This window comes from Paenibacillus sp. BT-177 (assembly GCF_025846815.2).
In the GTDB taxonomy this organism is placed as follows: domain Bacteria; phylum Bacillota; class Bacilli; order Paenibacillales; family Paenibacillaceae; genus Paenibacillus; species Paenibacillus polymyxa_C.
In genome coordinates this window covers 1092537-1323222 of sequence record NZ_JAOYTP010000001.1, presented here as the reverse complement: position 1 = coordinate 1323222, position 230686 = coordinate 1092537, and the positions used below count along the sequence as shown (strand labels likewise).

The following is a 230686-nucleotide window of genomic DNA, read 5'->3' as shown; positions in this document are numbered from 1 at the left end:
AGCAGCAATTATTCCGTAAATTGATCGATGTGTCTGGTATTGGACCACGGGTGGCTCTTGGTATTTTGGGAGGCGGTACGCCTGCGCATGTGGTGACGGCGATTTATCAGGAGAATATCACATTTCTCACCAAATTACCGGGGATCGGTAAAAAGACGGCACAACGTATGATTCTAGATTTAAAAGACAAGCTGGACGGTATTGGGACGTTAGGAATGGCTACCGGATTGTTTGCGGAGCCTGTTGTAGAAGAAGGCGAAGGTTCGTACTGGAGTGAGGCGCGTGAAGCGCTTAAAGCACTCGGTTACACGGATGCTGAGTTAGATAAGGTATGGAGCAAAATGAAGAAAGATGCGAAACCTGATGATTCTGCCGACATTTTGATGAAACGGGCTTTGCAACTGTTGTTTGCCGGATAGGACGCTGTTGTCCGTGAATAGAAATCTGGTAAAAAGAGGAGCGATGGAATGTGGATGACCGGATTATTTCCGCCAATTTGATGATGGAAGACCAGACGGCGGAGTTAAGCCTTCGCCCCCGTTATCTAAATGAATATATCGGGCAAAATCAGGTCAAGGAAAATCTGAAAGTATATATTGAAGCGGCCAAGATGCGTAAAGAAGCGTTGGACCATGTATTGTTGTACGGACCGCCCGGATTGGGTAAAACCACTTTGGCTAACATTATCGCCAATGAGTTAGGGGTTAATTTACGTACAACTTCAGGTCCTGCAATTGAAAGACCGGGAGATTTGGCAGCATTGCTGACCAACCTTCAAGAGGGTGATGTTTTGTTCATTGATGAAATTCATCGCCTTCACCGTACAGTGGAAGAAGTCATGTATCCGGCGATGGAAGATTTTGCACTGGACATTATGATTGGCAAAGGCCCAAGTGCACGTTCAGTTCGTTTGGATTTACCGCCCTTTACTCTTATAGGCGCTACTACACGCGCTGGGTTGCTCTCTGCGCCATTGCGTGACCGATTTGGCGTTATTAGTCGATTAGAGTTTTATACGACAGACGAGCTGGCTTACATCGTGTCTAGGAATGCGGATATTATGGAAATCGAGATTGTCGGGGATGCAGCGGAGGAAATCGCATTGCGTTCACGGGGGACACCGCGGATTGCCAACCGACTGTTAAAAAGGGTACGTGATTTTGCCCAAGTTGCCGGAGACGGTATTATTCATTCAGAGTTGGCTGCAGAGGCACTAAAGAGACTTCAAATAGATCCACTTGGGCTGGATGAAATTGACCATAAAATGCTTAAGGCTATGATTCATTCATTCCGAGGCGGGCCTGTAGGATTGGACACCATTGCTGCGACCATTGGCGAAGAGAGCCAGACGATTGAGGATGTGTACGAGCCTTATTTGTTACAAATTGGCCTTTTACAAAGAACACCTCGCGGACGAACGGTGACTCCGGCGGCATATGCTCACCTTGGAATTCCCGTGCCAACAGACCCACGGTGACTAGGAAATTATAGTGCACTTTTAAAAATCATTGAGTGTTATTCGTAAGTATGACGATATGAAGTGGATTAGACAGATGAATTGAGCTAAGAAGTGTATAAGTCCGATTCAAGCGGGTTCAAATTTTAGTTTATTCCGCCGATGTATTTAAAGGGATAGACGCGGGTCGAGATCCCGATAAATCATGTAATATAAGTGCTAGTCAGCTAGAATTGGGGGAGCTAGAAATGAGTGGAGATACATTGAACCGAAATAAAAATTTCGGAGCGTGGACAGGCCGGCTCAAACGAGCAGCTTTGATTATGGTATTAGCTACAGCTTGCATACCTTGGCCTTCAGCTGTTCAGGCTGCTGCCGCCCAAGAGGATATTCGTGTAGTGATCTTTGCGGATCTAGGCAGCAAATATAAAGCGACAGTTCCCGCTGTAACTTTGAAATCATCAGGGAGCCTGAGTGTTGGCCAGAACAGTGGGGGCAGCTTTCAGGCTTGGATGGCACTGCCAGACAGTACGGCTCGTTTTAGTGTAGACAGCTATCGAGTGAAGGTGCTTGAAGGAAATGAAGCGGCTGCGATAAAAGCGGCTCAAGCTCTGCAAAAGACTAATGATAAACCTACTGTTTTTATTGGTTCAAAAAACGGTGGCTCTGTCTATCAAGTGTATGCGGGATTATATGCTAGTGAACAGTCGGCACAGGCTGCTGTGCAGCGGATTTCCTCAGCAACCGGAGCACAGGCCGAAGTTAAGGGAAACAAACATTGGTCGACGGGAAGCTACGGAAGCGAGCAGGAGGCTAATCTCGTTCGCACGACAATTGCTGCCGCAGGTTTTGATGCTTTTACCGTAATTCAATCAAGAGGCCAGTATGCTGTATGGGTTGGAGAAGAAAGTAATGACAGTAAGCTGTCGGCCTTGAAAACAGAGCTGGAGAGCAAGCAGCCTAGACTCACCCTTTCCAAAGTGAATACTACTCAAACTGGTCTTATCCTAAGACAGGAAGCAGGAGTAACGACAGGCTCACAGGTGATGCCTCATTACATGCTAAGTGGCTCTAATAATAGCAAGATAATTGTCAACGGCGGTAATAATGGAATCCAAGTGGTCGAAAGGTCACAGCGTACATATCGCGGCGACATGGAGATTGGCATAACGTCAGGACAGCTGGCGCTTGTGAATGAAGTCCCTTTGGAGCAGTATTTGTATTCCGTAGTTGGAGCAGAAGTCTATTCCTCATGGCCAGCTGAAGCGCTTAAGGCTCAAGCGGTAGCGGCTCGCAGTTATGCGCTTGCCCAAGGCAATCGGTTTCAGATCGGCAATGTGGTAGATGGCACGCTAAGCCAAGCTTACAATGGTAAGAGCTCAGAACATGCAAATGTCAACGAGGCTGTAGATGCAACAGCTGGTGAAGTTATTAAGAGTGGCGGCAAAGTGGTCGAAGCTGTATTCTCCTCTAATGCGGGTGGTGTTACAGCAGATGTTTCCGAAGTGTGGAATAGTGGTGGCGAAGCGTTTGCGAGCGTGGACAGCTCAGGAGATACCTCAGCGCAAAAAGGAGCACAGGAGTGGTATCATGTACTTCTCTCCAATGGCAAGACAGGTTATATCCGCGAGGATAACGCTAAGGAGCTGGAGGGAGTCACAGAAGCGGGGTTAGACAAAATCACCGTCACTGCGGAAAATACAAATGTGCGTCCTATTCCTCAAATCCAATCAACGGTTACACCCGTAGCAAAGGCGCAGCCGGGTGAAGAGATGATTGTTCTGGAAAAGGTGCCTCAATCCGGAGACTATGCATGGGTTAGAGGGCCCTTTACAGCAGCTCAGATTGCTAAGTCCTTGCAAGGGAAAATAACTGGCACAGTACCGTCCTCTGTTAATCACCTTGATGTTACCAAACGGGGTCCGTCAGGTCGAGTGTTGGAGGTTGAAGCAGATGGAACTCCTCTAAAAGTGAAGTATCCGGACATGTATCGCTCAGCGATGGGGGGACTACCAAGCACACTGTTTGATATTGCGAGTACCGGCAGTTATACTGTATTAGGCGCTGATGGAGCTACTACTCATGTAAGCGGCACACAAGGTACCCAAATTCTGTCGGCATCTGGCAGCAGCACTTTAAGTGGTAACGGGGTGGTCGTCATGAATGAAGATCGCCATGCACGAGTCATCGACAAAACGCAAAGCTTTATTTTTACAGGTAAAGGGAATGGTCATGGCTTGGGCTTATCACAATGGGGGGCCAATGGATTGGCAGAGCAGGGGTATGATTACAAGAAAATTTTGCAACACTATTACAAAAATGTGGATATAGTTAAGGACTGACCAATATATGAACGTAAATGATTACGATTTTGAACTACCTGAAACATTAATTGCACAGACGCCTTTGCTTGAGCGGACCGCTTCTAGATTACTGATGTTAAACAAAAACAACGGTGAAGTGGGACATCATACATTTTCGGATATTGTGCAGTATCTTCAGCCAGGGGATACGCTGGTTCTGAATGATACCAGAGTAATTCCTGCACGTTTGTTTGGCATCAAGCAAGACACCGGGGCTAAGGCCGAGGTTTTGCTGCTTAAACAACTGGAGGGAGACCGATGGGAAGCATTGGTGAAACCCGGCAAAAAGCTGAAAAAGGGAGCTGTTATTGTTTTCGGTGATGAGCTGAAGGCAATTATTGAGGAAGAAGGAGATATGGGCGGAAGGGTACTTTCATTTTCATATGATGGTATTTTTCAGGAGATCCTGGATCGCTTAGGGCAGATGCCGCTTCCTCCGTATATTAAGGAACAGCTGGATGATCGTGAGCGGTATCAAACCGTTTATGCTCGGCACGAAGGTTCTGCTGCGGCTCCAACGGCAGGGTTACATTTTACCGAAGAATTACTGGACCGGATTAAAGAGAAGGGCGTTACGGTTGCCTTTATCACACTTCATGTCGGTTTAGGGACGTTCAGACCGATGTCGGTGGATACGATTGAAGAGCATGTCATGCATGAAGAATACTATTCATTGTCACAGGAAACGGCGGATGTACTCAATGCAACCAAGGCGCGCGGCGGAAGAGTCGTGGCAGTGGGAACAACCAGTTGCCGAACGCTGGAGACGGTGGGCAATAACTTCGTAGATGGTGTACTACAGGCCAGCAGTGGCTGGACACAGATTTTTATTTATCCAGGCTATAAATTCCGTGTGGTGGATGCAATGATTACGAATTTTCATTTGCCTAAGTCCACCTTGGTTATGCTGGTCAGCGCACTGGCTGGCAGAAAGAATATTATGCATGCTTACCAGGAGGCGATTGACCAAAAATATCGGTTCTTTAGCTTCGGGGACGCTATGTTCATTTATTAATTAAGGATGGTAGAGAAAATATGGCACCAGCAATAAGATACGAACATATTAAGACCTGCAAGCAATCAGGAGCACGTCTTGGGCGTGTACACACGCCTCACGGAGTTATTGAGACTCCAACCTTTATGCCCGTGGGAACTCAAGCAACTGTTAAAACGATGAGCCCTGAGGAACTGAAAGCGATGGATGCTCATATTATTTTGAGTAATACGTACCATCTGTTTCTTCGTCCTGGTCATGATATTATCCGAGAAGCGGGCGGACTGCACAAGTTTATGAATTGGGATCGTCCTATTTTAACAGACAGCGGCGGATTCCAAGTGTTTTCCTTAAGTGAAATGCGTAAGATTTCAGAGGAAGGTGTTCATTTCCGCTCTCATCTAAATGGAGATAAGAAGTTTCTTTCTCCGGAAGTGGCGATGGAAGTCCAAAACTCGCTTGGCTCGGATATTATGATGGCCTTTGATGAATGTCCACCGTTTCCGGCTGAGTATGAATACGTTAAAAAGTCACTGGAGCGCACCAGCCGTTGGGCTGAGCGTTGTTTGGAGGCACATGCGCGTCCACATGATCAAGGGCTGTTCGCCATTGTACAAGGAGGCATGCATGAAGATCTGCGTAAGCAAAGTGCGGCAGATTTGACTTCCATGGATTTCCCGGGGTATGCTATTGGTGGACTGAGTGTAGGTGAACCTAAGCATTTGATGTATGAAGTGCTCGATTACACGGTTCCTCTGCTTCCTACTAACAAACCACGTTATCTGATGGGCGTTGGTTCGCCGGATGCTTTGATTGAAGGCTCCATTCGTGGTGTGGATATGTTCGATTGTGTACTTCCAACCCGAATTGCTCGCAACGGAACAACGATGACAAGTCAAGGACGTCTTGTTGTTCGGAATGCGAATTATGCAAATGATTTTGGCCCGCTTGATCCGGCTTGTGATTGCTACACTTGTCGCAATTATTCACGTGCTTACTTGCGACATTTAATTAAAGCAGATGAAACCTTCGGGCTCCGACTGACAACGTATCATAACTTGCATTTCTTAATACAATTGATGCGTAATGTCAGACAAGCGATTATGGATGACAGGCTGCTTGATTTCCGCGATGAATTTTTTGAGCAGTACGGTCTTCATGATAATGATAAAGGCTTTTAAGTTTTAGGGGAGAGTATACGAAAGGGGGATTTAATGTGTTTCATTTTGCTACAGCTGCAACTGCACAAGGTGGAGCTGGCGGACTTTTTCAAATGATCTGGCCGCTGGCTCTGATGTTTGTAATCTTCTATTTCTTGCTGATTCGTCCGAATCAGAAAAAACAAAAGCAGCGTCAATCGATGCTTCAAGCTTTGAAAAAGGGAGATAAAGTAATTACAATCGGAGGTCTTCACGGTACAATTGTGGAGATTACGGACGATGTGGTTGTTTTGCGTGTGAATGATGTGACGAAGCTGACCTTTGACCGCAGTGCAATTAGTAATGCGATTGCAAAAGACACTGCATCTGAGGAAGTTGTTTCTAAATCGTAATATGCGATTGTTATGCAAAAACCGAGCCTTTGAGGAGGCTCGGTTTTTTTGTGTTACATACATGTTGACTTACTTACTAAAGTTAATGCCAAACATCCCGCCACCTGCTCCTATAACAAACGCGATTCCTAAGTGCAGCAGGTCTTTACCGTTCATGCCTGCATCCAATGCCAAAAAACCGACCAGAAGAACGATTAGTCCATACAGAATGCCTGTAATACCTCCTTGATACCAGCCTTTGTTCGTGGATCTTTTACCGGCGACGAAGCCACCAGATAGCATAGCGAATGCGTGGACGATGTACGTATACAATGATAAGTCCTGTTCTTGCATCTGTGTCATCCACAAGAGTATTGAAAGAATCAATGCGCCAAACAGCATCCATGCAAAGGCATAAAATAAGCCGGATAAAATGGGATGGGCCAGACGAAACGAACACCAGCGGCGAATGAGCTCCATGGATAATTCCTCCTGTACCAAGGTTTGAACTATTATCATTCTATGGCCAAGCTTCCCGGGTTAGTACCAAGTCGTAAGCAGTCTTTCTCTTTATTTCAATAATTTAGCCTTTTGTTTTTTGTATGAGCCGAATGAGGAACGGTCAGAATACGTGTACAATGAACGACTAATGTCTTGTCGCAAGTACAGGAGAGGAGGCGAGCCTATTGAGTCACGATATTTTTGCTCATATTTTTCGGACGCTGCTCATGTATTTTATTGTATATCTGGTGATGCGTTTGATGGGTAAAAGGGAGATCGGAAAATTGTCTGTTTTCGATCTCGTCATATCCATTATGATTGCGGAAATTGCTGTATTCAGCCTGGAGGATATAAAACGTCCACTTTATGAAGGGTTGATTCCTTTAGGAGTGCTGTTAATTTTGCAAATCGGAATTTCCTATTTCAGTCTGAAAAGTCGGCGTCTGCGCTTACTATTTGATGGTAGGCCCAGTGTATTGTACTCAAATGGACAACTAAACAAGGACGAAATGGCGAAGCAACGTTACAACTTAGATGACTTGCTGTTACAACTTCGTGAACAAAATATAGAAAGTTTGGATGAGGTTGAATATGTCATTTTGGAAACAACAGGTAAACTTACGGTGATTGACAAGGATATTTACAATGGCGCTAAACACGAAAAAATAAAGCAGGAACAAAACAAAAATGATTTGATAAGCAAAGAACAACAGGAAAATAAAGTCCACCCTTCTCCACAAATCGGTGGAAAGTTTAGATATGAGGGACTACCGATTCCATTAATTATGGACGGCAAGGTGCTGGATCGAAATTTGGAACGGATGGATATGAACCGTTTTTGGCTTAAAAATCAGATTCAAGCGAAGGGTCACAAAGATTTTAAGGATGTTTTCTTATGCTCGGTCAACCATAGAGGGGATGTGTATATTACACCACCGGCCTATGGAGAATCTTTGGATTAGCTTTTTTTATGCTTTAAACCATCTTCTCAGTATTGGAATGCGTGTGAGGTTGTCCCAGTCGATCATTTTGATCAAGGTCATCAGGAAAAGGTAGAGAATAATTCCCAAGCCTGCGGCAAACATAAATTGGAGCCACATTTGATCGAAAATCGTTAAATGTCTGTAGGTATATAATACCGCTGCCGCCATAATGATCATGCCCATCCCGGTTTTCCAGAAGTCAAGTAAACGTACACGAAAGCGAAGCAGTCTGCTGACACTGAAGCCATGTAGGAGGGTAACGATAGCACTGTTAATACAGATGGCGATGACAGCTCCGTAGATACCGTACTGAGGCTGAGAAGCAAGCCATACAATCAGCACAATTTTGATAATGGCTCCGATAAAGGTGTTCAATAAGGCACTTCCAGGGCGGTCTAACGCCTGAAGTGCTGCCTGAAGCGGGGCCTGAATGTACATAAAAAGTGCAAAGGGGGCCATGAGTTTAAGCATGCCTGCAATATCGCCGTTATTGTAGAGCAGCAGACACAGCGGCTCTGCTAATACATACATAATTACGGCAAATGGAGCTCCTGCGACTAAAGCAAGCCGAAGCGATTGATGCAAACGTTTGTGAATGGCAGTAATATGCCCTTTCGCTGCTGCTTCGGATAACGAAGGCACGAGTGAAACAGCCAGCGAACTGGTAAGGGCCCCAGGTAGTAATAACACAGGAATAACCATGCCTTGCATGGCTCCATATTGTGCGGTTGCCACGCCAGTTGCAATGCCTGCTACGGCGAGGCTACGCATGCATAAGATAGATTCGAGCAAATAAGATAAGGAACCGACAAGTCTTCCAGCAGTAACGGGAACGGATATCGACATAAGACGTGACAAAACGGATAATTGCTCGGTATGAACCTTTGAGGGTAAAGGGGCCTTTGGTTGAAGAATGTGATCTTTTCGCTGGTTCCAGGCATATTGCCACAGCAGCACAACCATGCCAATGAATTCACCCGCCAAAGCACCGAGCATGGCACCTGCAGCAGCGTAGGCTACACCATGAGGAAGTAACAAGTAAGCAAACCAAATGACGCAAAAAATGCGCATGACGGTTTCCGCAATGGAGGAACTTGCGGAAGGAATCATATTTTGTTTTCCTTGAAAATAGCCCCTATAAGCTGAGGAAACAGCAACAATGACAATCATTGGGCTCATACTTACGAATGTATAATACACACGGCTGTCGGTCAGGAGATGGCTTGTGATCCAAGGTGCAAACACAAGACAGATTGCCATGGCGATCAGGCTGAGTGTAATGGTGAAGCGCAAGCTAGTGTGCAAAATACGCCGTGACATCTCGGGTTGCCCCGCCGTTTCAGCTTCAGCTACAAGCTTGGCTACCGCAAGAGGGATGCCCCCAGTAATAAGAGTCACTAGTACAATAAAAAAGGGATACCCCTGCTGGTACAAGCCGACTCCTTCGGGGCCGATGATACGCGGGAGTGCGATTCGGGGAATAAAACCCAGTAGCCGATTGATGATTCCCGCTGCCAATAAAATAATTGCTCCATGAATGAATGTCTGCTTTTTCAATCGCAACTCCCTCTTCCCCAAAATGAAATTCTGCGTCTATGTGTTTCCTTAGAAGATATGCTGGACCTGTCCATGTTCATGACAAGCTTTTCAGTTTAGAAACAAGGTGATCCAGACTACAAGAGGGAGAGTGGTGAATTCTGCTATTGACGAGCGAAATGAATGCATATATTGTTGATTTACGGCTATTTTTCGACGAAAAGAAGGGTTTTCCAAGATCAGGACAGAAATGTTCTATAAAGCAGTCAATAACCCCGCTAATTGCTGATCTGCGGAACCGATAGTCGCTGGGAGGAGGAACGACCATCGTGGGTATGGAAGAGCTGGATGAGCAGGATTGGGATGACGCAATTGAGATACTCTGTCAAAGTAAGGCAGACGAGCTGATTCTCGTAGGCTATGAACATGTCACCAGTAAGGACGTGTGGAATTGCGTCAGCCATAAATATGAAAAGGAGGGTATTCCTCCGCTGCACAAGCTCGTTAACGATATACTTTCCCTTAAAGCGACGAGCTTTATGAACTATTTGACGATGTCCGCATTACGGGGCTCCACTTTCGAATAGAAGGGGGTCTTTTTTTGCGTTCAAATTGACTGCTTTTTGAGGGGTAGCTATAATAGGAATATTGAGAATGAAAGGGGAACATGGGACGGAATGAAGAGAATTCTAAGTTTCATCGTGGTCGTGCTCATAACTACTGGTGTTATGGTCGGGACAAGCCCGGGCCTACTAAAGAGTTTAAAACTAGGCCTCGATTTAAAGGGAGGCTTTGAAATTTTATATGAAGCCCAGCCTTTGGAAGCCGGGCAACGTGTAACCAGCCAGTCTCTGATACAAACAGCACAAAGTCTGGAGAGACGGATTAATGCGCTTGGTACGACTGAGCCGGAAGTAACAACGGAGGGCACCAATCGTATTCGCGTGCGGCTTGCTGGTGTCTCTAATGAGGCAGAAGTCCGCTCCATGCTGAAAAAGCCCGCAGAGTTAACCTTCCGTAGTGCAACGGCAGCAGATGCTAAAAAGCCGGGTCAATACAGCAAAATTGAGCTCCGTGGTAATGATTTTGTGGAGAATGGCGCTGTTGTAGGCTATGACCAACTGAATCAACCTGAGATTAGTATCAAAGTAAAAGACAAAGCCAAATTTGCAGAAATCACAAAGCGACTTTTGAATAAAGAGTTGGCTATTTTCCTGGATGATGAGTTACTGTCTGCACCTACAGTGCGTGGAGAGTTAACGGATGGCAGTGCTTCGATTACAGGTAACTACACACGTGATGAGGCGAACAAGCTAGCAGATACGATAAACCTGGGTGCTCTTCCACTTAAACTGACGGAAAAATATTCTCAGAGCGTAGGGGCTACATTGGGTCAGCTGTCACTGGATCAGACGATCCGTGCAGGTTTGATCGGTTCGATCATCATTCTGATCTTTATGATTGCAATGTTCCGTGTACCAGGCCTAGTAGCCAGCTTCTGTCTCATCGTTCATACCTGGCTGGTGCTTGCGATCTTCTATTTGGGTGGCTTCGTGCTTACACTTCCAGGTATTGCTGCATTCGTGCTTGGGATCGGGATGGCAGTCGATGCCAATATCATAACGTATGAACGGATTAAAGAAGAAATCAAGTCAGGCAAAACGATTCGCTCTTCTGTCATTGCAGGCAGTAAGGCCTCGTTCCGTACTGTTATGGATGCCAATATTACGACAATTATAGCGGCAGCCGTCATGTTTGGTCTGGGTACAGGCTCCGTTCGAGGATTCGCTCTCGTGCTCATCGTTGATATTGTCGTCAGTATTTTGACGAATATCTTCTTCTCGCGCTTCTTGCTCAATCTGCTAGTTAAAGCGGATGCTGTGAAGAAGGCCAAGTATTTTGGTGTGAAGGAGAGTGATATCAGTGCGCTTTAATTGGGACTACAAATATGTCAAGATGAGCAAGTGGTTTTATACATTCTCGATTATCATCACATTGCTTGGTATTTTGAGCTTGTCGATATTCGGTTTGAATTACGGGGTTGATTTTCGTTCCGGTTCCAACGTGGATGTTAATTTGACTAAGGCAGTTACACAAAAACAGATTCAAACTTTGCTGGACAAGAACGGGATCGGCAAAGAGGTGGATTATACACCAGGTAAAGAGCGCTTCGGCATTCGTTTTTCACAAGTATTGACGGATCAGCAAGTGAATGAATTCAAAACCTCTTTTAACAAAGAGCTTGATCCAAAGGCATCATTTGAGGTCAATACGGTGGATACGGAAATGGCGCAAGAGCTGGAGCGAAATGCAATCTGGGCGATTTTGCTGGCCTCTGTGGCCATTGCTATTTACATTTCGATCCGTTTTGAATGGCGTTTTGCAGTTGCTGCAATTGTTTCGTTGCTGCATGATGCGTTTCTCGTCATTAGTATATTCTCCATTTTCCGACTTGAGGTCGATTTGACCTTTATTACGGCTATTCTGACGATTGTTGGTTTCTCCATTAATGACACCGTCGTTATTTTTGACCGTATTCGGGAAAATCTGCGATTTGCAAAGAAAAAGTCCAGAACCGACTTGGAGCAAGTAGTCGATCACAGTATTGCACAGACAATGACGCGTTCACTTGCAACGGTGTTTACAGTGTTTATTGCCTCTGTCTGCCTATTCATTTTCGGCGGCGAATCCATTCGGATGTTCTCGCTTGCGATGGTGATCGGTTTGCTGTTCGGTGCTTACTCTTCCATCTTCATTGCCAGCCCACTGTGGGTAGCTTTGAAGGGGAAACAAAAGACCCCGACAGCTGGTGGAGCAGCCAAAACTGCAAAGTCTTAAGTTACGCAAATACCAGTAGTATAAATTAAAGAGAAAGCCGCGTCTGCTTGGGCGCGGTTTTCTAAGGTTTTAAGATTTACCTTACGCTGTGGCTAATAGTAAAACACCTGATTGTAAAAGGTTTAGTTTTAAGAATTCGGTTATATTGGATTGGAGCTTCATCGGGAAATGGTTAGTTCAGGATTGAGGGGGAAACGTTGTGAATAGCGAACGCAGCCGATCATTAGAAACTGCGGCGTTGAGCGGGATTGTAGGTAATCTCGCGCTGGCTGTTCTAAAGGGAACCGTCGGTTATGCGGCAAACAGCAAGGCGTTGATGGGGGATGCACTGCACACGGCTGCGGATAGTGCTTCCCGTTTGCAGGAACTGCTGTTCTCCAAGGGTGGTACAGATCACGGAGTGCTGGCGCGGTTGCGGAACGGTGAAAAAGTTCGGACGGTCATATCTGTGGTGCTGGCTATTTTAGTGCTGATGAGCGGACTTCAGCTAGGTATTTCCGCCGTTCGTTCATTAAGCAGTTCGGAACCGCAGGCTCCCGGTCTGTATGCTTTAATTACCGTGTTAATTGCCCTGGTGTTGAGAGAAGCGTTATTTCAGTTTCAATATCGCTATTCGATTAAACATGGCCATAAAGCGGAAGCAGATCGGTACGCTAACCATGAACGGTACTCGCTGTATGCATCGCTGATTGCATTGATCGGTATGATCGGTGCAATGACTGGCGAAGCAATGGAATGGCCTGCATTATTGTATCTTGATCCAACTGCAGCTTTGCTGGTAGCCTGTCTGGTGCTGCGTAAAGGGTATCTGCTGGTGATGAATACCGCTTATCAGGCACCTGCACAGCCCTTGCGGGAGGAAGACTCCCAGCGCTTTATGGAGACGATTCAACGAGTATATGGTATTGTAACGGTTGAACACTTACATGCTCAGGAAACGGGCCATTTCATAACAGTGGATGTAACGATAAGTGTTAACCCGCGGATTACGGTGCAGGAAGCGCAGGAAATTGCCGATCGAGCCAAAAATTTACTGTTAGCCCGTTTTCCACAGGTGACTCATGTACAAATGCAGTTCATTTCTTACCAAGCCGGGTATCCTTATAAATCCAATCATGAACTGCCTGATAATGATGCGTCGTCCTTGCTTCAATAAGGCAGGCCGACTATGAAAGAAAGGTGAATAGGATTGCTTCATTCGCAGTACAGATGGAAGACCCCGGATGTTAACCTGGAAGCGGTTCAGCCGTTAACAGAAGAGCTGGGGATTTCACCATTGTTGTCCCGGCTTTTAGTGAACCGGGGCGTCACTACGGCCGGGGAAGCAAACCGCTTTTTGTACGGAAGTGTGGACGATGTACACGACCCATTTCTGCTTCTTGGCATGAAAGAGGCCGTGCCGAGAATTCGCCAGGCTCTGGAGCGCGGCGAGCATATATTAATCTATGGCGATTATGATGCGGACGGCGTATCCAGTACATCATTGATGATTCAGCTTATGCGTTTTCTGAAGGCATCTTATGATATTTACATCCCCCATCGTTCCAATGAGGGATATGGTCTGCACAATCATGCTCTGGACTGGGCACATCAGCAGGGAGTTACGCTGGTCATTACAGTGGATACGGGAATTAGTGCAGTAGAGCAAATTGCTTATGCGACTTCCTTAGGGATCGATGTGATTGTGACTGACCATCATGAACCGCCTGCTGTGCTTCCCGAGGCTTATACTTTGATCAATCCGAAGCTACCGGATTGTCCCTACCCATTTAAAGGTCTTGCAGGCGTTGGTGTTGCCCTGAAGCTAGCTCAGGCGCTGTTGAGTGAAGTACCCGAGGAATGGTTCGAAATCGCTGCTATTGGTACGGTAGCTGATTTGATGCCACTACATGGTGAGAATCGGACGATAGTACGTAGAGGGATTCAATCCATGAGAAAATCCGCATTTCCAGGGATTCGAGCGTTGCTTCATGTAGCGGGCGTGGAGATATCCACAGTAACTTCGGTCAACATCGCATTTGCATTGGCTCCACGGATTAATGCGAGCGGGCGTCTAGATCATGCGGGTCGAGCGGTTTCTCTGCTGACGACAGAAAAAGAGGAGGAGGCAGACCAACTTGCGCATGCACTGGATCTGCTCAATCGTGAGCGTCAACAAGTGGTCGAACGCATTGTGGAGCAAGCCGAGCAGCAATTAGCATCCAAACTAAATGGAGGCAAGCTTCCATCTGTTATTGTTCTGGCTGGTGAGGGCTGGAATGTTGGTGTCGTCGGAATTGTGGCATCCAAGCTATTGGATCGTTATTATCGTCCGACCATTATTCTGGGCATAGATACGGAGACAGGCATGTGCAAAGGCTCTGCTCGTTCTATTCCTGCATTGGATATTTACAGTGCTCTTACAGATTGTCATGAGCTTATGGAGCATTTTGGTGGACATCCTTCGGCAGCGGGGATGACGCTGTCCCGTGACCATCTGGAATTATTCGAAGAGCGGCTAAACCGCTATGCAGGTTCCATTCTGACACCGGAAGATTTTATCCCTATAGCTGAGGCCGATATGGTCTGCCGTCTGGATGAGGTATCTTTACAAGTGGTTGAAGAACTGGAATTGCTCCAGCCTTTTGGGATGGGAAATCCTTCTCCACGATTCGTATTACAGGGACTTCAATTGCGTGAAGCTCGTAAAATGGGACGTGAGAAAAACCATGTGAAGCTATTGCTGGAGCAGAACGGTTTATCGCTGGATGCGATTGCCTTCCGACGTGGCGATTTGGCTGATTTTTTACAGCAGCAAACGGACATAGATCTGTTGGGCGAATTATCAATTAACGAGTGGAACGGTAAACGTTCACTCCAGCTGATGATGCAGGATATTCGTGTACAGGCTCCGCAAATATTTGATTATCGTGGAGTATCGGACCCTCTTGCCGAACTGGAGCGAGGGCTGAGGATCTTCCATCCAAGCTTAGAGGAAAGAAAGAATGATGTTGCGGTGTTGATCCATCCGTCTTCCAGGCTTCGGCCATCGAGCTCCGTGAGCGCTGAATCCTTATGGTTATACGATAAAGATGGCAGCGTTACTCCCAGTGATGGCCAAAAAGATACACAGCACTTTGTGAAGTCGCTGTTCGTACTGGAGCCGCCAGATACACCCGAGCAGTTTCATGCCTTATGGTCTACCTTTGAGAATGTGGAGAATGTATTTCTTCTTCATTCGATCAGTGAGCGTGGCGGCCGGCTCGTAAGCCCCGATAGGGAGCTGTTTAAGCGTATTTACATTGTGCTTTCCCGAAAGGGAACACAGCTAATTGACGAAAAGGCAATGCTACCTGCTCTTAGCCGGCAGTGCTCCTGTTCAGTACGCATGTTATCCAAAGTACTGGATATCTTCGAGGATCTTGAGTTTTTGACGCGTACAGATGGTCAATTTCGTTTTGTATCCAATCCGCCCAAGCGGGATTTAACTGCTTCTCCGCGCTATCAGGAATTGTATAATATGGCTGAGATAGAGCGGTACTTATTGGATGCAGACACCACCCAGATGACGAGTTGGATCATGTCGCTTATGAAGGGTGCGTCTTGAGATACTACCTTGCAGTTTTGTAAAATGTATATACTAATTAGAAGTTTACAGTAGGAGGAACTAAGTTGGACTACAAAGAATATATTCGGGTGATTTCCGATTTTCCACAACCAGGGATTAGTTTTAAGGACATTACGACCCTAATGAAAAATGGTGAACTGTATCGTAAGGCAATCAACGATATGAAGGAACTGGTATCTGATTTAAAAATTGATTTGATTGCAGGTCCGGAAGCACGTGGATTCGTTGTCGGTGCACCTCTGGCTTATGCGCTTGGTGTTGGTTTTATTCCCATCCGTAAGAGTGGTAAGTTGCCTGGAGAAACCATTGAGGAAGCATACGGTTTGGAATATGGTAAGGATACTCTGGCTATGCATAAGGATGCGATTGAGCCGGGGCAAAATGTTCTGATTGCTGATGATCTGCTTGCTACAGGTGGAACCATCGCTACATCCGTTAACTTGGTACGCCAACTTGGTGGCAATGTGGCAGGGGCTGCTTTTCTTATCGAGCTGTCCGATCTCAACGGACGGGCAAAGCTACCTGACGTAGACGTATTCACCTTAATTAAGTATTAAGTGTTTAGAAACCGGGGTTTCCCGGGAAATATTTATACATGGATTGCCTAAATAGTCCGATGGAACATCTCTTTATCTAAAGAGTTGCTCCATCGGACTATTTTTTGATTGTAATTAAATTGGATTATCTTATTGTAACAAATTACCACGGTTTTTATTGGAAAATAGTTATAAAAAAATAAAATAAATGTCGATAAAAGTGTAAAAAGAAACAGAGGTGGATATACATTGGGTATATTTCAATTTAAGAGTTTACAAGCACGGACACTTTCTACCTTGGTTCCGTTAGTACTTATAACGCTGATTTTAATCAACTTTTTGTCTTATTTTTTTGCCAAACAGAAGCTGGATACGGAAATAAGCCAAAATGCTGCTCATTCCTTGTCGAGGGCTCAAGCAGATATTGCAGCTAACGTAGATCGTCATGCTTTGCTTGTTTCGATGCTGACTAAGAGTGCGGAACAACTGGGAACAGAAATGAACATTGAGGGCTATGGACGACTCTTTGAACAAGAGCTGACATTAAATGATATGACTTACGGGTTAGGGATTTATTTTGCTAAAGATGCGTATGATCCAGGAGTGACATACCGTTCAATATATGTGCATAGAGACGGCGAGTTAGTCAAGCAATCGACTGAATATGACGATCCGCAATATGACTATTTAACGCAGCCTTGGTATACAGAAGCCGTGGAACGTGGTAAAGATATAAATTTCACAGAGCCTTTTTACGATAGCAAGCTGAACATCAATATGATTACGGCAGGGAAAGCATTTTACGACAGGGAGGGGAAACTATTAGGTGTCATTACAGGCGACCTAAACATGACGAGTATCCAGACGTATATTGAAAAAATGAAGTTTGGTACTCAAGGTAGTGCGATCTTAGTGGATAAGAATGGAGCCATTCTGTCATCCGGTCTTCAGTCCTTAAAAGCAGGCGAGCCGTTAAAAAACACGATGAATGCGGAAGCAGCACAATCTATTCAAAGTGGTATGTCTGGACAACTATCCATACACATTGATAATGAGGACTACCGGATAATGTACGAAACACTCCCACAAACCGGATGGAAAATTGGTGTATTACTGCCAGAATCGGATTTGAATCGCTCTGCGAATGAAATGCTTAAACTTCTGCTGATTGTTAGTGTTATAGGTATTTTACTAATTATGGGAGCGGTATTGATTAACAATTCAGGCATGATCAAAGAGATTAAAAAAATTAGGCAGATGACCAATCGTATGGCACTTGGTGATTATACCGTTGAATTACCACATCATCGTAAAGATGAATTTGGCCAAATGGCTGATGGGATCAATAAGGTGATTGTTGCAACCAGAGGAATGGCATCACGCTTGAGCGAAGAGTCAGGTGTAATCTCAGGTGTATCTTTAAAAATATCTCAGGAGATTTCCGGAGCGACTAAAGATGCGCACCATAATGCAGGAGAACTGGCGCAGGTAAAGGAAGGGGCAGAGCTTCAGTTGGCCGCAGCAGCAGAAAGTGCGACTGCGATGGAAGAAATGGCTGTTGGCATACAGCGTATTGCTGAATCTATACAGCATGTATCCGAGGCTACCACTGAGATTGAACATAAGGCACAACAAGGAAATGAACGGTTGAACGTGGTCAGCCAAGGAATGCATAAAGCGAAAATGTCTATGGATGAGGCAGGCAGGGTAGTAAGCTCGTTAAATGAGCGGTCCGCTCAAATTGGCAGCATTATTGGAATGATTCAGGATATTAGTGGGCAGACCAAGTTACTGTCGCTGAATGCTTCCATTGAAGCCGCTCGTGCTGGGGAGCATGGCCGAGGGTTCGCTGTAGTGGCTTCAGAAATCGGAAAGCTGGCCGTAAACGTAAGCGAGTCTGCGGAGCAAATTACAAGTCGAATCCGATCCATGCAGGAAGAAACCAAATTCGCTTTGGAAGGAATGCAGCAGGGGGCTCTGGAGATGGATGAAGGCGTATCTATTTTACGTGAGGTGGAAGAACGTTTTATTGCGATGAATCAAGATATTCAGCAGGTGGCGATAGAAGTGCAGGAGGTCTCATCTGCCTCTGAAGAAATGTCGGCAGGCTCAGAGGAAGTTGCAGCCTCCATTGGTTATCTTGCAGACATTGCGAAAGCTTCAGCTGAACGTACAGGCCAAGTCTCGGAACGATCCGAACGGCAGCTAAAGGACCTGAAAGGTCTGGATAGCTCTGCCAAGTCGCTTACAGGTGTTTCCGATACGCTTAATCAGGTCGTATCCCGTTTTCGTGTGTGATATCTTATTTTAAAAATAAATAAAAAAGCCGTGCATAAAAAGACGCCGTTCCATGTAAGAAGGATACTTACACGCTTGTCTATACAGCCTGAGCGTGTTCATCCATAACTAACATGGAGCGGCGTTTTAAAATTGAAAAATAGATATTAATCTGGTGTTTTTTCAGTTAAAGGTTCCTGCGTTTTATCATTCGACCAGCCGAGCACATCAACCAGCTTGAAGAACAAACTCAGAATAATACCGATGATTGTCGCCAGGGCCATACCTTTCAAGGTGACCGCACCCCAAGTGAGCGTAGTACCGCTGATTCCGACCACAAGCACGATGGTGGCGAGCAGCATGTTAGTTGGCTTGGCGAAATCAACTTTTTGCTCGACGAAGATTCTAAGACCAGAGGCAGCGATCACACCGAATAATAGCAAGGATACGCCACCCATAACTGGAGACGGAATATTAGAAACAATCGCTGAGAACGTACCCGAGAAGGACAACAGAATGGCAATAATAGCCGCTCCGCCAATAACCCATACAGAGTACACTTTAGTTAATGCCATAACACCGATATTTTCACCATAAGTCGTATTAGGTGTAGAACCAACAAAACCGGAAATGATGGTAGAAATCCCGTTACCCAGCAAAGAGCGGTGGAGACCAGGATCTTTGGACAACTCACGTCCGACGATGTTGCTCGTCACTAGCAAGTGACCAATATGCTCTACGATGACGACCAGAGCAACCGGAAGAATCGTCAGCATAGCCGAGGCATTAAAGGTTGGAGTGGTAATTGCGGGATGAGCGAACAAAGGAGCGTCCGCAATAGCCTGCGTATTGACCATACCCATGAAATAAGCAAGCACATAGCCCACCACGATACCGATTAGAATATGAATGATTTTGGCAAATCCGCGAAACAACACCGCACCCAGAACAGTAACACCGAGCGTAACGAGGGAAAGGGTGATCGTTTTGGGATCTGGCGTCCAGGCTTTAGTAGGATCGGCATTAATAATGCCTGCCATGCCTGCAGCAACCGGAACCAGTTCCAGACCAATCAAGGCTACGATTGATCCCATGACAGCTGGTGGAAAAACGATGTCTAGCCAACGTGTCCCGGCGTATTTAATTACCAGTGCGACGAGACAGAAAATAATACCTGTAACGATGAAAGCACCCAGGGCCATTGCATAGCCATTGCTGCCAGGGTTACTTTTAAGCACAAGACTGACAGGAGCGATAAAAGCGAAGCTGGAGCCGAGATAGGCAGGGATTTTGCCACGGCAGATCCATATGTACAACAATGTTCCGATACCGTTCATGAGCAAAATCATGCCGGGATCGACGCCAAAAATATTGGGCACCAGCACGGTGCTGCCAAACATGGCAAACAAATGCTGTACGCTGAGCAGGATCCCAGGTCCTGCTGGAAGCTTTTCATTAACTTGAATTTCGCGTTGCAACGCAGTTCACTCCTTAGTTCTTTCAATTATTCTTATATACATTAATTACTTTTCGTAATTTTTTCAATATAATTCGTTTCATTTCGACAACAATTCTGATTTTACTTATCCATGTGTGACAAAATAATGCGACAGTGCCAAACCTGTAATAGTTGACGTGTGGCGTGCTAAGCGTCATAATTGTAGGAAATCACTTTTAAAAGGGAACCTTTGCGCGACATTGATCGGCGGGTTCCATTTTGCATAGAAAGGACACGGAATAGAGCAGAATGGGGATAGAGCAATTACTTAAAAAGGCCGGGGCCTATACCAGAGAAGCAGATCTTATCCGCATCAGGGACGCCTATGATTTTGCCGAGCAGGCCCATTCCGGCCAGACTCGTAAGTCCGGTGAACCTTATATTCTGCATCCGCTTGCGGTTGCTGATATCGTCGTTAATATGCAGATGGATACCATCTCCATTATCGCCGCTCTTTTACATGACGTTGTGGAGGATACGACGGTGTCTTTGGCGCAGATTCGCGAGCATTTTGGCGATACATGTGCGATGCTTGTCGATGGTCTGACGAAGCTGGAGCGTATCCAGTTCCGTTCCAAGGAAGAACAGCAGAACGAAAATTATCGAAAAATGTTTATTGCCATGGCGCAGGACATTCGTGTCATCGTCATTAAGCTGGCAGATCGTCTGCACAACATGCGTACCCTGAAATATCAATCGGAAGAAAGCCAGCGTCGAATCGCTTATGAAACGTTGGAAATTTTCTGTCCGGTTGCAAACCGATTGGGTATTTCAGCGATTAAATGGGAAATGGAAGACATTGCTTTGCGCTATCTGAATCCTCAGCAGTATTATCGCATCGCTAATTTGATGCATAAGAAGAGGGCAGAACGCGAGCAATTTATTGATAATGTCATACAGCGTATCAGAGAGAAGCTTGAAGAGATGGGTATTCAGGCTGATTTGTCTGGACGTCCTAAACATATTTACAGTGTGTTTAAAAAGATGACGACGAAAAACAAGCAATTCAATGAAATATACGATTTGCTGGCGATTCGAATTATTGTGGATAACATTAAAGATTGTTATGCCACACTGGGGATTATCCATACGTTGTGGAAACCGATGCCAGGGCGGTTTAAGGATTATATCGCCATGCCTAAGGCTAATATGTATCAGTCCCTCCATACGACCGTAGTAGGTCCTAATGGAGAGCCTACAGAAGTACAAATTCGCACAGTGGATATGCATCGCACTGCTGAATTCGGGATTGCCGCCCATTGGGCCTATAAAGAAAACAACGGGGCAAATAACACAAACTTTGAGGACAAAATCACCTTTTTCCGAGAAATTCTGGAGTTGCAAAACGAGGCGAAGGATGCTTCGGAATTTGTGGAATCACTCAAAATGGACTTTTTCTCAGACCTTGTGTTTGTCTTTACACCTAAGGGAGAAGTCATTGAGTTGCCGGCTGGATCGGTTCCGCTGGACTTTGCTTTCCGTATCCATACCGAAGTTGGAAATCGAACGATTGGCTCTAAGGTAAATGGAAGAATTGTTCCATTGGATTATCGTCTAAAAACTGGCGATATCGTGGAAATTATGACGTCCAAGCACTCTTATGGACCTAGTCAGGACTGGCTTAAAATTGCTCAGTCCTCTCACGCGCGCAGTAAAATCAAGCAATGGTTCAAGAAAGAAAAGCGTGAGGAAAATGTAGAAAAAGGCCGCGAAAGTCTGGAACGTGAGCTAAGAAAGCGTGATATTGAGCCTTCCGTGTGGATGAGCGAGGACAAACTTCAGGATGTGGCACAAAAGTTCTCTTTTAATGATTCTGAAGATATGCTGTCTGCGGTTGGCTTTGGCGGTATAACCGCAGCGCAGGTTTGTACACGTCTGACAGAGAAGCTGCGCAAGGAACAAGAAGAGGCACGGCTAATCGAACTGACGACCGAGGTCAAGGAGTACAAACCGCAGGGCGAACGGAAAAAAACACCGACCAACGGTGTCAGCGTCAGAGGCGTCGACAATTTGCTCGTTCGCTTTGCACGATGTTGTAATCCCGTACCGGGTGATGACATCATCGGCTACGTAACACGCGGGCGCGGCGTATCTGTGCACCGTACCGATTGCCCGAATATTCCTTCGGGTGTGGGCGAAGATCAGGCGCGCGTGATTGAAGTTGAGTGGGAAGAAGCAGCCGAGGTCAATTATAGCGTCGATATTGAGATTACAGGACATGACCGCAATGGTTTGCTGAACGAGGTGCTCCAGGCCATTTCTGAGAACAAAACTAGCTTCTCGGCCGTGACAGGACGTACAGATAAAAATAAAATGGCAATGATTCACATTACAATTCTTATTCGTAACACGGATCATTTGCATTCTGTTGTCGAACGGATCAAACGGGTGAAGGATGTATACACCGTGCATCGGATTATGCAATAAATTTGTTAGGTGTACACACAGATTTGTATAGCCTTTGTAATACATTTTGGGCACAAGGCTCATAGATGGCTGTAAGAGCCGTGATACGGCTGTGAGCAACTTTTAAGGGGAAAAGTAAAGGAGTAGCGGATAGGCGATGAAGATCATTATTCAGCGCTGTAAAGACGCTCAGGTAACGGTGAATCAAAAGGTGGTCGGCAAAATCGGAACTGGATTAATGCTGCTGGTTGGTATTGGTCAGGGAGATACGGCAGCCGATGCCGTTTATTTGGCGGATAAAACAGCGGGATTGCGTATATTTGAAGATGCTGAAGGCAAAATGAACGACAGTGTTCTGGATGTCGGCGGGGCCATTCTGTCTGTCTCCCAATTTACGTTGTATGGTGACTGCCGTAAAGGAAGAAGGCCCAACTTTATGGGAGCGGCCAAACCTGAGGAAGCGGAGAAACTGTATGATTTCTTCAACAGTCAGCTTCGAGCCAAGGGCCTGGAGGTCGAGACCGGAATTTTTGGAGCTATGATGGATGTTTCCTTGACCAACTGGGGTCCAGTGACGTTGATTTTGGATAGCGAGCGTTCTTAGGTATCCATTCTTGGTATGATCTGAGAACTTGAGCAGAAGAGAATAAAATAGCCGTTTAGAGGGACCCTAATGTCATCCCGGTTGGTGAGTAGCCATCTGGAAAGCCTTAAGGGTGACAGGAGAGACGAAGCTATGCGTCAGACCCCAAAAATGGACGGATATCGAAGCGCGATGTTGCTTTATCCTGGGAGTATGCGAGAGGCAATCAGCCTTACCCGTAATGCAGATGCGTTATTACAGCATGTTGCTACAGCTATGGACAAGCCAGGACTCGGTGCCCTGCCACGAAGGTAACAACGGGAATTCAATGGTAAATGCAGCATTAACGACGTGTTGCCTAAAGCGGCTATTAAGAGATCTAAAATAATTATGTAGCAGTAAATCAGTGAGGAGCCAATGGCTCCTTTTTCTTTTTTTACTGCTGAAAATTGTTATAAACACAGATCGAGCGGGTAATAACAAAGCGTGATAGACAAACAACCCTTACTTTAAACTCGCTCTGAGGATAACCGGAAAGGAGATCTGAACGATAATGAGTAAAATTGCATTTTTGTTGGCTGACCAATTTGAGGATTCTGAAATGAAGGTCCCCTATGATGAGCTGAAAAAGGCTGGACATGAGGCAGATATTATTGGACTGAAGCAAGGTGAAAAAGTGAACGGTAAGCAAGGGAAAGCAAGCTACACTATTGAAAAAGCCATTGCAGATGTGAAATCAAGTGACTATGATGCAGTTGTTATTCCTGGTGGATCATCTCCGGAAAATCTGCGTTTGGATGCAAATGTTCTGAAGTTTGTAACTGAAATGAATGAGTCCAAAAAAACGATTGGCGCTATCTGCCACGGGCCGCAGATTTTGGCTAGTGCCGATTTGCTACAAGGTCGGACGATTACAGCCTATCCTCCATTGAAAGATGACTTGATTAACGCAGGTGCTCATTTCGAGGATCGAGAGGCGGTCGTGGACGGTAACTTTATTACGTCTCGAACCCCTAAGGATGAGCCTGCTTTTGTGCGTGAGTTGTTAAAGGCATTGTAATTTAACCGTGAATGCTTCCGTAAATTTATGCCAGTACAATTCCCATACGAGGAGGATTTGATATGGCTAAACAGATTCAGGCTTATTTTCGCACGGAAGATGAAGCTGAGGGCGCCAGAGCTTCGCTTCAGGCTTATAGAACTGAACATTTGGAAGTAGGTGCTCTGGATGAGGCGCTCGGTCGCGAGACGAGGGTTTTAATTCCGTTGGTCCCCTATAACAATACTGGCTCTGTGAGCACAGGAGGTTCTGCTGGTGCGGTAATTCCAGCCGCAGGGGCTTATGGCGAAAATATTCTACCAGATGCAAAGAAAGACGAGGTTAACTATGGCGCAGCCCAAAGGGATCTGAATGAGGATCGAAGCGGAACAACGAATCATGACGGAGGTTTGCTCCGTGCGACAGATGTGTATATTAACGGTGATCATGATGAATTACGGTATGTATTGTCCGCCAAGGTAAATGATGCCGATTATGATGAGATCATTTATAAGCTCCGTTCCAATCGTGCATATGTGGCGCATCTGGATTAAAAAGGAAGCGAGTGTCACAAGATTGTCGATACACGAGGAAATTAGCCACACTAGAGTGGCTGTAATACAATTGTAATATTCGAAACATCATTCCTTAATATTCGTTGTTTATAATAACAGCATGACCCCCTTTTGATATATCTTTTAGACCTGCGGACCGTTTCCGCAGGTTATTTTCTTTTTATAAGACTTATTTGTCTGATTCTAGGGGGAATGTCTTGACTTTGTCGAAGCAGTTCATTAAAATCATAAAATAATGAAAAATGATTTGATGACGGGACCAAGTACTCCGAACCCACAAGCGCAGAGAGGAATTTCCAGGCTGTAAAAATTCCCTTGATGAGCGGACGAATGACCTCCCCGAGAACAGGCGGCGAACAATGAGGAATCTTTGCTGAGTAATGCGTGGCATATGCCAAACACAGCAGACCATCCTGCATAATAGCCGTACTGCGCGTTACGGGCGTTATACGTATGAGCGGAGTCAGTGCAATGCTGACGGACACTGAGTCATTTTTATGCCAGTGGTCTGGGTAAACTCCGGAATGTGGGTGGTACCACGGGTGATTTGTAAACGACAATCCCTCGTCCCTGTTAATAATAACAGGGCGAGGGATTTTTTGTTTTATATTGAAAGTGGAGTAAGTAGAGAGCGCACAAATAAGAAATATAATGACGGGGGGATACGTAAATGGCCTTTCAAAAACCGACGGGAACACAGGATTTGCTGCCAGGAAGTGTAGAAAAATGGCAAGTGGTCGAGGAAAAAGCCCGCGAAATTAGCCGCCGCTTTAATTATCGTGAGATCCGTACACCGATGTTTGAACAAACGAATTTGTTCGTTCGGGGTGTGGGTGAAACGACCGATGTGGTGGAAAAGGAAATGTACACTTTTGAGGATAAAGGAAAGCGCAGCATGACTTTGCGTCCAGAAGGAACAGCAGGGGTTGTCCGCTCTTATGTGGAGAACAAACTGTATGGTGAGCCGGATGTGACCAAACTGTATTACATTGGCCCGATGTTCCGGTATGAGCGTCCACAGGCTGGGCGTCAGCGCCAGTTTCATCAATTTGGCATTGAAGCATTCGGGGCGATGGACCCGGCGCTGGATGCAGAAGTTATTGCTTTCGGGTATCAATTCTGCCGAGAGCTGGGCTTAAAAGGAGTACAGGTAGAAATTAACTCCGTTGGTAATGCTGCCAGCCGTGCAGCTTATCGACAGCATTTGGTGGACTTCCTGATGCCCATTAAGGATACGTTGACCAAGGAGAGCCAAGCGCGCATCGAGCGTAATCCATTGCGAGTGCTGGATAGTAAAGACGATCAAGACAAATTTGGCGGGGCACCTTCAATTTTGGATAGTTTGGATGAGGAATCCAGCACTCACTTTGAGAAAGTGAAGCAAAATTTGGATGCGATGGGCGTGGAATATACAGTGAACCCGCGCTTGGTACGGGGGCTGGATTATTATACGCTGACAGCATTCGAGTTCAAAGCCGAAGGAATTGGTGCTATTGATACGATTGGTGGAGGCGGTCGATACAACGGATTGGTTGGAGATCTGGGCGGACCGGATCAGCCGGGCATTGGTTTTGGTATTGGGCTTGAGCGAATTCAGCTGATTTTGGAGCATCAGGGTGTCAAATTGAACGAAGCCAAACCGTTGGATATCTATATGGTGGCATTGGGTGAGGCGGCAGAAACGGAAGTGACCAAACAACTGTTCAAGTTGCGTCAAGCTGGATTTTCCGCAGAGCGAGATTATCTGGGGCGTAAAATGAAGGCGCAGATGAAATCGGCAGATCGTTTTAAAGCAAGATATACAGCGATTTTGGGTGACGATGAGCTGGTTAAAGGTGAAATTGCACTGAAAAACATGGAAACCGGCGAGCAGCGTACCGTTAAGTTGGATCAGTTGGTGGAAGAATTAGGATAAAAAACGTGATGCAACATCAGTCAGGGGGAGTTTCCCTCTGGCTGTCCATATAGCATTAACTACTAAACCTAACAGGAGTGTGTATTATGAAAAGGAGTCATCAATGCGGCGCATTGACTCATGCGCATATCGGAGAAACAGTTACATTGAACGGTTGGGTACAGACCCGTCGTGACTTAGGGGGCGTACTTTTTATAGACCTGCGTGACCGTAGCGGAATTGTACAAATCGTGTTTAATCCGGCCTATTCCGGTGACGCACTGCAAATTGCGGACCGTGTTCGCAGTGAATATGTGCTAGAGGTTACTGGTACCGTTGTTAAACGTGATGCAGAAACGATCAATTCGAACCTGCCTACAGGTGAAATTGAAGTGCGTGTCACAGAAATCGAAGTATTGAATGCATCCAAAACACCTCCGTTCTTCATTGAAGATGGCGTAGAAGTAGACGAGTCGCTGCGTTTGAAATACCGTTATCTGGACCTGCGTCGTCCGGAAATGCATCAGACATTGAAACTGCGTTCCAAAGCAGCAAAAGTATTCCGCGACTTCCTGGACGGTGAAGATTTCATTGAAGTGGAAACACCGATTTTGACGAAAAGCTCCCCAGAGGGCGCACGTGACTATCTGGTGCCTAGCCGAGTGCATGAAGGCGAATTTTTTGCCTTGCCGCAATCGCCACAATTGTACAAGCAATTGCTGATGGTAGGCGGCCTGGAGCGCTACTACCAAGTGGCACGTTGTTTCCGTGATGAAGATTTGCGTGCTGACCGCCAGCCTGAATTTACGCAGATCGACATTGAGACTTCCTTCATGCAACAGGATGACTTGCTGCCTATGATGGAGCGTCTTATGGTGAAATTGTTCAAAGAAACAGTTGGGGTAGAACTGGAAACACCGTTCCAACGGATTACACATGCAGAGGCAATGGACAAGTATGGCTCTGACAAGCCTGACCTGCGTTTTGGTCTTGAGTTGATAAATGTCAATGATATCGTGGCAACCAGTGGGGTAAAAGTATTTGCTTCCGTAATTGAAAAGGGTGGCGAAGTTAAAGCCCTTAATGCCAAAGGATGTGGCACGTGGAGCCGTAAGGACATTGATGACCTGGGTCCTTTTGCAGCACGTTATGGAGCAAAGGGCTTGGCTTGGATTCAAGTGAAAGAAGGCGAATTCAAGGGGCCTATCGTTAAATTCTTCACACCGGAAGAAATCGAAGCCTTGAAAGAGCGTACGGGAGCCGAAGAAGGCGACCTGTTGCTGTTCTCTGCGGATAATAAAAAAGTAGTTGCTGATGTTTTGGGCGCGCTTCGTCTGAAAATTGGCCGTCATTTGGGGCTTATCGACGATAACAAATTCAAATTTGCCTGGGTCGTAGACTTCCCGCTTTTGGGCTATGACGAAGAACAAAAACGTTATGTAGCGGAGCACCATCCGTTCACTCGTCCGAAGGAAGAAGATCTGGCCCTCTTGGACACAGATCCAGGTCAAGTTCGTGCTCAGGCCTACGACATCGTGCTGAATGGCTACGAAGTGGGTGGCGGCTCGATGCGTATTTTCAAACGTGAAGTTCAGGAGAAAATGTTCAAAGCGCTCAACCTGCCGCCTGAAGAAGTGAAGGATAAATTCGGTTACCTGCTGGATGCATTTGAATACGGTACGCCTCCACATGGTGGTATTGCCTTCGGTTTTGACCGCCTTGTTATGTTGCTTGCAGGTCGTACAAATCTGCGTGAAACCATTGCATTCCCGAAAACGGCCAGCGCGACAGACCTGCTTATGGATGCACCAGCCGAAGTGGATCAAGCTCAATTGGATCAGCTTCATATTCGTCTTGCTCCGAAGCCTGTTGCACCTAAAGCTTAAAACAAGCGTTGGATTTTGCAAGTGCAAGTTGCCATCTGTTGGCATGTAAATAGATTATAAAATGCCTTGAACCCGTTACCCTTTTATGGATAATGGGTTCGTGGTTTGTATGCTGGAGTTCAAGCATAGAGTTTAAACCAGTGAGGGAGGATTACCATATGCTGCATCAATTTTCACGCACGGAACTGGCCATCGGGACGGAAGGTCTGGAGGTTATGAAAAATAGCACGGTAGCTGTATTGGGTATCGGCGGTGTCGGTTCGATTGCAGTGGAAGCGCTGGCGCGGACGGGTGTTGGACGCATTATTTTGATTGATAAGGATGTCGTAGATATTACCAATATTAATCGCCAAATTCATGCGCTGACGACAACAGTAGGTCAAAAAAAGGCTGATCTGATGGTAGAACGTGTGAAGCTGATTAATCCTGAATGTGAAGCAATTGCACTGAACATGTTTTATACGGAAGAAACATATGAGGAGCTATTCAAGTACGATCTGGATTATGTGCTGGATGCTTCGGATACGATTATTTACAAAGTTCATTTGATTAAAGAATGCTTGAAACGGGGAATTCCGATGATCTCCAGTATGGGTGCTGCGAATAAAATGGACCCAAGCCGTTTTCAAGTTGCCGATATTTCCAAGACAAGAATGGACCCGATTGCCCGTGTCATCCGCACCAAGCTGCGCAAAGAAGGTATTACCAAAGGCGTCAAGGTTGTATTCTCTGATGAGGAGCCAATGAAGCCGCGTGAAGAAATTACCAAAAAAATTGTACCTGCCAACGCACCTGAAATCCGGAAAGCGAAGCAACCACCTGCAAGCAATGCTTTTGTACCTCCGGTAGCAGGATTGATAATGGTCAGCGTAGCTGTCAAGGACCTGTTAGAGCACGCTGGTGTATAAGCTTGAAATGTAGCATGACAGTACATTCGTTAGATTTACAGTAGTATGTTTCAACCTAAGACCTGTAGTTCTGTGCATCACTTCTTGGTGTCACAGTAGGCTACAGCTCTTTTTGTTTTGAAAAAAGCAGCTTACTGCAAACAGATTGAACAACTTGCTGGAGGGTTTTGGTATGAAGGATGGGCTATGGTCCAGAAGTCTCGGTTTCAAGCCCGAGCACCATTGGAAAAAGGAATTAGCCGCGGGTGCCATTTCTTATTTTTCCGTTGTATATATTATTATGGTTAATGCAACCATTTTGGCAGATGCCGGGATCCCTCTTCAAGGGGCAATGCTCGGGACGCTGCTGACCTCGATGATCGGCTGTCTGCTGATGGCTTTTGGCGGAAAGTCTCCCATGGTCGTTGTACCAGGGATGGGGATTAACGCCTTTTTCACTTACACGCTCGTACATTCCATGAAGCTGAGCTGGCAGGAAGCGTTGATGGTGGTTGCCGTCACAGGGGTGATATTCGCCATTGTGGCATTTACATCATTGTACAAGCTGATAAGCCAGGCGATTCCCCACAATTTGCAACATGGAATTACGGTGGGCATTGGTTTGTTTTTAACCTTTATCGGCTTGCAAAAAAGCGGGATCGTGATTGCACATCAAACGACTTTTGTGGCTATTGGTCATTTTAATGATCCTAAGGTGATTACAGCCTGTGTAACATTACTGCTCGCTATTGTATTATTTGTGCGTAACGTTCAGGGAGGTTTGCTGATCAGCATTTTAGCAGGAACCGGGCTTGCATACGTACTGGGGGCTGTAGAGCCGGCAAGCACGGTGCGAACCTCTGAAACAGTACGACAGTACGGGCAATTGTTTGGAGAACTTTCTTTTTCAGGCATCGTCTCAGTAGCCTTCTGGATCGCCGTTTTTTTGCTGTTACTGATTGTGCTGTTCGAGAATGTTGGAATGATTACTGCACAGACCAACATGATTAGAAGACCGGATTCTTTTAAGAATAGCTTGCGTGTGTTGGCTGTGACCAATATTTTTGCTGGTATTCTGGGCAGCAGTCCCGCGGTAGCCGCTGCGGAGTCTACAGCTGGTATTGCCGCAGGGGGACGTTCGGGAATGACACCGCTGGTAACAGCAATTTTATTCGGAGCCACATTTTTCTTTATTCCATTGTTGGCTTATATTCCTGACAGTGCCATTGCGCCTGTATTAATCATTATCGGGGGCCTAATGGTGCAAAATGTGCGAGAGATGGATTTCAGTGATTTTACCGAATCGTTTCCTGCGTTTCTGATCATGGTGATGATGCCCTTTACTTACAGTATTGTAGATGGGATGGCATTTGGTTTTATTGCATACCCCGTAGCCAAGCTGGCAGCAGGACGGGGCAAGGAAGTGCCTGTCGCGTTGTATATCATTTCTATACTGTTTGTGGCTAATTTTGTGCTTCATTCTCTGGTGTAGTAAACTCGAAGATAGGTTGTACTGTTCATACCCGCGCAGAGCGCGGGTGTTGTTGTTTGAACAAGAATGGTCAGACAGGAAGCGAGGTTGATGGTTTATGGAAAAAGAACAACATGGGCGACAAGATGAGCAGGAAGATCGGATGAAGGAAAAGCCAGGTAAAAGGCCGGACAAGGCAGGTATGGGTCGGTTTATCAAACTGATTGCGAGTGCGCATCCACCCAAGGCCATTCTGATCATCGCCCTGATACTGACCCTGGTTCAGACGATTGCTGGTTTAATCGTACCGATGATGACCAAAGGGTTGATCGATGGCTTAACCTTTTCTTCATTGAACCGTATGGTCATTATTGGTCTGCTTGGCGCTTTTGTGCTTCAAGCGGTAGCTTCGGCAGTTTCGATCTATATGTTGAACTACGCCGGGCACAAAATAGTGGCTAATTTGCGCAAACGCTTATGGCATAAAATCTTATCTCTACCTATCCCTTACTTTGATCGAAATCGGTCAGGAGATACGATGAGTCGAGTTACCAATGATACAAGCCTGATTATGAACTTAATTACCGAGTATCTAGTTAATCTGATCTCTAATGTAATTGCAATTATTGGTGGTATTGCGTTGTTATTTTATCTGGATTGGGTGATGACGCTCATTATTCTGACCATTGTTCCGCTAACAGCCCTGATTTTATTTCCGGTAGGCAGAAAAATGTATCGTATCTCCAAAAAACAGCAGGATGAGATGGCAGATCTGACCTCTGTGCTGAGTCAGGTTATCGGCGAAATCAGGCTGGTGAAGGCCTATGGAACGGAAAGCAGAGAGGCACAGGCCGGGGAGGATCGCATTTACCGTATGTTCCGCTTCGGGTTGCAGGAGTCGCGTATATTGGCCCTTGTAGGTCCCATTTCTACCTTTTTGCTGACTGCGGTGCTCGTTATTATATTGGGTGTTGGTGGTGTTCGCGTTGCATCGGGTGTACTGACCGCAGGGGATTTAGTGGCTTTTATTTTGCTACTGTTTCAGGTGATTACACCGATGGCCCAATTCACGACCTTATATTCACGTCTGCAAAAGGTAGTTGGTGCCACTGAACGAATTCAGACTATTTTAGATCATGAAGAGGAACCACTTGAATTGAAGCAGGAAGCGTCAAAAGAGAGCAGAGATATTGTATTTCGTGATGTCGCTTTTTCCTATACTGAAGGTGAAGAGGTTCTTCATCGTGCAAACCTGGTCATTCCGGCTAACCGGACGACAGCATTCGTAGGGCCAAGCGGGAGTGGAAAGTCCACCTTATTTTCATTGTTAGAGCGCTTTTATGTGCCAGATACAGGGGAAATTCGTTATGGAGACGAATCGATATCGTCATATACACTGTCCTCCTGGCGCTCGAAGATTGGTTATGTATCACAGGAGAGCTCGATGATGACCGGAACGGTTAGAGATAATATTACGTATGGCTTGGGGCGCGAAGCTGATTTGGAAGAAGTCAGACGAGCTGCCATGATGGCGTATGCGGATACATTTATTATGGATCTACCTCAAGGCTACGATACGGAGGTAGGGGAGCGGGGAATGAAGCTGTCCGGCGGGCAGCGACAACGGATCGCCATTGCGCGTGCGCTTCTTCGCAGTCCTGATATCCTCATGCTGGACGAGGCTACTTCTAGCCTGGACAGCTCGTCCGAGCATGAGGTGCAGAAGGCACTAGCGAACTTGATGGAAGGGCGTACGACAATTGTCATTGCACACCGATTGTCTACGGTGGTCCATTCCGATCAAATTATCGTGCTGGACAAGGGCAATGTAACGGGTGCAGGAACCCATACCGAGTTATTAGAGAACCATCAGGTGTACCGCGAGCTGGCTCAAAAGCAGTTTGTGGAGATGGGAGAAAAGCTCCATACTTTGTGAAAGAGTAGGGAATTGGGCGTATTAGGAAATAAGGTTGGATTTTTGTGTTCAAATGTGTTACGCTTACTTTCCTTTTTTTGTATCGGAGCAAGTGAATGAGATGCAGAAATCGAGACTTGATATTCTTAGGAGGTAACTGAAATGGAGAATAAGTTTCAAAGTGCCTATCAAGAAGAACAGCATAGGCTGTCGCTTGCTATGGAGGAAATTGATCGGAGATTGGAACGGCTTCGCAATACGCCAGTGTACACCGGGCATGACTTTACGGAGCAAGTACTGGAATCTGCACGGGAGGAAAAACGCCAGGCTTTGACCAAAAGCTCGCAGGAGCCTTATTTTGGGCGTATGGATTTTGACGAGCGCGGTAGAGGTCAGCGCAAGCCGCTTTATATCGGTAAGATCGGGGTGGAGCGTGAAGAAACGTCAGCATATCCGCTGGTGATTGATTGGCGTGCACCGATTGCCAGTTTGTTTTATTCGTTTACAGGTGGTGAGGAAACGGCGTCCTACGAAGCTCCTGAGGGAACTGTCGAGGGCTTGGTGTATCTGAAACGCAACGTTGTCATTCGGAAAAGAATCCTGGAACGGGTAGCTGATACGTACAATCGTGAAAGTGACGAGCCTGCCGTTTCTGATGAGTTTCTCGTTTATCGTTTGGGAGAGAACAAGGATAACCGTTTACGGGATATCGTATCTACCATTCAAGCGGAGCAGGATCAGATCATCCGCGCGGCTAAAAATACAGCCCTCGTTATTCAAGGGGTAGCCGGTAGTGGCAAGACGACCGTAGCGCTCCATCGACTCGCATTTTTGCTGTATCAATACAAGGATCAGGTGTCGGCGGACAAAATGGTTATTTTCGCACCAAACCACATGTTTCTCGATTATATTTCAGATGTACTTCCAGAGCTGGGGGTTGGAAATATTCAGCAAAGTACATTTGCAGACTGGGCGTTAGGCTTGCTGGGGCTGGATTTACCTCTGGCAGATCCTACCGAAACGTTATCTTATTGGTTTGAAAGTGGCAGCTTGAGAACGGAATCTATGGATGAGGCGCCGGGTAGATTTAAAGGATCGGTTCATTTTATGAAGCTGCTTCAGGATTTTGTGGAACGACTGGAGCCTATCTCGGTGCCTGAGGGCGACTTTTCACCTTGGGATGGGGCGGTGCTGCCGCGAACTGAGATTTTGAATTGGTTCAATGAGGAATATAAGCCCTATCCGCTCGCGAAGCGGAAGGAGCGTGTGCTGGCAAGAGTCCATCGCTGGATTGAAATGGAACTGAAAAAGTCACCTTCGGCGGCTGCGCTCAAGGAACGAAAGAAAAAAGCCGGATCTCGGGAAAAGGCGTATGCTAAAAAATGGCCACAATATGACGCACTGACGCTTTATAAGCAGCTTTTTCAGGCAACTAAAGGATTACCTGCAGAGACTGCTGCGGAAATGAAGGCTTCTTTGCCGGCTCCCATCTTTAAGGCCACACAGTCAGACCTGCGAAATCAGATCATCCGTGAAGAGGATCTGACTGCGTTGGTGTATCTTCACGTGCTGATTCATGAGGTAGAATCATCTCAACGTTTTGACCATGTGGTCATTGATGAAGCGCAGGATTTTTCACCTTTTCATATCGCCCTCCTGGATTTGTTCGTAAAAGGGCATTCCTTTACAATACTGGGCGATTTATCGCAGGGAATTCATGAATATCGTGGTGTACATGCATGGGAGGAAATGAGATCACTATTTGTGCCTGAACAAACGGGGTATTTTGCACTTACACGGAGTTATAGATCAACTTTGGAAATTATAGAATTTGCAAATACAATTTTGGAGCAGGGAGTACGTGGCGGCATTACAGCGGTTCCGGTATTTCGTAGCGGTGATCCGGTGCGTACTGTGTCTTACGACTCGTCCATGCGTGAACAGAGTTTACTTACCGCTCTAAAAGAGCTTTCCTCCAAGGAGTATCGTACTGTTTCCGTACTGACACGTACCTTAAAAGAAGCTGTAGAGCTGCATGAGGTTTTCACCAGTGCGGGGTTGGATGTCCATTTGATTGATGGTGGTAAAAAGCAATATGAAGGCGGCTTGTCTGTACTGCCTGTATATCTGTCCAAAGGTCTGGAGTTTGATGCAGTTATTGTGGCCGATGCCGACCAGGATCATTATGGAGAACGGACTTGGGATGCCAAGCTGTTGTATGTGGGATGTACCCGTGCGCTGCATGAGCTGTGGCTATTGCATGACGGTCCACTTCCAAGTTACGTACAGGCGCAAACGGAGTAATTAGAACGCTGAAGGTCATGTCAACCAAAGAACAGCCACGAAATTCATTTTTCGTCCTAGGCTGTTCTTTCTTTTTAGTTGAATCACAGGTAAGGCTACAGTTATACCGTGACCAGGCTATCTGCAACTTGTTAACCGATATGGTAGAATAAGAGGCGGTTTATAATCGTTTTAATACAGTAGATCGATTGAATTTTCATGTCTTTTAGCTGTATGGGCGAACTTGTTTTCAATGAAAAAAGAAAGTGTTCGTTCATAAATGATAAGGAAGTGAATGAAATGGACTTATTTTCATATTCCCAGGAGTCAACGCCAAACAATCGGTTGCTTGCAGACCGCCTGCGTCCGACATCGCTGGATGAATATATTGGACAGGAGCATGTTGTGGGTCCAGGCAAGCTGCTGCGAAGAGCTATAGAGGCCGATCAGGTTTCTTCTATATTGCTGTACGGGCCACCGGGATGCGGCAAAACGACACTGGCACATATCATTTCTCAACACACGCAAGGTGATTTCGTCCGTCTAAATGCAGTAGAAGCATCTGTAAAGGATGTAAGAGAAGTCATTGACCGTGCACAGACGAATAAATCGCTGTATGGCAAAAAGACTATTCTGTTTCTTGACGAGGTCCATCGTTTTAACAGTTCGCGTCAGGATGCATTGCTGCCTGCGGTGGAAAAGGGAACGATCGTGTTTATCGGCGCCACGACGGAAAACCCCTTTCACTACGTCAACGGCGCTTTAATGAGCCGTTCTACGTTGTTTCAGCTTGAAGCGCTAACCCGGGAGCATTCGCTGGCTGCTATGCGCCGCGCATTGAGCGATGCGGACAAGGGGCTCGGCTATATGCAGCTTCAGGTAGATGAAGCTGCACTGGACCACATCGCGTCGATGGCGAACGGCGATATCCGCCGTGCATTGAACGCACTGGAGCTAGCGGCGCTCACGACCCCTCCGCTGGCAGACGGCACGATTCATGTGACGCTGGAAGTGGCAGAGGAATCCATCCGCCGCCCGATTGTCAAGGCAGACGAGTCCACACAATATGACGTGCTGTCTGCCTTTCACAAAAGCATTCGCGGTTCCAGCGACGCGGCGCTGTTCTGGTTCCTGTATGCCGTAGAGAAGCTCGGCATGGACCCGATGACTTTTATTCGCCGCCTCATTGCAGCGAGCAGCGAGGACATTGGTCTGGCGAACCCGCAGGCGATGGTGCAAGCGGTGAGTGCGCTTGAGGCCTACCGCAATAACGGCTGGCCTGAGGCCAAACTGAACATTGCCCAGGCCATTTTGTTCGCCGTGGAAAGTCCCAAGTCGAATGCCGTATACACGGCGATTTCACGGGCCATGTCGGCCATGGACGATATAAAATCGGCCGAGGTGCCGCTGCATCTGCGCGACGCACATTACAAAGGCTCGGAAAAACTCGGCCATGTTGGCTATCAATATCCGCATAATTATCCGAATCACTATGTAAGGCAGCAATATTTACCCGATTCGATAGCAGGCCAGACCTTTTACCAGGCCACTGAGCAAGGAAATGAGTCTAAAATCAGGCAAAACCAACGTTGGCGGGATTCACAGTCTTGATATATGTGACCTTAATATACGAAGTGTGTACGATATTGTCAGGTTACACGATGATCTTGCAAGAGCGAAGAAGGGAATAAAAGAAATGAAAGACGTACTATTCGTCGCAGCAGGTGGAGCGCTCGGAACCTCTGCTCGCTACAGTATACAATTATTATTGCCTTCGGCTGGGGCAGACTTTCCATTTGGCGTCCTGTTAATGAATTGGCTCGGCTGCCTGTTTCTCGGCTGGTTTTTTACGGTGACCTTGCGATCGTGGCGGATCAACCCCCGCTGGCGACTTGCCATCGGAACAGGCTTTACAGGGGGATTTACCACCTTTTCCACCTTTACAGTGGATGCTGTACGCCTCACGGTTCACGATCGTATGCTGACGGCTATATTGTACTTGCTGCTTAGCGTAGGCGGGGGCTTGTTTTTGACGTGGGCAGGTATCCGTTTAGGCACAAAAATGACACAGGTTGCCCCTAAGGAGGAACATTTATGATTTGGTGGGCGGCAGCAGGTGGGATGGTAGGTACTTTAGCTAGATACGGGCTTGGCATGTGGGCCGGAAAAAGGTTAGGTACTGTATTCCCGTGGGGGACGTGGATCATTAATATTAGCGGTTCATTGCTGCTAGGCTGGCTGTATGGCGAGTTTGCGCAACACAATTTGTCTCCTGCACTCTGGATGCTACTGGGAACCGGTTTTTGTGGCGGCTACACCACCTTTTCCACATTCGGCTATGAATCTCTTCAACTGATGGAACACAAAAAATACCGACGTATGGCTATGTATGTATTATCTTCTGTAATAGTAGGAGTTATAGCTGCAGCAATCGGTTACAGGGTCAGTTATACCTTATAAATTTTCAAAATGACATGTGAGCACACCATAAAAGCTTCCAAACCCTCACTCAAGGCGTTATCAGCCGTGAATAGGAGGGCGGAAGCTTAGTGCTGTGCTTATTTAACTATTTTTTATCTCGTTCTTTGTATAATTCAGGTAAAAGGGCTTTGAGTTCAGGTCGTGGATCAGGGTCAGATAGCTTCATTTCCTCTAGCGTTTGGACGGCAATCCGCAGTACAGTATAATCTCTGTACCAACGATTGTCTGAAGGAACAACATACCAAGGTGCTTGCTTGGTTGCACTTAGCTCTAGTACCTCCTCATAGTATTGGGTATATTGCTTCCAAAATTTCCGTTCCTGCAAATCACTCGGATCAAGCTTCCAGTTTTTGCGAGGCTTCTCAATCCGGTCAATCAGCTTTTCCAACTGAAATTGCTTTGAAATATGTAAAAAGATTTTAACCACCTTTACACCACTATCCAGCAACAACTGTTCAAAATGCTTGATATGCTTCATATTCTGCTTGGCCTGCTTATCGGATACCTGTCCGTGAACACGTGTAATCAGCACATCCTCGTAGTAAGAACGGTTGAAAGCTGCAATATATCCGCGTCCTGGAGTTACGCTATGGGCGCGCCACAAGAAATCATGGCTTAATTCCTCAGTCGTAGGTGATTTGAAGCTGTGTACAGTCACCCCGGCAGGGTTAAGATTAGAAAATACCTGCTTGATCACGCCATCTTTTCCGCTGCAATCCATACCCTGGAATACAAACAAAACGGCTTGTTTTTTCTCTGTAAATAATTTGCTTTGTAATTCTGCGAAGCGTTCCTTCAATTGATCTGTTTCCTGTCGGATTTCTTCTTTGTTTTTGATATTCTTCGTATCCTTGGGGTCCCATTCTTTCAAAGAAACTTTTTTACCCGGTGTCAGCATTCCTAATGAATCAGACATAAAGGCACGCTCCTTTTCAATTGAAGTAATGATCTTGTCTACATCATATACCCAAATGGGGACGTTATCAAAAATTCCTTAGTGTCAAAATCTACTCTTTTGGGAATTCCATATCACTCTGACCTGACAATAGAAAAGCTCTGCTACTTCCTTGATAGCCTGCCTAAAGCATCTATTATTATAGGAAAAATGTTATTCCATTTAACAACCGATGAGCGCATGAATGAATCTCTTCAACGTAAGTTGCCCACAATGAGCAAGTTGTCATTACTCACAGTCATGCGGAAAGAGGGTATCAACAGAAACGGTTACACTTCCACTCCTAGACGCAGCTTGAAATTTAACTCAATATAATCCCGAATATCGTAAAGGTTGCTTATATGCCATACATCCAATTTAAGTTCAATTCATAGATTAATTACAAGGGAATTCGTACATGACTATTTAATGGGGTAACTTTGTATTGGATGAGTTGTATTATGATTTACCTAATAAACTATACATCAATATGAGGACGATACTTTAATCATAAAATCATCGCAAACTATCCCACAAGGTATCTTGAGTACATATATAAAAGGTATATGATTTTATTCCAAAAGATGGTACGATCAAGATCGTTAAAACATTTTACTATTTGTTTCACAACTACATAATAAATTTAACTATGCATCGTATTGTTAGTCTGTGTTGAAAGGGTGGTTTATCGATGAAAATTACACCCACGATTAGAGCAGAATTGGAACAATTTCTACAACAAGAAGGCTTAACATTATCGAAATTTGGACAAATCGCAGGGATGAATAGAGGAATAATAAGTAGCATTGTAACAGGTAATAAATCTATGTCTATTAATCAGCTTGATCGAATTACTGAAGCTATGGGCTTACCAGAAGGTCGCTTTTATGATCTATTTATAGAAAATTATATTATTGACCATCCTCCTAATATGAGACGAATTGAACCGTTTTTATATCGCTGTGCGGAGTTGGAAAAGTTGGATGCGATCCGTCGAGTGGTGGGAGCCATCATGGACAATCTACTCTATTCGCCCAAGCTATTCGAAATTGCAGAAGGATTATTGGCACAGGGACGGCATGGGGCTGCATTGATATTATATGAGGGAGTAGCTGAAGCGGAGAAATATCAACATTCTGAGCGTCTAGCCATCTGTCAATATCGCATATTTAAGATTCAGATTGGAAATGACCAAGAAAAGAATTTTCAATCAGCGCTCCAATTTGAGCCATTTGTCAAACGTCTTGATGCTATAGACCAGTTAGATGCCTTTGTAGATTTGGCTAATATATACCGATCTTTGCGTAAATGGGAACGGGTTGAGGAAGTTGCTAAAGACTTAAGAGCTTTAGGCAAAGCGCAATATTCTATAGCACAGTCTCTTAAAAGAGAACAAGTTAAGAAGCCTTTGCGACCGTTATTTTTTTATATAGCATTCAGTAGTTCACTTATTGGTGGGGCTAACTATGAGCAAGGAAACTATGAGTTAGCACTGCAAGCAGCCTATGAATCTGTTGATTTAGAATGGGTGAAAGAAACTGATAAAGAAACAAAACACTGGAAAAACTTATTTCAGGAGTGGGGTGAGACTAATGTGTGCCTGAGCAAGCTCATGGCTGGAAATAGAGAGGTACTTCCTGCATATGCTGATCTCATTACAAGAACGAAAGATGAGATTCTCCCGGGTCTATGGAACATTATGATCGCAGCCAATCGCTATAGCATGGACGTAGATGATATTCTGAATCGATTTGAGTGTGAAATTTCAAACTTACATGATCATACAAGAATACAAACCAATGATCAGCAAAATATTAATAATCAGCTTGTTGGCGTATTGAGTGAATTGGCTGAATATTGTTTATCCAGAGGCCAGTACGAAAAGGGAGTTCGGTTCTTATTAGATGGTATGAGGAAATCAATTATAATTAATGATGAACGCTCAATCCTTCGTTACAGGATAATTGTCGAACGTTATCAGAAATTTGTCCTAACTGAAGCCAAGACGGAGTATCATAATTTAGAAAGCTATGCACGACGACTTTCTTATTAGTATTAGTCATAAGTACACAATCAACGAGTAGTCAAGTTACAACTATACGGCAGCTCAAAGTGGTTGGTTTCAAGTTTAGAGCTGGCACATTGGTAGTTAGTACATTTTTATATATAGTGTGGAGCGTTTGTTCGAAAGAAGAATATTAAGTCACAATTAAGGGTTAGACGGGATTGTCCGTTTAGCCTTTTTTGTATGTTAGGGAATGAATAGGGGGTGGAAATACGAGGAATTGAAATTATTTACTTGGGGTTACGTCTCTAAGTTGTAAAAAAAACAGCGGTGCCGATAATGACAAAATTTAATCATTGTTTGGCACCACTGTTATTAAGATCTAAAGTGAGGTTAGATTTTGATCTGGTTATCTACCATAACTAAATGTGAAGCCTTGGCTAATTGCTTTTCGCATATGGTTATTAACTCCTAGATTATAGCCCAAGACCGCCAGAGAAACTCCACCGGATTGTGTTTCTACAGTATCAACCACAGCAGTTCCAGTAATTTGAACCCTTTGAGTAGGGAATTTACCAGTTGTAGAAATGGTATTAGCATGTGTATTCTCCAAACTCCAAGAACCATCACTAACTGGTGCCCAATATGTTTCCAAAACATTCGAAATCTCACCAAATGAACCACTACTATATACTGACATTACCGAATACAATCTAGCGGTTACAAATCCATCCTTATAATCTTGATATACAGTACGTGTTTCGTAGCCGTTTGTAGTAATATCCTGTGGTTTAATCGTTTTACTTTCTTTCAACTCACCCACAGTGTAAACCACATTACCTGACTCTTTTTCAGTAACGTTTATTTCAACTTCTTTTGCATTTTCACTTCTTTGAATATCGTATTTATCAGAACTGTAAGGTAGATCAACATAAAGAGTATTGAGCTGAATATGCTGTGTAGGTGCCTTGCTTGCTTTCGCTTGTTCTCCTAGTATTCCAGAGAAACATGCTAAAAAAACAACAAAACTCATTAGAACTGCGGGTAATACTTTTTTGGATTTGAACATTTTTTTCAATTAACTCCATAAAATAGAATTTTTTAACGTCCTCATTATAGTACTATATGAAATAATTGTAAACAATTAATAAAAATGATATGTTATTGTAAACAATTGATTGGAGGTGTGTTGGATGGATATAGGTGAATTAGTGCAGTATTTAAATCGGATGAGTTCTAGCATAAGTGAAATAGGGGACAAAACGAGTTCAGGTTTACAGGACATTGAAACTAGATTGAGCAACTTAGATAGCACTCTTACTATAACTAATGTTTTACTCTTCATTCTAATTATTGTTGTTGCCCTAAATACATTCCTAAAATGGAAAAATTCAAAAAATTAGCTATCAGCTCATTGAATATGTTCATACATGAATGCCCCTATACATGTCAGAAAGTTGCGGCGATCTGGTTAGGGGCATATTCTTATGGATTGAGTATAGGAGCTACTAGTACATGAAAAAGAATGCGAGCCTAAAACACAAATATATGGAACAAGAAGTGAGTTATGAAAATTTGAAGTATTTTATAGAGAGTTACTTTAATTGGAGTATGGATTTTGCTGATTTAGAGAACTTAATTGAGGAGTTTAAAAGTAGGGAGTTACCTGCTTATGTTGAAGGTCTGACTCAGGAGATCGAAGAAATAAATGAACTAAAGAATTGGGATAATGTACAAGAATTTGTTTATTTATATGGACAAAGAAATTTGAACATTAAAAAGATTGAGTGCATGATTGAGTTGTTGCTGACAAAATTACATGGAGATAAATAAAAATTATTTTGTAGAGCGATAGAATAAAAATGTGACGAAAAGGTCTCTAATTACGAACTAACTAGTCACCACGGAGGAATTTAAAGCACCATCATGAGTATTCCTCAGCAAAAGGACTCCAGCCATGTATTATGTTGGAAGAGTCCTTTTGTGTTCATCTTACAGCTTATTCTCATTTACCAGTTTTAAAATAGGGTTTAGGAACTCCTCGGTATAAAAGAAACCGCCCTTTGAAGGAACATTCACTCGACTGTGGTCAAATACTTTGAAATCGTCAATGTTTGTTATCTCATGTGTTTCACTGTCATATACTAATTCAACTAAATTTATATAGCCTTGCTTTGATCTAGGGAAGCACAGTACATCGTGAATTGTATCATGGGAATCCAAGACATAAACATGGGTGTCAGTAACTCTATAATTCATAATATTTCTCCTTATAAAGGTATAAAGATATAATAGTACAACTTTACCACTTACAAAGGTGCGATTAAAAAGTATGGCAGAGAAATTTCGGTATTCAAAATATATAATTAATTAAAAGTGTAACATATACTCTAAAGTTGTACACCTTACTTCAAACGAAGGTGCGTCAAAATTGACTCACCATGCTCTGATAACAATTTGACTTGGTCAGTATTTATATCAAGGAAGGATTAGGAGGGAAAGATATGAGAAAAATAGGAATTCTTTTGTTGTCTTTTTCTTTGTTTTTTGTTTTTGGAGCAAGTATACAAGCAGCAGGTATTAGTGATTCAATAGCTAAAAAAGCAGACCATGCGTACAACTCAAACCTTAAAAACACTGCTTTAACAATCTCATATAAACAAAAAGGGAAACAATTTAATTATAAGTCCCGATATATACCTATAAAAGATTTGTTTGGTGGTTATGTCGATTCAGTTTCATGGGATGCTAAGAAGAAGGTAGCGCTTGTAGGAAATCAAGGTAAAGTGTTTGTATTGAATGTCTCGGGGAAAGAAATAACTCCTTTAAGTAACCAAATAGTTGCACCGACAGAATGGACACGTATTTCAAAGGGGAGCGTTGAAATAAAAGCATCAGTTATCGCTTATGTTTTTGATAGATACGGTAACACTTATAAAGATAAAGAAAGAGAAGCTTGGAGAGAAAAACTTGATTTTTTAGATATAAAAGAAACGGATGGTTTACCTGGTATAAGAGATGGCTATCTTCATGTTTCTCTAACTTACAATGATAAATGATATTTAATTAGGTGTAGTCAACTTAATGACTACATCTTTTTTGATATTTGTGAAATATCCCCCCCCAGTTATATACATCTTTAATTGTACATACTTTCGATATTTTTTAACCACCATCTAACCGTAACAAAAAAGTAAATGTTTGTATTTTATAAATAAAAAACAGTTGCCCTGATAAGAGGCAAAGTCAAATGATTTTACTTTTGGCAAAACTCAAGAGGATATTGCAAATGATTTCTCAGCAGCTACACAACTATAAAAAATTCCTGAGTTGCAGGATATGGTTGTGGAACGAAATAATGCTGCATTGATCCATGCAACTTAAAACAAGGGGGTTAATACTTTTGACATAGTAACCTGTTTATTTCAGTCCATTGGTCACATAATATAAAAAGGAAATATCAGGATAATAGATGGATGTCCCTAAACATCTCCTTCTGATAAGATTATTTCCATCTAAATTAAAGTGGGCGTGGTAAAATGGGGAGAATATTAGTTCGACCTGACAAACTGATGGAAGTTGCTGATCAGTTCTTACACGGAAAGCATGAAATGGAACGTATGCTGAACTTTTTGAGTGGACGGATTGATTTTGTCCAACAAGGCTGGTCTGGAGCTACCCAGGAGAGATTTTTTCAAGAATTTCAGGTTTCTCGACAATCCATGAATGTAACGATTGAACGACTATCGACAGTAGCACAAGAACTTATTTTTATTTCAAAAAACTTTACACAGGTGGACGGGGAGAAAGTCGTATTAGATGTGCCGTGGCTTGGTACCCCTGTTAAAACGGCATCCACAGGTGAAGGTTGGTTACATAAAATCTTTGAACAGATTGGACAAGCTGAGATCACCAAGGCTGAAGCTCAATTGGAAGCTAGCAAACTTCAAGGAGAAATCCTTTGGGATACTGCACAGGGAGCAAAAGGAGCTATTCAGGGAAATTTGACATTGGGGATGCTGCCAGATAAAGAACGGAATTATGATCATCCCATGGCAGCTAAAGTAGGAGAAATTCTCGGGAATGTAGCTACAACATTGCAAGGGGCTGGTGAGGTAGTAGCTGGAATAGGTGGAGAAGGATTATCAGTTGCTGTTTCATCTACAGGCGTAGGGAGTATCGTTGGAGTACCCGGATTAATTGGATCGGCAGCTTTGGCGGCGCATGGAGCTACAACTGCGGTTAAAAGTGCAAATGGAGTAGGGGAAAAAACAGCAGAACTGTGGCAGATGGTAAAAGGGGAAGGTGGAGGTAAAAATTCAAGGCCTTCAAGTTCCATCGTACATCATGAAGTGACAAGTCAATCGCCTTCTACGATTAAAAATCCAAAAGAAGTGGAGATTGTCAACAAAAAAGGTGAATCTATAGGAGAATTCGATGAAATTGATTTGAAAAAGAAAATATTCTACGAAGATAAATCTGCAAAAGGATTGGATAAAGTAAATCCTAAGACAGGTTTACCTGCTCAAACGCCCCAAGAATTTACGGATAAACAATTATTAAAAAAGACTCGAAACCGAATCAATGAACTAGAAAATAATGCATTTACTACAAGAGCAACAAAAAATAGTTCATCTGATATTCCCCATCTCGATAGTATTAAAGATATTCGAGAATTTGTATTTAGATTAGATGGTGATACACCTGAATTGAGAAAAGCTGCCGAGAACAGCCTAAATCAGCTTAAAAAGGAGTTTCCAGATTATAAATTTAGTGTTCAGTTTGGAGGAGGAAAATAAATGTCAGTTAGCGTTATGATACTCGAACCACAAAATGAGTTTGAAAAAAGTTTTTTTCTTCCCGTTGCGTCAGAATCATTTTTTAATGAATGTTGGCAACCAGCTATCGAATCTTTAGGATTACAATGGTTAGATTTGTTTTCAACAGGAGTTGATGTTGAGGAGGAAGACTTACCAAATATTTTGTCTGAGCTTCGACAACTTCAGAATTGGGCAGAAAGAAATTTAGAGGAGGATTACAAAAATAAACTCGTTGAACGAGTAATAACACTCATAGAAAAATTGCCTAGCGCGTTTCAGCGTAAGGAAGCAGTTGTTTTTATAGGGTAGTGATAATTTAGATTAAAGGGTGTACACAAATTGGATACACCCTTTCTTCGGTGCAATTTTAAAATGTACGAATCTAGCTATTCATTCCATTATTGTAAAGTTTGCCCAGCATGACAGACATCATAAAGAGCAGATTATGAATTCTTTACAACTTATAAACTAAAAACATCTTTTATAAAAAAGTCGCCCTCCATAAATCTGGAGAGACGACTTTTTTATTTCCTGCTATATCAATGCAAAATGGTCATTATTTAAACTGTTTCAGGCTGAAGTTTTTCAACCTTATCAATGGTTCCGCCGCCCAGACAACGTTCCCCGTCATAAAATACAACAGCTTGTCCAGGGGTAATGGCCTTTTGATGTACATCGAATACGACATGCACGGTTCCATCCGTAAGCCATTGTAAAGTTACTTGCTGATCAGGCTGGCGGTAGCGGAACTTGGCTGTGCAGCGGAATTCGCCGGATGGACGTGCATCTGCGCCTTCAATCCAGTTTACATCCGTGGCAATCAGGCTGGTAGAATACAGGCTGTGGTGACGATCACCTTGTACCACATACAGGATATTCTTCTCCAAATCTTTATCTGCTACGAACCATGGTTCGCCTGAACCTGAGCCGCCAATGCCCAAGCCTTGTCTTTGGCCCAGTGTATAGTACATCAGACCATCGTGACGTCCTTTGACTTCACCCGTAGCGATATCCACCATATCTCCACCTTTTGCAGGCAGATACCCACTCAGAAACTCCTTGAAATTGCGTTCGCCGATAAAACATACACCTGTGCTGTCTTTTTTCTTGGCTGTATAAAGTCCCGCAGCTTCTGCAATTTTGCGTACTTCTGGTTTCGGCAGATGGCCGATCGGGAACATGGTGCGCGACAACTGTGCTTGGCTTAATGCATTCAGGAAATAAGTCTGATCCTTGTTGCTGTCCACACCTCGCAGCAAAGTAAAGCGGCCGTCTTCCTCCACAACCCGTGCATAATGTCCAGTAGCAACATAATCTGCTCCCAAATCCAGCGCTTTGTTCAGAAACTCGCCGAATTTAATTTCACGGTTGCACATGACATCCGGATTGGGTGTGCGTCCAGCTTTATATTCATCAAGAAAATAGGAGAATACTTTATTAAAGTATTCTTTTTCAAAATTGACTGTATAGTAAGGAATGTCGATCTGTTCACAGACGCGGCGCACATCCTCCGCATCCTCTTCAGCCGTACAACGGCCAAATTCATCCGTGTCATCCCAATTTTTCATGAAGATGCCGATTACGTCATAGCCCTGCTCCTTTAGCAGCAGCGCGGTAACGGATGAGTCGACGCCACCGGACATGCCGACGACGACACGGGTTTCATGATTGGCTTTAGCCATGGTCATCACCCAATTCTTTCAATATTGTTGTAGAACCCACCTATTGTAACATAAACGATAATAAGTTACGATGTTTGGACGAACAAATGACACGGCGAACGATGCAAGAAAGCTACATAAAACGGGCTAAATCTGTTCCTAATCGCTCGAAAGCAACTTTTTTTAAGATTGTTACCGTAATGTTTCCCTTTACCTGCCCTAATATGTTAACATAAGCTGAGGGTTAGGATCGGAATAGAGAGGTTTACAACTCCAATTATTCCGCGTGTTTAACGGAATTGTTACTATAAGAGAGGTGCCACAATTGAAAATATCAACGAAAGGCCGTTACGGTCTGACCATTATGATGGAGCTTGCAGCCAGGTTTGGCGAAGGTCCAACTTCTTTGAAAAGTATTGCCGAAAAAAATCAGCTATCAGAGCATTATCTGGAACAGCTCATTGCGCCTTTGCGTAATGCAGGTTTGGTAAAAAGTATCCGTGGTGCTTACGGCGGTTATATTTTGGCGAATGAACCGTCAGGCGTAACAGCAGGAGACATCATTCGTGTGCTGGAAGGTCCGATTTCTCCGGTCGATTTTACGGAAGAAGACGATCCGGCTAAACGCCAGCTCTGGCTGCGAATTCGTGACAGCATTGCTGAAGTGCTGGATTCTACAACACTTAAGGACTTGATCACATACCAAGAACATGATGAATTGGATAATTACATGTTCTACATTTGAGGTGGATAACATGAACAGAATTTATCTGGATCATGCCGCATCGACTCCTATGCATCCTGAGGTTGCGCAGACTATGATGGACATCATGACCGGCCAATTCGGCAACGCTTCGAGCGTTCATGCCTTTGGCCGTGATGCCAAGCGCACCGTCAGCGCAGCGCGGGATGCCGTTGCGGCCTCTTTGGGCTGCAAGCCTGAAGAAATTATATTTACGAGCGGAGGGACAGAGAGTGATAATCTGGCCCTGTTTGGGACGGCTACGGCAGATGGTCGTACTTCCGGCCATATTATTACAACCGCGATTGAACATCACGCCGTGCTTCATGCTTGCGATGAGCTGGAAAAAGCGGGATACCAGGTTACCTATGTCCCGGTCAATGGTTTTGGGCGTGTGAATCCTGCGGATATTGAGGCAGCTATTCGCCCGGATACTTTTTTGATCAGCATGATGTATGCCAACAATGAGGTGGGCGTCATTCAGCCGGTTCAAGAAGTAGGACAGATTGCGAGAGAGAATGGGATTATATTCCATGTAGATGCAGTTCAAGCCTTCGGGCATATATCCATCGACTGCGGGAACCTCCCGATTGACTTACTTAGTGTGTCTGGCCATAAGATTAACGGACCGCAAGGGGTGGGTGCATTGTATATCCGTCAGGGTACACGCATTCAGCCGTTAATGCATGGGGGGCTTCAAGAGAAGAAACGGCGTGCCGGAACAGAAAATATCGCCGGCATTGCTGGGCTGGCTAAAGCCGCAACTCTTGCCAATGCTTCCATTGAGGAGCGAGGAGCACACGATATGGCTCTTCGCCAGACACTGCTGAAAGCGTTGGAAGGTTCTCTAGGTAGCCATGAGTTTGTAATTAATGGTGATCCTGAGTATTTTGTGCCTAATGTGCTAAATATTAGCTTTCCGGCCATTGGTACAGAGACCATGCTGATGAATCTCGATATGGAAGGAATCGCAGCGGCCAGTGGATCAGCCTGCACTTCGGGGTCTCTAGAGCTATCGCATGTATTGCAGGCGATGGATCTTCCTGAAGATGTTTTGAATTCAGCGATTCGGTTTAGCTTCGGTTTGGGTAATACTACGGAAGAAATGGAATACACGGCCAAGAAAATTGAAACCATATGGAAGCGGCTACGTACTAGGAACTAGGGATTTCTCCGCATTTTAGTAAGAAGGGAGGGGCGGTTTTCCATTTCATTGCATGAACGAAAAGCAAGGTCTGACAGGCATGTGGGAAAAGGACCGCACCTTCGTTCGGATTGCAGAATGAGGAGGGACCCGATATATGAAGCTTCAAGACATGATCGGACTTGCTGTTTTCGATGTCGAGGACGGGAAGCAGATTGGTAAAATACATGACTTTATGTTGACAGCTGATTGGCGAATTACAGGGATTGAGCTAGAAGGTAAAGGGCTTTTTTCATCTCATGTCAAAATGGTGGCTTGGGATGACATCGTTGCCTATGGTGAGGATGCGATCATGATTCGCAATCAGCAGGCCGTCCGTAAAACAGAGGCCCATGATATACAACATACGTACTTGCTTGGACCCGGTAAACTGAAGGATTTATCCGTGCTAACAGAGGAAGGGCTTATGCTCGGGCACATCTCGGATGTTTATTTTGACCAGGAAATGGGCAATAACATAATAGGCTTGGAAATCAGCGATGGTTTTGTATCGGATATTATAGAAGGGCGGAAATGGCTGCCCTGCACCGAAGATATGTCCATCGGGGAAAATGCTGTTATGGTTCCCCCGTTAAGCGAGCAGCGTCTGGAAAAAGCCATATATTCTGTTAATGGATAGGGTGAGTTTATTGAGATGTCCGAATTGTAATTCCAAAGATATCGGAAAAATTGGCTCCCATCAATTTTATTGCTGGGGATGCTTTATCGAACTTCAAGTGAATGGTGAAAAAATGTCTGTCTACCAAGTGGAAGAGGATGGAACGCTCAGTTCGCTGGACGACTTATTCTTTGGAGATGAGATGGCACAACAGGACTTGCCGCAAATTCACGCTTCTTCCTAAGCTTGATTCGGAAAGTGGACAGGCTGTTTACGAAGAGGTGTGATCTCCCACCTATTGCTTAAAATACAGCTTAGTGGGTTGGATCATGCTTAATAAAAAATGGAGAGGGTGTCCCGAAAGGCCTTTTGGCCTGGGGGCACCCTCTTTTGTATATCCTATTTTGCGAAGATGGCTAGTTCTACAATTTAAAGCGTTTGACCTCTTCCAATAGAAGATCTGCATGAGAATCAAGTTTGGCAGAAAGGTCGGCAATATTGTTCATAGCATGACCTTGTTCTTGTACTGAGGAAGCTACTTCCTCGGTAGATGCTGCACTTTGCTCAGAAACAGCAACAACGCTAGAGATGACATCTGAAATATGTCCGGCATTCACACGGAGATGATCTGCTGCAGCAGAAACGTCCTCAATTTGGGCAAGCATGTGCTGAGAAGCGCCACGTATGGATTCAAACGCCTGTCTCGTTGCAATGGCAGCATGCTCCTGTTCTACAGTTACAGCAAGAGCCTTCTTCATTTCCTCTGCGCTTTGTACTCCCGCAATTTTAATTTCCTCCAGCTTACTCATGATACTGTCACTGGAGTTGCCCGCTTGTTCGGCCAGCTTTCTGACTTCTCCCGCGACGACGGCAAAACCTCGTCCGTGTTCCCCGGCCCGTGCCGCTTCGATGGATGCATTGAGGGCTAGTAGGTTTGTTTGTGCGGCGATATCGTGGATGGCCCCAGCCAGCCGTCCAATATCCTGGGTTTTCAGCGTAAGTGAATCTACTGCTTCTCCTGCCGCAGTGGTCGTTTGTCTGGACTCGGCTGCGAGTTTCGCTTGACGCTCTGCTGTTTCATACCCGGCCAGCACGGCAGAATCTGTTTCGAATACAGCAGTTTGGGTCCGTTTGACACTTTCGCCAATCTGGTTGATGGATCCTGTCATATGTGTAAGCTTCTCAGAACCGGAATATACGGCCTCAGCTTGGTCGCTCGCTCCTTGAGCCAGCTCCTGTACTGCACTGGAGATTTGTGACGCAATGGTTCCTGTATCTTTGGCGTGTTGATGCATATCATGGGAAGCGGAACTGACATCGCTAGCTGTATCTGATACCTTGCGCAACAGATGAGAGAGATTGTCTGACATGAGATTAAAATCTGTCCCCAGACTGGCAATTTCATCTTTACCCTTAATATCCACACGAGCGGTCATATCGCCTTCAGCTATCCGTTTGACATTTGCTTGGAGTCTGCGAATCGGCTTGATAAAGTTGTTTGCCGCCCAGATCGCCAGCAGCATAGCAGCAACTAAAATGATAGCAACAGTAATAATTAACTGATTACGAGTGGAGTAATATTCCTGAAAAGCAATATCTTTAGAAATAGATAGGCCTACAATCCAGCCTGTGCTAGGCATCTTTTTAAAATAAAGCTGACGGTCACTGCCATTGTAGCTATAGTCTGTTTTTCCCGAAGCTGCGCTGAGCAGGGTCGCGGTCGATGATCCTAACTCGGGGGTTTCCTTGAGGTTTTTGCCAGCCAGCTTGTTATCTGGATGCGCGATTACGACTCCCTTTTGGTCAATCAGAAATGCGTAGCCCAATCCGTTCAGGTCTATGCTTTTGATCATTTTTGTCATGTCGTTGAGCATAATATCCTCGCTGACTACCCCGGTGATCGAGCCGTTGGCATCCTTGAGCGGTTTAGCGATGGAAATGGTGAAGTCATTGCTACCTGCATCAGTGTAGGGTGAGGAATAATACATTTCTCCCTTGGTTTTAGCATCCTTGTACCAAGGACGTGTGCGGGGGTCATAACCCTCTTCAAACCAGTCAGAGCCTCCCCAATAGATGCCGTCTTCAAAGCCTGCATAAATATTGGAAATATCTTGATCCTTATAGTTTCGGAAAGCTGCTTTTAGAGACGCTAATTTGGCATCTGATGAAATATCGCTGGATTGCAGACTCGCAGCTAATGTTTCAATAATTTCGGCTTTGCCGCCTGTCCATCCATCAAGCTGATTGACAGTTTCGGAAGCCTTGCTGTTCATAAGCTCTTGGATATCATGGTTGGCCTGATTTTTAACACTTGTCATGCTAATGACGGATAAAGGCCCAGCTGCAACGATTACAATGCAAGTGAAAAGAAGAATAAGCTTCATTTTTAAGTTCATGTAACGACCCCCCGATGTTTCAGAAATGTGAAAGCTTAGGACAGTGCTTTGTACTTATATCGTCAGATCGAATGACTTTGTTTATTGTTTTCATCCATTTTCATCAATTTTTCACAATGGTTATTTATGGAACACCTTAGACTGGCGGGAAGGATTAAACTAGAGGTACAGGCATATACTTAAAGGAGGCTAGTCCGGTAAGGGGGCACAAAATGGACCAATTAACGAAAAGTAGACTGTTCCGGTACGGCATATGGACGCTGCTGGGACTTGTCATTCTATATTTTATCTGGCTGCTGAGACCTTTGTTTTTGCATTTGTATGAATTTCTGAAAACAATCATTGCTCCGTTTGCGGTAGCGATGATCATCTCCTATGTACTTAATCCTGTAGTCAGTATGCTGGGCGGTCGAAAGGTGCCTCGTAGTGTAGCTGTACTGCTCATTTATGCTGTGTTTTTGGCCAGTCTTATTGTGATCCTGATGAATCTGATTCCAATGTTCATTGAACAACTGGATGAGCTGAATGAGCATCTGCCTGAGCTGACCATGCATGCACAGGGACTAATGACGAATATGGACAGCGGTATTTTACCCCAAGGGGTGCGAACGGGGATGAATCAATGGTTTTTCCAACTGGAGAATCGGATGGCTACTGGGATTTCTACCTTTATGGACAACATTGGTGGGATGATCAACATGCTGTTCAATGTGTTTATTGTCCCTTTTCTTATTTTTTATATTTTAAAGGATTTTGACGTGTTTGAACGGACGATTGTATCTTATCTCCCACGTTCTCGTCGTAAGGCGATTGTATCAGTACTTAAGGAAATTGATCAGGCGCTTGGCAACTATGTCAGGGGCCAATTGCTGGTGTGCGTCATTATTGGCGTGATGGCGTATATTGGATATATGCTGATTGGCATGCCTTATGCGCTGTTGCTGGCCGGAGTAGTGGCTCTTTTTAATATTGTTCCATATTTGGGCCCCTTTTTGGGCGCTGCACCGGCGGTAATTATGGCTTCTACCGTTTCCTTGAAAATGGTACTTTTAGTCGTAGTCGTTAATGCCTGTATTCAAGTGTTGGAAAGTAATGTAATCTCTCCTCAGGTGGTGGGACGAACGCTGCATCTGCATCCGCTAGCCATTATTTTCGCTCTGCTAGTCGGTGGGGAAATTGCGGGAATTGCTGGCTTGATCTTGGCAGTTCCTGTGATGGCGGTTTTGAAGGTAGGGCTTCAGCATTTTTTTGCATATTACGTGAAGCGAAAAACGATCTGATTTCGTCTATATCCCGGATGCATGCTGTCTGAAATCGCGTTGACACGGCTAAATGACACGGATATACTGAATTGAGTATGTTTAAATGTGTTTATCCAGTAGGGAAAGCTCATTTCGGAGTGCGGGCTGAACCCGCCGGGATGCTCCCGTTACCAGTGAAAACAAGGCGATCGATCGTCCGTTAGCAGATGTTGGTGTGCGCTTGCACATGTAGCATTTCGTACAGAAGGGACGGCGATAACCAGGGTGGTACCGCGATACAATCGTCCCTGATCCGTTCAGGGGCGTTTTTCTATATTTTATGGCCTGTGCCAGAAACCAGTGACACCATAATTAGGAGGCTACTTATATGAAAGCTAGTGAAATCCGCTCCAAATGGCTGGAGTTTTTTGAAAGCAAAGGACATGTGATTGAACCAAGCGCACCGCTTGTTCCGCATAAAGATCCTTCCCTGCTGTGGATTAATGCGGGTATGGCGCCGCTTAAGCCTTATTTTGACGGACGTATAAAACCAGAAAATCCGCGTATCGCCAATTCGCAAAAATGTATTCGGACGAACGACATTGAAAATGTTGGTAAAACACGCCGTCATCACACGTTTTTCGAAATGCTCGGCAACTTTTCCATTGGCGACTATTTTAAGGAAGAAGTCATCACATGGGCATGGGAGTTTCTGACAGACCCGAAATGGATCGGCTTTGATCCAGAGCGTCTGGCTGTAACGGTATATCCTGAGGATGAGGAAGCGTACAAGCTGTGGAACGAAAAAGTTGGACTTCCGGCTGAACGTATCATCAAACTGGAAGATAACTTCTGGGATATCGGTGAAGGACCTTGCGGACCTTGTACGGAAATTTTTTATGATCGTGGCGAAGCCTACGGCAGCGACATGACGGACCCTGAAATGTATCCGGGCGGAGAAAATGAGCGCTATCTGGAAGTGTGGAACCTCGTATTCTCGCAATTCAACCATAACAAAGATGGCAGCTACACGCCGCTTCCTAATAAAAATATTGATACAGGGGCTGGCTTGGAACGTTTTGCATCCATTTTACAAAATGTGGATTCCAACTTTGATACGGATATCTTCCAGCCACTAATCCAGAAAACGGCTGCGATGGCAGGCGTTAAATATAACGACAATGTGGACAGTGATGTGGCTCTCAAGGTCATTGCTGACCATGTTCGTACTGTTGCTTTCGCGATTGGTGACGGTGTACTTCCTTCCAATGAAGGACGGGGTTACGTCATTCGCCGTTTGCTTCGCCGGGCTGTTCGTTATGGAAAAATGCTGGGCATGAACCGTCCATTTATGTTTGAGCTGGTGGAAACCGTTGGGGATATCATGGGCGTATACTACCCTGAGGTCGTAGACAAGCGTGATTTCATCATCAAGGTGATTAAAACAGAAGAAGAGCGTTTCCATGAAACATTGACTGACGGATTAGCTATTTTGGCTGATATCAGTGCTCAGGCAAAGGCCGAAGGCCGCAACGTCATTAGCGGAGCAGATGCTTTCAAGCTGTATGATACGTACGGGTTCCCATTCGACCTCACAGAGGATTATGCGGACGAGCAGGGCTTGAAAGTAGACCGTGAAGGCTTTGATGAAGCGATGCAGGAACAGCGTCAACGTGCGCGCGATGCTCATCAAGATAATGCCAGCATGAAGATTCAGGGCGGAGCTTTGTCTGATCTGGCGGTTAAAAGTGATTTTGTTGGATATAATGACCTCGTAACTGAGTCCAAAATTGTGGCAATTGTATATGATGATATGCTGGTGGAGAGTGTTAGTGAAGGACAGTCCTGTCAGGTCGTGCTGGATGTGACTCCTTTCTATGCCGAAAGCGGCGGGCAAGTGAGTGACCATGGCTTACTGCGTGGCGGAACGGTAACCGCGAAGGTTGAAGGGCTGTTCAAGGCGCCGCAAGGTCAGCATGTGCATCAAGTCGTTGTAGAGGCTGGTGAGCTGAACGTAGGCGATACGGTAAAAGCTGAAGTAGATCAAGCTTCACGTGGAGAAATTGAGAAAAACCATACGGCTACGCATTTGCTTCACAAAGCGCTTAAAGAAGTGCTGGGTGACCATGTCAATCAGGCGGGTTCCTTGGTAGAACCTGGGCGTCTGCGTTTTGACTTCTCCCATTTCGGTAGCATTACCCCAGAAGAGCTGGCGGATATTGAACTGCGGGTTAACCGTGCCATCTGGAGCCAACTGAATGTGACGATTGAACTGAAACCGATTGACGAAGCCAAAGCTCTTGGAGCGATGGCACTGTTTGGTGAGAAATATGGTGATATCGTACGGGTCGTTAAGGTTGGCGATTACAGCATCGAACTGTGCGGAGGATGTCATGTCAGCAATACTTCGCAAATTGGTTTGTTCAAGCTTGTCAGCGAGAGCGGCATCGGGTCAGGTGTACGTCGTATTGAAGCAGTGACCGGACGTTTTGGTTTTGAGTATATGGAAGGTCAATTAGAGCTGTTGAAGGTGTCGGCTGGGCTTGTTAAATCCAAGCTGTCCGAGGTGCCAAAACGCATCGAATCTTTGCAGCAACAAATTAAAGACCTCAGTCGTGAAAATGAATCACTGCAAAGCAAGCTGAGCGCTATTGAGGCGGGTCAGCTGACTGATCAAGTCGTGCAAGCTGGCGGAGTGCAGTTGTTGGCTGCACGCGTGCAGGCCTCCAGCATGGATGCGCTGCGTGCGATTGCTGATGAGCTGAAAAGTAAGCTCCCTGCAGCTGTTCTGGCGCTAGGCGCTGCAATGGACAACAAAGTTAATTTTGTCGTTGTTGTCCCAGCTGAGCATACCAAGACAGGACTTCATGCAGGTAAGCTCGTGAAAGAAATTGCGGCCGTATGCGGCGGCGGCGGCGGCGGACGACCTGACATGGCGCAAGCCGGGGGTAAGGATGCAAGCAAGCTGGACGAAGCACTTCAACGTGCGCATGAATTGGTGTCAGCAGCCTCACAAGGATAAAGTTCGATAATTTTTGCGGATTTTTGGAAAAAAACGGACTTAGACATTTCCTTGAAGGGCTTTGCTTATGGTATGATATAAAAGAATAAGCTGGCATAAACATGTACACATGTTTTGTGGAAGCGAGGTGTCAACAATGGATTCCATGGACAAAACGGTCAAATTTAATGTCAAGGCGGATGAGAAGGAAGCTTCTGCTCAGGAGATTTTGTTGACCGTATATGATGCGTTGGTAGAAAAAGAATACAATCCGATCAATCAAATCGTCGGGTATTTGCTATCCGGTGATCCGGCTTATGTGCCGCGGCATAATAATGCTAGAAGCCTGGTGCGTAAAAAAGAACGCGATGAATTGATTGAAGAGCTGGTTCGTTTCTATCTCGCTAAGCATCGTTAGGAGACAGGCATGAAAGTAATGGGATTGGATTACGGGGATCGCCGAATTGGGGTCGCCGTAAGTGATGCCTTCGGCTGGACCGCCCAAGGATTGGAAGTCATAGAACGACGCGGTGACGACAGCGAGTTCGGTAAAATTGCAAATTTGGTTCGTGAACATGAAATTGGTGAGGTTGTTGTAGGCTTGCCGAAAAATATGAACGGAACCGTGGGTCCACGCGGTGAGATTTGCATTGAGTTTGCGAACCGGCTCAAGGAGTTACTGGGTTTACCCGTTCACCTTTGGGATGAACGGCTGACGACGCGTTCGGCAGAGCGTGCGCTTCTGGAGGCCGACGTCAGCCGCAAAAAACGCAAGCAGGTGGTAGATAAACTGGCCGCAAGCCTGATCTTGCAAAATTATTTGGACGCACACAGTACAAGGTGAGGGGGATTTCGTAATGGCTGAAAATCAATTGGGTATGGAAGAAGAGCCGGAAATTATTTATATTGCCGATGACGAGGGCAACGAGGAAGAGTTCGAGGTCATTATGAAGTTTGAGGTAGATGGTTCCGAAGCAAAGTACATGATGGTTGCGCCAGTGGACCCTGAAGCTGATGAGTCCGATGTGTACGCCTTCCGCTACGAAGAAGAAGGCGATGATATTAAATTGTTTGTGATCCAAGACGATGCCGAATGGGAAATCGTCGAAGAGACCTTTAATACATTTGTAGAGGAAGAAGAAGAGGAAGAAGAAGAGGAAGACGGGAAATGACGAGCTACTCACGTGAAGACCTGAGCTGGACCTCTGATTTGAAGGAAGCATTTGACGGCGATGTAGAGTTGCAGGATGAACAGGGTCATGCGATACGCATGGAGTTGGAAGCAGAGTTCAAGGTAGGCGAGCAACGGTACGCCGTATTGCGTAGACCTGGTGCTGCTGCTGGCGAACATGAATTATATCATGTAAGCTTATCCACAGACGGCGAAATCTCCATCACCACTATTGAAGATGATGATGAGTGGGAAGATATTTCTGAGCTGTACGACGAATGTACGTTGCCGGAAGAGCTGTAAGTCTGGATAACGAGCAGATCAAACCTGAAAGGGCGGACCAGTCCGCCCTTTTTGGCTGTGAAGGAGTTGGGTGGATGTGAAGCGAAGGACAAGGATGCTTACGTTGCTTCTCGTGCTTGTTTGTATAGCAGGAGGTGCAATCCTCTATATATGGAATGCCATGCAGCCTGTTCAGCCGAAAACACAACCCGTTGCTTTTACGGTGGTAAGGGGTACGGGAACATCGGCTATTGCAGATACGCTGGAGCAAAAGGGACTTATACGTAATGCGCTCGTGTTTAAGGCTTATGTAAAATTCAAACAGCAAGGAAACGCATTTCAGGCTGGAAAATATGAAGCGCAGCCTGGCGCAACCTTTGATCAGCTGATTGCCAAGCTATCGGCTGGGGACGTAGTCAAAGAGGAAATGATCCGTTTTACAATCCCGGAGGGTTTTACGATTAGACAGATGGCTGAGAAGCTGCAAAAGGAAGGACTGGCAGACCGGCAGCAATTTTTGCAGTTGGCCAACGATCCGTCCGCTTTTGACGTCGCGCTGGTGTGGGACATACCAAAGCAGGCGGGGCTTCGCTATGCGCTGGAAGGCTATCTTTTCCCGGAAACTTATGAACTGAAAAAGGGAAGCACAACCAAGGATATCATTCAGACGATGCTGGAGCAGACGGAAAAACGTCTGGATACCATTTCTGACCTGGATGCCGGGCTGCAGCAACGCAGTGAAACACTGCATCAGCTGCTGACAGTTGCCTCTCTGGTAGAGCGTGAGGTGGTTGTAGACGATGAACGGCCTATCGTAGCTGGCGTTATTTATAACCGTCTCCAACAGGATAAAAAGCTGGAAATTGATGCTACAGTTCAATATATGCTGGACAAGCAAAAGGAACGACTGTATTACAAGGATTTGGCAGTAGAAAGTCCTTATAATACGTATATGCATCAGGGACTTCCACCAGGACCGATTGCAAGTCCCAGTCTGAAATCAGTAGTGGCGGCTCTACAGCCGAAATCTACAGATTATTTATTTTATGTGACCAAAAAAGATGGAACACATAAACATTTGTTTGCCAAAACGTATAAAGATCATTTGCATAACATTCAGGTAAGTAACCGTAAGACAAATTAGGAGGTGAGCCTATGGCTTACAAACCCGAACTGCTGGCAACTGCCAGCTCTCCGGAGGATGCCCGCCATATGCTGGAGGCTGGAGCTACTGCATTGCTTATTGGAGATGACCGCTTTGGCATGCGACTGCCAGGACATTTTACACCGGACCAAATCCGTGAGGTTGTGGAAGAGGCACGGAAGCATGCGGCGCAGGTATATATATCTATGACGAATTTGATGACGAATGAGCTATTGCCACTTCTTCCCGAATATGTGCAGACACTAGCTGGATGCGGCGTAGACGCCATTGAGTTTAATGATCCAGCAGTGCTTATGGCAGTGAAGGAGTATGCACCTCATCTGAAACTCTTCTGGAACGGAGAGATGATTTCTACCAACTTCGCAACCGCCAACTACTGGGGTGAAAAAGGGGCGTCACGTGTCATCTTGGCTCGTGAGCTCAGTATGGATGAAATTACGGAAATGATTCCAAAGTTGAATATAGAAGCACAGGTTCAGGTACATGGAATGACCAATATTTATCACTCCAAGCGTAAGCTTGTTCAAAGCTATATGCTGCACCAAGGTCGCACGGTAGAAGGCGATCTCGGCAGAGGGCGTGGCTTGTTTCTGATTGAAGCAGAGCGGAAGGAAGAGAAGTTCCCCATTTACGAAGATATCAACGGGACACATATTATGAGTTCGGATGATTTTTGTATCATGGAGGACCTGCATATTCTGATGGAGGCGGGTGTGCACAGCTTTAAGATCGAGGGCTTGTTGAAACCCACCGCTTACAATGAGGCAGTTGTCCGTGCTTATCGTAAAGCAATAGACAGTTATACAGCCGACCCAGATGCTTATGTTTATGATGAAAGCTGGCTGGATGAGGTCCGCCGTCTTCAAGACCCTGAACGGGAACTCTCCTTCGGATTTTTCTACAAAGAGCAGGTTTATTAATTACAAAATGAATTTACAGAGGGGGGAACGTCATGGGAACGATCACCAAAACGAGAAAATATACAGGTAAACGGAATCGTCTGGATAAGCCAGAGCTGTTGGCTCCTGCCGGAAATCTAGAAAAGCTGAAGTTTGCCGTTCACTATGGCGCAGATGCTGTATATATTGGTGGACAAAAATACGGTCTGCGTTCTAACGCCGATAATTTTAGTTTTGAAGAAATGCGTGAAGGTGTGGAATTCGCCAACAAGTACGGTGCTAAGGTGCTTGTGGCGACTAATATCTATGCTCACAATGAAGATATTGCCGGAATTGAGGAATACTTGCGCAATCTGTATGAAGTAGGAATTCATGCCGTTATCGTCGCTGATCCGGCCATTGTATCCGTGGCATTGCGGGCAGTTCCCGGATTGGAAGTGCATTTGAGCACACAGCAGTCCACGCTGAATTGGCAAGCGGTAAAGTTCTGGAAAGACGAGGGACTGCCGCGTGTGGTACTTGGACGTGAAACCAGCTTGGAGGAAATCGAAGAAATTAAAAAGCATGTGGACATCGAAATCGAAGCTTTTGTCCATGGTGCGATGTGCTCTTCATTTTCCGGTCGCTGCGTGTTATCCAATCACTTTACAGACCGCGATTCTAATCGTGGAGGATGTTGTCAGTCTTGCCGCTGGAAATATGATTTGTTTGAGGATGCCCGTCCAGGTGAGGTTTGGATATCTGAGGAAGAGGCACAGGATAACAATGTACTAAAACAGTTCCAGCTTGGCGTTAACCAGCTTCCATTGTTTGAAGAGAGCGATAATGCTTTTTCTATGGGTTCCAAGGATCTGTGTATGATTGAAAATATTCCTGATCTGATTGATGTGGGTGTAGACAGCTTTAAAGTGGAGGGACGTATGAAGTCCATCCACTATGTGGCTACGGTCGTGAATGTCTACCGTCAAGCGATTGATTCTTATATGGCTGATCCGGAAAATTATGTACTCAAACCAGAATGGATTGAAGAAATTAACAAGGCAGCCAATCGTCCGTTAAATACAGGATTCTTCTATGATACACCGGATCATGAGGATCATATTTATGAGCCGGAAGAAAAAGCAGTCCCTTATGATTTTGCCGGACTAGTCATGGATTACGATGCCGCAAGTGGCATCGCAACGATTCAACAACGTAACCATTTTAAACCAGGGCATGAAATTGAATTTTTCGGGCCGAACGGAACGTTTTTCAAGCAAACGGTCGGAACGATCTGGGATGAGGAAGGCAACGAATTAGATGCTGCACGTCATCCGCTTCAACGAATCAAAATGAAGGTAGATCAGCCTGTATCGTATTTTGATATGATGCGTAAAAAGAAGTAAATAAGCCTTAAGTCACAGGTGAAAAGATTCAAAAGCCTCTCCTATCGGTTGGAGAGGCTTTTTTTTGAATAGTTTTCTAGGAAAAAAGTTTCACAAAATTTAGTTGGTACTCAAAGGAAAGCTACATTCCTTGTCGAATAGTTCCGATAGAGATTATATAGATAATAGATACATAAAGGATGACGTGGAACAAGAAACTAATTATATGGTGGTAGGTGAGAGGAATGGGTTTTCGGAAAAAAGAGAGAAATGCAGCAAAAAGGCAACCTAAGAAAACGGATCCAATGAAAGGCTTGAAAGGAAGTAAAGTAACAACGGATAAAGGGGAGGAGACGGTTGTGATGTCTTCGAAAGATACTCCCTGGGTAGCTAAGGCCTTACGTAAATGCACATACAATTTAAAGCGTTTACTTAAGCCTGAAAGATACAGTAAGGATTTTATGCATTTGGTCAAAAACTATAATCCGATCCGTTCGGTTGGAATGAAGTTGTTTCTGATCTTTTTTGCAGCCATTATGTTATTCGTGGTCAGCCTGGGGATGCTCTCGTACTACAAAGCTAAAAGTACGATTGAAAAAAATGCAGCTACAGCGTATCAGCAAACAGTTCAGCAAACTTCGGAAAAGCTTGATATTATTTTAGAGCGCTTTCAAGACACATCGACACAGGTATTTTTCGATACTGAATTAAGTGATCAGTTGCAAAAGGCTGTAAAGCAAGATAAAAATCCCTTTGCATCTTTTGTTGCTATGGGCGAAGTGAACAAGAAATTAACGAATATTGCTTTTACAAATAAAGCGATTGATTCATTGTACCTGTACCCGGAAGAAACCAGTTTAGCTGCAATGGGTACCGGAACACAAAAGGATGTACGGCAGGAAGCATGGTTTAAGGATATTTTGAAAAACAAGGGAATGGTTTGGCTACCTACACAGGTGAATGACAATGGCAGCAAGACCTTTCGTCTGGCACGCTCCATGAACAGCATGTCCGGGTTGGGAGGGACTTATGTTCTGGTTATGGATTTAAAGGCCAGTGCGGTGGAGGACGAGTTGAAAGGTGTTAATTTGGGCTCAGGCAGTATGATTAGCCTTGTGACAGACAAGGGTGAGTTTGTAGGCTCTAACAATGAGAGTTTGGCAGGAGGAAAGACAAAGCTGGATTACGTTTCCAAGCTTGAAGGGATCGAAGGGAATCAAATTATGGAGCAGGTAGCAGACGGAAAAGAGCAAAGTGTGCTTGCGGTTCATAATACACTGGGAACTTCCAAATGGATTCTCGTGGGTGTAGTGCCTGTATCTGAACTGGTGAGAGACGCCAGGGGAATACTTACCACAACCTGGGTATTTGCTGCGGTAGCGGCACTCATTGCATTGTTCATTGGTCTGTGGATGGTACGTCTTGTGGCTCGTCCATTGACACACCTAAAGGATTTAATGATTGAAGGCGCCAAAGGCAACTTGCAAATTCGAACGAAGTATAAGGCACAGGATGAGATTGGACAGTTGTCTGAAAGTTTTGATACGATGATGGAACAAATTACATTGCTGGTAGAACAGACGAATGCATCAGCACAGGAGGTACTGAATACAGCGACGGAACTGAGTGATGCCTCGAAAAAGACAGCCGTTTCAGCCAAAGAAATTGCAGCCGCAACGGAAGAGATTGCTCATGGTGCCACCAGTTTGGCAACAGAGGCGGAACGTGGTAGCGGGTTAACCGGGAATATATCCCAGCAGATGGATACGGTTATGACTTCTAATCATGAAATGAGTCTGGTCGCACAAGAAGTTGAACAGTCTAGTGAAAAAGGGACAGTTCAGCTGAAAAATTTATTGAGCAAAACTAAGGTTACGGAAGAAACTACGCATGCTCTAGTGGGCAAAGTAGATGAACTGAAGCAGACAACTTCCGATGTCTTTAAAGTGCTGGACGTATTACAGGATATTGCTAAACAAACGAACATTCTATCACTGAATGCGACGATTGAAGCAGCACGAGCGGGGACAGCTGGGCGTGGTTTTATGGTGGTTGCAAATGAGGTTCGTCAGTTGGCAGAGCAATCACGTCAAGCCATTCGTACGGCTACAGGTATTACGAATAATATCGTCAATGAGATGAATGAAACGGTACAGGCGTTATCTGAAGTGTATCCGCTGTTCCGGGAGCAGATGGGAGCCGTACAAGAAACGACGGACATTTTCCAATCGGTACAGCAGCAAATGGGAGAGTTCGCGCTTCGGTTGGGAACAGTCACCGCATCCATTCATCATCTGAGTGAATCGCAGACTACTTTGTCCGAGGCAATGACCAATGTAAGTGCGGTAGCAGAGCAATCCTCGGCTACTTCGCAGGAAGTCGCTTCTCTCAGTAATGAGCAGGCCAATATCGGTAATCAGCTGGTAGGCTTGTCTGATAAGTTGGAAGGAGTATCGGTGAATTTGAAAGAACAGCTTTCGAGGTTTACAGTGTAGGTGTTCTAAAATCAGGGGTATCAGGAGCACAAATTATGAATACAAACACAAAGTTGGCTTGGGCGGTTCTAGCCATTACTATTTTTATAACGGTCTATTATTCGTTAGACGAAATTTTAGGTTGGAGTCCATATTCCTCACTAGATATCCCATAAATTCGGTAACCCATTCGACATTACATGTTGAGTGGGTTTTCTTTTTCCATCACCGGACATACTACTGGAAAAATGATGAAAGGAGGATGAATGTGTCTAGGCGTCATAGCAGTTTCATTCGTCAACGTCGAATTGCATATATAGCCCTGGGGATCATGGTATTACTACTGATTTTATGTTTCCGACTGGCTTGGATTCAGGGGACAGCGGGTATTCATTTGTCACTTTATGGGGGGCATTCGCTTAAAGAAATGTCAGTACGTCAGCGACAAGAAGGAATCGCTATTGATACTGGGCGGGGACAGTTTACAGACCGACACGGGCAGCCCTTGACTGGAGGAGTCGTATGGACGCCAGTGCTTTTTCCCGATGTAGATGGCCAAGCTGCTTTGCATGGACAAGAACTGGCCAAGCTACTGCATACGAGTAAAGGACAACTGTTGACGCGATGGAAAGGACTGCAATCACCGCTCATATGGCGGGATGGACGCGGAAAGCTCGTACAAATCCATCCGAATGAAGCGGGGAGACTGCTGGAGTTAGCCCCTTCGCTCATAGAGCTTGTACCGTATGCGCAACGTTATAGGGATGTGCCCAATGGCAGACAATGGCTTGGTTTTCTGTATGAACGTGGTGAACGAGCAAGTGAACTGCCGATGGGGGCAGCTGGATTGGAAAGAACGCTCGAGCCGCTGCTAAGTGGCGTTGGTGAGACGTTCGTCTCTCGGCCTGTAGATGCGCAACGTCGTCCATTGACTCATGTCCCGCTTCGTGTCAGTGCTCCATCCAATAGTCACTATCCATTACAGGTGCAGACTACAATTGATCTCCCGTTGCAGGAACAGATTGAGAAGCTGACAGAATCTAATCATTTGGCAGAAGGTGCAGTGGTTGTGCTTGACGCAGGCAACGCGGATGTTATGGCGATGGTGTCTCGGCCTTTTTATAATCCCCTTCATATTGATCCGCAGCAAAAAACAGACTGGTCTAATCGTGCCCTCAAAGCGGTAACGCCTGGTTCTATTTTTAAGTTGGTTACGGCTGCGGCTGCACTTGAATCAGGTGTGGTTCAACCACAGGAGCAATTTCATTGTCATGGAGCCTATGGCAAGTACGGATTGTCTTGCTGGAAAGAAAAAGGACACGGAACCCTGAACCTGGAGGAGGGGCTTGCCGTATCCTGTAATAGTGTATTCGCTCATCTCGGCGAACGGCTTAACGCTGAGCAAATTCAGGCCGCAGCCTCTGCACTGGGATTGAGTCGAACCGTGGGCTGGCAGGACCGGAATCTTGTAGGCCTGCCTCAATTCAGACCGCTAGATCACGAAGAAAAGGGAACCGTATTCGGCTCCCTTACGAATGCATCTGATCCAGGCGTACGTGTGCAGACAGCTATCGGCCAGCGTGATGTGCTGGTGACGCCTCTCCAAGCAGCCAACCTCATCGTCACCTTGCTGCACGATGGTCAAGTACATGCACCGCGTATCGTAAAACGCATCAGCTACGCAGACGGAAGCACCTTGCTGGAGCTACCTGCTCACGCTGCTCCTTTACCCCAAGGCAGCCGCTCGATTCGCACATCCACGGCTCATACGCTGCGTGAAGCAATGGAACAGGTTGTGGCACACGGTACAGGTGCCTCCTTGCGCAATAAAACCTGGAAGCTGGCTGGTAAATCGGGTACGGCCCAAGCTTTAAAAAACGGTCACCCAATAAATCACCAGTGGTTTATTGGTTACGGTCCGATAGAGCGGCCACGTTATGCGGTTGCCGTCCTAGTGCAAAATGCTTCAGCGCATGCTGCAAATCAGGCCACAGTACTGTTCGGTCAAGTCATGGATCTGCTAGCTCAATCCTCCTGAGTTCCGCGAGTAGCTTCACGCTCTTCCTCCTGAATTTTGACGATAAACGGAGGCTCGTCAAATTCCTCAGTCGGAAACCGAATCCATTGCTGCAAATAACCTTGCTGCCACAATTCCTTGAGCAAAATGATCAGAATGGGGGATAGGATTAATCCGGCCAATCCGAAGATAGATAACGATATAATGGCAAAGGAAAGCATTAGATAGGCAGATGAGACGCCGATGGAATTACCAGTAATTTTGGGCTCCGCCAACTGGCGCACAATCACGGTGACAGCCATAACAATAAGCAAGCCTACAGCCAAGCCGGTATTCCCCGTGATGAACAAATACACTGCCCACGGAATAAAGATAACAGGCACACCCAACAACGGCAGAATATCAAACAAAGCTGCTACGAGCGCCAACGATAGGGCATTATCTACTTGCAAAATGAGTAAACCTATAAAGACGAGCACAAAGGTAATTCCTACCAGTAGAGCTTGAGCCTTGAGAAAGGCGGAAATGGCTTTAAGTACATGATTTTTTAGAAAAAGGTACGCCGTTTTTAGTGTCTTCGGTGTTTTACTGCGGGCAATTCCTTTCCAGAGATTAATTTCCATACTCAAAAAGAACGCTAAAATGATTGCAACCGCAAAGTTGCCCATAAAAACGGTAAAAGAGCTGAGAAATTGAATGAAAAAGGATAACCCTAGCTGTGCCCATTTCGTAGCAATGGTGGTAGCAGTCGCAAAATAATCATTTACACGTTCGGTAACACCCGAAGGCAAGGCAGCAATTTTATCTTGAGATAGATGAAGAATCCGCGTGAATTCCGTTTGGATAATCTGGGTATAATGTGGGAGGTTTTGCGCGACTTTTGTAAATTGAGTAACCAGGATCAGGCCCAATCCGAAAAAAATAGCCAGTAATAAGATGATAAACAGCAATACGGAGAGTGCGGAGGCAAAGGGTTTTTTCATGCCTTTGCGATGAAAATAACGGGCAGCAGGTTCAATGCACCAAAACACAACGAATGAAAGGAACACAGGTGCTGCTAGCTGATACAGCTTGCTGGATACGAACATAATTAAATACACGGTTAATACGATCAGACCGATATCAAAAACAGTACGCCAATATTTTTTGTACAATGGAAGCATATGTATACAACGACTCCTTTAAGATTTTTATTTATTGTACACTAAATTGAATCTCAATGCTGACCAGTAGCAATGGCAAAATCTCGGCATGCTTACATCATTGTGATAACATATAAGTAAGTGAGTTTTCTTCAGGAGGCCTGCTTGGAAGTTCAGAATAGAAAAGTGGGGATAAAACGTGCAGACTTTGCTGTTATGGATGTTTTACATTTCAACTTTTTATGCTTTTATTCCGGCGCTGGTGAGTCGTATATTTGGTTTCCGGGTGTTTAGGCGTGGCAAAAGTGACCAAGAATATGCGCTAACCTTTGATGATGGTCCTGATCCAGTCTATACACCACAGTTGCTCGATTTACTCAAGCGTTTTGATGCCAAGGCTACTTTTTTTGTTGTAGGGTTGAATGCCGAAAAACACCCTGAGCTTCTGAAGCGCATGCATGATGAAGGTCATCTGATTGGTATCCACAATTATGTGCACAAATCGAATTGGCTCATGCGGCCTGTTACGGTTAGAAGACAAATTACCCAGACAGAGTCAGTCATTCGTCGAGTAACTGGCGAAGGAACGACCTTTTATCGTCCACCTTGGGGGATTGTGAACTTTTTTGATATTTCCAAAAACAATGGTCGTCGAATCGTATTATGGTCCTCCATGTTTGGTGACTGGAAGGCCAGCATTGGAGCGAAACAACTAGCGGAAAGAATGCTCAAAAAGCTGAGGGGTGGCGAGGTGATGCTGCTCCATGACTGTGGTACGACATTGGGGGCTGACGCAGAAGCGCCACAGAACATGCTCATTGCACTAGAGAAGCTATTGAGGGTCGCCCAGAAACAGCAATTACGCAGCGTCCGCGTGGACACATTGTTTTGCCGTCAGTCTGGCAATCAATCCACTGTCTCTAGCTTGTCCAGTACAGATTGGATTAAAAGAACGATGGTATTCGGATGGCTACAATACGAGCGACTTTTTCATGCCTTGTTCCGTCTTCGTCCTGTCAGCAAGGATAATACGATCTTTTATTATCGTCGTCGTATCTATCATGGACCAAATATAAACATGGAGAACGGTAGGTGGCTGGAAAAGGGGGACCCTATAATTGAGCTTCATTTTGACAATAAAATGTTGTTTCAATTGGGAGCGACGGCAAAGTCCTTGGTACATCTAGCGATTCAATTGATTCGGGTTGTGAAAAGACAACTGCCTGATCTTACCCAACGGGTTGTACATGATTCTGGTATGAAGGGTGTAAAGGCGATCTATGCAGTAAGTATGATTCATCGAGGGCCTGAAAAATTAGGCTTTCAAATTCAGGAGCTTCCCCAAGGATTGTTTAAGCATGTGGCTACTGTATATTTAAAGCTGTTATTTCGTGTCATCCATCCTTCGGGTTCAGAACAATTGAGTGAAAAAAAAGAGGTCATGGTACCAAAACTAATCGTGATGCCCATTGATACCTTGTTTGATCGTTTCCAACCGGGAGATTCGCACCGGTCAGACCAGGTTTTTGAACCAACTGATCAAAGGGATGTGGTTCATACACTCAACAGTGAAATGACCGAAGAAGGGGAGCCTATGCATACTTCGATCAGGGCTTCACAAACAGCGGATACAGGATCAAGCAGTTGACCTAATAAAAAAAGCCTCTCGATCCTTTGTAGGAGTCGAGAGGTTTTTAGTGTTTCATACAATAATCTATCTTGGCAAAGCACTTAGATTTTCATAATTCCGCCGTTACTTGCGTTCGTCACCAGCTTGGAATAACGCGCCAGGTAGCCTGTCTTCACTTTCGGCTCGAAGCCTTTCCAGTTGGCACGACGACGGTCGAATTCTTCGTCCGTAATGTGAAGCTCAATCTTACGATTGTTCAGGTCCAGCTCAATGATATCGCCGTCCTCAACAAAAGCGATAGGTCCGCCTTCTGCTGCTTCAGGGGAAATATGACCGATGGAGATACCACGGGAAGCACCTGAGAATCGTCCGTCTGTAATCAGACCAACCTTGGCACCAAGCCCCATGCCCACGATTTGTGAAGTTGGAGCGAGCATTTCAGGCATACCAGGTCCGCCCTTAGGACCTTCATAACGAATAACAACAACATGTCCTTCGGCGATTTTACCGTTAGCAATGCCAGCCAGCGCATCTTCTTGTGAATCAAAGCAGATGGCAGGACCTTTGTGATAACCGCCAACAGAAGGATCAACCGCACCAACTTTAATAATGGAACCTTGTGGTGCCAAATTGCCGAATAATACAGCTAGACCGCCGCGCTCGGAATAAGGGTTGTCCAATTTGTGGATGACGTTAGTGTCCAGAATTTCCTGACCCTCTACATTTTCACGAATGGTTTTTCCGGTTACAGTAATGCAGTCACCATGCAATGCGCCCGGTTTCTTCAATAGTTCATTCAGCACTGCGCTTACGCCGCCTGCATTATGAACATCCTCAATGTGATAGTCGGAGGCAGGTGCCAATTTGGACAAATGAGGTACACGGTTTGCGACTTCATTGATGCGTTCAATAGGGTAGTCAACTTCAGCTTCATGGGCAAGTGCCAATGTATGCAATACTGTATTCGTAGAACCGCCCATTGCCATATCCAGTGCAAATGCATTATCAATAGCTTCTTTAGTCACGATATCACGTGGTTTCAGATCGAGCTTAATCAATTCCATCAATTGGCGTGCAGATTGTTTAACGAATTCTTTGCGCTCTTCTGCTACAGCGAGGATGGTGCCGTTACCTGGCATAGCCAGTCCCATCGCTTCTGCGAGACAGTTCATGGAATTCGCTGTGAACATTCCTGAACAGGAGCCGCATGTTGGACAGCCGTATTGTTCTAGCTCAAGCAAGCTTTGATCATCGATTTTGCCCGCTTGGAATGCACCTACGCCTTCAAAGACGGAAGTCAGGGAAATAGAGCGTCCGTTTTTGTCTTTACCAGCTTTCATAGGACCGCCGCTGACGAAAATAGTCGGAATGTTAACACGCAATGCCCCCATCATCATACCAGGGGTAATTTTATCGCAGTTAGGAATACATACCATGCCATCAAACCAGTGAGCGGAAACGACAGTTTCCAGAGAATCTGCGATAATTTCGCGACTTGGCAAAGAATAACGCATACCGATGTGTCCCATGGCAATGCCATCATCTACACCAATAGTGTTAAATTCGAAAGGTACACCGCCTGCTTCACGAATGGCCTGCTTGACAATTTTGCCAAATTCCTGCAAATGGACGTGGCCCGGTACGATGTCAATATACGAGTTGCATACCGCAATAAACGGTTTGTCAAAATCTTCTTCCTTGACACCCGCTGCGCGCAGCAAGCTGCGGTGAGGAGCGCGGTCAAAGCCTTTTTTAATCATATCGGAACGCATTTTCGTCTTAGCTGTCATGATGCTGGTTTCCCCCCAAAGTATAAAAATGGTATGGCGTTCAATGAACGCCGTAATAGCGCAGATGTTTTCTAAAGAGTCTATCATAGTTGTGCGCATTTTTCTACATATATGAGGATTTTGAAAAAGTATTGAAGTGTTCTGTAAGCAACAATATATAGATATGAACAGTTTTATTTATCTATATATTGCATCTGCGAGGATTTAAATTGGATTCTTCGAACTCTGATATTCTGATATGTTAGCTTATCGGATAAATAGGAAAAGCCCATGCCGCAATAAAGCGGATGGGCTTAGGCTTGTTTTTATTAAAGGAGGGGGTATATGAAACTATATTTTAATTTCTGCCACCTTTACGACCGATGTCTCTGTAGAAATTTTTGTCATGCGACTCAGCTGTAGCATCGCCGCCCTTTTTGCCGATTTCCTGATAAAATTCCTTATCATGTGAGTTTGCGGTTGCTTGTCCGCCTTTTTTTCCAATCTCCTGATAAAATTCCTTGTTGTGCTTCTTGGAAGTAGCTTCTCCACCCATACGGCCTGCTTCTTCGCGACTCATTTTACCCTGATTTTGATTACGTGCCATGACAAATCACCCCTTATGAAAAAGTTGTTTTTTGTTGCGCGTATCTTTTACTTACCACAACTTGCCTGTATGAAACAGGTACTATGCGTGAAGTAAAGAGGGGGGAGACCCACTTCCATTTTCGTCTGTAAGCGGGTTGTCGCGTGCTGATTGTGAAATATAAATGGATAAAAAATTACGCAGACCGTCTAAAAAGATAAGGAGCTGGCTTCAACATCCACTCTACTTGTGGCTCAATCAGAGGCCGTGTTGCAGTTCGAACCCAAGGCATGGTCAACAGACAGCACAGACCTGTGGCGCACACTAGAATCAACATGACTTCCACAGGAGTATCTATATACTCGTAGACTCCTTTTGCAACAACGGAACGGACGATTAAGCCATGGAGCAAAAAGACATATAATGTACGCCGTCCCATCTCGGTTATACGCCCTATGACGGCTGGAACAAAGCTTAGAAACGCCATAGATGCTATCCATTGAACTCCATAAATGCCGATACGGTAAATCCCTGCGTACCATTCGGTATGGCCCAGTTCACCATAAGTCATGTTGCCATATAGCCAGCCAGCCGGGATGCCAAAATACGACGTTCCCGCCAGTACCATAAGCAAAAGAGATACAATGCCGGCGATTATACGGACAGGTGTTGTGAAGAAGCGTCGAACGTCCGCATAATTCAAATGATAACCTGCTACAAAGTAAGGCAAATAAACAAAGGTTCTGCATACGCTTAGCCATATACCGTCTACGGGGAGATATCCGACAAGAATACCCAGTAGCACGGATATACCCAGTTGGAAGACTGGTGGTATTTTCTGAAAAGACAGCATTAACAGTCTCCAGCAGATGTGGCTGGCAAGGAACCAAAGCAGCAAATAAGGAGCAAAAAAAGAATGATGGATATGGGGAACGTGAAAGATTACGACATCCAAGATTGAATAAAGGGATTGGAAAATCAGATATTGCATACCGATCTGAAGCAGAACTTTTTGTCCTGCGAGACCTGTCAAAGTGGTTCTGGCAAAGTAGCCTGTAACGAGTACAAACAACGGCATATGAAACATGAATATCCAGCTGAACCATTGTTGGGCAAGATGAAGTGAACCGACTAATGGCTCCAGGGCGTTTCCTGCAAATACGCATATAATCAACAGAAATCGCAAATTGAGAAAGAAGCTTTCCCCTTGTACATCATGGCTTGTCGTCATGTGTTTCCCTCCGAACGGCTTCTGCCGATTAAACTATTTAAAAAATAATTCTTTACAAGGAACAAGGTACGATACTCTGGACCTCAACATTGTGATTTTATTCACAACAGTAAGCGCTGTCATGTCCTTTTTATGTGGCGAAAGCTTGAACACGGAATAAAGATGGGCTCATGTCTGGAAACGTGTGCTCATTTGACCCTGTATGTGCAACGATGTTACCCTAACAGGGTTATAGCTATTGCTATCGAATACAGCGAAACCTTTTATATTCAAGCTAAGAATTACGAGGTACGAAAGACGAAAGGAACTTTTATAATGAGAAGAAGAACAAGAAGATCATACAATTCTTATGGGACACGCGGTTCTCGGAAAATATGGAAAATTCTTTTAGGTATCCTAATTGTCATCGTGCTAATCGCGGGTTGGGGAGCATGGAAGGTATTTACGCCTTATCAGCCTGACGAGACGGCTGCTGCTGCATTAGCTGAAATAGCGGATACTGTGAAAGTAAATGAGCAAGAGCATTGGTTAAGCTTTGAGCCTGCCAAAAGAAGTGGATCAGGAGTCATTTTGTACCCAGGGGCGTTGGTTAAACCCGAAAGTTATGCGCCCTTGGCACGCCGTTTGGCAGAAAAGGGACATCATGTGATTATTGGAAAAATGCCACTGAACCTTGCATTGATCTCACCGGATTTGGCGAATGAAGTGCTGAAGGCGTATCCGGAGGAAGCCTTTGTTATTGGCGGTCATTCGTTAGGTGGTGTGATGGCGGCCCGATATGCAGCTGCACATTCTGATCAGATCAAAGGTGTATTTTTCCTTGCTTCCTACCCGGATAACAAGGGTAATTTAAAGGATAAAAATCTGCCAGTTATTTCTCTGTTAGGAAGTGATGATGGTGTCATCCAGATGAAAAATGTCCAAAGTGGGAGAACTTATTTACCTGCCAACACGCTGTATTTTACAGTCGAAGGGGGGAACCATGCCCAATTTGGCAGTTACGGTGCCCAGAAAGGGGATAACCCTGCGAAAATTAGCGCCGTTGAGCAATGGAACCAGACGGTAACGGCTTTACAGGATTGGATGAAAGAGAGTGTGGATTCAGCTTCTAAGAACCCGTAAAGGAGGTGTAATGCATGTCTGAGCTGATCGTGCAGGGGAAGCGATACCCATGCCGTGGCATCTTATTCGATAAAGATGGCACGCTGCTGGATTTTATTCAGTTGTGGGGCCCCTGGGCTCGTTCTATACTGGATATGATGGAGCAGCATCTTGTCGTGGCGGGAGCCGGTTTTACAATGGAAAAAGGCAACGTTCTAGGTACTGTTCACGATCGGGAGGGACATGTGATCGGTTACGATCCTTCTGGCCCGCTGGCAATGGGAACGGTGGACGAAAGTACGGGTGTACTGGCTTGGCAGCTTTATACTGCCGGTGTCCCGTGGAATGAAGCTGTGCGGCTTGTCCGCGAATTTAATAAAACAGCGATGGCTGACGTCCGCCGACATCGGGCAGCGAAGGTGTTTCCAGGGTTACGGACTTTATTGGAGCAAAGTCGCCATGCCGGAATAAAGCTGGCGGTTGTGACCTCTGACAGTACAGAGGCTGCACAAGAGCATTTGGAGTGGATGGGGCTGACATCCTATTTTGACGAGATCATCGGACATGATAGGGTTACATACGGCAAGCCTGATCCGGAAATGGCTGAAACAGCTTGCGCGTTACTAGGACTGTCGCCGGCGGACGTGGTAGTGATCGGAGACAGTAATGGGGATATGCAGATGGGCAAGCGTGCCGGATTACGGCTAGCCATTGGATTTGCGCCGGCATCGGAACGTTCCAGTCATTTGCTGGATGCGGATAAGGTGGTTCGTGGATATGAAGAGCTGGAGGTGCGTAGAGCATGAAAGTTAATACATTGGCGGAATGGATACAGCAATCACAGAATATTGTTTTTTTCGGCGGAGCAGGGACATCAACGGAAAGTGGTATTCCAGATTTTCGTTCGGCAGCAGGCTTGTATCAGAGTGAGGAAAAATTGCCCTACTCTCCTGAGGTTATGCTTAGCCGCTCTTTTTTTGTGAAGCATCCTGAAGTATTCTTCGATTTCTATCGCAGCAAAATGCTGCATCCCGATGCGAAGCCGAACGGCTGTCATCATTTTCTCGCGTCTTTGGAAAAGCAAGGCCGTCTTAAAGCGGTTGTGACGCAAAATATTGACGGATTACATCAGGCTGCAGGCAGTAGAAATGTACTGGAGCTTCACGGCTCGGTACATCGCAACTACTGTATGGAATGCGGTCGCTTTTACGACCTAAATGAAGTGATGAACAGTTCCGAGGTTGTACCTAAATGTCCGGTAGATGGAGGAATGATCAAACCGGATGTCGTTTTATATGAGGAAGAGTTGAATCAGGATACCCTTATTCAATCCATCCAGGCCATTTCTCAAGCAGATCTGCTGTTAATCGGAGGAACGTCACTGACAGTTCACCCTGCGGCGGGCTTGATTACTTATTTTCGTGGTAAACATACAGTGCTGCTGAACACAGACCCCACCTCGTATGATCACAAGGCGGATCTTTTGATCACTGAACCGATCGGTAAAGTTATGGAAAAACTTGCTCATCAATTGGGCTTGTAATCGTTTTCTTGTCAACGCCCGGATAAAAGCGCTATGATGATGGTTGTAATGGACATAACAATGTTTCGAGAGAGGCTGTGATAGCATGGTTTATTTAGCTGGCGAAGATCGTTATGAAAGTATGAAATATAACCGTACAGGGAGATCGGGTCTTAAATTGCCCGCTATTTCGCTAGGCTTGTGGCACAATTTTGGCGGGATTAACAACGCGGAGAATGGTCGCAGCATGATTACTCGCTCCTTTGATCTGGGCATTACGCATTTTGATTTAGCTAATAACTATGGTCCTCCTGCAGGCTCAGCTGAGGAATTTTTCGGACAAGTGTTAGCCAGTGATATGAAACCGTACCGGGATGAATTGGTCATCTCTACCAAAGCAGGCTACCATATGTGGGCAGGTCCTTATGGTGACTGGGGATCTCGTAAGTATATGATATCCAGTCTGGATCAGAGTCTGAAGCGATTGGGACTGGACTATGTCGATATATTCTACTCTCACCGCTTCGATCCGAATACGCCGCTGGAAGAAACGATGGGAGCACTGGATCATATCGTACGTTCCGGCAAAGCGCTGTATGTGGGCGTGTCTAATTATAGTGCAGAGCAAACGGCAGAAGCAGCTCGCATTTTGAAGGAGCTTGGAACACCGATGTTAATCCATCAGCCGAGATACTCTCTGCTTGACCGCTGGATTGAAAATGGATTACAAGATGTACTGGACGAAAACGGGATAGGTAGCATTGCCTTTTGTCCACTGGCTCAGGGACTGCTGACCAATAAATATTTGAACGGAATTCCCGAGGATTCACGCGCGGCAAGCACATCGGTATTCCTGAATGAGAACCATGTGACGCCCGAAACTCTGCGCAAGGTGCGCGCCTTGAATCAGATGGCTGCTGCACGTGGACAAAGTTTGGCTCAATTCTCACTGGCATGGGCTCTACGCGGTGAACGTCTGACCTCTGTCCTGATTGGGGCTAGCCGTGTAAGCCAAATCGAAGAAAATGTTGAAGCTTTATCCAATCTGGAGTTTTCACAGGAGGAGTTGGATCGGATTGATTCGATTCTAAATGCCGGGAACGGACAAGACGGCGACAAAGCTTAATGACAAAAGATATTCCAGAGTTATCGGCCTAATTTCACATTCTCCTTATAAATATATACTTAACAGCCCGCATCCGTTTGAAGGATGCGGGCTGTTTGCTTTATGGCTGGGAGTAGGGGAAACCAATGCCCTGTCCAGCATCCCCTGTAAAAGAAGATCAACCGTCTGTTGGAAGCAGCAGCTTCGTAAAGCCTCTTAAAGCTTACTTTACGACTGTGGATACTGCTTAACCTTGCTTCGGTACTCGGTTGGAGACTGCCCACAGAAGCGTTTGAATTGACGTGAGAAATATAGAGCATCGGTTAATCCTACAGATGCAGCCACTTGCTCAACCGACAGCTCAGGACGTTCGCGCAGCAGTTGACGTGATTTGTCGATCCGTAGCTTAAGCAGATAGGTGACGGGGGAGATGCCCGTTTCCTTTTTGAATATCCGTGATAAGTATGCACGGTTATAACCAAGACCTTCAGACATTTGCTCAATGGAAACGGGGTGTGCGTACTGAGTGGACATGTATTGAACCATCTGCTTGACTGTACGTCGAATTTGCGAATCCGCCCCAGATGGATCAGTCCAGTCACTCAGGTAATTGCTTGCTTCTCCCATAATCAGGTACAAATAGCCCAAGGCTGAAAGATGAGAACTAGATTTTCTGCTGTAAAAGGCCAATTGCATTTGCTCCAGATAACCAGGAATGGGACTTTGATCAGCAGCATGGAAAACAGGCTGATGAACACGCAGTCCTGCCTCCTGCACCACCTGCTCTGTATGGTGTCCGGTAAAGGCAGACCAACGATAACGCCACGGTTCCTCTTCATCAGAGGTGTAGCTCACCAGCTGACCGGGATGAATAAGGAAAAAATCGTTTTTTTTAAGCTGATATGTGTGCTGTTCTGTTCGAAAGATGCCTTTGCCCGACTCTACAAAGTGAAGCAGATAATAATCATAGATTTTCGGCCCTACGGCATGACCGGATTTGGTCTGGCTCTCTCCTGCAAAAAGCACATGCAGCGGGCTATTTTCATAAAACACCGGATTAGAGGCGACAGCATAACTATATGAATGCGCTTGCAAAATAGGGCCATCCTTCCTGCATTTGTGAATAGTTTAGTGGATGCGGTATACTTACATTGTACATGTCCAAGTCACATTTATCCATAGCTTAAACACATGGATGCATTACATTGTGTGACGCTTTCATTTATACTGAAATCATAAGAGATGTCAACCTGATTAAGATATTACAGGGAAATCAGGGAGACTTTTACTAACGGTGAATGAGGTGGAAGCGGGTATGAACTCTACTGAATTAAAGAAACATTTTATTGAAAAATATGGTGAAAGCAGCAATGAACTGCTGATATTTCATGCACCTGGCCGTGTCAATCTCATTGGAGAGCATATCGACTATAATGGTGGTTATGTACTCCCGGCTGCGCTGGAATTTGGTACGACGTTGACTCTTCGTGCACGCAATGATGATCAAATTCATTTTGCTTCGACAAACCTGTCGTATGAAGTGTCTATCCCCCGCGGAGAAATAGGAAAAAGCAAAACGGATGAGTGGGTGGACTATCCGGTGGGTGTACTGGTGGAGTTGGCTGAAAAGGGTGTTTATCCGTCTAGCGGATACGACCTGCTCTATCATGGAGAAATACCGAACGGAGCCGGATTATCCTCCTCAGCCTCGATTGAGGTCGTGACAGGCTACGCTTTCCTAACTACCGAAAAGCAGAAAACCGACACAGTCGAAATCGCTTTGTTGTCCCAGCGGGCAGAAAACAATTACGTGGGTGTTAATTGCGGCATTATGGACCAGTTCGCTGTAGCGAACGGAGCGGCTGATCATGCAATCCTGCTGATGTGCGATACGCTGGAGTACCGTAAAGTGCCATTCCGCACAGGAGCTTATAAGCTTGTGATCGGCAATACAAATAAGCGCCGCGGTTTGGTGGATTCAGCCTATAACGAGCGTCGCAGTCAATGTGCGGAAGCACTGTCCATTTTGCAGCAGCAGGAGCCGTCACTGGAATACCTCGCACAGCTGGATGAGGCTCGGTTTGGAGAGCTTCAGCATCATATTGCTGATGAAACAGTCCGTCGCCGGGCACAGCATGTGGTGGAGGAAAACGCTCGTGTGCTGGCCTCTGTCGAAGCTCTCGCGGCGAATGAACTTGCAGCTTTCGGTCAGTTAATGAACGCTTCTCATGATTCATTACGTGACTTGTATGAGGTCAGCTGCACTGAGCTGGATGTTATGGTCGAAGAAGCACGACGCATTCCTGGCACGCTGGGTGCTCGCATGACAGGGGCTGGGTTTGGAGGTTGTACGGTTTCATTGGTTCATGAGGATGATGTGGATCGTTTTGTAAAGGAAGTCGGTGAAGCTTATCAGACCCGTACAGGGCTGGAAGCCAGCTTTTATGTATGCAAGGCAGGAGACGGAGTTAAAGAACTGAAGGAGGACGAATAACATGGCCATTTTAGTCACAGGTGGAGCTGGATATATTGGTTCACATACCGTAGCAGAATTGTTGGATTTGGGAGAAGAAGTTGTTGTGCTGGATAACTTGCAAACCGGACACAAAGGAGCATTGCTTGGAGGCAAGTTGTATGAAGGCGATTTGAGGGATAAAGAACTTCTGTCCAAACTGTTCTCTGAAAATAATATCGACGCAGTTATTCATTTTGCAGCCAACTCGCTGGTTGGGGAAAGCATGCAAAATCCTGGAAAGTATTATGACAACAACGTATTTGGTACGTTGAGCTTGTTGGAGGCAATGAAAGATGCTGGCGTAAGCAAGATCGTATTTTCCTCGACTGCGGCTACCTACGGCGAACCGGAAAAGGTGCCGATTGAAGAAGGTGACCGTACAGAGCCAACCAACGTATATGGTGAAACAAAGCTGATGATGGAGCGTATGATGTCCTGGTTTGATAAAGTATTAGGCATCAAATACGTATCTTTACGGTATTTTAATGCGGCTGGTGCGCATGAGAGTGGCAAGATCGGTGAAGATCACCGACCAGAAAGCCATCTGATCCCATTGGTACTCCAGACAGCATTAAAACAGCGTCCACATATCGCTGTATTTGGTGAGGATTATGCGACACCGGACGGAACGTGTGTCCGTGATTACATTCATGTAAGTGATTTGGCGGATGCTCATGTGCGCGCAGTGAATTACTTGCGTGAAGGTAATGACAGCAACATATTTAATCTGGGCAACGGGCAGGGCTTCTCTGTAAAGGAAGTTATTGAAACGGCACGCAAGGTCACTGGGCTCGACATTCCAGTTGTTACAGAACCCCGCCGTGCAGGCGATCCAGCAATATTGGTTGCCTCTTCTGACAAGGCTCGTTCGGTGCTGGGCTGGAGCCCAAAACGTACCCAACTGGAGGATATTATTAGCGGAGCATGGGGATGGCATCAGTCACACCCTCAAGGCTACGGCGACGAATAGACGGGAGACGATGACATATGACCGAGCGCCAATCCGTAGATAAAGACCAAGGCCGGGAACTTTCCCGGCACCTGGCCCATGACATCGATGAAACTGTACAGCAATCGGCTCTATATGCGGTGGAACAACTGGTTGCATTCGCACAAAAGAAGAACTTGATCGGTCTGCAAGATACAGATTACAGCCGTAATCTGTTATTAGAGCAGTTCGGATTTTCGGAGCCTTATTCCGGTGGGGAAGCAGGGGGCATTATTGCCCCCGAAGCTCTCCAGCCTGTGCTTAATGTATTGTTAGATTATGGTTTTGCTATAGGGATTATCCCTGAAAACACGGATACGTATCGTGATTTGCTGGATTCCAAAATCATGGGGCAGCTAATGGCGAGACCGTCTGAAGTCATTCGTGACTTTCATCAAACGGAGGCTGAACGTGGTATAGAAGCGGCTACAGATGCTTTTTATCAATTATCCATCGATTCAAACTACATCCGAATGGATCGGGTAGCCAGCAATGTGTACTGGAATCAGTCAACACCTTACGGAGATATGGAAATTACGATTAATTTGTCCAAGCCAGAAAAGAGTCCTAAGGAAATTGCAATGGCGAAGCTTTTGCCGCCGCCTGTTTATCCCAAATGTCAATTGTGCCGTGAAAACGTTGGATACGCGGGGAGGGTAAATCATCCGTCCCGTCAAAATTTGCGTATCATTCCGGTAGAATTGAATGGGGAACCGTGGTTTTTTCAATATTCACCTTATGTGTATTACAACGAGCATTGCATTGTGTTCCATCATGATCATGTACCCATGAAGCTTACAAAGGATACGCTACGGCGGTTGCTGGCCTTTACGAAAGCGTTTCCGCATTATTTCATTGGCTCTAATGCGGATCTGCCCATTGTCGGAGGGTCGATCCTGACTCATGATCATTTTCAGGGTGGTCGTCATACATTCCCAATTGAAAAAGCGGGTGTGGACGGCGTATACCATAATGAAGCATTTCCGCAGGTTACGGCAGGTATTGTAAACTGGCCAATGTCGGTCATTCGTTTTACGTCAACAGATGCCGAGGCACTGTTGGAGGCGGGGAATGCTGCTTTTGAAGCCTGGAAAGGTTATAGTGATCCATCGGTAGACGTTCTCTCTCATACCGAGCTGGAGGGGGAAACGATTCCGCATAATACAGTAACTCCGATTGTGCGACGGGATTCCGAAGGAAGATATCAGATGGATCTCGTACTGCGCAACAATCGAACGAGTGAAGAGTACCCTGAAGGTATTTTTCATCCCCATCGCGAGATGCATCATATCAAAAAGGAAAATATCGGTCTAATCGAAGTGATGGGGCTTGCCATCTTACCAGGGCGACTCAAGGATGAACTGGATGGAATTGCTGATATTTTGTGTGGGAACGATGAATTGGCTGTGGCTATGCAGCAAGAAGGACATCCACTGTTTAAGCATGCAGACTGGATTTACCAGTTGAATACCCGGTTTGGTCGTCTGTCTGACAAAGAGACGGCTGTCCGTACCGTGCAAAATGAGGTCGGACTGAAATTCAGTGAAATTTTAGAGCACGCAGGAGTGTATAAACGGAATCCATCCGGTCAGCAAGCGTTTGGCCGTTTTATGAAACAAATGGGATATACCTTGGGAGAATAAAGTAGCTTGTGTTGCCACATAATACAATACGAGAACCCTCCCAAGATGTGAAATATAACCATACTCCTTAAGGAGTATGGTTTTTTTTCTGAAAACAAAGCAATTTGTTTCCTGTAACCATAAAGGTTATAATAGAGTAGTTTCTTAACATTAAACTTTAGAAATATTGGAGGCGAGCGTTTGCGATGAAAGCATTCGAATTTTATAATCCTACACAATTGATCTTTGGTAAAGGACAATTGGAGGCTCTCAAGCGTGAAGTTCCTAAATACGGTAAACGTGTACTGCTTGTATATGGCGGCGGCAGCATTAAGCGCAGCGGTTTGTACGATAATGTAATAAAATTGCTTGGTGAAATTGGTGCAGAGGTAACAGAACTGGCTGGTGTAGAACCGAATCCTCGTTTGTCAACGGTACATAAAGGCGTTGAATTGTGTAAAACAAACCAAATCGATCTTGTACTGGCTGTAGGCGGTGGTAGTGTACTGGATTGCTCCAAAGCTATTGCTGTCGGTGCAAAATATGATGGCGACATGTGGGATTTTGCAGAGCGTAAAGCGGCTCCACAAGCAGCCTTGCCATTAGGTACGGTTCTGACCATGGCGGCAACCGGTTCTGAAATGAACGCAGGTTCTGTTATTACAAACGAAAAAACTCAGGAAAAATTGGGATGGGGCAGTGTACATGCGTTTCCTGCGTTTTCCATTCTTGATCCGGTGAACACATACTCTCTGCCACAAAATCAAACGGTTTACGGAATTGTGGATATGATGTCACATACGCTCGAGCATTATTTTCATTTGGAATCCAATACTCCGGTTCAACTGGGCTGGTGTGAAACGATTTTGCGTACGGTCATAGATGCGGCTCCGGGACTGGTCAACGATCTGGAAAACTACGAGCTGCGTGAAACGATTATGTATTGTGGTACGATGGCACTGAACGGCTTCCTGAACATGGGGCTGACAGGTGACTGGGCTACTCACAATATTGAGCATGCTGTGTCTGCTGTTTATGATATTCCGCATGGTGGAGGACTGGCTATTCTGTTCCCGAACTGGATGAAACATAACTTGCATGTGAAGCCTGAACGTTTCAAACAGCTGGCTGTGAATGTGTTCCATGTGAACCCAGAAGGCAAGAGTGACGAAGAAGTAGCGCTGGAAGGTATTCAAGCATTGCGTGATTTCTGGAACTCGATTGGTGCGCCAAGCCGTCTGGCTGATTATGATATTGATGCGTCCAAAATTGATGTAATGGCTGATAAAGCTGTGAAATTTGGACCTTTCGGAGGCTTTAACAAGCTCAATCGCGAAGATGTAGTCGAAATTTACAGAGCATCCCTGTAAACAGCATTTGGATCATAATAGGCACGTTTGTGCGTCATAAGACGTACGAACGTGCTTTTTTGGGTTTAATTTGGAATATTGGAGGTAAATTTTGAAACTTTTTAAGGTTGAATACGTAAACATAGTTATAGACTGGAAACCAGACTGAAAAGTACATGGAAGGAGGAGTCGCATGGAAACCTTATTTTGGTGGTTGTTGGCAGGAGGCGCAATCTTTACTGTGGTTAGTGTGTTGATCGGGGATGTACTCGGTAGCTGGCTGGATGGGGCGTTAGAGTTGCCGGGCCTTGATTGGTTCAGACCTGTCGTTCTACTTGGGGCTATGACTGCTTTTGGCGGGGCTGGAGTACTACTGACAAAGTATACTGGGCTGACCATGGGCTGGGTTGTTGTGCTAGCTTTAGGGATTGCACTTGTTATTGGAGTGCTAGTGTTTTTTGCATTTATCAAGCCCATGGCGAATTCAGAGGTATCCAGCGGCTTCTCGATGCGTGAACTAACTGGCAGAATCGGTGAGGTTACCATTCCTGTACCTGAGGTTGGTTACGGGGAAGTTATGATCCGCTTGGGTGCAGGCAACACCATACATACAGCATCTAGCTTTGATCACAAACCGCTAGCTGCGGGGACCCGTATTGTCGTGGTTGAGGTCGCAGAGGGCGTCGTCCGCGTAGCGTACCTGGACACATAGACGGCGCATTCGCTTAACTTGAAGGGAGCGTGATCGGGAGTGTCAAATTTGCAAGATATTGTGTTGGTCCCTGGAATTGTTGTCATTGTTATCGTCATATTAGGGATTGCTTTTTGGGCCCGTTACAAAACGGTAGGACCGGATGAAGGAATGATTGTGACAGGTTCTTTTCTGGGAAATAAAAATATTTCCGAGGATGAATCTGGTCGCAAGATTAAAATTGTACGTGGTGGGGGCGCCTTCATTTGGCCTATTTTCCAACAGTCCGAATTTATCTCTCTGTTGTCTCACAAATTGGACGTAACCACACCGGAAGTATATACAGAGCAAGGAGTGCCCGTGATTGCGGATGGTGTGGCGATTATCAAAGTCGGCAGTTCCATTGAGGATGTAGCCACAGCAGCCGAACAGTTTATCGGAAAGCCACTGGAAGCTCTTAGGGGAGAGGCTCAAGAAGTGCTGGAGGGACATTTGCGGGCAATTCTCGGCTCTATGACAGTAGAGGAAGTATACCGTAATCGGGATCGGTTTGCGCAGGAAGTACAGGGCGTGGCTGCGCGCGATCTGAAAAAGATGGGCTTGCAAATCGTTTCATTCACTATCAAAGACGTGCGCGATAAACATGGGTATCTGGATGCGCTCGGTAAGCCGAGAATTGCTGCTGTGAAAAGGGATGCAGAGATTGCAGAAGCCGAGGCAGTGCGGGATGCCCGAATCCAGAAGGCACGAGCAGAACAGGAAGGACAGAAGGCCGAACTGTTGCGGGATACGAATATTGCCGAGGCAGCCAAGGAGAAGGAACTGAAGGTGGCTTCGTTTAAGAAAGAACAAGATACAGCCAGGGCAGAAGCCGATCAGGCTTATCACATTCAGGAGGCCCGTGCCAAGCAGACTGCCGTCGAGGAACAGATGAAAGTCGAGTTGGTACGTAAGGAACGGGAGATTGATATTCAAGCCAAGGAAATACAGGTACGTGAAAAGCAATATGATGCGGAAGTGAAAAAGAAGGCGGAAGCCGATCGGTATGCAGTAGAACAAGCGGCGGAAGCCGACAAATCGCGTAAAATGCGTGAGGCGGAATCGCTGCAATACTCGATTGAAACACAGGCTAAAGCGTCAGCTGAACAAAAACGTCTAAACGGGCAAGCAGAAGCGGATGCAGAACGGGCCAAAGGGACAGCCGATGCAGATGTCATCCGTTTGCGTGGTCTCGCGGAAGCTGAGGCCAAGGAAAAACTGGCGGAGGCGTTCCAGAAGTTTGGAGAAGCTGCCGTGCTCGATATTATCGTGAAAATGCTGCCGGATCTGGCAGGACGCATTGCCGAACCGATTGCATCCATTGATAAACTGACTGTTGTGGATACGGGTAAAGGGGAAGGAGCAACGCGTGTCAGCAATTATGTCACCGAACTGATGGCGACGGCTCCCGAGATGCTTAAGAGTGTATCCGGTATTGATGTAGAGCAGTTGATCAAGGGACTAACCACTGGAAAAAATGGTCTTCATTCCGTACCGTCCTCCGGTGATGCGAACAAGCTACACAATCCAGCCTCGGTTGAGGTGGCACTAACGGATAAAGAATAACGATAAGCCTTTGGGGAACAGATTCTCAGCCCCCAAAAGGCCGCTTTTCATCACAGCATTTCCTGGAAATTGTGATGAAAAGCGTTTTCTTTTTATTGACCTTTAGCGGAATATTTGGTACTTTAACGTGGATTCCTCTGAGCTTCATGCTATAATTCTTAGGATCAAGGTTCTGATAAAAGAGGTGCGGATGTGAGCAGCCTAAAAGTGGCCAAAGCGCTGAATAACAATGTGATTATAGGGATGCATCCCGAGCATGATGAGGTTGTCGTGATTGGAAAAGGAATCGGTTTCAATCGCAAACCCGGCGATCTAATGCCGTTGGATTCAGTTGAAAAATTATTTATATTAAAAAGCCATGAAGAGCAGGAGCAATACAAACGATTGCTTCCTGAGCTGGATGAAAAGCTCATTGAGGTCATCGGTGAGGTGCTTCATCTTGTTCAGCTTCAAGCCAAAAAGCCTCTTAATGAGCACATACTAATTGCTTTAACTGACCATATTGCCTTCTCCATCAACCGTCATAAACAGGGGATTACGATTCATAATCCGTTCTTGTATGAAACTAGGGAAATATATCCTCAGGAATACAAGATGGCTGAGCAGGCTGTTGCTTTGATCAAGGATAAGATGGACGTGGATCTGGGAGAAGATGAAATCGGGTTCGTAGCTCTGCATATTTATAGTGCTATGACGAACCAACATATCTCCGAGGTTAGGAAGGATTCTCGTCTGATTGCTGACATGGTTCAGGTGGTCGAGACGACACTGGATTACCGAATTCCTCTCCAATCCCTTGATTATTCCCGTCTGCTGACTCATCTGAGATTTGCGATTGAACGTGTACGACGAGGAGAGATTGTGCAGGAGATTTACCGATTGGACAAGCTTTTGAATGAAGAATATCCAGAAATGTATATGCTGGCCTGGAAACTTACGAAGATTATGGAGAAAAGGCTACGTAAACCGGTGTATCCAGCTGAAGTTAGCTATTTGACGATGCATCTGCAGCGTTTGTCCCAACGCAAGCAGGGAGAGCAACAAACCGTGATAAAGCCCGAATAAAAAAGTATTGCCTCGCATTTAGCGTGGTGCTATAATCAGTTTTGCAATGAGGAAGACAACAACTAAACATTTTAACGTGTTACTGATTCGATCAGGCATGAGTTGTTTTAAGTTATGATTGTTTACAGCCTAGTGGGGTAAGCTATATCCCAAGGTTGTGTTCAAACATACTTAAATCGGCTCATGCCTTTTTTGTTGTTTTACCTCTGTTCTAAATTTCAGAGAAGGATGTGGAAGGTATGTTTAAAAAGCTTTTCGGCGTTTTACAGCGTGTCGGTAAAGCGTTAATGCTTCCGGTAGCCATTTTGCCAGCTGCGGGGCTTTTATTGGGTATCGGCAACATGCTGGTCAACCCTGATTTTCTCCAGTACATCCCTGCATTAAATGCGGGCTGGGTTCAATCGGTAGCGACCATCATGATGAATGCCGGACAAATTGTTTTTGATAATCTGGCGCTGTTGTTCGCAGTCGGCGTAGCCGTCGGTCTGGCGGGCGGCGAGGGTGTAGCAGGTTTGGCTGCGATCATCGGTTACCTCGTAATGAACATTACGCTGGGTACAGCTGTGGGAGTCACACCTGGTCTGATTGCTCAAAAAATACCGGGTTATGCGAATGTGTTGGGTATTCCTACACTGCAAACCGGGGTGTTCGGCGGGATTATCATCGGTATACTGGCCGCTGCTATGTACAACCGATTTTTCAAAATCGAGCTTCCTTCGTACCTGGGCTTTTTCGCGGGTAAGCGCTTCGTTCCAATTGCAACGGCAGTATCTTCACTGATTGTTGGACTGGCACTGGTTCTGATCTGGCCTCCAGTTCAGCAAGGGCTTAACGCAGTATCTCACTTTATGGTGTATTCCAACCCGACCTTGTCGGCGTTCCTGTTCGGGGTTATCGAACGTGCGCTCATTCCATTTGGTCTGCATCACATCTGGTACTCACCGTTCTGGTTTGAGTTTGGTGAATATGTTAACAAAGCAGGTCAAACCGTTCACGGTGACCAGCAAATCTTCTTTAGTCAGCTTCGCGACGGCGTGGCACTGACAGCAAGTACGTTCCAAGTAGGTAAATTCCCATTCATGATGTTCGGATTACCGGCTGCAGCACTTGCGATGTATCATGAAGCAAGACCAGAACACAAAAAATATGTAGCAGGTATCATGGGTTCAGCAGCCTTGACTTCGTTCCTGACAGGTATTACGGAGCCACTGGAATTTTCCTTCCTGTTCGTAGCTCCATTGCTGTTTGCAGTACACTGTGTATTTGCAGGTTTGTCATTCATGACGATGCAAATTTTGAATGTTAAAATCGGCATGACGTTCTCTGGTGGATTTATTGACTTCCTGATTTTCGGGATTATTCCAACCCGTACGCCATGGTGGTATGTAATTATCGTCGGTCTGATTTTGGCGGTTATTTACTACTTCGGATTCCGATTCATTATACGGAAATTCAACTTGAAGACACCAGGACGTGAAGAAGCTACAGAAAATGTGGATGGTGCAGCAAGCGGTAGCAGTGATGAGCTTCCACATAACATTTTGGCTGCTTTCGGTGGTTCATCGAATATCAAGCATCTGGATGCATGTATTACACGTCTTCGGATTGAAGTTAATGAGAAATCAAACGTTGACAAAGCTCGTCTGAAACAACTTGGCGCCTCGGGTGTCCTGGAAGTGGGTAACAATGTACAGGCGATCTTCGGTACCCGTTCTGACACCATTAAAACTCAAATGGCTGATATCATGGCAGGACGTACACCTGCACCTGCGCCTTCAGAACCAGCTCCACAAGAGGAAAAGGAAGCCGGAGAACAAAAGCAAACGATTGTTGTGGAAGATATCGTGATGCCAGTTAACGGCGAATTGGTTGACATCTCGACAGTTCCCGATCCAGTATTTGCAGAGCGTATGACAGGTGATGGCTTTGCAGTTGTGCCTAATGATGGAACAATTGTTTCTCCTGTCTATGGTAAAGTATTCAATGTATTCCCAAGCAAGCATGCGGTTGGTATTCAATCCGATGGTGGTAAAGAAGTGCTTGTTCATATCGGGGTGAATACAGTGAAGCTTAAAGGTCAAGGATTTGACGTTTTGGTGAACGAAGGCGATCTTGTGTCAGCTGGCCAACCGATCATGAAAGTAGACCTGGAATATGTGAAAGCCAACGCTAAATCCATCATCTCACCTGTCATTTTTACCAACCTTCCAGAAGGTTCTTCGGTAACTTTAAACAAAACTGGAGTATTGAAGGCTGGCGAAGATGGTATAATTACGATAAAATAAACTCTATGTGTTTCGGATTAGTTGAATAGGCGGCTTAAGCCGCCTGGTCATCTGCCCGATATACTGCGTGTAAACAAATATTATCTTTAGGAAAGTGGGAGGAACAAATTATGCAAACAACTTTTAGAATCACGGATGAAGACGGTATCCATGCACGTCCTGCAACTGCGCTGGTAAATACAGCTAACAAATTCAGCGGTGCTGAATCTTTCGCCGAAGCTAACGGTAAAAAAGTAACTTTGAAATCCATTCTGGGTGTATTGTCTCTGGGTCTGGAACAAGGGGATACTATTAACATTATCTGCGAAGGCGCTGAAGCTGCTGAAGCATTGAAAGCTCTTGAAAATGTAATCGTTAACGAAGGGCTGGGCGAAGTTCATGCTTAAAATTTCCGGGATTGCCGCTTCGGCAGGCATAGCCATTGCCCGGGCGTTTATCTTGGAGCATCCGAATTACGCTGTAGAGAGACGCGCGGTTGGTGATGTTGAAGCTGAAATCGCAAGATTGGATGCGGCTTTGGCAGAATCTCAAACCGAATTGGAATCGATTAAGGAGAAAACGCTTCGGGAACTGGGTGAGAAAAAAGCAGAAATTTTTGCATCTCACTTGCTCATCCTGAATGATCCTGAATTGATCGATCCGGTTAAAGCTAAAATCAGAGACGAGCAGCTCAATGCTGACTATGCTTTGAATGAAGTAGCTACACAATTTGTTTCCATGTTTGAAAACATGAAAAGTGCATATTTGCAAGAACGCGCATCGGACATGCGTGATGTAACCAAACGGGTGCTTAATCATCTGCTTGGTGTTCATTTTGTCAGCCCTGCAGAAATTGCCGAAGAAACGATTGTACTTGCAGAAGATTTGACACCTTCCGACACAGCTCAGCTGAACCGTGAATTTGTTAAAGGCTTTGCAACGAACATCGGTGGACGCACTTCGCACTCGGCTATTATGGCTCGTTCATTAGAAATTCCTGCTGTTGTAGGAACGAAAAATATATTGTCTCAAGCTAAAAGCGGCGATTTGATTATCGTCGATGGTCTGGATGGTCATGTATTCGTGAATCCTACCGAAGAAATCATTGCGGAATACCGCGCTAAACAGGTGGCATATGACAAGCAACGCGAAGAGTGGCGTAAGCTGCGTGGCGAAGCTACGGTTTCCGTTGATGGTGTCCATGTCGAACTGGCAGCCAATATTGGTACGCCTAACGATGTAGCTGGTGTTCTGGACAACGGTGGAGAAGGCGTTGGCTTGTACCGTACGGAATTCTTGTACATGGGACGCGACAAGCTCCCATCCGAAGATGTACAGTACACAGCTTACAAAACGGTTCTGGAAAGAATGGAAGGCAAACCGGTTGTAGTCCGTACTTTGGACATCGGTGGAGATAAAGAACTTCCTTATCTGGATCTGCCGAAAGAAATGAATCCGTTCCTCGGATTCCGTGCTATTCGTCTGTGTCTGGATCGCCAGGATATCTTCCGCACTCAATTGCGTGCTTTGTTGCGTGCAAGTGTACACGGTAACCTGCGCATTATGTTCCCAATGATTGCTACGCTGAACGAATTCCGTGAAGCTAAAGCTGTTTTGTTGGAGGAAAAAGAAAAGTTGGTAGCCGAGGGTGTATCCGTATCTGAAGAAATTCAGCTGGGCATCATGGTAGAAATTCCTTCCACAGCGGTATTGGCTGACCAATTCGCAAAAGAAGTGGATTTCTTTAGTATCGGTACTAACGATCTGATTCAATACACCATGGCAGCAGATCGTATGAACGAACGAGTTTCTTACCTGTATCAACCATATAACCCATCCATTTTGCGTCTGGTGAAAATGGTTATTGATGCCGCTCACCGTGAAGGACGTTGGGTTGGTATGTGTGGTGAAATGGCAGGAGACACCACAGCAATTCCGTTGCTGCTGGGTCTGGGACTTGATGAGTTCAGCATGAGCGCAACTTCCATTCTGCCAGCACGTAGTCAAATCTCTAAGTTGTCCCGTGCGGACATGGAGAAATTGGCTGCAAAAGCTCTGGATATGCAAACAGCTGAGCAGGTTGTTGAATTGGTTCAAAGCATCGAAGCATAAGGAAGGGTATCACATTTTTCAAAGGTTATATCTTTTTCCAACAAAAATTGCTGTATACATACAGCAGCCGGTATCTCAACAGATACCGGCTTTTTTGTATGCTTTGGATTGTTGGGTTGAATTTAATCTTAACTACATGCGCAATTCAGCACAGGTTTACGAGCTGCAGTGGTTTCATCCAGGCGCGTGACTGGAGTAGTATAGGGGGCATTGAGCACCAGCTCAGGGTTCTCCTCGGCTTCGCGCGCAATATGAATCATAGTGTCGACAAAAGCATCAAGCGTCTCTTTACTTTCTGTTTCCGTCGGCTCGATCATGATGCATTCCTCTACATTCAGCGGAAAATAAATGGTAGGTGGATGGTAACCGAAATCAAGCAACCGTTTGGCTACATCAAGCGTGCGCACTCCAAACTTCTTCAAGCCTCGTCCCGACATGACAAATTCGTGTTTACAATGCCCGGGATAAGGCAGGTCAAAATACGGAGCCAGCCGATGCATCATGTAGTTGGCATTGAGTACAGCACATTCTGACACTCGCTTCAAGCCATCAGGGCCGTAGCTACGGATATAGGCATAGGCACGGACGAGAATGCCGAAGTTGCCATAAAAGGCTTTGACCCGCCCAATAGAATCTCCCTGCTCCCGATCCCAGCGGTACCTACCCTGCGGATCACGTACGACAAGCGGCTTGGGCAGAAAGGGAATCAGTCGCTGCTTTACGCCGACGGGTCCAGCGCCCGGGCCCCCTCCACCGTGCGGAGTACTCATCGTTTTGTGCAAATTGAGATGCACCACATCAAAGCCCATATCCCCAGGGCGGGTAATCCCCATGATAGCATTGGAATTTGCGCCGTCATAGTAGAGCAGGCCACCTGCGTCATGTACAATCGCAGCAATATCAGTGATTTGCTTCTCGAACAGACCAAGCGTGTTCGGATTGGTCAGCATGAGCGCAGCGGTGTCGTTGCCTACGGCTTGACGCAGCGCATCCAGATCCACCAGCCCCTCAGGGGTGGAGGGTAGGGTGATTGTTTCGAAACCCGCGACGGTTGCACTGGCGGGGTTCGTTCCGTGCGAGGAATCCGGCACGAGCACCTTGGTACGTCGCTCGCCACGTGCTTCGTGGTACGAGCGGATCATCATCAGCCCGGTCCATTCGCCATGGGCGCCAGCAGCGGGCTGAAGCGTGACGGCATCCATGCCGGTCAACGCAGCCAGATCATTTTGGAGCGTATGCAGCAGCTCCATAGCCCCCTGGATGCTATCCTCCGGCTGATATGGGTGAATTTTAGCAAAGCCTGCGTAACGGGCAACATCCTCATTCACCTTCGGATTGTATTTCATCGTACACGAGCCAAGCGGATAAAATCCGTTGTCGACGCCGAAATTGCGCTGGGACAGGGCGGTATAATGGCGAATAACATCTACTTCGTATACCTCGGGTAATGCCGCAGGTTGGCTGCGCAGCGCATAATCCGGCAAAAGCTCTGCCACCGGGCGACGGGGAACGTCGCAATCGGGAAGGGAATAAGCGATGCGACCCGGACGGCTCAATTCAAAAATGAGCGTTTGATCGTGTTCCTTTAACAGTTCTTGTTTCTGATCCTGTCCGGTGTGTGTCATAGCAATCCCCCCAAGGTGTGTACAAATTGGTCAATCTCTTCTTTGGTTCTTTGCTCCGTCACGGCAATCAGCATGTGACCAGCAAGTTCCTCATAGTCCCGGCCCAAATCGTAGCCAGCGATAAATCCGGCAGCTAGCAGCTCGGCCTGGAGTTTGCTCATATCTGTACCCTCAGGCAGTTTAAGGGCAAACTCATTAAAGGTTGGTGCATTAAACGAGGTAGATACACCTTTCAAGCTCAGCAATTGCTCTAACGCATAACGGCTTTTATGCAAATTTAGCTCGGCTACTTCCTTGATCCCCTGTCTACCCATGACAGACAAATATACAGATGCAGATAAAGCGAGCAACGCTTGATTGGAGCAAATGTTAGACGTGGCCTTTTCGCGGCGGATATGCTGTTCCCGCGCTTGTAAGGTCAGCACGAAGCCGCGTTTGCCGTTACGGTCTGTGGTTTGGCCTACGATACGCCCAGGGATACGGCGCATATGCGCCTGGGAAACGGCGAAGTAACCGCAGGTCGGACCGCCGAGGGAGGACGAGATCCCAAGTGGCTGCGCGTCTCCTACAACAATATCCGCGCCTTGCTTACCAGGGGTCTCTAGCAAGCCTAGTGCCAGTGGATTGGCACTAACAACCATAAGCCCTTGATGCGCATGGATGAGGTCAGCCATCGGCTTCAGATTTTCCACGGCTCCGAAAAAGTTGGGATTTTGGATCAAAACAGCCGCCGTCTGTTCCGATACGGCCGTGGCTAGTACATCGACATCCGTTACGCCATCCGAACAGCCGATTTCCACAATGTCCAAATCCAATCCGCGTGCATAGGCTGCCAATACCTGACGTGCCTCTGGATGGACAGACCTTGATACGATAAGCTGTTTACGACGCGTGGCGGAAGCGGCCAATGAGCCCGCTTCCGCCAGAGCTGTAGCCCCATCGTACATGCTGGCATTAGCTACCGCCATACCTGTCAATTCGCAAATATACGACTGGAATTCAAAAATGGCTTGCAGCTCGCCCTGGCTTACTTCCGGCTGATAGGGGGTGTAGGCTGTGTAAAATTCGGAACGTGAGGTGATGTGTTGGATAACGGATGGAATATGATGATCATAAATACCTGCACCAAGAAAGCTGGCATGTGTATCTGTATTGGCGTTTCGTCCGGCCAGCTCGGTCATGTGGCGGGTTAAGGCTCTTTCGTCGAGCCGAGAGGAAAGAGGGAGTTCCCCTTGGTATCGAATAGCCTCTGGAATGTCACTGAATAAATCATCAATGGATGATACGCCCACCACACGCAGCATTTCGGTTTGGTCTTGTTCGGTCATGGGGAGATAGCGATGCTGCTTCATAGGTTCTGGCTCCTTTCGAAAAGCAAAATTTAGATAGTAAATTAGCTAATACATAGTCGTAATTGGAAAATCCAGAATTTTATTTCTGACATGATCGCTTTTTTAGAATGAAGAGGATTAAGATCAGCGTAGCCGTTTATAAAAGGGGGCTGGGACCACTTCCGCACGCAGGCGTTTACCACGAATTTCGACCTCCAGCGGTGTCGATAGGGTGCTAAAACGACTGTCCACCAGGGCCAGCCCCAGATTACGCTTCAAGGTGGGCGATTGAGTACCCGTTGTGACCTCACCGATGTGTTGACCTTCAGCGAACACCGGATAATGAGCGCGCGGGATACCGCGGTCAATCATTTCCAGCCCGATCAACTTGCGAGGAATTCCTTGTTCTTTTTGACGTTGCAGTGCTTCCCTGCCGATAAAATCTCCTTTGTTCAACTTGACGAAGAAACCTAAACCAGCCTCAAGCGGTGAAATTGTGGCAGATAACTCCTGTCCGTACAACGGTAGCCGTGCCTCGAAGCGCAGCGTATCGCGAGCACCAAGTCCAGCGGGAATCAGTCCATACGATTCACCGCAACGAAGCAAACCATCCCACACGGCGGGTGCTTCCTCAGCAGAGATATAAAATTCAAAACCGTCTTCGCCGGTATATCCAGTTCGCGAGACAAGTGCTTTTGCTCCGAACAATTGCACGTTCTCATGGAATCGGAAAGATGCCAGATTCGTAATATCTGTATCTGTCACGGCTGCGGTAATACGTGCTGCTTCCGGTCCTTGTAATGCCAGCAATGCTATCGCATCAGACACATTCTCCAGATGAACCGATGCTGGTACGTGGCGTATGAGCCAATCCCAATCTTTGTCGATGTTGGAGGCATTCACAACGAGCATGTAGCGCTCTGGTCCTTTGCAATATACAAGCAAGTCATCCACTACGCCTCCATCGGGGTAACACAGGAGTGAATATTGTGCTTGGCCCGGTTCCAAATGGCTGACATCATTTGTGGTTACCTGTTGCAAAAAAGCCTCAGCTTCTTTGCCTTCAACCAAGAACTCGCCCATATGCGATACATCGAATAAACCTGCACGTTGTCGGACGGCCTCATGCTCCTTTTGAATGCCGCTAAACTGAACGGGGAGTTCCCACCCGCCAAAGTCAATACAACGAACCCCGGGCTGCGTCCCGTAGGACGAATATAGTGGTGTTCTTCGCAAATTAGACATTTTTCCACTCCTATCCAGTGTAATCGGCTAAACAAAAAAGACAGGCTAAAAGAAACGTATAGACGGCAGTCCATACTCTTCTTTCAGCTCTGTCCTTGATACCAGAAAGTTACCCCGGTGTGAACCAGGTTTCCCCTTGGGTGATCCGCTCTTTTCACGGATGCTCTCCAGAGATGCGTCCGGCAGAGGTCCTTTTGCCTGAGAGATTCACCTGCAATGCAAGTTTACTCCTTCGGCGCTACCTTTTGGATCAACGGTATGTTACCCGGTTTTGCAGATAACAACTTGATCCGATTCGCGTGCCCAACTGTCTCACAAACGACAACAGCGATGCGAATATTTTTGGTAGTCTCTCCCTCCGCGTTCATCCGCGTTTGCAGTTGTCGAGGTATTTTCAAAAGCAATTACTATAACCCATTAATACGCAAATCCATTCAAAATGTCAATAAAAATGTCATATAAAACAATATGAAAAACATTTATTGTATAAATAAGGATATGTAAGCGTTTGTTACAAGTTATCATTTTTTATAGACTGCGCTATATTAGTTGGTATGGAGTATTTTTGTTAGTATTATTGACATGGATGTTCTTGTTGTCATAATCTTAACTTGTCTAATACAGGTGATCAAAAGCATTTTATTCATGTGGAAGTGAGGCGAAGCAGGATGAGTGAAGTGAAACAGCAACTTTGGTATACAGACGAACATGAGTGGGTTCAGCGCACAGTGGATGGGACGTTGCGGATCGGCATTACAGACTTTGCACAGCATCAATTGGGTGATATTGTTTTTGTGGAATTACCTGGGGCGGGAACAACGATTGGACAGGGGACGGAGATTGGTACAATTGAATCGGTGAAGACCGTATCCGATCTTTTTGCTCCGGTGACGGGAACCGTTTTGAAAGTAAATGAAGCTCTGGAAAGTACACCTGAGCTGGTGAATGAATCACCCTATGAAGAGGGTTGGATGATCGAAGTAGAGATGGGCAATGATGTCGAGAAAGCTCTGAGCAAGCTGCTGTCTGCGGATCAGTACGAGCAGTTGATTTCGGATGAACAATAATGAGCAATATAAGATGGAATATTAGCGCTTTATTCTAAATTTTTATATGGATATTGAATTGAATAAAAGCATCGTTAGTCCGCTCGTTTTGTGTATAAAATAGTCGCTATGATCTGACATGGCGGCTATTTTTTTGTTGTCTTTTAGAAGACGTAATTACGTCAATTTATTAGATTTAGAGGTGAGCTCCTCTATATAAGGTGCAGATTTACAGCACTGTTTTTTCGACTAATTTCTATTGTTATCGGTCATATTAAGAAGAATTATGCAGGTATAATACGTTGTCCGTTATTTTAAATTTAAATGTTGTCATCAACGTTCATGACGAAAGTACGTTTTCATTTCGTTGATGAAGAGAGCGCTGTCATTTAGTATGAATTTTAAGAAAAGGTAGTGATGCTAGTTACTCACAAGGAGGATATGAATATGAGCACAGTGGACACAAAGTCCAGTTCAAGCGGTGGCGCTCGTGTCGCCGTACAGCGTTTTGGCCGTTTTCTCAGCGGTATGGTTATGCCCAATATGGGAGCCTTTATTGCGTGGGGATTAATTACAGCACTTTTTATTCCGACCGGGTGGTTCCCGAATGAGGGGTTTGCACAACTGGTTGACCCGATGAAAAATTATTTGCTGCCGCTGTTGATCGGTTACACGGGAGGCACAATGATTCACGGACAGCGTGGAGGTGTGATCGGTGCCATTATGACGATGGGTGTCATTGTGGGGGCCGATATCCCGATGTTCCTGGGTGCGATGGTAGCTGGTCCGCTGGCTGCATGGATATTGAAGAAGTTCGATAAGGCCATTGAGGGCAAAGTCAAATCAGGTTTTGAAATGCTGGTCAATAATTTCTCGGCTGGGATTATCGGTGCCATTCTAGCACTACTAGCGCATGTGGCGATCGGCCCGGTCGTGCAAACCATCAGTCAAGTGTTGTCGACAGGGGTACAGTTCCTCGTGAACGCAGGGCTACTACCGCTTGTCAATCTCATTATTGAGCCCGGAAAAGTATTATTTCTCAACAACGCACTGAATCATGGAGTATTGAGTCCGATTGCGCTGGAGGAAGCTGCAAGAACAGGAAAATCCGTTTTGTTCATGCTTGAATCCAATCCTGGCCCGGGACTCGGTATTTTGCTGGCCTATTGCCTGTTCGGTAAAGGCTCTGCGAAGTCGTCTGCTCCTGGTGCAGTCATTATTCATTTTTTCGGCGGGATTCATGAAATTTATTTCCCTTATATTTTGATGAAGCCGATTCTGATTCTCGCTGCTATAGCAGGGGGTGTTGTGGGAACCTTCTGTTTTATGTTGACAGGTGCCGGACTGGTTGCTGCTCCTTCACCAGGCAGTATCATTGCTTACTTCCTGATGACACCCAAAGGCGGATATTTGCCGATGCTGAGCGGAGTAATCGCAGCTGCGGTCGTATCCTTTGCGGTTGCCGCAGTATTACTCAAAACTGGTAAGCAAAAGGAAGAGGGGCTGGAGGAAGCTGCATCCCGTCTGAAAGATATGAAAAATCAAAGCAAGGGTGCAAGTGCTAACGCCACTGTAATGGAAGATAACCGCGCATCCGATCGTGCTGCCGAGATTGCCGCAGATCGAACGCTTAAGGATAAATCCGAGGTGAATAAAATTGTCTTTTCCTGTGATGCAGGTATGGGTTCAAGCGCCATGGGAGCCTCAATTTTGCGCAAAAAAATGAAACAGGCGGGCGTGGGCGTTACGGTAACGAATACGGCAATCAGTGAAATTCCACAGGATGCGGATATTGTCATTACACAAAAAACGTTGACAGACCGGGCTAAAACGGTAGCCCCGAATGCTGAGCACATTTCCATTGACAATTTCCTGAAGAGCCCTGAATACGAAGCGCTGGTTGAACGGCTGAAATCCGATTCTTAATCCCCATAAAGTCAGGCCGGCTGTATACAGTTTGTATTTCCTGCTGGAAGGGATGAGAGCTTGGGAAGGAACGGTATGCGCTTATGAATATTACGAAACGACAATCTGACATCGTAGAGTATCTTTTGGAGCAGCCCCAAGAGGTTACGGCCGGGGAAATTGCTGAGAAGATCAATGTCAGCACAAGGACGGTTCATCGGGAACTTGGCGCAGTTGAATGTTGGTTGGCGGCTCATGAGGTAAAGCTGGAGAAAAAATCAGGGATCGGTATTTTTGTGGATGCCGACCCGATTCAGCTTGCAAGTCTGCGGGAGCAATTGCTGCATACGAAGTCAGACGAATACTCGGCTGAGGAGAGAAAAATTGTAGTTCTGTGCATGCTGCTGGATACACAGGAGCCGATCAAGCTGCTGGCGCTAGCATCGGATTTGAAAGTCACAGTAACTACGGTCAGTCATGATCTGGACGAATTACAAGGCTGGATCGAAGATCGAGGGCTCATGCTTGTGCGCAGACGGGGATACGGTGTCGAGATTACAGGACGGGAGATAGACAAAAGACGGGCGATTTCTGAGCTTGCTCTCGAATATTTGGATGAATCGGATCTGTTTTCCGGAGAGGAGCTTCGTCCCGTAACACGTGTCACAGAAAAATTGCTGGAGATGATTGGCAGAGAGAACCTGCTAACCGTGGAGAATGCCCTCTGGCAGCCTCATGATCAATGGCTGAAAAACATGGTGGAAAGCAAATATATGGAACTGCTGATTCAAATTTGCGTTTCTCTGGCACGTCTGCGCCTTGGGTACGTTGTGGATCATCGTCTCTCGTATTCGAAAACAGATTCAGAGGATAATATCATGCTGCGCACAGCTATGGTGGAGCGCATATGCGCAGAGTTGTCAGCGGCGCTGGATATTGAATTTCCAGAACCGGAACGATGTTATTTCGGGTTGCTGTTCCGTGATGCTGAGGATCATTCCACCCGCTTGCTGCCACTGGATGATCTTGTACTGCTGGAGTCGGTTCATGAGTTGATTCGTCGTGTAGAGGCAGAGACAGGCACACCATTAGCAGAGGATCGTGTCCTGCGTGAAGGGCTAATTGCCCATATGGCTCCAGTATTCAAACGTTTGAGGGAAGGGAGAGCGATCCGCAACCCTCTCCTTCAGCAAATCCGCAAGGATTACGGCAGCTTGTTCGACTCGGTCAAAAAGGCTGCGGCGGATATGACAGAAATGGAAGTACCAGATGAAGAGATCGGATTTCTGGTCATGCATTTTGGCGCTTCGTTGGAGCGGCTGCGACAATTGCAGCGGGAGGTTCGAGCAATCGTAGTCTGCACGAGCGGAATTGGGTCCTCCAGACTTCTGGCAACAAGACTGGCCAAGGAGCTGCCACAGATCAAAATCGTGGATAGGGCCTCATGGTACGAGGCAACGCGGATTCCCAAGGAGGATTATGATCTGATCATTTCGACAGTGGAGCTGCCGCTTGAGCCGGATCGGTATCTCAAAATCAGCCCGCTGCTGACGCAAGAGGAGAGTGAGCGCCTGCGTCATTTCATTCAGCATATTACACTCAATCAACTCAGTGATCATCGTCAGGAACAGGCTGTTCTGCCCGGCCAGGGCATGGAGTGGCTTACTGGTCTACGGAAAAGTCTTGAGGAGATTGTGCACATTGTACAGCAATTTCAAGTGTATCCACTGGAAAATCAAGGGATGGATATGCCAGCTACCATAGAGGCTATATGCATATTGGAGGCAGGGCGGGGAAATGTCACAGAGCCTTCTGTTGTTGCTGAACAACTTATGGAAAGAGAGCGCCAAGGTAGTCAGGTGATTGCTGATACCTCCGTTGCTTTAATTCATACACGCAGTCCCTATATTCGCCAGCCTTCGCTGACCTTGTATAGGCTGGCTGAGCCGCTGTTGGCGGATGTAGACGAACAAGTAGAATGCGTTCTGCTGATGTTGGGACCTCGTGAGTTACCGAAAGAAAGCTTGGAGGTATTGAGCGAGATTAGTGCATTACTGCTGCAGGAAGACATGATTACACTACTGGAACACGGTAGCAGAGATCAGATTGCCAATTATATATCGACTGAGCTGGCTGAATTTTTTCACAGTAAATTAGGGACAGGGAGGAACCTACCGTGAGTATTATGACGATAGACAAAATAAAAATGAACGCAACCGCCAAAGACAAATATGAGGCGATTCGTATGGCAGGACAAATCCTGCTGGATGCAGGACATATTACAACTGAGTACATTGACAAGATGCTTGAACGCGAGGAGATTGTATCCACCTATATCGGGAACGGGCTGGCTATTCCACATGGTACCAAGGAATCTAAGACACTTGTTCAATCCACTGGCATCTCCATCGTTCAGTTCCCGCAAGGCGTAGATTTCGGGGAAGAAAAAGCATACATGGTGATCGGCATTGCAGCCCAAGGCGGCGATCATATGGAGATTTTGACAAGTATCGCTGTGGTATGTGCGGAGGAAGAAAACATGGACAAACTTCGCAACGCGGTGATCCCACAGGAAATTATAGATCTGTTCGAAAGTGAGCTGGAGCTATGAGAGCCGTCCACTTTGGAGCAGGAAATATCGGTCGCGGCTTTATTGGGCTGATTCTGTCGCGTGCAGGCTATGAGGTTGTTTTTTCAGATGTCAACGAGACACTTGTATCTGAGTTACGACGCCGCAAGCAATATACTGTTGAATTGGCGAATGATACGAAGGATACGGAGACAGTAACGAATGTAACCGCGATTGACGGCAGAGATGCATCCGCTGTAGCGGATGCAGTAAGCCATGCTGATCTGGTAACGACCGCAGTCGGGGTTAGCATCCTCAGGCATATTGCAGCAGGTATTGCCGAGGGGATAGCACGGCGGGTAGAGCGTGGAGCAGGCCCGCTGCATGTGATTGCTTGCGAAAATGCAATTGGAGGCAGCGCCCAACTGAAAGAGCATGTTTTTGCGCTACTCGATGAGGCGACTCGTGCCAAGGCAGAGGCTTCAGTATATTTCCCCAATGCTGCTGTAGACCGGATTGTGCCGATCCAGCATCATGAGGATCCATTGCATGTGCAGGTAGAGCCTTTTTACGAGTGGGTGGTGGATCGCTCGCAGATGGCAGCTGACCATGAAGAAATCGAAGGCATTCTTTACGTGCAGGATCTGGAGCCTTACATTGAACGCAAGTTGTTTACGGTGAATACGGGGCATTGCGTGGCGGCCTATATTGGTTATACCGCAGGTTATGCCACGATCCAGGAGGCCATGAAGGATACCAAGGTGGTAGATTCAATCCAAGGGGCGCTGGAGGAAACAGGAGCGGTGCTTGTAAAGCGATTCGGCTTGAATCAAGGGGAGCATAAGAAGTACATCTCTAAGATTCTGGATCGCTTCCGCAATCCTAATCTGACAGACGAGGTTACTCGGGTCGGACGTTCACCGCTTCGCAAGCTGTCTCCCAATGACCGTCTTGTACGTCCCGCGCTGCAAGCGCAGGAGTATGGTATCCCGACCGATCATCTGGCGTTAGGAATGGCTGCTGCCTGTAAATTTGATATTACGGAAGATCCCGAAGCGGTTGAACTTCAGCAGGTGATTCGCAGCCAAGGGGTGAGTGTAGCGCTGACACGTTATACGTCCATACCTGCAGATGACCCGTTACATCGGCAGGTATTGGAGCAATATGATATTATAAGTTCATAAAACAACGCAATAACACGCACTTATTTCAATCATCCTCTTGAAGACCAAACATCTACATGAGCACAAAAGTGTTCTGTAGAGTTGAGCTTCAAGAGGATTTTTATATGCGTGATTTACATCACATAACAACCTGACTAAATTATATATATTGATAATGATTATCATTATCTATAAAATATCATTAACAGTATATATATTAGGGGGATTATAGTGAAACCGATTTATATTACCTTAGGGTTTTTATTTTTGGCACTTGGCGTTATTGGCGTAGTGGTGCCGTTGCTGCCGACTACACCGTTTCTGCTGCTGGCAACCTTTTTCTTTATGCGGGGGTCTGAAAGGATTCATCGGTGGTTTTCCAATACGTCTCTGTATCATAAATATCTGGAAAGTTTTGTTCAAACCAGGTCGTTGAAATTGTCTACAAAAATTACGTCATTGGGCTTAGCGTCAGCTATGCTGATTACAGGCTTTATCTTTACCCCTAATATATGGGGCAAAACGCTCATCGTCTTGGTCATCCTTTTTAAATATTATTACTTTATATTCCGAGTCGGAACTGTGAGAGAAGCTGAGGTGGAAACTCCGACTTCAACTGAAGCCGTTCCTACTCCAAAAAAAAGATCTAAAATGGTCGACAGTCGTCTGTTAGGCCTGGTGGAGCATTCTCGAAAATATATCATCTTGGGTGTGCTTGTACAGTGGATCGGTCTTTTAGGGAGTATAGCCGCTGTTTTGTCTATGACCTTTGGGATACAGCAAGCATGGGAGGGACAAGTGAGTCGCAAGCTGATTCTATCTATGACGGTCATTGTTATGGCTGCCATTGCAGTTCGCTTCCTGAGTAATTATGCAGCCAGTATGTTGTCCTATCGTGCTTCAATCAATGCTAAAAAAACGCTGCGCTCACAGATTTACGGCAAGCTGCTAAAGCTGGGACCCTCTTATACAGATCATACTTCCACTTCGGGGGTTATTCAGGTTGCTGTAGAAGGGGTGGAGCAGCTTGAGACCTATTTTGGAAGATATATGCCTCAGCTATTCTATAGTCTGCTTGCGCCTGTAACATTGTTCATCACCCTCTCTTTTGTCAGCTTCAAAGCGGCTATTATTCTATTAATCTGTGTTCCCTTAATTCCAGTGTCCATTATTGTCATTATGAGGATGGCTAAAAAGCTGTTTCGAAAATATTGGGGCAGCTATGTCAATCTGGGCCACAGTTTTTTGGAAAATGTACAAGGTCTGACCACGCTCAAAATTTACGGGGCAGACCAGGATAAACATCAGGAGATGAACACAGCGGCTGAGGATTTTCGCAAAATGACGATGAAAGTCCTGACTATGCAGTTAAACTCCGTGGCTGTCATGGATCTTATCGCATTTGGTGGTGCCGCCGCAGGTGTGCTGGTCGCGGTAAGCGAATATTCTTCAGGTCATATTGGCTTGGCGGGAGCGCTCATCATTGTTTTGCTGTCGGCAGAGTTTTTCATTCCGCTGCGTCTGCTCGGTTCCTACTTTCATATCGCCATGAACGGAATGGCAGCAAGCGACAAAATATTTCAAATGTTGAGTACAGAGGATTTTATACAAGGACAGCAAAGCATACAAGCCACAGACATTCAACTGGAACGGGTAAATTTTGCTTACGATGAAAGAGATACCTTACGAAATATATCCATGAATATCCCTCAAGGCAGCTTTGTTTCCATTGTTGGAGAATCAGGTTCAGGTAAAAGTACGGTAGCCGGATTGATCGTTGGACATCATGAGGGTTATCAAGGAAGCCTGACGATCGGAGGAATCGAACTGACCTCCATTTCGGAAGAAAGCCGCATGCGTCATATGACCTGGATCGGTTTTAACAGCTATATTTTTAAAGGCACCGTCGAAGCAAATTTGAGAATGGGCAATGAGCACGCGGATGAGCAACAAATGCTGGAAGCGTTGCGGCAAGTGAAGCTGTATGATTTTATTCTCTCCGAAGGGGGACTGGAAGCAGAGATAGAGGAGCAGGGAGCGAATCTGTCAGGAGGACAGCGCCAACGGCTAGCACTGGCCAGAGCGTTGCTGCACGATAGTCATGTGTATATTTTTGATGAGGCTACCTCTAACATTGACGTTGAGAGTGAGGAAGGCATCATGGAGGTCATACATGCACTGGCAGGTCAAAAAACAGTGATTCTCATCTCTCACAGACTGGAAAACGTGATCCAATCTGACTGCATTTATGTGCTGCAAAATGGTTTGGTGGCAGAATCCGGAACGCATCAGGAGCTGTTGAGCCAGCAGGGACATTATGCGGAGATGTATCTCAGTCAGCATAGGATGGAACAGTTTGTGAAAGGAGGTGCTGTATATGCGTAGACACGGTTTACGGATTATGGGTCAATTGTTGGTCTTGGCAGGGCCTCTTTTACCTGTGCTGCTCATAACGATTGTTACAGGAGTGCTTGGTTTTGTATGTGCTATTGGCATTATTGTGTGTGGGGCCCTTGCCCTACTGACAGCAACGGGCATCAGGACAGGCTACAGCATGACATTTTTGCTGACTGCCATCGTGCTATGTGCTGTATTACGCGGTGTATTTCGTTATGGCGAGCAAATGAGCGGTCATTATCTCGCCTTCAAGCTGCTGGCCGTGCTGCGTGACAAGGTGCTTCAAGCCTTGCGCAGATTGGCTCCAGCCAAGCTTGAAGGCAAGGACAAAGGGAATCTGATTTCGCTGATTACAAGTGATATTGAACTGCTGGAAGTATTTTATGCGCATACGATAGCGCCTGTTATGATCGGCATTATCACTTCACTGCTTATGGTGTTTTTTATAGGCTCTTATGAGCCTTTACTAGGCGGGATCGCTGCGCTTGCTTACATAACCGTCGGTTTATTCATTCCTCTGCTTACGTCACGTATGGGCAAGCGCCAAGGGATGGAATACCGGAGCAGCTTCGGCCAGCTGAGTAGTTATTTTTTGGACAGTTTACGCGGGATGAAGGAAATTGTTCAATATGGGCAAGGGGAACAACGATTAAATGAAATTAACCGTCGTACGGATCAGTTGGATGCCAAGCAGAAGGAATTGAAGCATCACGAAGGTATCACAAGAGCGGTCACAGATGCGGCTGTAGTCGGATTTTCATTCTTGATGCTACTAGTTGGATTGTATGGCATGTCTAAGGGGCAGATGGATTTTACAAGTATGCTGATTTCAGTCATCGCCCTGTTTAGTTCATTTGGTCCGGTGGTCGCGCTGAGCAATTTGTCCAACAATTTGCTTCAAACGCTGGCAAGCGGGGAACGAGTGCTGAGTCTGCTGGAGGAGACCCCGGAGGTAGAAGAAAATATGGATGGTATGACTGTTGGCTTTACTGGAGCGCAGATAGACAAGGTGACTTTTGCATACGATGGTCAAACGGTGCTGAAGGACGTAAGTCTCACGATACCGCTCAAGCGAATTATAGGTATTCAGGGTAAAAGCGGCTCCGGCAAGTCAACGTTGTTGAAGTTGCTGATGCGATTCAGGGACCCGCAGCAAGGTGGGATTTTGCTATCTGACCATGATTTGAAGGACATTGAGGCCCGACATTTGAGAAGCTTGCGAAGCTACGTTGATCAGCATACATTCCTGTTTGACGATTCCATTGCAGCTAATATTAAAATTGGAAAGCCTGATGCTACACATCAACAGGTTGTAGAAGCAGCCCGTAAGGCATCAGTGCACGATTTTATTATGACATTGCCTCAAGGATATGACAGCCGAGTTGGAGAGCTGGGGGACAGGCTGTCTGGTGGAGAACGTCAGCGCTTGGGACTGGCCAGAGCCTTTGTTCATGATGCGCCCCTCTTACTGCTGGACGAACCAACTAGCAATTTGGACAGTTTGAACGAAGCGATTATTTTAAAATCGTTAAAAGAACAGCAGCAAGATAAAACAATTATCCTTGTATCGCATCGAAGCTCTACCATGCGAATGGCTGACGAAATTTTTCAAATGGATAACCGCCGACTCTCCTGAAAATGGTACATGGTTTAGCATGCTTTTTTCAGTCTAGTCTATAAGTGATAAAAGCTAGAAAATAAATGTGATGCTTTGGAGGCGAAAGCTGTAGCCTGTTCATCGTTTTGTCATAAAATGGAGTGTGCGTGTTGAAATGAGAGTGTCATCCTTATTTAATTCATCCAGCTTTTCAAGCTTGTCTTATTTTGATAGCCTATGAGGTGAGGATTTTGCAAATCCTGAGGTATATTGACAAGTCATAAACATCATAAATGATGGATGAACAGAGGCTATAAGCCGATGTATAAAAATGGGTGGTGAACAGGAATGTCTGATTTCAATCAGCTCAAGGGGCTTGGGCACACAGCATATCCCATATATGAAGGCTATGATTTGGGTCTTACTTATACGCCTGCGGGCAGCAAATTTAAGGTATGGGCACCGACTGCACAGCAGGTTCATATAGCGTTGTATACCGACGCAGGGGTGTACGATCAGGAAGGAATCGTTCAGGAGCACGGCGGTGGTCAGGAATTTCTAATGAGCCGTGATGATCAAGGTGTATGGTCTATCGAACTGGAAGGCGACTGGAACAGATATTATTACATGTACAGGCTGGAGTGGGTGGACCACACCATTCATTATGCTGCCGATCCATATGCCAGAGCGGTATCAGCCAACGGGCAACGTACGGCTATCATTGATTTGGATCGAACCAACCCGGATGGATGGGAACGGGATGAGGGGCCTGTACTTGAGCGTGCGACAGATGCCATTATCTATGAGCTTCATGTGCGTGATTTTTCGATGGACCCCCATTTTAATACGGGTATAAAAGATTTATCTACTGCTCAGGGGCGGTTTGCAGCCTTTACGTATACGGGATTAACGGATGCCGAGGGTAACAGTGTAGGGCTGGATCATTTGCTGGAGCTGGGCATTACACATGTTCATTTGCTTCCCGTGGCTGACTTTCATACGGTGAATGACTTTTCGGAATTAGGAACTGAATATAACTGGGGCTATGATCCGCAGCACTATAATGTGCCGGAGGGGTCCTACTCTTCCAATCCAGCTGATCCGGAGGCGCGTATACGCGAGTTGAAATTGCTGGTACAGTCTCTGCATGCGGCCGGCATCGGTGTCATTATGGACGTCGTGTACAATCATACGTATTCGGTGGAAAAGGGTCCGTTTGAGCCAGTTGTACCAGGATATTATTACCGTACAGATGAGCAAGGGAAGCTCACCAATGGATCAGGTGTAGGTAATGAGGTGGCAACCGAACGTCCGATGGTGCGCAAGTATATCAAGGATTCACTACGCTATTGGGCAGAGGAATATCACATAGATGGCTTCCGGTTTGATTTGATGGCGTTGATTGATACACCGACTGTAGAGCAGCTTACCCGAGAACTTCGCTCTGAGATACGTCCCGATCTGCTTATCTATGGTGAGCCTTGGACAGGAGGAGAGTCCCCCCAGCCTTTGCTTACATTAAAAGGAACGCAGCGGGGTAAGGGTTTTGCCGTTTTTAACGACAATTACCGTTCTGCCATTAAGGGAGATAGCGACGGTACAGGAAGCGGGTTTGCTACGGGGGCGGAAAATCAGGAGGAACGGGTACTTCAAGGCGCTTTTGGAGCTATTTATGATTTCACAGCTCAGCCATCAGAGACCGTCAATTATGTAACGGCCCACGATAATCTCAATTTGTGGGATAAAATTTTGACGGTGAGACATTTGCGGGAGCATTGTCGTTTTCCGCAATGGGAGCAGGGGAACCCCAAAGATGGAAGGACAGCCGAACAAGCCGTAGCCGAAGCAGACCCGTATCAGGAGATGGATGAAAGTAACCTACTTGAAAACGAAACTGTACGTAAGTCCCTGTTAGCTAACGGAATGGTTCTGACATCGCAAGGCATTCCTTTTATCCATGCAGGGGATGAACTGCTGCGTTCCAAATATGGAGACCATAACAGCTACCGAAGCTCTGATGTGGTGAACGCCATCCGTTGGAATAACAAGGCGAGGTTTCGACCTGTGTTTGATTACTACCAGGGCTTAATTGCTTTGCGACGCAGTCACCCGGCATTCCGTATGGATCAGCGTGAGCTGGTGGAGCAGCATATGGAAGTCCTACAAAGCAATGGGCATGTGGTCGCTTTTGCCTTGAGGCATCATGCTAACGGCGATGCCTGGAATCATATTGTGGTGATTTATAACGGTTCGGATACAGAACAGACCATATTATTGCCTGCGGAATCGGATCGATGGCATGTAGTCGTGGATGCACACGGGGCCGGGATTGAGACACGGTATGAAGTGGTAGGTCATCGTGTGACGGTATCGCGCTGGTCGATGATGGTGTTGTACGATCAGGATGGACCTCCCCAAGCCTCCTTTTTGACAGAGCATGATCATCAAGCTAACGAGCAAGTGGATAACAAAACGAAAGGCTTGGATGAGCGGACAAATCAAGAGATTGCAGGTACAGCAATGACAGATGCCCAGCTAGGAAACGATAGAGAGGTTATTCCATTCCGCACAATTGAATTGATCTACGAGCGTGCAGATCGGCAATACTCTGGCTGGAATGTGTGGGTATGGGGCACTGGGTACCGTGACGGACATGTTGAATTTCAAGATTTAGATGACGGCCGGGCAATAGCCCGCATTCGGGTGGCTCCTGATGTACAGCGAATTGGCTACATTGTCCGCCTGAATCACTGGGATGCCAAGGATGTGGAGGCAGATCGATATATTGATGTAGATCTGACCCAGTCTGTGATGCAGGTATTGATTCATAGTGGCAGAGAGGAATATTTATTACTGGTTAACGATAACCGGGCCGGATAGACTTGTATGCCTGGTTGCCATATATACACGAGAAATAGTATTTTTCGATCATTTCGAGAAATGCTATTTTTTTATACAAATGTGCGTCAGTTTCAGAAAAAAGGGGTAAAATAGAATTATGGACTTGTTTAGTTTTGCCAGCTTGCTGGCTTATATTCTGTAGTACAACTGGTAAACAAGCAAGATTCTTGGAGGAAAATCATTTGTAAGGTAACCTGAAGGAGGTTGTATATCATGAGTTCTAATGGAGGAAGTATTCAACTAACCGCCCAGCCGAGAACAGAGAAGAAGGGTTCGGCCATTCGTGGATTGAGGTTAAAAGGACGGATTCCAGCTGTGGTTTACGGCTCTGAGATCGAGGGAACCCCTGTACATGTCGATGCCAAGGAATTTAATAGAGTAGTCAGAACCGGACGTTCAGAGGTTTTTAACCTCACAGTAGAAGGCGGAGAAACGATTCCAGTCATTATTAAAGATTATCAACAGCGTGACAACCAATGGTTGCATGCCGACTTTTTGAAAATTTCCAAAAACAAACCGCTTCGCGTGCGTGTTTCAATTGATTATCAGGGAACCCCTGTAGGTACAAAAACAGGCGGTATCCTGCAAGTTCAAGAAACAGAAGTCGAAGTTGAAGGTTTACCTTCTGACTTGCCGTCCACAATTGAAGTGGATGTATCCGCACTGGATATTGGCGACAAGCTGAGCGCAAGCGACTTAAAGCTTCCTAAAGGTGTGACGCTGCATGTCTCTGAAGAGGAGCTGCTGGCATCCGTGATCGTGCCGCGTGCAGTCGAAGTAGAAAATGCTGCTGTGGAAGGTGATGCAGCGGCGACTGAAGGCGCTGAAGAGGCTTCCGAAAACAAGGAATCTTAATGAAGTCAGCAGACATTGAACGTTGGCTGATTAAAGAAGATGATCAAACCGTGAGCTAAAAACCGTCCCCTGTTAGGGGGGCGGTTTTTCTCTTTAAAGGATGACCATCATTCAATACGCGTTCTGATATGACGATATATATAGTATGGCATTTACATTTTTATTTTATAAATACCTAATATATATCTAAGGAGCGCGTACGCAATCATGGACAGAACGAATGAATTGTTGTGGCAAAGAAACAAATTGGTGATCATTATTTTTTGGATTATGACTTTGAGCAGCATCATCCCGGCAGTATCTAATCCCTCGATGTGGGTATCTAGTGGTGTAGGATTTGTAGTCGCGGCAGTTTTGACAATTCTGAATATGAAAAAGAAAGGAATCCGTCTTATTCCTTGGATTATTACATTTTATAGTGCATTAATATGTATATTTGTGAACTTGTCTAGCGTGGATGTAGTAGTTTCGATCTTTATCTGCTCATTGTTGTTGCTCTACCCATCTTACCGATATTTTCTGGTAACCATGACCTTAAATCTGTGTAATATTTTTGTACAAATTACGATCGGTACGCCCGCAACTCCCCAGGCTACCGGTTCTTTGCGTTATGTGCATGAGTTTATCATTGTTTTACTGATTGGTTTGCTACTGTTAGTGGTATCGGTGTTAAATCAAAAGCAGTTTCAGAAAACGGAAGAGCAAAATAAAGATATGGAGGCCACAAGGCAACGGATTGAATTCTTGTTTGAGCAAGTTAGACAAGCTGTAGCTGGATTGCATAGCTTTACAGAACGATTCAGGAATCAAGTGGATGCTACAGGCAACGTGACGAATGAAGTCGCTATCGGGTTTCAGGAGGTTGCTAAAGGCGTAGAAATGCAAGCTTCGAATATCACTGAGGTCACGGATAACTTGGCTCAGTCTGATCAGCACGTGCGCGAGGTTGCCGATCATTCCCGAGAACTGAAGCAGCTCTCCGAAGATACGAAAAATGCCGGGGGTAGAGGGAGCAGTCAACTACTTGCACTAACATCTCAAATTAAGGATTTGGGTCGGGTGATGAGTCGTACCAAAGAAGAATTAGATGAGTTTAAAGTGCAGAGTGACAATATGTCTTCCATGCTTAAAGATATTACTCAAATCTCAAAGCAAACCAATTTGCTGTCCTTGAATGCATCCATTGAGGCTGCCAGAGCGGGAGAGCATGGGAAAGGATTTGCGATTGTGGCTGGAGAAGTGCGTAATTTGGCTGAAATGGTTGGAAACACCTCAGTGGCGATGGAAGGTATTTTAGAGCAGCTGAGAACTCAGATGGATTCTGTTGTAAGCCAATTTGACATGGGACAGGAAAGATTACAACAAAGTATGGAGTCGGCACATTCGACCGAAATTGTACTGGAGGATATCTTGCAAAATGCCAATAAAGTATTGGTGCAGGCCGTGGAGGTAGAGTCCAGTACGAATAGTATGCAGCAATTTTCGTCTCAGGTTGTTCAAGAGATGATGGAATTTTCCAGTGTGACAGAACAAGCGAGTGCAGCGTCAGAACAAATCTTGGCTGGAGTAGAGGAGCAACAAAATATAACCTCCAATATGGTGGCGGGATTTAGTGAGCTGGAGGCATTGATTATTCAGTTGAAAGAGCTGGTGCATGATCAGAATGAGGGCGGCAGTTCTAGCAAAATCAGCAAAAGTAAATAACCGAAAAGCTTCATCAGCGGACTAGAGATCCGGGGCTTATCGCTAACAAGCGGTATCCCCGGTTTTTTACTGTGTTTAAGAAGAAGGGAAATGAAGTGGGAAGTTTTAGAAGCTATAATTAGATGGAAGTTGATGGTATAATTTGTGGCAGTTTAAATGCTTTGTAACAAGGGGGAGTGGCTATGATGATGGGAAAGCAAGCACCTAAATTAAAAGCTGGAGACGAGATACGCATTCTTTCGCCATCCAGAAGCTTGTCTATTGTTTCTGAGGAAAATCGCCTGATTGCCCAGCGTAGGCTGGAGGCGCTTGGGTTTAAAGTGAGCTTTTCACAGCATGTGCTGGAAAACGATGATTTTGCATCTTCTTCGATAGAGTCTAGAGTAGCTGACTTGCACGAAGCTTTTGTCGATCCGAAGGTAAAGGGCATCCTGACCTCAATTGGGGGCTATAATGCCAATCAGCTCCTTGCCCATCTGGATTATGATCTGATCAGCGCTCATCCTAAACGATTATGTGGTTATTCGGATATAACGGCGTTAAGCCATGCGATTTATGCTAAGACGGGGCTTATCACGTATGCAGGACCTCATTTTTTGACGTTCGCCATGTTGCGAGGAAATGAGTATACGATGACTTATTTTCAAAGGTTAATGTTGGAAGAGGGCAGCATTCAAATCCAATCTTCATCGGAGTGGAGTGACGATACTTGGTATCTGGATCAGGATAAAAGAAGCTTTCACCATAATGCGGGTCCATATGCGATTCATGAAGGAGAAGCAGAGGGTACGATTGTGGGTGGAAACTTGTGTACCCTGAATTTGTTACAGGGAACCCCATACATGCCAAGTCTAAAAGGAACCATAGTGTTTGTTGAGGATGATTACGAAAGCTCTCCCGCTACATTTGACCGGGATTTGCAATCATTGTTGCACCAGCCTGGATTTGATCAAGTTAAAGGAGTCATCATAGGACGATTTCAGAAGGCATCGCATATGACAGAAGAATTGCTGCGGCAAATCATTCGCTCGAAAAGAGAATTGGCCTCTATACCGGTGATTGCAGATGCCGATTTTGGCCACACCACGCCGCAGTTTACATATCCGATTGGCGGAAAGGCGCTCATTCGTGCCCGTAATGGCAGGGTGAGGATTGAAATATGTGAGTAGTGGTAGGCATATCCGTTTTTATTTGGGAGGAACGCATGTGAACGCCTTGTTGGAAATGCTGATGCAGCTATTTGAGCGCGCGGCATTGTTGCTGATTTGTTTGTTTTTTATTACACGTATCCCCCGGTTTAAGGAAACCTTGCAGAAGAACAGTCATTCTCCGGCAGAGCTGACGTTACTAACATTGATTTTCTGTATGTTTGCACTGTTTGGTACCTACACCGGGATTGAAGTCGAAGGCTCGCTGGTTAACGTTCGGATCATCGCAATTATGGCGGGCGGAATTTTGTTTGGACCCTGGGTTGGGATCATTACAGGTATTGTATCGGGGATTCATCGTTATCTGATTGATATCGGGGGAATCACCTCGATTCCGTGTCTGATTACAAGTATTCTGGCAGGTGTGGTGTCAGGATATATCGGTCGTCGGGTCATTCGTTCTAAGAGATGGCTGGTCGGTATCGCCGCAGGTATGGTCTGTGAAGCGTTGACGATGCTGCTCATTCTGGTAATGGCACAACCTCATGGTCTTGGTGTGGACATCGTTTCCAAGATCGGTCTACCGATGATTATCGGGGAAGTCAGTATTGGTTTAATCGTTCTATTAATCCAGAGTGTGGAGGGGGAAAAGGAGAATATCGCGGCCAGACAGGCCAAGCTGGCATTGGATATTGCCAACAAAACGTTGCCTTATTTTCGTTCCATTAATGCGGAATCCTTGCATACGATTTGCTCAATTATAAAAGAAGACATCAAGGCAGATGCGGTGGCGATTACGGATACCAGAGATGTGCTGGCTTACGTCGGTTTTGGCGAAGAACGCTATCATATCGGGGATGAAATCATTAGCGATGTGACTAAATCGACGATCCGTAGCGGTAAAATCACGATCCGCAACCATATCGCTGACGACAAAACGCCCCAAATCCAGTCTCTGCTCATTATCCCGTTAGAGGAGCGGGGAGAAGTAACCGGAACTCTGAAGATTTACTACCGAAAAGCTTATAAAATCACGTATCCGCTGCAGACGATGGCGATTGGCTTGTCTCAGATCATTTCCACGTTAATGGAAGTGTCGCGTGTGGAGCAAATTAAGGAAGCGGCGAATAAGGCCGAGTTAAAGGCACTCCAGACGAAGATCAATCCTCATTTTCTATTCAACGCATTGAACGCCATTGCCTCAACGACGCGCACCAAACCGGATAAGGCGCGAGAACTGATCATCAATTTGTCAGGCTATCTGCGTTACAATTTGGAGTTGAATGATGATTTGATCGAAATTCACAAGGAGCTTCAGCAGGTGTCGGATTACGTAGAAATTGAAAAAGCGCGCTTCGGCAATCGGCTTCAGGTGGAGTATGTAATGGATGAGGTGTCAGTGCGTATTCCGAGCCTAATTATCCAACCCCTGGTTGAGAATGCAATTAATCATGGAATCCTCAAGAAAAAGGGACCAGGTACAGTAACCATTTCTGTAAAGGATCATGGCGAAAAAGTGCGTATTTCTGTGGCTGATACCGGGGTGGGTATACGGGACGATGTTGTGGATAACCTATATCATGATCAAGTTCCAGCTAAACAGATCGGCTTGTACAATGTGCACAGAAGACTCAAGCTTATGTACGGTGAAGGAGTAATTATTCTTAAACATGATCCAGGCACCGAAGTTTATTTTGACATACCAAAGGAGAAGTCATGAAGGCCATAATTGTAGAAGACGAACTTCCAGCGCGTGAAGAGCTGGAGTATCTTATTCAGACTCATAGCAGCATTGAGGTGACCGATAGTTTTGAGGATGGGCTGGATGTGTTCCGGTTTCTGCAAGATCAGGAAACGGATGCGATCTTTCTGGACATTAACATTCCTTCATTGGACGGGATGCTGTTGGCACAGAACATTAGCAAATTTGCTAAAAAGCCCTATATTATTTTTACGACCGCCTATAAAGAACATGCGGCGCAGGCTTTTGAACTGGAGGCGTTCGACTACATTCTCAAGCCATATGATGAAAAACGGATCGCATCCATGCTACATAAGCTCGAAAATGCTTATGAGCAGCGAAACGCTCAAATACAGGAGCCTGTTCAGGCTGGGCAACCCCGAGCTGTTGAAACCAGTACCGTTGCTGCTCCGGGACGTATTAATCTGCTGAAAAATGACAAAATTATCGTAACGGATGCGAACGATATTTACTATGCGTGTGCGCAGGAAAAGGTAACTCGTGTCTTTACAAGGCACGAAGAATATACGATGCCGATGAGCATTTCGGAATTTCATGCCCGGCTGCCGCAGCAGGACTTTTTCCGTTGTCACCGATCGTACACGGTGAATCTGTCGCAGATCCGTGAGATTGTACCTTGGTTCAATCATACGTATCTCCTGCGCTTGCGTGGACTAGAAGCAGAAATTCCGGTGAGTCGCAGTAAGGCCAAGGAATTCCGGCAAATTATGCGACTTTAAAGGCATTTCATTCCGCTATATGTGCATTTCATTCCTCAAACGATTTTTGGCTGACATGCAGGGTTATAATAACCGTGTAGACAGGATCCTTACAGACTTGCTCTTTCACAGACGCAAAGCGTACTGGATTCACGGTTATCATCATAACAAATGGATGCTGTAGAGCCGGAATGAAAAGAGGAGATCAATATGAAATCAAACAGCGGAAATCGCCTGCTGGTCGTACTTGGAACGATTATTGTCCAGATGGGCTTAGGTACCATTTACACATGGAGTTTATTTAATCAACCATTGGTGGACCGCTTTGGCTGGAACCTCAGTTCGGTCGCTATTACATTTTCAATTACCAGTTTTGCACTGGCGTTTGCTACGTTATTTGCAGGCAAGCTACAGGATAAATGGGGACTACGTCGTCTGATTTTGTGTGCAGGTGTCGTGTTAGGGGCAGGGCTCATGCTCAGTTCACAGGTAACTTCGTTATCCTTACTGTACATTTTGGCGGGTATTGTCGTAGGTTTTGCGGATGGAACGGCATATATTACATCACTGTCGAATCTGATTAAATGGTTTCCTGAGAAAAAAGGACTTATTTCCGGTATTTCAGTTGGGGCCTACGGAACAGGCAGTCTGATATTCAAGTATATCAACGGTTCGCTGATTCAGTCTGTTGGCGTATCACAGGCATTTCTGTATTGGGGAATGATCGTGCTGATCATGATCGTCGGGGGTTCTTTCCTGGTGAAAGAAGCAGTAGTCATGAATAAGCCTTCGGTACAAAATGGGGCTGTACAGCGGGACTACACCGTTAAAGAAATGCTGCGCACCAAGCAGGCATACCTACTGTTCGTCATGTTCTTTACCGCTTGTATGAGTGGTCTCTACTTGATCGGAGTGGTCAAAGATATCGGCGTACGGATGGCTGGTTTGGATGTAGCAACAGCGGCTAATGCGGTCGCTATGGTCGCTATTTTTAACACGGCGGGTCGGATTATATTAGGTGCGCTATCCGATAAGGTGGGTCGTCTGAAAGTGGTGGCAGGTGCACTTTTAACAACAGCAATTGCAGTTACAGTACTGAGTGTGATACCCCTGAATTTTGGTTTGTTCTTTGCCTGTGTAGCAGGAATCGCTTTTTGCTTCGGCGGCAATATTACAGTCTTTCCTGCCATCGTAGCTGATTTCTTCGGTCTGAAGAACCAAAGCAAAAACTATGGTATTGTGTATCAGGGCTTTGGCCTTGGTGCGCTGGCGGGGTCATTTATCGCTGCCTTGCTCGGCGGATTTATCCCAACCTTTACCACAATTGCTGTGCTGTGCGTCGTATCGTTCCTGATTGCCCTCACCATTCGCACCCCAGAACAAGGTAAAGGCAAACTGCGCAGTGAACGGAAGAAAAATGCCAACGGTGTACGCAGCATGAAGCCAGGTACAAAATTAGGTTAAACGATTTGAGAAAATAGGACCAGATGAATGCCAAAAGACCTGTCATCATTTCTCTAAGGGAGATTATGGCAGGTTATTTGTTTTTCCAATAACCTATTTTACGCTATAATAAAAAGATGTGTAATAAGCCGATATATACAAAAGACATAAGCTAAGAACCTGACAGGAGGACGAGTCATGATCGTGGATACAAGCGGGAATCTGCTTGCCCGCAATACGAAGCTGCGAAATACATATCAAATTCGAAGCGCCTTGTCCCGCAGTGAGCTGGCCATCGTGTATACGGCAAGGCTGTTGGATAACCGAGAAAAGGTCATTGTGAAGGAATTTTTTCCGAATGCACTGGCTTTACGGGGGACAGATCGAAAAACGGTCACTTGTAGCGCTACGATGCAATACAAATACGTGGAATTTATGCATTATTTTTTGCGTGAAGGGCAAATGTTAAAGGAGTTAAGTCATCCGGGAATTGTCGGTTATATAGATCATTTTGAGGAAAATGGAACTGCTTATCTGGTCATGGAATACTGTGCAGGCAAAACGCTGGATCGAATGATGCAAGAAGAGGCTGTGCCAACGTCTGATCCTGCTTTTCTGTACCAAACGTTGCTGCCTTTAATTGATGCCTTGGAGTATATTCACAACAAAGGAATTATTCATCGGGACATTAAGCCAGGCAATATTATGATTGGGGAACATGGCAACATCAAGCTGATTGATTTTGGCTCTGCTGTGCATTTTGAAGGCAAGGAGCATCCGATCTTCACCACGGCAGGCTATTCTCCGCTGGAATTTTACTCTAACCGTTCGCGGCAGGGGCCTGTATCGGATATTTATAGCTTGGCCGCCACGCTGTATTATTGCCAAAAAGGATCACCTCCACCGGATGTGCCAGGCAGATTATTTGCAGATCGAACCGAACGGATTCGGATCGAAAATGCAGGGATTTCACTACTGCCGTATGTTATTAGGCGCGGTCTGGAAGTACAGGCTACCAAGCGTTGCCGCTCACTTCGATGGTTTAAAGCCGCCCTACGTGCGGAATATTGGATAAAAAAAGGGAAGCGCCCTACTCTTACGGTTCGTTAACCGTAAGAGTAGGGCGCTTCCCTTTTTTTATTCCGACGATGTTATCCTGTCGGAGCTTGGATATGATCGGTGTAGACTGAAGTATTCGGCTTAATCGCTTTATAGCGCAGCTCAATTTCAGTGACACCATCCTCAAATGTGATATATAGTTTGTCACCATACTCCATGACCGCTTTTTTGTTGCGGGTCAATCTGATTTTTCCATGTTGCAGGGCGCAGCGTGTATCATGTTTCACGATCAGAGTCCCTTTTTTACCTGCGGAAAATAGGATTTGTTCCGCTTCTGGTAACGGTTCGTGAACGTCAAGCGTACGGAATAACTCCTGCAAGCTGACCTTATGACCCGGAAAGGAGGTAAGCGGCCAAGATTTTACCGGAATCTCCTGCCCACTCGCTGTAGCGAGAAAATATCCTTCGATTCTTCCAGCAAACTGCGGCTTCGGTTGCAAGAACCAATACAGAAGAGCAGCTACCACAATACTGATGGCTACCGTCCATTTAATGGCTGTATACCGGGATTGGACTGAAACGGTCAGTGTAGCGCTGCTGGATGCACCTTCTGGGTCGGTAGCGGTAATCTTTAGCTTCGTGTCACCTGTGTGAAGCTCGGATAGCAGCAGATCATTACCGTTAATCTCGGCATTAATCGTATCGTCAGAAGCTCCTGAATCCAGCTTATAGTTCAGCTTGTCATGATTGGGATCAACAATAAAGTCTGATAAACTTTGAAGGGAATCACCGTCTTCTTTAACCAGGCGAATCGTCAGGTCTTTTAAAGCTTGTGGTGCTGCATTGGTGGCGTGAACCTTATGTACAGTTCCCTTACGGTACCACTGCGGACTATCCAGAGATAGCTGCCATGTATAATCACCCGTTTGGGGGAACGCATATTCGGTATGAAAGGCTCCTGACTTATAGGTCATAGGCACCTTTTTAGCTGTACCGCCTTTTACAGGGGTAACTATAATATGGGCTTGAAGAGATGTATATACGGCCTCATCTGTAAGCTTTTGGCCATCCGGTAACAGGAACTGAGCTTGAAATGGTGTCGCTTGTCCCTTCAGCAATTGCATAGGCTTGTCGCCATGAGTTGCTATTGTTTGCGTTCCTCCTATAGTAGCTTCAGCTTCCAGTCGGTAGCTGCCAAGTAGATTGATTTTAACCAAATCTCCGCGTATGCCTCGTAATTTCAACTTCACTTTACCTGCTTGTGGATGCTCAATTTTCAAAATCGCATATCGGCTTGACTTGTATCTGCGGACATTTTCTGAATTGGAGTATAGCTGGGTTTCCAGCAGGGGATGCTCCGACAAAAGCACCAGATTGGCTTCCTCCATACTAGAGTCCGGTAGAGTCACCGTTAATTCTTGCATCTCGCCAGTGGTCGTAATTGCAGCAACTGGAACGAGCTTGGAGCGAATTTGACTGGCAAAAATACGGTTCAGAATTTCGGGCAGATCCTCAGCACTACTGGTAATAAAAGAAGCTCCTCCCGTTTGAGAAGCGATCCGTTCGAGTTCTTGCCGGTTTACCGTGCCATCATGATTCAGACCAATCGTATACACCGGGTATCCCTTGGTCTGTGCAGATTTGATGACAGAGGATACATCGTTATTCGAGTCACCCTTGGACCGAGAACCAGAAGAGGCACCAAAATCAGTCTCTCCATCTGACAATAAAATCATAAAAGGCTGACGCCCTTGGGATGCTCCTGCGGCTAGCAGTTCTGAGCCTTTACGCAGTCCAAGTCCCAAATCTGTATAACCAGAACGGTTCAACATTCTGATTTCCTGCTGGATTTGCGATTTTTGCGCTGCCACGCCAATCGAAGTCAGTGGTTTTGAGGCGACAACGTGATGGTTGTAGGCGACGAAACCCACACGCGTACGGTCTGCATCACTCAAGTCCATAAACATACTGATGACTTCGGCGGCAATACCCTCGGGATCCGTGTCTCTCATGGAATAGCTGGTATCCAGTACAAAAACAGCATCGTAACCCTCGATCGAAGCAGTCCCCAAAGATGCTGCATTAGCCTGATTTACAGTGCAAATGACCCCGTTTAAGCCCGTTTGAAAAAATAGTACAAAAGTCATGAAAGTGATAATTCCTAGTTTCCTTATTCTGAACATATGCTCCTCCATCGGCGAGACCAATGTGGGCGTACCAACTCTCCTAATCCTTGGGATATAAGGGATAAAGGATCAAAACAGCTGAAAAACCTCACATTAGCCATGAATTTGATACTTTTACGCTTCTCAGAAATATCCAATGAACTTCTATCGGTCATTGGATTCCATTTGTGAATATTTCCCTGAAGAAACAGGTCTAACATATCATAAAAATTACGTATATACGCATAAAATGAGTCAAAATGCCCTGTTTCAATCTGAGACTACAGAAATTGACAAAATTAAAGAGTGCTTTGTATGATAGCTTTCGTATCAACGGCAAAAATTGGGATTGAAGTTAGGAATACGAAATCATAAATTTGAAATTTCTGTGTTATATGACTTTTGATTTTGAATTTTCTCTCATTTGAATGCCTTGCCGTTAAAAGCCGAATAGCGCTTCGGACCGATTTTTGAGGTTATATGCCTGTACCGTAAATGTGGTATAAGCTCAATCCTTTGACGAATTTAAATGTTAAGTAGGGGGGAGGAGGCAAATGAACTAAAATTGAATATTCGTCCGTTTCAAATTGGACATCCCGTGTCCGTATATGGAGCAATGGACCTATAACTCATACTTTATTCATTTGCCGACAACGATGGAAATCATTTATCAAACCAACCGGACAATGCTTTTTGAAGAGATTAACCCGGAAAAGCTGGACCTGATCACCATAGTAGGTGATGTGAAGGGTATCGACAGCTTGAGCGATGAGAAGATCAAGGAAATTAATCAGCACCTTCTGGTGCGTAGCTTTGACGAATTTTTGGATAAGTTTTCACCGACCGTATATTCATTTTTTAACGCGGCCAATCAAAAGGTCGTCTACACCCTTAAAAAGCCTGAGGGGATTGATGAGGACAGCATTTCAGAGATTCGTATAAACCAAAGTAATGATTTTCTGAAAATGTTGTTTACGCTCATCGATACCAAACGCAGTCAGGGAATTACCAATGTAGATTTCAAATTTGAAAATCTGCTGGATATGATCTCACCGAAAAAGGTTATGGACGATATTCGTCAAGTCCGCAAAGAAATTCACTATATGTACGGTGAATACGACAAGCTGGATGATGGCGATCCGAAGAAACTCGACATGGGTGACAAGCTGAATGCCATGTTCGAGGAAGCGAGCCAGAACTATAACAACGTTATGGCTATGCTGCCGCTGGCAATTGAGGACATCAAAACCCGTCTTCTGCTCGGTGGCGCCCAAGAGGAAAACGCCGGTGAGTTGATCCAGGTGGGTATGCTCTCCATTGGGGAAAGCGGCGAACTGAAAATTATTGAAGCGCCGAAGAGCGAAAGTACTGAGCTGATGCTGTTGGATGAGAACAGCACTGGCGATCTCTCCCAAGTATTCGAAGAAGATTATAACTCTATCACAGATACGCCTTCTGACTATGTGAAGGACTTGGTGGTTCGCACGTTTGTGCCACTTCCAGCTGTTCAGACCAAGGTTGACACAGCGGTTGAAGTTCAGAACTACAACACGTATCTGGAGTTCTATAAAAATGCCAAGGATGATTTCGTAAAGGCGGTTAAGCCGCTGGTAGAAAAAATCCTCGGTGTCAAAATGTTCTTCGACCAATATGCGACGAAGAGCAAAGGAATGCTGCCGACAATGCTGGTGGCGAATAACAAGCTGGACATGCTGGTGAAAAGCAGCAATATTCCACGTCTGGAAACGTACCTGAATACCGTAAATGCCAAAAATGAATTCAGCGACACCATCTGGTTCGGGATCGTTCCATCTATTGAGCTGGAAGCAGCCGGTAAGGTGAAGGTGTCTCGTGAACGCTTTAAGGGCAACGAGAAGGTCGTAAAGCAGGGCGGAAATTCAATGGAATCGCTCTCGATGCTGCTGCAAGTCGTGAAGGATTACAAAATTCAAATGTTCTTTAACTTTGAATCCGGTGAAGAGACGACCTTCAACAGTATGGCGACAGCAGGTATCGACAAATATGTCGATAAATGCGCCAGTCTTGTGCGCAGAGAATATAGCGAATTTGCGATTCCTTGTGTACCGAACTTTACCATTATTCCGAAGGATAAATCGGGTGTCATTATTGATAGCAAAATGCTACAGACCGAAGACGGTGTGCAACTTTCCAAGGAAAAAGAAGATATTCTCAAGCTGTGGATCGAGGGCGTATATGTAGGCGCTGCCTACGTGGCTGCTGGCCTGGTCGCTTCTTATCAATGTCCTGAATACCTGCGTGAGACGTTCAAAACGGTCAATAAAAACTTCCCTGGTGTACGCTTCGACATTGAAGCTGGGGACAACAGTCTGCGCACAGTGACGACGATGGCCAAGGAAATCACTGGGTTCACCAACACGATCAAGGATGCCATCAACCGTAAAAACTTTGGCTTTGTATTCTCGTCTGAGAATGCTCAGATTCAGGATAAGGATATCCGCCGGATTACTGTCTACAAGGCAAGAAGCATGGCGATGTCCGAGGACGGCTTTGACTCCATCTACAAAACGCTGGTCAGCACGTACATTGAACGTATTTTGCGCTACCAAACAGGAGACTTCAAGCACGAAAATATCGTCCGCTTCTTTAGTAACAATCCGAGCAGTCAGAAGAGCAAGTGGCTGAGCAGCAGAGGATCTGTGAACTCGATCATTCAGGACGGAGACGATATGAGTTTCATTATTGATGAGAAAAGCAATATGTGCCATATCGATCTGGTCTTCAATGGTAATGTGAAGAACCTGGAAGTCATGATCACTAAGGGAACCAGCTCGGTCAAATCATGATCCGAGCACTACGAAAGATGGTAGAGGCGTTTCTATCCAGAACCGCCTTTATACATAAATCGCGGAGAAGCACTGCTTCTTCCGCCATCATTTTACCTAATATCAAGGAGGCAACACACATGGGATTCAGATTGAAAGTAGAAGGACAAGAAACAATTGAGCTGGGCTTGGATAACATCCAAACGGTTATTTATGACACCGATACACCGGACGATTCCAATGCACGCTCCACTGACGTAGGCTCCACGCTGCGCATCAGCGGTAAAATCATCACAGCAGTAGACGGTGACAGCGCGGATGACACGCTGAAACTGGCTTTGTGGTCTCTGGTTCCTGCTGAAAAAGCAGACAGCTACCGTAAAGTAACACTGGAAGTTATTGCAGCTGATCAAGTTGTGCGTAAAATCTACTTCCCGAATGCTTTCGTTGTAGACTACAACGAGCACTTCGGCGACACAGAAGGTGTAGGTGCATTTACACTCTACATCAAACAAAAGAAAGACAAAACCGAGCTGGCTACCATCGACGGCGGATATCCGGTTTAAGCTTAACGTCTTAACGTTAAGCGCAGCTTAAACACACACTCACCCGGCGCATACGTGAAGGGTGGATAAATATTAAGAGGCCTACGGGTCTCTTAATATTTATTTTTTTCGGAGAGGGGAACATCAGACAATGACCAACTACTATGAGCTGCTCGGTGTCGGCCGGGATGCTTCGGAGGCAGAGATTAAGCAAGCTTACCGTAAACTGGCCAAAAAGTATCATCCTGATACCAACCAGGGAAGCGAGGAAGCAACGCGCAAGTTCAAGCTGATTCACGAGGCTTACAATACCTTGCGTGACGAAGCATTGCGGCAGGCATACGATGCTGAGCTCATCCGAAAAGCAACGGGAACTAGCGGAGAACAGCAAGAAAAAGCAAGAGGGGCAGCAGCACCTTCAGGGGGTACACGTAGGGCAGCCAAAGGATTCAATCCGGCTGACATAGGCACTGATTTTGAGCAATTTTTCGGCTTTCATCCGAAAACGAAGGAAGGCTCACCAGGGAAAAAAACGAAAAAATCCGGTGATCCGACGGATACCTCAGCCATGTTCAACCAATTTTTTGGTATTCGTAAAAAGTGATGATTTCAGGATAGAAACGGGGGAAGCAAGCAGTGAAAACGGCGCAGAGCAGATGGGTTTTCATCATAGATGTTGCCATGTTCGGGCTGATGCTGGCGATCGCCTTTTATGTGTTTAACCGTACAGGCTACAGCGGTTTGAAGACTGTGGTCGCGATAGGTATTGGGATTAGCGTGCTTGTATACATACTGCGCAATCTGGTTTCCGTGGTCCCTGTGCCAAGGCCAAAGGCAGAGCGTAAACGGATTGCCAAGCTGGTGTTAATTGATGAAGAAGGTGAATCCATTAAAGAATGGTATATCGAAGGCGAAACATCATTGTTAATCGGCAAAACAACGTCACGCTCTGAGGCGGATATTGATTTGGCAGGTACAGATTATGCTTCCTTGGTAAGTGTGGAGCATGCGGTACTCAACCGGGTAAACAGTGACTGGTTTGTGGAGGATGTGGATTCCGGCAATGGGACCGGGCTACGGTCTGCGAACGAAAGTGTAACCAAGAAGCTGGAAAGTGGCGAGCCTTACCGAATTTACTCAGGTGATTTATTATATATTGCCAATACCAGGCTGCTCGTTAAATAGAAGAAGTTGCACAATCCTTAGATTACTGTAAAGACAATCAAGACAATGGGGGAAGGAACCGACTATGAGTTTGACAAGATGCCCGAACGGACACATGTTCAGTACACGAAAGCACGGAAATACGTGTCCTTATTGTAATACAGTAGTAAATATAGCCGCACCCAAAAATGCCGAACCAGCAGCGAAAACAAACGTTGCAGGAGACGATGACAAAACCATGCCGTATTTAGGCGAAACCGTGGGGATTCACCCAGTAACCGGATGGCTGGTATGTATCGAAGGAGCACAGGTGGGTCAGGACTATCGCATTATGGCGGAGAAAAACTTTATCGGGCGCGCAGAGGAAATGCATGTCCGTATTATCGGAGACAACACGATTTCCCGCAGAAATCATGCGGTCATTGTGTATGATCCGAAGAAACGCAACTTTTACTTGCTGCCAGGCGATTCGTCAGGCTTGGCGTATCACAATAACGAGGCGGTATATTCACCAGTGGAGCTGGCTGCTTATGACGTGATACAGCTCGGGCGCAGCAAATTTATCTTTATTCCGCTGTGCGGCGCTCATTTCGAGTGGGATAACGAAAATTAGAACGGAAGTGGGCAATGGTGCAGGGAGGTAACGATATGCAGCCTTATTTTGTTGTATGTGGAGCTACGGTGCTATTCGCTGTTCTTCTCATCATCCGTATACGACTGACGCGAAGTTCCGGCAGCAGTACCGTGAGTGGAATTGAGATTGGAAATGGTCAAACGATCGGGAGCCGGAGCGAGCAGGATGATTATTTCTCCAGTATGACCACCCCTGTCGGTACGCTGGCGGTTGTTGCAGACGGGATCAGTGGGCTGGCCAATGGGCGTATGTCCAGTACCTTGGCTGTGACGACTTTTACGAAGGCATTTGCCAAGTTAGAAGATGCAATGAATTTGAACGGATATTTTGCAGAGGCGGCAACCCAAAGCAATCGAGGCATTTTGCAAAATTTGAATGGGCAGGGCGGGGGAACGACGCTCGCGGCGGTCATTGTGTGCGGCTATCAGCTGTATTACGGAGCGGTGGGCGACAGCTTGATTACAATTTACCGCAATGGTCACTTTCAGACAGTCAATTCCAAGCATACTGCGGAAACACTGCTGGAGGAACGAGTACTTGCTGGACAAATGACCTCGGAGGAAGCTAAAACGAGTCCTGTACGCAATCAACTGGTCAACTACTTGGGCTATGAAGGCTTTGAGAGCATGGAACTGGGGAGTGCACCGATTCGTCTGTATTCGGGTGATTATGTGCTGCTGTGCAGTGATGGCATTCAGGAGGCACTGACGGAGATTGAGCAGGAAGAGATCATGCGCAAGGGCGGAACTCCGCAGGAAATGGCGGATGCCATGATCGACACCATCAACGATAAAGGGTTTAAAAGTCAGGATAATGCGACAGTGCTTATTTTGGCGATAGGATGAAACAAGAAAGACGGGGGTAGCGATGCGCAAGGACAACAGCGATTTTAGTACCGCCTTTGTCTCGGAAGCGGGCTCTTACATAGACAACCGGGACTATTTTGCATTCATGGAGACGGACGACATGGCCTGTTATGTCCTCGCAGATGGTCTGGATTCAGATCAGGAGCTGCGCAGCGCAGAAATGGTTGTCAAAACGGTGCTGGAAAACTTCATGGAGAAACCTTCCATGTCCAAGCGGCGCTTGATGAGAGATCTGCGTGAAGCGCAGGAATGGCTGCAATTTGAAAGCCGTCGTGTCCGGCTCAAGGCCAGTCTACTGATGGTAGTGACCAACTATAACAAAATGGTGTACGTTTCGTGCGGTAATGTGCGGCTATATCATTTTCGCAATGGAAGGCTTAATTTTCGCAGTAAGGATCACAGCCTGGCTCAGTCATTGGCGGATGATGGACGTATTCCAGACGAAGCGACCAGTACACACGAGGAACGGGGCAATCTGCTGGAATACCTCGGGAATCCGAATGGGGTTCATGCCCATTACGCCAAAAAGACACAGCTTGCAGATGGAGATGTCATGCTGCTCGCTACATCCGGGATGTGGGAGGACGTTGAACTGGCGGAAATGCTAGGTGCGCTGGAGGAAGCGAAGGACCCGGGTATGCTAACGGATACGTTGGAAGAGGTCCTGCTGAGCAAACAGCGCCGGACGGTGAATAATTACACGGCTGCCGCCATTTATGTAAACAAAGTTTTTCAGGAAAAACCTAAAAACCGTCGTAAGCTGATCAAACGGATCTTGATTGCGTTGCTCGCCTTTGTAATCGTGGGCGGGGGAGCGTGGATTACGCTGGCGCGTATGGCTGCGAACAAAGCGGCTGCGCTGGAAACGATGATCGAATCGGCTCAGGCCGCGGATGATTATGCAAGAGCAGGAGATTATGCAAAAGCGCTCAAATCCTACAGTGAAGCGAAAAACGCGGCAGTTAAAATTAACGATAAGATTCACAAGAGACTGTACACGGCAGAGCAGAAAGTATCTCAATTGATGGTAGACGGAGACGGCTATGTGGAAAAGGCCGATTTTACCAAAGCTGAAGCCAGCTACGATAAAGCACGGAAAAGCGCCGGGCTATATCCACCATTTAATGTGAAGGACATTGAGCATAAAATCGACCAACTGGACAGCTATGCCGAGACGGCGAGCTGGATGAAGGACGGGGATTTAAAATTCCAGGGTGGCGATTACACAAATGCACTCAAGCTGTACAAAAAGGCAAATAAGGCTGCGATGGAATCCGGCTATACGTCCGCGCAAAAAGAGCTGGAGAAGAAGATTACAGAGACCAATGATAAATTGACAGCTATTCAGCAGCAGCTCAAGGAGATTCAAGCTGGCAAGCTTCAGGCCAAAGGGGATCGGCTGATGAAAGATCTCGATTATGAAGGGGCCATTGATGCTTATAGCGGGGCACAGGAGATTTATCAGGAGATTGATAAGCTCGAAAGTGTTCTGGCGCTGGAGCGGAGCATAGCCAAGGCGGAGGAAAAGCAGAGCGCGGAGCAGCAGCAAAATGGACAGCTTCCTGCTGGATTGGGATTGTCTGACGGAGTGTTGAACGACACAGATGCTGGAGACGCAGCGAGTGAAGCTTCATCTTCCGCTGCGGCAACCTCTGCCACAGCATCGCAAGCGAAGGCTGCGCCGACGGCTTCAGCGGGTGCTACGCCCGCGAAGAAGGAAGCCTCTCCGACTGCAAAAAGTGGTGGTACGGGGGATGGCAATGCCGCTTCGACCAAGGCGGACACCAGCAAAGAGCAAGGAACTGCTGATTCTGCTTCTAAAGCAGCCGGGGCGTCGAATTCAGAGAGTCAAGATCAGGCTGCTGCGAACGGGAAATAAGTTTTTATGTTCATTGAATGCTGGAGCCGGAAAGGAGTGAGACGTCGTGAAAGAGCTGGTACAAGATCGTTTGAGCAAGATGGACGATTTAGAGCAGAGACGTTTACTGAAAAATATGATGGCGGGGGTATTTATGAACCTCGTCGAATATCAGGAAGAAATGACCCGCCAGCTAGAACGGCGGGTATTTGAGGAAATTGAGAATACGGAAGAAAAGTTTGATGTGTATGTGTCATTGACATCGCGTGAGGACTATGACCCGATTCATGAATTTTTATATCCTGTGTTGCCCTCCGATGCAGTAGAAAAACAGGTAGACATCAGTCGTGTGGCAGAGGTGGTGCGCGAAGGCGGGGAGATGCCGCTATTTACGCTTTTTCTCGAAATGGAGACCGAACAAATCTCGGTACTGGTACGCAGCAAACGAATTTTCTTAGGAATGCTGGTCACGGAAACTGCAAACTACCCGATTCGTTTTCGTCTGGAGCATAATCGTTCTTATATGTTGGAGATTGAGCAGTTGTATCATACATTTATGCAAAATGGTATGCCGTGGAAAACGATTAATCATCCATACGCTTATAAATTTGTGGACTGTGTATTGATTGGTGGGGACGGCGAGCCGGCCGCTCATGAAGAAATCCATGAAATCTCGATTTCGTTGGAGGAATTCGACGTTTATAAGAAAGCCGATGTTTTTCCGCTGTGGAACATTGAAAGACTGGCTCTAAAGAACAGCGGTTTTCCTATACCAGCTATGGATCGTGTGAACTATGAGCATGTGCTGCCTTTGCGTAAAACAGGATCAGAGCATGGTTACCTGATTGACGGGACTGAAAGTGATATCCGCTATATCAAGCGGACAGAAGAGGAACTGACGATTGTCACACCACGTGATAAATCTGGCGAGTGGAATGTGTTGAAGGTTACGAAACCAGCTACAACCAAGCTTAGTCGTCAGACCTATCCGGTATTGTCTAATCGGCGGCAAGACAGCTTTTTGGGTCGCTATGCAGGGAAACAGGCCGTGATTGTCCGGGCCAAAGCAGAGATCACGCGCATCGTCAATTCGTTTGAAGCGGCACAGGGGCTGGAGCTAGAGCGTGTGGACATCTGGGGAGGTGCAGGGAGAAATGATATAAGCAACCTTGTAACCAAAACTCAGACGTATCCGTTAAATCCGTTTGTCAGCGATAATGTACGGACAGAGGATGGCAAGCAGATCATGCGTTTGGGGTTCAGACGTGGTTCCGAGGATGTTTTGCCAACTGCACCTGCTTACATTTTATCCGATTTAATGAGCTTTCTGGTGTCGGAAGTGCAGATGTATTTTCCAGAGTACAAGTGTGAAGGAGAATGGGTGTGAATTATGTTTGGGATCTGCTCATGCGCGCAAGGAAACAGGGGCTGGATGTAGATAAAATCCGTTTTGTACCCGCTGTCAGCTACTCTCCGTATATGGAGCTTAGCTTGGCTGAGCTGAATACTTCCCATTTGGAGCAGGTAGTGGAGATTAATCCGTACTACCGCTTTTATTCTATTTTTCGGGATCTGTTTCCACCGGATGCAGCAGAGGATCTAGAGCTGAGAGAATCGCTATTTGATATTATGATGCATTTTCTGGCGGAGATCGATCTGTATCAAGGAATGAATCGGCGAGAGTACCATATCCGGTTTGTTCAGCGTGATATTGTGGATGGCATTTTTGGCCCGAAGGTAAAGGAAGCCTTTGGACAATTAAACCGTGAGGAACAGGACGCGATTGCTGAAGGCCTGCTGCGCCTGTATGAGACGGGGGAAGCCGTACATCTGCTAAAACAAACGATGCGTCGCGTCTTTCATCGCTCGATCATTTACACCAACTGTGAGGAAAAAGACGAACTGCTCATATATATTGGTCAGGAGGAAACGATGCTCTCACGAGTCAAAGTCGATTTGATTCTCGATTTGTTTCTTCCAGCACGGTTTACGACGGAATTGTATTGGACAAGTCATTTCGGCATTTTGGAGGAAGACCCTACGATGAAAATTGATGCTATCGCCCTCTATTAAGGCTAAATGGCTAAGAAAGGACATGTGAACGATGAACGGACCCTATACATACAGGTTGCTAGACCCGCTCACCGATCGAAAAAGCGCTCGTTTCACGACCAAATATACGCGGGCGGAATTGGAGCAAATGACGACCTTTCAGTTGCGTGGGATATGTGATAAGGAGCGACTGGTCGAGGGCTTTGCGAATCGTCTGGCACGTGAAGAATTGATTCGCGTAATTTTGCGGTTTCGAAGTGCGGAGGAGCATCTACTCATCACCAGACCCAATCCTGGCGGCTTTGAGCGTATGCAATCGGCATTACAGCGCAACTGGAATGACCGCCGACAGGAGAACGGTGGTATCCGGGTTCCCGCCAAAATCACGCTGTATCAGGGTGTGCGCACAGGTCGCATGGACAACTATCGGATCGAATCCGATTTGCCTTGGCTGAGCTCATCTAATGTGCTGCTGGTGAATGCGACAGGAGAATTGTGTGGTGTTTTAAATTTGGTGAAGGACGAGGGACGAACAGGCGTATATTATCTTTCTCGTCACCGCGATGCTGAACTGCGAGAGACATCCAATCATAGCTATAGCTTGCTGTTTTTGCGAAGACAGGAATCAGAATATTTTTATAACCTCTACTATGGAGATAAGCCGATGCTACCGCTGAAACTTCAGGGTCACCGAATCCCGGTGGCAGAGCTGATCATTCGGGGCACGGAAACAACCGATGCGGTACTGGCGATTGACTTTGGCACCTCGAACACCACGGCAGGTGCTTATTTGGATAGTTCCTACGTTACGGCCCCAGATACAGGGATGAGCAGCACGGTAAGGCTGGACGCCATCAATTATGTATCATTCCCTGGTCCAGAAGGTACGGAAGGCGACTGGATCGAAGTGCTGCCGACCGCCATTCGCGTCGCGGACTGCTCTAATCCTGAGCATATCGTTTATGCATTTGGGGAGGAGGCACTACGTGGAAGCGACGTGGCAGGCAGCCGTGCCACGGTATTGCGGGGGATTAAACGTTGGGTCAATGACTATAAGCGAATCGAAGAATTAATGGATTCTGAGGGGAATACAGCAACCGCTTCCCGCAGCGATATTTTAGCGGCGTTTATCCGTTATGTGATTGCTACAGCCGAGCAGCAATTTAAGTGTCGGTTTCGCAATTTACACTTTTCTGCTCCTGTCAAGCTGCAGCCCCAGTTTATTGAGATGTTTAGCGATATTTTGCCTGACTACCGGATTGAAGCAGAGGATGCGCTGGACGAAGGGCTGGCAGTGCTCTACAACACGTTGGCAGACCAGATGGAACGAGGAACTTTTGCAGACGGTGAGGAGTATCAGGCACTTGTCATTGATTGTGGTGGGGGCACGACAGATCTGTCTTCCTGCCGATTCCGGATTGAAGATGGACGAATTGCTTACAAACTGGATATTCACACAACGTATGAAAATGGGGATACCAACTTTGGCGGCAACAATCTGACGTACCGGATTATGCAGTTTATGAAAATTGTATTTGCAGGTTATTATGCTGCCGAGACGCGTTTGCCTGACACCGATATTGATGCTCTGATCGGCATTCCTTCGGGAGATTTGTACCGTCATGTGGATGAGTTTGGTGTAGATGCTGTATATGCAGGGCTGGAGGAACGCTATCGTGACGCAGAGGCGATCTTGCCTACTGCATTCAAACGGTATGAGCATGCTACACGGGATGAATATCAACGGGTACTGAGTAATTTTCATCTGTTGTGGAGTGCGGCAGAAAATATGAAAAAGGAATTTTTTCTACGTACGGGGATCTTGCGCAGTCGCTTTGAATCCGAGCAGGTATTATCTGCTGAAAGCGACCTGAACATTGCCGTAATGGATCGTTGGCTGGTTTCGGTGATTGAGAACGGACGGTTCCGTGATGAATATGGTTTGCCTGATGTGGTGTTTAATATTCGTGAAGTACAGCAGCTACTTAAGGCAGATATCTACAATATTGTGCGCAAGTTTCTGGATGATTTTTATTTGGAGGGGCGCTTGCAGGATTATTCGATTATCAAACTGACCGGGCAGTCCTGCCGGATAGACGTGTTCCGCGAAGCGCTTAAGGAATTTGTGCCAGGGCGCAGTATTGAGTTCCGACAAAAGGCAGAAGATCTAAGCCGGGTACCTGAGTTGAAAATGGCCTGTCTGCGCGGGGCTATCCGTTACCTGAACGCTAAAAAAATGGGGACCATTGAGCCTGTCATTACCAATCATATTCCAGCTATTCCGTATACGGTCAGCGCATGGACGCATACGGGGCGTGAAAAGGAGCTGATTGCGAGTTTGGAAAGCAGCCGGGTACGCGGTTCGATTTCCCGGCCGTCTCAAGCGGTCGAAGTGGAATTCTTCCTGACGGCCAACGGGGGTAAGCTGCGTCAGCGCCATGTGTACCGCAGTCGGCCAGATGCTTTTGAACCCATGCCGTATGAGGAAATCGCAGAGCTGTACGGTCGGGATATCCCGCAGGATGATACGGACTCCATCCGCAATGAGGAAACGAAATATTTTGTTTTTGTCGGGGATAGTCGTTGGGGCTTTTATGTAGTACCGATTACCCGCCGTGATGAATTGCTGTATCTGGGTCCCAAGCGCTTTTTTGCCTTCGAAAATGATCTCTCCGAGCTGGATTTCTTTGACGGCACGAAATAATAAATTAAGAATTATTCAAATGCAGAAATCAGAAAAGCACACAACACTTGGAGGGAATAACATGCTGTATGCAGGTTTTTGGAAACGAACTTTAGCCTATATCATTGACAGCCTTATTTTAGGATTTGTATTTATGATAATCGGACTGGTCTGGATCATCATTCAGGCCATTGGAGATTGGGTGCCATCTCCGGCAGAAACCTCTATGCTGACAAACGGGCCGACTGCTATTTTTACCATGCAATTATTGGGACAAACTTTGATGAATTTGGGGGCTTCATGGCTGTATTTTGCGATCATGGAATCGTCCAAATGCAGAGCTACGGTGGGCAAGCTGGCTCTTGGTATCGTTGTAGTAGATGAATTTAACCAAAAGCTGAGCTTTGGACGTGCGAGTGCCCGCTACTGGAGTAAAATTGTATCGAGTATCATTTTGTGGATCGGTTTTATCATGGCAGGCTTTACAGCTAGAAAACAGGCTCTTCACGATCTGATCGCCCGTACCTATGTTGTGGACAAGCGTGAGCTGAATTATATACTTCGCGAGCAGGCTGGGCGCGGAGCTGGGATGTAAAGGTAGGTAATAAATTCTGAGATTATAATGAACCTCAGTCTTCAATCAGGGGGAGCACGATGGATTTACGCAGATGTATAGAAAAGAATTTTCGCCTATTTATTGGATTACTTGGAGTAAGTAAAGCTCCACCCACCACCGATGATGGAGTTACAGTTCCGCCGCCTGCGCCCGGTGTGAATCGGCTATCTGTTCCCCTAAATAAAGAAGAATAGAGAAAGGAGGGAACCCCATGTTAACGCATATCGTTCCAAAGTTTGAAAAAGGTCGTATTCTCAAAACCGAGATGCTGGAAAATCTGCGGGATTACCCACGTAGCTTTCTGGATATCCGATATCAGGATTATTCGGATGGCATTATTACCGGAATGAACGTGACCGTTGGGGAACATGCGCTGACCGTAGGCAGAGGCATTGTAAAGCACAAGAATAGATTATACCTGCTAGAGCAGGAACAGGAAGTGCCGTATGCAGCCACGGGGCAACTGTCGGTGTTGAAGCTGCTTTTTTTGGAACAAACAGATCGCCCGGATTTCACCGTGCATCATGCAGATATTGTGCTGGAGGCCGAGGCTGAGATCGGATTGGATGAACTGGAGCTGGGCCGGTTCAAACTCAAAGATGGAGCCGTGCTTCGTTCCAATTATCAGGATTTTGCTGATATGGCTACTGAATTTAATACATGGAGTGATATCCATGTCCCGTTTGCGGGCTTGTATCAAAGCACATTGCGCCCGGAAACGATGCGCTACTTTGCATCCGAACTGCTCAAAAGCGGTACAAACGATCCGATGGATTGTATGTTTGCACTGATGTGTCTGAACCTGGAAGCTGTGGACAGAGAATCTATCCAGCATTATATTGCGAACCGAAGTGGTGCGGAATATAAGGAATTTTCACATGCTCAGCTCCATAGGCAGTTAGTGTTGATTTTGGAAGGAGCCGGACGGGGGAAGCGCACAGCAGGCCGCTGGCAGGGCGGCGGAGCCGGACGGATGATTGTGGATTAAAATAACTGATAGAGGAGTGGAGTGTGCATCCCCTCTATCTTTACTTCTATGTCCCGGCATTTGATAAATCAATCCGGTGTAAGCCTATACATTTTTTTAAATAAAAAAGATGACATATGTATAAAAACAGGCATAAAGTCACTAAGACTATAGTCGCTTGTTTGGTGAAGTATGCATTCCTTAACCTGCTGAAATTCGACATTTTATAGGCTAGATGGATGTGCTTGAGACTAAGCTTGAGGTCAACAAAGTTGTCATATCAAGGGATACGTCCTTTAAGAAATTATAAGTGAGAGAGACTTGAACGGATAAGTTGCAGCGATTGCGCAATTGTGCTTGTCCATGATGAGTCTTTTTATATCGCTCCTCCATACCTTGTAAAACCAGTCCGATTAGAGTAGAAAATTTGCATACATATGTATAAAAATGAGTATAAAGTCGTGGAAACGCCCTTTGCTACGGTGAATTGACAAAATATAAAGCAGTGGCTAATATGGTTGGGGACACGGGAGATATTGGAATTTATAAAGGGGTAATGAGTTTTGAATAAGAGACTAGATAACAAATGTAACAACAAAATGAGATGGAGCCAAACGATTTTGGGAGCGCTGTTGGCGCTTAGTCTGGTGTTACTCAATGGAGGAAACGCGTGGGCTTCATCCAGTGAACAATTAAAATGGGTTGAAGGTGGCCGAAAGGTAGACCTGGGAAAGGTGGCTACGGTTGATTTAGACTCATCTCTTCTTTTTTTGGATGCGGCTAACACTGCAAAGGTAAGCGAGATGAATCACGAAAAGCCATCTGGCAAGGAAATTGGGAGTATATTTCCGAAGGATGAAAATCAAAATTGGGAAGTTGTTTTTGAATACTATGAACTTGGACATATCAAGGATGATGAAAAAGAAGACATCGATGCAGATGCCATTCTAGATAGTTATAAAGAAGGTACGGAAGAGAGTAACAAGGAAAAGGCGGAAAGTGATCGCCTGTATGTTACAGGCTGGGATGTGGAGCCTTTTTATAATGAAGCGACCCATAATCTAACTTGGTCTATGCTGGCGGAGGATGGGAACAAGGAAAAGCTGATTAATTATAATGTTCGCGTGCTCACTCGTCAGGGTTATATCTCTGCCATATTAGTGTCCGATCCTGCACATTTGGAGGCGGATAAGAAGTTTTTGAATGAGAAAATATTACCCAAGTTGACAGTCAAATCAGGTGAGCGATACGAGGATTTTAATGCTTCAACAGACAAAATTTCTGAGTATGGCCTGACTGGACTGATCTTGGGAGGAGCTGGCTTGGCAGTAGCTAAAAAGGTAGGCTTGTTGGCATTAATCATTGCTTTTTTTAAGGGCGCGGGAATTAAGGTGCTCGTCCTCATTGGTGCGGCTTGTGCAGGTGTGTTTGGTGTGATAGGCAAGTTTTTTGCCAAATTATTTCGCAAGAAAAAATCAGAATCCTTGCACAATGAAACGAATGCTCAGGATCAGTCAGAAACATTACGGTAGCTCTAAAGAAACACACCATAATAAAATTGCTGATAAAAAGGGGGATTTGTATGCCCGTTCATGATGATGAGAAAACGAAAATTTATAAATTGGATAATAAACGTTTTGCTATTCTTCATCCTCATGCCATTCTTACCGATTTGGCTCAGGCTCAGGCAGAAGCAATCAGTGTGCAGCTTTCCGAAGGAACTGTGACGATGGAAGAAATGGAGCATTATGATTATTGTATTCCATTACATGCAATAGAAAGCGTGCAAACAAATTTGACCAAATTTGATGATACATTGCTTCTTACCTATACAAAAGCAGGTAGCTCCACACCTGAAAAAGTGAAAATGGAATTTGCCAGTGACGAAAAGGACGCGTTCGTACAGCATTTGTACAGCTACATGAAAAAGGATTATACTTATGAGCAATCTACGAATACAGCTTGGGCATCTATGAAACCGTCGATCGTCTTTTTTCTATACACATTATTGATCGGGGGCTTTCTCTCCTGGCTAGCGTATTATATGGAGACGGCTGATGAGTATTCGTTCAGGGTGCCTGCCATCCTGTATCCGGTTGTAGAGCTGATTTCGTATACGGGATATATGCCGGTCGCTATCTTTATGGGGGTAATTGTATTGATTTCCTTAATGATGGTCGTCAAAAGAGCCATCAAACCAAGCACTAAACTGGTGATTAAGCGCAAATCACAATCACAGGCAGCCTGATCAGCACACACAGATTATGTAGCTTAGGCAAGAACATTATGAACAGATGATCATGGTAACAATATACCCATGAATCATCTGTTTTTTCGTGTATTTATCCCTTGTAATACTTTCGGTACACCGCAGGTGTTGTGCCTTCATATTTTTTGAATATTTTAATAAAATACCCCGGCTCATTGAAGCCAAGCTCACTACTGATCTGGGATACCGGAATATCTGTGGCTTCGAGCAGCTGCTTCGCCCATTTCATCTTTAAGCGGGACAGATAGCTGGAAAAGTTCTCACCCGTTTCTTTCGCAAACAGCCGACTAAAATAACTCGGACTAATGTGACACAAGTCAGCCATGGCTTTTAGAGAGAAAGTTTCACCCTTGTGCTCATAAATATATTCAAAAGCGGGTTTGAGTACAGGATTTCCGCACGGAATATCCTCATCCCCTGAGGAGTTCAGATAGGCATCTGCTAAGATATTATTCATTTCTTTCTTAAGGCTTTCGATATGCTTCAGCGAGTAGCCAGGAAGGATCTCGGACAACTGCGGAGTGGACTCTATGGCCGAAGCCTTTTCGAACATTTCCGCGAGAAGATTTTTGTTCATCGCTTCTTCAACAATATAATTACACAATAAGGATAACATGTTGGAGATCATCTGAATTTCCTGATAAGTCATCGTCGGCAGATCGGCGTAGTAGTCCTTAAGTTCCTCCCATTTGGAACTGTACAGTTTTTCATTTTTTGACGTGAGGATTTGTTACAGCTGTAAAGCGCTCGAAGGATCGGCTAGGCGAACCTGACCTGCCATGACGGCGCCGATGTACTTATCGTCGATAATAATCGGTACTGCGATGTCAACGATGTCATAATGACAGAGATAAATATAAGGTTTGTTGGAACGCACCGCTTCAAGTCCACCACGAGAATCACATTTCTGGCAGTAGGGAAGGAGATTCTCATCTTGGCGAACCTTCTTGCAGAACGATTGGCATTGGCTGTGGCTGGTTACAGGATAGAAAAAGCGGTAGTTTAAGACCCTGATAATAAAGTCTTAGACTGCCGCTATTGTTGTTCAACTAACGATCCCTGTTAGTTGAACAGTTTAACTCAAGGATTTCTCCCGTCCTTTTGTCTTCTATAGAATACTCTCATTTCTCGCCAGTTCAATCGCTTCTTCCCGGTTGCTGACACCGAGCTTCGAGTAAAGGGTGGAACAGTAATTCCGTACCGTTCCCTCCGATAAATATAGTTTGGTGGCAATCGATTTGTAACGAAGTCCATCCGATAAAAGCTGTAAAATTTCCCTTTCCCGTTTCGTCAACCCATACGGATCATTCGGGCTGTACTTCTCTAACTGCTCACGTTGGCGCTTCATCTCTTCGAATACGCGTGTGGCGATCGACTGATCAAGCCACGTTCCCCCGCTATAGATGAGCTTCATCGCTTCCATCATCTCTTTAGGACGAGTTGACTTCAGCATATATCCTTCCGCCCCATGCTCCAGTGCTGTTGCTGCCTGTACCGAATCCTCAAACGTTGTCATGATCACAATCTTCATGTTCGGCCAGCGTTCTTTCATTTGAAGGAAGGTCTTGAGTCCGTTCATCCCTTGCATGTGCACGTCCATTAACACGATATCCGGCTGGTGCCGCTCACATTGTTCTAATGCTTCTTGCCCATCACTAGCTGTACCACCAACGATAAAGTTGTCCTGCTGGCTTAAGATTTGCTGTAAGCTGTCGGCAATCATCACCTGATCGTCAACAATAAGTAGGCGGATACTTCCCTGTCCAGCTTCTACCTTTATGGGAACATTACAAATGACAACGGTTCCTTGCCCTGATTGTGAATGAACGGCCAGCGAACCTTGCAGTTGCTCAAGCCGTTCTTTTATTCCCTTTAGTTCTAAGCCGAATTCGATGGATTCTAGTCCGTTGCCATTATCTTCGATTTGTAGACGGAGTTGCTGACTTTCGAAATACAGATCAACAGATATCTCACTTGCTTGGCCGTGACGAACCGTATTTGTGAGCGATTCTTGCAGGCAACGGTATAGACAAAAGCTAATTTTTTGCATAACGAGCGTCTCACTGCCGATCACACGGAAGTTGACCGTTACACCAGTTGACTTTATAAATTTTTCTGTCAGTTCCAGTAGTGCCTCACTTAACGATTGGTTCAAGCGCGCATCAGAGGGCTGATGAAAATGCTTTCTGATATCATCCAAGCTGTCTTGTGCTATTGAGACAAGTTTGTCGACTCGTTCGATTTGTGAATCAGGAACCGAGGATCGGAGTGATTCAACGCCCACAATCAGCGAGGTTAGCGAATGCCCAATTGTGTCATGCAACTCATATGACAGCCGATTACGTTCCTCGATCAGTGTAAGCTCCTCGATTTGCTTAATATGCTGCTCCAATAATTGCTTCTGTTCTTGAATGATGCGGCCTTGCTTATGAGACTCAATTAATATGCTAAAAGCCATACCGATCGCAAAACCAAAGCTGCAACTAAACATGAACTCGTACGGGAGACGATTGGTAATCAACCCGTTCAAAGCCGGAAAAATAATCCCACTAGAGATTCCCGTCCACATATATGTTCTGCGACTGCTGGCCACACCAATAATGATCACCAATAAAACGAAAGTCCAAGTCAATGCAGGCGCTACATAGGCCACAAATAGATAAAAAAAGCCTGTCATTAAGACTTCGACTGCCAGATACCAATTTTCTTTTCGATATTGAACGATCAATGGAATGGCATAAACCAAAAAGGCAATAAGGATGATGACTCCGAACGGAACGGCTATCATTGCCGGATACATAACATCTGCTATGACGATGATGCCTAGCCAAATCGTTCGTAAAGCAAAAATCACCCAATTGTACCAAAACCATTTTTTTATCATGGATAACATTTGTCATATACTCCTGCTCATTTGAATGGTAAGAAAATTCCCGAATGTCTCTGACTCATCATGCCTCATCAATTCCCGATTCGTCAAGCAAAATCGCCATGTCATACAGCCTCTATGACATTCTATCATGTCGCAAACATGATGGGTTGGCATGATGTCATTTATAGAAAGAACGGTTTTGTCACTATGTGATTTTACAGCCCTGAAAATAAGGTGGATGTGTGAGACAACACAATTCAACTTACAGGAGATGATGAGAAATGAAACCATTCCACATGAAAAAAGGAGCGTCCCTTACGTTATCTGCATTATTGATAGGAACGCTGATACTACCTACTTACGGTTGTGCGGAGGCAGGTGTGGACCAGGCAATCACGCAACAAAAGGAAACGGTTCATGCCAAAACAAAAGAAGCGATTGATAAAGCTGCTGCCAGCGAAAACATCCCAGGTGTCATCTTTGCAGTAAAGAAGGGAAAGGATTTCTGGTCGTATGCTTCCGGCGAAGCGAATGTAGAAAGTAAGAAACCGATGCAAGCTGACTATTCATTTCGAATCGGGAGTATAACGAAATCGTTCGTCGGTGTAGTGGCCCTGCAACTAGCTGAGGAAAAGAAGCTAAGCCTCGATGACTCGGTAGAAAAATGGCTCCCAGGTGTCGTACAAGGAAACGGATATGACGGTAACAAAATTACGATTCGTCAGTTATTAAATCATACGAGTGGAGTGGCAGACTACTTAGATGATGAACTCAAGGAAAGTTTACTCCAGAACTCCACTCAAACGTTTACAGCAGAACAACTCATTTCTCGCGCATTAAAGCATGCACCGACCAAGGGTGACTATTCGAATACGAATACAGTGCTGATGAAACTCATTATCCAAAAGGTCACAGGAGAAACATATGCCGAACAAATCAAGAAACGAATTATTGAGCCGCTGCAACTAAAAGAAACGTTTTTACCAGAAAACTCGCAATCCATTCCGAAAAACAGCCCGAATGGATACTTTAACAATGCCGGTACATTAATGGATATGACTGACCTTAACCCTTCGTTTGCAGACGCAGCAGGGGGAATGATCTCGACTGCGAAAGATTTAACAACATTCTTTAGTGCTTTATTGGGCGGAAAATTGTTAACACCTAAGATTCAGAAAGAAATGTTAACCACTGTTGATACTCCACACGGGAAATTCGGACTCGGTATTCAGGAAGTAACATTGCCGAATGGCACTACCATATGGGGTCATCAAGGTGGCATTCCTGGATTCACCAACTTCGCAGGTGGAACAAAAGACGGCAAGCATGTGATCGCGATGAGTATTAACGTATTAGAAGGTGCTGTACCTCATATAGAGAACATCCAGATGACTGAGTTCTCGGGACAAGCCAAGCAACCTTCCACCCCGGATCAAGCAGCTCGAAAACATGGGAAAGAATTGAAACACTTCATTGATCAGAAAGCAAAAGTCGAGGGAGTCCCTGGAATAATTGCTGCTGGGTTAAGAGACGGAAAATACTGGTCTTATGCAGCCGGTGTAGCCAACCTCGATCATAAAAATCCGATGGAGCCAGACTTTACTTTCCGTATTGGCAGTGTCACAAAGGTGTTTGTTGCTACCCTTGTCTTACAGTTGGCTCAGGAGAAAAAGCTGAATCTGGAAGACTCGGTAGAAAAATGGCTCCCAGGTGTGGTAAAGGGTAATGGGTATGAGGGCAACAAAGTCACGATTCGTATGTTATTGAACCAAACGAGCGGGATTGCAAGCTATACGAATCTAGACATGCGATACGCTACCTCATTCCCTCAATATACCGTTAATGACCTTGTACGTATGGGACTGGCTAAGCCGCCAGTATTTCAACCAGGGGCAGGCTGGGACTATTCGAATACAAATACCGTACTAGCTGGTCTTGTTATTCAAAAGGTGACAGGAGAAACGTACGATGTACAGATTAAGAAACGGATCCTTGGCCCGCTTCAGATGACAAATACATCCTTTAGTGGTAGTAATCCAAAAATCCCGGGCAAGCATGCCACAGGCTATAACATGAATCAGGCAGGGAAACTGTATGATTTCACAGAGTATAATCCTTCATGGGCGAATGCTGCGGGGGAAATGATCTCGACAGGAAAAGATTTGACCACCTTTTTTAGTGCGCTTTTGGGTGGGAAATTATTAAATGACAAGATGATGAAGCAGATGACAACAGGTGTGGACTCACCTTTTGGCAAATATGGACTTGGAATTTATAAGGTGACTCTGCCGAACGGAAAGACCTATTGGGGACATGGCGGCGGCATTCATGGGTTTGAAACGCTAGCGGGTGGTACCTTAGGCGGGAAGGATATTTTGGTGACGAACATCAATGCGGTGGGTCCAGAACCTGTCATCGCTAATCAAGCCATTTTCGAAAAAGAATTTAGCCGTTGAGTTAAAAAGGAAAAATGATAGAAGGCTTTTGCTTTGGGAACTCCAAGAGCAATAAGCCTTTTTCCTTTTCAGCTCTTATCCATAAATTTATTTATCGATACACTTTCCCCTGATATTAATGACCATACAGAAGTCTTACCCCTATCATATTTCATAGCCTTTTAGGCTAACCTCCTATATTCCTTGCTTTCTGTATTGTTGGCCGAGTTGTCTATTTGTCTTGTATGGATAGTTGGATTTCATACTCTGATTACACAATTTGATAAATCAGCCCAATTGCACACCCTGTAGCAAGAAGGTGGTCTGCTGTCCATGATCTGCAGCAGCCGGGTTAATCCAAAGCACTTCAGTCCGCGCCTGCCCCGTTTCAATCACTTGCTGCCGTTATTCACGTTGCCAATCACTCAACATATCGTCGTATAGCTCATTTGAATAACCGAATATCAGGACCGGTCCAGAATGATCCTTCAGGGCATTCAACAATACCGAGTGATCATCATCGGTCATCTCATTCCTGTAAATATCTCCATTCCTGGTGCCCATAATGTAAGGAGTGTCCGCGTAGATTAAGACATCCTCTCGTTGATACCTTCCAATTACCTGTAGCGCAGGTCTATTCTCGATTTGGATTTCCTTCAACCGCTCAGCTACCACTTTAATTTTGTTCGGTAAGTCATTCCAAATTACACCTATAGGTACCGGTAGTCCAATTTCTAATTCAAAATCTTCTTTCGCGGATTCCCTCTATAATCGACGGTGAGAATGGCTAATTTGGTAACGGATGCTAATGAATCCTGCAACTGCTCCCACTTTTCCAAATCAAAGATTTTCTGGATACTTAAATGTTCACGTATCAAGATTCTCATCCCTTAATGGTAAATTATCCTGTAAGCAACAACAAAAAAGTACAATTCACATGCTTCAGTGCAAAAAAATACGATTGCAAATTATAATATATTCCTTGATTCCTCCAATGTAAAGTTCACATGGTTCGTTTATAGTTTAAATCAGAACGAAACCAACACAATAAAGGGAGGAATTATAGATGAGAAAAGCTTTTATCAGCCCAAGCAAATATGTACAAGGTGAAAATGAATTGTTAAATTTGGGTTACTATGTGAGCACCTTCGGCAAATCTGCCTTACTGATCGCGCATCCAGCCGATGTGGAGCGGGTGAAAGATAAGCTTGATTCCACTACGGAAAAGTATAACGTAACCTTTATTGAAAGCGGTTTTATGGATGAGTGCTCCAGACAAGAAGTGTCTAGACTTCAAGAAATCGCCACTGCGAATGGATGTGATTGCATCGTTGGTCTCGGCGGTGGCAAAGCGATTGACGCGGCGAAATGTGTGGCACAAGGGGAAGCGCTTATCATCTGTCCGACGATTGCTGCGACGGATGCGCCGACAAGTCACTCGGCCGTTCTTTATACTCCAGAAGGCGCCTTCGACGATTACGCCTATTTTAAACAAAGCCCGAGTGTCGTATTAGTCGACACCACTGTAATTGCCAATGCACCAACCCGATTCCTCGTATCAGGTATGGGGGATGCACTGTCGACTTACTTTGAAGCCCGTGCGACCTCCCGTTCTTACTCCAGGGTCAACGCTGGACTGCCTAACGGAGTACGCGAGGGACAGTGTGCGCCAGCCGTAGGTACGAATGCGGCGATGGCACTTGCAACGTTAAGTTATGAAATGCTCTTAAAAGACGGTGCCAAAGCAAAAGCGGCATGCGATGAAAATCAAGTTACACAAGCACTCGAAAATATCATTGAAACTAATATTTTACTCTCAGGTCTTGGCTTCGAAAGCGGCGGACTTGCTGCGGCCCATGCGATTCATGATGGACTCACCATTTTGGAAGGCACGCATCATTATTATCATGGAGAAAAAGTCGCATTCGGTATGATCGCACAGCTAGTGCTCGAAAACGCACCGACGGAAGAATTACATCAGGTACTGGATTTCTGTTTAACCATCGGTTTGCCGGTCTGCTTGGCCGATATCGGTGTCGATCATATCAGCCGGGAAGAACTCATGGAAGTAGCTGCTAAAGCCTGCATTGAGGAGGAATCGATTCATGCCATGCCGTTTCCGATCACGGTGGAGCAGGTTGCAGCGGCAATTGCTGCGGCCGACCGGATCGGCAGCCAGTACAAAGCGGAGGTAAAATAGCATGAAAAAGGTCATCAACCGTACGGAAAACTTGGTTCTTGAGATGTGCAGCGGTATTGCGCTCGCGCATCCCGAGTTGGAATTTCTACCAAAATATAAAGTGCTCAAGAAAAAGGAACTGAACACGGAGAAAGTAACGCTCATCAGCGGCGGCGGCAGTGGGCACGAGCCCGCTCACGCCGGCTTTGTCGGCAAAGGGATGCTCGATGCGGCGGTCTGTGGTGATGTTTTTGCCTCTCCTTCGCAAATTCAAGTGTATCAGGCCATTCGAGCAACCGCTGGGAAAAAAGGCACACTGCTGATTATCAAAAACTACAGCGGCGATATCATGAACTTTAGAAACGGTGCCCATTTGGCTGCTGAAGATGGTCTGGAAGTGGACTATGTAAAGGTCGAAGACGACATCGCTGTAGAAGACAGTCTATATACGGTCGGACGACGCGGTGTAGCGGGCACGGTACTTGTGCATAAGATCGCGGGTGCAGCTGCAGAAGAGGGCCGTAGTCTGGCGGAAGTCAAGCAGTGGCGGAGAAAGCCGCTGCGAATGTACGCAGTATCGGATTCGCATTGACGTCGTGCACCGTGCCGGCGAAGGGCTCGCCAACGTTTGAGCTTGAGGATGATGAAATGGAGTACGGCGTCGGCATCCACGGTGAGCCTGGTATCAGACGCGAAAAGCTGACGGATGCGGATACGCTGGCAGATAGAATGGTAAGTGATCTCCTTCGAGACATGCAGATCGAAAACGGATTCAGCGGAGAAATCGCTCTGCTGATCAATGGTTTTGGCGGTACGCCTCTACAAGAACTGTACCTTTTCAATTATGCGGTCACTCGCGAACTGGCAACGAAGGGAATCAAGATCAATCGAGCTTTCGTTAACAATTATATGACGAGTATCGATATGGCGGGCATCTCAGTTTCGATCATGAAGCTGGACGGCGAGTTGAAAACGCTACTTTCCCATGAAAGCAACGCGCCGGCGTTCAAGGTGTCTGGACCTGTTGATCATGTTGAATTCACGGAGCTTTCAACTGTAGCAGACGAAAATCGGCAAGTATCTTTCGAGGTGGAAACCGCTCCTGCTTTTGCAGTTATTGAGGATAACAAGATTACGTTGAACAATCTGATCTACCTGGTTGACAAAATAAGTGCAGTTATCATCAAGAATGAGGTGCCTTTCTGCGATCTTGATTCTCATGCAGGCGACGGAGATTTTGGTATGAGCGTTGCGAAGGGATTTCGTCAGCTGAAACGGGAATGGAGCGATATCCTAGACCAAGATTCTTTGACGATGGGGGCCTTTCTCCATTCGTGCTCGCTCGTCATCATGGAATACTGCGGCGGTGCTTCGGGCCCGATCTGGGGCTCGGCATTTCGCGCAGCAGCACGCTCTGCGGGCGAAAGAAACGAGCTCACCGTTACCGAATTCGCAGATCTGATGCAGGCTGCGGTGCAAGGCATACAGTCGACAGGCGAACGTTCTTTCGGCAGAGGAGCCGTCGTTGGTGATAAAACGCTTATTGATGCATTAGTGCCATGTGCGGATAGCTGGGTAGAGAGCGCGAAATCAAATGTTGACGTGAAGGCAGCCTTTGTACGAGGTGCTCAGGCCGCTGTACTAGGGGCCAAAAAGACAGAAAACATTGTGGCGCGTATGGGACGTGCCGGAGCGGTCGGAGAGAGAAGCCTTGGTTATCCAGATGCGGGGGCTTATGCGCTTGGAGTAATTTTTACAGAGCTTGCTGAATGTTTGAATTGATTCGCTAATTCTTAAAAATTCAAGGTTTGTTCATTGCAATTGGGATGCATTAGGTTTATAATTTCAGACGGATTCAAAAGGCTTATCCCTGGATCCGTGGGAGTTCATCCCATCTGAGCAAGCATACTGCATGCTCAAATAAGAATTAAGCGAGGGATTTACAATGAAAACCTGCTGCACCATCCAAGTTGACGAAGACAGTTTAGTTATTGATTTGCCAGAAGAAGGAACCACGCTAGAGTCCCTGCTCGGTGATATTGAGAGTTGTGGAGGCAGTGAAGAACCTTGGCTACAACTTATAGACAAGGTAATGGGTAACTCATCTGAGACTGTACTGACAGATCAAGCGACGGATGGCGGCGATATGAACGAAGATCAGGCAACCCAAGAACCTCAAGCTGCCGCTAAGGGGTAATAGGGACATCATACATTAAGACGAATTGTTAATATTATCTGATCACATATAAGATCATGATAAGACTGCTGTACCGAGCCTAGGCATCGGGAAGCAGTCTTTTTTTAGGTTAAACTTAATAAGTAAATGAGACTTTTGTCCCTTCAGTACTCTATAGTAGCCAACTAAGGGGTACATATCTCAAAACCGTGACTTCTTATTCATTTTCTGGGATAAAGTCGAAATGTAAAATGAAACTAACTATAATAGTAGTAGCATCCATATACAGGTAAGTGACATCGAATGTTGGACCTGATCCTTTTATTGTATAAAAGAGGGGGCGAAAAAGCGGAGAACAACGTACTGATAAGTCTTATCTACTTTATTAAAAGGAAGGAATGTGTAAATGATGAACGGGCAATGGGTCCTGCCAAGGATCGCAAAAAGAGTAGCAGTAATGTTAACAGCAGTGTTGCTATTGACGTTAACGAATGGCTTCAACTGGAATGCGCCGACAGCAGAGGCGGCCGGGACGACCCCTGTGGAACGTTACGGACAACTTTCAGTAAAGAACGGTAAACTGGTGGATAAAAATGGACAACCTGTACAGCTCAAGGGCATTAGTTCTCATGGCGTTCAGTGGTTTGGGGATCTGGTGAATCAGGACACTATGAAATGGTTACGGGACGATTGGGGCATTTCCGTGTTTCGAGTTGCGTTGTACACTGAAGAAAATGGTTATATTACCAACCCTTCATTGAAAAATAAAGTGAAGGAAGCAATTGAGGCAGCACAGAAACTGGGCCTGTACGTCATTATTGACTGGCACATTCTCTCAGATGGCGATCCGAACACTCATAAAAATGAAGCCAAAGCTTTCTTTAATGAATTTTCCACTAAGTACGGCCATTTGCCTAACGTAATCTATGAACTTGCTAATGAGCCGAATGGGAATGTAAACTGGAACAATCAAATCCGACCTTATGCATCTGAGGTATCTCAGGTTATTCGAGCTAAAGACCCGGATAATATTATTATTGTAGGAACAGGTACTTGGAGTCAGGATGTACATGATGCAGCAGACCATCCGCTTCCAGATAAAAATACAATGTATACCGTGCATTTCTATGCGGGTACGCATGGACAATCTTTACGTGATCGGATTGATTATGCCCTGAACAAAGGTGTAGGCATTTTTGCTACCGAGTGGGGTACAAGTGACGCTTCGGGTAACGGTGGTCCGTTCCTGAATGAATCCAAAGTATGGACTGATTTTATGGCCAGTCGCAAAATCAGTTGGGCCAATTGGTCGCTTTCCGACAAAAATGAGACCTCTGCTGCCCTGTTGCCTGGTGCTGACCGCAAGGGTGGATGGCCTGATTCACAATTAACGGCTTCCGGCAAATTTGTAAAACAGGCGATTCTGGAAGGCTCCAGCAATCATGGTGGAGGAAGCAACGGCGGGAATAGCGGCGGAGATGGCAACAATGGTAGTAATAACAACGGTGGAAACAACGGTGGCGATCACAGTGGAAGTACACCAGGCGGTAATAATGAAGGGATTGTGCTTCAATATCGCACTGATGACACGAACGCCAAGGATAATGCAATCCGGCCTCAATTTAATATCAAAAATACCGGAAAAACAGCTGTGAAGTTGAGTGACCTGAAAATTCGCTACTATTACACAGATGAGAGCAAACAAGCTCAGCAGTTTTTTGTAGATTGGGCCAAGATTGGTAATGAAAAGGTAAAAGCAACTTTTGTAACTTTGCCAAATCTGAAGCCCAAGGCTGATAAATATGTGGAGATTTCCTTCACAGATGGAGCGGGAACGATTCAGCCCGGCGGCGAAACCGGAGAAATTCAATCTCGTATTCACGCAGCGAATTGGAGCAATTTTGATGAGACTAACGATTACTCCTATGGAGCAACCCAAACAGCATTTGCAGACTGGGACCACGGCACCGTATATCAGCAAGGTAAGCTTGTATGGGGCATAGAACCCTAGGATATGCTGTAGCTACTACCAACTACTGAACGAGTAAAATATATGGGACTTTTGGTTGCGGTCTTTTGAGGTTATGCTATAGTGTATACGCCTTTGGTGTATGGCATATACTACCAAAGTACCATATGACATTCAACTTTTGTGGTGTCTACACTACTTCTATAGTACAGATGGGTTGGTTCTAATGAACCGATCCTTTACAACAAACCCCCGCTGTTGCCATTATAGGCAGGCGGGGGTTTTAATGTGCTGAAAATTAGCCTATGTTTAACCTTCTGTTTATACCAAATTAAAAGCTTTGGCTAGCAGCCGATAGGACTGAACACGCTTATCAAAGTCATGAATCGATGAAACGACCAGTAACTCATCGGTGCGATACTGCTCAGCCAGTCTCAGCAGCTGTTCCTTGCACTGTTCAGGAGTGCCAACAACACGCCATGCTGCGGACTGACGTAGCCGCTCACGATCAAATTCTGTATAGGGATAGGACATGGCTGTTTTCACCGATGGAAGAGAATTCATTTCTTTACCCTGCATGAGTAAAAGGAAATACAAACTAGCACTGGACGCCAGCTGCTCAGCTTCCTCTTCAGTTTCAGCGCAGGCTACCGTAACTGCCGCCATAGAGCGGGGCTTATCTCCTAAAATCGAAGGCATGAATTGCTCGTGGTAACGCGCGGTAGCTTCTACGCCGCCCGGAGTACCGAAAAATTGGGCAAAGGCATAGGAGGCACCCATCATCGCGGCCAATCTGGCGCTCTCCCCGCTGGAGCCAAGCAACCATAATTCAGGAACGGTCGATATCATCGGGGAGGCGTGAAGACCAGCAAACCGATGATTGTCAGGCACCGAATCATGGAAGTAGTCGATTAAATCTAGAATCTGCTGTGGATATTGTTCGACAGCTTGGTATTTCCCTTCCTGCAAAGCGCGAGTAGCCAGCGGCAAGCCGCCTGGAGCACGCCCAATCCCCAAGTCAATGCGTCCTGGGTGGAGCGCCTCCAGCAGACGGAAGTTTTCAGCTACTTTATATGCGCTGTAGTGTGGTAGCATAATACCGCCTGAACCCACACGAATACGCGATGTATGAGCAGCCAAATGGGCAATCAATACCTCGGGACTGGAGTGTGCTAGTGTTTTGGACGCATGATGCTCGGATACCCAATAGCGGCTGTACCCCAGTTGATCAGCTTCACGCGCTAAATCTGTTGTATTAGACAATGCATCTTGAGCGGAACCGCCTTCAGGAATATGAGACTGGTCCAGTATACCCAGTTTAAGCATTTGTAATCACCTCTTACACAACTGTATCAAACACAACTCATTTGGTCAAAATTCAAAAATGGATAGGTTGGAGTTTGGGGATCTTTTCGTTATAATAAAAGATGCAAAAGGGATGAGAGAACATTCCTGCTCATGGAGAGGGGATTGAATTTGTGTTAAGAACACCTTTGGGGCGTGTCCGGCTCATGCTCTGGATTCAAGCTATAGCGTATTTGGCGATACTATTCACCCACCAGCCGCTGCAAGCTGCGGGCATGACCCAGGCGGTTATGGTGATTGGTAACATATACCGGGTGAGCTTTCTGTTGCTCCTCGTTGCTCTGATCTATGGAAAAACCGCATTGCATTGGTCTATACGGCGGCCTCTTTTCATTATGTTTGCATCCTTCATTCCGTTTGGCCTGATGATTATGGATTTTGTTTGGGTGCGAAAATGGACAGGGGATTCGGCAGCAGAACAGCGAACTACATCGTAAACTTTGCAGAGATGCTTTGCTGTGAAGTGTCGAGGAGCTTGTAAGAGTAAGCAGGACTGGCTCCGATGCAGTTGAAAGAACATTACGCAGATAGATGCGTGGTGTTCTTTTTTTATGCACCGGAACCGGAGGAAACCGTTAACTCAATCTAATGCTAAGATTTGAACTAAAAATTCAGCCGTCTTGCGTCTATGGAAACCTTCTACCCAATGTCCGGTGAACGGATAAACTTCAATTGTTTTTGGTGATTCAATGCGGTTATAAGCAGCAAAAATCGTCTCTGGCATGCACACCGTATCCTTCAACCCTACAGATACCATGACCGGGATACGAATGCGATGAGCTAAATTCATCACGTCAAAATAACTCAATGTATGTAGTACCTGCTCCAAATGCTCGGGGAAGCGGTTTGCGAATTCGGCAGCTTCTGTCAGTGAACTGGTAGAATTCATCATGCCAAAATCCATATGACACATATTAGGAATATCCGCTACTATAGTAGCAGCTTTATCGCTGAGTGCACCCACCATTAATGCAAGTCCACCACCCTGGCTGGCGCCACTGATTGCGATTTTATCTGCATCGACATCGGACTGCTCCGCCACCCAATCTACGGCTCTAAGGGCATCGGTTATAATCGTTTTGTAGTAGCAGGTATCCTTGTCCAATATTCCTTTCGTAACCCAGCCTTTAACGGTTCCGTGTGGATCATTCTGACGATCTCCCGTTTCTCCTCCCTGACCACGAACATCTACCGCCAATACAGCAAAACCAAGCATTAGCCAAGATGAATAATCTTCAGGATAGCCCTTTCCGCCTGTGTAGCCATGAAACAGAACGATGCATGGAAGTTTTTGATCTCCAGCATATCGGGGGCGTACATACCAGGCATGCAGAGGCGTATCATCGACCCCCTCAAAAGTGACCCGATAGGCCATCATATGAGGATACGGTGTTTCTACGGGCGTTTTGAATGCATGTACAGGTTTGGCGTGAACTTCTCTCAGTGTTTTGTCCCAAAATAAATCCATATCTTTGGGGGTGGTAAGATCGGGACCGTACTGCTTCAATTCGGCAATTCTTTTTTCAATAACATTCATAATCAAAAATTCTCCTTCATATCGAATGAGTTCGCCTTAAGTTTTACTTGGTAAAGTGGACTTCTCCAGCTCTCTCAGCAGCTCAAATGCTCTTTCATTTGTGTCTCCGCATGTATCATTATCCGCATGAAAGCCACTGCATACGGCAGGACGCTCGGGTTTTCCAAATAATTGGCAACGGTAATCAGGCGTGAGCTGAGGGCATGGAACACCAGCAGGTTTTCCGTCTGGCATGCCGGGAATAGGGGAAGAAATCGTAATGGCAATGCAACATGCAGCACATCCTACTCGACACTCCAGTGGGGGTCACTCCTTAATAATTTGTTATTTTTGTAACTTATGCATGAAGTGACTTCAGCGAAGCCATAATGTGAGGATGGCACAAAAAAAGCAGGAATACAAGGATAAACGAATAGGAGACACACTTTTCACACAAAGAGCATAAATAATCTGGGAGGCACGTAGGATGATATCAAGCCCCCAAATCAGCGTTCCATTGCGTGGTAATATTAACCAATTGGTCTCTGTGTGTTCAAAAGGAGTTCGAGTGGTTAATAATAGAACACAACGATAAAAACTTAAACGAGGTGACGCAAAATGAGTTGGTTATGGGCATTGATTGTTGGCGGTATTATTGGTTGGTTGGCAGGAATTATCGCAGGTCGTGATGTTCCGGGTGGCGTGATTGGTAACATCATCGCCGGTTTTATCGGTGGATGGTTGGGTAGCTTGATTCTGGGAGACTGGGGTCCTGAAATCGGATCGTTCTACATCGTTCCTGCATTAATTGGTGCGATTGTGCTAGTCGTGATTGTGAGCTTGATCTTCCGTTCCGTTGGACGGAGCAGAGGTTAACTTTACGAATTATTGAATAGACTCGTCCTATGGGACGCGAGTCAAAATGGAAAAAAGCTGCTTCCGCAAGGTTCACAAATGAACCTGTGGGAGCAGCTTTTTTTGAGAAAAGGTTACATATTCCCCTATTGAAACCGTCTGATATGAGGAACAATTAGCACGCCCAGCACGATACACATGCCGATGGTTGCAAACATACCAATGGTGAGGATGCCACCAAGCTTGTCGGCCACGGCACCTACGGCCAGATAGCCGACAGGAAGCAGTGCAAAGGAAAACATCAAATCCAGACTGGCTACACGTCCAAAGGATTCAGCGGGGATTAATTCCTGCAGGCTTGTCTCCCAGATAATCGCAAAAATCATAATGCCAAATCCTTCGAGCATCATGCTCATAATTAATCCTGGCATCCAGGTGACTATAGACAACAGCAGTAAGGCGAGACCGCTGACAAAAGCTCCTAAGTAAGCGAGCAGACCGCGGTGTTTCCAATGCTTGCGTGATCCATACACAAAGGCTCCCAGCATGGCACCAATGCCACTACTTGCCATTGCAATGCCGTATACGACTGGATTATAGCCATGATGAACCTTGAACAGCCACGGGATGAGCACAGCGATAATACCTGAATAACAGATATTAATGAAAGAAAAGGCGAGAATCGTAATCCATAGCCAAGGATGGCTTTTGAGAATAGCAAAGCCTGCTATAAAATCCTTGAGAAAATGTTGTCCACCCTGATCTTCCTGTTCTGAATCGGCCTGACGTTTACCGATGATGGAGGCCAAATGAGCACTTAGCATCCAAAAACAGGCAAAGGATACCAGATAAGCGATAGAATCCAGTCCAAAGCCGACACCCGGGGAGGAAAAGGATACAATAAAGCCTCCTAGCGGAGGACCGAGTAGACGAACGGCTTGTATACTGATTTGACTTAGCGCATTGGCAGCATTGCGGATGTCCGGTGTGAACACTTGTGCACGTAAGGCCGAATAAGCCGGATTAAAGATACCATCCATCAATCCGTACAACGCAAGGCCAACGAATAGGAACGGCAACTTCATCCCGTCCGTAAACATCAACACCGATGCAACGAACATCAGACCAAAGCGGGCGACATTCGTGAACAGAAGGAGGCGAATTCGGTCAATTCTGTCCACAATCATTCCTGCGAAAGGAAGAATAAGTACGTTTGGCAGCATATAAACCGTCATCGCCAATCCCATGATGGTGGTCGAGCCTGTCAGAGAATAGATAACCAGTGGCAAAATGACTGTCGTAACAGAACTTCCTAACATAGCGATCCAATGTCCAAGCCACAAGAGGGTGAACGCTTTGGATTGCTTTAAAGGTGAAGTAAAGGTAGCCCAGGCTGAGTGCCTTCCTTCAGGAGATAAAGTTGAATTTTGGGTATCCATGATCACACTCCGGTAAATATTTCTAATCTGCATATTAAAACCTATTATACGAAATCTCTTATGTAATGGTACACAAAAAGTTGCTGCGAGGGGAGTGAAAATGAATAGCCTGCCTATGATTGAGTCAACCTAGAATAGCCTTAGATGATAAAAAATATAACTTACCTTTTGGATAGGGATTATTGGATAAAAGCATTGACGCGCGAAAATGAATGATGTACTATTCAATGACTAGCCTGCGCTAGGTGATCAAGAAAAAGGGAAAGAGTGTGGATAACATGAGAAAATTTAGTTTTTTACCGATTGTACTCATCGTGATGGCATTGCTGGTTTCGGCTTGCGGCAACAATGATAAAGGCGCTGGCACGAATAATGCATCTACTGGAGAGAACGGTTCTAATAATGGAAAAGCAGATACAACGGCTGCAGCTACTCTTGAATCTGTCAAAGCCAGTGGCAAGCTGAGAATCGGTACGGAAGGTACCTATGCTCCGTTTACTTACCATGATGCTGCTGGCAAACTGACAGGCTTTGACGTCGATATTGCAACTGAAGTAAGTAAGCGCCTGGGTGTGCAACCGGAATTTATCGAGACGCAATGGGACGGAATATTTGCAGGCTTGAACTCCAAGCGGTTTGACGCAGTATTCAATGAAGTGTCTATTACAGATGAGCGCAAGCAAAAATATGATTTCTCCGATCCGTACATTGTCTCTAAGGCAGTTCTGATCGTGAGTGAAGATAATACGGACATCCAGAAATTTGCGGATCTAAAAGGTAAAAAGGCAGGGCAATCCCTGACTAGCAACCTGACTCAAATCGCAAAAAGGAATGGTGCGGAAATTGTAGCAACCGAAGGATTCAACCAAGCTATTGACCTCCTCACTTCCAAACGGGTAGATGCGACGGTCAACGACGGATTGTCTTATCTGGATCTGAAAAAGCAAAAGCCTGATGCTCCGATCAAAAAGGTGGACGAATCTGCGGATGCTTCACACAGCGCAGCTGTATTTAATAAAGGCAGCGAAGATTTGATCAAGGCAGTCAACAAAGCGTTGGCTGATATGAAGGCTGACGGTACGTATCTGAAAATTTCTGAAAAATATTTTGGAGCCGATGTGTCCAAATAATAAAGGATGTCTGTACAATGGATGATCGCCAAATACAAATTATTATGGATTCATTATTACCTCTGCTAAAAGCAGGGGTTTCTTTTACGATTCCGCTCACGCTGATCTCTTTTGCTCTGGGACTCGTGCTGGCGCTGATTACTGCGCTCGCCCGGTTGTCCAAATGGAGAATACTCAAGCTGATCTTCGGCTTCTATGTATGGGTGATTCGAGGAACTCCTTTGCTGGTGCAATTGTATATTATTTTCTATGGTTTACCTTCGGTGGGTATTACACTGGACCCGTTTATTGCTTCAGTGATCGGTTTTACGCTCAGCGTGGGGGCCTATAGCTCTGAAATTATGCGTGCGGCTATTATTTCCATTCAGGAGGGTCAATGGGAGGCAGGATACTCCTTAGGGATGACACGCTGGCAAGTGCTGCGGCGGATCGTGCTCCCCCAAGCTTCCCGTGTGTCGGTGCCTCCGCTTGCCAATTCATTCATCAGCTTGGTAAAGGATACCTCACTGGCTGCCACTATCACCTATGTGGAAATGTTCAGAACGGCTAATCAGATTGTAGCTACCACATACGAACCGTTATTAGTGTATACCGAGGCTGGGGTTATTTACCTGCTGTTTAGTACGATATTGACTGTGCTGCAAAATTATTTGGAAAAGCGTCTGAGCCGTTTTTCCGTTAGATAAAGGAGATTGTACCGGTGATCCAAATTCGGAATATACACAAGTCGTTCGGCTCGCTGGAAGTGCTTAAGGGTATTGACGTGACGTTGGATAAGGGGAAAGTGCTTGTAATTATCGGTCCTTCCGGTTCTGGTAAAACAACACTTTTACGCTGCTTGAATTTGCTGGAGGTTCCCGACCAGGGAGAAATTCAGGTAGGTGATATTGCACTGAATTTTGCGAAAGGGACGAAGCTTCGGCAAGAAAACATTTTGGCGCTGCGTAAGCGGACAGGGATGGTATTTCAATCCTACAACCTTTTCCCCCATATGACCGCTGTGCAAAATGTGATGGAGGGGCAAGTCACGGTTCAGAAAAAAAGCAAGGACGAGGCGCGCAAACGTGCACTGGAGCTGCTGAAGAAGGTAGGCTTGGCTGATAAAGCGGAATCCTATCCACATCAATTGTCGGGAGGACAGCAGCAACGGGTCGGTATTGCCCGGGCAATGGCAGTCGAACCTGAGGTGCTTTTGTTCGACGAGCCGACCTCTGCTCTTGATCCCGAGTTGGTAGGTGAGGTGCTCAAGGTCATGAAGCAGTTGGCTGCCGAAGGGATGACGATGGTTATTGTCACCCATGAAATGAAGTTCGCGGCAGAGGTTGCTGACCATGTAATCTTAATGGATCAGGGCGTAATCTTTGAGCAGGGTACGCCATATCAGGTGCTAGAGCAGCCAACCAGCCCACGGGCCATCCAGTTTTTGAACAGACTGAGTGGGGAAACGGAATAAACTGAACATACAGGCAGCTACAGCTGGGCATTTGAAAAATAAAGCCTCGCACCCGTAGCTGCCTTTTGCTCATCAGTTGTCCTCTTTTATTTCATTTTTAATGTAATCAAGAAGGTAATCAAAAGAATGCAACAGCCTGTTAAAAATGGAGCGAACATATTCGCATCAAATAAAAATCCCGCTAGAGTAGGGCCTAAAATATTCCCGACACTCATATAGGCATTATTCATACCAGCTACATATCCTTGCTCATTTCCTGCCATCTTCGACAATTGTGTATTAAGAGCTGGACGAAGCGTAGCTGTAGCAAAGAAAATAAGGGAAGTCACAAGAAAGATACTCCAAAAATCTTTGGCGAAGAGAAATAAAACATAAGCAGCAGAGGTGAAGAGAAGCGAGCCTTTGATCAACCTTTTTTCACCAAACTGATGGATCATTTTAGCAACAACTAATGCCTGCATACCGACGCCGATCACAGCACCTGCAGTTAGAAGGATTGAAATATTTTGCGGTGAAAATTGGAAGCGATTCGTTACATATAAACCAAGAACGGATTCAAAATTAGCAAGTCCAAAAGTCATCACCAGGACAATGACAAAGAACATCGCATATTTTGATTTCAATGACCTTGCATACTGTTTGAAAATAGACTCTCTTTGATGATTAATTCTTGCTCGTGCTGCCTTCATTTGTTCTTTCGATAAACTTTCAGGTAAACAAACGATTGAAAAAATAACTGCAATCATAGCTGCACCTGTTGCTGTATACAGTGGCACTCTCGTTCCATATCCTGCAAGAAGGCCTCCAAGTCCTGGACCAATGACAAATCCAAATGACATCGCTGCCGCTAGTAGACTATTTCCTTTGCCACGTTCTTCGGTTGTTGTAATATCAGCTACATATGCCATCATGGGTGGAATAATCAGGGCTGCTGCAACTCCTTCCAGAAGTCTTGAGGTATACAGCATCCACAGCTCATCTCCAATAGCAAAGATCAATTTAGCTACAGCAAAAACAATAACACCTGCGACGATAAAAACTTTTCTCCCATATCGATCAGACAGCTGCCCAGTCATGGGCGAGAGCAGGAATTGCGTTATGCCATAGGCTGCCACCAATAAACCGATGGCCCGCCCACTGGCACCAAATTCAATGATCAGTTCCGGCAGAATAGGGGTGATCAAACCAACGCCGACCATCACAATGAATATATTGATCATGAGAATTGCGAGTATTCTTTTCATACAAAAAAAACCTCCTTATCCATTGGTTTCTGGATAGGAGGCAGACATACGAACAAGAAGATACACTGCTCCCGTCAAAGAAGCAATGCTCTTATCGTTAATACCCAAAAGCCTACACTAATCCTATCCAGAAAATTCGTAAGATTACGTTTTTTCTTTGGGAATAGGATTAGTAGATCATTGGCTTAAGGTCACCCTTTCGGTACTTTATTGTTTATCAATGTAACATAAATTTCATAATGAGGCAATAAAAGGATGAATCAGAAGAAGCCGACTCGTCCTTCGGATACATTTTTTAACCAGTCCTGCTTGCGGCTTTTATCAAGCTCGCCTCGCATACCTTTAATAATCAGCTCAATATCGGCTTTTCCTTGTTCATGCCATTCTAGAGCCGTACTGACATATAGTTCTCCGAGCTGAGCCAGGGAGAAGCCGTCTGTCATCGTTGCCGCCTTCTGTGTACCTGTCTCACCTGCAAAAACAAGGAAGTTACGCAGCTTGAGATACGCGAGTCGCAGCGCTTCGTCAGGCAGACTGATTTCATAAGCCCGATCGAAGCGGCCCGCCCGGTTCATCAGACCCGGATCGATTTTCTCGGGATAATTGGTCGTTCCGATCAGGAAGATACCCTCCTTGGATGTAGCGCCGTCGAGCGTATTCAGGAAAAAGGAACGAACCTCCTGAGGCATGGAATCAATGTCCTCAATGACCAGCACCATCGGAGCCAGGCGAGTAGCTGCCTCGAACACCTCTTTGACCGATTCACTGGTTGTATATTCTGTAATTTGCCAGTAAGCGGCCGGACCTGGCACGCTATTGGCAATAGATTTCACTAGGGTTGTTTTACCGTTGCCTGGATGGCCGTATAGCAGAATCCCACGCTTGTAAGGAATGTTATAAGTCTGATAGAAGGTACGATCCGCTTCAAAAAACTGATCAAGTGATCGGAAGATATCCCGCTTGATTTCCGCTTTCAAAATCACGTCATCCCGCGTAATTGCGCGGGTTATCGGCTCTGCCTGCCGGGAGAGTCCCCGGCTTGTATCGGTGAAGACGGTGACACGCTTCATATTTTGCTTGCGTTCACGCCCGCGTACGCCTGCGAGGAAGCTTTGCAGTTCCTGGTCGCCTGTAGCAAACACATAATCTTCATTATATACGCCATTATCACGGAAAAAGGGAACTCGTGCCAGTGCAATCCCCCATTTGGGATAGGCAAATACATTGTTACGCATCGACAGATGCACACCGTATTCAGGAGTTGGCCCGTCATCGTCATACTGGATGGTGCGTTCCTCCAAACGATCGAACACCCGTGCCACATGCTCCAGCTCAGGGCTGCCTGAACGAATATCCTCCTCCAGCAAATCCCAATACTCAATATTGGGATCATCACTGGCGTACAACTCATATTTTACGCCATAGCGGTTATAAAGTGCTTCACTAATACCGTCGATCAGACGGGCATAAGCAGCATAACCGGTAATGCGTCCATCTGTACGTTCGTCAAATTCATAAATAGCTGGGGTGTCTATACTCAACATTATTTTGCTCCTTTCAGGGCGGCCAGCGGTCTACATTTGGCTACAACGGCTGCAAGTCCTGCCCCGGTAACACTTTCAATAATATCATCTACATTTTTGTAGGCTTGTGGAGATTCGTCGATAATACTTTCCAGAGATGCCTGGTTGACCACAATTTCGTCGTCTGTCCCTACACCCAGAGCGCCTGCAAAATCGTCCACACTCACGAGCCGTTTGGTTGCAGATCGCGAGCGAATACGGCCCGCTCCATGACAGATGGAGTGAAAGTTATCCTGACCGCCTGGTAAACCTACCATAATATAAGAGGCAGTCCCCATAGAACCGGGGATCAGGGCCGGATGCCCTGTCGACTGATAAGGTCGCGGATTGTCGGGGTGTCCTGCTGGAAGAGCGCGCGTCGCACCTTTACGATGTACAAACACGCTGCCGTGATCCGGATGGGATTCCTCCCAAGCATAATTGTGCATCAGATCGTACAGAGTACGCAACTCGCACTTTGTACCAAAGACATCGCGGAAGGCTTCTCGCACGGAGTATGCAATCAGATGTCGGTTCACCACAGCATAATTCAGCGCTGAATACATCATATCCACATAATGTGCTGCCTCGGGATGATCCAGCGGTGCGAATACCAGTCTCGGATCGGAGGTGCCGAGACCGAGACGGCTCATCGCTTTGGCAATGGCAGATGAACTGGTCTGGCTGACTGCTCCCCCCCAAGCACGTGATCCGGAATGAATCATCACAGCCACCTGACCGTCGAACATCCCCCAAGCTTCAGCGACTTCTCTATTTTCTTCTGCAATTTCAATCGCCTGAATTTCGACGAAATGATTGCCTCCACCCAGCGTGCCGAGCTGCCGATGAGCCCGGTGCCAAGTACGATCTTCGACGAGATTCAGCACTTCCTCGTCAAAGGAGAACTTACTGTGCTCTACATGGCTCAGTGAGGTGGATTTCTTAGGAGTGTAGCTATCCGGGATATATTTATTAGGCAAGCCATGCAGGCCTTTGCGTACAATATGCTCCAGCCGTATATCCGAATAATGTCCGCGTTGGTGGGCTTCCATCGGCAAGTATTTGTCGATCGTCTTAACCAACTTGCGACGTAGTTTAATTTCCTTTAAAGCATCTTTGTGCAGATTGGTCAGGTGTACACGCATGCCACAGCCAATATCACTACCGACGATGGAGGGAGATACATAACCGTCTTCCATTCCCCATACCGCAGTTGTACCGATGCAGGTTCCGACGCCTACATGTACATCCGGTGTGTATCCCATATAGCGGATACCTGGAATTTGTAAATTGTTATTAGCCATCTCGAACACTTTGTAATCCAGTGAGGAAAAGAGTTGCTGCGAAGCGTACACGGTCAGATCCCCTGCCGGAAGCTTCATCAGGTGGCTGTATGGTCCTTCATGAAAAGATGAATTGGTCGTAGGTTGTATATTCATAATAAATGGGTAGATCCCTTCTTCATGTAAATTCATAACATCGTATAAAAAGATTTGAAAAAAACAAAAAAGCCGCAGACTTGTCGTCTACGGCTTCCTGCACCGAAAGTGTCATTACATTTTATGATCAGTACATCATAAAAACATAAATAACCTGTTCTTTCAATAGCATGCAAAATAAAAAAAGCCTGGCATATCACGCCGTCAGACAGCGTGATACCCCCATCATGTTGCCCGAACGGGGCCGATGAGACGAAATTTCGAATATGTGATTGTATCATGCTGACTGATTGTCATTATCGTGTAAAGCTTGGTCATGTCTGTCGGCCCCCTTTTCTTAAAGTTAATTGTTATGTTAATGGAAACCTGTGGAAGCTGTCAACCCTGAAAGATAAAAGTGTGGAAAAATGTGACTATACGCATGGTGAAGTGTGAGTAACATCATAGTTCAATTGACCCAAAGCTGTTATTGTACTGAATATTCAAATATTCAGATATTGTTGATCGTTATGAAACAATTCTGTGAGGGGGACGGCGCAGGAATGGAAGGAGATCTCCAGAAGTTTAAGGCTGACTTTTTCAAAGCATTGGCTCACCCTCTGCGCATCCGCATTTTGGAGGTGCTGAGTGAAGGGGAACGGAATGTGAACGAGTTGCAGACTGCGCTTGGTTCCGAAGGTTCTGCCGTATCGCAGCAATTGGCTGTTTTACGGGCTAAAAATTTGGTGAACAGCTTCAAGGAAGGCACAACGGTCGTGTATTCACTACGTGATCCGCTCTTAACGGAGCTGCTAGCGGTGGCGCGGCGAATTTTTGACAATCATTTAGTCGAAGCGATCTCGTTGCTGGAAGGCATACGTAACGAGAAGTAATGCTACTACAGAAAAGAAGGGTTACAGGATGAAGTGGAGAGGAAGGTTTGAAGGCTATAACGCAGGGGCTTTACGAAAGGATTTAATTTCTGGAAGCATCGTGGCGATTGTGGCTATCCCGCTCGGTATGGCGTTTGCCATTGCATCGGGGGTAAAGCCGGAATATGGTCTGTACACAACCATCATAGCGGGAATTTTGATTTCACTACTGGGTGGGTCCAAATTTCAGATCGGAGGACCTACAGGTGCGTTTATTCCGATTTTGCTGGCTATAGTCATGCAGTACGGCTATGAGAATTTACTGATAGCTGGTTTTATGGCAGGCATTATGCTCATTTTAATGGGTGTTCTAAGGCTGGGGGCGTTGATCAAATTTATTCCCAAGCCCGTAACCATTGGCTTCACGGCCGGGATTGCCGTGACGATCTTCAGTGGTCAGATTGCTAACTTTCTCGGCTTGCGCGGGGTAGAGCGACATGAAACCTTTCTGCCTTCGATGGCAGAGATCATCCATCGGCTTCCTTCACTCAATGTGTACAGCATCCTGACAGCTTGTATCTGTCTTGCTGGACTTATTGTGGTGCCTAAAAAATGGCCCAAGATACCTGGCTCACTGGTCGGCCTACTCTTGTCAACGCTGGTGGCAGCTTTGTTTTTTCCAGGGCAGGTGGCTACGATTGGCTCTGCTTATGGCGCAATTCCGGCATCTTTGCCTGAGCTGCATATTCCTGTAATGACGTGGGAATTAATCGTGAAGCTCTTGCCGCCAGCACTTGTTATAGCGATGCTGGGGGCTATTGAATCACTGCTTTCAGCGGTGGTAGCTGACGGGATGACGGGAGACCGCCATAACAGCAATCGCGAACTGGTTGGACAAGGGATTGCCAATTTGCTGACACCACTATTCGGCGGTATTCCTGCGACAGGTGCCATTGCCCGTACGGCCACCAATATCCGCAACAACGCGGTTTCTCCTATGTCAGGTATTGTGCATGGGGTCGTTGTACTCCTCATTCTGATGCTTTTTGCACCTTATGCATCTAATATCCCGTTAGCTAGTATGGCACCGGTGTTGATGGTAGTGGCCTGGAATATGAGTGAGCGCAAGCATTTTGCGCACATCCTCAAAACACGGACAGCAGATTCTATTGTGCTGGTCGTCACCTTTTTGCTGACGGTTTTTACGACGCTGACAACGGCTGTGGAGGTCGGCCTGATTCTGGCAGTTGTATTGTTTGTCAAACGTATGAGCAATACACTTTCAGTAGATAAGGTGCTTCCTGATCCTTCTGTCAAGCATGAAAAGGTAGGCGCACATATGGTCACAGAGCAGCATGATTGCCCGCAGGTGGCTATTTATAATGTGGAAGGCCCCCTATTTTTCGGTGCAGCTTCAGCGTTGGAAAACTCAGGTGTAGGGGGACAGACTGGTCTCCAGCAAGGGATTTTGTTGTTGCGTATGGGAAAGGTCCCTTTTATGGATATGACGGGAGAAGCTAACTTTACTGCATTAATACAAAAATACCGAAAGTTTGGTGGAACAGTGCTTGTGTCCGGACTCCAGCCTCAACCGCTGGAATTACTGCATAAAACCGGATGCTATGACATGATCGGACAAAATCATTTTTTTGAACATACAGGAGAGGCCTTAACAGCAGCTCTTGCAATGGTAAATCAGGATCGGTGCAGTGGGTGCAGACATATGGCTTTTCGAGAATGTACGAGCCTGTGTCGTAGAACCCAGGAAACCAAATCTTCCTTTCCAGAAGGAGCCGTTTCGGTTCCCATACCTGTAAATAGCAGCAGATAGCGCTTTTCTACTTTTGCTACTGAATGCCGAAAAACCTCTTCTATGATCCGAAACAAAATGCACGAAGAAGACCCGCATTTGTTTTGAAAATGGAAGAGGTTTTTCAATTTTTCAAGAAAAAAAGGAATAAAATTCAAAAAAGTGCTTGAATATCTGATTTTATGACACTATACTAGATTTAAAAGATACCATATGTTTCATTCTTTTGTTTTAAATTGTATTTTAATATATGCTTATCAACCTCCTCGATCACTTCTAGTATCTTACCCTACCTTTTTCTTCATTTTTTTCACTTTTTTCACTTACTTTCTTCCAGACTTGTCCACAGTTCTTAATTGAATGTCGTTCCTTGCGGTCTGCACCAAAGGTTATTCACCTTAGAATATGACCTATGGATTTCACCCCAGAATCTATTTTTTTAAAGGAGGTGAGTACCAGAGGCTATTTGTGAGCTTTTGACGCTGCTATCGGAAGGTTGTCTTTGAGAATCAAAAAAACCAAGTAAAGGGAGATGAAAAGTATTGATTAAGTCGAAAAATATCAAAAAGACGCTGTCGGTCGGTTTTACCGCTATTCTTGCTTTTTCTCTGATTTCTCCGGTGTATGGAGATTCCAGCACAACCTCCTCAGCAGGAGCATCGACGATTTCCGCCAAGGTTTCAGCCACCAGCAATTCAGCACCAGCGAGTATGTCACCTATCTGGTTAAATTAAAAGATCAGGTAGATACAGAATCTGTTGCTAAACACGCATTTCAGAAGGCTTCCGCCGAGCAGATTTCCCCCGCTGCTGCTAAGCTTTCTGTACGTAAAACGGTTGTCAACTCTCTGATGGATACCGCAGAAAAAACTCAACCATCTGTGGAAGAATACTTAAAGAAGGAAGTCAATAACGGAAACGTAAAAAAATACAAGAGTTACTTTATCGTGAATGCATTTGCGGTAACCAGTACCAAAGAGGTCATGGATAATCTCGCAACCCTACCTGAGATCGACAAAATTTTACCAGATGAAAAGCGCGAGCTGCAAAAGGTAGAAATAGATAAGGATGCCCAGCCGGTAGGGGAGCAATCAACAGCAAACCAAGCAGTTGCAGATCAAACTGCTGTCGACCCGGCTGTGACGGAAGAGAATGCACAAAAATCGGTGCAAGAATCCGTATATAAAGATGCGGTAACGCCAAGTCGTGTCGAGTGGAATATTTCCAAAATCAAAGCACCGCAGGTTTGGGCCAAAGGTATTGACGGCAAAGGCATTGTCGTTGCCAATCTAGATACAGGTGTTGAATATACTCATCCAGCACTGAAAAGAAAATGGCGGGGGCTGAATGCTTCTGGTCAAGTCGTGAATCCTGAGCTGAGCTGGTATGATGCGGTTAATGGAGCATCGCTGCCCACAGATTCGAATGGACATGGTACACATACGATGGGGACAAGCGTTGGCTCAGACAGCAACGGTACGAATGAAATCGGTGTTGCTCCGGGGGCCAAGTGGATTGCCGTTCGAGTATTCAATCCGGATACCACAGACTCCATCTTGCTGGACGGCGGGCAGTGGATTCTTGCGCCTGTAGATAAAAACGGCAAAAAACACCCTGAGCTTGCACCGGATGTGGTGAATAATTCTTGGGGTGGTGGACCTGGTTTGGACGAATGGTATCGCCCAGTGACCAAGGCGTGGAGAGCGGCTCAAATCTTCCCTGAGTTCTCCGCAGGCAACACAACACTATCGAACCCGGGCGGACCTGGGTCTGTGGCTAATCCGGCAAATCTGCCTGAAGCCTATGCCACGGGAGCCACCCATATCAATAACAAGCTGGCCAGCTTCTCGTTGCGTGGTCCTTCTCCTTATGGCGAAGTGAAGCCAGAAATCTCGGCTCCTGGCGTGAACATCCGTTCTTCTGTACCGGGCGGGGTTTATGAGGGTGGATGGAACGGTACCTCTATGGCAGGCCCGCATACTGCCGGATTAGCGGCATTGCTGCTTCAGGCTAAACCATCTTTGACCGTGGATCAATTAGAGGATGTTATTTCGAAAACAGCGACACCGCTGACAGACAGTCAGTATCGGACCTCACCCAACAATGGTTATGGATATGGTCTGATCGATGCGCTTGCTGCGGTGAACTCCGTACTTAACTAAGAATATCAGACAGGTTTAAAAAAAAGATCCCCGAAAATCCCTTTGGGTGGCTCGTACAAGGATGCATGCACCTGCTAACCGTGTGTTGCACTCATGACGTAGCCGCTAAAAAGGGGTTTTCGTACATAAATGAATATAAAAGTCATAGAATTTCAAGAAAAATGCAAAAAAATGACTTGTATATCTGTTTTGGTAACTTTATACTATCCATAATATATGATTTTATATCAATTTTTAATATAAAATGTAATGATATAACATGTAATGGTATATCATGTTTTTTTCTTCGAAATGCTCCTGCTTTTTCTCCTAGGTATCTACTGAATTTCATCGCTTTTCTATTGGATTATAAACTCACCTATGAAGTACTGCCATCTATGAACAGCCCAATACTTTTATATCTTTCTATAATCTATGAAGGAGGTGGTCGCCAACACATCGTATTGCGCAAGCCGCGTGTTTGATGTGCAAGGCATGAGGTCTGACTCTGTACAGGTTATTTCGGAATCATTAAACCTAGTAAAAGGAGTGGAAAAGTAATTGATTAAACCTAGACGTTTTAAGAAATCGTTATCTATTGGACTCTCTTTGCTTATGGCCTTTTCATTTGTTCAACCCGCTTTAGCGAAAAACACACCGGATGGCTCCAAGCTGGAGCTAAAATCAGCCTCACACAAGGTCACGACCGCGAAGGTGTCCCCGAAACTGACCAAACAGTTTGAGGAGAACAACTATGTTACTTATTTGGTCAAATTAAAAGAACAGGTAGATACCAATAAGGTTTCCAAAAATGCTCTCCAAAAGGCTTCACTTGAGAAAATAACACCTTCCGCCGCAAAAATGGCTGTACGTAGCCATGTAATCAGCTCTTTGCGTGAAACGGCTTCCAGAACTCAATATGGGCTTGAAAGTTATTTGGATAAGGAATCAGAGAGCGGCGGAGTAAAAGAATATAAAAGCTATTTTATTGTCAATGCTTTGGCTGTCACGAGCACTAAGGAGGTGCTGGACCATATTTCGAAGCTGCCCGAGGTCGATAAAATTTTGCCGAATGAAACACGTTATCTGCAAAAGGTAACGGTTGATAAGCAGCCAGAGGACACAGGTAACAAAGCGGCTGGAACAGCAACGGCAGCAACAGCAAAGTCTGACACAGCACAGAAGGCTGTAGAAAAGGACGATAGCAAAACATCGGCATTGCCCGGCAATACAGGCAAGAACGCTGTGGATCCATCTACGGTGGAATGGAATATATCCCATATTAACGCACCACAAGTGTGGGAAAAAGGAATTGACGGAACCGGAATCGTGGTCGCCAATCTCGATACAGGCGTAGACTACACGCATCCGGCCCTGCATCGCAAATGGCGTGGTCTGGATGCGGCAGGCAATGTCGTAAATCCAGAACTGAGCTGGTATGATCCGCATAGTCATGCGGCGCTTCCGGTCGATCAGGAAGACGATTCCCATGGTACGCATACGATGGGCACGATGGTCGGCTCCGAGGAAAATGGAACGAACCGAGTGGGCGTTGCCCCTGGTGCAAAGTGGATTGCGGTTCGGATTTTTAATCCGGAAACGACGGATGCAATTATACTGGACGGCGGTCAATGGCTGCTTGCGCCAAAAGATGCTCAAGGTAATCTTCATCCCGAGCTTGCTCCAGATGTGGTGAACAACTCGTGGGGAGGCGGACCGGGTCTTGATGAATGGTTCCGGCCTGTAGTTCAGGCGTGGCGGGATGCTCAAATCTTTCCCGAATTCTCCGCAGGGAACACCTCTCTCTCCAATCCGGGCGGACCTGGATCGGTAGCCAATCCGGCCAACTATCCGGAATCCTTTGCCACGGGGGCAACCGATATCAATGATAAACTGGGAAGCTTTTCATTGCTGGGACCCTCACCTTACGGTGAGATCAAGCCCGAAGTTTCCGCGCCGGGTGTAAATATTCGTTCAACCGTGGCTGGTGGCGGTTATAAAGGTGGCTATAACGGTACTTCCATGGCCGGTCCTCATGTTGCGGGTCTGGCTGCTCTGCTGCTGCAAGCGAATCATTCTCTTACCGTGGACCAGCTGGAGGAAATTTTGGAAAACACGGCTACCCCTCGGACAGACAGCACATATCCTACTTCGCCAAACAATGGATATGGACATGGTGTCATTAATGCACTCGATGCAGTCGGATCTGTCATGCAGGGTCTGGGCTCTGTATCCGGTAAAGTCGTAACAGGTGGCGACGATCTGGAAGCGCCTGTTCTTGAGCATACACCGCCTGCAGCTGCATTTGAGGGTCTTGATATACCTTTGACGGCTCATGTAACGGACGATGTCGGCGTAATAGCCGTTGAGGCCTTTGCCAAAACAGCGGGTTCGTCAAACTATGTATACATTCCGTTGGAGCGGACCTCTGGAGACAGCAAAGATGGTACATATCAAGCGTCCATTCCGACCTTTTTGGTGGATAGCAAAGGTTTGGAATACTATATTCGTGTAAATGATTTCGGTAATAATGGTTTTGAAACGGAAGTATATAAGGTGAATGTCTCTAAAGGTGTTAAACCAGGCTACACACAAGACTTTGAAAAAGACATTGCCGGTATTAATATCGGGGGTCAGGGTAGTGTTTGGAAATGGGGAACCCCGACAAGCGGCCCTAAAGGTGCACATTCGGGTACAAAGGTCATCGCGACCAATCTCGAAGGCCAATACCAGACCAACACCAACAGTTATTTTATGGCTCCTCCTATTGATCTGACCGAGAGTTCCAAGGGGGCACTGGTCAGCTTCAAGCATTGGTACGATCTTGAAAACAATTCTGATTTCGGCAAAGTGTATGTAGCGACCACCAACAATCAGAATGCGTTTGAGCAGGTATTATCGTTTACTGGAACCAGCAATGGCTGGAAAACACAATATCTTGATTTGCGAGCATTTGCGGGTCAAAAGGTATACCTCCTGTTCAACTTTACTAGTGACAATACGATCGTGAAAGATGGCTGGTATATTGACGATCTGTCCATTCAGGAACCAGACGCCGTTGCACCTGCTGCCCCTGGCCATTTGACTGCTGAAGCAGATAATGTGGGCAATGTTACACTCGCCTGGGGTGCTTCCTCTGATGAAGATGTGAAGCAGTACAAGGTGTATCGTTCAACCCAGTCCGGCAAAAATTATACTTCCATCGGTACAACTTCTGGGCTGACCTACACGGATACGATCACCGTCGGTGGTGCGACCTATCATTATGCAGTGGCAGCCGAGGATTATAGCGGTAACGAAGGTGTCAAGTCGAACGAGGCTTCACTAAGAGTGGATGTGCCGGATACACTGTATAGCGATCATTTTGATGGCAGCTCAGACAATGGTTGGACTCATTCCGGGACCAAGGATGAATGGGAACGCGGCATTCCTAAGGAAGTAGGACCGGGGAACGCAGTGTCCAAGCCGAATGTGTGGGCCACCGATCTCGATAGCAACTATGAGAACGGTGCTGATTTTTCGCTGGTTTCTCCAAAAATTAATTTGAATGGTATACGCAATGCAACACTGACCTTCAACCACTGGTTTGAAATTGAGGGCGGCTATGATTACGGATATGTAGAAGTGTCCAAAAACAATGGCGACACGTGGAGTGAGCTGGGTAAGTTCTCACATAATACAAGTGGTAAGAATTGGGCGCCTGTTTACTACAATCTGGATAGCTATACCGGCAACGAGATTCAAGTTCGCTTCCGCTTGAAATCGGATAACAGTGTGAACAAAAATGGCTGGTACATTGACGATTTCCGTGTGCTGGGTGTTCCAACTTCGACAGTGACCAAGGATATCGTACCTGAGTCCAATATCAAGCTGGAAAAAGCGGAAGAACAATTCCCGCTGTATAAAATTACAAGCACTGAAAAGAGTGAATTCCAGGAAAAAGTGAAGCCGGCAGATGCATCCGTGGAGCGTGGACGTGTCGGTCTCGACAGTCTTCCAGCCAGTGCTACCGTTACGGTACTGGAAACCGGACGTTCGGTGAAAACAGACCCAACCACGGGCAAATACAGCTTCACTCATGTAGCAGGTGACTATACGCTGAAGGCCGAAGCTTATGGTTACGTGCCTCAGACGAAAGCAGTCACGATTGAAAATAACAAAGTCATCAGAGCAAACTTTAGTCTCCAGGCTGTCCCTCATGGTACGATTCATGGGGTTATTACCGATAAGCAATCCGGTGAACCGATCCAAAAAGCGAAAGTATTGGTGCTGGAAGATGCACGTATTGCTCCTGTAGAGACGAATGAGGCTGGAGAATTTACGCTGGACGTGCTGGAAGGAACATACACATTGTCCATTGCAGCCCAAAATTATTACAGTGACAGTGTTTCCGTGACTGCTCCTCCAAACGGCAGTGTTGAAGCGAATGTCACGTTGAAGCCTTTCATCGGTTTCCAAGGAGGCATTGCCTATGATGACGGTACAGGAGAAAATGCCAGAGCCTTTAACGCGGCAGGCAATTCATGGGCAGTGAGAATGACACCTGAGTCGGAAGTGGCACAAGTGACAGGAGCATCCCTTTTGTTCTGGAACTCTGCCTTCCCGAATCCGGGAGGAACGGCATTCCAATATTCTATCTATGACGCCTCCGGTGCAGCAGGAGCACCTGGACATCTATTGGCTGGTCCATTCGACGGAACGGCTGTCCGGGATGAGACACAATGGACGACGGTGCAGCTTCCAGAGCCGGTGACGGTTCAAGGTGATTTCTACATCGTATATACACAGTCTGCGGTAGGGACACAGTCACCAGGTCTGGCTACAGATGAAAACAGCCCAAATGCGCTCCGCAGCTGGCAAGGTGTAAGCGGCACATGGAGCCAATCACCTGAAGAGGAAGGGAACTACATGATCCGGGCTATCGTCAGATATCCGGTGAATGCTCCAACGATTACGACTCCTACGAAGGCTACGTATACGCAGGAGGAAACGATTACCGTAACAGGAACTTCTCCGGCAGAAGGAGCTGATATTCAGCTCTTTAACGGTAAGGAGCTGGCTGGCACAACGAAGGTGAAGGATCGTCAATTCAGTTTGTCGGTCGATCTTCAGCCAGGTGCTAATCCGCTAAGTGTTCAAGCGGCGGTATACGGCAAAGTAACGGATCGTTCCGAGCCGGTGGTTGTAACGCTCGATCAGACTAAACCGGGTTTGATCCTGACTTCACCTGATGAAGGAGCTCGTACAAATGCGGGTGTGGTCAGTGTAACCGGTACGGTGTATGACGAGTTCCTCACCGAATTGACGATTAACGGCGAGCCCGCTCAATTCGGAAGTGACGGTAGCTTTAATAAACGGCTGCTTATCAATGAAGGTGAAAATCAAATTACGGTAACGGCCAAAGATCTAGCCGAAAACGAAACGACTGTTACACGCTCGGTGTATGTCGATACAGCGCTGCCGAAGCTTGAAAATATTAGCCCTGCTGAGGATGTACGTATTACTCCAGGACAGCCGGTACGAGTAGCTTTTGACAGTGCATCCGGTTTGGAGGCATCCTTCCATGTGGAGCTGCCCTTTAACCTGTCCACTTTGGCCCGTAATGAAATTCCATTAAATGAAACTTCGTCAGGCCACTATGAAGGTACTTATCTCACTTCATCTTCTCTGAACCTGGAAGGCGGAGTCATCGTGATCCGGGTAAGGGATGCAGCGGGGAATGAAGTGGAGACGGAGGCGCCGGGGAGGTTGTATGTAACCCATGGTGGAGGAGAGGGCCCAGGTCCGAATCCACCTACATCGAATGAAAAGCCGGTAGCTATTATCCAGGCGAATGACTCAGCCAAGAAGAACAAAAATGTACAATTTAATGCCAAAGCTTCCCGCGATACAGATGGTGAGATCGTCAGCTACAGTTGGGATTTTGGTGATGGCGATACGGCGGTCGGTTCCAAGGTGAAGCATAAATTCACCACAGCCGGAACGTATACCGTGGAGCTAACAGTAACGGATAATGACGGCGCAACGGGTAAGGCAGTGCATACCATCACAATCCGTTAACAGCAAGTAAGAGGATGGGAGTTTTTTTAGAATACAATAAAGGTCTACAGCAAGCCACTGTTAATAGAGGCTGCTGTGGGCCTTTTTAAATTTGTCCAACAGTTCAGGAAGCGATACAATGAATGGTACTCTATGAAGTGAATCGTTTCACAATAATATTTTTTAGCAGGAGAGGATCATATGATTCATTTGGAAAAAGAAAGCGGACGTATCCGTCTTGTGCTGGATGCCTATTTTATGGGAGAAGATATCGTTGTGCTCATATCAGGCGGTGATCAGCCTCACTTGGGGACGATTACTGCAGGGGCTAGGCTTGAGCCGATTCAAACCGTGCAATTGCAAAACCACAAGGAATTTTATATTACTGAAGAAATTGCAGTTCGCTTGCGTAAAGAGTTTGCGGGTAACTTCGCCATTTGCTGCGGGACGCATTTGGATCATGCAACCAAGGACGAAATCCGAGTGCTGACAGACATGGCTATACAAATGGGAAAAGAGCTCATTGAAGAACTTAAGCAAGTGCGCTTGTAGCAACCTTTTTAAGTGAACTCTCGAAAAAGTAGATTGCGATAGGGGTACTTACTAAAGGGATACTTAAAAAGCAATGCAAAACCATCATCCTCAATGTCTACAGATTTTAGCGCAGAGGATGGAATTAAACTACGGATCATTACATGAACTGCACGCTGGTCTTGCCTGTTGATCGCTTTGGCTAGGGCAGAAGCAAAGCATTCATTGCGTGCCAATTCGCGATACAGCGGAAAAACGGCTTTGGCAATGGCGCGATGAACCTTTGGCTCAAATGTAAACTGCACCGTCCCGGGTGGAATCGTCGTACCGTTCGTGTAATAGAGCATCGGCGGCTGAGCTAAAAAGGAAACAAAGTAGCCAATCCCATTCGTACCTAAGCCTTGTTTGGCGGCAAATGGCGCTACCGAGCAGAGAAGGGATTTCATCCGATCCAAATTACCCTGAACGACAGCTCGTGACCATTGGACGGCAAAAGCACGTTGGGTTGCAATAGCTTTGTAAAATGGCAGCATGGCGGCGGATATTTTCCGAAGTGTCTCTGCATGTAAACGTTGGTGAGACGAGCCCTTTCTGCGGGCTGTTCCACGATATAACATAGCTCCGTCCTCCTTGGCAGGATGCTCTCTTGGAGCGTAATTTATCTGTAATAGGTACAGTACTGTATGCCCGGTTATCTCAAAAAGTGCTAAGATGCTACGCTTCTTCTTTTTAACGTTCTAATTTAAAAAATTGAAATAAGTACTGTCCTGATTTGTAAGATTGTGGTACCCTAGAACTTATATATTGCTATTATAATTATTGGAGTTGAATTAAACAGATGAGTGACTTGTACAAGGAGCCTCGATCTTCCGATCCTTTTCAGGAGCCGAACGATTATAACGCTCCATTTAACCAGCCCCCAGTAGTTCCACCTACAAACAGTAAAGCTGTTGCCTCGATGGTGCTCGGGATTTTATCTGTTGTCATTCCCTATCTTGGGTTGATTATCGGAATTGTGGGTATTATTTTGTCCAGTCTTTCCCTGAAGGAAATTAACCGTCATGGCGAGCAAGGCAGAGGTATGGCCATTGCTGGACTGGTATGTAGTATTATCGGCACACTGATTTATGCACTGATTATTATTTTCTTGGTTATTGTTTTTGTTGTGGCGGCCTCCAGTGGCGATCCAGATATTTTTTCAGACATTTAATGAATTAAAGAATGTTTGAGTCAGACAAACCATTCACGATTTGCCTATTGGATGCTATGATACAGGGAGTCCAATCAAGGAGAGTGAAGCTTTATGGCACGTACTCAAACACAAAAGGCGTTAAGCAAGGCGAAACGCGCCGGGATCTATTGCGCGGCACAGAGCCGCAAAACGAATGATCATTATGGCGAAATTTCACAGCACACGCGAATGAAGCCAACCAAGCAGGAACAATTACAAAAGGTCAAGCACAAGAAGCGACTCGTTCAGGGTGACGCTTCTTTTTTTGTCTTAAGCGAAGTCGAAAAACTTCGAGGAAGTGAATGTATAGGAGCGGATAGCATTTTCCATAACATAGGCCAAAAAGAACTTGATAATAATTATCATTCTTGTTAGAATCATAAGAAAGAAGGAACCCTGGCAGGGGCTCCTTCATGATAAAGCTATGGTTTGGCTTGAAAACTAAGGTCTATTTTGCTTCAAAGGTTTTGCAGTCTGTTTCTTCGGACGTGTGAGTGTTTGCAGGCTTGTTGCTTACGATATAAATAGAGCTTGCGCTGCATTTATTATCCTGAGCCCAGTACGTGCATGAGTTGACTTCGCACAGAACGTCTTTTGCCATATTGTTCACCTCCTTACAGGGATGTGATGGGCTGAGCAAAAATAATCACGGTCAGTCAAGGTAGGACTTGTCCAACTGTGCTTACCCTCTTGGTAAGAAGAGGGATTTTGCTATGCCTACTTGTACAATATCAAATGAATTTTAAAATTGCAATATTTACACATTTTGCAGTTCAAAATAGACACAAGTGTTCCTTTTTAGTTAGAAAACAAAAAGCTGTCCTTGTGCAGAAGAGATGTTCTTCTGCCAGAGACAGCTTTTTTATATTTTTCTAACAGAATGGCAGCACTAAAAGACTTAGCGTGCGTTAGGAATATTTACGATCGGATCAATATCAGCATCATAGTCCACACCCTCGAACTCAAAGCCGAACAGCTGGAAAAATTCGCGACGATATCCTTCAAGATCGGACAATTCATAGATATTATGGGTCGTCAGTTCCTCCCATATTTTCGCTACTTCTGCCTGCACATCCTCGCGCAGTTCCCAATCATCAATGCGAATACGACCTTCTTGATCTACCGCAGTTTCTGGTGCATACAGACGCTCGGCAAACAGGCGGTAGCTCTGTTCTATGCACCCTTCATGCAGCCCTTTCTCCTTCATCACCTTATATAAAGCGGAAATATACAGAGGAACGACAGGGATGGCCGAACTGGATTGGGTAACAAGTCCTTTGGTGACTGCGACGAAGGCGCGTCCACCCGTGGTTTTCATCTGGTCGTTCAGCTGACGAGCTGTCGCCTCCAGATGATCTTTTGCACTTCCGATACTGCCTTCTCGGTAGATGGCTTGGGTAATATCTGAACCGATATACGAAAAAGAGAAGGTAGTGGCGTTATCAGCGAGCACGCCGCCTGCACGCAAGGCGTCAATCCACAATTTCCAATCCTCACCGCCCATAACCTCTACAGTCCCCTGTACTTCTTCTTCTGTTGCCGGTTCGAGCGTCACGCTGCTGACTTCACCGGTGTGAAAGTTAACGGTCTTATTCGTGTAAGGCTCACCAATAGGTTTGAGCACGGAATTAGATGTTTCGCCTGTGCGGGGATTAGTACGGCGACCTGAAGCAACACTGTAAACCACCAGATCGACTTGTCCCAGTTCTTCGCGAATGGCTTCCACCGTTTTGGCTTTGACCTCATCCGAGAAGGCATCTCCTGTCACGCTTAAAGATTTAAGCCCAGCATCCTGAGCTGCTTTTTCAAATGCAGCAGAATTATACCAGCCTGCTGATGCTGTGCGTGTAGCCGTAGCATTGCTAGGACGATACACGCCAATTGTATTGGCACGCGCACCGAAAGCGGCCGTAATTCGAGAAGCCAACCCATATCCGGCCGATGCCCCGATCACAAGCACATTACGAGGTCCCTGGATAGCAGGACGGTCTTGTACGTAGTCAATTTGCTCCTGAACATGTTGGGCACAGCCCACCGGATGAGCAGTGGTGCAGATAAAGCCACGTGTTCTTGGTTTGATAATCATGTTATTGTAGTTCCTCTCTTCTTGTAGCAATCTTCACCCTTACTATTTTAACTTTTAACAATTTTTTTTCAAATGTGGATTTCAGTAAGTTTCCTTTTTACCCAAAAGTGAATCTCTGTACAGGGTGGCAAGTGCCTAAGAGTCTGCATATGATGCTGTAACGATAAACATGAGAAGGGAGAGAGCTGCTTGAAGAACAAGAGCCGCAAAACCAACAGAAACAAAAAGCCGCTCTATCGTGTAATTGACCCGGATATGAATGAGTTAAATATGATACAACGCTCAAAACCACTGCCTGCGGAGAGGGAGACAGAAGCAAGACTTCATCAAGTTGCTTCTCCGCCTCCCCCAACTACAGAGGAGTCGGAGCTACAGACAGTTGTCGAGCCTGAAGTCGAGGCTCTGCACGAGAAAGAAATTGAGGTTGCAGATGTAGAGGAGACTCCAGCTTTGATGGAAGAACCCCCACTGCCAGAGCTAGAACCAGAGCTAGAACTAGATCCAGAACCGGAGCCGGAACCAGAGCCAGAACCAGAACCTGATCCAATTGATGTGGAAGAAATTTTGAACAATAAGAAGGCTCCGCATGTAAACAATGCTTTCATCTATACAGACGATTTGAGTGATTTCGCTGTGACAGGTGAAAAGATCGCTCCCGCTTCCATAGATTCCAGCAAGCTGAAACAAGAGAGTATCCAAACGGAATTTCTAGCAGATTATGCTGTTCATACAATTAAAATAGCTGACGGTGCTGTGACTGCTTCGAAGATTGCTCCCGACTCCATTACGGTCGAGCATCTGTCGGACGCATCAGTGGCAGGCAGTAAATTGCAGGATCGCTCTATTAGTGGTGAAAAACTTCGTGATGGCAGCATCACTCCAGAAAAGCTGGCGGATAAAATTATCAGCGGCGATCATATTGCCAATGGCTCGATTGAAAGCCGTCATTTCAAGCAATGGATCGTGTCTTCAGATATGCTTCAAGATCAGTCGGTCACCTCCGATAAAATTCGCAGCGGTACGATTCAATCGAACAATTTGGCGAATGAAGCTGTTGATAGCTCCAAGCTGGGCGATCAGTCTGTGACCACCTCCAAACTGCGGGATGGGGCTGTGGATGGAACTAAAATCCAGGCAGGCAGCATTGAGAGCGCACACCTGACCGAGCATGCCGTTCATGCCCGGCATCTGGCTCCGGGTTCGATTAATCGCAAGCAGCTATCCGACGGAATTGTGGGCAGGGAACAATTGGAGGAAGGTGTTGTCAGCGGGCGTCATCTGGAGTCTGAGGCAGTCACCAGTACGCACATTCAGGCAGGAGCGATTGAAAGAAAGCATCTCAGTCCTGGCTCCATTGGGGAAGAGCAGCTTGGAACGGGCCAAGTGACAGCCCGGCATATCGCAGATCGGAGTATTCAATCCAATAAACTGGCAGATCAGTCTGTAGGCTCATTGCAAATTGTCGATCAATCCGTCACTTCATCCAAAATATCGGATCAGAGCATTCTCCCACACAAAATTGCCGATGAAGCAGTACTTACCAGACATATTGCAACAGCAGCCATACAAGGAGCTCAGATTTCTCCGGAGGCAGTCTCTTCCGTGCATCTTCAATCCGAAATTATTCGGAAAGATCATATTGCACCTGAGGCGGTTACGGAGCAACATTTGCATGCCGGGGCTGTGACAAGCGAGAAAATAAGGAAGAGTGCAGTTCTGGATCATCATGTGGCGAATCAGGCTGTCAAGGAAAATCACATTGCTCCGAGCGCTATTAAGTCTGACAAAATCGCTGATGAAGCAGTGATAGAATCTAAAATCGGTACAGGGGCGGTCACCGGCAATAAAATTGCGTCTCAAGCCGTTAACCACGTACACATTGCATCCGGAGTCATCCGTGAAAACCACCTTGCCGACAATAGTGTGGGCGGAAAGGCGTTACAGGCTCAAGCAGTTGATTCCACCCATTTGGCCCAAAGCTCTGTACAGAGCAAGCACCTTGGGGAAAACAGTGTCGGAACCGCAGCGTTGCAGGAACAGTCCGTTACTGCAGACATATTAGATGAAGGCGCTGTTCAAACCGCGCATTTGGCCAGTGGAGCGGTATACTCCCACCATTTGCAGGATCATGCCGTTACTTCGTTGAAACTATCGCCGGAAAGTGTGGCTACGGATAAAATTAATGATTTGGCGATTACTGCGCCTAAGTTAGCTGAGGGCAGTGTCACTTCCTCCAAGCTGTCTGCTCGTTCGGTGCAGCCATGGCATATTACGGATAAAGCAGTACTGAGCAACCATCTGGCTGTTGAAGCAGTGGAGGCGAATCATCTCGCGCCGGAATCCGTCACCTCCAACCATTTGCAGTCTGCTTCGGTCCAAACCAAACATCTCGCCCCAGATAGTGTGTCCGGCCATGCCCTTCAGTCGGAAAGCGTCACTTCCGAGAAGTTGGCGGCTCGGGCTGTGCAGGCTTCCAATCTGGCGGAAAATAGCGTGGGCCCTGGGCATTTGGCTGCACAGTCTGTACAAACTAAACATTTGGCCGCAGGAGCAGTAGAGGAAACGATAATAGCCCAGAATGCTGTGAAGTCTGAGCATCTTGCAGCAGAATCCATCCAATCCGAGCATTTGCAAAGCGGGATCATTCAAGGAGAGCATATTGCATTGCAGGCGATAGCGACTCCTTCCATACAGGATGAAGCGGTTACCTCTGCCAAACTATCAGAGGAAAGTGTAACCTCTACCAAGCTGTCAGCCCATGCAGTGCAGTCCGGGCATATTATGGATGAAGCTGTACAAAGCAACCACTTGGCCGTAGCGGTTGTGGACTCGACCCATCTGGCATCTGGAGCGGTCACCTCGGTGCACCTGCAGGCCTCCTCGGTGCTTACGAGACATTTGGCTCCGGATAGTGTGTCCGGTCGTGCACTTCAAGCGGAAAGTGTAACCTCGGAAAAGCTGGCAGCCCGCTCGGTACAAGGAATGAACCTTGCAGAAGGCAGTATCGGCCCTTCACATCTATCTGTGCAGTCCGTACACACGCGGCATTTGGCAGCTGGAGCGGTACAGGATAGAGTGCTGGCAGAGGGAGCGGTGAAGTCCGTGCACATTGCCCCGGAATCGATCCAACCACACCATCTGCATACTGAAATCATTCAGGGCGAGCATATTGCATCCCAGGCCATTTCGACCGATGCTTTACAAGATGAGTCTGTGACATCTGACAAACTGGCAGATGAGGGCGTGACTGCCGCCAAGCTGTCGGCCCACTCCGTACAGTCGTGGCACATTACAGACGAAGCAGTGCAAGGAAATCATTTGGCAGCAGAATCCATCCAGTCGAACCATCTGGCACCGGAAAGTGTCACTTCAGCCCACTTGCAGTCTTCGTCAGTGCTCACGAGCCATCTGGCCCCGGATAGTGTGTCCGGCCGTGCACTACAAGCGGAAAGCGTCACCTCGGAAAAGTTGGCAGCCCACTCGGTGCAAGGAACGAATCTTGCGGAAGACAGCGTCGGCCCGTCACATTTGTCTGCACAGTCGGTACACGCCCGGCATTTGGCAACTGGCGCAGTACAGGATACAACGCTGGCAAAGGGAGCAGTGAAGTCGGTACACATTACCGCGGGGTCCATCCAGCCGCATCACCTGCACACAGGAAGCATTCAGGGCGAGCATATCGCATCCCAGGCCATATCGACCGATGCTTTGCAGGATGCGTCTGTTACCTCCGATAAATTGGTGGATGAGGGTGTGACTGCCGCCAAGCTGTCGGTCAACTCGGTACAGCCGTGGCACATTACAGACGAAGCAGTGCAAGGAAATCATTTGGCAGCAGAAGCCATCCAGTCAAGCCATCTGGCTTCCGAATCCGTTACCTCTCGCCATTTGCAGGCTTCCTCAGTGCTTACGAGTCATCTGGCGCCAGATAGTGTATCCGGTCGTGCACTACAGGCGGAAAGCGTCACCTCGGAAAAGCTGGCAGCGCGCTCGGTACAAGGGACGAATCTTGCGGAAGGCAGCATCGGCCCGTCCCATCTGTCTGCACAGTCCGTACACAGCCGGCATCTGGTAGCCGGAGCGGTACAGGATAGAGCGTTGGCAGAGGGAGCAGTGAAATCCGTGCATATCGCTCCAGAATCAATCCAATCACACCATCTGCACCCTGGAACCATTCAGGGCGAGCATCTGGCATCTCAGTCGATATCGACTGATGTTTTACAGGATGAGTCTGTGACATCTGATAAATTGGCCGATGAGGGTGTGACTGCCGCTAAGTTGTCGGCTCACTCGGTACAGCCGTGGCACATTACAGATGAAGCAGTGCAAGCTAATCATTTGGCAGAAGAGGCCGTTCAATCGAGTCATCTGGCGCCGGAATCTGTCACCTCAGCCCACTTACAGTCTTCGGTGATACTTGCGAGTCATTTGGCGCCGGATAGTGTATCCGGTCTTGCGCTACAAGCGGAAAGCGTCACTTCGGAAAAACTGGCAGCACGCTCGGTGCAAGGGACGAATCTTGCGGAAGACAGCGTCAGTTCTTCGCATTTATCTGCACAGTCGGTACACACTCAGCATTTGGCAGTCGGCGCAGTGCAGGATACAGCGCTAGCCGAGGGGGCAGTGAAGTCGGTACACATTGCCACGGAATCCATCCAGCCGCATCACCTGCACCCTGGAACTATTCAGAGCGAGCATCTGGCATCCCTGTCGATATCGACCGATGCATTACAGGATGAGTCTGTTACGTCTGATAAATTAGCGAATGAGGGTGTGACTGCTGCCAAACTGTCGGCTCACTCGGTACAACCGTGGCACATTGCGGACGAAGCAGTGCAAGCCAATCATTTGGCAGAAGAGACCATCCAGTCGAGCCATCTGTCACCGGAATCTGTCACCTCAGCCCACTTGCACTCTTCGGCGGTACTTGCGAGCCATCTGGCCCCGGATAGTGTGTCTAGCCGTGCGTTACAAGCGGAAAGCGTCACCTCGGAGAAGCTGGCAGCCCACTCGGTGCAAGGAACGAATCTGGCGGAAGACAGCGTTGGCCCGTCCCATCTGTCTGCACAGTCGGTACACACCCAGCATCTGGCAATCGGTGCAGTACAGGATACGTCGCTAGCCGAGGGGGCAGTGAAATCCGTGCATATTGCCCCGGAATCGATCCAGCCGCACCATCTGCACCCCGGAACCATTCAGGGCGAGCATCTGGCATACCAGTCGATATCGACTAATGCTCTGCAGGATGAGTCTGTTACGTCCGATAAACTGGCAGATGAGGTCGTGACAGCTACCAAAATATCTCCACATTCCGTACAGCCGTGGCACATTACGGACGAAGCCGTGCAAGCCCATCATTTGGCAGAAGAGACCATCCAGTCGAGCCATCTGGCGCCGGAATCCGTCACCTCAGCCCACTTGCAGCCTTCGGCAGTGACGATCCAGCATATTGCGCCAGGGAGTGTATCTGTTCACGCGCTCCAGGCAGGCAGCGTGAACGCTGAGAAGCTTGCGCTTCGGGCGGTGCGAGCTTCGAATCTGGCGGAAGCCAGCGTAAGCTCTGTACATTTGACAGAACATGCCGTGCAAGCCCAGCATTTGTCCGATGGAGCGATTCAAGAGTCAGCACTGGCAGAGGGGGCAGTGCAGTCCCGCCACATTTCACCGGATTCTGTCCAATCCGAGCATTTGCAAGCAGGAGCTATTCAGTCACAGCATATCGGCTGGCAGGCGGTGTCAGAGCAAGCTATACGGGATGGAGCGGTGACGTCCGGCAAACTCGCAGATGGAACGGTGGAGTCCCGCCATGTGGCTGAGGAGGCAATTGAAGGCCACCATATTGCAGAGGAAGTCATTGATTCGCACCATCTGAAACCCGGCTCAGTAACACTGAATCAATTGTCCACAGATATTCATCTCTCGGGACTTTTGCCTGAGGAAGGAATCAGTGGCGACAAACTTCAGGCAAACAGTATATCCCGCAGCCATCTGCAGGATCAGGTCGTCGACAGTGAGGTGCTGAGTCCAGAAGCTGTAGGTCCGAAGCATCTACAAGCTGCTGCGATACAAAGTCATCATGTGGCAGAGCAGAGCATCGAAGGTCATCATCTGGTAGAAGGTTCCGTGGGCTCACGTGAGCTGGAACTGAACGCAGTGAAACCAGAGCATTTGAGCATCACCCCGGTCCGTACTTGTACAAATCAGCCTGCATTGCAGCAGTTTGGCAGAGCGCCGTTTCTTTTAAAGGGAAGCGAAGGAGAGACAGAAGTAACCATTGTATTTGGGGAGCCATTTGTGAACCCGGACTACACGTTGGTAGCGATGACGAACCATCCTCTCTTTCATGCAACACTGAAATCCCAGACGACTAATGGAGCGGTGATCGTTGTAACCAAGTGGAGTGAAACCGCGCATAACTACGGTATTGTTTCCTGGATTGCCATCGGTTAGTGGAGATGATGGTTGCAACATTTATAGCGTGCAGACTCATGTATTTTTCAGATACAGAGCTGCACGCTTTTTCATATACTTTTCACATATTTGCTCCACAATTATCCCGAATTCTCCTGATAAGCTAAAGATACTTTAAAGGAGAGGTGATTCAATCATGAAAAAATGGACTAAAAATGCAGCAGCCGTATTGACCGTAGTAAGTGTACTGGGAGGAGCAAGCAGCGCATTCGCCGCTACAGCAACCACAACTCCAGTCACCACTGCACCAGCCATCAAAGCTCCTGCGGTTACGACTCCTGCTAGCAAAACACCGTCAAAAGCGCCTGCAACGAAAACACCTGTGGTGAAAGCACCTGTTAAAAAAGCTCCTGCCAAAAAAGCCAGTGCGAAAAAAGTGGCAAGTCACAAAGCAAAAGCAGTGAAAGCAAAACACCGCACAGTTAAACATCATGCGAAAAAACATAAGGCTGTTCAACGCAAGGTAGCGGCACATAAAACTCGTGCACAACATGTTGTAGCTAAAAAAGTAACCCATAAAGCTCCAGTAAAAAAAGCAGTCCCAGCTAAAACAGCTCCAAAAGCAGCAGCTAAAGTAGTAACAAACAAAAAATAAGGTAGAAAATAAGGTAGAAGTGTAGTTAGCTTTCAGTTCACCTGGCATATACAGCAGCGATTCATGATAAGAAAAGACGGGACCGGGAACGGTATACCCGTCTTTTGTCTATTCTGCTGGGCTTCTGTTAAGCTTAAAGAAAGGATGCCAGCATCCAGAACAACGGCAAGGGGTTAAGGCCATGACAAAAATAGTAGTAGTAGATGACGATGTGTTCATTTTGCAATTAATATCTGAATATTTGAAAAAAGAGTCCTACGAGGTAACTTCCTTTTCCAGTGGGAAAACATTGGTAGAGCATATCCGAACAAACAGTCCAGATTGCCTCGTGCTTGATATTATGATGCCGGGCATTGACGGACTTTCTCTATTGACTCAGCTTCGTGAGTTTACAGAAATGCCGATCATTATGATCTCCGCGCGCGGAGAGGAAAGTGACCGTATCCACGGGCTGGAATTGGGATGCAGTGATTTTTTGACCAAGCCCTTTAATCCAAGAGAGCTGGTGGGAAGGGTCAAAGCGATGCTGAGACTGAGCAAGGCGGGGACTTCTGCATCCGATGACAAGCAAGCAGCAGAGAGCACAAATCTTTGCCATGCAGGCAATCTGTGCATTTTTGCTGACTTTCGTAAAGTTACAGTAGACGGTCAAACGTTAAATTTGACCTCACGTGAATTCGATCTGTTGCTGTTTCTTGCGAATCATCTGGAACGGCCTTTTGGCAGAGAGCATTTGATTCAGCAAGTGTGGAGCTATGACTTTATAGGTGATGTGAGAGTCGTAGATGATCTGGTCAAACGTATTCGCAAAAAGTTGGCAGAATACCATTCCACGCTTGTCATTAACACGGTATGGGGATTTGGATATAAAGCAACGGTTCAGGAGATGTAGCCATGCGTACGATGAGAGCCAAAATTCTGCTGTCCCTGTCCATTGCCATGCTGATTACTGTCTGTATTACGGTGGTCTTATTTATCAGGCTCATCGACGACATTCTGGTGAATCAGGCCAAATCCAAGCTCCATGAGCAGGCACGCAAAGCCGTCCATATTATGAGTGACGGGGGCTTTGATCGACTGGATAATGCTGAACTTAACTATGTTATCAAGGGTGTGCTTTTATCTGCCGATTACTTTATTTTAAGCACGGATAACCGCATCATCGACTCCAGCGTCTCTGGAATGGAAGGCAAAAAGCTCGAGCGTTTGCTTTTGACCCGCCAGGGCTTTTTTGCATCGGTTCATCCGTCTGCCCACGACGATCTGGTTACTACACATGAAGGCGTTGCTGTCCTTCAAGGTAAAAAGATACTGTTTACGAATGAAGAATTGCCCGGACAACCTTTTCGGATCTTTGTATACTCACCCTTATCTTCTTTGAGAGCACTCTATGTACCATTAATGAGAACTACGCTGCTGTCAATCGTCGCGAGTTTTCTGGTGATTCTCGTTATTGGTCTGATGGTTGTTTCACGTCTGGTGCGTCCGCTCAAGCGATTGAAAGAGGCGGTAGGCAACTATGAGCCGAATCAGCCGCAGGATAGTGATTTTCCGCAGGCGGACAAAAGCGAAATTGGCGAACTGATAGGCACCTTTCATTCCATGTCCGCCCGCATTCAGCAGCACCACCACAGCCAAATTGAATTTCTACAAAATGTATCACACGAGCTAAGGACACCGTTAATGTCCATTCAAGGCTATGTATATGCCATTCAGGATCAAGTAGTATCGCAGGACGAGGGACTGAGCATTATTAAAGTGCAATCCCAGCGATTAATTGATATGGTGGAAAAGTTGCTTCAGCTATCGAGGTTGGAGGCGTTGAATGAGGAATGGCCCGTCTCTTTGATTGATCTGAGAAGTATGGCGGAGGACGCTGTTCATCTGTTGATGCCGATGGCCAGCGAACGCTCTATCTCGCTACGAGTGGAGGGAGAGGGTCTGCATGTGGCCGTTCCGGCCGAGCAATTATTCCGTATGATATTGAATTTGCTGCAAAATGCAGTTCGACACACCTCCACAGAGGTAGTCATTCATTTGGAGACGGGGACAACACCGGAGGTTGTGTGGGTTATGCATGTAGATGATGATGGGGAAGGTCTAACCGAATCTGAAGCAGCCGAGGTGTTCGGAAGATTCTATACCGGATCAAATGGTGCGACGGGACTAGGATTGGCCATCTGCCGTCAAATAGCCTCCCGACTGAATGGAGAATTACTTTGTACACGATCGCCATTAGGTGGGGCACGCTTCAGCTACATTCAACGCATGTCATGACGCATGTTATAAATGAGGCAAAAATGGTTAAAAATGATCAATTTTTCGCTAAAATGTGCCATTAATATGACATTTCATGATAGGTTTTTGGTGATATTTTAGATATTGCTTGACTGGCAGGTACTAAAATGAGTAAAATTATTCGTATATACCTTGACTCATGAACGTCGTTTTTTTAGATAGTGGTCAATAATAGTGATGAATAATAAATGAAAGAGTGATGAGATGAACCGCCTTTTGGAAGTGAAGGACTTAACGATATCTTTCAAGACCCGTCAGGGACTAGTGCAGGCCATTCGTGGCGTAAACTTTCATGTCAATAAAGGAGAGACGCTGGCGATTGTCGGTGAATCCGGCTCAGGCAAAAGCGTAACCTCACAAGCTGTTATGAAGCTGATCCCGACTCCTCCGGGCGTTTATCAAAAGGGTCAAATTATGTTTGACGGACAAGAGCTGATTAATAAAACGGAAAAGCAGATGCAAAAAATTCGTGGTAAGGAAATTGGTCTGATTTCTCAGGACCCTATGACTTCACTTAACCCGACGATGAAAGTCGGTAAGCAGATCACGGAAGTGCTTTTCAAGCATGAAAAGATATCCAAGGACGCTGCTCGCAAGCGGGGCATTGAGTTGCTGAATCTGGTAGGTATTCCACATCCTGAACAGCGTTTTAACCAATATCCGCATGAATTTAGTGGCGGTATGCGTCAACGTGTCGTCATTGCAATGGCATTGGCTGCTAATCCGAAACTTCTGATTGCCGATGAGCCGACGACTGCGTTGGATGTAACCATTCAAGCTCAAATCTTGGAACTGATGAAGGATCTTCAGAAAAAAATTGATACTTCTATCATCTTTATTACTCATGATCTCGGTGTTGTGGCGAAGATGGCGGATCGCGTTGCTGTTATGTATGCAGGGCAAATCGTGGAAACAGGTACGGTTAATGAAATTTTCTATAACCCAAAACATCCATATACATGGGGACTCCTCGCTTCCATGCCTAGTTTGGACAGCCATGGTCAGAAGCTGGCTGCGATCCCGGGAACACCACCGGATCTGCTTCACCCACCTGTAGGGGATGCTTTTGCAGCCCGTAGTTCTTATGCCATGAAAATTGACTTTGAGAAAGAGCCTCCACTCTATCAATTGTCTGATACACACTTTGTGAAATCATGGCTGCTTCATCCAGATGCACCTGCGGTTGAGCCACCAGAAGCGGTGAAGGCTAAACTTCGCAAGCTGGATAACGCATTTGAAAAGCCAGTTTTAGTTGAACAATACGGCAGTTAAAGCACGATATCATTTGTAAATAATCAAATAATAAATAAAAAAAGGCTGTTTCTCCGTGTGAATTAATATTACGGAGTAACAGCCTTTTTGGTGTAACACCACAGGTTGTATGAGTCTGTGGTGATTTGTATTAGACGGCAGCGCTTACAACTTGCCGGAACCGGCTTGGGAAGTGACTTCTGTCTTCACGCTGGCGGATGGGGAAATTTTATCGTTCAAGGATGGCTTCCAGCCTACAGAGGAGCTAAGCCCCGCGCTGGAGCCTGCGTTTACGGCCTGTCCATTCAGAAGTGTGCCAGTGTCTGACAGGGCAGTTCCACCAAAAACAGTCACAATTTTGGCTGCGGACAGTCCCGCAACGTCAATGACATTGTTTTCAGCAAAGATTTTAGAGGCTTTGCCCGCGCCCCATATATACAGTGTAGGGTATTCAGAGCGTTTTACATCACCTGTATAGTAATTGTTATATAGATGGACTTGTCCATAACGTACGCGCGGTGTGCGTTGTACTGTATTCTCATAATAATTGTGATGCAGGGTTACACGTAAAGTCCCTTCATCCGCTGTTTTGCTGTCGCTGTTGCCGATAATGGATGTTTTGTCATGATCGTAAAAGTGATTGTATGAAATGGTAACCAGATCACCTTGGTTAATCACATCGAGCAGTCCATCATGATGCTGGTATTCTTGACCGTAGAAGGTGCCGTTTCCGCTATCGGGGTGAGCCCCGTCATTGAACGTATTGTGATCCACCCATACATGCGTAGCTCCGTTAATTGTAATGCTGTCATATTCTGAATTCCAGTTGCCTGTACTGCCATCAGTTGGGTCCCACTGTGGGAAATAATCGTAGGCATCCTGAAACTCAATATTACGGATAATGACGTTGTCTGTACCCTTTTTTAATTGAAAGTTTGCACCATTAATGACGGCATTGTTGCCCAGACCGACAATCGTTGTATTGGATGGAATTTCAATAACGATACGACTGGCTTGATTCTTCTGTGATGCCTTACGTGCATCTTCCAATGTACCAGAAGGAACCCTTTTCCCCCATGTAGACGGATCGTATGCCTTGAGATACGCATTGAAATCATACTTAGAGTCCTTGTAATCGTTCAATCCTAACGGTTTATTATTGTCATCGACATTGGCATTGATTGTACCTTTGACATAAATAATTTTAGGTGTAGTGTTACTGCTTTTGCCTAACGCATCGACGAGTTGTTTACGGTTCGTTACGGTGAAAGTATTGGAGGAAGTAGCAGTAGCTCCACCTGTTGTGCCAGTAGAAAAGGCGGCCCAGCCGTTTTTGCTGCCAAGTGTCTCCTTGCCAATATCACTGGCTGCATGAGCAGGTGCACCCATAGGAGCCAGAGTAGCGAACAGTAACACGGCTGCGATTCCGAGTGAAAATCTCTTTTTCATAAAATACCTCCGTATATTGGATAAATGGAGTAGACGAACGAAGGGAGTCCCGGGTGCTCCTGTAGTTTCTACATGTTCTATCATACTTTGTGTTCCAGTATTTGTTAATATAATAAAAGTTACATACTAAAATTTTTGTCGAATTTTTTATATAATTCAATAGAGCCCTTCTTTTTCCAATCAAAACGCATATACCAGAATGAAAACGTTAACAATCATATCGAATAGAAAATGTATATATGAATATATGGAATTTTCCTGGTGAATTTCTTTCAAAATCAGTCTGTTCATCTTCATATTAAAGCAAAGGAAAATTGAATGATTTTTCTCGTAATGTTAACGATTTCAAAACCAAAATGCGTAGGGGAACGACAGGGGATTTATGGATTTTTGCAGCATCCTCAGGTACAATGCTTGTAATAAAGCTGAGGAGGAATGGGCATCATGGCAGAGCATTTAGCAGATATCCTGAAATTGTTGAAGCAAAAAGAGTGGGTGGACTTGTCCCATGCCTTTTATCCCGAAATTCCCCATTTTCCGGTTTTCGATAATGTTCAGGTGGATACCCTGTTTACCCACGACGATGGCTTTTTTGTAAAACAATACTGCTTTCCAGGGCAATATGGAACTCATATCGACGCCCCCGTTCATTTTGTGAAGGGTAAACGTTATTTACATGAGCTTTCGTTGAAGGAACTGGTTTTGCCGCTGGTTGTCATTGACCGTTCAGCAGCCGTTGCAGCCAATTCCGACTATGAACTTACGGTTGCGGATATTCTGGATTTTGAAAAAGAGCACGGACGCATTGCCGATCAGTCCTTTGTCGCCTTTCGTAGTGATTGGAGCAAGCGTTGGCCTGATCCTGATGCCTTCTCGAACAAGGACAACGCTGGAGATGCACATTGCCCGGGTTGGTCGCTGGATGCGCTGCGCTTTTTGGTAGAGGAACGAAATGTTGCTGCTATTGGACATGAAACACTGGATACTGACTCCTCTGTAGCTTATCGAAAAGAGGGCAAGCTGGTAGGAGAATATTACATATTGGAGCAGGATCGATATCAAGTTGAGGTGCTGATGAATTTGGACAAGCTGCCCCCGAAGGGTGCAGTCATTTATAATATTGTACCGAGCATTCAGGATTCTCCGGGATTTCCGGTGCGCTCCTTTGCTATTTTGCCTTAATCTTGAGCTTAAAAGACCGATTCAGATCTGGACATCTGAATCGGTCTTTTTCTAGCATATACGGGGTAGTGTACAGCGTGAATGACCATTCAGTCCGGCTTGGTTCAAAATCATTGAAACGCCTTATGTGATAATCGTTACGGTAGGGGCAGAGATGGTAGGCTGAGTTGTGATAGTAGAAGTTGTGCCGCTAAAATCAGATATTTCTATGACAGCGGGGACACCTGGTGTAATATCTACGGAGGCAATGACCAGACTTGCCGTGGTTAGGGTGAATAAGGAGCTCTGCTGAATAACTCCGTTAATATAATAATTAGCAGAATCAGTAGCCGTTAATGTTGGGAGGGCAACGACTGGAGCATCGGCGTCATCTACGAAGCTGGCAGCAGGAATAGTTGTTGTTGTTGCTCCGATCATCCCGGCTGTAATGGTTGCAAAAAAACGAGTCACGGCTGGGGTTACAGTCGTGCTTATGGCACCACCAGTAGCTACTGGAGCAGTAGCTACTGCTGTGTATACAGGTTTTATGATGGGCATCGTTTTTATCTCCTTTCTTTACTGGTATGAGCCACTGCTGGCTCTTAATCAATAAATGATTTTTCAACCTATTCGGAAACGGCATATGAACCTTCCTATTAATAATAGGGTAAATGGAGAAAGCCCTATTTTACTGCGCAAAAAATGAAAGCGAATACTTGGAATCTGCATGCTACAAATGCCTAAGACCCTAATGGGAGATGTGCATACAATACATAAGCATGAGAGGAGGAGGTGTGTACGGCTGTTATGAAAAGACGCGATGCATCACTAAGGAGGCAAGGAAAGAGAACGATACATTGCAAGATTAACAAATGTAAAAAGTGTAAACCCAGGTACCCACTCAAAGGTAAAACAAAAACAGGGTTGCATGCCCGAAAGCATCCAAAGCTAATTATTATACACCCTCGCTTCAAAAATACTCCTGCCAAGCGGAGGAGGGGATCGGGGCAGACAGAAAAGCAAGGTCTACTGGGTTCAGCAGGAATGCCGGGCGAAGCCGGGGTGACAGGAGCGCCCGGCGTACCGGGAACACCTGGAATACCAGGAATACAGGGTCCAGCCGGAATACAGGGGGCACCTGGAGTGCCCGGTCCAGCTGGAGCTCCAGGTCGTGCAGGCGCAACAGGCGCACCTGGTCCTTCCGGGGCACAGGGTATACCAGGCCCTACCGGAGCACAGGGCATACCCGGTCCTACTGGAGCACAGGGTGTACCCGGTCCTACGGGAGCCCAAGGTATAACTGGTCCAACTGGTCCGGCTCCTGACATCTCCAATGTTGAAATTGCCCCTAGGGCTGAGCGGTATTTTTATTTTACTCCTGATCCGATTGAATCTTCAGTTACGATTATGGCGGATCAATTTTCTGTAGATGGTGTGCAGGGGGCTTTTCAGAGGTTTCATGTCGGAAGCAATAGTTATGCCAATCTGTATATTAACGGGATGTTACAAGAAAGAACGTTGTTCAGCTTGACACCTTCATCGCTGACGATTCACCTCGGCGAAGGGGAGACTATTTCCTCCGGCACACCTATTATTGTGGAAATTGTTCAATTTAGTGTGCGATACAGTGCATGACATTGCTCGCGATGAACGCTTTATGTGATGGACAATATTTTATAACCAAAAATGGTTATAGGGTGCAGGTCCTTCAATACGAACACCAAGTTGCTCGGCTGCCTGTCTGGGCCAGAATGGATTACGCAGCAGTTCCCGACCTACCGCAACCAGATCCGCCCGACCATTACGCAAAATTTCCTCGGCATGAATATCGTGAGTAATCAATCCTACGGCCGCGGTAGCTATATCAGCAGCCTGACGAATAGTCTCCGAGTAAGGCACTTGGTAGCCAGGAGCGTCCGACATGCCAAAGCTGGAGACCGGCTTTAGAGCCTTGGTCATGGATGGCCTGCACCACTTTTTGCAGCGGGGAAATGTGCTCGTCGCTCCATATGCCAAGGCTGCCCGAATCTTTTCCCTGCTGGGTGACTGCATGCACTTCAAGCATGATTAGCCCGACTTGTCCTAGCGCCGAGCGCCGTAATGCAGCGTATGCCAATCGGTTGCTTTTCCGTCCTCTTTATTTACGGTTCAGAACGCCCGCTTTTATTCGGTTACATATGTATTTTATAGGAATAAAATGAGGCGATACACGTATCATTTAACGTATTTATGACCATTCACTTATAAAAACATGGTATTTTAGGTTTATTACGATGGATTTTAAATTCAAGCATACAGACAGGTTGAAACTGTATAAATATGATTTGCAATTTGGTTAGCAATCACTTACTATAATCCTATGAATAAGAAAACACATGTAGACAGTAAAAAGAAGGATATTCTGCAGGCAGCGATGTGCTTATTTGCAACCAAAGGAATTGATGGGATTTCGGTCAAAGAAATTGCAGAGGCTGCCGGTGTGACAGATGCTGCGATTTATAAGCATTTTAAGAGTAAAGACGCGATGGCCTTGGAGGTATTCGGGCAGTATTGTAATAGCTATACCACCTTAATTGACTTTTATCGCAAGCAGAATGGGAGCTTTCTCAGTCGTTTCCACCAACTGGTGGATGAAGTGCTGAATATGCATGATGAGGACCAATATGGATTGCTTTTACTGTCACAGCATCATGAGTTGTATGTTGAAGCAAGCCAGAGCCAAAATGTCCGTCAGCCGCTGGAGGCGTTGACTGAATTCATCGAACAGGGAATTCAACAAGGGGAACTTACGAAGCAGAATGCTCAGCTATCCGGTGTGCTCATCATTGGAGCCATTACACGCTTGTCCGTGTCTAGCCTGGAAGGTGAACTTCCACAGCAGCTGGTTCCATTTGCCGTAGAGATCAAACAACGTTTAACTGCTTTATTAAGTAAAGGTCAGTAGTGACCTTTTCTTTTTAAATATAAAGTTAGTGTTTTCTAACTAAAATCATAATATGAAGGTAGGAAGTGGCTTATATGTCTAAAAAAATATTGGTGATTCAGGGGAATCCGGTCGCTGACAGTTATGGAGAAGCGCTGGCTCAAGCCTATGTAAAAGGAGCCGAAGGCGCAGGGGCTGAGGTTCGCTTATTGCAGCTGTCCGCGTTGGAGTTTAATCCAAATCTATCAGGTGGATATCGGAATAAATTGCCGCTAGAACCTGATTTGATTCAAGCACAGGAATGGATTAAATGGGCAGAACATCTCGTTTTTGTCTTTCCGATCTGGTGGGGCAGCTTGCCTGCGTTAATGAAGGGATTTATTGACCGTACCTTTATGCCGGGATTCGCGTTTAAATATCAAAAAGGAAAACCCTTGCCTGACAAGCTTTTAAAGGGAAGAACAGCCCGCCTTATCAGCACGATGGATGGTCCGCACTGGTATTACCGATTTTTCCAAGGACAGCCTGGGCATCGCATGATGAAGGATTCCACGTTACATTTATGTGGAGTCAAACCAGTACGTTCTACAACCATTGATCTCATGAATAAGAGGACAGAGCAACAGCGTAACGAATGGCTGAGCAAGGTTGAGCAGCTAGGACGAAGCATGAGCTAGGTTTTCGCCATCTCAATAGCAAACACGCTGATCCATTAACATATAGAGGACATTCGGAAAACTGCATTCTAAGAGGATAGAAATGAGGCACAGAAAAATGGAACCAATCATAAATCATGAATGGGATCTAGATGAAAAAGAAGCGGTGAAATTACAGCAGGAGTTATCTTTAAAAGTTACAAAAGAAGATCGATTCCCTGAAATTCAATATGTTGCTGGGGTAGACGTGGCATACAGTGAACAAAGTGATCTCTTAGTTGCGGCCATCGTGATTTTAGATGCTAGCTCATTACAAGTAGTGGAATCCATAGTGGTTGAAGATGCTGTCCATTTTCCCTACATCCCCGGATTGTTTTCATTCAGGGAGCTGCCGCCTATAGTCAAAGCATTGAAGCAAATCAAGACCTCTCCCCAGCTGGTGGTCTGTGATGGACAAGGAATTGCCCATCCTAGACGATTCGGATTAGCTAGTCATTTAGGTGTTATATTTGATATTCCTACAATTGGATGTGGTAAAACGAGGCTATGGGGTGAATTCGAAGAGCCCTCTCGAGAACGAGGGGCATGTTCGTTATTAATGGATCATGAGGAGATTATCGGCGGGGCGTTAAGAACCCAGGACAACATTAAACCTTTGTTTGTATCTTTAGGGCATCGTATTTCATTAGAAACGGCCTGCAACTGGATATTAAAGCTTTGTTCACAATATCGCTTACCTGAGACCACTCGACAAGCTGACCAGCTTGTGAGAAAAGCTTTATCACAAATAAACTAGGGGAGTATCTGATCATAATCCATCTACATAAGGGAAAAACACCACAGTGGAGCAACTAGCTCGCATTGTGGTGTTTGGAATAGCTCATGTTTTACAATCAACGTTATATAAATATCGATGCAACGATTAAAATAAATCCGATCGCTAGACCGGCAGGGCCCCAATAATGCATAGGGATAAAAAACAGACTGTGCTGGGTTCCCATTCGATAGCGTTGTCCTGTTTCCATATCAACGAGCACCTTGTCCGAGTCGGTGTTAAGTGCTTTACCCAAATACCAGATAATAACTCCCGACACAATGAACACAAAAGCCATCGGCAGCCGGGAATCTATGGAGTCAAGCCCAAGAGCGGATACTAAACTGCCGACAATAACGAATAAAATTCCTGGAATAATGATATTTAAAATACCAAAGCCCTTCCAAATAATCACATGAAAACTTCCTTCCTAATTATGTTTACGTTCATGGTGAGTCTCTCGTCGAAATGATTTTCACATCCAACATATGTATGTATCGGTTAAAAGAGAGATTTAGTTTACAATATGACCCATTCATTAGGGAATTTACAATGTGTAAAACTGGAAAATGAAAAAAGCCGTTTCTCCACCTTTTCGTAGTCCCAGCACAAGCTGGACTGAAGGAGGAAAAATCGGCTTTTTTAATAAACGGATTGAAGTCCTGTGCCTATTCGGCGCTTGCTTTCGCTTGCTCCGCTATGAAATTTACAGGTTTCATAATCCGGCTCAGCATGTCCTGCTTCGGACGATTCCAGGTAACCCAGTCATCCAGCAGCAGACCGCCTGTATCGCCGCTATTCGGATTCAGGGACCAATACGTAAAGTACAGGTTATTTGCACCAATATAGTCTACGAGTGCATTTTGCCATTTACCCTCAGCGGAAGACGAATCAACATTGCGACCGCCGAATTCACCGACCAGCACCGGAGCTATGTTTTGCTTACTGATGTAGCCCCAGGTTTGATCCCAGATTGCTGGCAGGTTGGACGGGAAGGTTGAATCGTTGAACCATGGCTGCGAAGACACACCAGGACCGTAGTCATGTGGTGAATAGACGACACGGTTCGGTACGTCCAGAACGACAGGATAGTTGGCTACACCTGTCAGGTTGCCGCCCCACCAATATTGGCTGTTGTTGCCTTGTACATTATGGTCCACACCTTCTACCAGAATCAGCCAATTCGGATTCACGGACAGAATGGCATTCCCTGCACGTTGCGCCGCGAGACGCCAGTCAGTGGAAACATCGCCTGTTCCCCAGCTTGCCTGACCGTGTGGTTCGTTGTGTAAATCTGCACCAATGACGGTAGGATTGTTTTTATAACGTTCAGCTAACATCTTCCAGTCGCTGATCCAGCGGGACTCAGGGTACTGAGAGGTATACCATAGCTCGGATTGTCCACCTGAGCCTGGGCGGTGACGGTCAAGGATAATCTGAATACCGCGTTGTCCAGCTTTTTCGATCAGCTTGTCCATAATTTGAATCGGAGTCAATCCGACCAGATCAGGATTTTTGTAGTAATCAATACTGTCCGGACGAGAGCTGGAATCCAATAACTGATTGCTGTAAGGCAGACGGATGAGATTATAACCTTCCTTCTTCACCTGATCCAGCATGTCGTCCATTGAGCGGCTCCACAGTCCATGCAAAGTGTAATTAGGGGTTTCTAGACCAAACCAGTTCAGACCGTTAAATGCGGCCTCTTTCCCGGATTCATCTACAATCTTGTTTCCTTGGGTATGATAATATCCTTTCACGCTGGCTGCATCTGCCGAAGGTGGAGTGTACCCATACAGTGTGAAGCCCATGACGAGGGAGGCAATGACGAAAAATGTTTTTTTCAACCCTTTTTTCTTCATGATTTTTGCTTCCTCCTTTATATAAATGATATTGTAACCGATTACAGTTTCATTTTATGTTCAAATCTACCATCAAACAAGTTCATAAAATTTGTATATTTTTAAGATTTCGTTCAAAATTATTAGTTTTGCGACAAGGGATATTTAGGTTAGGGGGTCTAGCATTTGTGGGGCTGGATTATGGGGTGAGGCACGTTCCAACTCACATTTATTATATTTTCCTCCTGTAAAAGAAGGTATATAATAAAGGAAATTCACATTACATACAGGTTGTAGAGTACATACAGAGTTGAAAATGAACACATGCCTAATACGCAATATAGAAAGGGGGGGAATCATGGTAACCACGATGAAAGAAGTCGCAGAACGTGCAGGGGTGTCGAAGAGCACAGTTTCACAGTTTCTGAATAAAAGATACAACTATATGAGTGAAAGCACCAAGAAGAAGATTGAGCAAGCGATTGAGGAGCTCAGTTATATTCCCAATGAGGTGGCGCGCAGTCTCAAGCAAAAGAAGACCTTTATTGTGGGGGTTATTTCTTCAACTATTTTGTCGAGATTTACAACAGAAATCGTGCGCGCAATTGAAGATGAATGCCAACTGGAAAATGTCCAGGTCATTGTCTGCAATACTGATGATGATTCGCTCAAAGAGAAAAAGTATGTCCAGTCGATGATCGCTCGGCAAGTGGATGGACTTATTATTTTTCCGACAGAAGAGAACAAAAAATTATATGTTTCCCTTGTCAAAAGTGGCTATCCGTTCGTGTTTGTGGACCGAAAAATCGATGAAATCAACGTAGACACGGTGCTGTTAAATAATGAAAAAGCTAGCGAGCTTGCGGTTGAAGCACTGATTGAGCATGGTCACAAAAACATCGGCATCATCACGTTTCCCCTAGGCAAAAAAGCGATTACCACACGAAGTGAGCGGCTGTCCGGCTATAGAAATACGCTCGGCAAACATGACATATCCGTGCATGAAAACTATATCAAAAGCGGCAGGCTGGATGAAATGCCTGATCTTATTAGACAACTATTTCACATGGAGAGCCCGCCCACCGCAATCATTGCTACGAATGACATGATTTTGGAGCAGGTGCTGATCTATGCCAAAAATAATCATCTGACCATACCTAATGATTTTTCCTTGATTGGGATAGATGATGTATCCTTTGCATCTTTTTATAATCCGCCGATCACTACCGTTTCCCAGCCGAGTTTTGAAATGGGGAAAAGAAGTGCGAGGCTACTGCTCGATAAAATTGATCAAAAAGAGCAGGAGCATGAGCAGCTGTCAGACATCATCCGATTGAATCCGGTCATTAACCACAGAGAATCTGTCCAAAAGTTAAATTGAATAATTGGAATAAGTATTTTTTTCTTTTTTGAAAACGTTTTTATGAATTCTATTGTAAAAAGAAAATAAAGAGCTATAATGATCTTGTGCTTCGAGTCATGAATACCCTTTCTGGTAGTGCTGAGTGTAGTGATGACTGCGACTTAATAGAGGGGAGGAGTGAACCTTAAACGGAAATTTATAATTTTGGATTTGTGATATAATTCACAAAAAAGCAGTTCTACTTCTTTTTACATTCCCAGAAGGGAAATTTTTTTCAAGCATTACTAAATCGATTTAGTAAGAATGAAAAATAAAAGAAAAGAAGGTCGGGATCACTATGGAAATGTTTATGAGCATTATCAGGGAGCCATCCATCATAATTGCGATTGTGACATTACTCGGTCTCATATTTCAGAGGAAGAAAGTATCCGAGATCATAACCGGAACCACCCTTTCTTTCATGGGCTTTACCATGATTAAGGTTGGCGGCGGAATTTTAGGAGGCGTGCTCACCAACTTCAGCCAAATATTTTCTTTTGCGTTCAACCTTAAGGGTGTCGTACCAAGCAATGAAGCTATCATGGCAATGACCATTGATCAGATCGGAGCGGATGCTGCGCTCATTCTACTTTTTTCCATGATCCTTAACATCGTGCTTGCGCGCCTGACCAAGTTCAAGTACATTTATTTGTCTCTCCACTTGATTTTGTTCATGAGCTTTGCCGCTACAGCCGTTATGAAAGGTCTGGGTCTCAGTTCGCTAACTACAATCATCGTTGGTTCCTTGGTCATTGGGAGCTATATGGCAGTGTTTCCTTACCTGCTCCGAAATGCCAGCAAAAATATTATCAAATCGGATGAATATACAATTGCTCATGCTTCCATGACTTCTTACATTCTCGGTACCTATTTAGGAAAAGTTTTAGGCAATCGTGAACATGACACCGAAAATGTAAAAATAAATGACCGCATCAGTTTTTTGCGTGATCCCAATGTGGCAACAACCTTGACGATGCTGGTGCTTTTGTTGGTATCTGGACTGGTTGCTGGTTCTGAATATGTCAGCAAATTATCTAACGGCAAAGAATACCTCGTCTTTATCCTCGAACAATCAGCCACTTTTGCTGCTGGCTTGTATATCGCAAAAGCAGGTGTTAAGCTGTTCACGACTGAAATTGTACCCGCTTTCAAGGGGTTCTCTCAAGTGTTCGCACCTGGAGCAGTTCCTGGGGTGGATGTTCTGGTACTGTTCGACAAATCACCCAATTCCGCGTTGGTAGGCTTCTTGGTCAGCTTTTTCACAGGTGTGGCCTGCGTCTTTCTTTTCCCACTTATCGGACTGCCTGTTATTGTACCGGGGATCATGGCCTGTTTTCTCGCTGGCGGTGCAGCCGCGATATTTGGCAATTCCAGCGGTGGTTTTAGAGGGGCAGTCATTTCCAGTTGTCTTAATGGATTCTTGCTCTGTCTGCTGCCGGCTCTCACCTTGCCGCTCTTTTCTTTTTTGGGTGCCGACGGAGTGACATTCGCCGATCCCGACTTTACAACCCTTTCCGGATTACTTTGGCTTATTTTCCGCTGGTTTTAAACTAAACCGATTTATGAATTTTTAAAAATAACTCATCTAATTAAATTGGGTTCTAAATGAGGAGGAATGATTCATGTTTTTTAATGACCAAGATATTCAAATGGATACAGTAGACAGTAATACGACCCGGAAAGTGCTGGCCCACAGTGACCAGCTTATGTATGTCAAAGTGATGTTTGCTAAAGCCCAAACTGGGGAGATCCTGTTGCATAAGCATGTCCATGAACAAGTCACTTATGTTTTGAAGGGAAGCTTTAAGTTCATGATCGATAATGGGGAAACGAAGGAAGTGCAGACTGTTAAAGAAGGAGACAGCATCCATTTTCCATCCGACACTCTTCATGGCTGTATCCCGCTGGAGGATGACGGAATTTTGCTAGATGCATTTACACCAGCACGTGCCGATTTTCTATAAATTTTCTTACTAAATATGGCTATTATCGAGCATGCCGAATATAAAAAAACTGTACCAACGCAGGTTTCCAGTTGTTAATCTGCACCAGTGAGCCTGAGGCGGAGCCTTGGGTTCTTTCTTGTTTATATTATTGGCTGTGGGTCCAATGCACTTCATAATGATCTTTTTTAGTAGAAGACCTGCAAGTATGTTATATTTAACAAACGGCAATCGTGATGAACAGCAGTGTAGTGATTTTTAGAAAAGGATGAGATTATTTTGGAAAACAACGAAACTCAGCAGGAATTTGCAGAAGTATATGAGCAGCTTAAGGTGGCTGCAAACCGAACCTCCGATTGGAAAGCGCGCCTAGCAGCGGTGAATGAATTGGGTGCATGGAAGAACCAGCAGACGATTGACTTGCTGACGCACCGAATGAATAATGATATGGTATATGCCGTTCAGGAAGCTGCTTACCACAAGCTACAGGAATGGGGCGAAAACGTACAGCCACCTGTGCGCAAAGAGGGTGAGCTTGTTAAGGGGCTGACGAAGATACTGGTGCGGATTAAAAAAAGCCTGCCAGCCGACCATACCTATAACGATTTTCGCGAGAAGCTGCACAAGATGAGAGTCGATATTTATGACGTCTATGAAGGCGACAAGGGTGCTGAATTTGATCAGTGGCTGGAGCAAAAATGGGCTTCGTTATCCACAAGATAATGTCTGAACCCTGCCATTGAATGTAACTTTGAGGGATTGCTATTGGTAACGCAGATGAAGTCTTAACAAGGATAAGGTGTTATCTTTGTTAAGGCTTTTTAATATATATCGTTATTACGTGTTATGATCAAACGCAATGATTTCAAAGAGGGCTGGCCGTTTTAATTAATCTCTGCTAAAAAGATGCCAACAAAGGGAAACGATGCGCTAGAATAGAAAATAGAAAGCGTTATCATTATTGACTTTTCTGCGATGATTCAGGGGGAGAAGGCTTATGCGTTCAAAGTTTCAACCATTAAACACGTTGCGTAATCAGATCTTTATCGGCTTTATATTGGTAATGCTCATTATGATGAGTGTGGCGGGAGCGTTTATTTATCTCAATGTCTCTCACCTGTTGAAAGACAGTGCCGAACGGCATATTGGTCAAACCGCAGTACAAGCAAGCGGCAGACTGGATGCATTAATCGGCCAGATGGACAGCCTGACGGAACAAGTGGCGAATCATCCATCTGTTCAGCATATTTTGCTGGAGGAGCGTAATGGGGGCAAGGTGACTTTTGGACAGCGTCAATCGCTACTGCAAGTGATGCATAGCTATCAGGCTTATATGCCGAGCGTTGGCTCGCTGGAGCTGTATACCGCTGAAGGGAAGATGTTGTTTCCGATTAGAGAAGGCAGTCTGGAGGATCGTATCGGACAGGCGGACATTCGGGAAGCAAATGAGATGAAAGGCAGGCTGGTCTGGATCGGCATAGATCCTGAAAATCCCCAGTCGCTGCTGGCGATTCGGCAGGTGAGCCTGGTGGATCGCTGGTTTTCACGCGGAGGATATCTGATTACCCGCATGGAACGAAGTTATTTTGGGCTAAATGGTACGTCAGCGATCCATGAAGAAGCAAATGAAACAATGCTGCTTGTAGATCGCCGAGGGCAGCTGCTGTCGGGTGAGCCTATGAGTCAGACTAATTTGTTAGATGTATTGCACAGCAAGACACAGACGGTTCATATTGGAGAGCGCGAGTATGTGAAGGCAGTTCAGCAATCGGAACGGACCGGCTGGTCGCTGCTGATCCTGATTCCAGTTAGCGTCGTCACAGACGGAATTACGGTTTTACGGACGACACTTATTATTTCGGCGTCTCTAGGTGCCGTGTTATTCCTGTTCATGTCCTTTATGCTGTCAACGTTGATTACCAGACCGATAGGTCACTTGATTCAGGCGATGCGCCGTTCACGGGAAGGAGCGTTGGCCTTGAATCCTGAACCTGCAGCAGCGGTTGAATTACGGGAATTAAATGCAGAGTACAACACGATGATTGTCGATATCAATGAATTGATCCGTGTCATTTGCGAGAAGGAGGCTTTACAAAGCCAGACCGAGCTTAAAGCACTGCAAGCGCAGATCAACCCGCATTTTCTTTTTAATACGCTAGATGCATTCAATTGGTCGCTGCAAGAAAAAGGAGAGGAGGAGCTTGCCGGGCTGATGGTGTCCATGTCGCGGCTGTTTCGTTATGTGATCGAACCGGCTCACCATGACTCTTGGGTGACACTTGGGGAAGAAATAGCACAAGTCCGTCGTTATCTGGAATTGATGGAGATGCGTCTGGGCGAACGTCTGAGCTGGCAAATTCATATGCCACCAGAGGCAGCAAGCATTCCGCTTCCTAAGCTGCTGATCCAGCCCATTCTAGAAAATGCAATCTTACACGGTGTCGAAAATCGCATCGGCAATGGCCGTGTTGAAATTCGAATCACTCCTTCGGCGAGGTTGGGTTGGACTAGGATCGAGGTTGTAGATAACGGACCTGGAATGACACAGGAGGAACTTGCAGCTGTGCGTACAGCGTTGATTGAGGGATCTGCCTGTCAGAGCAAGGGAACCGGTATGGGACTGGTTAATGTGCAGCGCAGGCTTGCTCTCTATTATGACAGTGCATCTTATCCAACGGACGGCGTGCTGATCTACAGTGCTGTGCAGGAAGGAACGGTGGTCGCTTTTGAAATTCCTGATGAATACGGGGGGCGGTAGGAATGAGTTTTTCATCCAAGACCATTGTTATTGTGGACGATGAACAAAGAACACGTCAGGGGATACATCAGACACTGGAGCAGTGGACCGCCGGGAAATACCGGATTATGACATCGGGGAATGGCCTGGAGGCATTACATATGCTGCAAGCGGAGAAGGTGCATCTGCTGATTACAGATGTCCGGTTGCCGGAATTCAGCGGGCTGGATTTAATCCGTTCTCTGGAACGGGATTCACATCGCCCGGCGATCATTGTGATCTCGGGATATGCGGAGTTTGATTATGTCCAGCAGGCGCTTCGTCTCGGAGCCGTTAATTATTTGCTCAAGCCGATTGATAAGCAGGAGCTGCTGAATGCGGTAAATGAAGCACTTCAACTGGAAGAGGAACGGCAGCGGTACAAGAAGCTGGACAAGCTGGCTGACCCTGTTCTGCTAGAGCTTGACCTCCAAGCGACTACGCTTAGCGATCCGGTACGGCGAGCCTTCACCTTTATGGCAGAGCATCTTCACGAACCCATTACGATGGCGCAGACTGCAGCGCATTCACACCTGAATGCGAGCTATTTTAGTGTTTTATTTAAGGAGCAAAGTGGTTTGTCCTTCAGCGAATATCTACACAGGCTACGGATACAACGGGCTAAGGAGCTGCTGCTGCATACCCAGTTGACGATTGCCCAAATCGGTGAGCGCTCAGGCTACCGGACAGATAAATATTTTATTAAAGTATTCAAAGCGACCGAGGGGGTAAGTCCCAGCCGCTATAGGCAGCAGATGCGTAAAGGACCGGAGAATATCGACTGACATATAGGCTGCTCACAACCCAATAAAAGTGGAATTATACCCAATGAGCGTACCCTGTTGGAAGCAGAAATAGAGTGCTAAACTTACAAATGATAACGGTTACAAAAAATATAATTACAATAACGGAGGTCTAACGATGTCCAACGAGTATTCAGTTCGTAAGCGCTCACATCGAAAATGGGTTGCTGGGTTGACCCTGCTGCTGTCATTCATGCTAGTGCTGTCCGGTTGTGGTGTTGGTAAGGATGGGCAAGGCGGTTCCAGTGGAGCTGGGGGCAAGGTTACGCTCAAAATGATGCACCTGTGGCCAGAGGGAAGCTCGGCACAGCAAAGCAAGCTTGTAACCCAGATTATAGATCAATACCAAAAGGATCATCCGAATGTCGTCATTCAGCAGGAAGTGCTGGAAAATGAACAATACAAAAACAAACTCAAAGTGCTGTCAGCTTCCAACGAATTGCCAGATGTCGGCATCACCTGGGCAGCGGGCTTCATGGAGCCTTACGTTAAAGGTGGATTATTTACGCCGATGGATGACCTGCTGCAAGGTTCCAAGCTGAAGGACAAATTCGTACCGGGAACGACTGATGCCTATGCGCTGGATGGTAAAACGTATGCGCTTCCGATCGAATTGAACATAACACCCATTTATTACAACAAAGCAATATTCCAAAAATATAACTTGAAGGTACCTGCGACATTTGATGAATTTAAGCAGGTGGTGAAAACACTCGTAGATCATGGAGTTGCACCGATTGCATTGGGCAATAAAGACCGCTGGACGGGTTCGCTTTGGTACATGTATCTGGCAGACCGTATAGCAGGTAGCGAAACGCTGAAAAAAGCAATTGACGGCTCAGGATCATTCGATGACCCTGGTTTAATTCAGGCGGCCTCCGAAATTCAGACCTTGGTGGATATGAACGCCTTTAACAAAGGATTTAACGGGTTGTCCAATGATGAAGGAAAATCCGAGTTTATGAACGACAAAGCGGCGATGTATTTGATGGCTACTTGGGAGCTGCCGAATTTTACGACTAATCCCGAAATCCCGCAAGCGTTTAAAGATCAAGTCGGCTTCTTTAAATTCCCGATGGTTGCAGGCGGCAAGGGCAACGAGAACAGTTGGGTAGGAGGTCCGGGAGTAGGCTTGTTTGTTTCGGAAAATTCCAAAGTAAAAGAAGAAGCCAAAGCGTTCGTGGAATATTTCGTAGAAAAATGGGGAGAGCAATCGGTTACACAGGCGGGCGTTATTCCGGCGACGAAGGTGGACACCTCTAAAGAAAAATTGCCCAAGCTGTATGTCGACCTGCTGAATGGACTGAACCAAGCCAGCAACATTACATTGTTCGCTGATGTACAAATGAAGCCGAATGCAGCGCAGGTACATTTGAATATGATTCAGGCGTTGTTTGGTAAAGCGGTGACACCGCAACAATTTGCCGACCAGCATAAGGCTGCCATCGAGAAAGGAAATTGAAATTGACCACCTAAGGAGGTCTGACCGTGGAAAAGGTCATGTCCAATAAGCTCGTCATTGCTCTCTATGTGTTGCCTTCCCTGCTGTTGTTATTCGCCGTAATTTATGTGCCCATCGTACTGACCGGCTATTACGGTCTGAATCAGTGGAATGGAATCGGCGCTATGACTTTCGTAGGGCTGGATAACTATCAACATTTGTTCACAGACGCGGCATTCTGGCAAAGTGCTTGGCATTCGCTGCTGCTGGCCTTGTTTTCAGGCATCAGTCTGATCGGTTATCTGGTCGTTGCGATGATTCTGTCAGGAAAAATCAAGGGAGCGAATCTGCTGCGGAAAATTTATTTAATTCCCATGCTGCTGTCTTCTGTAGCGATCGCTCAATTGTGGCTCAAAATGTATCACCCGACCAACGGAGTGCTGAATTCTTTGCTGGCATCGGTCGGAGTTCACAATCCGCCCGAGTGGTTGGCTAATCCGTCTCTGGTTCTGCTTGCCTTATTCATTCCGATTATTTGGCAATATGCAGGCTTTTATATCCTGATCTATTATGCCGGGCTGAAAAACATTCCCGAAACGCTGATGGAGGCTGCACGGATCGACGGAGCCAGTGCCTGGCAGATTGCGACTCGTATCAAATTGCCTCTACTGCGCGAGGTAATTAACGTGACGATCATATTGTCCATTGTCGGCTCGCTCAAATATTTTGACCTGATCTACGTCATGACGGACGGTGGGCCGAACGGGGCCAGTGAAGTGATGGCTTCGTACATGTACCACCAGGCGTTCCGCAGCTTCGATTTCGGATATGGCAGCGCTACAGCCTTTGCCCTGCTGCTCATCTGTCTGGTTGCTACGTGGGTGATTCGCAAGGTGACCGCTACTAGTGACACTATCCAGTATTCATAGAACATTCATGCAATTAGATAATGGTAACAAAGGACAGAAAGAGGGAGGAAAGGATATGAAAACCCAGGCAGCCGCCAACTATCCGCTTGGAGTCGCTACTCGCGGCAAAATGTTAACTCGGGTCGGTTATGCCGCTTTGTATATACTTTTGATCATCTTAGCGGTGACGCAGCTTTTACCGCTGGTGTGGCTGATGCTTTTTTCGCTTAAAAATAATCAGGAAGTGTTTAACCTTCCACCGTTTGCACTCCCGTCCCAGCCGCATTGGGAAAACTATATGAATGTGTGGACCAGCGGCAATATCGGACGGTATTTCTTCAATAGTGTGTGGATCACAGTCATATCTGTGGTGCTAACGGTGCTGCTGGCCAGCTTTGTTACGTTTGCCATTACACGTATGCGGTGGAAAGGGAGTCAGCTGGTTCTCGGGCTCTTTATGGTCGGACTCATGATTCCGGTCCATTCCACCTTGATCCCGTTGTTCAGTATGTTTCTCAAACTGCATCTAACAGACACTTCGGTATCCATCATCCTGTCGTATGTCGCTTTTAATCTACCGACAACGATGATGATCTTGCTGGGCTTCTATTACGCTCTGCCCCGTGAAGTGGAAGAAGCAGCCGTTATGGACGGCTGCTCCGTCAACCGGATGTTCTTCCGGATTGTGCTGCCCATGACCACCCCTGTCATGGCAACGACGTCTATTATTAACATGATCTACAACTGGAACGAGTTTATTTTCGTCAATACGTTCATTAGCTCTGACGAAAATAAAACACTGACCGTAGGCGTTCAGAACTTTATCGGACAATATACGACCGACTGGGGAGCAATCGGAGCCACGCTGATGATCAGCATTTTGCCCATATTGCTCGTGTTCCTCATCATGAGTGACCGGATTGTGGAAGGGATCGCAGCCGGGTCAGTTAAAGGGTAAAGCCAATTTTCTTGATTAGAAGAGCACCCCCTAGTATAGATATTGGATCAAACCTCTTGGTTTGTCCGATGAGTGCTAGGGGGTGCATCTTAATGTGAGTCTAGATTACTAATCCAAACTACAAGAGAGTTCATATTTTTGATGCAGACCAATTGCGTGAGTCTATCACAGATTATAATGTAATTGTAAAATGTCGAGGATTAGCAAGTTGTGTTTATACCCGTTTTCATCTCAATTCATTGTCTCACAAATTTATTCTTGTGCCTTACATAATTAGTATTTCTAAAAAAATCTTTTGTAGAATTAGAGCAATATTATTTCTTTTAAAGAATTTGTCCTCAGCTAGGCCACCTATATTTAACCTAATTTCTCTATAAGTGACCAGGCCATTTTTAAAATTAAATCTGGATCATCATCTTTAATCGAAAGTAAGATTTCTTTAATAGTCTGCTTATCTGAACTTCCTAGTTTGTCTATAACCTTGTCATAAGACGCCACCAGATCTTTTGAATTTAAAAGTGTCCGGTGAATTCTTTCTGCCCAAAACTGTGCATGAGGTAACATCTTAGGGATGCTCAAAGCCAATTTATATAAACCGTCTTCTAAATTATTACGTTTTGCAACATAAAATATAGTTTCGATAAGATAATCACCGGCTGACGGCTCTGCAACTTCGTCTTCGAAAATCGTGCAAAGATTAGGAATTATATCATTTGTTCCTACAAGGGATAATTCGTTTAGAATACTCTCAAATTCCTCAATATCGTCTCTTTCATTCTCCATAAAACGCATTGCATATAGTAAATTAATTTTCTCATTTAATATAATCATTTTCTTCCTCTCAGTTGGATACTATAGCTATTTTGTCTCCATTATGCTTATTGTAAGGAGATTAATGCCAGTATGGGAGGTGAATTATGGTAATATAAGACCATAATGACCTGTTCAGTCTATTGTTAAATAGGATGTACTTATTTAGCACTTTCGTGTGTACAATTCACCTCTCAATTCACGAAACTTTTTCAAATTTAAACAAAGGTTACATTGAAAATGATGATGAGATTAAGTGTTTAATTCAGCACCAGTTTGCCCTTCTCCAATTATTTAAATTGCAACATCTTGGTAACCTACTTCAGTTACTTTTTCGTTAAATAAACGAATTCCCAATCCATTCTCTACATCCCATGTACAATCAAAAAGGATTCCGATGTCTCGACCTTCATAAATATCTGAATATGGAACAACAATTCCATTCAAAGTAACCATTTCAAGAAGTTGATCGGTTGTTTCAACTAAGGGATAATTCTCATCAAGTTCAGTATCATAACCAAGTTCATATCGCTTTTGTTGGTAATAGTCTAAAATTGGTTGCAAGAAGCTTTGCTGCAATTGCTCCCAGTTTTGCATTAAAGATTGATATGCCGCATATTGAGCTTCATCAAAACCGCCATCTTCTTCACCATCTATCATCAATGCAATTTCAGTTTCTTTCCCAAAAAAATGAATAGTGGCATCCTTTACCCAACTATAGTTATATTCGAGTTCACCAAAGATTGGATCGCTTTTCGTCATTTTAGATCATCTCTTTTTCGTTTATTGGGAAGCCCTCTTCGGTTCAACTAGCCCTCTGTTTATATGCGAATAAAGTTCCAAAAAAACTTTTCATTTAATTGACCACTTTGAATATGTTTCTTTATTTACTCCCAATCTACCTATATAAGATCTCTGATGTAAATTTTTTTGTAAGCTTATAAATTTCATAGTTATTTTAAAATTCTGTTGAAATAGCATTTAAAACTGTGTTTTTAATATCATCTGAAAAACTCTCACTATAGTTTTCTTCAAAAGTCCGAGAACTGCTCACTGTGGCTCTGCTGGATATCTTATTTTAGCCCTCATCGGCTGAAAGGGGTAACCGTCATAATTCTATTAGATAGATGAGGTGAGGATGTCCATTTACTACACTATAAGTATGAAATTCAGATTTTATATTTGGAGAATTAACTCCCAAGCAGCCAAAATTTGAACCGTCGGGGCGTAATGATTGACTGAGGTAGCCCTATACTGTCGTTAGCGGATCATTTAAAATTTGACCAGAAAGCTCTTTTTTCTTCCTTGAATTTAGCGTAAAAAGAGGCCTATTCCCACTCATGATTCAAGTAGGAATAAGCTTTTGAAAAGTTTATAAGTTGTTAGATCAGCTGATTTTAATAGGCCGAAAGTGTAATTAATAGTAATACTGTATGCATCTTTCTTTGTAAGGTGTCCATTCATCAACCAACAGCTCTGCTCGCAGCAATTTAGATTTGTGCTCCAGTTTGGCAATAAATAGGGCATAATAATCGCCACTGGTTGGATAAGTAAACAATCCATACCTTTTAGGATAAATGAGTTTATTGACTTCTTTTATCTTATCAGGTATATACTCATAATCAAATTCCCCCAGTTCCTCTAGTTCCTTTTGGGAAGCCAACTCAAGGCTATGAGCAAATTCATAATCTAAAATATAGTTAACAATCTCCATAGACTGCTCACCTCGATAATCAAGGTAGAGAAACTTCTTCGTAGATAGACCATATTTTAAAACACTCTCGTAGAAACTTAACTCCAAGTCACTTAAAATAACTTCTATGTCTTGGCGATCCTCGAATATAAGATGGACGATCTCCTCATCAGACATGTTGATTTCCTCCCTTTGTAATTATTGAAACAATTCCCCATATTTGTTCGGAATATATTCGGGATAATTCTTTCGATAGAAGTTATCTGTTAGGCGCAACAGCGGATCCCATTCTGGATAGGGTTCAGGGTCCCCGATTTCCATTTTAGCTTCTGGCGTGTTCATCAATACCTCGTCAAATTCATTGAAAACCGGTAGGCCCAACTTTTTCCTTACATAAAGCAAGAATAATATTTCATACGGATAGAATCCATATTTAAAGTCGCCAAATTCAATGGACTCGCCCATTTCTGAGGCTAAAATAGAGTGGTAAAGTGACATTTCGCCAATCAGGTGTTTAATTGCTTCCGAATCCCGAGTTGTCCATTGTCCCAACACTTCCTTATATATATCCAAGTCTTTCGGGATTAAATCGTATCGAAGCCCAGCTTCCTTGAATTTTTCCTTCACAGCTATATTCAAGTTTTGACTCGTTCCTGCAATAGTTTTATTTCTATATTGCAAGTATAATTCCAGTAAGAACCATGTATGCTTGTTCCATTCATTGGATTTCAGTATATTACTTCCAAGGTTATTATCAATAAATTCGAATAATATGTTTTCTTCTTTCTCCCACCCAAACATTGTGAAATGAATTAGGGCTGCTATGACTTCCTGAAAGGAGTATTCTGTCATCATTTCAGGGTAACGGATTTTATAAAGATCTTGCCCCATACACTGGTAAAAAACGACTATTTGCATTTTTTTTAAGTCTTCTACTGTATTTTCATCATTAACTAGAACATTTTGTTTCCATTTAGAGAGATGATATGAAGAGATCGATTCTAAATCTATTAATAAAATATGATCCTTCTCCACGGCATTCATATCGACAATATTAATTATTTCTTTCTGGCACTCTTCATATTCCTCTTTAATATCTTCAAATTTGATTCCGTCAACAAAGTTTTTGCTGTATCTTTTATACGCTATTTCTAATTTTTTTGGGTTTAGCATTATATCCTCCTTAAGGTTAGTCTATTACTTTATTCCAGTCTTTTACCTTTAACTCGTCCACGCCAAATCCAGTTTTGGTTATTTTCACATCTGTTTCTACCCTAATAAAATCAAACTGTAATCCAGGATACTTCTTTTTTAGCTTTTTCAATTTACTCTGAAAACTCGCATATCTTGGATCCTTACTTTTTAACATATCTTGAAAATAAGCTTCCCCTCCCAATTTCTGTTTGTTAGAATAACTGAAACTGGCGGAATCTGATGCTTTTGATTCAATCATTGTTAATTTTGGTGGAGGACCCTCTGATAAAAATGTCGCATCAATACCGTTTCTACCTACTTGGAACAAATCTGAAATGTCTTCACCTAAGTTACTGTCTCTTGCTACTTTTTTCGCTACTTCTTCTCCAAAATCACCTTTATCATGACTAAAATATTTAGAATTATCGATTTTTCTTTCATGTTCTTTTGCGTCTTGCAAGTCAAAATTATCACTAATTTCATCTTTTGTATCCAATTTGTTGGCCAATTTGTTTCGTTTACGTGTTAATCTTTTGAGGTCATTCTCATTTCCTTCTTTTTTCAATTTGGCTATTTGTTCATCTAAATTTTTAATTTCTTTTTTGATATTGTCGGCCTTCAAACCACCTGTATCTTTCCCCTTAGTGCTTTTACCTGTGTACTCTCCTGATTCTAACGCATCAATCTGCTTTTGTCTCTCAGGTGAAATCTTTGCACCGGAACCTTTAGAATGTGGGATGTCAGGACCAGGATCATGAAACCGATAATGACCACCAGCAGTTGCGAAGATGGGTGACCTTTTAGTTAGACGGATATTCATCTTTTTAGATACACTTTGCAAGTAACTCCCCAAGGATTCAAAACTGGTTGGAAAACGGATGGCATTCGTTTTGAATTTTCCATCTCCAACTTTGGCCAAAGCAGAGTCGGCCTTTGCTGAATCTCCGAATAACCCCGGCGCGCCACCTTTACCGGTTTTCTTTTCTTCAGTTTCCTTGAGTCCCTTAGATAAGGAGGCTTCTTCTTTCCCCAACTTTCCCAGCTTTCTAACTAACTTTGTGCCGCCTTTAACAAACGCATAAATGTCTGCAACACGTTCAACGGCCTTGATGCTGTCGTATCCTGCATCGTAACTTTCCTGTTTGGTATCGGTCAATGGATTAGGGAAGAAATTATTCAATTTTCGCTCAATCGGATCGGGTATGCTTTTTATGCCATCCCATACAGTTTCAAGGTCATGAACCACATCTTTCTTTGTTTTCTTCCCTTGGAATGAATCGGCAATATAGTTCCAGCCAAACTTCGCACCGCTTTTAATTCCCTCGAGCGTCTCATTGCGCTCCAGAAAACCTTTACCAGTATAATTTCCCGGCATAACAAGAGGGGTCATTACCATGGTCCCCATATCCACTATATCGACAACTGAGTCCCATACACCGCCTATAAACTCCAAACCCGCATCCCATTCTCCCTTGAGGGTGGCACCTACGTTTTCTTTAGCACGAGCTCCCATTACGCTTTGGATTCCCTTTTCAGCGACTTGTTTCTCAAAGTCAGATAAGATCGGATCTGGGTAGTATTGATGGAGGGAAGCTTTAAGCTGGATTTCCGAACTCACGCTGTTAACTTCCTGCTCCAAATCAAGCGTATCCGTTGTTGTATTCACATGTAAGCCGTTGGTTCCTTGCAGCAGAATACTACCTGCCGAAAGACTAAGACTTCCTGCAGCTTGAATTTGTACACGTTGGGTACTGTTCAGGCTGACACCGTGCTGGGTATTCATGGAGATGTATAGCGATCCTTCCTGCGCACTCATCGACAGCTCGGAGTTCCCTAAGGAAATTTCTTTTCCTTGGGGATTTGCAAAGGATTTGACCCCAGGATCGGCTGTTTTACGCTGGTGACGTTCTGCTGGTGATTCGATCACGGCACCTTGAGCTGCGTGAGATGAAGGGACAGCAACACTAGATGGTTTCGTTCGGACCGATTGTATAACCATCGCATCGTCCTCGTCAGCGCTTGGAAAATACAGCTTCACCTGCGCACCCTTTTCCGGCATCAGATACCACACCTGACTCCCTTCTGCAGAATAGGGAAACCACTGGGCATCCTTAGGATTCTGCTGATCGTCCATATCCAAATGCAATCGAACCTGATTCCGGCTGACCTCCAGTATTTTTCCTTCAATAGCCGCGCCAATGATTGTTCGATTATAGATTTTGGGGACCTTCAAGCCCCCAGTCAGGGCGCATTCATACGACCAAGTCATCAAGCCACGAATCAATTGACCCTCACGTTTGGTGATGACGTAAGTTTCGTGATTGCGTTCAACTTCATCTCCCAATTGCAGCATTTGATCCCACTCAAAGGTATACCGAGTGTAATCTCCGATGTTGGCAGATCTCCAGCCGTTCGCATCCTGATCCAGATAGGGAGCGATCTTGCGTTGTAACGAAAAAGGAACCTCTTTCAAATGAATATGCTGCCTGGCTTGCGGGATTCCGATCCAAATTTGCGCATGATGTGAAACGATATTGGGGACGAGCAGAGCTCCCACATGTGAAGCCAGCCGTTTTAAAAAAGTCCAATCCGTCTCCTGATACTGCATAATAAACTGGCTTGTCGCTTTTTTCTCAAAAGCTTCATCGATCTTATCCGAGCCTTTATAATCGGCCAGCACTGCATCTACAATCTCCACAAATTTTTGATTGATATGTTGAAAGGAACGATTTTTGAGCTGCGTATCCAATTTGAAGCTGTGGGAAATGACGTCGAGAGTTACCACGATTTCCTGGTGCGTGTGCTCCACATCTACGCAGTATAGTTGTCCTATGAATAATGGATGCTTCTGATCTTTGGCATCGGAATACCATAGCTCAACTTCGTCGTCGCTACTTGCTTTAGTAATGATCGTGTCTGCTTGATTGCCTTCCAAGACGCCCGTGATCTTCAGTCTGGCATGTTCTCCAAGCTCGTGACTCATATGGACATTACGAAGACGCAGCTTGCCATAGGGCCAGGTAACATGTAGATGCTGATAGGTAAAACGGTCTTTTGCTACGATGTTCATTCCTGAATCTCCTTGCTTGATAAAGTCAACTGTCTTGCCCGTCATCGATGATCGAGATGATGCCCCCACCACTAGGTCCGATCGCAGAAGAGAGGGTACCATCATCACTGGGGTCTATCATGAAATTGAACGTATTAGTCAGAACATCTTGGCAGCTACACATTAAGGTCGAATTGTTGAGTAGGGCGGGTGCCCCCTCAATCAATACGTCTTCTTTCCCACCGGTCCACTTGGACCCAAACGCAATCTCTGGTTCGCAAGGAAGACCATGCTTCAATTTACACAGACCAAAAGCATTGATTTTGCTAATATTGGCTCCACAAATGGCATCGTCCACGTTCAGAACGGGTTTATCTTTAATGAAGACACCATGGCTGTACATCATATTAAGCACACCAGGGTCTGTACCTTGACTGCACTGTAGCTTGGCTCCTCTCACCACATAGGAATGTTCTCCGCTGAGTGCACCTTGGGCCAAAGCTTTAATAAGTATAGGTAAAAACATATAAGTACCTCCTTGGATAAAAGGTATAGATTCAAGAAAGCTCCGACCATGTCGCAGTATGCAGCATGGCATAGGTTAACGGAACCCAGAGGGGAGCATCCTCCAGCTTAAATTGGCAACTCCCGATCATAGCCTTGCCACGCCAGGAACGCACAAAGACAATCTGATAATAGGGAGAGGGGGAAACTAGAAAAATAGCTTCATAGCAGCCAATGATGGTATCTTGAATAGAAAGAATCTTTTCATCTACAAGCTTCATACTTGGTTGTGCGCGACTGGTTTGCTCAATCATCTGTTGTTGATAGACTTCTATTTGCGTAGTGTCCAGTTCTTGCCCGCTTTGGTGCAGACCGAACAGGATTCCGCCCAGCTTGTCCTGAACGACGAAGCTTCTCGATGGATCTACCGTCTGTCCAGTTCGAACTTCTGGAGCAAGAGAGTCAGGCAGGGAAATGGTGACTTGATTTTCAAAGACAGGAAGGGTTTGAAACCGAATTTCCTGTTCATTCGTCAGCGTTAGTGAGCCTTTTAAAATTTCCTCTATCGCTTCTTCAATAGATATCATCATCCAGCTTTCATCGTTTTCCGCTGTACTTAATTGCTCTTTCAATATTTGCTGATGATGCAGTTTTAAAAAAAATTCATCCCAATGCTCCGTCAAGATTGAACCTCCTTATAAGAGTTCTAGCTTCTGTAGCCGAAAACCACTCAAACTCCGCCGAAGCAAGCTTTCAGCAGCCTCTAAGCTAACGATGAAATAAGGTTCCCTCACGTTGGACAATCGGAAAAAATGGTGTCCATTCACCTTATGGCTATCTAGAACAAGTCGTTTTAGAGTTTGGTCGTGCGCATAAAATTCAGTCTGCTCTGAAATGCCTTCCACAGAGGGAACGGAACAAATCCAATATAATTCCTGACGGCTAGGTTCCCGGTTCACGATATACACCTGCTTAAAACGAGCTTGTGTATTGTATAATTCTAGAATCCGTTTCATAGGATCGGAAAATAGCGGTTGTGAGGTTAAAAATGGTAGCCAGTCCGTATACTCCGCATCTTCTGTCGCATGAACATCTAAAACCTGAGCCGGAGGCATGCCAACAAATGGCGTTTTAAAAAGATTTAAATTCATCGGTTCAATGTTTCGGGATATACGATGATCATCGACCAGCACATAATAATGGCGCATACACATTCCTCCTTACTCCGTCCACACAATAGATTGAAGCTGTGCTTCGCTTAGTTTCCAATGCTGGTAGTACTTTTGCGGGACGAGGGTTCCTTGCATCGAAGCCCCATCAAAATACGCATGTTCAAACGAATGCACATCCGTAAAATCGGCCCCATCCAGGATGGCATGTTCAAAATGAAGGCCACATAGACCTGGTACCCGAACTCCATGTTCCCGATAAGGTTGTCCGCTGGCATTACTGAAGTTAGCATCTCTCAAATCGCTATATCTAAAATCCGCGTCGGTCAGTAAGCATCCCTGAAAGCTACCCCCTGCTAGATTCGATCGCTGCCACATGCTTCCGATCAATATGCAGGTGTGAAACTGGCTTTCCCGTAAGTCAGTGTGGCTAAAATCGTTATAGCGCAGATCCTTTTGCATCAGGTGAAGGTGGGGAAGAGAGAGCCGCTTTAGGTTTTCGTAAACATAGGGTTCTTCTTCACTGGAGTGTATCAATTGCTCTCTCACATGATCTGCAAGAAGTGCTTCCTGATCTTCGACATATAGATTCTCGCTGATATCCTTGTACTCACCCGTTCGGATGGCTACACGATCAGCTTTATGAATAGCGAGATACTCAGGCATTTGAACCACTTCTGTCATGCCTAAGCGCAGAAGGGAGCTCACAAACTGGTGGAATAAAGGAGCGGATTCCAACATCAATCGTTCAACGTCCACTGAAGTGATCGTCCCCATATATATTTTTCGTTCCTTCTCCAAGGCTTCCAACATGATACTCATTGGTGCGTAAGCCCATGACGCGTCATAGGTTAACTTGCAATCGGAATCATCTTCGTACCATTCAGCAGAATAAGCCTCGACCATATACAGGTAGGATTGCTCCAGCATCTGAGTGCGCAAGAACGAGTAGTGAATATATCCAATGGGTTCTTTTTGGCCTTGTTGCTGCATGCTCAAAATGTGTATACACAAATCCCTAAACGATTCTTTGAAATCGGAGATTAGTTGAGCTTGGTAGCGATCAAACATGGCTTCCAGCCTGTCCAACTGAATGTCCAACAAAGGTGTAAAATGATGTTCTTTAAAATGGTATAATGCCGCTTGTTTATCCATCTGCTAGTTCTCACCTTCCGTTAGTTCATCTTAATTTCCGTGCCGGAGAAGGTGGTTTTGTCATCCAACGTGATCGTGTTACCTTTACCAGACAGCTCAATTTTCCCGGCAGAAAGCTGGATGTTACCGGAACTCATAATAATATCCGAAGCCGCGCTAATACTCACATTTTTTCCACTTACAATATCAATGCCTGTTTTATCGTTAATGACAATGGACATGCCATTGCCAGAAATAACGATTTGATCTGGGGCGAGCATGATTTCTTTGCCGTATTTGGTTCGCAGCGTCTTAATGGCAGGATCAGCCATTCGATCTGGCGCAGGAGCTACCGCAGACAGTGCCGAAGAAGACTTTGATCCGGCAGACGAAGCAGAAGTTGTGCCATGACCAGAAGTAACAGAAGCTTTTCCCCCGGAAGGTTGTAGTTCTCTTTTAACTGAGCTGATTGCGTATCCTTCTTCTTCCTTATAACTGGGGAAATAAATGCGAATGCTGTCCCCATCCTCAGGCATACAATACCAGCCCGTGTTATCCGCAGAGGCATAAATGGTAGAGTAGGGAAACCAGTAATCTGTGTTCGGATCTTGCTGATCGTCCATATCGAGCTGGGCGCGTACTTTGTCCCGACGAACGCTCAGTACCTTGCCTTGAATGGAAGCGCCGATAATAGAGCGATTGTAGTCTTTAATCGGTCGTAAGCCGCTCCGTGGTGACAGCTTGGCGGTATGGGTCAGTACTCCATCCTTCATCTCCGTTAGCACCTCAGCTACGATCAGCTTATGACCTTGAAAGGTCACTTCGTAGCCAGGCTCCAGCAATTTCTCCGTCTCGACCTCATATTGGATAAAATCCGCATCACGCACGCCAGGGATATGGTTCTCTGAGGCGGTTTGAAAATCCGCGACCCGTTTGGTGACTTTATAATTGGTAGATTGTATTTCGCCCTTGCTGAGTCCCATAGGTAGACCAAAATAAAACTTTGGCACTCCATAGCCCACTGCAGGAATGAGCGGAGAGTAGAAGTGGGAAGCCATCCGTTTCAGAAATTGCCAATCGGTTTCATCATATTGCATGATAAAGGTACCAATGGGCTTCTTATGGGACACAACATCCATCGCTTCTGCTTTGGAGTAGTCCGATACAATACTTTCAATCAAACCCGTATAGGTGAGCTTGGGATTTTGGAAAGAGCGTTGATGGCGTTTAATATCTAACTCGTAGGTATGAGAGATGGCTTCGACGGTTAGGTAATGGACCCCGTGAACGACTTTTTCCTCCACATCCAAGGCAATGCCTCGAAAAAGAGGCTGCCGATTGCCATTTTTGTCCGTAACAAAAGTTTTGACCTGGGTTTCTTCATCCGAAGCACGTACATACAGCTCTCGCTTTTTCTCCGAGATGATGCCTGTACAGATCATTCGGGCATGGTCATTGACTGTTTTAAAGATTTTAAGTTCATGAAGGCGGACGAACTCATAAGGCATGATTTCGATATGACCGTACGTCACGATATTTTCCATAGGTGTCTCCTTCTGTAGTTGTGTTTAAAAAGTGGAATTATAAATCCAGCATATGTATTTATCGGTTAAAAGAGAGAGTTAGTTTACAGAATGACCCATTCATTATGGTATTTACTATGTGTAAATCTGGAATTAGAAGATATGAGAGGGAAGTATAAGATGGAAAAAAGCATATAATAGGTGGTAAGAAGAGTACAAAGAGTTAATTATAAAAGATCAGCTTTTAATGTGAGAGGAGGGTTCATGTTATGCCAAAAAACGATAATATGCTGGCCATTTTATGGATGCTGAATTCGGGTGTGAAAATGACCGCAAAACAAATATCCGAAAAGTTAGAAATAAATATAAGGACAGTTTATCGGTATATTGACGCACTATGCGCCAGTGGAGTGCCTATAATATCCGATACGGGTCATCATGGCGGGTATCGCTTGCTGAATAATTTTATCCGAGCACCTTTACTATTTGATATGGAGGAAAAAAAGGCGCTCCTTCATGCTGCTGTTTTTGCAAAGGAAGCTGGATACCCTTTGAGTGAGGCATTAAGCAATGCAACGTCAAAATTGAAAATGTATTCGAATCAAGAGCAGGAAAGTATACTTAGTCGTCATTTAGCCGGATTTGAAGTGATAAATCGCATGGGAGATCCTTCTCTTCAGCCGATATTGGCAGAATTGGAGCAGGCTGTAGCTAACGAATTCTCTGTCGAAATGGATTATCGCACAAGCCATGAAGAACAACCCAAGAATAGAATGATAGACCCTTACGGAATGGTTTACTGGAACAACAAATGGTATACTGTTGCATTTTGTCACCTAAGGCATGAGATCCGTAGCTTTCGGGCAGATCGGATTCTACAGATTAAGCGTACTCCAAGCCTATTTAAGCGGCCTGAGGCTTTTTCGGCTCGTGAATTTTTTATGCAAAATCTGTTACCTGATTTAGTAGGCAAGGACGGTTTAATTTCTTTAATGATCGAAGGCAAGTCAGAGGCATTGGATGACTTATGTCTGCATTGGTTTTTGGGGCATCATCTGAAAGAACGAACCGCTAACCAAGCCATCTTTTTGCTTGAGGAAAAATCACTTCATACATATGTCCCTTATTTACTCCTACCCTATGGGAAATCCATTCAAGTCATCGAACCACAGAGCTTGAAGGAAAAACTAGTTGCTGTTGCGTCGGAGTTAGTAGAATATTATCAGCGCTAAAAGCTTCACTGACAGCAGATGTCAGTGAAGCTTTTTTATAATGGGGATAATCACGGGTTACCGAGGTTGGTATCACTTGATAAATTATAAAATAAGGAGAACCTGTGAATGAATAGTACGGTATATCTTTATGTATTTGACACTATGGCAGACTGGGAGATCGGTTACTTAACTGCCGAACTGAACTCGGGGAGATATTATAAAAAGGGGCTGGTCCCATCCAAAATAGTTACCGTGGGAATGGAGAAGACTCCTGTCACTACCATGGGCGGATTGAAAATCCTGCCTGACATCAAACTGGATGAGTGCAGTATTGAAAGCACGGATTTATTGATTTTACCCGGTGGAAATACATGGACAGAAACCATTCACCAACCGATCTTAAAAATCGCTGAGAGGTGTTTAGAGAAAGGTATATGGGTTGCAGCGATTTGTGGTGCTACCATGGGACTTGCCCAGGCAGGACTGCTGAATTCACGTTCGCATACAAGCAATGATCTGGAATACCTTAAAATGATCTGTCCCACCTATACGGGCGAAAAGTATTACAAAATGGAGTCTGCTGTAACGGATGGAAAACTAATCACTGCATCTGGAATGGCTCCGTTGGAATTCTCCGTACACGTTTTGAAAGCTCTAGGTGTGTTTTCTTCTAAAACATTAGAGGCTTGGTATAGTCTTAATAAGACTCGTGCATCCAAACATTACTATGAATTGATGAATTCAATCCAATGAAGCTAAGCATAAAACTGAACTGTTACGATCATTTAAAGGAGGAGTTAAAATGACTGAAAGCAGAGAATATGTGGGAGTGTCAGGTAAATATACAAAGAAGGGAATACCCAACGGCTTTACATCTATTACCCCGTTTATTACCGTGAAGAATCCTTCGGAAGCAATAGAGTTTTATAAAACGGTTTTCAATGCGAGGGTTAAGGATATTACTGAATTTTCTGATGAGAATGGCAATACAATCATAGTTCATGCGGAATTAGATTTTGGAAATGGTTTTTTGCAGCTGGGAGCAGCGAATCCGACATATCAATTGGTCTTGCCGCCAGATGGAGACAATGCGTGCTATTCTTTCGGGATTTACGTCATGAATGTGGATCAGGTCATTGAAAACGCGGTAGCAAGAGGAGCGAAAGTAAGGGAGGCCGTTACAAACTTTGTCTCAGGTGATCGATTCGCAAGTATATTGGATCCTTGTGGAGTAAGGTGGTCTATTATGACCAGGATTGAGGATTTGTCAGAAGAAGAAAGCAGTCGTAGGGTTGCTGAATGGGCCAAAAGCTTTAGTGAAGAATAGAGGTAATCACTTTTTAATAAAAAAGTATTAAGAATGACAGTTTGCTGAAATGATGTAATAGAAATTCGGATGCCAGATAGTTGGCCCAAAATACGGCAATCATTGTCACCACACAAGAGAGGGGCTAGTTGATAAATGGAGAGAGCTCCTCAAGTCTGATACATATGGCTTGAAGAACACTGATAATAACAATTAATGTATATTAAAAGTTTGGAACAGAGGTTTAACTCCCCACGTCTTTATACTGAAATCCGCTCATTGAGCGGGTTTTTGCTTTTAATCACCCTTAATTGTAGAGCAAATGTAGACATGAAACTATTTAAGGCACAGAGTTTGATGGAGTTTGTAGAGATTGCTGTTTTCTTCTCTTAATGGATTTTAAAATGAAGTGCGACACCTGATGGAATAAGTTAAAATCCTAAATAATTTTTTTGAATTTTAATTACTAAAAATTTATGCTTATGATTTTTGGCAAGGGAAAATAAGATATAAAATATGGAAGGAAGTGATATAATAAGTAATTATATTCAATAATAGTCATATAAAAAGTTATAAAACTAAGAGATTGAAATTATTTTGTTACTAACCATTTTAGGAGGAATTATCTATGAAGAAAAAATTAACAATACTTAGTCTGGCTCTAGCCATCACAGCCTTCTCTACTGTAAGTTTAAGCGCTTCTTACGCTTCTGATTATGACGTTTCCTCTGGAAATTCTTCTCCTTTAATTAGCGCGAATGCAAATGGTGCTGCTGTTGAGCCTCAAGCAATAGCCTCCCTTGCTCGTAAAGCAGTACAAGTTGGTAAAGCAGCTTATGAAGCTAACAAGGATGCTCTGAGAGAAGCGACCCGCTTAGGAAGTCTATTAGGTACAGGTGTTTCTAGCAGTGATGTAGAGAATGCAGATGTAATTTTTGATAAATAGCTGAAATATCAGGGGGAGGATCAGATTTTTATGTTTCTCTCTCCCTGATGTTATTAAAAAGAGGTGATTTCTTAAATGAAAAAAAGAAGTGAAGCGTGTATTTTAAATGCTACGTTATTCTCTTTATCGTTGTTCTTGATGGTTCATTTCTTCTTTATTTTACTTCACGCTGGACCGCTTAACCCGGTCTCTGTTTCATTGAAATCAGTAACTGATAACTATGTTGGACGTTTTTTTCAACAAAACTGGCATCTATTTGCTCCCCAGCCTATGACTCAAAATCTAAAATTATATGTACGTGTGAAGTATAAGGGGGAGGGCAGTACCAAAACTGTTTTAAGCAATTGGTATGATGTTACTGAACCTATGATTAGGACGAATGAGACGACAGTATTTTCACCTTATAATAGGATGCTCAGAATTGGAAGTGGATACATACATCAATTATATATAGGAGGAAAAGATGATCTAACATATAAATTAATGGATAAAATATCAAAAAAAAATAATATGTCCAAAGAAATAAATGCTTCTTTAGAAAAGGATTCGGATCAAGTTGAACAAATCATATATCGCTATGCTTCTGCGTTTGCAAAAAGGGAGTTTTTGAAACATGAAATAACTGATGTCCAGTTTATGACCTCAATATCGGATGCGATTCCATATTCAAAGCGGGATGATCTTCATTTTAAAGTGAAAGAAGAGAATGTCGTATATGATTGGAAAGGAGTTGTAAAGGATGTTGTTGAATTACCGTAATTTTTTTATGAATGAACGCGTTCTTATTGGTACAAGTATCATTCGGATATGTATTGGGTTGATATTACTGTTCAATTATTTTATTCATTATAAACAAAGATACTTTTTTTGGCACGAATCTGGAATTAATATTTATTCTGCTGGGTACAAGTCATTAACATGGTCTTTATATAATTTGAATTCATCAGCTTTATTTTTTGACTTTATCTATCACCTAGGAATTATAGTTACTATTTTTTATTTAATAGGATATAAAGGCCGTCTTTTTTCAATTCTAGCCTACTTATTTTTTTATTCATTGTATGTTCGCTCTTTTCACATTAGTGACGGAGGAGACAACTTACTTATAGTGAATATGTTTTTTCTGTTGTTCACCAATAACACTGCCTATTTCTCTTTGGATTCTAAAATGAACAACTCACGTGGAAAAGACTCGAAAGACTCTTTACTCTATAAGTTATCCGTGATAATCCACAATTTTGCAGTACTTTTTTGTATTATACAACTGTGTATTGTTTATTTTTTCTCAGGAATGTACCAGCTTATGGGCGAAATGTGGCAAAATGGAACAGCACTTTATTATATATCTCAAGTGAGAGAGTTTAGCAGACCTATTTTGGATTATATGGTTAACCATTATGTTGGACTCACCATTGTATTCACTTATTTATCTATAATTATTAAAATTGCATTCCCTTTTGCTGTGATTAATAAGAGGCTTAAATCGTTTGTAGTTATTGCTATGATATTGTTTCATATAGGTATTGCTATAGGGATGGGTCTGCTGACATTTTCGTTAATTATGATTGTTATGGAATTATTGTTGTTTACGGATCAAGAATATAAAAAGTTATACCATTTTATAAAGATCAGCTTCCGGAAAATATCAATTACAATTCGAAGAAAAACAAGAAGATTAGGATATGTAAGCTTTCAACACAAACAAATTCTGGTTTTCTATGATGGTTGGTGTCCTGTCTGTACAAATATAAAAGACTATTTATACAAGCTGGATTATTTTAGAATGCTACGGCTTGTTAGTTTTCGGAATTCTTCATTGGTTCAAGCATACAAATTAGATATTGATGAATTACAAAGGCGAATGCATAGCTTCTCACTAAATGATCCCAGTAGAATACACCGCGGAATTGACTCTATTGCACAAATTTGTACAAGATTACCGTATCTATGGTGGGCGGTTCCCTTTATAATCATTTTCAAAAAAATGGGTATAGGCGGTTATTTCTATGATTATATAGCTTCTAAAAGAAAAGTGATTCCTGTGGGGAACTGTGACGATTTATGTGAACTTTACCCTAAGCGTGTCCATTAAGGAGCAAAGTATATGAAAGTAATTTTATTGGTAGTAGCTATACTTTTAATATTTGTTCTCATATTATGTATCCTGTTTTTGCTCATTGCGAAGCGCCAAAATAATAAGAAAACAGAAACCGATGTTCTAAACTTTTTAAAGGAAAATCCGAGTAAAGCATCTTTGTATATGATCAAAAATGGTATGGAGAAAATCAGCTATAACTCAGAAGTTAAAATGCCGCTTGCCAGCACTGCGAAAGTGATCATCGCTATTGAGTTTGCTCGCCAAGTAGCGGCAAAGCTGTTAGATGAACATGAACTTGTGGATTTAGAGGAATTAAATAAATTTTATATTCCTGGTTCTGACGGCAACGCTCATAATAGCTGGATCAAATGGATCAAGTCAAATCATAAAGAGATTCAAGGAAAAATTACATTATTTGAAATTGCTCACGGCATGTTAGCTTACAGTTCCAATGCCAATACAGAATTCCTGATGGAGAAAATGGGATTGGATGAGATAAATGAGAATATAAACAAACTCTCACTTTCGTTACATGATAAAATCTTTCCTTTTTCATCTGCAGGATTTATGTCTCCTTATATCCAAGAGACCGAAAACATAGGTTTTAAAGAGTCGATACAAAAGATAAGTGAGATGAGCTACGAGGAATATATGAAAAAATCTGTTGAAATTCATCAGATTTTAAATCGTGATCAAGGGACAGAACGTATTAAGAAATGGAACACCAAACAGAATTATGTACGCAAGCTTCAAGTGCTGGAATCACGCAAGCTTCCTCGTTCAACGACTAAAGAATATGCTTACATTATGAAGCTTATACACAAGGAGGAGTTGGTTCCCTCTAATATAAATCCATATCTAAAAAAGCTAATTCAGCGACAAGTAGATAACTCCAAGTTAATAGAGTTTGGAAACAAAGGTGGATCTACCATCTCTGTTCTAACAGAGGCTTTATATTGTACGGATCGGGAAGGAAATGACATTCAACTAGCCATGTTTATTCAAGATGATTCTGGGGTGGATCATATTTGGCTCAAGCAGAAGCTGGATTTGTTTTTTTACAAATTATTAACCGATACTGCATTTCAAGAAGAGGTAAGTAGCAAATTATCATGTGATAAGGGAAGGAATTGAATGTTTTTCTATTTTATAAAAATGCTGCTGGTTCCACTTATGCTTTATTGGATTATGGCTTACTATCCATTTAAAAATCGTATTTCGTGGTTTATCCACACTTTATTTACAAGTGCATATACGTTCATGATATTATTCATAAACGATTGGACAGAAATTAGCTATTATTTACGTCCAGTTTGCATCGTATTGTTTGGATGTTCCTTATTCCGTCAAATGGTTACTTTACACTCTTTTAAATTTTATGGCTTAAATAGAAAAACACGAATATTCCTTTTTCTATATGGCTTTTTAGCGATATATCAAGTTTCTATTTGTATTTTATTTAGTATTTCATATATTACATCCTCTCCTAAACACGAAGATGCAGTCGATTTAGCCTTCCCTTTGAAGGGAGGGGCTTACGAGGTAGTGAATGGTGGAATGAGTTCATCTATGAACTATCACTTTTCGCATCGTACTCTGAAATATGCGGTGGATATAACTAAGCTCACCCCGTTAGGTTCAAGGAAAGGAAAATTTGATAATCCTGAGTCTTTAAAATCCTATCCCATTTATAATGATTCAGTATATAGTCCGGTTGCAGGTAGAATTATCGAAGTTGTGGATGGAGTAGAAGATAATGTGCCGAACTCCCTGGGGCGTAGTACTACAAATATGATTATCATCAAACACAAAGGATATAATATTCTGTTGTTACACTTGAAGGAAAATAGTCTGCTAGTTAAGAAAAATGATTTTGTCAGGGTTGGACAAGAAATTGCGAAAGTAGGAAACTCAGGTTACAGCAGTGAGCCGCATCTTCATATTCATGCTATAAAACATGACAATAAGAGAGATTACTTCAATGGAACTTCGATACCTATTACTTTTAATGGTAATTACTTAAAAAGAAATGATTTATTGCTTAATCAAATGCTTATTTTTCGATAAAAATGAATATCTCTTAGAACGTCGGTTTGAGAATTTGTTTGTCAGGTTTTCCGTATCGTGTATTGTTCTTCAAAGCAAGTGTTTTTAACTTAAGCGAGACATCGTCTCGACACATGTTGATTACTGTTCACTGTCAGTAAGGAAAGATTGAATACAGGATGCATTGGTGTTTTAGCTTCTCAATGAGGGTCTAGTTGATAAATGGGGAGAGGTAATGAACCATGTAAAACGTATAATTTTACCCTTAGCTGTTATCTTTGTGTTCGTTTCTTCTGTCTCAGTTGAGAACGCGCAGGCGGGATCTAAATTTAGTTATAATGTTGAAGTTGCTGTAAATAACAGCACTTTGACATTAGATCCATTTGGAGAGAAATCCACTAATGAAAATAATAGCATTTTGACAACAGACATCAATCCGTATATAGAGAGATCCACCAACACAGTATACGTTCCTATTAAATTCATATCTGAGGGCTTGGGAGAGTCTGTCTCGTGGAACAGTCCTACACTAGAAGTTACCATTAAATCGAAGAATGGTACAATTGTACGATTAACCGTAGGTAGTAAAGTTGCGTACGTGAACGATGAAGAAAAGCTGATGCCAAGTGCTCCCGATATGCCGGAATATCCAAATCGGGTTATGGTTCCTCTTAGATTTGTTTCGGAAGTTCTGGGAGCTACAGTAATTACAACGACGATATGGAACATTACATGTTGACATTAAGAAATAATGATGCTTAATTGCTTGGGAATAGGTAACAAACCAGTTACTCTTCAAATCTCGGGTTGTAGAGTTTGAGGAGCCGCCCATTGAGCGGGTTTTTGTTTTTGATGTAAGCGTCAAATAGCCCCCACCTGTTCAACTAGATGAGGGCTCAGCTATGCTGAATAATGATTAACAGTTAGCGGAAGTGATGCTGACCGAGGTAACAGCTTGTCTAAAGCTCCTATATCGTCGCCGGAAAACCAAGCGATTGATCTTGTTCATCCTTCGCAGACGGCCATGGAGCAAACCGCGCAGAGATTGTATGCTGCGATTTCTCTTCATCCTCACCATTCCGACACCGCACAGCGAACAGACTCCGGCGACGGGGTCTGTTCGCTGTCTCGGTCAATCTCGCCTTTGAATCTTCCATAAACGAAGCAAGAAGCCGAGTTCTGAAAATCATTGTATCGGAGATTGGAGGGATGCAGTCATTTGGATAGTTCTTGGCGTTTTTGCGCCATCGTCACGCGACCTTACAAGAGTGTTAGGCAATTGTCATCTAGATCAATGGTATCAACCTAGCTGCTCCTCTATACTAATCCATTGATAGGATTATTTGTTAAGGGGGAGTTGGCGTGAGGTTTTTTGAAATGCTGCTATTCTTTTCAAGTGCTTGTTTGTTGGCACTCCTGTTCATTACCAATCAACGTATCCGAAGATCAGCTTTGCTCCTGACAAGTGGAGCAAGCTCCATTTTTTTAGTGATACATTTGCTTGTCGAAGGATACAGGGTTCAGCTTTTATTTTTATACGGATTTACGATCCTGATGCTTATGCTTTCGCTTATAAACGTTTTCATAACGCCGAAAGTCGTTCGGACTGCCTCGCGAATCCGTAGGGTGCTGGGCCGCCTTTTTATCGTGATTGGGCTAATCGTAACAGGGTGCTTCCTCTATGTGTTTCCCGTATTCAACTTTCCGGCGCCAACTGGTGAGTTGAAGGTAGGCACGCAAGTCTTTCATTTCATCGATCCAAGCCGGGAGGAGACATTTGGCAAAACTGAGACAGGCAAGAGGGAATTAATGGTTCAGGTTTGGTATCCGACTCAAGCTAGCACCGGCAAGTACGCTCCCTTTATTCCCGATCCCCAGATTTTACGTTATATGGCTGAAAACTATGGCCTTCCCGGATTTACGTTTCAACACCTGAAGTACGTATCCAGTCATGCTTATTCGGGAGCCGAAGTCTCTTCGGCACAGACTGCATACCCGCTGATCCTTGCGAATCCCGGCAACGGCTCGTCCAGGTTTCTCCACACTTCGCAAGCCGAAAATCTCGCGAGTCACGGATATATCGTGGCAGTGATCGACCACACCTACAATACATTTGCAACCGAGTTTCCGGACGGTCGAATCACGACCAGCACAACCAACGACTTATTCTCGCCCGACCATGATTACCGGACGGAAAGCGAAAACCGCGACAAGTTGGGAAAAGTTTTAACTGGTGATGTGGCGTTTACGCTGGACCAATTCGAGCTCATCCAGTCGGGGCAGATTCCAAGTCAATTAAAAGGGAAGATTGATCTCGGTCATGTCGGGGTGTTCGGCCATTCCATCGGCGGAGCGACGGCCTATGACGCTTCTTACGATCCGCGAATCGCGGTTGGAATAGACTTTGATGGAGGGCTTTATCGACTGCGTGACAGAGAGGGTCTGCGAAAGCCGTTTTTGTTTATCAACTCGGAAAGCTATTTCGAAAAATTAAAAATGGTGATGGATAACCGGGTCTACACGGATGCAGAGCTTAAGCGTATGGGATCAACAAGAGAGTGGGAGGATCAAGTAACGGAAGATAAAAAGTTGGAGCTTGAACGGATGCGCGAAACGGTCGACGAAGGGGGACAAGTCCTCTATATCGAAAATACGGAGCATTTGAATTTTACCGACGTACAGTTCATTTCTCCGATTTTTAAAATGCTGGGCATTACAGGAAAGATTGCGCCTGAAAGAGCGAACTCCGTTATCAATGCCTATATGCTGGATTTCTTCGATATGTATCTGAAAAATAAAGGCGGAATCTTAATGAAAGGACCGGATAGCCGCTTTCCAGAGGTGAAGTTCGTAACTTCGCTATTATAAATTACGGAACAGGCAACCGATTTTGATATGCTCCCCTTCAAGTAGACAGGTTTAATAAATAAACCGCTACTTGAAGGGGAATTTTCCTTTGTCTAAGAAGAACGAATACAATACGATTGAGAAACTAGCCATCATACAGGAGTTAAAAGCAGGACAGAGCAGCCGTGTGGAAGTAGCAAAAATACATAACATGTTACCACCTTAGTGAAATGGCGACATCGCTATGAGTTGTACGGAATTGAGGGGTTAGAACATAAAAATTTCAAAAAATATATTTTGACCTGCTTCAAAGAGTGGACCAAAGAGGGGCGGCGTGCCCCTCTTATTTGTGTGATGCTGAACATTTTCATCTATTTACAGAAAGTGCAGTACTTCATTTTCACAATTGAACATCATAAAAGAGCTTTTTTCTCATTCAATGATCTTGCTATATTCGATAAAAGCTGAATTGTATTCCTTATCTCATCTTCGGTAGTGTCTGGGTGAATGGCACAGATTCGGAGAACCGTTTTTCCATTAAGTTGTGTCGTAAGTACAGAGGCGTATCCGTTCGTCATCATTTCTTGGGAGATCCTTTTATTGAGTGAATCTAATTCTTGGTCGGATAATCCAGTTGGCGCATATCGAAAATTAACAATCGCTAACTGCGCGGGGGATACAATTTCCCAATGATTATGTTTCTTGATTTCATCTTCAGCCCATTCTGCGAGTTGAACTCCATGCTCTATGGCTTCACCGACAGCATCAGTCCCCAAAGCTTGCAGTGTCACCCATAGTTTCAGACTTCGAGCAGGCCGGGTTAACTCTGGACCCAAATCCCAATAATTAATATGTTCTTCATCAGTCTCGGCATCCTTCAAATATTCTGGGCGTGTGCTGAAGCAGTTTTTGAGTTGCTGCTTATCTTTGGCTAAAACCACGCTACAGGAATAGGTCTGCATTAGCCATTTATGTGCATCCCAAGTGATACTATCTGAACGCGATATCCCGCTCAAAAGAGACTTATATTTCGAAGAAGCCAAAATCGACGCACCGTAAGCTCCATCCACGTGTAACCAAATATTATGTTTTTCACATAGGTCAGCAATTTCGTTTAGCGGGTCAATACTTCCCGTATTGGTTGTACCTGCCGTGGCAATGACCGCAAAAGGCTTCATGCCAGCCGCCTGATCATCCATTATTTTTTTCTCTAAGGCTGAAACATCCATACGAAATTTTTTATCACTTGGAACTTTCCTGATTTGATCACCACGGAATCCGAGGATGTGTAGCCCTTTGGCGACCGATGAATGAGTTTGATCTGAAACATAAGCAGTTCCAATGGCATATTCCTGCTCGGATAACCTTGCATTGCGGGCAGCCGCTAACGCGGTCAAATTTGACAGCGATCCGCCCGACAGAAATAAGCCCCCAGCCGTATCTGGATATCCTGCTTGGTCACACATCCACCGGATCACTTCTCCCTCTAAAAGGCTTGCGCTCGAACTCAGCATCCAGCTTCCGGCGTGGGTATTATAAGCACTGGTCATGATATCTCCTAACCAAGAGTAAAGAGACATTGGACTAGGAACCAAGGCGAAAAAGCGAGGGTGTTGCATGAAAGTTTGATGAGAATAAACGTTTTTCCTCATTTCATCGACAACTTCTTTTACGGGTCTTCCTTTTTTGGGAAAACCAATTTTCCTTAAATGAGCTATTGTTTCCTCATCTGCAGTGTTGATTACTTTTTGAGATCGGATATTATTATTTTCTGCCATATATGAATGTATGAACCGCTCAATAATCTCACCTAATTGCTGATTTGGTTCTTGATTCATCATAAGCATCTCCTTTGCTTAATATCAACAAAGTATAATATAACATCTGTTGTCATTTTGTGATATTCACCGATTTCATCATTATGTTTATTTTTAGGCTCTTCGCTATTATGTAAAGTAATTCTCAAAGGCAAAGAGGGCTATATAATCGCCGTTCAGTGCAGATGCTGGAAACGTGATGTTGGGAATGAGATAGTACTCCAACTCAAGGCTGGTACGCAGGTACATAGTTGCTGTGTTGCTTGGATGGTAACGACGAGTAATTTTACAAGGCAGCTAAGGAGGCGGGGGAGCTTGAATATAGGAGGGGGAACCTTAGTTATCTGAAAAGTATTAAAAAAAGAATGTATAGTCACTTGTAAGAAAGAAAAGGGTTCGAAAACGCTTTGCCATATGTTGCAAATGAGCTGCTTGAGAATTTGAAAAATGACTCTAATTAGAACCCCAAATTCTTTAGGATTTTTATATCCAATGATTAAACTGGGAGTAAAAAAATACTGGTGGCCCCTAAAGATATGTTAGGAGCCACCAGTAAAAACTAATTTACGATATTGTGCATATTGAGAGCCATCTTTCGATACACACCTTAATTTTGACTAAGAATTATTGTCCAATTTGTTCTAAGATTTGTGTGTAAGCATTCCTATAATGATCAGGGTTAGGATCTTCTCCTATGATCTTGGGTACGTCAAAGTCAGACAGCAGGAAATGGTGTTTGGGTTGAACTTCATGCCTTGCTAAGCAACTCTTGCAACAGGACAAGGGACAGCCGTCAATTGCAATGATGTCACGTCCCGATTTCGCTGTTCTGACAAGGGGTTTGACATCACCACCAACACCAGCTATACAGGACATTTCAGCGACTTTTTCTCGATCCATTTGTATAGCGATCATGTTAGCGGTTTGTGCTGCGGAGGAACATCCAGAACAAGAATAGACAAGAGGTAAATCAGTTCTTTTCATCTTTGTACACTTCCTTGTTTTTTCTTTGTGATCGATCACGGTATCTTTGGTTTCAGCTGAAATAAATTTAAAATTGTTTATATTTTAACTTAAATTTACAGTCTAAACCGTGATCGTGATCACGACATTATTTTTGTAAAATCTGCTATAGGGCTAACTGTGTATATGTAAATCAGCTAGATCTCCAATTATTCTTCCATCGCCCAATGAAAATATGTAGATAGGTTTTTGTATGCCTTATTAATATCATCATCTGTGCATTTATTAATGATACGGTTTAATGTTGCTTCAAGTGTATTTTCATTAAAGTCCTTTGCTATAAAATGACCATGCCCGATAATAATATCACCTTGATCTGCCATTCTATCTAACCTTTTAGGACTTATTAGTTCAAATGAAAACATGTCTGATGCTCCATTTATTTCACTGGGTCCGATATCTACATTATAAGTAATATAGAAATCGTCTATATCTTCACCCCAATCCTCATACATCTTTGTTAAAGCCTTTATTATAAGCATTTAATTATTCTCCTATTCTTCAATATCAATATGAACATTACTTATCTGCTTTGGTGCCTATGCTTTACCAGCACTGTATTCTTCGAACACTTTCTCTTTCAAGTCAAACGCCTTTAGATGGGGAGAAGTGGCAAGTCATTGTTTTAGGGAAATGTTAGAGGCGGGTTCTACGATTTCTTGTCCGTAGTGACTTCTTTGGCGTTATGTTTTTTACTTTGGTAAAGTGTAAATAACATCAAATGGGTTCTTATCTTCAAAAAAATCGGTGTAGAGCGTTGCAATTTCGTTTGAATTCAAATCCTTATTATATCGCAATAATCTCCCTAATTTCACCAATACGTCAGCTTCTTTTGAGGTTACTATTTTCTTTTGTACTATAAGTTCTGTATTTTTTGGGGTTACCCATGCCCAATCATTCACAGCCGCTTCAGTAAATGGATATCCAAAAGATAATGAACTGACATGAGCGTATTTTGAACACAGAGGATGAACAATTAATAAAAAGGCTGCAATTATTCCTGAACGATATCTTATCCTTTGTGCTTTTTGAACCTCTTGAGCAAATGATTCTAGGTAATGAGGGATTTCTCCCCAATTAGAACGTCCCATTGAAGCTAGTATTTCAACGGCAAATTTATCATTTAATTTATTGGCCAATTGTAAGAATATCTGATTGTTTGTACAGCCAGAGGAGGTAAATGCACCTAAACATCTTGCAGCTTCCTGAACGTTAGTCGCACCTTCTGATATAAGTTTCACGTATTCGTCCAGTAAAGTATCGTCGCTAACGAATTCTGGAGATTCCACAATTGTTTCGATTAAAAGTGCCTTTGTACTCCGTTCTTTAACCAGAGGAATCATACTAACAAGTTGAGCAAAATAGTCACCCTCTAATTCTTCTAAATTGCAATCATTTTTTAATAAATTTAGAGCAGCTACTATAACACTATCATCTTATCTAAAGACGCGTTTGTTATGAGGTGCATAATTTTCCCAATCACATATTTCTTCCTCTCAGGATTAGATTAAAAGGCTCATCCTCCTCATTGTTTCAGAATAAGCCATTAGATGATCCTTTTATTTAACATTTGAACTACTCACTCTTAATAGCTCTTCTCCCAGATCCAAAATACTTTTGGAAAAAGTTGAAATCAAACAACTTCCCTTGAGGTTTAATTTGTTTAGGCTCTACTTTTTTTAAATTTGCTTGCTCTATGCTACTGCTATTCATAAAATTAAAAGGAACTGTTTCTTTAATATCAAATGTTAATGTTATTTTAGGTTTACTTTCAGTAACAATCATTAATGCTACGTAGCAATCCTCTAGGAAAGATAACTTCCCCCCGCATTTACATACAATATCACCGCTATCAATTGTATAGGGCCAACTGTAATATTGCTCACGTCCTGCAAGGAGGTTACCTTCAATTAGTTTGAATTCTGCTCTCTTGACCCCCTCAATTCGAACTTTCATTTTTCCAAATACAAAAAGTGAATCATCTTTTGCGGGGAATCCTATATATTGCAATTTGTCCTTAAAATTATAAATATCTATCACTGTATTTATGAGTTCAAATTCGTATATGCCTCTGATATCACTTGGAAAATTAAGGAAAATATTTGGTGTAAATTCTCCATCACCATCTATAATTCCATCAAATTCTTCATTACTTATATCAAGAGTAAGTATCATCCACTATAACCTCACTTTCTTATAAAGGTATACTGATCTAGCATTGGTGATTTTATATTTTCACCATCTGTAGTTAAATAGCTGCCATCATTGGGGATCTCTCGTTTTTCACCTTTATCCTCAACCCTCTATCCTCTAATGTTCTCACAAGCTTGTTCATATTACCAAACGGCATTAGGGGCAAGAGGAAAGTAAAAAGAACAAGTCAATCATGGTAGTATCTGACCATAATCGACTCGTTCGACGTAATTGAAAAATGTTATTTAGGATACTCTGATTCCACTTTTATCATATAATAAACAGAAAAAAGTTACCTTTTATATCCGTTATCTTTAAAAAAATCTTCATCTAAATAAGGATAATTCAGTAGCTTTATATTTTCTTTAGTGATATACCTGGTTTGATATTCATCCAGATTATTATTGATAAATAAACGCCCCTTAATTCTTTTTAATAGTGGGTATGAGGAATCATCTTCAACAACCAAATCTTGATCGTTTAAACGTAATAGTTTTCCAATAACTTCGAGTAGCTTTAACCATCCAATGTCAAAAGTACGCGATACAAATTGAATACTAATAAGAACATTTGTATCTACGCCATGATCTTCGAGATTCATTTCTCGGAAACGTTCTAAATAGTCATCCTCATCATCTAAATTAATGCTTATAGAAAAATAAGTACAACTAATACTCACTTGTCGAGCATCAGACCAATCTTTTACTTCTACTTCATAAAAATTTATTTCCATTACTAACACTTCACATATCATATTGTAAAGCAACTTCCCCAAGGCTTCTCTAGACAAATCAGAGCCAATAGATAACCTAAAGTCCATTTTACTCAAACCTCCAGTACGCTCTAGTTACTTGACGATCTTCAATGATTAGCAATTCATCTAAATGTTTTAAATCCTTATGTGTTTGACTTTTTAAATTTTCAATAAGCTCGCGTCTTTTTTCAATAGGATAATCATTTAAATTTAACACTATTCTTCTAGCTTGTTTTGTAGTTTTCTCTCTGAGTGTATCAAGAATGTTCCGTAGACTCGTAGTTGTATCAGGAGCGTAACAATCAAATACTTGTCTCTCTATTATGAAATCTGGACTTTTTTTAGGATCAATACCGTAGCCATTTCCATTATCAAGTTCGTCAAGCATTGTTGTACGATATCCTTGTTCTGTGAGTACATCTGCAGCTTCATTTTGTCTTTCTAATCCTCGGCTACCTTTGCCTTTAGTATC

At 45.2% G+C, this 230686-nt stretch carries 193 protein-coding genes, 4 pseudogenes and 2 riboswitches (2 of these 199 only partly in view); of the genes and pseudogenes, 140 read left to right on the top strand and 57 right to left on the bottom strand.

The window, feature by feature from the left end:
* From ruvA to yajC, 6 genes are all read left to right on the top strand, one after another.
* Positions 1–419, top strand: the 3' portion of a protein-coding gene (gene ruvA, locus OIU26_RS06015; RefSeq protein WP_264216240.1) for a Holliday junction branch migration protein RuvA. 196 nt of this gene lie to the left of the window's left edge; the window shows 419 of its 615 coding nt (coding positions 197–615); the start codon falls outside the window, past its left edge; its stop codon occupies positions 417–419.
* A 50-nt stretch (positions 420–469) separates the two neighbouring features.
* Positions 470–1477 carry a Holliday junction branch migration DNA helicase RuvB gene (gene ruvB, locus OIU26_RS06010; protein ID WP_264216239.1) on the top strand — a complete coding sequence of 336 codons (1008 nt, stop codon included), beginning with the start codon at positions 470–472 and terminating at the stop codon, positions 1475–1477.
* 227 nt (positions 1478–1704) lie between these two features.
* On the top strand, positions 1705–3798 hold the full coding sequence (locus OIU26_RS06005; RefSeq protein WP_264216238.1) for a SpoIID/LytB domain-containing protein: 2094 nt from the start codon (positions 1705–1707) through the stop codon (positions 3796–3798).
* Between the two features lie 7 nt (positions 3799–3805).
* Entirely contained in the window at positions 3806–4834 is a 1029-nt protein-coding gene (gene queA / locus OIU26_RS06000) for a tRNA preQ1(34) S-adenosylmethionine ribosyltransferase-isomerase QueA (RefSeq protein ID WP_264216237.1), read from the top strand.
* Positions 4835–4854: 20 nt separating this feature from the next.
* Positions 4855–5994 carry a tRNA guanosine(34) transglycosylase Tgt gene (tgt, locus tag OIU26_RS05995; RefSeq protein ID WP_264216236.1) on the top strand — a complete coding sequence of 380 codons (1140 nt, stop codon included), beginning with the start codon at positions 4855–4857 and terminating at the stop codon, positions 5992–5994.
* Positions 5995–6029: 35 nt separating this feature from the next.
* On the top strand, positions 6030–6365 hold the full coding sequence (yajC, locus tag OIU26_RS05990; RefSeq protein WP_264216235.1) for a preprotein translocase subunit YajC: 336 nt from the start codon (positions 6030–6032) through the stop codon (positions 6363–6365).
* Positions 6366–6434: 69 nt separating this feature from the next.
* Here yajC and OIU26_RS05985 read toward each other — a convergent pair whose 3' ends face one another.
* A complete protein-coding gene (locus tag OIU26_RS05985; protein ID WP_013372645.1) occupies positions 6435–6824 on the bottom strand; it encodes a TIGR04086 family membrane protein in 390 nt (129 codons plus the stop codon).
* A 206-nt stretch (positions 6825–7030) separates the two neighbouring features.
* Between OIU26_RS05985 and OIU26_RS05980 the strand changes: the two genes are divergently transcribed.
* Positions 7031–7807 carry a DUF421 domain-containing protein gene (locus OIU26_RS05980; protein WP_264216234.1) on the top strand — a complete coding sequence of 259 codons (777 nt, stop codon included), beginning with the start codon at positions 7031–7033 and terminating at the stop codon, positions 7805–7807.
* Positions 7808–7813: 6 nt separating this feature from the next.
* Here the strand turns inward: OIU26_RS05980 and spoVB are convergent, their stop codons facing one another.
* The gene (spoVB, locus tag OIU26_RS05975; RefSeq protein WP_264216233.1) at positions 7814–9385 is read right to left on the bottom strand and encodes a stage V sporulation protein B; all 1572 of its coding nucleotides are present in this window, start codon (positions 9383–9385) and stop codon (positions 7814–7816) included.
* A gap of 308 nt (positions 9386–9693) precedes the next feature.
* Here spoVB and OIU26_RS05970 point away from each other — a divergent pair, with 308 nt between their 5' ends.
* The 7 genes from OIU26_RS05970 to OIU26_RS05940 all read left to right on the top strand — a co-directional run bounded on the left by OIU26_RS05970 (position 9694) and on the right by OIU26_RS05940 (position 18643).
* Complete coding sequence (locus OIU26_RS05970) at positions 9694–9951, top strand: post-transcriptional regulator (protein ID WP_013372642.1); 258 nt, start codon at positions 9694–9696, stop codon at positions 9949–9951.
* Positions 9952–10041: 90 nt separating this feature from the next.
* On the top strand, positions 10042–11298 hold the full coding sequence (gene secD / locus OIU26_RS05965; protein ID WP_264216232.1) for a protein translocase subunit SecD: 1257 nt from the start codon (positions 10042–10044) through the stop codon (positions 11296–11298).
* A complete protein-coding gene (secF, locus tag OIU26_RS05960; RefSeq protein ID WP_081275973.1) occupies positions 11288–12202 on the top strand; it encodes a protein translocase subunit SecF in 915 nt (304 codons plus the stop codon). The genes secD and secF overlap by 11 nt, the downstream gene beginning before the upstream one ends.
* Before the next feature lie 199 nt (positions 12203–12401).
* A complete protein-coding gene (locus tag OIU26_RS05955; protein ID WP_264216231.1) occupies positions 12402–13358 on the top strand; it encodes a cation diffusion facilitator family transporter in 957 nt (318 codons plus the stop codon).
* Between the two features lie 33 nt (positions 13359–13391).
* Positions 13392–15788, top strand: coding sequence for a single-stranded-DNA-specific exonuclease RecJ (gene recJ / locus OIU26_RS05950; RefSeq protein ID WP_264216230.1), 2397 nt, complete (start codon positions 13392–13394; stop codon positions 15786–15788).
* Positions 15789–15853: 65 nt separating this feature from the next.
* A complete protein-coding gene (locus OIU26_RS05945; protein ID WP_013372637.1) occupies positions 15854–16366 on the top strand; it encodes an adenine phosphoribosyltransferase in 513 nt (170 codons plus the stop codon).
* Between the two features lie 228 nt (positions 16367–16594).
* Entirely contained in the window at positions 16595–18643 is a 2049-nt protein-coding gene (locus OIU26_RS05940; RefSeq protein ID WP_264216229.1) for a methyl-accepting chemotaxis protein, read from the top strand.
* A gap of 146 nt (positions 18644–18789) precedes the next feature.
* On the opposite strand, the gene uraA is transcribed toward OIU26_RS05940, so the two are convergent.
* Positions 18790–20100, bottom strand: coding sequence for a uracil permease (uraA, locus tag OIU26_RS05935; protein ID WP_017427785.1), 1311 nt, complete (start codon positions 20098–20100; stop codon positions 18790–18792).
* 269 nt (positions 20101–20369) lie between these two features.
* On the opposite strand from uraA, the gene OIU26_RS05930 reads away from it, so the two are divergent.
* The 14 genes from OIU26_RS05930 (at position 20370) to crcB (OIU26_RS05865) (ending at position 37519) form a co-directional block, all read left to right on the top strand.
* The gene (locus OIU26_RS05930; RefSeq protein WP_264216228.1) at positions 20370–22547 is read left to right on the top strand and encodes a RelA/SpoT family protein; all 2178 of its coding nucleotides are present in this window, start codon (positions 20370–20372) and stop codon (positions 22545–22547) included.
* Positions 22548–22683: 136 nt separating this feature from the next.
* Entirely contained in the window at positions 22684–23130 is a 447-nt protein-coding gene (gene dtd / locus OIU26_RS05925; protein WP_013372633.1) for a D-aminoacyl-tRNA deacylase, read from the top strand.
* A 132-nt stretch (positions 23131–23262) separates the two neighbouring features.
* Entirely contained in the window at positions 23263–23424 is a 162-nt protein-coding gene (locus OIU26_RS05920) for a hypothetical protein (protein ID WP_264216227.1), read from the top strand.
* A 238-nt stretch (positions 23425–23662) separates the two neighbouring features.
* Positions 23663–24169 carry a type 1 glutamine amidotransferase domain-containing protein gene (locus OIU26_RS05915; RefSeq protein ID WP_013372630.1) on the top strand — a complete coding sequence of 169 codons (507 nt, stop codon included), beginning with the start codon at positions 23663–23665 and terminating at the stop codon, positions 24167–24169.
* A 62-nt stretch (positions 24170–24231) separates the two neighbouring features.
* Positions 24232–24702: a hypothetical protein gene (locus OIU26_RS05910; RefSeq protein WP_264216226.1), complete on the top strand. Its 471-nt coding sequence runs from the start codon at positions 24232–24234 to the stop codon at positions 24700–24702.
* 691 nt (positions 24703–25393) lie between these two features.
* Entirely contained in the window at positions 25394–26638 is a 1245-nt protein-coding gene (gene hisS / locus OIU26_RS05905; protein WP_013372628.1) for a histidine--tRNA ligase, read from the top strand.
* A gap of 86 nt (positions 26639–26724) precedes the next feature.
* Positions 26725–28503 (top strand): aspartate--tRNA ligase, encoded by a 1779-nt coding sequence (gene aspS / locus OIU26_RS05900; protein WP_264216225.1) that lies wholly within the window; start codon positions 26725–26727, stop codon positions 28501–28503.
* A 158-nt stretch (positions 28504–28661) separates the two neighbouring features.
* Entirely contained in the window at positions 28662–29411 is a 750-nt protein-coding gene (locus tag OIU26_RS05895) for a tRNA threonylcarbamoyladenosine dehydratase (protein WP_016819123.1), read from the top strand.
* A gap of 172 nt (positions 29412–29583) precedes the next feature.
* Entirely contained in the window at positions 29584–30882 is a 1299-nt protein-coding gene (locus OIU26_RS05890; protein WP_264216224.1) for an NCS2 family permease, read from the top strand.
* A 97-nt stretch (positions 30883–30979) separates the two neighbouring features.
* The gene (locus OIU26_RS05885) at positions 30980–32797 is read left to right on the top strand and encodes an ABC transporter ATP-binding protein (protein ID WP_264216223.1); all 1818 of its coding nucleotides are present in this window, start codon (positions 30980–30982) and stop codon (positions 32795–32797) included.
* A 141-nt stretch (positions 32798–32938) separates the two neighbouring features.
* The gene (locus OIU26_RS05880; RefSeq protein ID WP_264216222.1) at positions 32939–35080 is read left to right on the top strand and encodes a UvrD-helicase domain-containing protein; all 2142 of its coding nucleotides are present in this window, start codon (positions 32939–32941) and stop codon (positions 35078–35080) included.
* Positions 35081–35359: 279 nt separating this feature from the next.
* Positions 35360–36670, top strand: coding sequence for a replication-associated recombination protein A (locus OIU26_RS05875; protein ID WP_264216221.1), 1311 nt, complete (start codon positions 35360–35362; stop codon positions 36668–36670).
* Positions 36671–36755: 85 nt separating this feature from the next.
* A complete protein-coding gene (gene crcB, locus OIU26_RS05870) occupies positions 36756–37157 on the top strand; it encodes a fluoride efflux transporter CrcB (RefSeq protein WP_264216220.1) in 402 nt (133 codons plus the stop codon).
* Positions 37154–37519: a fluoride efflux transporter CrcB gene (gene crcB / locus OIU26_RS05865; protein ID WP_016819117.1), complete on the top strand. Its 366-nt coding sequence runs from the start codon at positions 37154–37156 to the stop codon at positions 37517–37519. The genes crcB (OIU26_RS05870) and crcB (OIU26_RS05865) overlap by 4 nt, the downstream gene beginning before the upstream one ends.
* 106 nt (positions 37520–37625) lie before the next feature.
* Here crcB (OIU26_RS05865) and OIU26_RS05860 read toward each other — a convergent pair whose 3' ends face one another.
* Positions 37626–38456 carry a PPK2 family polyphosphate kinase gene (locus OIU26_RS05860; protein ID WP_016819116.1) on the bottom strand — a complete coding sequence of 277 codons (831 nt, stop codon included), beginning with the start codon at positions 38454–38456 and terminating at the stop codon, positions 37626–37628.
* Positions 38457–39165: 709 nt separating this feature from the next.
* On the opposite strand from OIU26_RS05860, the gene OIU26_RS05855 reads away from it, so the two are divergent.
* A complete protein-coding gene (locus OIU26_RS05855) occupies positions 39166–40527 on the top strand; it encodes a transcriptional regulator (RefSeq protein ID WP_264216219.1) in 1362 nt (453 codons plus the stop codon).
* 361 nt (positions 40528–40888) lie between these two features.
* Here the strand turns inward: OIU26_RS05855 and OIU26_RS05850 are convergent, their stop codons facing one another.
* Positions 40889–41557, bottom strand: coding sequence for a hypothetical protein (locus OIU26_RS05850; protein WP_264216218.1), 669 nt, complete (start codon positions 41555–41557; stop codon positions 40889–40891).
* 437 nt (positions 41558–41994) lie between these two features.
* Between OIU26_RS05850 and OIU26_RS05845 the strand changes: the two genes are divergently transcribed.
* Positions 41995–42312 carry a contact-dependent growth inhibition system immunity protein gene (locus OIU26_RS05845; protein WP_264216217.1) on the top strand — a complete coding sequence of 106 codons (318 nt, stop codon included), beginning with the start codon at positions 41995–41997 and terminating at the stop codon, positions 42310–42312.
* 159 nt (positions 42313–42471) lie between these two features.
* Here OIU26_RS05845 and OIU26_RS05840 read toward each other — a convergent pair whose 3' ends face one another.
* The gene (locus OIU26_RS05840) at positions 42472–42738 is read right to left on the bottom strand and encodes a hypothetical protein (protein ID WP_129549841.1); all 267 of its coding nucleotides are present in this window, start codon (positions 42736–42738) and stop codon (positions 42472–42474) included.
* Between the two features lie 245 nt (positions 42739–42983).
* On the opposite strand from OIU26_RS05840, the gene OIU26_RS05835 reads away from it, so the two are divergent.
* From OIU26_RS05835 to OIU26_RS05825, 3 genes are all read left to right on the top strand, one after another.
* Entirely contained in the window at positions 42984–43538 is a 555-nt protein-coding gene (locus OIU26_RS05835; RefSeq protein WP_129549840.1) for a hypothetical protein, read from the top strand.
* A 480-nt stretch (positions 43539–44018) separates the two neighbouring features.
* Entirely contained in the window at positions 44019–45278 is a 1260-nt protein-coding gene (locus OIU26_RS05830; protein WP_264216216.1) for a WXG100 family type VII secretion target, read from the top strand.
* On the top strand, positions 45279–45608 hold the full coding sequence (locus OIU26_RS05825) for a hypothetical protein (RefSeq protein WP_264216215.1): 330 nt from the start codon (positions 45279–45281) through the stop codon (positions 45606–45608).
* Between the two features lie 251 nt (positions 45609–45859).
* Here OIU26_RS05825 and mnmA read toward each other — a convergent pair whose 3' ends face one another.
* Positions 45860–46981, bottom strand: a complete 1122-nt coding sequence (gene mnmA / locus OIU26_RS05820; protein WP_264216214.1) for a tRNA 2-thiouridine(34) synthase MnmA — start codon at positions 46979–46981, stop codon at positions 45860–45862.
* 304 nt (positions 46982–47285) lie between these two features.
* Here mnmA and cymR point away from each other — a divergent pair, with 304 nt between their 5' ends.
* The 4 genes from cymR to OIU26_RS05800 all read left to right on the top strand — a co-directional run bounded on the left by cymR (position 47286) and on the right by OIU26_RS05800 (position 49748).
* Positions 47286–47705, top strand: a complete 420-nt coding sequence (gene cymR, locus OIU26_RS05815) for a cysteine metabolism transcriptional regulator CymR (RefSeq protein WP_013372613.1) — start codon at positions 47286–47288, stop codon at positions 47703–47705.
* Positions 47706–47715: 10 nt separating this feature from the next.
* Positions 47716–48867, top strand: a complete 1152-nt coding sequence (locus OIU26_RS05810) for a cysteine desulfurase family protein (RefSeq protein ID WP_264216213.1) — start codon at positions 47716–47718, stop codon at positions 48865–48867.
* A gap of 136 nt (positions 48868–49003) precedes the next feature.
* Positions 49004–49525, top strand: a complete 522-nt coding sequence (locus tag OIU26_RS05805) for a PRC-barrel domain-containing protein (RefSeq protein WP_013372611.1) — start codon at positions 49004–49006, stop codon at positions 49523–49525.
* Positions 49526–49535: 10 nt separating this feature from the next.
* Positions 49536–49748, top strand: coding sequence for a hypothetical protein (locus OIU26_RS05800; RefSeq protein WP_013311529.1), 213 nt, complete (start codon positions 49536–49538; stop codon positions 49746–49748).
* Between the two features lie 178 nt (positions 49749–49926).
* On the opposite strand, the gene OIU26_RS05795 is transcribed toward OIU26_RS05800, so the two are convergent.
* Positions 49927–51900, bottom strand: a complete 1974-nt coding sequence (locus tag OIU26_RS05795) for a methyl-accepting chemotaxis protein (RefSeq protein ID WP_264216212.1) — start codon at positions 51898–51900, stop codon at positions 49927–49929.
* A gap of 212 nt (positions 51901–52112) precedes the next feature.
* Here OIU26_RS05795 and OIU26_RS05790 point away from each other — a divergent pair, with 212 nt between their 5' ends.
* The 11 genes from OIU26_RS05790 (at position 52113) to OIU26_RS05740 (ending at position 65535) form a co-directional block, all read left to right on the top strand.
* Positions 52113–53180, top strand: a complete 1068-nt coding sequence (locus OIU26_RS05790) for an AI-2E family transporter (RefSeq protein WP_013372609.1) — start codon at positions 52113–52115, stop codon at positions 53178–53180.
* Between the two features lie 349 nt (positions 53181–53529).
* Positions 53530–56163, top strand: a complete 2634-nt coding sequence (alaS, locus tag OIU26_RS05785; protein WP_264216211.1) for an alanine--tRNA ligase — start codon at positions 53530–53532, stop codon at positions 56161–56163.
* A gap of 136 nt (positions 56164–56299) precedes the next feature.
* Positions 56300–56560 carry an IreB family regulatory phosphoprotein gene (locus OIU26_RS05780; RefSeq protein ID WP_007431624.1) on the top strand — a complete coding sequence of 87 codons (261 nt, stop codon included), beginning with the start codon at positions 56300–56302 and terminating at the stop codon, positions 56558–56560.
* 9 nt (positions 56561–56569) lie between these two features.
* Entirely contained in the window at positions 56570–56986 is a 417-nt protein-coding gene (ruvX, locus tag OIU26_RS05775; RefSeq protein ID WP_016819084.1) for a Holliday junction resolvase RuvX, read from the top strand.
* A gap of 13 nt (positions 56987–56999) precedes the next feature.
* Positions 57000–57314 (top strand): DUF1292 domain-containing protein, encoded by a 315-nt coding sequence (locus OIU26_RS05770; protein WP_264216210.1) that lies wholly within the window; start codon positions 57000–57002, stop codon positions 57312–57314.
* A complete protein-coding gene (locus tag OIU26_RS05765) occupies positions 57311–57616 on the top strand; it encodes a DUF1292 domain-containing protein (protein ID WP_264216209.1) in 306 nt (101 codons plus the stop codon). Before OIU26_RS05770 ends, OIU26_RS05765 begins: the two co-directional genes overlap by 4 nt.
* 94 nt (positions 57617–57710) lie before the next feature.
* A complete protein-coding gene (gene mltG, locus OIU26_RS05760; RefSeq protein ID WP_264216272.1) occupies positions 57711–58739 on the top strand; it encodes an endolytic transglycosylase MltG in 1029 nt (342 codons plus the stop codon).
* A gap of 11 nt (positions 58740–58750) precedes the next feature.
* Positions 58751–59680 (top strand): peptidase U32 family protein, encoded by a 930-nt coding sequence (locus tag OIU26_RS05755; protein ID WP_064961890.1) that lies wholly within the window; start codon positions 58751–58753, stop codon positions 59678–59680.
* A gap of 32 nt (positions 59681–59712) precedes the next feature.
* Positions 59713–61044 (top strand): peptidase U32 family protein, encoded by a 1332-nt coding sequence (locus OIU26_RS05750; RefSeq protein WP_013372602.1) that lies wholly within the window; start codon positions 59713–59715, stop codon positions 61042–61044.
* A gap of 224 nt (positions 61045–61268) precedes the next feature.
* Positions 61269–63518 carry a methyl-accepting chemotaxis protein gene (locus tag OIU26_RS05745; RefSeq protein ID WP_436449021.1) on the top strand — a complete coding sequence of 750 codons (2250 nt, stop codon included), beginning with the start codon at positions 61269–61271 and terminating at the stop codon, positions 63516–63518.
* A gap of 241 nt (positions 63519–63759) precedes the next feature.
* Positions 63760–65535 carry a penicillin-binding transpeptidase domain-containing protein gene (locus OIU26_RS05740; protein ID WP_264216207.1) on the top strand — a complete coding sequence of 592 codons (1776 nt, stop codon included), beginning with the start codon at positions 63760–63762 and terminating at the stop codon, positions 65533–65535.
* On the opposite strand, the gene OIU26_RS05735 is transcribed toward OIU26_RS05740, so the two are convergent.
* The gene (locus OIU26_RS05735) at positions 65523–66677 is read right to left on the bottom strand and encodes an AI-2E family transporter (RefSeq protein WP_064961887.1); all 1155 of its coding nucleotides are present in this window, start codon (positions 66675–66677) and stop codon (positions 65523–65525) included. The two genes, OIU26_RS05740 and OIU26_RS05735, sit on opposite strands and share 13 nt — an antisense overlap.
* A gap of 178 nt (positions 66678–66855) precedes the next feature.
* Here OIU26_RS05735 and OIU26_RS05730 point away from each other — a divergent pair, with 178 nt between their 5' ends.
* Positions 66856–68304: a polysaccharide deacetylase family protein gene (locus OIU26_RS05730; protein WP_264216206.1), complete on the top strand. Its 1449-nt coding sequence runs from the start codon at positions 66856–66858 to the stop codon at positions 68302–68304.
* Positions 68305–68387: 83 nt separating this feature from the next.
* Here the strand turns inward: OIU26_RS05730 and ilvD are convergent, their stop codons facing one another.
* The 3 genes from ilvD to OIU26_RS05715 all read right to left on the bottom strand — a co-directional run bounded on the left by ilvD (position 68388) and on the right by OIU26_RS05715 (position 71872).
* A complete protein-coding gene (gene ilvD, locus OIU26_RS05725; RefSeq protein WP_016324645.1) occupies positions 68388–70076 on the bottom strand; it encodes a dihydroxy-acid dehydratase in 1689 nt (562 codons plus the stop codon).
* 337 nt (positions 70077–70413) lie between these two features.
* A complete protein-coding gene (locus OIU26_RS05720; protein WP_013372595.1) occupies positions 70414–70662 on the bottom strand; it encodes a KGG domain-containing protein in 249 nt (82 codons plus the stop codon).
* A 175-nt stretch (positions 70663–70837) separates the two neighbouring features.
* On the bottom strand, positions 70838–71872 hold the full coding sequence (locus OIU26_RS05715) for an acyltransferase family protein (protein WP_058710429.1): 1035 nt from the start codon (positions 71870–71872) through the stop codon (positions 70838–70840).
* 315 nt (positions 71873–72187) lie between these two features.
* On the opposite strand from OIU26_RS05715, the gene OIU26_RS05710 reads away from it, so the two are divergent.
* The 4 genes from OIU26_RS05710 to mgrA all read left to right on the top strand — a co-directional run bounded on the left by OIU26_RS05710 (position 72188) and on the right by mgrA (position 75621).
* A complete protein-coding gene (locus OIU26_RS05710) occupies positions 72188–72994 on the top strand; it encodes an alpha/beta fold hydrolase (protein ID WP_013372593.1) in 807 nt (268 codons plus the stop codon).
* Positions 72995–73008: 14 nt separating this feature from the next.
* A complete protein-coding gene (locus OIU26_RS05705; RefSeq protein ID WP_264216205.1) occupies positions 73009–73779 on the top strand; it encodes an HAD family hydrolase in 771 nt (256 codons plus the stop codon).
* Entirely contained in the window at positions 73776–74516 is a 741-nt protein-coding gene (locus OIU26_RS05700) for an NAD-dependent protein deacylase (RefSeq protein ID WP_264216204.1), read from the top strand. Before OIU26_RS05705 ends, OIU26_RS05700 begins: the two co-directional genes overlap by 4 nt.
* Positions 74517–74601: 85 nt before the next feature.
* Positions 74602–75621, top strand: coding sequence for an L-glyceraldehyde 3-phosphate reductase (mgrA, locus tag OIU26_RS05695; RefSeq protein ID WP_264216203.1), 1020 nt, complete (start codon positions 74602–74604; stop codon positions 75619–75621).
* A gap of 207 nt (positions 75622–75828) precedes the next feature.
* Here mgrA and OIU26_RS05690 read toward each other — a convergent pair whose 3' ends face one another.
* Positions 75829–76695: an AraC family transcriptional regulator gene (locus tag OIU26_RS05690; protein WP_025676132.1), complete on the bottom strand. Its 867-nt coding sequence runs from the start codon at positions 76693–76695 to the stop codon at positions 75829–75831.
* 220 nt (positions 76696–76915) lie between these two features.
* Here OIU26_RS05690 and OIU26_RS05685 point away from each other — a divergent pair, with 220 nt between their 5' ends.
* The 10 genes from OIU26_RS05685 to ptsP all read left to right on the top strand — a co-directional run bounded on the left by OIU26_RS05685 (position 76916) and on the right by ptsP (position 89811).
* Positions 76916–78094, top strand: coding sequence for a galactokinase (locus tag OIU26_RS05685; RefSeq protein ID WP_264216202.1), 1179 nt, complete (start codon positions 76916–76918; stop codon positions 78092–78094).
* A 1-nt stretch (position 78095) separates the two neighbouring features.
* Positions 78096–79085: a UDP-glucose 4-epimerase GalE gene (gene galE / locus OIU26_RS05680; protein WP_013372586.1), complete on the top strand. Its 990-nt coding sequence runs from the start codon at positions 78096–78098 to the stop codon at positions 79083–79085.
* Between the two features lie 17 nt (positions 79086–79102).
* A complete protein-coding gene (locus OIU26_RS05675; RefSeq protein WP_264216201.1) occupies positions 79103–80746 on the top strand; it encodes a UDP-glucose--hexose-1-phosphate uridylyltransferase in 1644 nt (547 codons plus the stop codon).
* Between the two features lie 185 nt (positions 80747–80931).
* Positions 80932–82095 (top strand): iron-containing alcohol dehydrogenase, encoded by a 1164-nt coding sequence (locus OIU26_RS05670; protein WP_264216200.1) that lies wholly within the window; start codon positions 80932–80934, stop codon positions 82093–82095.
* Positions 82096–82267: 172 nt separating this feature from the next.
* Positions 82268–82786 carry a hypothetical protein gene (locus OIU26_RS05665; protein WP_013372583.1) on the top strand — a complete coding sequence of 173 codons (519 nt, stop codon included), beginning with the start codon at positions 82268–82270 and terminating at the stop codon, positions 82784–82786.
* Positions 82787–82834: 48 nt separating this feature from the next.
* Positions 82835–84370 (top strand): flotillin family protein, encoded by a 1536-nt coding sequence (locus tag OIU26_RS05660; RefSeq protein ID WP_025676129.1) that lies wholly within the window; start codon positions 82835–82837, stop codon positions 84368–84370.
* Between the two features lie 192 nt (positions 84371–84562).
* On the top strand, positions 84563–85435 hold the full coding sequence (gene glcT / locus OIU26_RS05655; protein ID WP_013372581.1) for a glucose PTS transporter transcription antiterminator GlcT: 873 nt from the start codon (positions 84563–84565) through the stop codon (positions 85433–85435).
* A 239-nt stretch (positions 85436–85674) separates the two neighbouring features.
* A complete protein-coding gene (ptsG, locus tag OIU26_RS05650) occupies positions 85675–87720 on the top strand; it encodes a glucose-specific PTS transporter subunit IIBC (protein WP_025676128.1) in 2046 nt (681 codons plus the stop codon).
* Between the two features lie 110 nt (positions 87721–87830).
* A complete protein-coding gene (locus OIU26_RS05645; RefSeq protein ID WP_013372579.1) occupies positions 87831–88106 on the top strand; it encodes an HPr family phosphocarrier protein in 276 nt (91 codons plus the stop codon).
* Positions 88099–89811, top strand: coding sequence for a phosphoenolpyruvate--protein phosphotransferase (gene ptsP / locus OIU26_RS05640; protein WP_129549826.1), 1713 nt, complete (start codon positions 88099–88101; stop codon positions 89809–89811). The genes OIU26_RS05645 and ptsP overlap by 8 nt, the downstream gene beginning before the upstream one ends.
* A 128-nt stretch (positions 89812–89939) precedes the next feature.
* Here the strand turns inward: ptsP and gcvPB are convergent, their stop codons facing one another.
* From gcvPB to gcvT, 3 genes are all read right to left on the bottom strand, one after another.
* Positions 89940–91436, bottom strand: a complete 1497-nt coding sequence (gene gcvPB, locus OIU26_RS05635) for an aminomethyl-transferring glycine dehydrogenase subunit GcvPB (RefSeq protein WP_264216199.1) — start codon at positions 91434–91436, stop codon at positions 89940–89942.
* Positions 91433–92788, bottom strand: a complete 1356-nt coding sequence (gene gcvPA / locus OIU26_RS05630; protein WP_264216198.1) for an aminomethyl-transferring glycine dehydrogenase subunit GcvPA — start codon at positions 92786–92788, stop codon at positions 91433–91435. The genes gcvPB and gcvPA overlap by 4 nt, the downstream gene beginning before the upstream one ends.
* A 123-nt stretch (positions 92789–92911) precedes the next feature.
* On the bottom strand, positions 92912–94012 hold the full coding sequence (gcvT, locus tag OIU26_RS05625) for a glycine cleavage system aminomethyltransferase GcvT (RefSeq protein WP_264216197.1): 1101 nt from the start codon (positions 94010–94012) through the stop codon (positions 92912–92914).
* A gap of 79 nt (positions 94013–94091) precedes the next feature.
* Positions 94092–94188, bottom strand: a riboswitch (glycine riboswitch).
* A riboswitch (glycine riboswitch) is annotated at positions 94189–94288 on the bottom strand.
* 392 nt (positions 94289–94680) lie between these two features.
* Here gcvT and gcvH point away from each other — a divergent pair.
* The 15 genes from gcvH to OIU26_RS05550 all read left to right on the top strand — a co-directional run bounded on the left by gcvH (position 94681) and on the right by OIU26_RS05550 (position 116310).
* On the top strand, positions 94681–95079 hold the full coding sequence (gene gcvH, locus OIU26_RS05620; RefSeq protein WP_264216196.1) for a glycine cleavage system protein GcvH: 399 nt from the start codon (positions 94681–94683) through the stop codon (positions 95077–95079).
* A 426-nt stretch (positions 95080–95505) separates the two neighbouring features.
* Positions 95506–96984: a PTS mannitol transporter subunit IICB gene (locus tag OIU26_RS05615; RefSeq protein ID WP_264216195.1), complete on the top strand. Its 1479-nt coding sequence runs from the start codon at positions 95506–95508 to the stop codon at positions 96982–96984.
* Positions 96985–97067: 83 nt separating this feature from the next.
* Positions 97068–99143, top strand: coding sequence for a BglG family transcription antiterminator (locus OIU26_RS05610; protein WP_264216194.1), 2076 nt, complete (start codon positions 97068–97070; stop codon positions 99141–99143).
* On the top strand, positions 99140–99574 hold the full coding sequence (locus OIU26_RS05605) for a PTS sugar transporter subunit IIA (RefSeq protein ID WP_013372570.1): 435 nt from the start codon (positions 99140–99142) through the stop codon (positions 99572–99574). Before OIU26_RS05610 ends, OIU26_RS05605 begins: the two co-directional genes overlap by 4 nt.
* Positions 99571–100716 (top strand): mannitol-1-phosphate 5-dehydrogenase, encoded by a 1146-nt coding sequence (locus OIU26_RS05600; RefSeq protein WP_264216193.1) that lies wholly within the window; start codon positions 99571–99573, stop codon positions 100714–100716. The genes OIU26_RS05605 and OIU26_RS05600 overlap by 4 nt, the downstream gene beginning before the upstream one ends.
* 210 nt (positions 100717–100926) lie before the next feature.
* Positions 100927–103080: a DUF454 family protein gene (locus OIU26_RS05595; RefSeq protein ID WP_264216192.1), complete on the top strand. Its 2154-nt coding sequence runs from the start codon at positions 100927–100929 to the stop codon at positions 103078–103080.
* Positions 103073–104728 (top strand): ABC transporter ATP-binding protein, encoded by a 1656-nt coding sequence (locus tag OIU26_RS05590; protein ID WP_264216191.1) that lies wholly within the window; start codon positions 103073–103075, stop codon positions 104726–104728. The genes OIU26_RS05595 and OIU26_RS05590 overlap by 8 nt, the downstream gene beginning before the upstream one ends.
* 309 nt (positions 104729–105037) lie before the next feature.
* Entirely contained in the window at positions 105038–107569 is a 2532-nt protein-coding gene (pulA, locus tag OIU26_RS05585) for a type I pullulanase (RefSeq protein ID WP_264216190.1), read from the top strand.
* Between the two features lie 234 nt (positions 107570–107803).
* A complete protein-coding gene (locus OIU26_RS05580) occupies positions 107804–108445 on the top strand; it encodes a 50S ribosomal protein L25 (protein ID WP_264216189.1) in 642 nt (213 codons plus the stop codon).
* A gap of 207 nt (positions 108446–108652) precedes the next feature.
* Positions 108653–110149 (top strand): methyl-accepting chemotaxis protein, encoded by a 1497-nt coding sequence (locus OIU26_RS05575; RefSeq protein ID WP_264216188.1) that lies wholly within the window; start codon positions 108653–108655, stop codon positions 110147–110149.
* 182 nt (positions 110150–110331) lie between these two features.
* Entirely contained in the window at positions 110332–111318 is a 987-nt protein-coding gene (locus tag OIU26_RS05570) for a S66 family peptidase (protein ID WP_264216187.1), read from the top strand.
* Positions 111319–111355: 37 nt separating this feature from the next.
* Positions 111356–113017, top strand: coding sequence for a sensor histidine kinase (locus OIU26_RS05565; protein WP_264216271.1), 1662 nt, complete (start codon positions 111356–111358; stop codon positions 113015–113017).
* The gene (locus tag OIU26_RS05560) at positions 113014–113778 is read left to right on the top strand and encodes a LytR/AlgR family response regulator transcription factor (RefSeq protein WP_264216186.1); all 765 of its coding nucleotides are present in this window, start codon (positions 113014–113016) and stop codon (positions 113776–113778) included. Before OIU26_RS05565 ends, OIU26_RS05560 begins: the two co-directional genes overlap by 4 nt.
* Before the next feature lie 189 nt (positions 113779–113967).
* Positions 113968–115221 (top strand): L-lactate MFS transporter, encoded by a 1254-nt coding sequence (locus OIU26_RS05555; protein ID WP_040103093.1) that lies wholly within the window; start codon positions 113968–113970, stop codon positions 115219–115221.
* Between the two features lie 177 nt (positions 115222–115398).
* The gene (locus OIU26_RS05550; protein ID WP_013372556.1) at positions 115399–116310 is read left to right on the top strand and encodes a serine/threonine protein kinase; all 912 of its coding nucleotides are present in this window, start codon (positions 115399–115401) and stop codon (positions 116308–116310) included.
* A 41-nt stretch (positions 116311–116351) separates the two neighbouring features.
* Here the strand turns inward: OIU26_RS05550 and OIU26_RS05545 are convergent, their stop codons facing one another.
* Positions 116352–118454, bottom strand: coding sequence for a vWA domain-containing protein (locus OIU26_RS05545; RefSeq protein WP_264216185.1), 2103 nt, complete (start codon positions 118452–118454; stop codon positions 116352–116354).
* 626 nt (positions 118455–119080) lie between these two features.
* Here OIU26_RS05545 and OIU26_RS05540 point away from each other — a divergent pair.
* The 15 genes from OIU26_RS05540 (at position 119081) to OIU26_RS05470 (ending at position 134861) form a co-directional block, all read left to right on the top strand.
* Positions 119081–121249 carry a hypothetical protein gene (locus OIU26_RS05540; RefSeq protein WP_025365581.1) on the top strand — a complete coding sequence of 723 codons (2169 nt, stop codon included), beginning with the start codon at positions 119081–119083 and terminating at the stop codon, positions 121247–121249.
* 119 nt (positions 121250–121368) lie between these two features.
* Positions 121369–121794 (top strand): hypothetical protein, encoded by a 426-nt coding sequence (locus tag OIU26_RS05535; protein WP_007431573.1) that lies wholly within the window; start codon positions 121369–121371, stop codon positions 121792–121794.
* Between the two features lie 130 nt (positions 121795–121924).
* Positions 121925–122377: a J domain-containing protein gene (locus tag OIU26_RS05530; protein WP_040103095.1), complete on the top strand. Its 453-nt coding sequence runs from the start codon at positions 121925–121927 to the stop codon at positions 122375–122377.
* A 32-nt stretch (positions 122378–122409) separates the two neighbouring features.
* Complete coding sequence (locus OIU26_RS05525; protein WP_040103096.1) at positions 122410–122958, top strand: FHA domain-containing protein; 549 nt, start codon at positions 122410–122412, stop codon at positions 122956–122958.
* Positions 122959–123022: 64 nt separating this feature from the next.
* Positions 123023–123550 (top strand): FHA domain-containing protein, encoded by a 528-nt coding sequence (locus OIU26_RS05520; protein ID WP_040103097.1) that lies wholly within the window; start codon positions 123023–123025, stop codon positions 123548–123550.
* A 35-nt stretch (positions 123551–123585) separates the two neighbouring features.
* Positions 123586–124416: a protein phosphatase 2C domain-containing protein gene (locus OIU26_RS05515; protein ID WP_264216184.1), complete on the top strand. Its 831-nt coding sequence runs from the start codon at positions 123586–123588 to the stop codon at positions 124414–124416.
* Between the two features lie 22 nt (positions 124417–124438).
* Positions 124439–126316, top strand: a complete 1878-nt coding sequence (locus OIU26_RS05510; protein WP_264216183.1) for a serine/threonine protein phosphatase — start codon at positions 124439–124441, stop codon at positions 126314–126316.
* A gap of 46 nt (positions 126317–126362) precedes the next feature.
* Positions 126363–127682: a normocyte-binding protein gene (locus OIU26_RS05505; protein WP_264216182.1), complete on the top strand. Its 1320-nt coding sequence runs from the start codon at positions 126363–126365 to the stop codon at positions 127680–127682.
* The gene (locus OIU26_RS05500; RefSeq protein WP_264216181.1) at positions 127679–128368 is read left to right on the top strand and encodes an iron-dependent peroxidase; all 690 of its coding nucleotides are present in this window, start codon (positions 127679–127681) and stop codon (positions 128366–128368) included. Before OIU26_RS05505 ends, OIU26_RS05500 begins: the two co-directional genes overlap by 4 nt.
* 31 nt (positions 128369–128399) lie before the next feature.
* Positions 128400–131051 carry a molecular chaperone gene (locus OIU26_RS05495; RefSeq protein ID WP_264216180.1) on the top strand — a complete coding sequence of 884 codons (2652 nt, stop codon included), beginning with the start codon at positions 128400–128402 and terminating at the stop codon, positions 131049–131051.
* Positions 131052–131112: 61 nt separating this feature from the next.
* Positions 131113–131625 carry an RDD family protein gene (locus OIU26_RS05490; protein WP_025676103.1) on the top strand — a complete coding sequence of 171 codons (513 nt, stop codon included), beginning with the start codon at positions 131113–131115 and terminating at the stop codon, positions 131623–131625.
* A gap of 59 nt (positions 131626–131684) precedes the next feature.
* Positions 131685–131840 (top strand): hypothetical protein, encoded by a 156-nt coding sequence (locus OIU26_RS05485; RefSeq protein WP_013372544.1) that lies wholly within the window; start codon positions 131685–131687, stop codon positions 131838–131840.
* 17 nt (positions 131841–131857) lie between these two features.
* Positions 131858–132634, top strand: a complete 777-nt coding sequence (locus OIU26_RS05480; RefSeq protein WP_165083131.1) for a DNA and RNA helicase — start codon at positions 131858–131860, stop codon at positions 132632–132634.
* Between the two features lie 578 nt (positions 132635–133212).
* Positions 133213–134145, top strand: coding sequence for a DUF2167 domain-containing protein (locus OIU26_RS05475; RefSeq protein ID WP_264216270.1), 933 nt, complete (start codon positions 133213–133215; stop codon positions 134143–134145).
* Positions 134146–134195: 50 nt separating this feature from the next.
* Positions 134196–134861, top strand: coding sequence for a hypothetical protein (locus OIU26_RS05470; RefSeq protein WP_264216179.1), 666 nt, complete (start codon positions 134196–134198; stop codon positions 134859–134861).
* 94 nt (positions 134862–134955) lie between these two features.
* Here the strand turns inward: OIU26_RS05470 and OIU26_RS05465 are convergent, their stop codons facing one another.
* The 3 genes from OIU26_RS05465 to OIU26_RS05455 form a co-directional block, all read right to left on the bottom strand.
* Positions 134956–135531 carry a helix-turn-helix domain-containing protein gene (locus OIU26_RS05465; protein ID WP_264216178.1) on the bottom strand — a complete coding sequence of 192 codons (576 nt, stop codon included), beginning with the start codon at positions 135529–135531 and terminating at the stop codon, positions 134956–134958.
* Positions 135532–135612: 81 nt separating this feature from the next.
* Positions 135613–135897, bottom strand: a complete 285-nt coding sequence (locus OIU26_RS05460; protein WP_264216269.1) for a PocR ligand-binding domain-containing protein — start codon at positions 135895–135897, stop codon at positions 135613–135615.
* Positions 135898–135990: 93 nt separating this feature from the next.
* A complete protein-coding gene (locus tag OIU26_RS05455; protein WP_264216177.1) occupies positions 135991–137775 on the bottom strand; it encodes a helix-turn-helix transcriptional regulator in 1785 nt (594 codons plus the stop codon).
* Between the two features lie 260 nt (positions 137776–138035).
* Between OIU26_RS05455 and OIU26_RS05450 the strand changes: the two genes are divergently transcribed.
* Positions 138036–140210, top strand: a complete 2175-nt coding sequence (locus tag OIU26_RS05450; RefSeq protein WP_264216176.1) for a serine hydrolase domain-containing protein — start codon at positions 138036–138038, stop codon at positions 140208–140210.
* 384 nt (positions 140211–140594) lie between these two features.
* Here the strand turns inward: OIU26_RS05450 and OIU26_RS05445 are convergent, their stop codons facing one another.
* Both OIU26_RS05445 and OIU26_RS05440 read right to left on the bottom strand, forming a co-directional pair.
* Positions 140595–140864, bottom strand: a complete 270-nt coding sequence (locus tag OIU26_RS05445; RefSeq protein WP_264216175.1) for a DNA adenine methylase — start codon at positions 140862–140864, stop codon at positions 140595–140597.
* 80 nt (positions 140865–140944) lie between these two features.
* Positions 140945–141067 (bottom strand): annotated as a pseudogene (locus OIU26_RS05440) (PocR ligand-binding domain-containing protein); the annotation flags it as partial.
* Positions 141068–141255: 188 nt separating this feature from the next.
* On the opposite strand from OIU26_RS05440, the gene OIU26_RS05435 reads away from it, so the two are divergent.
* The 4 genes and pseudogenes from OIU26_RS05435 to OIU26_RS05420 all read left to right on the top strand — a co-directional run bounded on the left by OIU26_RS05435 (position 141256) and on the right by OIU26_RS05420 (position 146555).
* Positions 141256–142389 carry a glycerol dehydrogenase gene (locus OIU26_RS05435; protein ID WP_264216174.1) on the top strand — a complete coding sequence of 378 codons (1134 nt, stop codon included), beginning with the start codon at positions 141256–141258 and terminating at the stop codon, positions 142387–142389.
* 1 nt (position 142390) lies between these two features.
* Positions 142391–144150, top strand: a pseudogene (gene dhaK, locus OIU26_RS05430) (dihydroxyacetone kinase subunit DhaK).
* Between the two features lie 163 nt (positions 144151–144313).
* Positions 144314–144565 (top strand): hypothetical protein, encoded by a 252-nt coding sequence (locus OIU26_RS05425; protein WP_013372537.1) that lies wholly within the window; start codon positions 144314–144316, stop codon positions 144563–144565.
* Between the two features lie 385 nt (positions 144566–144950).
* Positions 144951–146555 (top strand): cellulase family glycosylhydrolase, encoded by a 1605-nt coding sequence (locus OIU26_RS05420; RefSeq protein ID WP_436449020.1) that lies wholly within the window; start codon positions 144951–144953, stop codon positions 146553–146555.
* A gap of 279 nt (positions 146556–146834) precedes the next feature.
* On the opposite strand, the gene OIU26_RS05415 is transcribed toward OIU26_RS05420, so the two are convergent.
* Positions 146835–147839 (bottom strand): LLM class flavin-dependent oxidoreductase, encoded by a 1005-nt coding sequence (locus OIU26_RS05415; protein WP_013372535.1) that lies wholly within the window; start codon positions 147837–147839, stop codon positions 146835–146837.
* A 152-nt stretch (positions 147840–147991) separates the two neighbouring features.
* Here OIU26_RS05415 and OIU26_RS05410 point away from each other — a divergent pair, with 152 nt between their 5' ends.
* Positions 147992–148315: a DUF3817 domain-containing protein gene (locus tag OIU26_RS05410; protein WP_264216173.1), complete on the top strand. Its 324-nt coding sequence runs from the start codon at positions 147992–147994 to the stop codon at positions 148313–148315.
* A gap of 143 nt (positions 148316–148458) precedes the next feature.
* On the opposite strand, the gene OIU26_RS05405 is transcribed toward OIU26_RS05410, so the two are convergent.
* Both OIU26_RS05405 and OIU26_RS05400 read right to left on the bottom strand, forming a co-directional pair.
* Entirely contained in the window at positions 148459–149415 is a 957-nt protein-coding gene (locus OIU26_RS05405; protein ID WP_264216172.1) for an alpha/beta fold hydrolase, read from the bottom strand.
* 36 nt (positions 149416–149451) lie between these two features.
* The gene (locus OIU26_RS05400; protein ID WP_238791104.1) at positions 149452–149715 is read right to left on the bottom strand and encodes a YkgJ family cysteine cluster protein; all 264 of its coding nucleotides are present in this window, start codon (positions 149713–149715) and stop codon (positions 149452–149454) included.
* Positions 149716–150012: 297 nt separating this feature from the next.
* Between OIU26_RS05400 and OIU26_RS05395 the strand changes: the two genes are divergently transcribed.
* Positions 150013–150270 carry a GlsB/YeaQ/YmgE family stress response membrane protein gene (locus OIU26_RS05395; RefSeq protein ID WP_013372531.1) on the top strand — a complete coding sequence of 86 codons (258 nt, stop codon included), beginning with the start codon at positions 150013–150015 and terminating at the stop codon, positions 150268–150270.
* A gap of 125 nt (positions 150271–150395) precedes the next feature.
* Here the strand turns inward: OIU26_RS05395 and OIU26_RS05390 are convergent, their stop codons facing one another.
* A complete protein-coding gene (locus OIU26_RS05390) occupies positions 150396–151688 on the bottom strand; it encodes an MFS transporter (RefSeq protein ID WP_264216171.1) in 1293 nt (430 codons plus the stop codon).
* Positions 151689–151966: 278 nt separating this feature from the next.
* Between OIU26_RS05390 and OIU26_RS05385 the strand changes: the two genes are divergently transcribed.
* The 3 genes from OIU26_RS05385 to OIU26_RS05375 are packed head-to-tail and all read left to right on the top strand — an operon-like array spanning position 151967 to position 154271.
* Positions 151967–152818 (top strand): amino acid ABC transporter substrate-binding protein, encoded by an 852-nt coding sequence (locus tag OIU26_RS05385; protein WP_264216170.1) that lies wholly within the window; start codon positions 151967–151969, stop codon positions 152816–152818.
* Between the two features lie 17 nt (positions 152819–152835).
* A complete protein-coding gene (locus OIU26_RS05380; RefSeq protein WP_025676010.1) occupies positions 152836–153504 on the top strand; it encodes an amino acid ABC transporter permease in 669 nt (222 codons plus the stop codon).
* 14 nt (positions 153505–153518) lie between these two features.
* A complete protein-coding gene (locus OIU26_RS05375) occupies positions 153519–154271 on the top strand; it encodes an amino acid ABC transporter ATP-binding protein (RefSeq protein ID WP_264216169.1) in 753 nt (250 codons plus the stop codon).
* Between the two features lie 86 nt (positions 154272–154357).
* Here OIU26_RS05375 and OIU26_RS05370 read toward each other — a convergent pair whose 3' ends face one another.
* The 3 genes from OIU26_RS05370 to OIU26_RS05360 form a co-directional block, all read right to left on the bottom strand.
* A complete protein-coding gene (locus OIU26_RS05370; protein ID WP_165083152.1) occupies positions 154358–155515 on the bottom strand; it encodes an MFS transporter in 1158 nt (385 codons plus the stop codon).
* Between the two features lie 260 nt (positions 155516–155775).
* Complete coding sequence (locus tag OIU26_RS05365; RefSeq protein ID WP_264216168.1) at positions 155776–157059, bottom strand: ATP-binding protein; 1284 nt, start codon at positions 157057–157059, stop codon at positions 155776–155778.
* Positions 157059–158516: an RtcB family protein gene (locus OIU26_RS05360; protein WP_058830074.1), complete on the bottom strand. Its 1458-nt coding sequence runs from the start codon at positions 158514–158516 to the stop codon at positions 157059–157061. The genes OIU26_RS05365 and OIU26_RS05360 overlap by 1 nt, the downstream gene beginning before the upstream one ends.
* A 542-nt stretch (positions 158517–159058) precedes the next feature.
* Between OIU26_RS05360 and OIU26_RS05355 the strand changes: the two genes are divergently transcribed.
* The 5 genes and pseudogenes from OIU26_RS05355 (at position 159059) to OIU26_RS05335 (ending at position 169908) form a co-directional block, all read left to right on the top strand.
* On the top strand, positions 159059–159388 hold the full coding sequence (locus OIU26_RS05355) for an ArsR/SmtB family transcription factor (protein WP_007431533.1): 330 nt from the start codon (positions 159059–159061) through the stop codon (positions 159386–159388).
* 28 nt (positions 159389–159416) lie between these two features.
* Positions 159417–161198 (top strand): SulP family inorganic anion transporter, encoded by a 1782-nt coding sequence (locus OIU26_RS05350; protein ID WP_264216167.1) that lies wholly within the window; start codon positions 159417–159419, stop codon positions 161196–161198.
* Between the two features lie 521 nt (positions 161199–161719).
* A pseudogene (locus OIU26_RS05345) lies at positions 161720–163338 on the top strand (S8 family serine peptidase).
* 540 nt (positions 163339–163878) lie between these two features.
* On the top strand, positions 163879–169377 hold the full coding sequence (locus OIU26_RS05340) for a S8 family serine peptidase (RefSeq protein WP_264216166.1): 5499 nt from the start codon (positions 163879–163881) through the stop codon (positions 169375–169377).
* Positions 169378–169557: 180 nt separating this feature from the next.
* Complete coding sequence (locus OIU26_RS05335; RefSeq protein ID WP_025365561.1) at positions 169558–169908, top strand: hypothetical protein; 351 nt, start codon at positions 169558–169560, stop codon at positions 169906–169908.
* Between the two features lie 8 nt (positions 169909–169916).
* Here the strand turns inward: OIU26_RS05335 and OIU26_RS05330 are convergent, their stop codons facing one another.
* Positions 169917–170504 (bottom strand): hypothetical protein, encoded by a 588-nt coding sequence (locus OIU26_RS05330; protein ID WP_025676003.1) that lies wholly within the window; start codon positions 170502–170504, stop codon positions 169917–169919.
* A 221-nt stretch (positions 170505–170725) separates the two neighbouring features.
* On the opposite strand from OIU26_RS05330, the gene OIU26_RS05325 reads away from it, so the two are divergent.
* Complete coding sequence (locus tag OIU26_RS05325; RefSeq protein WP_013372515.1) at positions 170726–171097, top strand: DUF4190 domain-containing protein; 372 nt, start codon at positions 170726–170728, stop codon at positions 171095–171097.
* A 93-nt stretch (positions 171098–171190) separates the two neighbouring features.
* A complete protein-coding gene (locus OIU26_RS05320) occupies positions 171191–171493 on the top strand; it encodes a hypothetical protein (RefSeq protein ID WP_165083162.1) in 303 nt (100 codons plus the stop codon).
* A 73-nt stretch (positions 171494–171566) separates the two neighbouring features.
* Here OIU26_RS05320 and OIU26_RS05315 read toward each other — a convergent pair whose 3' ends face one another.
* Positions 171567–171719 carry a DUF1540 domain-containing protein gene (locus OIU26_RS05315; RefSeq protein WP_017426780.1) on the bottom strand — a complete coding sequence of 51 codons (153 nt, stop codon included), beginning with the start codon at positions 171717–171719 and terminating at the stop codon, positions 171567–171569.
* Positions 171720–172016: 297 nt separating this feature from the next.
* The gene (gene fabV, locus OIU26_RS05310) at positions 172017–173204 is read right to left on the bottom strand and encodes an enoyl-ACP reductase FabV (RefSeq protein WP_264216165.1); all 1188 of its coding nucleotides are present in this window, start codon (positions 173202–173204) and stop codon (positions 172017–172019) included.
* A 189-nt stretch (positions 173205–173393) separates the two neighbouring features.
* On the opposite strand from fabV, the gene OIU26_RS05305 reads away from it, so the two are divergent.
* The 5 genes from OIU26_RS05305 (at position 173394) to OIU26_RS05285 (ending at position 183840) form a co-directional block, all read left to right on the top strand.
* Positions 173394–179654: a WIAG-tail domain gene (locus OIU26_RS05305; protein WP_264216164.1), complete on the top strand. Its 6261-nt coding sequence runs from the start codon at positions 173394–173396 to the stop codon at positions 179652–179654.
* 157 nt (positions 179655–179811) lie between these two features.
* On the top strand, positions 179812–180270 hold the full coding sequence (locus OIU26_RS05300; protein WP_264216163.1) for a hypothetical protein: 459 nt from the start codon (positions 179812–179814) through the stop codon (positions 180268–180270).
* A 181-nt stretch (positions 180271–180451) separates the two neighbouring features.
* Entirely contained in the window at positions 180452–181162 is a 711-nt protein-coding gene (locus tag OIU26_RS05295; protein ID WP_264216162.1) for a response regulator transcription factor, read from the top strand.
* Between the two features lie 2 nt (positions 181163–181164).
* Positions 181165–182547, top strand: a complete 1383-nt coding sequence (locus tag OIU26_RS05290) for a sensor histidine kinase (protein ID WP_264216161.1) — start codon at positions 181165–181167, stop codon at positions 182545–182547.
* 225 nt (positions 182548–182772) lie between these two features.
* A complete protein-coding gene (locus tag OIU26_RS05285; RefSeq protein ID WP_013372507.1) occupies positions 182773–183840 on the top strand; it encodes an ABC transporter ATP-binding protein in 1068 nt (355 codons plus the stop codon).
* A gap of 144 nt (positions 183841–183984) precedes the next feature.
* Here OIU26_RS05285 and OIU26_RS05280 read toward each other — a convergent pair whose 3' ends face one another.
* The gene (locus tag OIU26_RS05280) at positions 183985–185268 is read right to left on the bottom strand and encodes a pectate lyase family protein (RefSeq protein WP_436449019.1); all 1284 of its coding nucleotides are present in this window, start codon (positions 185266–185268) and stop codon (positions 183985–183987) included.
* Positions 185269–185712: 444 nt separating this feature from the next.
* Here OIU26_RS05280 and OIU26_RS05275 point away from each other — a divergent pair, with 444 nt between their 5' ends.
* Positions 185713–186450, top strand: coding sequence for a cyclase family protein (locus OIU26_RS05275; protein WP_264216160.1), 738 nt, complete (start codon positions 185713–185715; stop codon positions 186448–186450).
* A gap of 123 nt (positions 186451–186573) precedes the next feature.
* Here the strand turns inward: OIU26_RS05275 and OIU26_RS05270 are convergent, their stop codons facing one another.
* Both OIU26_RS05270 and OIU26_RS05265 read right to left on the bottom strand, forming a co-directional pair.
* Positions 186574–186987 carry a DUF4183 domain-containing protein gene (locus tag OIU26_RS05270; protein WP_013372504.1) on the bottom strand — a complete coding sequence of 138 codons (414 nt, stop codon included), beginning with the start codon at positions 186985–186987 and terminating at the stop codon, positions 186574–186576.
* Positions 186988–187399: 412 nt separating this feature from the next.
* Positions 187400–187567, bottom strand: a complete 168-nt coding sequence (locus tag OIU26_RS05265; protein WP_264216159.1) for a hypothetical protein — start codon at positions 187565–187567, stop codon at positions 187400–187402.
* A gap of 5 nt (positions 187568–187572) precedes the next feature.
* Between OIU26_RS05265 and OIU26_RS05260 the strand changes: the two genes are divergently transcribed.
* Positions 187573–188064, top strand: coding sequence for a DUF4183 domain-containing protein (locus tag OIU26_RS05260; protein WP_264216158.1), 492 nt, complete (start codon positions 187573–187575; stop codon positions 188062–188064).
* 39 nt (positions 188065–188103) lie between these two features.
* Here the strand turns inward: OIU26_RS05260 and OIU26_RS05255 are convergent.
* Together OIU26_RS05255 and OIU26_RS05250 are read right to left on the bottom strand one after the other, a co-directional pair.
* A pseudogene (locus OIU26_RS05255) lies at positions 188104–188340 on the bottom strand (NADPH dehydrogenase); the annotation flags it as partial.
* Positions 188294–188494 carry a hypothetical protein gene (locus OIU26_RS05250; RefSeq protein ID WP_264216265.1) on the bottom strand — a complete coding sequence of 67 codons (201 nt, stop codon included), beginning with the start codon at positions 188492–188494 and terminating at the stop codon, positions 188294–188296. The pseudogene OIU26_RS05255 and the gene OIU26_RS05250, both read right to left, overlap by 47 nt.
* A gap of 294 nt (positions 188495–188788) precedes the next feature.
* On the opposite strand from OIU26_RS05250, the gene OIU26_RS05245 reads away from it, so the two are divergent.
* From OIU26_RS05245 to nfi, 3 genes are all read left to right on the top strand, one after another.
* Positions 188789–189373, top strand: coding sequence for a TetR/AcrR family transcriptional regulator (locus OIU26_RS05245; RefSeq protein ID WP_264216157.1), 585 nt, complete (start codon positions 188789–188791; stop codon positions 189371–189373).
* Between the two features lie 74 nt (positions 189374–189447).
* Complete coding sequence (locus OIU26_RS05240) at positions 189448–190029, top strand: NAD(P)H-dependent oxidoreductase (protein ID WP_025676090.1); 582 nt, start codon at positions 189448–189450, stop codon at positions 190027–190029.
* Positions 190030–190111: 82 nt separating this feature from the next.
* Entirely contained in the window at positions 190112–190804 is a 693-nt protein-coding gene (gene nfi / locus OIU26_RS05235) for a deoxyribonuclease V (RefSeq protein WP_264216156.1), read from the top strand.
* A gap of 103 nt (positions 190805–190907) precedes the next feature.
* On the opposite strand, the gene OIU26_RS05230 is transcribed toward nfi, so the two are convergent.
* Together OIU26_RS05230 and OIU26_RS05225 are read right to left on the bottom strand one after the other, a co-directional pair.
* Positions 190908–191237, bottom strand: coding sequence for a hypothetical protein (locus OIU26_RS05230; RefSeq protein ID WP_264216155.1), 330 nt, complete (start codon positions 191235–191237; stop codon positions 190908–190910).
* Positions 191238–191490: 253 nt separating this feature from the next.
* Positions 191491–192684 carry a glycoside hydrolase family 5 protein gene (locus tag OIU26_RS05225; RefSeq protein WP_264216154.1) on the bottom strand — a complete coding sequence of 398 codons (1194 nt, stop codon included), beginning with the start codon at positions 192682–192684 and terminating at the stop codon, positions 191491–191493.
* 337 nt (positions 192685–193021) lie between these two features.
* Here OIU26_RS05225 and OIU26_RS05220 point away from each other — a divergent pair, with 337 nt between their 5' ends.
* From OIU26_RS05220 to OIU26_RS05180, 9 genes are all read left to right on the top strand, one after another.
* The gene (locus tag OIU26_RS05220; protein ID WP_264216153.1) at positions 193022–194044 is read left to right on the top strand and encodes a substrate-binding domain-containing protein; all 1023 of its coding nucleotides are present in this window, start codon (positions 193022–193024) and stop codon (positions 194042–194044) included.
* Between the two features lie 331 nt (positions 194045–194375).
* Positions 194376–195614 (top strand): PTS ascorbate transporter subunit IIC, encoded by a 1239-nt coding sequence (locus tag OIU26_RS05215; RefSeq protein ID WP_264216152.1) that lies wholly within the window; start codon positions 194376–194378, stop codon positions 195612–195614.
* A gap of 73 nt (positions 195615–195687) precedes the next feature.
* The gene (locus OIU26_RS05210) at positions 195688–196029 is read left to right on the top strand and encodes a cupin domain-containing protein (RefSeq protein ID WP_025676085.1); all 342 of its coding nucleotides are present in this window, start codon (positions 195688–195690) and stop codon (positions 196027–196029) included.
* Between the two features lie 258 nt (positions 196030–196287).
* Entirely contained in the window at positions 196288–196731 is a 444-nt protein-coding gene (locus OIU26_RS05205) for a HEAT repeat domain-containing protein (protein ID WP_025676084.1), read from the top strand.
* Positions 196732–197005: 274 nt separating this feature from the next.
* Complete coding sequence (locus OIU26_RS05200) at positions 197006–198766, top strand: cache domain-containing sensor histidine kinase (RefSeq protein ID WP_025676083.1); 1761 nt, start codon at positions 197006–197008, stop codon at positions 198764–198766.
* 2 nt (positions 198767–198768) lie between these two features.
* Positions 198769–199569, top strand: a complete 801-nt coding sequence (locus tag OIU26_RS05195) for a response regulator (protein ID WP_040103137.1) — start codon at positions 198769–198771, stop codon at positions 199567–199569.
* A gap of 136 nt (positions 199570–199705) precedes the next feature.
* Complete coding sequence (locus tag OIU26_RS05190; RefSeq protein WP_264216151.1) at positions 199706–201049, top strand: extracellular solute-binding protein; 1344 nt, start codon at positions 199706–199708, stop codon at positions 201047–201049.
* A 26-nt stretch (positions 201050–201075) separates the two neighbouring features.
* Entirely contained in the window at positions 201076–201957 is an 882-nt protein-coding gene (locus OIU26_RS05185; RefSeq protein ID WP_017426800.1) for a carbohydrate ABC transporter permease, read from the top strand.
* Positions 201958–202012: 55 nt separating this feature from the next.
* Positions 202013–202894, top strand: a complete 882-nt coding sequence (locus tag OIU26_RS05180; protein WP_031462002.1) for a carbohydrate ABC transporter permease — start codon at positions 202013–202015, stop codon at positions 202892–202894.
* Positions 202895–203251: 357 nt separating this feature from the next.
* Here OIU26_RS05180 and OIU26_RS05175 read toward each other — a convergent pair whose 3' ends face one another.
* The 10 genes from OIU26_RS05175 to OIU26_RS05130 all read right to left on the bottom strand — a co-directional run bounded on the left by OIU26_RS05175 (position 203252) and on the right by OIU26_RS05130 (position 213991).
* Complete coding sequence (locus OIU26_RS05175) at positions 203252–203722, bottom strand: Imm30 family immunity protein (protein WP_436449029.1); 471 nt, start codon at positions 203720–203722, stop codon at positions 203252–203254.
* Positions 203723–203998: 276 nt separating this feature from the next.
* Positions 203999–204466, bottom strand: a complete 468-nt coding sequence (locus OIU26_RS05170; protein ID WP_264216149.1) for a DUF2004 domain-containing protein — start codon at positions 204464–204466, stop codon at positions 203999–204001.
* 655 nt (positions 204467–205121) lie between these two features.
* Complete coding sequence (locus tag OIU26_RS05165) at positions 205122–205574, bottom strand: hypothetical protein (protein ID WP_264216148.1); 453 nt, start codon at positions 205572–205574, stop codon at positions 205122–205124.
* A 21-nt stretch (positions 205575–205595) separates the two neighbouring features.
* Positions 205596–206570 carry a hypothetical protein gene (locus tag OIU26_RS05160; protein WP_264216147.1) on the bottom strand — a complete coding sequence of 325 codons (975 nt, stop codon included), beginning with the start codon at positions 206568–206570 and terminating at the stop codon, positions 205596–205598.
* A 16-nt stretch (positions 206571–206586) separates the two neighbouring features.
* Positions 206587–209661: a contractile injection system protein, VgrG/Pvc8 family gene (locus OIU26_RS05155; protein ID WP_264216146.1), complete on the bottom strand. Its 3075-nt coding sequence runs from the start codon at positions 209659–209661 to the stop codon at positions 206587–206589.
* Between the two features lie 25 nt (positions 209662–209686).
* Positions 209687–210166, bottom strand: a complete 480-nt coding sequence (locus OIU26_RS05150) for a DUF4280 domain-containing protein (protein WP_013372465.1) — start codon at positions 210164–210166, stop codon at positions 209687–209689.
* A gap of 31 nt (positions 210167–210197) precedes the next feature.
* Positions 210198–210827, bottom strand: a complete 630-nt coding sequence (locus OIU26_RS05145) for a hypothetical protein (protein ID WP_264216145.1) — start codon at positions 210825–210827, stop codon at positions 210198–210200.
* Between the two features lie 12 nt (positions 210828–210839).
* Positions 210840–211352 (bottom strand): imm11 family protein, encoded by a 513-nt coding sequence (locus OIU26_RS05140; protein ID WP_040103144.1) that lies wholly within the window; start codon positions 211350–211352, stop codon positions 210840–210842.
* 12 nt (positions 211353–211364) lie between these two features.
* Positions 211365–212468: a pentapeptide repeat-containing protein gene (locus OIU26_RS05135; RefSeq protein WP_264216144.1), complete on the bottom strand. Its 1104-nt coding sequence runs from the start codon at positions 212466–212468 to the stop codon at positions 211365–211367.
* A gap of 20 nt (positions 212469–212488) precedes the next feature.
* Positions 212489–213991 carry a hypothetical protein gene (locus tag OIU26_RS05130; RefSeq protein ID WP_264216143.1) on the bottom strand — a complete coding sequence of 501 codons (1503 nt, stop codon included), beginning with the start codon at positions 213989–213991 and terminating at the stop codon, positions 212489–212491.
* Between the two features lie 248 nt (positions 213992–214239).
* Between OIU26_RS05130 and OIU26_RS05125 the strand changes: the two genes are divergently transcribed.
* The 9 genes from OIU26_RS05125 (at position 214240) to OIU26_RS05085 (ending at position 222319) form a co-directional block, all read left to right on the top strand.
* Positions 214240–215202: a helix-turn-helix transcriptional regulator gene (locus OIU26_RS05125; RefSeq protein ID WP_137079026.1), complete on the top strand. Its 963-nt coding sequence runs from the start codon at positions 214240–214242 to the stop codon at positions 215200–215202.
* 108 nt (positions 215203–215310) lie between these two features.
* A complete protein-coding gene (locus tag OIU26_RS05120) occupies positions 215311–215937 on the top strand; it encodes a type 1 glutamine amidotransferase family protein (RefSeq protein ID WP_264216142.1) in 627 nt (208 codons plus the stop codon).
* Between the two features lie 49 nt (positions 215938–215986).
* Positions 215987–216511, top strand: a complete 525-nt coding sequence (locus OIU26_RS05115) for a VOC family protein (protein ID WP_264216141.1) — start codon at positions 215987–215989, stop codon at positions 216509–216511.
* Positions 216512–217118: 607 nt separating this feature from the next.
* Positions 217119–217436 (top strand): hypothetical protein, encoded by a 318-nt coding sequence (locus OIU26_RS05110; RefSeq protein ID WP_013372457.1) that lies wholly within the window; start codon positions 217119–217121, stop codon positions 217434–217436.
* 75 nt (positions 217437–217511) lie between these two features.
* A complete protein-coding gene (locus tag OIU26_RS05105; RefSeq protein WP_264216140.1) occupies positions 217512–218195 on the top strand; it encodes a DUF5819 family protein in 684 nt (227 codons plus the stop codon).
* A 544-nt stretch (positions 218196–218739) separates the two neighbouring features.
* Complete coding sequence (locus OIU26_RS05100; protein WP_436449018.1) at positions 218740–219528, top strand: DCC1-like thiol-disulfide oxidoreductase family protein; 789 nt, start codon at positions 218740–218742, stop codon at positions 219526–219528.
* Positions 219529–219540: 12 nt separating this feature from the next.
* A complete protein-coding gene (locus OIU26_RS05095) occupies positions 219541–220668 on the top strand; it encodes a class A beta-lactamase-related serine hydrolase (RefSeq protein ID WP_264216139.1) in 1128 nt (375 codons plus the stop codon).
* Positions 220669–220689: 21 nt separating this feature from the next.
* Positions 220690–221601 carry a M23 family metallopeptidase gene (locus tag OIU26_RS05090; protein WP_264216138.1) on the top strand — a complete coding sequence of 304 codons (912 nt, stop codon included), beginning with the start codon at positions 220690–220692 and terminating at the stop codon, positions 221599–221601.
* Positions 221602–221998: 397 nt separating this feature from the next.
* Entirely contained in the window at positions 221999–222319 is a 321-nt protein-coding gene (locus tag OIU26_RS05085; RefSeq protein ID WP_264216137.1) for a copper amine oxidase N-terminal domain-containing protein, read from the top strand.
* A 229-nt stretch (positions 222320–222548) separates the two neighbouring features.
* Here OIU26_RS05085 and OIU26_RS05080 read toward each other — a convergent pair whose 3' ends face one another.
* Positions 222549–222770 (bottom strand): hypothetical protein, encoded by a 222-nt coding sequence (locus tag OIU26_RS05080; protein WP_264216136.1) that lies wholly within the window; start codon positions 222768–222770, stop codon positions 222549–222551.
* A gap of 172 nt (positions 222771–222942) precedes the next feature.
* Here OIU26_RS05080 and OIU26_RS05075 point away from each other — a divergent pair, with 172 nt between their 5' ends.
* Complete coding sequence (locus OIU26_RS05075) at positions 222943–224448, top strand: dienelactone hydrolase (protein ID WP_264216135.1); 1506 nt, start codon at positions 222943–222945, stop codon at positions 224446–224448.
* Positions 224449–224840: 392 nt separating this feature from the next.
* Here the strand turns inward: OIU26_RS05075 and OIU26_RS05070 are convergent, their stop codons facing one another.
* Entirely contained in the window at positions 224841–226268 is a 1428-nt protein-coding gene (locus OIU26_RS05070) for a pyridoxal phosphate-dependent decarboxylase family protein (RefSeq protein WP_264216134.1), read from the bottom strand.
* A gap of 69 nt (positions 226269–226337) precedes the next feature.
* Between OIU26_RS05070 and OIU26_RS05065 the strand changes: the two genes are divergently transcribed.
* Positions 226338–226592, top strand: coding sequence for a restriction endonuclease (locus OIU26_RS05065; protein WP_436449028.1), 255 nt, complete (start codon positions 226338–226340; stop codon positions 226590–226592).
* 276 nt (positions 226593–226868) lie between these two features.
* On the opposite strand, the gene OIU26_RS05060 is transcribed toward OIU26_RS05065, so the two are convergent.
* The 6 genes from OIU26_RS05060 to OIU26_RS05035 all read right to left on the bottom strand — a co-directional run.
* A complete protein-coding gene (locus OIU26_RS05060) occupies positions 226869–227228 on the bottom strand; it encodes a putative zinc-binding protein (protein WP_013311396.1) in 360 nt (119 codons plus the stop codon).
* 188 nt (positions 227229–227416) lie between these two features.
* Positions 227417–227749, bottom strand: coding sequence for an immunity 8 family protein (locus OIU26_RS05055; protein WP_264216133.1), 333 nt, complete (start codon positions 227747–227749; stop codon positions 227417–227419).
* A gap of 210 nt (positions 227750–227959) precedes the next feature.
* Positions 227960–228610 carry a hypothetical protein gene (locus OIU26_RS05050; protein ID WP_264216132.1) on the bottom strand — a complete coding sequence of 217 codons (651 nt, stop codon included), beginning with the start codon at positions 228608–228610 and terminating at the stop codon, positions 227960–227962.
* Between the two features lie 232 nt (positions 228611–228842).
* Positions 228843–229442: a hypothetical protein gene (locus OIU26_RS05045; protein ID WP_264216131.1), complete on the bottom strand. Its 600-nt coding sequence runs from the start codon at positions 229440–229442 to the stop codon at positions 228843–228845.
* Positions 229443–229752: 310 nt separating this feature from the next.
* Positions 229753–230280, bottom strand: coding sequence for a hypothetical protein (locus OIU26_RS05040; protein WP_264216130.1), 528 nt, complete (start codon positions 230278–230280; stop codon positions 229753–229755).
* Position 230281: 1 nt separating this feature from the next.
* Positions 230282–230686, bottom strand: the 3' end of a protein-coding gene (locus OIU26_RS05035) for a contractile injection system protein, VgrG/Pvc8 family (protein WP_264216129.1). Its footprint extends 2802 nt past the window's final position; 405 of the gene's 3207 nt are visible here — the last part of the coding sequence; its start codon lies beyond the right edge, outside the window; its stop codon occupies positions 230282–230284.

What these genes read in the sequence shown, in the direction of transcription:
- OIU26_RS05055 (WP_264216133.1), bottom strand. Translation starts at nt 227,749, where the DNA reads ATGCTTATAATAAAGGCTTTAACAAAGATGTATGAGGATTGGGGTGAA.
- OIU26_RS05700 (WP_264216204.1), top strand. Translation starts at nt 73,776, where the DNA reads ATGAAAGTTAATACATTGGCGGAATGGATACAGCAATCACAGAATATT.
- ptsP (WP_129549826.1), top strand. Translation starts at nt 88,099, where the DNA reads ATGCTTAAAATTTCCGGGATTGCCGCTTCGGCAGGCATAGCCATTGCC.
- OIU26_RS05520 (WP_040103097.1), top strand. Translation starts at nt 123,023, where the DNA reads ATGAGTTTGACAAGATGCCCGAACGGACACATGTTCAGTACACGAAAG.
- OIU26_RS05810 (WP_264216213.1), top strand. Translation starts at nt 47,716, where the DNA reads ATGAACAGAATTTATCTGGATCATGCCGCATCGACTCCTATGCATCCT.
- OIU26_RS05245 (WP_264216157.1), top strand. Translation starts at nt 188,789, where the DNA reads ATGAATAAGAAAACACATGTAGACAGTAAAAAGAAGGATATTCTGCAG.
- OIU26_RS05685 (WP_264216202.1), top strand. Translation starts at nt 76,916, where the DNA reads ATGAACTCTACTGAATTAAAGAAACATTTTATTGAAAAATATGGTGAA.
- OIU26_RS05740 (WP_264216207.1), top strand. Translation starts at nt 63,760, where the DNA reads ATGAATGTGTCTAGGCGTCATAGCAGTTTCATTCGTCAACGTCGAATT.
- OIU26_RS05070 (WP_264216134.1), bottom strand. Translation starts at nt 226,268, where the DNA reads ATGATGAATCAAGAACCAAATCAGCAATTAGGTGAGATTATTGAGCGG.
- OIU26_RS05560 (WP_264216186.1), top strand. Translation starts at nt 113,014, where the DNA reads ATGAAGGCCATAATTGTAGAAGACGAACTTCCAGCGCGTGAAGAGCTG.
- OIU26_RS05215 (WP_264216152.1), top strand. Translation starts at nt 194,376, where the DNA reads ATGAGCATTATCAGGGAGCCATCCATCATAATTGCGATTGTGACATTA.
- OIU26_RS05130 (WP_264216143.1), bottom strand. Translation starts at nt 213,991, where the DNA reads ATGGAAAATATCGTGACGTACGGTCATATCGAAATCATGCCTTATGAG.
- OIU26_RS05040 (WP_264216130.1), bottom strand. Translation starts at nt 230,280, where the DNA reads ATGGACTTTAGGTTATCTATTGGCTCTGATTTGTCTAGAGAAGCCTTG.
- OIU26_RS05355 (WP_007431533.1), top strand. Translation starts at nt 159,059, where the DNA reads ATGGAAGGAGATCTCCAGAAGTTTAAGGCTGACTTTTTCAAAGCATTG.
- OIU26_RS05160 (WP_264216147.1), bottom strand. Translation starts at nt 206,570, where the DNA reads ATGCTAAACCCAAAAAAATTAGAAATAGCGTATAAAAGATACAGCAAA.
- OIU26_RS05875 (WP_264216221.1), top strand. Translation starts at nt 35,360, where the DNA reads ATGGACTTATTTTCATATTCCCAGGAGTCAACGCCAAACAATCGGTTG.
- OIU26_RS05490 (WP_025676103.1), top strand. Translation starts at nt 131,113, where the DNA reads ATGCTGTATGCAGGTTTTTGGAAACGAACTTTAGCCTATATCATTGAC.
- OIU26_RS05515 (WP_264216184.1), top strand. Translation starts at nt 123,586, where the DNA reads ATGCAGCCTTATTTTGTTGTATGTGGAGCTACGGTGCTATTCGCTGTT.
- OIU26_RS05670 (WP_264216200.1), top strand. Translation starts at nt 80,932, where the DNA reads ATGAAAGCATTCGAATTTTATAATCCTACACAATTGATCTTTGGTAAA.
- OIU26_RS05880 (WP_264216222.1), top strand. Translation starts at nt 32,939, where the DNA reads ATGGAGAATAAGTTTCAAAGTGCCTATCAAGAAGAACAGCATAGGCTG.
- OIU26_RS05420 (WP_436449020.1), top strand. Translation starts at nt 144,951, where the DNA reads ATGATGAACGGGCAATGGGTCCTGCCAAGGATCGCAAAAAGAGTAGCA.
- OIU26_RS05090 (WP_264216138.1), top strand. Translation starts at nt 220,690, where the DNA reads ATGCTGCTGGTTCCACTTATGCTTTATTGGATTATGGCTTACTATCCA.
- gcvH (WP_264216196.1), top strand. Translation starts at nt 94,681, where the DNA reads ATGAGTGAAGTGAAACAGCAACTTTGGTATACAGACGAACATGAGTGG.
- gcvPA (WP_264216198.1), bottom strand. Translation starts at nt 92,788, where the DNA reads ATGAAGCAGCATCGCTATCTCCCCATGACCGAACAAGACCAAACCGAA.
- gcvT (WP_264216197.1), bottom strand. Translation starts at nt 94,012, where the DNA reads ATGTCTAATTTGCGAAGAACACCACTATATTCGTCCTACGGGACGCAG.
- OIU26_RS05570 (WP_264216187.1), top strand. Translation starts at nt 110,332, where the DNA reads ATGATGATGGGAAAGCAAGCACCTAAATTAAAAGCTGGAGACGAGATA.
- OIU26_RS05495 (WP_264216180.1), top strand. Translation starts at nt 128,400, where the DNA reads ATGAACGGACCCTATACATACAGGTTGCTAGACCCGCTCACCGATCGA.
- OIU26_RS05780 (WP_007431624.1), top strand. Translation starts at nt 56,300, where the DNA reads ATGGATTCCATGGACAAAACGGTCAAATTTAATGTCAAGGCGGATGAG.
- aspS (WP_264216225.1), top strand. Translation starts at nt 26,725, where the DNA reads ATGAAAAGGAGTCATCAATGCGGCGCATTGACTCATGCGCATATCGGA.
- mltG (WP_264216272.1), top strand. Translation starts at nt 57,711, where the DNA reads ATGCTTACGTTGCTTCTCGTGCTTGTTTGTATAGCAGGAGGTGCAATC.
- OIU26_RS05750 (WP_013372602.1), top strand. Translation starts at nt 59,713, where the DNA reads ATGGGAACGATCACCAAAACGAGAAAATATACAGGTAAACGGAATCGT.
- OIU26_RS05165 (WP_264216148.1), bottom strand. Translation starts at nt 205,574, where the DNA reads ATGTCTGATGAGGAGATCGTCCATCTTATATTCGAGGATCGCCAAGAC.
- OIU26_RS05755 (WP_064961890.1), top strand. Translation starts at nt 58,751, where the DNA reads ATGGCTTACAAACCCGAACTGCTGGCAACTGCCAGCTCTCCGGAGGAT.
- pulA (WP_264216190.1), top strand. Translation starts at nt 105,038, where the DNA reads ATGTCTGATTTCAATCAGCTCAAGGGGCTTGGGCACACAGCATATCCC.
- OIU26_RS05380 (WP_025676010.1), top strand. Translation starts at nt 152,836, where the DNA reads ATGGATGATCGCCAAATACAAATTATTATGGATTCATTATTACCTCTG.
- tgt (WP_264216236.1), top strand. Translation starts at nt 4,855, where the DNA reads ATGGCACCAGCAATAAGATACGAACATATTAAGACCTGCAAGCAATCA.
- secD (WP_264216232.1), top strand. Translation starts at nt 10,042, where the DNA reads ATGAAGAGAATTCTAAGTTTCATCGTGGTCGTGCTCATAACTACTGGT.
- OIU26_RS05110 (WP_013372457.1), top strand. Translation starts at nt 217,119, where the DNA reads ATGAAGAAAAAATTAACAATACTTAGTCTGGCTCTAGCCATCACAGCC.
- OIU26_RS05250 (WP_264216265.1), bottom strand. Translation starts at nt 188,494, where the DNA reads ATGCTTGAAGTGCATGCAGTCACCCAGCAGGGAAAAGATTCGGGCAGC.
- ilvD (WP_016324645.1), bottom strand. Translation starts at nt 70,076, where the DNA reads ATGACAGCTAAGACGAAAATGCGTTCCGATATGATTAAAAAAGGCTTT.
- OIU26_RS05270 (WP_013372504.1), bottom strand. Translation starts at nt 186,987, where the DNA reads ATGCCCATCATAAAACCTGTATACACAGCAGTAGCTACTGCTCCAGTA.
- OIU26_RS05405 (WP_264216172.1), bottom strand. Translation starts at nt 149,415, where the DNA reads ATGAATGTTATTGAAAAAAGAATTGCCGAATTGAAGCAGTACGGTCCC.
- OIU26_RS05210 (WP_025676085.1), top strand. Translation starts at nt 195,688, where the DNA reads ATGTTTTTTAATGACCAAGATATTCAAATGGATACAGTAGACAGTAAT.
- OIU26_RS05535 (WP_007431573.1), top strand. Translation starts at nt 121,369, where the DNA reads ATGGGATTCAGATTGAAAGTAGAAGGACAAGAAACAATTGAGCTGGGC.
- OIU26_RS05615 (WP_264216195.1), top strand. Translation starts at nt 95,506, where the DNA reads ATGAGCACAGTGGACACAAAGTCCAGTTCAAGCGGTGGCGCTCGTGTC.
- OIU26_RS05240 (WP_025676090.1), top strand. Translation starts at nt 189,448, where the DNA reads ATGTCTAAAAAAATATTGGTGATTCAGGGGAATCCGGTCGCTGACAGT.
- OIU26_RS05220 (WP_264216153.1), top strand. Translation starts at nt 193,022, where the DNA reads ATGGTAACCACGATGAAAGAAGTCGCAGAACGTGCAGGGGTGTCGAAG.
- OIU26_RS05450 (WP_264216176.1), top strand. Translation starts at nt 138,036, where the DNA reads ATGAAACCATTCCACATGAAAAAAGGAGCGTCCCTTACGTTATCTGCA.
- OIU26_RS05390 (WP_264216171.1), bottom strand. Translation starts at nt 151,688, where the DNA reads ATGGATACCCAAAATTCAACTTTATCTCCTGAAGGAAGGCACTCAGCC.
- OIU26_RS05370 (WP_165083152.1), bottom strand. Translation starts at nt 155,515, where the DNA reads ATGAAAAGAATACTCGCAATTCTCATGATCAATATATTCATTGTGATG.
- crcB (WP_264216220.1), top strand. Translation starts at nt 36,756, where the DNA reads ATGAAAGACGTACTATTCGTCGCAGCAGGTGGAGCGCTCGGAACCTCT.
- queA (WP_264216237.1), top strand. Translation starts at nt 3,806, where the DNA reads ATGAACGTAAATGATTACGATTTTGAACTACCTGAAACATTAATTGCA.
- OIU26_RS05395 (WP_013372531.1), top strand. Translation starts at nt 150,013, where the DNA reads ATGAGTTGGTTATGGGCATTGATTGTTGGCGGTATTATTGGTTGGTTG.
- OIU26_RS05770 (WP_264216210.1), top strand. Translation starts at nt 57,000, where the DNA reads ATGGCTGAAAATCAATTGGGTATGGAAGAAGAGCCGGAAATTATTTAT.
- ptsG (WP_025676128.1), top strand. Translation starts at nt 85,675, where the DNA reads ATGTTTAAAAAGCTTTTCGGCGTTTTACAGCGTGTCGGTAAAGCGTTA.
- OIU26_RS05180 (WP_031462002.1), top strand. Translation starts at nt 202,013, where the DNA reads ATGAAAACCCAGGCAGCCGCCAACTATCCGCTTGGAGTCGCTACTCGC.
- OIU26_RS05795 (WP_264216212.1), bottom strand. Translation starts at nt 51,900, where the DNA reads ATGAACTTAAAAATGAAGCTTATTCTTCTTTTCACTTGCATTGTAATC.
- OIU26_RS05510 (WP_264216183.1), top strand. Translation starts at nt 124,439, where the DNA reads ATGCGCAAGGACAACAGCGATTTTAGTACCGCCTTTGTCTCGGAAGCG.
- galE (WP_013372586.1), top strand. Translation starts at nt 78,096, where the DNA reads ATGGCCATTTTAGTCACAGGTGGAGCTGGATATATTGGTTCACATACC.
- OIU26_RS05835 (WP_129549840.1), top strand. Translation starts at nt 42,984, where the DNA reads ATGAGAAAAATAGGAATTCTTTTGTTGTCTTTTTCTTTGTTTTTTGTT.
- OIU26_RS05530 (WP_040103095.1), top strand. Translation starts at nt 121,925, where the DNA reads ATGACCAACTACTATGAGCTGCTCGGTGTCGGCCGGGATGCTTCGGAG.
- OIU26_RS05135 (WP_264216144.1), bottom strand. Translation starts at nt 212,468, where the DNA reads ATGGATAAACAAGCGGCATTATACCATTTTAAAGAACATCATTTTACA.
- OIU26_RS05050 (WP_264216132.1), bottom strand. Translation starts at nt 228,610, where the DNA reads ATGATTCCTCTGGTTAAAGAACGGAGTACAAAGGCACTTTTAATCGAA.
- OIU26_RS05095 (WP_264216139.1), top strand. Translation starts at nt 219,541, where the DNA reads ATGAAAGTAATTTTATTGGTAGTAGCTATACTTTTAATATTTGTTCTC.
- OIU26_RS05290 (WP_264216161.1), top strand. Translation starts at nt 181,165, where the DNA reads ATGCGTACGATGAGAGCCAAAATTCTGCTGTCCCTGTCCATTGCCATG.
- nfi (WP_264216156.1), top strand. Translation starts at nt 190,112, where the DNA reads ATGAGGCACAGAAAAATGGAACCAATCATAAATCATGAATGGGATCTA.
- OIU26_RS05365 (WP_264216168.1), bottom strand. Translation starts at nt 157,059, where the DNA reads ATGTTGAGTATAGACACCCCAGCTATTTATGAATTTGACGAACGTACA.
- OIU26_RS05830 (WP_264216216.1), top strand. Translation starts at nt 44,019, where the DNA reads ATGGGGAGAATATTAGTTCGACCTGACAAACTGATGGAAGTTGCTGAT.
- OIU26_RS05575 (WP_264216188.1), top strand. Translation starts at nt 108,653, where the DNA reads ATGGACAGAACGAATGAATTGTTGTGGCAAAGAAACAAATTGGTGATC.
- OIU26_RS05915 (WP_013372630.1), top strand. Translation starts at nt 23,663, where the DNA reads ATGAGTAAAATTGCATTTTTGTTGGCTGACCAATTTGAGGATTCTGAA.
- OIU26_RS05350 (WP_264216167.1), top strand. Translation starts at nt 159,417, where the DNA reads ATGAAGTGGAGAGGAAGGTTTGAAGGCTATAACGCAGGGGCTTTACGA.
- OIU26_RS05580 (WP_264216189.1), top strand. Translation starts at nt 107,804, where the DNA reads ATGAGTTCTAATGGAGGAAGTATTCAACTAACCGCCCAGCCGAGAACA.
- OIU26_RS05170 (WP_264216149.1), bottom strand. Translation starts at nt 204,466, where the DNA reads ATGACGAAAAGCGATCCAATCTTTGGTGAACTCGAATATAACTATAGT.
- OIU26_RS05745 (WP_436449021.1), top strand. Translation starts at nt 61,269, where the DNA reads ATGGGTTTTCGGAAAAAAGAGAGAAATGCAGCAAAAAGGCAACCTAAG.
- OIU26_RS05715 (WP_058710429.1), bottom strand. Translation starts at nt 71,872, where the DNA reads ATGACGACAAGCCATGATGTACAAGGGGAAAGCTTCTTTCTCAATTTG.
- OIU26_RS05920 (WP_264216227.1), top strand. Translation starts at nt 23,263, where the DNA reads ATGCGTCAGACCCCAAAAATGGACGGATATCGAAGCGCGATGTTGCTT.
- OIU26_RS05675 (WP_264216201.1), top strand. Translation starts at nt 79,103, where the DNA reads ATGACCGAGCGCCAATCCGTAGATAAAGACCAAGGCCGGGAACTTTCC.
- OIU26_RS05080 (WP_264216136.1), bottom strand. Translation starts at nt 222,770, where the DNA reads ATGATTTTCAGAACTCGGCTTCTTGCTTCGTTTATGGAAGATTCAAAG.
- mgrA (WP_264216203.1), top strand. Translation starts at nt 74,602, where the DNA reads ATGGTTTATTTAGCTGGCGAAGATCGTTATGAAAGTATGAAATATAAC.
- OIU26_RS05600 (WP_264216193.1), top strand. Translation starts at nt 99,571, where the DNA reads ATGAGAGCCGTCCACTTTGGAGCAGGAAATATCGGTCGCGGCTTTATT.
- OIU26_RS05275 (WP_264216160.1), top strand. Translation starts at nt 185,713, where the DNA reads ATGGCAGAGCATTTAGCAGATATCCTGAAATTGTTGAAGCAAAAAGAG.
- OIU26_RS05665 (WP_013372583.1), top strand. Translation starts at nt 82,268, where the DNA reads ATGGAAACCTTATTTTGGTGGTTGTTGGCAGGAGGCGCAATCTTTACT.
- OIU26_RS05325 (WP_013372515.1), top strand. Translation starts at nt 170,726, where the DNA reads ATGAGTGACTTGTACAAGGAGCCTCGATCTTCCGATCCTTTTCAGGAG.
- gcvPB (WP_264216199.1), bottom strand. Translation starts at nt 91,436, where the DNA reads ATGACACACACCGGACAGGATCAGAAACAAGAACTGTTAAAGGAACAC.
- OIU26_RS05315 (WP_017426780.1), bottom strand. Translation starts at nt 171,719, where the DNA reads ATGGCAAAAGACGTTCTGTGCGAAGTCAACTCATGCACGTACTGGGCT.
- OIU26_RS05550 (WP_013372556.1), top strand. Translation starts at nt 115,399, where the DNA reads ATGATCGTGGATACAAGCGGGAATCTGCTTGCCCGCAATACGAAGCTG.
- OIU26_RS05140 (WP_040103144.1), bottom strand. Translation starts at nt 211,352, where the DNA reads ATGCGCCATTATTATGTGCTGGTCGATGATCATCGTATATCCCGAAAC.
- OIU26_RS05885 (WP_264216223.1), top strand. Translation starts at nt 30,980, where the DNA reads ATGGAAAAAGAACAACATGGGCGACAAGATGAGCAGGAAGATCGGATG.
- OIU26_RS05890 (WP_264216224.1), top strand. Translation starts at nt 29,584, where the DNA reads ATGAAGGATGGGCTATGGTCCAGAAGTCTCGGTTTCAAGCCCGAGCAC.
- OIU26_RS05805 (WP_013372611.1), top strand. Translation starts at nt 49,004, where the DNA reads ATGAAGCTTCAAGACATGATCGGACTTGCTGTTTTCGATGTCGAGGAC.
- dtd (WP_013372633.1), top strand. Translation starts at nt 22,684, where the DNA reads ATGAAGATCATTATTCAGCGCTGTAAAGACGCTCAGGTAACGGTGAAT.
- OIU26_RS05540 (WP_025365581.1), top strand. Translation starts at nt 119,081, where the DNA reads ATGGAAATCATTTATCAAACCAACCGGACAATGCTTTTTGAAGAGATT.
- OIU26_RS05985 (WP_013372645.1), bottom strand. Translation starts at nt 6,824, where the DNA reads ATGGAGCTCATTCGCCGCTGGTGTTCGTTTCGTCTGGCCCATCCCATT.
- OIU26_RS05335 (WP_025365561.1), top strand. Translation starts at nt 169,558, where the DNA reads ATGATTCATTTGGAAAAAGAAAGCGGACGTATCCGTCTTGTGCTGGAT.
- OIU26_RS05790 (WP_013372609.1), top strand. Translation starts at nt 52,113, where the DNA reads ATGGACCAATTAACGAAAAGTAGACTGTTCCGGTACGGCATATGGACG.
- OIU26_RS05415 (WP_013372535.1), bottom strand. Translation starts at nt 147,839, where the DNA reads ATGCTTAAACTGGGTATACTGGACCAGTCTCATATTCCTGAAGGCGGT.
- OIU26_RS05930 (WP_264216228.1), top strand. Translation starts at nt 20,370, where the DNA reads ATGGGGATAGAGCAATTACTTAAAAAGGCCGGGGCCTATACCAGAGAA.
- alaS (WP_264216211.1), top strand. Translation starts at nt 53,530, where the DNA reads ATGAAAGCTAGTGAAATCCGCTCCAAATGGCTGGAGTTTTTTGAAAGC.
- OIU26_RS05590 (WP_264216191.1), top strand. Translation starts at nt 103,073, where the DNA reads ATGCGTAGACACGGTTTACGGATTATGGGTCAATTGTTGGTCTTGGCA.
- OIU26_RS05125 (WP_137079026.1), top strand. Translation starts at nt 214,240, where the DNA reads ATGCCAAAAAACGATAATATGCTGGCCATTTTATGGATGCTGAATTCG.
- OIU26_RS05475 (WP_264216270.1), top strand. Translation starts at nt 133,213, where the DNA reads ATGAGATGGAGCCAAACGATTTTGGGAGCGCTGTTGGCGCTTAGTCTG.
- fabV (WP_264216165.1), bottom strand. Translation starts at nt 173,204, where the DNA reads ATGATTATCAAACCAAGAACACGTGGCTTTATCTGCACCACTGCTCAT.
- OIU26_RS05385 (WP_264216170.1), top strand. Translation starts at nt 151,967, where the DNA reads ATGAGAAAATTTAGTTTTTTACCGATTGTACTCATCGTGATGGCATTG.
- OIU26_RS05115 (WP_264216141.1), top strand. Translation starts at nt 215,987, where the DNA reads ATGACTGAAAGCAGAGAATATGTGGGAGTGTCAGGTAAATATACAAAG.
- OIU26_RS05060 (WP_013311396.1), bottom strand. Translation starts at nt 227,228, where the DNA reads ATGAAAAGAACTGATTTACCTCTTGTCTATTCTTGTTCTGGATGTTCC.
- OIU26_RS05705 (WP_264216205.1), top strand. Translation starts at nt 73,009, where the DNA reads ATGTCTGAGCTGATCGTGCAGGGGAAGCGATACCCATGCCGTGGCATC.
- OIU26_RS05720 (WP_013372595.1), bottom strand. Translation starts at nt 70,662, where the DNA reads ATGGCACGTAATCAAAATCAGGGTAAAATGAGTCGCGAAGAAGCAGGC.
- OIU26_RS05645 (WP_013372579.1), top strand. Translation starts at nt 87,831, where the DNA reads ATGCAAACAACTTTTAGAATCACGGATGAAGACGGTATCCATGCACGT.
- OIU26_RS05480 (WP_165083131.1), top strand. Translation starts at nt 131,858, where the DNA reads ATGTTAACGCATATCGTTCCAAAGTTTGAAAAAGGTCGTATTCTCAAA.
- OIU26_RS05360 (WP_058830074.1), bottom strand. Translation starts at nt 158,516, where the DNA reads ATGAATATACAACCTACGACCAATTCATCTTTTCATGAAGGACCATAC.
- OIU26_RS05200 (WP_025676083.1), top strand. Translation starts at nt 197,006, where the DNA reads ATGCGTTCAAAGTTTCAACCATTAAACACGTTGCGTAATCAGATCTTT.
- OIU26_RS05295 (WP_264216162.1), top strand. Translation starts at nt 180,452, where the DNA reads ATGACAAAAATAGTAGTAGTAGATGACGATGTGTTCATTTTGCAATTA.
- OIU26_RS05545 (WP_264216185.1), bottom strand. Translation starts at nt 118,454, where the DNA reads ATGGAGGAGCATATGTTCAGAATAAGGAAACTAGGAATTATCACTTTC.
- OIU26_RS05840 (WP_129549841.1), bottom strand. Translation starts at nt 42,738, where the DNA reads ATGAATTATAGAGTTACTGACACCCATGTTTATGTCTTGGATTCCCAT.
- OIU26_RS05485 (WP_013372544.1), top strand. Translation starts at nt 131,685, where the DNA reads ATGGATTTACGCAGATGTATAGAAAAGAATTTTCGCCTATTTATTGGA.
- OIU26_RS05300 (WP_264216163.1), top strand. Translation starts at nt 179,812, where the DNA reads ATGAAAAAATGGACTAAAAATGCAGCAGCCGTATTGACCGTAGTAAGT.
- OIU26_RS05195 (WP_040103137.1), top strand. Translation starts at nt 198,769, where the DNA reads ATGAGTTTTTCATCCAAGACCATTGTTATTGTGGACGATGAACAAAGA.
- OIU26_RS05455 (WP_264216177.1), bottom strand. Translation starts at nt 137,775, where the DNA reads ATGTTATCCATGATAAAAAAATGGTTTTGGTACAATTGGGTGATTTTT.
- ruvX (WP_016819084.1), top strand. Translation starts at nt 56,570, where the DNA reads ATGAAAGTAATGGGATTGGATTACGGGGATCGCCGAATTGGGGTCGCC.
- OIU26_RS05845 (WP_264216217.1), top strand. Translation starts at nt 41,995, where the DNA reads ATGAAAAAGAATGCGAGCCTAAAACACAAATATATGGAACAAGAAGTG.
- OIU26_RS05280 (WP_436449019.1), bottom strand. Translation starts at nt 185,268, where the DNA reads ATGAAAAAGAGATTTTCACTCGGAATCGCAGCCGTGTTACTGTTCGCT.
- OIU26_RS05105 (WP_264216140.1), top strand. Translation starts at nt 217,512, where the DNA reads ATGAAAAAAAGAAGTGAAGCGTGTATTTTAAATGCTACGTTATTCTCT.
- OIU26_RS05825 (WP_264216215.1), top strand. Translation starts at nt 45,279, where the DNA reads ATGTCAGTTAGCGTTATGATACTCGAACCACAAAATGAGTTTGAAAAA.
- OIU26_RS05765 (WP_264216209.1), top strand. Translation starts at nt 57,311, where the DNA reads ATGACGAGCTACTCACGTGAAGACCTGAGCTGGACCTCTGATTTGAAG.
- OIU26_RS05045 (WP_264216131.1), bottom strand. Translation starts at nt 229,442, where the DNA reads ATGATACTTACTCTTGATATAAGTAATGAAGAATTTGATGGAATTATA.
- OIU26_RS05735 (WP_064961887.1), bottom strand. Translation starts at nt 66,677, where the DNA reads ATGCTTCCATTGTACAAAAAATATTGGCGTACTGTTTTTGATATCGGT.
- OIU26_RS05610 (WP_264216194.1), top strand. Translation starts at nt 97,068, where the DNA reads ATGAATATTACGAAACGACAATCTGACATCGTAGAGTATCTTTTGGAG.
- OIU26_RS05710 (WP_013372593.1), top strand. Translation starts at nt 72,188, where the DNA reads ATGAGAAGAAGAACAAGAAGATCATACAATTCTTATGGGACACGCGGT.
- OIU26_RS05470 (WP_264216179.1), top strand. Translation starts at nt 134,196, where the DNA reads ATGCCCGTTCATGATGATGAGAAAACGAAAATTTATAAATTGGATAAT.
- OIU26_RS05555 (WP_040103093.1), top strand. Translation starts at nt 113,968, where the DNA reads ATGAAATCAAACAGCGGAAATCGCCTGCTGGTCGTACTTGGAACGATT.
- OIU26_RS05190 (WP_264216151.1), top strand. Translation starts at nt 199,706, where the DNA reads ATGTCCAACGAGTATTCAGTTCGTAAGCGCTCACATCGAAAATGGGTT.
- OIU26_RS05910 (WP_264216226.1), top strand. Translation starts at nt 24,232, where the DNA reads ATGGCTAAACAGATTCAGGCTTATTTTCGCACGGAAGATGAAGCTGAG.
- crcB (WP_016819117.1), top strand. Translation starts at nt 37,154, where the DNA reads ATGATTTGGTGGGCGGCAGCAGGTGGGATGGTAGGTACTTTAGCTAGA.
- OIU26_RS05225 (WP_264216154.1), bottom strand. Translation starts at nt 192,684, where the DNA reads ATGAAGAAAAAAGGGTTGAAAAAAACATTTTTCGTCATTGCCTCCCTC.
- OIU26_RS06005 (WP_264216238.1), top strand. Translation starts at nt 1,705, where the DNA reads ATGAGTGGAGATACATTGAACCGAAATAAAAATTTCGGAGCGTGGACA.
- OIU26_RS05465 (WP_264216178.1), bottom strand. Translation starts at nt 135,531, where the DNA reads ATGACTTATCAGGAAATTCAGATGATCTCCAACATGTTATCCTTATTG.
- OIU26_RS05855 (WP_264216219.1), top strand. Translation starts at nt 39,166, where the DNA reads ATGAAAATTACACCCACGATTAGAGCAGAATTGGAACAATTTCTACAA.
- OIU26_RS05860 (WP_016819116.1), bottom strand. Translation starts at nt 38,456, where the DNA reads ATGTCTGATTCATTAGGAATGCTGACACCGGGTAAAAAAGTTTCTTTG.
- OIU26_RS05330 (WP_025676003.1), bottom strand. Translation starts at nt 170,504, where the DNA reads ATGTTATATCGTGGAACAGCCCGCAGAAAGGGCTCGTCTCACCAACGT.
- OIU26_RS05120 (WP_264216142.1), top strand. Translation starts at nt 215,311, where the DNA reads ATGAATAGTACGGTATATCTTTATGTATTTGACACTATGGCAGACTGG.
- mnmA (WP_264216214.1), bottom strand. Translation starts at nt 46,981, where the DNA reads ATGGCTAAAGCCAATCATGAAACCCGTGTCGTCGTCGGCATGTCCGGT.
- OIU26_RS05425 (WP_013372537.1), top strand. Translation starts at nt 144,314, where the DNA reads ATGAAAACCTGCTGCACCATCCAAGTTGACGAAGACAGTTTAGTTATT.
- hisS (WP_013372628.1), top strand. Translation starts at nt 25,394, where the DNA reads ATGGCCTTTCAAAAACCGACGGGAACACAGGATTTGCTGCCAGGAAGT.
- OIU26_RS05100 (WP_436449018.1), top strand. Translation starts at nt 218,740, where the DNA reads ATGGGCGAAATGTGGCAAAATGGAACAGCACTTTATTATATATCTCAA.
- OIU26_RS05155 (WP_264216146.1), bottom strand. Translation starts at nt 209,661, where the DNA reads ATGAACATCGTAGCAAAAGACCGTTTTACCTATCAGCATCTACATGTT.
- OIU26_RS05895 (WP_016819123.1), top strand. Translation starts at nt 28,662, where the DNA reads ATGCTGCATCAATTTTCACGCACGGAACTGGCCATCGGGACGGAAGGT.
- OIU26_RS05320 (WP_165083162.1), top strand. Translation starts at nt 171,191, where the DNA reads ATGGCACGTACTCAAACACAAAAGGCGTTAAGCAAGGCGAAACGCGCC.
- OIU26_RS05435 (WP_264216174.1), top strand. Translation starts at nt 141,256, where the DNA reads ATGAGAAAAGCTTTTATCAGCCCAAGCAAATATGTACAAGGTGAAAAT.
- OIU26_RS05150 (WP_013372465.1), bottom strand. Translation starts at nt 210,166, where the DNA reads ATGTTTTTACCTATACTTATTAAAGCTTTGGCCCAAGGTGCACTCAGC.
- OIU26_RS05285 (WP_013372507.1), top strand. Translation starts at nt 182,773, where the DNA reads ATGAACCGCCTTTTGGAAGTGAAGGACTTAACGATATCTTTCAAGACC.